199 protein-coding genes and 1 riboswitch (1 of these 200 cut by a window edge) are annotated in these 230,686 nt (G+C 62.3%); of the genes, 102 read left to right on the top strand and 97 right to left on the bottom strand.

All coding sequences use genetic code 11. The annotated features are described in order from the left end of the window. Window positions 1-501, bottom strand: the 5' portion of a protein-coding gene (locus R3F00_RS06655; protein ID WP_371280968.1) for an MFS transporter. It extends 1,383 nt beyond the left edge of the window; 501 of the gene's 1,884 nt are visible here — the first part of the coding sequence; the start codon lies at window positions 499-501; the stop codon falls past the left edge of the window. Between the two features lie 319 nt (window positions 502-820). On the opposite strand from R3F00_RS06655, the gene R3F00_RS06650 reads away from it, so the two are divergent. Next, window positions 821-1,276, top strand: a complete 456-nt coding sequence (locus R3F00_RS06650) for an ATP-binding protein (RefSeq protein WP_371280967.1) — start codon at window positions 821-823, stop codon at window positions 1,274-1,276. A 72-nt stretch (window positions 1,277-1,348) separates the two neighbouring features. On the opposite strand, the gene purD is transcribed toward R3F00_RS06650, so the two are convergent. From purD to R3F00_RS06580, 14 genes are all read right to left on the bottom strand, one after another. Then, on the bottom strand, window positions 1,349-2,626 hold the full coding sequence (gene purD / locus R3F00_RS06645) for a phosphoribosylamine--glycine ligase (protein WP_371280966.1): 1,278 nt from the start codon (window positions 2,624-2,626) through the stop codon (window positions 1,349-1,351). Between the two features lie 181 nt (window positions 2,627-2,807). Next, window positions 2,808-4,385, bottom strand: coding sequence for a bifunctional phosphoribosylaminoimidazolecarboxamide formyltransferase/IMP cyclohydrolase (purH, locus tag R3F00_RS06640; RefSeq protein ID WP_371280965.1), 1,578 nt, complete (start codon window positions 4,383-4,385; stop codon window positions 2,808-2,810). A 43-nt stretch (window positions 4,386-4,428) separates the two neighbouring features. Further along, a complete protein-coding gene (locus tag R3F00_RS06635) occupies window positions 4,429-4,707 on the bottom strand; it encodes a helix-turn-helix domain-containing protein (RefSeq protein ID WP_371280964.1) in 279 nt (92 codons plus the stop codon). A 154-nt stretch (window positions 4,708-4,861) separates the two neighbouring features. After that, window positions 4,862-5,656: a zinc-ribbon and DUF3426 domain-containing protein gene (locus tag R3F00_RS06630; RefSeq protein WP_371280963.1), complete on the bottom strand. Its 795-nt coding sequence runs from the start codon at window positions 5,654-5,656 to the stop codon at window positions 4,862-4,864. Window positions 5,657-5,761: 105 nt separating this feature from the next. Beyond that, window positions 5,762-6,673: a 50S ribosomal protein L11 methyltransferase gene (prmA, locus tag R3F00_RS06625; protein WP_371280962.1), complete on the bottom strand. Its 912-nt coding sequence runs from the start codon at window positions 6,671-6,673 to the stop codon at window positions 5,762-5,764. A gap of 223 nt (window positions 6,674-6,896) precedes the next feature. Beyond that, complete coding sequence (gene accC / locus R3F00_RS06620) at window positions 6,897-8,264, bottom strand: acetyl-CoA carboxylase biotin carboxylase subunit (protein WP_371280961.1); 1,368 nt, start codon at window positions 8,262-8,264, stop codon at window positions 6,897-6,899. Between the two features lie 43 nt (window positions 8,265-8,307). Then, a complete protein-coding gene (locus R3F00_RS06615; protein WP_371280960.1) occupies window positions 8,308-8,688 on the bottom strand; it encodes a four helix bundle protein in 381 nt (126 codons plus the stop codon). Between the two features lie 17 nt (window positions 8,689-8,705). Beyond that, window positions 8,706-9,191, bottom strand: a complete 486-nt coding sequence (gene accB, locus R3F00_RS06610; protein WP_371280959.1) for an acetyl-CoA carboxylase biotin carboxyl carrier protein — start codon at window positions 9,189-9,191, stop codon at window positions 8,706-8,708. A 61-nt stretch (window positions 9,192-9,252) separates the two neighbouring features. After that, window positions 9,253-9,696: a type II 3-dehydroquinate dehydratase gene (gene aroQ / locus R3F00_RS06605; RefSeq protein ID WP_371280958.1), complete on the bottom strand. Its 444-nt coding sequence runs from the start codon at window positions 9,694-9,696 to the stop codon at window positions 9,253-9,255. 336 nt (window positions 9,697-10,032) lie between these two features. Then, complete coding sequence (locus R3F00_RS06600) at window positions 10,033-11,073, bottom strand: NAD(P)-dependent alcohol dehydrogenase (protein WP_371280957.1); 1,041 nt, start codon at window positions 11,071-11,073, stop codon at window positions 10,033-10,035. Between the two features lie 91 nt (window positions 11,074-11,164). Beyond that, entirely contained in the window at window positions 11,165-11,722 is a 558-nt protein-coding gene (locus tag R3F00_RS06595; RefSeq protein ID WP_371280956.1) for a TlpA family protein disulfide reductase, read from the bottom strand. Between the two features lie 94 nt (window positions 11,723-11,816). Further along, complete coding sequence (locus R3F00_RS06590) at window positions 11,817-14,033, bottom strand: protein-disulfide reductase DsbD family protein (protein ID WP_371280955.1); 2,217 nt, start codon at window positions 14,031-14,033, stop codon at window positions 11,817-11,819. Between the two features lie 58 nt (window positions 14,034-14,091). Continuing rightward, the gene (gene cutA, locus R3F00_RS06585; protein WP_371280954.1) at window positions 14,092-14,412 is read right to left on the bottom strand and encodes a divalent-cation tolerance protein CutA; all 321 of its coding nucleotides are present in this window, start codon (window positions 14,410-14,412) and stop codon (window positions 14,092-14,094) included. Window positions 14,413-14,528: 116 nt separating this feature from the next. Next, window positions 14,529-16,763 (bottom strand): endonuclease, encoded by a 2,235-nt coding sequence (locus tag R3F00_RS06580; RefSeq protein ID WP_371280953.1) that lies wholly within the window; start codon window positions 16,761-16,763, stop codon window positions 14,529-14,531. Between the two features lie 479 nt (window positions 16,764-17,242). Here R3F00_RS06580 and groES point away from each other — a divergent pair, with 479 nt between their 5' ends. Both groES and groL read left to right on the top strand, forming a co-directional pair. Beyond that, the gene (gene groES / locus R3F00_RS06575; protein ID WP_371280952.1) at window positions 17,243-17,530 is read left to right on the top strand and encodes a co-chaperone GroES; all 288 of its coding nucleotides are present in this window, start codon (window positions 17,243-17,245) and stop codon (window positions 17,528-17,530) included. Between the two features lie 138 nt (window positions 17,531-17,668). Further along, the gene (gene groL, locus R3F00_RS06570) at window positions 17,669-19,321 is read left to right on the top strand and encodes a chaperonin GroEL (RefSeq protein ID WP_371280951.1); all 1,653 of its coding nucleotides are present in this window, start codon (window positions 17,669-17,671) and stop codon (window positions 19,319-19,321) included. Between the two features lie 136 nt (window positions 19,322-19,457). Here the strand turns inward: groL and R3F00_RS06565 are convergent, their stop codons facing one another. Beyond that, window positions 19,458-19,970, bottom strand: a complete 513-nt coding sequence (locus R3F00_RS06565; protein WP_371280950.1) for a flavodoxin family protein — start codon at window positions 19,968-19,970, stop codon at window positions 19,458-19,460. Between the two features lie 118 nt (window positions 19,971-20,088). Here R3F00_RS06565 and R3F00_RS06560 point away from each other — a divergent pair, with 118 nt between their 5' ends. After that, the gene (locus R3F00_RS06560; protein ID WP_371280949.1) at window positions 20,089-20,652 is read left to right on the top strand and encodes a type 1 glutamine amidotransferase domain-containing protein; all 564 of its coding nucleotides are present in this window, start codon (window positions 20,089-20,091) and stop codon (window positions 20,650-20,652) included. Window positions 20,653-20,712: 60 nt separating this feature from the next. Here the strand turns inward: R3F00_RS06560 and R3F00_RS06555 are convergent, their stop codons facing one another. Then, window positions 20,713-22,422: a VWA domain-containing protein gene (locus tag R3F00_RS06555; protein ID WP_371280948.1), complete on the bottom strand. Its 1,710-nt coding sequence runs from the start codon at window positions 22,420-22,422 to the stop codon at window positions 20,713-20,715. Window positions 22,423-22,634: 212 nt separating this feature from the next. Here R3F00_RS06555 and R3F00_RS06550 point away from each other — a divergent pair, with 212 nt between their 5' ends. Both R3F00_RS06550 and R3F00_RS06545 read left to right on the top strand, forming a co-directional pair. Then, window positions 22,635-23,186, top strand: a complete 552-nt coding sequence (locus R3F00_RS06550) for an ECF-type sigma factor (RefSeq protein ID WP_371280947.1) — start codon at window positions 22,635-22,637, stop codon at window positions 23,184-23,186. Between the two features lie 4 nt (window positions 23,187-23,190). Then, window positions 23,191-26,112 (top strand): tetratricopeptide repeat protein, encoded by a 2,922-nt coding sequence (locus R3F00_RS06545; RefSeq protein WP_371280946.1) that lies wholly within the window; start codon window positions 23,191-23,193, stop codon window positions 26,110-26,112. Between the two features lie 37 nt (window positions 26,113-26,149). Here R3F00_RS06545 and R3F00_RS06540 read toward each other — a convergent pair whose 3' ends face one another. Further along, window positions 26,150-26,656: a hypothetical protein gene (locus R3F00_RS06540; RefSeq protein ID WP_371280945.1), complete on the bottom strand. Its 507-nt coding sequence runs from the start codon at window positions 26,654-26,656 to the stop codon at window positions 26,150-26,152. Window positions 26,657-26,833: 177 nt separating this feature from the next. Here R3F00_RS06540 and R3F00_RS06535 point away from each other — a divergent pair, with 177 nt between their 5' ends. Both R3F00_RS06535 and R3F00_RS06530 read left to right on the top strand, forming a co-directional pair. Continuing rightward, window positions 26,834-28,420: a flavin monoamine oxidase family protein gene (locus tag R3F00_RS06535; protein ID WP_371280944.1), complete on the top strand. Its 1,587-nt coding sequence runs from the start codon at window positions 26,834-26,836 to the stop codon at window positions 28,418-28,420. A gap of 89 nt (window positions 28,421-28,509) precedes the next feature. After that, the gene (locus R3F00_RS06530; RefSeq protein WP_371280943.1) at window positions 28,510-30,696 is read left to right on the top strand and encodes a hypothetical protein; all 2,187 of its coding nucleotides are present in this window, start codon (window positions 28,510-28,512) and stop codon (window positions 30,694-30,696) included. A 365-nt stretch (window positions 30,697-31,061) separates the two neighbouring features. Here the strand turns inward: R3F00_RS06530 and R3F00_RS06525 are convergent, their stop codons facing one another. After that, on the bottom strand, window positions 31,062-32,933 hold the full coding sequence (locus R3F00_RS06525) for an LTA synthase family protein (protein ID WP_371280942.1): 1,872 nt from the start codon (window positions 32,931-32,933) through the stop codon (window positions 31,062-31,064). A gap of 125 nt (window positions 32,934-33,058) precedes the next feature. Between R3F00_RS06525 and glnE the strand changes: the two genes are divergently transcribed. After that, on the top strand, window positions 33,059-35,920 hold the full coding sequence (gene glnE / locus R3F00_RS06520) for a bifunctional [glutamate--ammonia ligase]-adenylyl-L-tyrosine phosphorylase/[glutamate--ammonia-ligase] adenylyltransferase (protein ID WP_371280941.1): 2,862 nt from the start codon (window positions 33,059-33,061) through the stop codon (window positions 35,918-35,920). Between the two features lie 21 nt (window positions 35,921-35,941). On the opposite strand, the gene R3F00_RS06515 is transcribed toward glnE, so the two are convergent. Beyond that, complete coding sequence (locus R3F00_RS06515) at window positions 35,942-36,910, bottom strand: mitochondrial fission ELM1 family protein (protein WP_371280940.1); 969 nt, start codon at window positions 36,908-36,910, stop codon at window positions 35,942-35,944. 178 nt (window positions 36,911-37,088) lie between these two features. On the opposite strand from R3F00_RS06515, the gene R3F00_RS06510 reads away from it, so the two are divergent. Together R3F00_RS06510 and R3F00_RS06505 are read left to right on the top strand one after the other, a co-directional pair. Continuing rightward, window positions 37,089-37,691 carry a malonic semialdehyde reductase gene (locus R3F00_RS06510; protein WP_371280939.1) on the top strand — a complete coding sequence of 201 codons (603 nt, stop codon included), beginning with the start codon at window positions 37,089-37,091 and terminating at the stop codon, window positions 37,689-37,691. 22 nt (window positions 37,692-37,713) lie between these two features. Beyond that, entirely contained in the window at window positions 37,714-38,304 is a 591-nt protein-coding gene (locus R3F00_RS06505; protein ID WP_371280938.1) for a YceI family protein, read from the top strand. Window positions 38,305-38,597: 293 nt separating this feature from the next. Here R3F00_RS06505 and R3F00_RS06500 read toward each other — a convergent pair whose 3' ends face one another. After that, on the bottom strand, window positions 38,598-39,860 hold the full coding sequence (locus R3F00_RS06500) for a Yip1 family protein (protein WP_371280937.1): 1,263 nt from the start codon (window positions 39,858-39,860) through the stop codon (window positions 38,598-38,600). Window positions 39,861-40,057: 197 nt separating this feature from the next. Here R3F00_RS06500 and R3F00_RS06495 point away from each other — a divergent pair, with 197 nt between their 5' ends. The 3 genes from R3F00_RS06495 (at window position 40,058) to R3F00_RS06485 (ending at window position 42,760) form a co-directional block, all read left to right on the top strand. Beyond that, window positions 40,058-40,267 carry a zinc-finger domain-containing protein gene (locus R3F00_RS06495; protein ID WP_371280936.1) on the top strand — a complete coding sequence of 70 codons (210 nt, stop codon included), beginning with the start codon at window positions 40,058-40,060 and terminating at the stop codon, window positions 40,265-40,267. A gap of 64 nt (window positions 40,268-40,331) precedes the next feature. After that, window positions 40,332-41,471 (top strand): glycosyltransferase, encoded by a 1,140-nt coding sequence (locus tag R3F00_RS06490; RefSeq protein ID WP_371280935.1) that lies wholly within the window; start codon window positions 40,332-40,334, stop codon window positions 41,469-41,471. Further along, window positions 41,468-42,760: an O-antigen ligase family protein gene (locus R3F00_RS06485; RefSeq protein ID WP_371280934.1), complete on the top strand. Its 1,293-nt coding sequence runs from the start codon at window positions 41,468-41,470 to the stop codon at window positions 42,758-42,760. The genes R3F00_RS06490 and R3F00_RS06485 overlap by 4 nt, the downstream gene beginning before the upstream one ends. On the opposite strand, the gene R3F00_RS06480 is transcribed toward R3F00_RS06485, so the two are convergent. From R3F00_RS06480 to lpxL, 3 genes are read right to left on the bottom strand one after another with little or no spacing between them, the layout of a single operon-like run. Then, on the bottom strand, window positions 42,647-44,062 hold the full coding sequence (locus tag R3F00_RS06480) for a DUF3999 family protein (RefSeq protein ID WP_371280933.1): 1,416 nt from the start codon (window positions 44,060-44,062) through the stop codon (window positions 42,647-42,649). The two genes, R3F00_RS06485 and R3F00_RS06480, sit on opposite strands and share 114 nt — an antisense overlap. After that, window positions 44,059-46,800, bottom strand: a complete 2,742-nt coding sequence (locus R3F00_RS06475; RefSeq protein ID WP_371280932.1) for a DUF2339 domain-containing protein — start codon at window positions 46,798-46,800, stop codon at window positions 44,059-44,061. The genes R3F00_RS06480 and R3F00_RS06475 overlap by 4 nt, the downstream gene beginning before the upstream one ends. Window positions 46,801-46,835: 35 nt before the next feature. After that, window positions 46,836-47,765, bottom strand: a complete 930-nt coding sequence (gene lpxL, locus R3F00_RS06470) for an LpxL/LpxP family Kdo(2)-lipid IV(A) lauroyl/palmitoleoyl acyltransferase (RefSeq protein WP_371280931.1) — start codon at window positions 47,763-47,765, stop codon at window positions 46,836-46,838. A 191-nt stretch (window positions 47,766-47,956) separates the two neighbouring features. Here lpxL and waaA point away from each other — a divergent pair, with 191 nt between their 5' ends. After that, on the top strand, window positions 47,957-49,228 hold the full coding sequence (gene waaA, locus R3F00_RS06465; RefSeq protein WP_371280972.1) for a lipid IV(A) 3-deoxy-D-manno-octulosonic acid transferase: 1,272 nt from the start codon (window positions 47,957-47,959) through the stop codon (window positions 49,226-49,228). A gap of 83 nt (window positions 49,229-49,311) precedes the next feature. Here waaA and R3F00_RS06460 read toward each other — a convergent pair whose 3' ends face one another. The 5 genes from R3F00_RS06460 to R3F00_RS06440 form a co-directional block, all read right to left on the bottom strand. Next, window positions 49,312-50,697, bottom strand: coding sequence for a TolC family outer membrane protein (locus tag R3F00_RS06460; protein WP_371280930.1), 1,386 nt, complete (start codon window positions 50,695-50,697; stop codon window positions 49,312-49,314). A 41-nt stretch (window positions 50,698-50,738) separates the two neighbouring features. Beyond that, window positions 50,739-51,398: a protein-L-isoaspartate O-methyltransferase gene (locus R3F00_RS06455; RefSeq protein WP_371280929.1), complete on the bottom strand. Its 660-nt coding sequence runs from the start codon at window positions 51,396-51,398 to the stop codon at window positions 50,739-50,741. A gap of 91 nt (window positions 51,399-51,489) precedes the next feature. Continuing rightward, window positions 51,490-51,873, bottom strand: coding sequence for a hypothetical protein (locus tag R3F00_RS06450; RefSeq protein ID WP_371280928.1), 384 nt, complete (start codon window positions 51,871-51,873; stop codon window positions 51,490-51,492). Window positions 51,874-51,944: 71 nt separating this feature from the next. Further along, entirely contained in the window at window positions 51,945-55,133 is a 3,189-nt protein-coding gene (locus R3F00_RS06445) for an efflux RND transporter permease subunit (RefSeq protein ID WP_371280927.1), read from the bottom strand. A gap of 179 nt (window positions 55,134-55,312) precedes the next feature. Continuing rightward, window positions 55,313-56,413: an efflux RND transporter periplasmic adaptor subunit gene (locus R3F00_RS06440; protein WP_371280926.1), complete on the bottom strand. Its 1,101-nt coding sequence runs from the start codon at window positions 56,411-56,413 to the stop codon at window positions 55,313-55,315. 64 nt (window positions 56,414-56,477) lie between these two features. On the opposite strand from R3F00_RS06440, the gene R3F00_RS06435 reads away from it, so the two are divergent. After that, window positions 56,478-57,152: a TetR/AcrR family transcriptional regulator gene (locus R3F00_RS06435; RefSeq protein ID WP_371280925.1), complete on the top strand. Its 675-nt coding sequence runs from the start codon at window positions 56,478-56,480 to the stop codon at window positions 57,150-57,152. 72 nt (window positions 57,153-57,224) lie between these two features. On the opposite strand, the gene R3F00_RS06430 is transcribed toward R3F00_RS06435, so the two are convergent. The 7 genes from R3F00_RS06430 to hemW all read right to left on the bottom strand — a co-directional run bounded on the left by R3F00_RS06430 (window position 57,225) and on the right by hemW (window position 65,960). Then, window positions 57,225-57,563 carry a PilZ domain-containing protein gene (locus R3F00_RS06430; RefSeq protein WP_371280924.1) on the bottom strand — a complete coding sequence of 113 codons (339 nt, stop codon included), beginning with the start codon at window positions 57,561-57,563 and terminating at the stop codon, window positions 57,225-57,227. An 11-nt stretch (window positions 57,564-57,574) separates the two neighbouring features. Beyond that, window positions 57,575-59,986 carry a DUF1631 domain-containing protein gene (locus R3F00_RS06425; RefSeq protein ID WP_371280923.1) on the bottom strand — a complete coding sequence of 804 codons (2,412 nt, stop codon included), beginning with the start codon at window positions 59,984-59,986 and terminating at the stop codon, window positions 57,575-57,577. Between the two features lie 90 nt (window positions 59,987-60,076). Continuing rightward, window positions 60,077-61,879, bottom strand: a complete 1,803-nt coding sequence (locus R3F00_RS06420) for a TonB-dependent receptor domain-containing protein (protein WP_371280922.1) — start codon at window positions 61,877-61,879, stop codon at window positions 60,077-60,079. Between the two features lie 121 nt (window positions 61,880-62,000). Continuing rightward, window positions 62,001-62,210: riboswitch (cobalamin riboswitch) on the bottom strand. Between the two features lie 258 nt (window positions 62,211-62,468). Next, window positions 62,469-63,644, bottom strand: coding sequence for a VWA domain-containing protein (locus R3F00_RS06415; protein WP_371280921.1), 1,176 nt, complete (start codon window positions 63,642-63,644; stop codon window positions 62,469-62,471). A gap of 12 nt (window positions 63,645-63,656) precedes the next feature. Next, window positions 63,657-64,505 (bottom strand): AAA family ATPase, encoded by an 849-nt coding sequence (locus R3F00_RS06410; protein ID WP_371280920.1) that lies wholly within the window; start codon window positions 64,503-64,505, stop codon window positions 63,657-63,659. A 77-nt stretch (window positions 64,506-64,582) separates the two neighbouring features. Continuing rightward, entirely contained in the window at window positions 64,583-64,771 is a 189-nt protein-coding gene (locus R3F00_RS06405; protein ID WP_371280919.1) for a CPXCG motif-containing cysteine-rich protein, read from the bottom strand. Next, on the bottom strand, window positions 64,764-65,960 hold the full coding sequence (gene hemW / locus R3F00_RS06400) for a radical SAM family heme chaperone HemW (protein WP_371280918.1): 1,197 nt from the start codon (window positions 65,958-65,960) through the stop codon (window positions 64,764-64,766). The genes R3F00_RS06405 and hemW overlap by 8 nt, the downstream gene beginning before the upstream one ends. A gap of 125 nt (window positions 65,961-66,085) precedes the next feature. Here hemW and R3F00_RS06395 point away from each other — a divergent pair, with 125 nt between their 5' ends. Continuing rightward, window positions 66,086-66,931, top strand: a complete 846-nt coding sequence (locus tag R3F00_RS06395; protein ID WP_371280916.1) for a hypothetical protein — start codon at window positions 66,086-66,088, stop codon at window positions 66,929-66,931. A gap of 11 nt (window positions 66,932-66,942) precedes the next feature. Here the strand turns inward: R3F00_RS06395 and rdgB are convergent, their stop codons facing one another. Next, the gene (gene rdgB / locus R3F00_RS06390) at window positions 66,943-67,536 is read right to left on the bottom strand and encodes an RdgB/HAM1 family non-canonical purine NTP pyrophosphatase (RefSeq protein ID WP_371280915.1); all 594 of its coding nucleotides are present in this window, start codon (window positions 67,534-67,536) and stop codon (window positions 66,943-66,945) included. After that, entirely contained in the window at window positions 67,533-68,258 is a 726-nt protein-coding gene (rph, locus tag R3F00_RS06385; RefSeq protein WP_371280914.1) for a ribonuclease PH, read from the bottom strand. Before rph ends, rdgB begins: the two co-directional genes overlap by 4 nt. Window positions 68,259-68,330: 72 nt before the next feature. Here rph and R3F00_RS06380 point away from each other — a divergent pair, with 72 nt between their 5' ends. The 7 genes from R3F00_RS06380 (at window position 68,331) to R3F00_RS06350 (ending at window position 73,059) form a co-directional block, all read left to right on the top strand. Beyond that, window positions 68,331-69,194 (top strand): YicC/YloC family endoribonuclease, encoded by an 864-nt coding sequence (locus R3F00_RS06380; protein WP_371280913.1) that lies wholly within the window; start codon window positions 68,331-68,333, stop codon window positions 69,192-69,194. Window positions 69,195-69,196: 2 nt separating this feature from the next. Beyond that, window positions 69,197-69,814: a guanylate kinase gene (gene gmk, locus R3F00_RS06375; RefSeq protein WP_371280912.1), complete on the top strand. Its 618-nt coding sequence runs from the start codon at window positions 69,197-69,199 to the stop codon at window positions 69,812-69,814. Window positions 69,815-69,954: 140 nt separating this feature from the next. Then, window positions 69,955-70,785 (top strand): ABC transporter ATP-binding protein, encoded by an 831-nt coding sequence (locus tag R3F00_RS06370; RefSeq protein ID WP_371280911.1) that lies wholly within the window; start codon window positions 69,955-69,957, stop codon window positions 70,783-70,785. Beyond that, complete coding sequence (gene mlaE / locus R3F00_RS06365) at window positions 70,782-71,549, top strand: lipid asymmetry maintenance ABC transporter permease subunit MlaE (RefSeq protein WP_371280910.1); 768 nt, start codon at window positions 70,782-70,784, stop codon at window positions 71,547-71,549. The genes R3F00_RS06370 and mlaE overlap by 4 nt, the downstream gene beginning before the upstream one ends. A 12-nt stretch (window positions 71,550-71,561) precedes the next feature. After that, on the top strand, window positions 71,562-72,089 hold the full coding sequence (gene mlaD, locus R3F00_RS06360; protein WP_371280909.1) for an outer membrane lipid asymmetry maintenance protein MlaD: 528 nt from the start codon (window positions 71,562-71,564) through the stop codon (window positions 72,087-72,089). A gap of 11 nt (window positions 72,090-72,100) precedes the next feature. Then, window positions 72,101-72,745, top strand: a complete 645-nt coding sequence (locus R3F00_RS06355; protein ID WP_371280908.1) for a phospholipid-binding protein MlaC — start codon at window positions 72,101-72,103, stop codon at window positions 72,743-72,745. Beyond that, complete coding sequence (locus R3F00_RS06350) at window positions 72,742-73,059, top strand: lipid asymmetry maintenance protein MlaB (RefSeq protein ID WP_371280907.1); 318 nt, start codon at window positions 72,742-72,744, stop codon at window positions 73,057-73,059. The genes R3F00_RS06355 and R3F00_RS06350 overlap by 4 nt, the downstream gene beginning before the upstream one ends. Window positions 73,060-73,086: 27 nt before the next feature. Here R3F00_RS06350 and R3F00_RS06345 read toward each other — a convergent pair whose 3' ends face one another. Next, a complete protein-coding gene (locus tag R3F00_RS06345) occupies window positions 73,087-73,911 on the bottom strand; it encodes a VacJ family lipoprotein (protein WP_371280906.1) in 825 nt (274 codons plus the stop codon). 182 nt (window positions 73,912-74,093) lie between these two features. Between R3F00_RS06345 and rpoZ the strand changes: the two genes are divergently transcribed. The 8 genes from rpoZ to R3F00_RS06305 all read left to right on the top strand — a co-directional run bounded on the left by rpoZ (window position 74,094) and on the right by R3F00_RS06305 (window position 83,325). Then, the gene (rpoZ, locus tag R3F00_RS06340) at window positions 74,094-74,387 is read left to right on the top strand and encodes a DNA-directed RNA polymerase subunit omega (RefSeq protein WP_371280905.1); all 294 of its coding nucleotides are present in this window, start codon (window positions 74,094-74,096) and stop codon (window positions 74,385-74,387) included. Between the two features lie 69 nt (window positions 74,388-74,456). Continuing rightward, window positions 74,457-76,619 carry a bifunctional (p)ppGpp synthetase/guanosine-3',5'-bis(diphosphate) 3'-pyrophosphohydrolase gene (locus R3F00_RS06335; protein ID WP_371280904.1) on the top strand — a complete coding sequence of 721 codons (2,163 nt, stop codon included), beginning with the start codon at window positions 74,457-74,459 and terminating at the stop codon, window positions 76,617-76,619. Between the two features lie 15 nt (window positions 76,620-76,634). Continuing rightward, window positions 76,635-77,021 (top strand): RidA family protein, encoded by a 387-nt coding sequence (locus R3F00_RS06330; RefSeq protein ID WP_371280903.1) that lies wholly within the window; start codon window positions 76,635-76,637, stop codon window positions 77,019-77,021. A gap of 62 nt (window positions 77,022-77,083) precedes the next feature. Continuing rightward, window positions 77,084-79,195: an ATP-dependent DNA helicase RecG gene (recG, locus tag R3F00_RS06325; protein WP_371280902.1), complete on the top strand. Its 2,112-nt coding sequence runs from the start codon at window positions 77,084-77,086 to the stop codon at window positions 79,193-79,195. A gap of 3 nt (window positions 79,196-79,198) precedes the next feature. Next, a complete protein-coding gene (locus R3F00_RS06320; RefSeq protein ID WP_371280901.1) occupies window positions 79,199-80,293 on the top strand; it encodes an acyltransferase family protein in 1,095 nt (364 codons plus the stop codon). 2 nt (window positions 80,294-80,295) lie between these two features. Continuing rightward, window positions 80,296-81,216 (top strand): nucleoside hydrolase, encoded by a 921-nt coding sequence (locus R3F00_RS06315; RefSeq protein ID WP_371280900.1) that lies wholly within the window; start codon window positions 80,296-80,298, stop codon window positions 81,214-81,216. A gap of 189 nt (window positions 81,217-81,405) precedes the next feature. Continuing rightward, window positions 81,406-81,648: a type B 50S ribosomal protein L31 gene (locus R3F00_RS06310; RefSeq protein WP_371280899.1), complete on the top strand. Its 243-nt coding sequence runs from the start codon at window positions 81,406-81,408 to the stop codon at window positions 81,646-81,648. Window positions 81,649-82,032: 384 nt separating this feature from the next. After that, window positions 82,033-83,325, top strand: coding sequence for a citrate synthase (locus R3F00_RS06305; protein WP_371280898.1), 1,293 nt, complete (start codon window positions 82,033-82,035; stop codon window positions 83,323-83,325). A gap of 50 nt (window positions 83,326-83,375) precedes the next feature. Here the strand turns inward: R3F00_RS06305 and R3F00_RS06300 are convergent, their stop codons facing one another. After that, a complete protein-coding gene (locus tag R3F00_RS06300) occupies window positions 83,376-83,987 on the bottom strand; it encodes a hypothetical protein (protein WP_371280971.1) in 612 nt (203 codons plus the stop codon). Next, window positions 83,984-86,455, bottom strand: a complete 2,472-nt coding sequence (locus tag R3F00_RS06295; protein ID WP_371280897.1) for a penicillin-binding protein 1A — start codon at window positions 86,453-86,455, stop codon at window positions 83,984-83,986. The genes R3F00_RS06300 and R3F00_RS06295 overlap by 4 nt, the downstream gene beginning before the upstream one ends. A 243-nt stretch (window positions 86,456-86,698) precedes the next feature. Between R3F00_RS06295 and R3F00_RS06290 the strand changes: the two genes are divergently transcribed. The 15 genes from R3F00_RS06290 to R3F00_RS06220 all read left to right on the top strand — a co-directional run bounded on the left by R3F00_RS06290 (window position 86,699) and on the right by R3F00_RS06220 (window position 107,977). After that, on the top strand, window positions 86,699-87,757 hold the full coding sequence (locus R3F00_RS06290) for a pilus assembly protein PilM (RefSeq protein WP_371280896.1): 1,059 nt from the start codon (window positions 86,699-86,701) through the stop codon (window positions 87,755-87,757). Window positions 87,758-87,882: 125 nt separating this feature from the next. Beyond that, a complete protein-coding gene (locus R3F00_RS06285; RefSeq protein WP_371280895.1) occupies window positions 87,883-88,524 on the top strand; it encodes a PilN domain-containing protein in 642 nt (213 codons plus the stop codon). Continuing rightward, on the top strand, window positions 88,521-89,198 hold the full coding sequence (locus R3F00_RS06280; protein WP_371280894.1) for a type 4a pilus biogenesis protein PilO: 678 nt from the start codon (window positions 88,521-88,523) through the stop codon (window positions 89,196-89,198). The genes R3F00_RS06285 and R3F00_RS06280 overlap by 4 nt, the downstream gene beginning before the upstream one ends. 1 nt (window position 89,199) lies before the next feature. After that, entirely contained in the window at window positions 89,200-89,745 is a 546-nt protein-coding gene (locus R3F00_RS06275; RefSeq protein WP_371280893.1) for a pilus assembly protein PilP, read from the top strand. Window positions 89,746-89,771: 26 nt separating this feature from the next. Further along, the gene (gene pilQ / locus R3F00_RS06270; protein WP_371280892.1) at window positions 89,772-92,042 is read left to right on the top strand and encodes a type IV pilus secretin PilQ; all 2,271 of its coding nucleotides are present in this window, start codon (window positions 89,772-89,774) and stop codon (window positions 92,040-92,042) included. An 80-nt stretch (window positions 92,043-92,122) separates the two neighbouring features. Further along, entirely contained in the window at window positions 92,123-94,357 is a 2,235-nt protein-coding gene (locus tag R3F00_RS06265; protein ID WP_371280891.1) for a hypothetical protein, read from the top strand. Between the two features lie 171 nt (window positions 94,358-94,528). Further along, window positions 94,529-95,689, top strand: coding sequence for an EAL domain-containing protein (locus R3F00_RS06260; protein ID WP_371280890.1), 1,161 nt, complete (start codon window positions 94,529-94,531; stop codon window positions 95,687-95,689). 116 nt (window positions 95,690-95,805) lie between these two features. Continuing rightward, window positions 95,806-96,792 carry an AAA family ATPase gene (locus R3F00_RS06255; protein ID WP_371280889.1) on the top strand — a complete coding sequence of 329 codons (987 nt, stop codon included), beginning with the start codon at window positions 95,806-95,808 and terminating at the stop codon, window positions 96,790-96,792. A gap of 52 nt (window positions 96,793-96,844) precedes the next feature. Beyond that, window positions 96,845-97,837 (top strand): DUF58 domain-containing protein, encoded by a 993-nt coding sequence (locus R3F00_RS06250; RefSeq protein ID WP_371280888.1) that lies wholly within the window; start codon window positions 96,845-96,847, stop codon window positions 97,835-97,837. Next, complete coding sequence (locus R3F00_RS06245) at window positions 97,834-98,316, top strand: DUF4381 domain-containing protein (RefSeq protein ID WP_371280887.1); 483 nt, start codon at window positions 97,834-97,836, stop codon at window positions 98,314-98,316. The genes R3F00_RS06250 and R3F00_RS06245 overlap by 4 nt, the downstream gene beginning before the upstream one ends. Then, window positions 98,309-99,313, top strand: coding sequence for a VWA domain-containing protein (locus R3F00_RS06240; protein WP_371280886.1), 1,005 nt, complete (start codon window positions 98,309-98,311; stop codon window positions 99,311-99,313). Before R3F00_RS06245 ends, R3F00_RS06240 begins: the two co-directional genes overlap by 8 nt. After that, entirely contained in the window at window positions 99,310-101,253 is a 1,944-nt protein-coding gene (locus tag R3F00_RS06235) for a VWA domain-containing protein (RefSeq protein ID WP_371280885.1), read from the top strand. Before R3F00_RS06240 ends, R3F00_RS06235 begins: the two co-directional genes overlap by 4 nt. Beyond that, on the top strand, window positions 101,253-102,950 hold the full coding sequence (locus R3F00_RS06230) for a BatD family protein (RefSeq protein WP_371280884.1): 1,698 nt from the start codon (window positions 101,253-101,255) through the stop codon (window positions 102,948-102,950). Before R3F00_RS06235 ends, R3F00_RS06230 begins: the two co-directional genes overlap by 1 nt. 55 nt (window positions 102,951-103,005) lie before the next feature. Then, window positions 103,006-105,081 carry a DUF2961 domain-containing protein gene (locus tag R3F00_RS06225; RefSeq protein ID WP_371280883.1) on the top strand — a complete coding sequence of 692 codons (2,076 nt, stop codon included), beginning with the start codon at window positions 103,006-103,008 and terminating at the stop codon, window positions 105,079-105,081. A 103-nt stretch (window positions 105,082-105,184) separates the two neighbouring features. Continuing rightward, entirely contained in the window at window positions 105,185-107,977 is a 2,793-nt protein-coding gene (locus R3F00_RS06220; RefSeq protein WP_371280882.1) for a tetratricopeptide repeat protein, read from the top strand. A 219-nt stretch (window positions 107,978-108,196) separates the two neighbouring features. Here R3F00_RS06220 and R3F00_RS06215 read toward each other — a convergent pair whose 3' ends face one another. After that, the gene (locus R3F00_RS06215; protein WP_371280881.1) at window positions 108,197-108,793 is read right to left on the bottom strand and encodes a porin family protein; all 597 of its coding nucleotides are present in this window, start codon (window positions 108,791-108,793) and stop codon (window positions 108,197-108,199) included. Window positions 108,794-109,192: 399 nt separating this feature from the next. Between R3F00_RS06215 and tkt the strand changes: the two genes are divergently transcribed. Both tkt and R3F00_RS06205 read left to right on the top strand, forming a co-directional pair. Further along, the gene (tkt, locus tag R3F00_RS06210; protein ID WP_371280880.1) at window positions 109,193-111,190 is read left to right on the top strand and encodes a transketolase; all 1,998 of its coding nucleotides are present in this window, start codon (window positions 109,193-109,195) and stop codon (window positions 111,188-111,190) included. Between the two features lie 204 nt (window positions 111,191-111,394). Further along, a complete protein-coding gene (locus tag R3F00_RS06205; protein ID WP_371280879.1) occupies window positions 111,395-112,171 on the top strand; it encodes a ferredoxin--NADP reductase in 777 nt (258 codons plus the stop codon). Window positions 112,172-112,196: 25 nt separating this feature from the next. On the opposite strand, the gene R3F00_RS06200 is transcribed toward R3F00_RS06205, so the two are convergent. Both R3F00_RS06200 and R3F00_RS06195 read right to left on the bottom strand, forming a co-directional pair. Beyond that, the gene (locus tag R3F00_RS06200; protein ID WP_371280878.1) at window positions 112,197-113,036 is read right to left on the bottom strand and encodes a S1/P1 nuclease; all 840 of its coding nucleotides are present in this window, start codon (window positions 113,034-113,036) and stop codon (window positions 112,197-112,199) included. Then, the gene (locus tag R3F00_RS06195) at window positions 113,033-113,920 is read right to left on the bottom strand and encodes an MBL fold metallo-hydrolase (protein WP_371280877.1); all 888 of its coding nucleotides are present in this window, start codon (window positions 113,918-113,920) and stop codon (window positions 113,033-113,035) included. The genes R3F00_RS06200 and R3F00_RS06195 overlap by 4 nt, the downstream gene beginning before the upstream one ends. 340 nt (window positions 113,921-114,260) lie before the next feature. Between R3F00_RS06195 and gap the strand changes: the two genes are divergently transcribed. Further along, window positions 114,261-115,274: a type I glyceraldehyde-3-phosphate dehydrogenase gene (gene gap, locus R3F00_RS06190; protein ID WP_371280876.1), complete on the top strand. Its 1,014-nt coding sequence runs from the start codon at window positions 114,261-114,263 to the stop codon at window positions 115,272-115,274. A gap of 164 nt (window positions 115,275-115,438) precedes the next feature. Here gap and R3F00_RS06185 read toward each other — a convergent pair whose 3' ends face one another. Further along, window positions 115,439-116,263 (bottom strand): universal stress protein, encoded by an 825-nt coding sequence (locus R3F00_RS06185; protein WP_371280875.1) that lies wholly within the window; start codon window positions 116,261-116,263, stop codon window positions 115,439-115,441. 157 nt (window positions 116,264-116,420) lie between these two features. Between R3F00_RS06185 and R3F00_RS06180 the strand changes: the two genes are divergently transcribed. Then, window positions 116,421-116,864, top strand: a complete 444-nt coding sequence (locus R3F00_RS06180; RefSeq protein WP_371280874.1) for a hypothetical protein — start codon at window positions 116,421-116,423, stop codon at window positions 116,862-116,864. A 38-nt stretch (window positions 116,865-116,902) separates the two neighbouring features. After that, complete coding sequence (locus R3F00_RS06175) at window positions 116,903-117,556, top strand: hemolysin III family protein (protein WP_371280873.1); 654 nt, start codon at window positions 116,903-116,905, stop codon at window positions 117,554-117,556. Window positions 117,557-117,637: 81 nt separating this feature from the next. Here the strand turns inward: R3F00_RS06175 and R3F00_RS06170 are convergent, their stop codons facing one another. Further along, complete coding sequence (locus R3F00_RS06170) at window positions 117,638-118,123, bottom strand: DUF456 domain-containing protein (RefSeq protein WP_371280872.1); 486 nt, start codon at window positions 118,121-118,123, stop codon at window positions 117,638-117,640. A gap of 385 nt (window positions 118,124-118,508) precedes the next feature. Here R3F00_RS06170 and R3F00_RS06165 point away from each other — a divergent pair, with 385 nt between their 5' ends. The 4 genes from R3F00_RS06165 to R3F00_RS06150 all read left to right on the top strand — a co-directional run bounded on the left by R3F00_RS06165 (window position 118,509) and on the right by R3F00_RS06150 (window position 124,001). Next, on the top strand, window positions 118,509-118,823 hold the full coding sequence (locus R3F00_RS06165) for a hypothetical protein (RefSeq protein WP_371280871.1): 315 nt from the start codon (window positions 118,509-118,511) through the stop codon (window positions 118,821-118,823). Further along, the gene (locus R3F00_RS06160) at window positions 118,820-120,511 is read left to right on the top strand and encodes a hypothetical protein (protein WP_371280870.1); all 1,692 of its coding nucleotides are present in this window, start codon (window positions 118,820-118,822) and stop codon (window positions 120,509-120,511) included. Before R3F00_RS06165 ends, R3F00_RS06160 begins: the two co-directional genes overlap by 4 nt. Before the next feature lie 169 nt (window positions 120,512-120,680). Continuing rightward, window positions 120,681-121,325, top strand: coding sequence for a serine/threonine protein kinase (locus tag R3F00_RS06155; protein ID WP_371280869.1), 645 nt, complete (start codon window positions 120,681-120,683; stop codon window positions 121,323-121,325). Between the two features lie 228 nt (window positions 121,326-121,553). Then, window positions 121,554-124,001, top strand: coding sequence for a putative bifunctional diguanylate cyclase/phosphodiesterase (locus tag R3F00_RS06150; RefSeq protein ID WP_371280868.1), 2,448 nt, complete (start codon window positions 121,554-121,556; stop codon window positions 123,999-124,001). A gap of 118 nt (window positions 124,002-124,119) precedes the next feature. Here the strand turns inward: R3F00_RS06150 and R3F00_RS06145 are convergent, their stop codons facing one another. The 7 genes from R3F00_RS06145 to R3F00_RS06115 form a co-directional block, all read right to left on the bottom strand. Further along, a complete protein-coding gene (locus tag R3F00_RS06145; protein WP_371280867.1) occupies window positions 124,120-124,776 on the bottom strand; it encodes an energy transducer TonB in 657 nt (218 codons plus the stop codon). Between the two features lie 57 nt (window positions 124,777-124,833). Next, a complete protein-coding gene (locus R3F00_RS06140; RefSeq protein WP_371280866.1) occupies window positions 124,834-125,142 on the bottom strand; it encodes a GIY-YIG nuclease family protein in 309 nt (102 codons plus the stop codon). After that, entirely contained in the window at window positions 125,142-126,239 is a 1,098-nt protein-coding gene (locus R3F00_RS06135; RefSeq protein ID WP_371280865.1) for an ABC transporter permease, read from the bottom strand. The genes R3F00_RS06140 and R3F00_RS06135 overlap by 1 nt, the downstream gene beginning before the upstream one ends. After that, entirely contained in the window at window positions 126,236-127,153 is a 918-nt protein-coding gene (locus R3F00_RS06130; RefSeq protein ID WP_371280970.1) for an ATP-binding cassette domain-containing protein, read from the bottom strand. The genes R3F00_RS06135 and R3F00_RS06130 overlap by 4 nt, the downstream gene beginning before the upstream one ends. Window positions 127,154-127,222: 69 nt before the next feature. Continuing rightward, a complete protein-coding gene (locus R3F00_RS06125; protein WP_371280864.1) occupies window positions 127,223-128,191 on the bottom strand; it encodes an HlyD family secretion protein in 969 nt (322 codons plus the stop codon). After that, window positions 128,188-128,832, bottom strand: coding sequence for a TetR/AcrR family transcriptional regulator (locus R3F00_RS06120; RefSeq protein WP_371280863.1), 645 nt, complete (start codon window positions 128,830-128,832; stop codon window positions 128,188-128,190). Before R3F00_RS06120 ends, R3F00_RS06125 begins: the two co-directional genes overlap by 4 nt. 99 nt (window positions 128,833-128,931) lie before the next feature. Next, window positions 128,932-130,698, bottom strand: coding sequence for a M14 family metallopeptidase (locus tag R3F00_RS06115; RefSeq protein WP_371280862.1), 1,767 nt, complete (start codon window positions 130,696-130,698; stop codon window positions 128,932-128,934). Between R3F00_RS06115 and R3F00_RS06110 the strand changes: the two genes are divergently transcribed. Next, the gene (locus R3F00_RS06110; RefSeq protein WP_371280861.1) at window positions 130,697-131,935 is read left to right on the top strand and encodes a glycerophosphodiester phosphodiesterase family protein; all 1,239 of its coding nucleotides are present in this window, start codon (window positions 130,697-130,699) and stop codon (window positions 131,933-131,935) included. The genes R3F00_RS06115 and R3F00_RS06110 overlap by 2 nt on opposite strands. A 116-nt stretch (window positions 131,936-132,051) precedes the next feature. Here the strand turns inward: R3F00_RS06110 and arsH are convergent, their stop codons facing one another. From arsH to R3F00_RS06085, 5 genes are all read right to left on the bottom strand, one after another. Beyond that, entirely contained in the window at window positions 132,052-132,786 is a 735-nt protein-coding gene (arsH, locus tag R3F00_RS06105; protein ID WP_371280860.1) for an arsenical resistance protein ArsH, read from the bottom strand. Continuing rightward, a complete protein-coding gene (arsN2, locus tag R3F00_RS06100) occupies window positions 132,783-133,157 on the bottom strand; it encodes an arsenic resistance N-acetyltransferase ArsN2 (RefSeq protein WP_371280969.1) in 375 nt (124 codons plus the stop codon). The genes arsH and arsN2 overlap by 4 nt, the downstream gene beginning before the upstream one ends. A gap of 74 nt (window positions 133,158-133,231) precedes the next feature. Further along, window positions 133,232-134,308: an ACR3 family arsenite efflux transporter gene (gene arsB, locus R3F00_RS06095; RefSeq protein ID WP_371280859.1), complete on the bottom strand. Its 1,077-nt coding sequence runs from the start codon at window positions 134,306-134,308 to the stop codon at window positions 133,232-133,234. Beyond that, window positions 134,305-134,832, bottom strand: a complete 528-nt coding sequence (locus tag R3F00_RS06090) for an arsenate reductase ArsC (protein ID WP_371280858.1) — start codon at window positions 134,830-134,832, stop codon at window positions 134,305-134,307. Before R3F00_RS06090 ends, arsB begins: the two co-directional genes overlap by 4 nt. A gap of 37 nt (window positions 134,833-134,869) precedes the next feature. Continuing rightward, complete coding sequence (locus R3F00_RS06085) at window positions 134,870-135,226, bottom strand: ArsR/SmtB family transcription factor (RefSeq protein ID WP_371280857.1); 357 nt, start codon at window positions 135,224-135,226, stop codon at window positions 134,870-134,872. 114 nt (window positions 135,227-135,340) lie between these two features. Here R3F00_RS06085 and R3F00_RS06080 point away from each other — a divergent pair, with 114 nt between their 5' ends. The 9 genes from R3F00_RS06080 (at window position 135,341) to R3F00_RS06040 (ending at window position 144,023) form a co-directional block, all read left to right on the top strand. Continuing rightward, window positions 135,341-136,300, top strand: a complete 960-nt coding sequence (locus tag R3F00_RS06080; RefSeq protein WP_371280856.1) for a carbon-nitrogen hydrolase family protein — start codon at window positions 135,341-135,343, stop codon at window positions 136,298-136,300. 312 nt (window positions 136,301-136,612) lie between these two features. Next, window positions 136,613-138,247, top strand: a complete 1,635-nt coding sequence (locus R3F00_RS06075; RefSeq protein WP_371280855.1) for a DUF1254 domain-containing protein — start codon at window positions 136,613-136,615, stop codon at window positions 138,245-138,247. A 197-nt stretch (window positions 138,248-138,444) separates the two neighbouring features. Continuing rightward, window positions 138,445-139,050, top strand: a complete 606-nt coding sequence (locus R3F00_RS06070; RefSeq protein WP_371280854.1) for a MarC family protein — start codon at window positions 138,445-138,447, stop codon at window positions 139,048-139,050. Between the two features lie 301 nt (window positions 139,051-139,351). Further along, window positions 139,352-139,840, top strand: coding sequence for a hypothetical protein (locus R3F00_RS06065; protein WP_371280853.1), 489 nt, complete (start codon window positions 139,352-139,354; stop codon window positions 139,838-139,840). A 675-nt stretch (window positions 139,841-140,515) separates the two neighbouring features. Continuing rightward, the gene (locus R3F00_RS06060) at window positions 140,516-141,004 is read left to right on the top strand and encodes a hypothetical protein (protein WP_371280852.1); all 489 of its coding nucleotides are present in this window, start codon (window positions 140,516-140,518) and stop codon (window positions 141,002-141,004) included. 103 nt (window positions 141,005-141,107) lie between these two features. After that, a complete protein-coding gene (locus R3F00_RS06055; protein ID WP_371280851.1) occupies window positions 141,108-141,587 on the top strand; it encodes a hypothetical protein in 480 nt (159 codons plus the stop codon). Window positions 141,588-141,769: 182 nt separating this feature from the next. Next, the gene (locus tag R3F00_RS06050) at window positions 141,770-142,261 is read left to right on the top strand and encodes a hypothetical protein (RefSeq protein WP_371280849.1); all 492 of its coding nucleotides are present in this window, start codon (window positions 141,770-141,772) and stop codon (window positions 142,259-142,261) included. A 430-nt stretch (window positions 142,262-142,691) separates the two neighbouring features. Further along, window positions 142,692-143,210, top strand: a complete 519-nt coding sequence (locus R3F00_RS06045; protein WP_371280848.1) for a hypothetical protein — start codon at window positions 142,692-142,694, stop codon at window positions 143,208-143,210. Window positions 143,211-143,444: 234 nt separating this feature from the next. Further along, window positions 143,445-144,023 carry an NnrU family protein gene (locus R3F00_RS06040; protein ID WP_371280847.1) on the top strand — a complete coding sequence of 193 codons (579 nt, stop codon included), beginning with the start codon at window positions 143,445-143,447 and terminating at the stop codon, window positions 144,021-144,023. A gap of 90 nt (window positions 144,024-144,113) precedes the next feature. Here R3F00_RS06040 and R3F00_RS06035 read toward each other — a convergent pair whose 3' ends face one another. Beyond that, window positions 144,114-144,716, bottom strand: a complete 603-nt coding sequence (locus tag R3F00_RS06035) for a hypothetical protein (protein WP_371280846.1) — start codon at window positions 144,714-144,716, stop codon at window positions 144,114-144,116. A gap of 235 nt (window positions 144,717-144,951) precedes the next feature. Between R3F00_RS06035 and R3F00_RS06030 the strand changes: the two genes are divergently transcribed. Further along, window positions 144,952-146,628: a sialidase family protein gene (locus tag R3F00_RS06030; protein ID WP_371280845.1), complete on the top strand. Its 1,677-nt coding sequence runs from the start codon at window positions 144,952-144,954 to the stop codon at window positions 146,626-146,628. A gap of 14 nt (window positions 146,629-146,642) precedes the next feature. Here R3F00_RS06030 and R3F00_RS06025 read toward each other — a convergent pair whose 3' ends face one another. The 7 genes from R3F00_RS06025 to R3F00_RS05995 all read right to left on the bottom strand — a co-directional run bounded on the left by R3F00_RS06025 (window position 146,643) and on the right by R3F00_RS05995 (window position 154,126). Further along, the gene (locus tag R3F00_RS06025; protein ID WP_371280844.1) at window positions 146,643-148,025 is read right to left on the bottom strand and encodes a S8 family serine peptidase; all 1,383 of its coding nucleotides are present in this window, start codon (window positions 148,023-148,025) and stop codon (window positions 146,643-146,645) included. 83 nt (window positions 148,026-148,108) lie between these two features. Beyond that, on the bottom strand, window positions 148,109-149,155 hold the full coding sequence (locus tag R3F00_RS06020) for a HupE/UreJ family protein (RefSeq protein ID WP_371280843.1): 1,047 nt from the start codon (window positions 149,153-149,155) through the stop codon (window positions 148,109-148,111). Beyond that, window positions 149,152-149,997, bottom strand: coding sequence for a peptidyl-prolyl cis-trans isomerase (locus tag R3F00_RS06015; RefSeq protein WP_371280842.1), 846 nt, complete (start codon window positions 149,995-149,997; stop codon window positions 149,152-149,154). The genes R3F00_RS06020 and R3F00_RS06015 overlap by 4 nt, the downstream gene beginning before the upstream one ends. A gap of 125 nt (window positions 149,998-150,122) precedes the next feature. Next, window positions 150,123-152,057, bottom strand: coding sequence for a DUF3604 domain-containing protein (locus R3F00_RS06010; RefSeq protein ID WP_371280841.1), 1,935 nt, complete (start codon window positions 152,055-152,057; stop codon window positions 150,123-150,125). A gap of 247 nt (window positions 152,058-152,304) precedes the next feature. Further along, on the bottom strand, window positions 152,305-152,775 hold the full coding sequence (locus R3F00_RS06005) for a hypothetical protein (RefSeq protein ID WP_371280840.1): 471 nt from the start codon (window positions 152,773-152,775) through the stop codon (window positions 152,305-152,307). Continuing rightward, entirely contained in the window at window positions 152,772-153,500 is a 729-nt protein-coding gene (locus R3F00_RS06000) for a hypothetical protein (protein ID WP_371280839.1), read from the bottom strand. The genes R3F00_RS06005 and R3F00_RS06000 overlap by 4 nt, the downstream gene beginning before the upstream one ends. Continuing rightward, on the bottom strand, window positions 153,497-154,126 hold the full coding sequence (locus tag R3F00_RS05995; protein ID WP_371280838.1) for an RNA polymerase sigma factor: 630 nt from the start codon (window positions 154,124-154,126) through the stop codon (window positions 153,497-153,499). Before R3F00_RS05995 ends, R3F00_RS06000 begins: the two co-directional genes overlap by 4 nt. Before the next feature lie 159 nt (window positions 154,127-154,285). On the opposite strand from R3F00_RS05995, the gene R3F00_RS05990 reads away from it, so the two are divergent. From R3F00_RS05990 to R3F00_RS05970, 5 genes are all read left to right on the top strand, one after another. Beyond that, a complete protein-coding gene (locus tag R3F00_RS05990) occupies window positions 154,286-155,053 on the top strand; it encodes a hypothetical protein (protein WP_371280837.1) in 768 nt (255 codons plus the stop codon). Between the two features lie 135 nt (window positions 155,054-155,188). Beyond that, a complete protein-coding gene (locus R3F00_RS05985; RefSeq protein WP_371280836.1) occupies window positions 155,189-156,181 on the top strand; it encodes a hypothetical protein in 993 nt (330 codons plus the stop codon). 105 nt (window positions 156,182-156,286) lie between these two features. Next, window positions 156,287-157,810, top strand: coding sequence for a phospholipase D family protein (locus R3F00_RS05980; RefSeq protein WP_371280834.1), 1,524 nt, complete (start codon window positions 156,287-156,289; stop codon window positions 157,808-157,810). A 254-nt stretch (window positions 157,811-158,064) separates the two neighbouring features. Continuing rightward, window positions 158,065-159,069 carry a tRNA dihydrouridine(20/20a) synthase DusA gene (gene dusA, locus R3F00_RS05975; RefSeq protein WP_371280833.1) on the top strand — a complete coding sequence of 335 codons (1,005 nt, stop codon included), beginning with the start codon at window positions 158,065-158,067 and terminating at the stop codon, window positions 159,067-159,069. Between the two features lie 301 nt (window positions 159,070-159,370). Further along, window positions 159,371-160,666, top strand: coding sequence for an OmpP1/FadL family transporter (locus tag R3F00_RS05970; protein ID WP_371280832.1), 1,296 nt, complete (start codon window positions 159,371-159,373; stop codon window positions 160,664-160,666). Between the two features lie 103 nt (window positions 160,667-160,769). On the opposite strand, the gene R3F00_RS05965 is transcribed toward R3F00_RS05970, so the two are convergent. From R3F00_RS05965 to R3F00_RS05945, 5 genes are all read right to left on the bottom strand, one after another. Further along, complete coding sequence (locus R3F00_RS05965) at window positions 160,770-161,633, bottom strand: hypothetical protein (protein WP_371280831.1); 864 nt, start codon at window positions 161,631-161,633, stop codon at window positions 160,770-160,772. After that, the gene (locus tag R3F00_RS05960; protein ID WP_371280830.1) at window positions 161,620-164,586 is read right to left on the bottom strand and encodes a protein kinase; all 2,967 of its coding nucleotides are present in this window, start codon (window positions 164,584-164,586) and stop codon (window positions 161,620-161,622) included. The genes R3F00_RS05965 and R3F00_RS05960 overlap by 14 nt, the downstream gene beginning before the upstream one ends. A gap of 278 nt (window positions 164,587-164,864) precedes the next feature. Next, on the bottom strand, window positions 164,865-166,091 hold the full coding sequence (locus R3F00_RS05955) for a PDZ domain-containing protein (protein WP_371280829.1): 1,227 nt from the start codon (window positions 166,089-166,091) through the stop codon (window positions 164,865-164,867). Between the two features lie 21 nt (window positions 166,092-166,112). Beyond that, window positions 166,113-166,676, bottom strand: a complete 564-nt coding sequence (locus R3F00_RS05950) for a hypothetical protein (RefSeq protein WP_371280827.1) — start codon at window positions 166,674-166,676, stop codon at window positions 166,113-166,115. Continuing rightward, the gene (locus R3F00_RS05945; protein WP_371280826.1) at window positions 166,646-167,230 is read right to left on the bottom strand and encodes an RNA polymerase sigma factor; all 585 of its coding nucleotides are present in this window, start codon (window positions 167,228-167,230) and stop codon (window positions 166,646-166,648) included. The genes R3F00_RS05950 and R3F00_RS05945 overlap by 31 nt, the downstream gene beginning before the upstream one ends. A 240-nt stretch (window positions 167,231-167,470) precedes the next feature. Between R3F00_RS05945 and R3F00_RS05940 the strand changes: the two genes are divergently transcribed. The 11 genes from R3F00_RS05940 to metJ all read left to right on the top strand — a co-directional run bounded on the left by R3F00_RS05940 (window position 167,471) and on the right by metJ (window position 180,393). Further along, window positions 167,471-168,742, top strand: a complete 1,272-nt coding sequence (locus R3F00_RS05940; RefSeq protein ID WP_371280825.1) for an efflux RND transporter periplasmic adaptor subunit — start codon at window positions 167,471-167,473, stop codon at window positions 168,740-168,742. A 172-nt stretch (window positions 168,743-168,914) separates the two neighbouring features. Further along, complete coding sequence (locus tag R3F00_RS05935) at window positions 168,915-169,667, top strand: ABC transporter ATP-binding protein (protein ID WP_371280824.1); 753 nt, start codon at window positions 168,915-168,917, stop codon at window positions 169,665-169,667. Between the two features lie 63 nt (window positions 169,668-169,730). Then, window positions 169,731-171,035 carry an ABC transporter permease gene (locus tag R3F00_RS05930; protein WP_371280823.1) on the top strand — a complete coding sequence of 435 codons (1,305 nt, stop codon included), beginning with the start codon at window positions 169,731-169,733 and terminating at the stop codon, window positions 171,033-171,035. Window positions 171,036-171,136: 101 nt separating this feature from the next. Then, window positions 171,137-172,348, top strand: coding sequence for an ABC transporter permease (locus R3F00_RS05925; RefSeq protein ID WP_371280822.1), 1,212 nt, complete (start codon window positions 171,137-171,139; stop codon window positions 172,346-172,348). Window positions 172,349-172,531: 183 nt separating this feature from the next. Next, the gene (locus R3F00_RS05920; RefSeq protein WP_371280820.1) at window positions 172,532-173,875 is read left to right on the top strand and encodes a sigma-54-dependent transcriptional regulator; all 1,344 of its coding nucleotides are present in this window, start codon (window positions 172,532-172,534) and stop codon (window positions 173,873-173,875) included. Between the two features lie 332 nt (window positions 173,876-174,207). Beyond that, window positions 174,208-175,536, top strand: coding sequence for a PAS domain-containing sensor histidine kinase (locus tag R3F00_RS05915; RefSeq protein ID WP_371280819.1), 1,329 nt, complete (start codon window positions 174,208-174,210; stop codon window positions 175,534-175,536). 60 nt (window positions 175,537-175,596) lie between these two features. Beyond that, window positions 175,597-176,559 (top strand): SPFH domain-containing protein, encoded by a 963-nt coding sequence (locus tag R3F00_RS05910; RefSeq protein WP_371280818.1) that lies wholly within the window; start codon window positions 175,597-175,599, stop codon window positions 176,557-176,559. A gap of 12 nt (window positions 176,560-176,571) precedes the next feature. Then, window positions 176,572-177,018, top strand: a complete 447-nt coding sequence (locus tag R3F00_RS05905) for an NfeD family protein (protein ID WP_371280817.1) — start codon at window positions 176,572-176,574, stop codon at window positions 177,016-177,018. Between the two features lie 75 nt (window positions 177,019-177,093). Beyond that, on the top strand, window positions 177,094-178,179 hold the full coding sequence (gene gcvT, locus R3F00_RS05900; protein ID WP_371280816.1) for a glycine cleavage system aminomethyltransferase GcvT: 1,086 nt from the start codon (window positions 177,094-177,096) through the stop codon (window positions 178,177-178,179). A 96-nt stretch (window positions 178,180-178,275) separates the two neighbouring features. Next, window positions 178,276-178,671, top strand: coding sequence for a glycine cleavage system protein GcvH (gcvH, locus tag R3F00_RS05895; RefSeq protein WP_371280815.1), 396 nt, complete (start codon window positions 178,276-178,278; stop codon window positions 178,669-178,671). 1,113 nt (window positions 178,672-179,784) lie between these two features. Further along, a complete protein-coding gene (gene metJ / locus R3F00_RS05890; RefSeq protein WP_371280814.1) occupies window positions 179,785-180,393 on the top strand; it encodes a met regulon transcriptional regulator MetJ in 609 nt (202 codons plus the stop codon). 1,083 nt (window positions 180,394-181,476) lie between these two features. Here metJ and R3F00_RS05885 read toward each other — a convergent pair. From R3F00_RS05885 to R3F00_RS05875, 3 genes are read right to left on the bottom strand one after another with little or no spacing between them, the layout of a single operon-like run. Further along, window positions 181,477-181,809 (bottom strand): hypothetical protein, encoded by a 333-nt coding sequence (locus tag R3F00_RS05885; protein WP_371280813.1) that lies wholly within the window; start codon window positions 181,807-181,809, stop codon window positions 181,477-181,479. After that, a complete protein-coding gene (locus R3F00_RS05880; protein ID WP_371280812.1) occupies window positions 181,806-182,258 on the bottom strand; it encodes a hypothetical protein in 453 nt (150 codons plus the stop codon). The genes R3F00_RS05885 and R3F00_RS05880 overlap by 4 nt, the downstream gene beginning before the upstream one ends. Before the next feature lie 10 nt (window positions 182,259-182,268). Further along, window positions 182,269-182,589 (bottom strand): hypothetical protein, encoded by a 321-nt coding sequence (locus R3F00_RS05875; protein ID WP_371280811.1) that lies wholly within the window; start codon window positions 182,587-182,589, stop codon window positions 182,269-182,271. Between the two features lie 454 nt (window positions 182,590-183,043). Here R3F00_RS05875 and R3F00_RS05870 point away from each other — a divergent pair, with 454 nt between their 5' ends. Next, window positions 183,044-184,045, top strand: coding sequence for an energy transducer TonB (locus R3F00_RS05870; protein WP_371280809.1), 1,002 nt, complete (start codon window positions 183,044-183,046; stop codon window positions 184,043-184,045). A 20-nt stretch (window positions 184,046-184,065) separates the two neighbouring features. Here R3F00_RS05870 and R3F00_RS05865 read toward each other — a convergent pair whose 3' ends face one another. Both R3F00_RS05865 and R3F00_RS05860 read right to left on the bottom strand, forming a co-directional pair. Beyond that, window positions 184,066-184,692: a GPP34 family phosphoprotein gene (locus R3F00_RS05865; RefSeq protein WP_371280807.1), complete on the bottom strand. Its 627-nt coding sequence runs from the start codon at window positions 184,690-184,692 to the stop codon at window positions 184,066-184,068. A 139-nt stretch (window positions 184,693-184,831) separates the two neighbouring features. Further along, on the bottom strand, window positions 184,832-186,094 hold the full coding sequence (locus R3F00_RS05860; RefSeq protein WP_371280806.1) for a serine hydrolase domain-containing protein: 1,263 nt from the start codon (window positions 186,092-186,094) through the stop codon (window positions 184,832-184,834). A gap of 81 nt (window positions 186,095-186,175) precedes the next feature. Between R3F00_RS05860 and R3F00_RS05855 the strand changes: the two genes are divergently transcribed. From R3F00_RS05855 to R3F00_RS05840, 4 genes are all read left to right on the top strand, one after another. After that, on the top strand, window positions 186,176-186,763 hold the full coding sequence (locus R3F00_RS05855) for a LemA family protein (protein ID WP_371280805.1): 588 nt from the start codon (window positions 186,176-186,178) through the stop codon (window positions 186,761-186,763). Between the two features lie 67 nt (window positions 186,764-186,830). Next, complete coding sequence (locus tag R3F00_RS05850) at window positions 186,831-188,786, top strand: M48 family metallopeptidase (RefSeq protein ID WP_371280804.1); 1,956 nt, start codon at window positions 186,831-186,833, stop codon at window positions 188,784-188,786. Between the two features lie 205 nt (window positions 188,787-188,991). Next, a complete protein-coding gene (locus tag R3F00_RS05845; RefSeq protein ID WP_371280803.1) occupies window positions 188,992-189,543 on the top strand; it encodes an RNA polymerase sigma factor in 552 nt (183 codons plus the stop codon). Beyond that, window positions 189,536-190,063 (top strand): hypothetical protein, encoded by a 528-nt coding sequence (locus tag R3F00_RS05840; RefSeq protein WP_371280802.1) that lies wholly within the window; start codon window positions 189,536-189,538, stop codon window positions 190,061-190,063. Before R3F00_RS05845 ends, R3F00_RS05840 begins: the two co-directional genes overlap by 8 nt. Before the next feature lie 60 nt (window positions 190,064-190,123). On the opposite strand, the gene R3F00_RS05835 is transcribed toward R3F00_RS05840, so the two are convergent. The 7 genes from R3F00_RS05835 to R3F00_RS05805 form a co-directional block, all read right to left on the bottom strand. Further along, complete coding sequence (locus R3F00_RS05835; protein WP_371280801.1) at window positions 190,124-191,725, bottom strand: peptide chain release factor 3; 1,602 nt, start codon at window positions 191,723-191,725, stop codon at window positions 190,124-190,126. 77 nt (window positions 191,726-191,802) lie between these two features. Beyond that, window positions 191,803-192,342: a hypothetical protein gene (locus R3F00_RS05830; RefSeq protein WP_371280800.1), complete on the bottom strand. Its 540-nt coding sequence runs from the start codon at window positions 192,340-192,342 to the stop codon at window positions 191,803-191,805. A 66-nt stretch (window positions 192,343-192,408) separates the two neighbouring features. Further along, a complete protein-coding gene (locus tag R3F00_RS05825; protein WP_371280799.1) occupies window positions 192,409-193,311 on the bottom strand; it encodes a DUF4097 domain-containing protein in 903 nt (300 codons plus the stop codon). A 10-nt stretch (window positions 193,312-193,321) separates the two neighbouring features. After that, window positions 193,322-193,798 carry a hypothetical protein gene (locus tag R3F00_RS05820; protein ID WP_371280798.1) on the bottom strand — a complete coding sequence of 159 codons (477 nt, stop codon included), beginning with the start codon at window positions 193,796-193,798 and terminating at the stop codon, window positions 193,322-193,324. Further along, on the bottom strand, window positions 193,791-194,354 hold the full coding sequence (locus R3F00_RS05815) for an RNA polymerase sigma factor (RefSeq protein WP_371280797.1): 564 nt from the start codon (window positions 194,352-194,354) through the stop codon (window positions 193,791-193,793). The genes R3F00_RS05820 and R3F00_RS05815 overlap by 8 nt, the downstream gene beginning before the upstream one ends. Before the next feature lie 169 nt (window positions 194,355-194,523). Beyond that, window positions 194,524-196,308, bottom strand: a complete 1,785-nt coding sequence (locus R3F00_RS05810) for a phosphoenolpyruvate carboxykinase (GTP) (protein ID WP_371280795.1) — start codon at window positions 196,306-196,308, stop codon at window positions 194,524-194,526. Window positions 196,309-196,419: 111 nt separating this feature from the next. Further along, window positions 196,420-197,004, bottom strand: coding sequence for a TetR/AcrR family transcriptional regulator (locus tag R3F00_RS05805; protein WP_371280794.1), 585 nt, complete (start codon window positions 197,002-197,004; stop codon window positions 196,420-196,422). A gap of 104 nt (window positions 197,005-197,108) precedes the next feature. Between R3F00_RS05805 and R3F00_RS05800 the strand changes: the two genes are divergently transcribed. From R3F00_RS05800 to R3F00_RS05790, 3 genes are all read left to right on the top strand, one after another. Further along, the gene (locus R3F00_RS05800; RefSeq protein WP_371280792.1) at window positions 197,109-197,978 is read left to right on the top strand and encodes an alpha/beta fold hydrolase; all 870 of its coding nucleotides are present in this window, start codon (window positions 197,109-197,111) and stop codon (window positions 197,976-197,978) included. A gap of 192 nt (window positions 197,979-198,170) precedes the next feature. Continuing rightward, on the top strand, window positions 198,171-200,642 hold the full coding sequence (locus R3F00_RS05795) for an acyl-CoA dehydrogenase (RefSeq protein WP_371280791.1): 2,472 nt from the start codon (window positions 198,171-198,173) through the stop codon (window positions 200,640-200,642). A gap of 4 nt (window positions 200,643-200,646) precedes the next feature. After that, the gene (locus tag R3F00_RS05790) at window positions 200,647-201,108 is read left to right on the top strand and encodes a hotdog fold domain-containing protein (RefSeq protein WP_371280790.1); all 462 of its coding nucleotides are present in this window, start codon (window positions 200,647-200,649) and stop codon (window positions 201,106-201,108) included. Window positions 201,109-201,344: 236 nt separating this feature from the next. On the opposite strand, the gene fghA is transcribed toward R3F00_RS05790, so the two are convergent. Together fghA and R3F00_RS05780 are read right to left on the bottom strand one after the other, a co-directional pair. After that, a complete protein-coding gene (gene fghA / locus R3F00_RS05785; RefSeq protein WP_371280789.1) occupies window positions 201,345-202,190 on the bottom strand; it encodes an S-formylglutathione hydrolase in 846 nt (281 codons plus the stop codon). A 52-nt stretch (window positions 202,191-202,242) separates the two neighbouring features. Beyond that, window positions 202,243-203,526 carry an NTP/NDP exchange transporter gene (locus R3F00_RS05780; protein WP_371280788.1) on the bottom strand — a complete coding sequence of 428 codons (1,284 nt, stop codon included), beginning with the start codon at window positions 203,524-203,526 and terminating at the stop codon, window positions 202,243-202,245. 74 nt (window positions 203,527-203,600) lie between these two features. On the opposite strand from R3F00_RS05780, the gene R3F00_RS05775 reads away from it, so the two are divergent. The 4 genes from R3F00_RS05775 to R3F00_RS05760 all read left to right on the top strand — a co-directional run bounded on the left by R3F00_RS05775 (window position 203,601) and on the right by R3F00_RS05760 (window position 208,706). Next, window positions 203,601-204,401, top strand: coding sequence for an MOSC domain-containing protein (locus tag R3F00_RS05775; RefSeq protein WP_371280787.1), 801 nt, complete (start codon window positions 203,601-203,603; stop codon window positions 204,399-204,401). Between the two features lie 82 nt (window positions 204,402-204,483). Next, window positions 204,484-206,067, top strand: a complete 1,584-nt coding sequence (locus R3F00_RS05770; RefSeq protein ID WP_371280786.1) for a GMC family oxidoreductase — start codon at window positions 204,484-204,486, stop codon at window positions 206,065-206,067. A gap of 312 nt (window positions 206,068-206,379) precedes the next feature. After that, on the top strand, window positions 206,380-207,501 hold the full coding sequence (locus R3F00_RS05765; protein WP_371280785.1) for a YjgN family protein: 1,122 nt from the start codon (window positions 206,380-206,382) through the stop codon (window positions 207,499-207,501). Further along, window positions 207,498-208,706, top strand: a complete 1,209-nt coding sequence (locus R3F00_RS05760; protein WP_371280784.1) for a M48 family metallopeptidase — start codon at window positions 207,498-207,500, stop codon at window positions 208,704-208,706. Before R3F00_RS05765 ends, R3F00_RS05760 begins: the two co-directional genes overlap by 4 nt. Before the next feature lie 149 nt (window positions 208,707-208,855). On the opposite strand, the gene R3F00_RS05755 is transcribed toward R3F00_RS05760, so the two are convergent. The 4 genes from R3F00_RS05755 to R3F00_RS05740 form a co-directional block, all read right to left on the bottom strand. Next, entirely contained in the window at window positions 208,856-209,800 is a 945-nt protein-coding gene (locus tag R3F00_RS05755; protein ID WP_371280783.1) for an electron transfer flavoprotein subunit alpha/FixB family protein, read from the bottom strand. A 21-nt stretch (window positions 209,801-209,821) separates the two neighbouring features. Beyond that, complete coding sequence (locus R3F00_RS05750; RefSeq protein ID WP_371280782.1) at window positions 209,822-210,136, bottom strand: hypothetical protein; 315 nt, start codon at window positions 210,134-210,136, stop codon at window positions 209,822-209,824. Then, window positions 210,133-210,879, bottom strand: coding sequence for an EtfB protein (locus R3F00_RS05745; RefSeq protein ID WP_371280781.1), 747 nt, complete (start codon window positions 210,877-210,879; stop codon window positions 210,133-210,135). Before R3F00_RS05745 ends, R3F00_RS05750 begins: the two co-directional genes overlap by 4 nt. A 284-nt stretch (window positions 210,880-211,163) precedes the next feature. Further along, window positions 211,164-212,069: a RimK family alpha-L-glutamate ligase gene (locus R3F00_RS05740; protein WP_371280780.1), complete on the bottom strand. Its 906-nt coding sequence runs from the start codon at window positions 212,067-212,069 to the stop codon at window positions 211,164-211,166. 187 nt (window positions 212,070-212,256) lie between these two features. On the opposite strand from R3F00_RS05740, the gene R3F00_RS05735 reads away from it, so the two are divergent. The 3 genes from R3F00_RS05735 (at window position 212,257) to R3F00_RS05725 (ending at window position 215,359) form a co-directional block, all read left to right on the top strand. Then, window positions 212,257-213,195: an aminotransferase class IV gene (locus R3F00_RS05735; protein WP_371280778.1), complete on the top strand. Its 939-nt coding sequence runs from the start codon at window positions 212,257-212,259 to the stop codon at window positions 213,193-213,195. Next, a complete protein-coding gene (locus tag R3F00_RS05730; protein ID WP_371280777.1) occupies window positions 213,192-213,944 on the top strand; it encodes a hypothetical protein in 753 nt (250 codons plus the stop codon). The genes R3F00_RS05735 and R3F00_RS05730 overlap by 4 nt, the downstream gene beginning before the upstream one ends. Window positions 213,945-214,093: 149 nt before the next feature. Next, the gene (locus R3F00_RS05725) at window positions 214,094-215,359 is read left to right on the top strand and encodes an FG-GAP repeat protein (protein WP_371280776.1); all 1,266 of its coding nucleotides are present in this window, start codon (window positions 214,094-214,096) and stop codon (window positions 215,357-215,359) included. A 37-nt stretch (window positions 215,360-215,396) separates the two neighbouring features. Here R3F00_RS05725 and R3F00_RS05720 read toward each other — a convergent pair whose 3' ends face one another. Genes R3F00_RS05720 through R3F00_RS05700 form a run of 5 tightly spaced genes read right to left on the bottom strand, consistent with a single transcriptional unit; the run spans window position 215,397 to window position 222,019 of the window. Beyond that, window positions 215,397-216,041, bottom strand: coding sequence for a response regulator (locus tag R3F00_RS05720; protein WP_371280775.1), 645 nt, complete (start codon window positions 216,039-216,041; stop codon window positions 215,397-215,399). Then, on the bottom strand, window positions 216,038-216,829 hold the full coding sequence (locus tag R3F00_RS05715; RefSeq protein ID WP_371280774.1) for a sensor histidine kinase: 792 nt from the start codon (window positions 216,827-216,829) through the stop codon (window positions 216,038-216,040). Before R3F00_RS05715 ends, R3F00_RS05720 begins: the two co-directional genes overlap by 4 nt. Further along, window positions 216,826-220,173, bottom strand: coding sequence for a protein kinase (locus tag R3F00_RS05710; protein ID WP_371280773.1), 3,348 nt, complete (start codon window positions 220,171-220,173; stop codon window positions 216,826-216,828). Before R3F00_RS05710 ends, R3F00_RS05715 begins: the two co-directional genes overlap by 4 nt. Continuing rightward, a complete protein-coding gene (locus R3F00_RS05705) occupies window positions 220,170-221,111 on the bottom strand; it encodes an FHA domain-containing protein (protein WP_371280772.1) in 942 nt (313 codons plus the stop codon). The genes R3F00_RS05710 and R3F00_RS05705 overlap by 4 nt, the downstream gene beginning before the upstream one ends. An 11-nt stretch (window positions 221,112-221,122) precedes the next feature. Further along, window positions 221,123-222,019, bottom strand: coding sequence for a DUF6689 family protein (locus R3F00_RS05700; protein ID WP_371280771.1), 897 nt, complete (start codon window positions 222,017-222,019; stop codon window positions 221,123-221,125). Between the two features lie 324 nt (window positions 222,020-222,343). Here R3F00_RS05700 and R3F00_RS05695 point away from each other — a divergent pair, with 324 nt between their 5' ends. Together R3F00_RS05695 and R3F00_RS05690 are read left to right on the top strand one after the other, a co-directional pair. Further along, entirely contained in the window at window positions 222,344-223,564 is a 1,221-nt protein-coding gene (locus R3F00_RS05695; RefSeq protein WP_371280770.1) for a hypothetical protein, read from the top strand. 204 nt (window positions 223,565-223,768) lie between these two features. Next, window positions 223,769-225,235, top strand: coding sequence for a DUF5666 domain-containing protein (locus R3F00_RS05690; protein WP_371280769.1), 1,467 nt, complete (start codon window positions 223,769-223,771; stop codon window positions 225,233-225,235). 145 nt (window positions 225,236-225,380) lie between these two features. Here the strand turns inward: R3F00_RS05690 and R3F00_RS05685 are convergent, their stop codons facing one another. The 3 genes from R3F00_RS05685 to R3F00_RS05675 form a co-directional block, all read right to left on the bottom strand. Further along, a complete protein-coding gene (locus tag R3F00_RS05685; RefSeq protein WP_371280768.1) occupies window positions 225,381-226,622 on the bottom strand; it encodes a GGDEF domain-containing protein in 1,242 nt (413 codons plus the stop codon). Window positions 226,623-226,914: 292 nt separating this feature from the next. After that, window positions 226,915-227,868 (bottom strand): MBL fold metallo-hydrolase, encoded by a 954-nt coding sequence (locus tag R3F00_RS05680; RefSeq protein ID WP_371280766.1) that lies wholly within the window; start codon window positions 227,866-227,868, stop codon window positions 226,915-226,917. 148 nt (window positions 227,869-228,016) lie between these two features. Next, window positions 228,017-229,054, bottom strand: coding sequence for a diguanylate cyclase (locus R3F00_RS05675; RefSeq protein ID WP_371280765.1), 1,038 nt, complete (start codon window positions 229,052-229,054; stop codon window positions 228,017-228,019). Between the two features lie 284 nt (window positions 229,055-229,338). Between R3F00_RS05675 and R3F00_RS05670 the strand changes: the two genes are divergently transcribed. Together R3F00_RS05670 and R3F00_RS05665 are read left to right on the top strand one after the other, a co-directional pair. Further along, complete coding sequence (locus tag R3F00_RS05670; RefSeq protein WP_371280764.1) at window positions 229,339-230,124, top strand: DUF2092 domain-containing protein; 786 nt, start codon at window positions 229,339-229,341, stop codon at window positions 230,122-230,124. Next, window positions 230,121-230,552, top strand: coding sequence for a hypothetical protein (locus R3F00_RS05665; RefSeq protein ID WP_371280763.1), 432 nt, complete (start codon window positions 230,121-230,123; stop codon window positions 230,550-230,552). Before R3F00_RS05670 ends, R3F00_RS05665 begins: the two co-directional genes overlap by 4 nt. Window positions 230,553-230,686 lie beyond the last annotated feature (134 nt).

The following is a 230,686-nucleotide window of genomic DNA, read 5'->3' as shown; positions in this document are numbered from 1 at the left end:
GGTGCCGCCGGCCATCATGCCGATGAGTACCGCCATCGACGTGCCCATCTCGACCAGGCCATTGCCGCCGACGAGCTCGTCAACCCTGAGCGCCTGCGGCAGGATTGCGTACTTGATCGGACCGAACACGGTCGATTGCAGACCCATCAGGAACAACACGACGAACAGCAGCCAGATCTGGGCAGCATGGAACGCATACACCGCGACCAGCATGGCCGCGATCTCGAACAGTTTCACGTAGCGGATCAGGCGCGTCTTCTCGAATTTTTCGGCGATCTGGCCTGCCGTGGCCGAGAACAGGAAGAACGGCAGGATGAAAACGGCAGGCGCGATCATCGCGTAGAAGCTGACAGCATCGATGGCCAGGCCAAGATGAAAGCCGATCAGCACGATCATGCCCTGGCGGAACGCATTGTCGTTGAATGCGCCGAGCGCCTGGGCCAGGAAGAACGGGCCGAAGCGGCGCTTGCCGAGCAGGGTGAACTGACTGTGTTCGGACATGGAGGGGCCTGAATCCTGATGGGCGACCCGGGCAATCTAGCAGAGCTGTCGCATTCCGTGATGCGAACGCCGTGCCCGGCAGCAGGTTCGTGCCTCGAGTCTCGAGGGTTTGCCTCGATGGCCGGCTTCGTCCACGATGTACAAGCCCGGACTATTCATGAAGAACGCACGCCCTCGCTTGCCCCTTGGATCCACACGGCACTTCACTCATTCGGCAATAGTGCCCGCTATATTCTCAATCGAGAAAAGCCGTGTGAATCCAGAGTCCTGCGCGATCATCGTGCGTTCTTCATGAATAGTCCGGGCCAGGGGAGGGTGAATGACGATGCAGCGGAATGCGCGGCAACTTCGTCCATTGGCTGCGGCGACGCGCTGGCGCTATCGCGTTGCGCGCGAACGGGCTGCGATCGGGCAGTTTGCCGATGCCCTCGAAGTCGATCTCGCTGCGGCCGACATCGCCGAATCGGTGCGTCAATCGCTGGCCACGGTGCTGGACGAGTTGCTCGCCAACGTCGTGATGCATGCGCAAGCCGCTCGCGGGCCCGTGCATGTGCACGTGCGTCGCCGCAATGACGAGTTGATCGTGCGTCTGCGCTACTGCGCCTCCGCATTCGATCCGACAGCGATCGCCGCCGCCCAGCTGCCGGCGAGTATCGCCGCAGCCACGCCCGGCGGCGTCGGCATCGCCATGGTCCGTGCAATGACGCGGGAATTCGCCTACCGCTACCGGCGCGGCGAAAACCACCTGCGCGTGCGCGTGGCGCTGGCCACGTAAGGCACGAATCCGGGCAGGCCCGGGTGGTTCACGAATGGATCCCGGCGGTTTCGCTGCAGGGGGATGGAAGACTTAGCGCCTGAGTGCGCGATGGCCGATATCGCGGCGATGGAAGGCGCCCGGAAAATCCAGGGTGGCCACGGCCGCATAGGCCGCCTCGCGCGCTGCGGCGAAATCGGCGCCGAGTGCACAGACGGTAAGCACGCGTCCGCCTGCTGTCACCACCTTGCCGTCCACCATTCGTGTGCCGGCGTGGAATACCTTGATGTCCTTGCCTTGCGCAGTATCCAGACCGCTGATCGGATCACCCGTACGCACCTTGCCCGGATAACCCTGTGCGGCCATGACTACGCCAATCGACGGACGCGGATCCCAGCTCACGTGAGTGCCGTTCAGACGGCCAGCCAGTGCCGCTTCGATCAGCTCGAGCAGGTCCGACTGCAGGCGCATCATGATCGGTTGTGTTTCGGGGTCGCCGAAACGGACATTGAACTCGATGACCTTCGGCGCACCGCTGCTGTCGATCATCAGGCCGGCGTAAAGAAAGCCGATGAACGGCGCGCCTTCGGCTGCCATGCCGGCCAGGGTCGGGCGAATCACTTCGTCCATGATGCGCTTGTCGACCTCGGGGCTGACCACCGGTGCCGGGGAATAGGCGCCCATGCCGCCGGTGTTCGGCCCGGTATCGGCCTCGCCGACACGCTTGTGATCCTGGCTGGTCGCCATCGGCAAGGCGTGATCGCCATCCGATATGACGATGTAACTGGCTTCCTCACCTTCGAGGAATTCCTCGATGACGACGCTGGCCGATGCGTCGCCGAGCGAATGTGCGCCAAGCATGTCGTGCAGGGCCTGCTCGGCATCACCCAGTGTCAGGGCCACGACGACACCCTTGCCAGCGGCAAGTCCGTCCGCCTTGATCACGATCGGCGCACCATGCTTGCGCACGTAGGCGAGGGCGGCATTGAGATCATCGAACGCGGCGTGGCGTGCCGTTGGAATGTTGTGGCGGACCAGGAACTCCTTGGCGTAGGACTTCGAGCCTTCCAGCTGCGCGGCAATCCTGCGCGGACCGAAGCAGGCCAGGCCCGCGGCGCGGAATCGATCGACCACGCCGAGCACCAGCGGTATTTCAGGACCCACCACGGTCAGGTCGATGGCCTCGTCGCGGGCAAGCTTGAGCAGCCCATCGATGTCGTTGGCGGCAACCTCTGCATTGCGCATGCGCGGTTCGCGCGCAGTACCCGCATTGCCGGGAGCCACGATGACTTCGGTAACCCGTCTGGACTGAGCCAGCTTCCAGGCCAGTGCATGTTCGCGGCCACCGCCGCCGATCACGAGGATTTTCATATGTTCGGGATTCGGGATTCGGGATTTGGGATTCGATAGGGTGAGCCACCTGCCGAGGTCCGACCGGGACGGATTGGCACGCGCGAGTTGTCAGCGGGGATTCGATACTGGCTCATGGCTGCGCAGGGTTCCACGTCCTCAGCTCTTGCGAATCCCGAATCTCCAATCTCGAATTCCGGCACTAGTGCCTGAAATGCCTCACGCCGGTAAATACCATCGTCATGTCGTGTTCGTCGGCGGCGAGGATCACTTCCTCGTCGCGCATCGAACCGCCGGGCTGGATGACGGCGCGGATGCCGGCCGCGGCTGCGGTGTCGATGCCATCGCGGAACGGGAAGAAGGCATCCGAGGCCATGACGCTGCCGGGAACGCTGAGGCCGGCTTCCTCGGCCTTGATGGCCGCGATGCGGGCGCTGATCACGCGGCTCATCTGGCCGGCGCCGATGCCGATCGTGCGGCTTTCGCGGGCGTACACGATTGCATTCGACTTCACGTACATGGCGACGTGCCAGGCAAACAGCAGGTCGCGCAGTTCTTCTGCATCCGGCACGCGTTTTGAAACGACCTTGAGATCGGACAACATCAGCGTGTCGCGGTCTGCATCCTGGGCGAGCATGCCACCGGCGATGCGCTTGTAGTCGATCGACTGGCCGGCCTGTTCGGGCCATTCGCCGGTCGCGATCACGCGTACATTCGGCTTCTTCCTGAAAGCCGAGAGCGCAGCCTCCTCGACGGTGGGTGCAATGACCACTTCGACGAACTGACGCTCGAGGATCAGCGAAGCGGTTTCCAGATCAAGCGGGTGATTGAAGGCGATGATGCCGCCGAACGCGGAAACCGGGTCGCAGGCATAGGCATGTTCGTAGGCTTCGCGCACGCTGGCGGCCAGCGCGACACCACAGGGATTGGCATGCTTGACGATGACGCAGGCCGGAGTGCGCTGGAACGCCTTGACGCATTCCAGTGCAGCGTCGGCGTCAGCCAGGTTGTTGTAGGAGAGTTCCTTGCCGGCAAGCACCCTGGACGTGGCGATCGTACCCGGCGCGGCGTTGCGTTCGACATACAGCGCTGCGGCCTGGTGCGGGTTTTCTCCGTAGCGCAATACCTGCTTGCGTTCGTAGGCCAGGTGCAGGCTGGGCGCAAACGGTTCGCTCGATTCGCCCTGGGAACGCGCACCGAGCCAGGCAGCAACGCGACCGTCGTAGGTGGCCGTGTGCGCATAGGCCTTGGCTGCCAGCCTGCGTCGCATTTCGATCGTGGTGCCGCCCTGGGCGAGAGCCTCGAGGACCTCGGCATAATCGGCCGGATCGCACAGGACAATGACGCTTTCATGGTTCTTGGCGGCGGCGCGCAACATGGCCGGGCCGCCGATATCGATATTCTCGATGCCTTCGAAGAGACTGCAATCAGGGCGGGCCGTAACCGATTCGAACGGATACAGATTGACCACGAGAAGATCGATCGCAGCAATGCCGTGTTCGGACATGACTTCATCGTCAATGCCGCGACGTCCGAGCAGGCCGCCGTGGACCAGCGGATGCAGGGTCTTGACCCGACCGTCCATGATTTCCGGGAAGCCGGTGACCGCGCTGACCTCGGTGACCGGGAGATGCGCATCGCGCAATGCCTGCGCGGTGCCCCCGGTGGAAATCAGGCTGATATCCAGGGCGTCGAGCCCTCTGGCCAGATCGGCAAGGCCGGACTTGTCCGACACACTCAACAGCGCCCGGTGGACGGGAGGAGGGGGAATCTCGAACATCAGGTCAGCCGGAAGCGGTTTGGCGGGCCGGCATTATAGCGGTTCAACTGAGCTCGTACTGGTGCAGCTTCTTGCGCAGCGTGGCCCGGTTGATGCCCAGGGCCGCAGCGGCGCGGCTCTGGTTGCCGCCATACCAGGACATCACCTCGCGCAGCAACGGCAATTCGACCTCGGCAACGACCAGCGCGTGCAATCCCTCGGAGGGCTGCGAATCCACATCGCTGAGGTATCGACGTACGGCCCTCGCGACGCACTCGCGCAGGGCGGGTTGCAGGGCGGAATCGTGCGCGACATCAACGCGCAACGGGGTAGCGGCATTCACTGCGATCAATCCCTCGGGGCTTTGTTCTAGTTATGAGTTCTGCCGTGCATCCTTCCCTCAGGAGCGCGGCGGGTCGATGATCATAACGCCGTCGGGCCCCATTGATAAGTGCCAGTGGTCGATTCGATTGCAAACTTTTCGAACCAGAGCCCGCCTAGTGGAAGCGAAACTCGAATGCCACGGCATTCTTGCCCGGATCGGCCACTTCGAAGACCAGGGCCGCCTTCGCGGCGGGAGCCAGGCCACTGGCCAGGGTCTTGGCGTCGCTGACGTATTCCGACGGCCGGAATCGACGCATGGCAATGCGTTGTTCATCAAGGTCCGACAGGGTGATCTCCACGACTGGAAACGGTTGTGGGAAATCGGCGGAGTTCTGCAGGGTCGCGGAGATGATCAATGCGCCCGGTACCGAGGGATGCGGGCGGATATCCCGTGATGCGAGCTGCAGGAGTTCTTCATCACGGCGCAAGGGGATTTCGCAGCCGACTTTGGCGCAGATGTCGGCGATGACCGGCCTGAGACCGGAGTCGTTCAGCCAGAGCTGCCGCTCGGCCCAGGCGATTTCAGCCGCCAGCAGCATCAACAGGATCAGGCTGCCTGCAATCCAGGGGCCGTTGCCACGGGTTGGCGCCCTGCCTCTTCTGCGTGTGAATTGAGGCGGGCCGGAAGAGCGATCATGCGCACGCGGACGCTCGTCCGGGTCGAGGAACAGAGCGCCTTGTTCGCCGCGATGGGGCCGGAACACCGGCAAGCCCAACTGCGGCGGGCTGGCCAGCTCGGCATGGCGGCCGAGTTTGCCGATCGGCTCGGACGGGAGTTGTTCACTCAGCGTCGGCAAGGCATCGAATATGGCGTTGCAATGCGAGCAACGCACGTTGCCATGCGCGCCTGCAAGCTCGGCGCTGCCGACTTTGAATACGGTCAGGCATTCGGGGCATTGGGTGTACATGGGTCCATTCTAACCGGGCTTGCCAGAGCGACAGGGAATTTGCCTGGGCGAATGTCGCGGTTTGCGGCTGACCTTCGACGGAGACAGCACCGAACGGCTTGCCGACTAGTGGATGTCGGTGCGGCGCTTTCCGTCGATGCGAACCCAGTCTTCGCGCTTGCTGACCTGCAGATCCTCGAACCACTCCGAGTAACGCTCGAGCAAATCGCTTTCCTGCCCGCCGAGGATCCCGGACAGGGCGAGCAAGCCGCCGGGGCGGACATGCCTGGCAAACAGCGGAGCGAGTTCGTACAGCGGGCCGGCAAGGATATTGGCCACGAGCAAATCGGCGGGCGTGCGCTCATCGACGTTCGGCAGGCGCAGCTGGATCCTGTCGGCCACGCCATTGCGCGTGGCATTGTCACGACTCGCTTCGATGGCCTGCGGATCGTTGTCGATGCCGATCACGTCGGCGGCGCCCAGCAGCGCAGCGGCGATCGCCAGCACTCCCGATCCGCAGCCGTAGTCGATCACCGTCTTGCCGCCGAGATCGGCTTGATCGAGCCACTCCAGGCACAGGGCCGTGGTCGGGTGGGTGCCCGTGCCGAAGGCCAGGCCCGGATCGAGTCGCACGATGACGGTGTTGCCGGAATTGGCGGGCGGTTCAATGTTCCACGGATAGATCCAAAGGCGTTCGCCGAACTGCATCGGCTTGAACTGATCCATCCAGACGCGGGTCCAGTCCTGGTCGGCGACTTCGCGAAACGCAATCTGTCCGGGTTCCAGCTCGGGAATCAACTCGCCGAGAACGTGAATCAGTCCGCTGCGATCGGTTTCCGCTTCGAACAGGGCCGAGAGGACGATCAGCGACCATAGCGGGGTCTCGCCGACCGCCGGCTCGAGGATGGCCTGTTCGTTGCTGGTATCGGCATCGGCATCGAGCAGGGTGACCGCGAGCGCGCCAACGTCTTCCAGCGCCGCTTCGACGGCTTCCTGCTGATCGGAGCGCAGGGTCAGGGAAAGCTCGAGCCAACTCATGGCGGGATAGGTTTTCGGTCAGACAAGTTTGGAACGCGAAGGACAACACACCGGCTTTGTTTGCATTTGGATCAAGCACGATGGGAAAGGTTCTCGGTCGAACAGGTTCGGAGCGCGGCAACCTGCATACCGGCTCTGCAAAGATTCCTGACCATTGTCGCAGGCGACAATCCGCATCTTCGAGTTCAGGCCCATGAGCGCGTGACTATCGAGTGTTCACCCATCAACTCAATCCCAGCGCCTTTTCCTTGGCCTCGGCCATGCGCTTTTCCAGATAGTGGATGTTCATGCCGCCCGCCTGGAAACCGGCGTCGGCCATGATCCGCATCTGCAGTGGCAAATTGGTCTTGACCCCCTCGATCACGACTTCGGCAAGCGCATTGCGCATGCGTGCGACGGCCGTTGCGCGATCACTGCCGTGCACGATCAACTTGCCGATCATCGAATCGTAGTTGGGCGGAATGCGATAGCCGTCATAGATGTGCGTATCCGTGCGCACGCCCGGGCCACCTGCGGCGAGGAAGCGCTTGACCGTGCCGGGACTCGGCATGAAGGTATCCGGGTCCTCGGCGTTGATGCGGCATTCGATGGAATGACCGGTGATGCGGACATCGTGCTGGCGGATCGAGAGTTTCTCGCCGGCGGCAATCATCAGTTGCTCGCGGACCAGGTCGATGCCCGTGATCATTTCGGTGACCGGATGCTCGACCTGGATGCGCGTGTTCATTTCGATGAAGTAGAAGCGTCCGTCTTCATAAAGGAATTCGAAGGTGCCTGCACCGCGATAGTTGATGCGCAGGCAGGCTTCGACACAGACCTTGCCGATCGCCTGGCGCTGCTCTTCATCGATGCCGGGGGCGGGGGCCTCCTCGACCACCTTCTGGTGGCGACGCTGCATCGAGCAGTCGCGTTCGCCGAGGTGGATGGCGCCGCCCTGGCCATCGGCCAGCACCTGGATCTCGATATGGCGCGGGTTCTCCAGGTACTTCTCCATGTAGACCTGGTCGTTGCCGAATGCGGCCCTGGCTTCGGTCTTCGTCATCGAGATCGCGTTGCCGAGATGCGCTTCGGTGTGGACCACACGCATGCCACGACCACCACCGCCGCCCGATGCCTTGATGATCACCGGATAGCCGATATCGCGTGCGATACGCACGTTCTCGGCGTTGTCGTCGCCCAGCGGGCCACCCGATCCGGGAACGCAGGGCACGCCGGCATCCTTCATCGCGCGGATCGCCTCGACCTTGTCGCCCATCATGCGGATCGTCTCGGCGCGCGGGCCTATGAAAATGAATCCCGATTGCTCGACACGCTCGGCGAAGTCGGCGTTCTCGGAAAGAAACCCGTAGCCCGGATGAATCGCCTGGGCGTCGGTCACCTCGGCGGCGGCGATGATGGCCGGCACGTTGAGGTAACTCTCGGCAGCCGGGCTAGGTCCGATACACACCGATTCATCCGCCATGCCGACGTGCTTGAGATTGCGGTCGACGGTGGAATGCACGGCCACGGTCTTGATGCCAAGCACATGGCAGGCGCGAAGGATGCGCAATGCGATTTCGCCGCGATTGGCGATGACGACTTTGTCTAGCATGGGAATGGGGAATAGGGAGTGGGGAATGGGTTTGAAGCTCGCATCATGATTCTCCACGCCTCTTGAGGGCGTTCATCAGCGCAGTGAGTCGAGCAAAGACGAGATCAAGCAGATCATTGAGTACGGGCGTCGAATTCATGTAAGTCAGGCGTTCGGCGATCTGCAGTTGTGTGGACATTTCCGATAACGAACCGCGTGCAATGGAAAGAAAGCGCTGGTATTCGGCGCTGGAGCGTCTGGCTGCACCTTCGGCAATGTTGGATGGAATGCTCACGGCCGCTCGACGGATTTGGGCGGTCAGGCCGAATCGTTCGTCAGAAGGAAAACTGGCGGTGGCTGCGTAAACCATCTCTACCAATTGCATGGCGTCCTGCCAGACATCCAATTGCTCGTGAGCCCGCTTGAACGATTCCCCATTCCCCACTCCCGATTCCCGGCCCTTCACCCGATCACAAACAACGGCTCGTCGAATTCGACTGGATGTCCGCTTTCGACGAGTACTGCGAGGACCGTGCCGGAAACTTCGGAGTCGATCTGATTGAACATCTTCATTGCTTCGATGATGCCGAGTGTGTCGCCGGCCTTGATCTTTTGGCCGACCGTCACGAAGGGCGGAGAATCCGGGTTGGCCGAGGCATAGAACGTGCCGACCATCGGCGACCGCACCGTGGTTCCGGGCGGCAAATCCTTGATGTCCGCGGCTGGCGGGGCCGATGACGATTCGCTGGCCTGGGCAGGCTCGGCCTGCGGGGCAATCGTGTGCGTGACCGGCGCCGGGTTCGCGGCCGGTGCGGCGGCATAGGCCGGCGCCATGTTCTTCGGGTAGCGCGAGAGGCGGACGATTTCCTCGCCTTCCTTGATCTCGAGCTCGGCCAGATTTGATTCTTCGAGAAGATCGATCAGTTTCTTGATCTTGCGCAGATCCATGGGTGGTGCCCTTGACTTGGCGCGTTCCGCGGGGCGGAGCGCTGCGGGTTGATGAATGGGTTCAGGGTTTGGCGAGCCGGCGCAGGACGACTTCGACCGCCATGCGATAGCTGTCGGCGCCGAATCCCGAAATCACGCCTTGCGCGATCTCGGAAAAATACGAGTGCCGGCGGAATGCCTCTCGGGCATGCACGTTGGACAGATGCACCTCGATGAACGGAATCGCCACTGCGGACAGCGCATCGCGCAGGGCGATGCTGGTGTGGGTGAAAGCGCCGGGATTGATCACGATCCAGGCGACTCCGTCGCTGCGCGCGGCATGCACCCGGTCGATCAGCGCATGCTCGGCATTCGACTGGAATGTGCCCAGTTCATGGCCCGCGGAGCGCGCATACGACTCGATGGCGGCATCGATGTCGGCCAGGGTGGCATACCCGTAAACCTCCGGCTCGCGTGCTCCGAGCAGGTTCAGGTTGGGCCCATGCAGGACGAGGATCTTGGCCAAGCGTGCTCTCGATGCGGTCGCCGATCGACCGGTTCAAACAGCGCTGTAGTGTCATCTAACGGCGTCGAAGTGTCCAGTTCGGCGGAGATCGACGAAATTTTGGCTCAGAATTCGCAGCGGCGGGTCGTAGGGGCGGGTCTCAGACCCGCCCGCTTCTTGCTGTTTGCGGGATTCCAGGCCAGAGCGGGTGGGTCTGAGACCCACCCCTACGACCCATCTCCACGACCCACGACAATGACTCATCCTTGCGAGCCGCCTCTACGGCCCGCTCCTGCGGGGGTCGCCCGGCCCGCGAGTATGTGCGGGCGCGGCGGGTCTCGCCAGAACCGCGTCTCGTCAGAAGGTCGCGCAATCAATGACGAAGCGGTAGCGCACATCGCCCTTGATCATGCGCTCGTAGGCGTCGTTGATCTTTTCGACGGGAATCAGCTCGATGTCCGAGGCGACCTCATGTTCGGCGCAGAAGTCGAGCATTTCCTGGGTTTCGCGAATGCCGCCGATCAGCGAACCGACCAGCCGCTTGCGCCCCATGATCAGCGCGCCGGCGCCGAGTGGCACCGGCTGGTCCGGCATGCCGACCAGGATCATGGTGCCGTCCCGGTGCAGCAGACCGAGGTAGGCGTTGTAGTCGTGGGGCGCGGAAACCGTGTCGAGGATGAAGTCGAACTGGCCGGCCAGCTTGCGGAAGGTCGACTTGTCGGCGGTCGCTTCGAACGCATGTGCACCCAGTGCCAGCGCGTCCTCGCGCTTGGCCGGGGAGGTGCTCAGCACGGTCACCTCGGCGCCCATCGCGCGCGCGATCTTGACGGCCATGTGGCCGAGTCCACCCAGCCCGACCACGGCGATGCGATCGCCGGCCTTGAGGCCGTAGTGGCGCAATGGCGAATACACGGTGATGCCGGCGCAGAGCAGCGGCGCAGCGCGATCCAGGGGAATCGAAGCAGGAATGCGAAGGACATAATTTTCATCGGCGACGATGCGCGTCGAGTAGCCGCCGTAGGTCGGTGTCCGCGTGCCGCGCTCGACGCTGTTGTAGGTGGCGGTCATGCCGCCGGTGCAGTATTGCTCCTCGCCTTCCTTGCACGAGCCGCACTCCCGACAGGAGTCGACGAAGCAGCCGACACCCACGGTGTCACCAACCTTGAACCTTGTCACCGCACTGCCGACGGCACCTACTTCGCCGACGATTTCATGGCCCGGCACCATCGGGAAAATCCCGCGACCCCATTCGTCGCGCGCCTGGTGAATATCCGAATGGCAGACTCCGCAGTAGCGGATCTCGATCTGCACTTCGTGCGGACCGGGCGCGCGGCGTTCAATCGTCCATGGCGCGAGCGGTGCCTTCGGGGTTGCAGCAGCGTAGGCGGGTGTGGACATGTGCAGGTTTCCTTGATCGGGGCGGGAAGGGCGATGCGGATTCGCGGACTGATCGGTCGGCTGATTCGTCTCGGCGCGTTGCGTGGCTGGTTCAGAGATGGGGTGCGATCCATTTCTCCAGAGCAGTCTGGCTGAAATTGCCGATGCGTGTGGCGAGGATGTTGCCGTCGCGGTCGATCAATGCGGTGTACGGAAGCACGTTTTGCGTATTGCCCAGCCGAAGCGAAAGATCCGTCATGTCGGCGGGGGAATTGATCAGGATCGGATAACTGACCGGATTGCGTTCCAGAAAGGCCAATGCAGCGGGCGCCTCTTCGGCGGCAATGCCGATGACCTCGACATCACGATCGGCGTATTGCGCTCGCATCGCATCCAGCATCGGCATTTCCTCTCTGCACGGCCCGCACCAGCTCGCCCAGAAATTCAGGATCACCAGTTTGCCGCGCCACTCCGAGAGCCGGCGCATGCCGCCCTCACGGTCGGGCAGCGCCATGTCATCGACCCGATCACCGACAGCCAGAACGCCTGCAGGTGCCGACGTCGCCGCCCTTTGTACCGGTGCGGGGCGCAGCATCTGGCTCAGCGCAAGGCCAAGGCCGGCACTGCCGATGGCGAGCAGAATGATCAGCAGGTTGGTGCGGTTGAACATGGGATCAGGATAGCGGCAATGGAAACGGAGAGGGACGGCTCAGGCAACGGCCCGCGCTTTGCAGGGCCACTCGGCCATGGGGAGCTCCCGGCAATCAGGGCTGGCCAGGGGCAAGAGCTGCCTCGACGATGCCATCCGTGAGCAGGGTCGGCAACACCGAGCCCGGTTCATCGGTGCCATGGAAGACGACGTAGAGTGGCACGCCGACCGCGCCATGCGCCTGCAGAAAGGCGGTGATTTCAGGATCGACGTTGGTCCAGTCGCCCTTCATGTAGACCGCATTCGATGTGGCAAGAAGTTCCTTGAACCGATCACCGGCCAGCACGTTCTTTTCGTTGGCCTTGCAGGTCACGCACCAGTCGGCCGTCATGTTGACGAAGACGGTGCGACCCTCGGCGCGCAAGTCAGCCAGCTTGTCGCGCGAGTAGGCCAGTGCCGACTCCGACGTCTCCAGATGCCTTGTCGGCGGATCGAGATGTCCGATCATCCAGATGGGTGCCAGCGCTGCCAGCAGGACAAGGCCGGCCAGGACGCGCCCGGAGGTGCTGTCGCGCCAACGTGCCCGCTCCAGCCACCACAGGCCGAGGGCGAGCACGACCGCGCCGATCAGCACCAGCCCGATCGCATCGACCCCGCGCTGCTTGCCGAGCACCCAGACCAGCCAGACCGCAGTCAGGTACATCGGGAAGGCGAGTACCTGCTTGAAGATTTCCATCCAGGCGCCGGGCTTCGGCAGGCGGCTCGCCAGCGCGGGTACAAGACCGACCAGCAGGAACGGCAGGGCCAGGCCGAAGCCAAGGGCAAGGAAGATCAACAGCGCGACTACCGAGGACGACGCGAACGCGAACGCCAGGGCCGGGCCCATGAAGGGAGCCGTGCACGGGCTGGCCACGACGCAGGCCAGCACGCCGGTGAAGAAATCCCCGGCCGGTCCGGAACGCGAGGCCAGTCCCTGGCCCGTACCTGCAAGGCTGGCGCCAATGGTGAACACGCCCGAGAGACTCAAGCCGACCGCGAGCAATACATAGACGAGAATGGCGACGAAGCCCGGCTGCTGCAGCTGGAAGCCCCAGCCGAGGGCCTGGCCTGCTGCACGCAAGGCAATCACGAGCAGGCCCAGCGCGGCGAACGATGTCAGTACGCCCAAGGTGTACCAGAGCGCATGGCTGCGCGCCTTGGACTGGCTTTCGCCACTCTGCGCGAGCCCGATCACTTTCAGCGAGAGCACAGGCAACACGCAGGGCATCAGGTTGAGCACGATGCCGCCGAGCACGGCAAACAGCAGCGCGGCAAGGATGCCGATCGCGCTGGTCGCGGGCGGTGTTGAACGCAGGTCGTTGTCCGCAAGGCCGGCTTTCTCCGAAGACGTGGCGGCGGGAACAAAGCTGCTTGCGGCGGCAGCCAGCTGTTCGGGTGTGGCCGGATCCAGATCGATGGCCAGCGTGCGCTGCAGCACCGGATAGCAGATGCCGTTTTCCTTGCAGCCCTGGAATTCGCCCGTCAGCTGGATCGTCTGCGCATCGCCGTTCGGGCGCTTCAGCGCAACCGGCAGTTCAACCTGATCGTAGTAGACGACGACACTGCCGAAGTGCTCATCGACATGGTCGACGCCGGCAGGCCATTGCGCAGCGCCGACTTCGACACCGCTGCCGTCGTTGACCATGACCTTGCTTTTGTCGCGATACAGGTAATAGCCCTTGGGCATGGTCCAGCGCGCAAGCAGCTCCGTCGGGCTCATCGCGATCGCCTCGAACACGAAGGCCTGCTCGGGCGGCAATGCTTCGTCCGGCTCAAGCGGATTGATGGCGCTGCCGAGCGCGCTGCCGGCAGCCAGTTTCTGCGCCAATGCGGTCGGCGCGGCGGCTGGGGAAACCGGCGGCGTCAGAACCAGTCGGGTCGGATGCGGGGGATAGCAGATCTTCGGATCGACCTCATGGCAGCCCTGCACCGTGATCGTGACCTCGACGCTGTCGGCTTCGGCATTCGCCAGCGTGTACGGCAGGCTGGCCTCGACGCCATCGTGGTAGATCTCGACGTCGCCGAAGAATTCATCGTGCTTCTCGATGCCCTTGGGCAGCGCCAGATCACCCAGGATCAGGTCCGCCTGTTTCGTCTTCGCGCTGATCCGGCCCTTGTACAGGTAGTAGTCGGGGGCGATCTGCCAGTGCAGGTCGATCCGGCCGGGCTCGGTGATCTCTGCTTGCAGGGCAAAAGCCTGCTCGACCGGCAGCAGCTCTTCCTGGCCCTGCGCGTAAGCGGCCGGGGCGAGCGGAATCAGGGCCAGCAGGCCGATCAGGAAATGGCGTGGCAAGTCAAAACTCCAGGGCGTGGCGAGGGCGAAAGGGGACCGGACGGGTCGCGGAAAACTGTCAGGGTACCCCGACCCGGGATTCGACCCAATCCGCATAATCGTCATGGGCAACGCTGACATCGACCGCAATTATCTCGGGCAGTTCATATGGATGCAGTTCGAGCAGGCGCGCCTTGAGGGCATCGAATCCGGGGACCGTGGTCTTTATCAGCAACAGCACTTCGTTGTCGACGCAGATTTGATCTTCCCAGCTGTAGATTGAGGTGACGCCGGGCAAGGCGCTGACGCAGGCGGCCAGGCGCTCACTCACGAGCGCGCGCGCGATGTCGGTGGCTACTGTTGCGTCGGGGCAGGTGCAGTGAACGATCAGGACGGTCATGCCCCATTATCCGCCATCGTGCCGAATTCCTCATGCCCGCGCGCCGTGGTGTGCAGGAATGGCCCGGGTCTGGCGCGAAACACCTGGGCCCGCGCCTGGCCTGCAGGCATTCCTGCCTAGCGCGCGGCGTTGTCGAAACCGTTGGCGAAGATCACATCGTTGCCGAGTTCGCAGATCGTCGGGCTGACCGAGACGAACAAGGCCTGGGTGCCCCATTCCGGGTGATCGATAAACGGATTGCGGTTGCCCTGGAAAATCTGGATCACGTCGTTGCGCTGGATTTCCGCAGCGTCGGGCGGGTCGCTCGCGTGCCAGGCGAGCAAGTCGGTGAGCAGGCCCATGTAGGCGGGCACGTTGTAGTTCGAGGAGCCGACGATGAGGTTGCGGTTGTCGGTCAATTCGAGGTTGGGTTCGGTCTGGCCGCTGGCTGGATCGGTGCCGCCCTCGTAGCGGATCGCCATGTACATCACGGCACGCGCGACATCGCCCTTGCGCGCAGCCCAGGTCTGGAACGTATTGTTGTTGAACCAGTTCGAGTTGCCCGGAAAGACGCCGCTGCCGCCGCCGACACCGAAGTTGAATTCGGTCGCGCGTTCGGCGCAACTGGCCATCGAGGCGCAATTTCCGTAGGGGCTGTTGCTGCGATCCGAGTTGTAGCCGGTGTCGGACAGATACAGCATGTGGGTGTCGGTGTAGGGCGCGTTCGGCAGGCCCAGATTGCCGGTCTGGCTTGGAAAACCCAGCGAATTCGGCCAGGTGTGCTCGCGGTTGTAGGTGATGCCGCCGCCGCTGCCGGCGCGATCGCTGATCGCCGTGTAGAGGCGATTGCGATAGACGTCGAGGATCTGGTTCGGGTTGTTCGGACTGGCCTGCGCCGTTTCGAGAATCGTCCAGGCGTTCGTGCCGGAGCCGCTGTAGGGATAGGCCGTATGGCCGCGGATGAGGTGATGCAGGCTGCAGCGCAATTGTTCCGCGCTGCTCGTGTTGACCTGGTCGTAGTAGCCGTCGTCGTTGCCACTGCCGACAGAGAAATGCACTTCCACCGAAGCCGCCATCGTGACGGCGCTCGCGTTCTGCACGTCATCGGCGTTGATCGTGAACAGGCAGTTGCCATTGGCGGGTAGCAGGGTGTCCGGCGTCAGCGTTCGTGATGAGCCACTACCGCTTTCGCTCAGGGCGATCGGAGTGCTGTCGCAAGCCAGTTCGAAGGCGCCCGGCGACGTGGTCACCGCCTCGCTGAAGTTGACCCGCACATCGCTGGCCAGCGGAACATTGCTGGCGTTGTCCACGGGCTGGGTCGAGATGACGGTTGGCGGCGGAATGTTGCCGGGATCGAGCGTGGTGAACTGGATCACGCTGTCGGCGAGCATCGCATCGGCGCTGCCGTCCTGGTCGGCTACCCCACTCGCGAGAATTGTCCAGACGCAGGATTCATTCGCCGCAAATACCGGTGACGGTGTCAGCGTGAACGCCGTCGGGCCGCCGCTCTGAGTCGCGGTATGCGAACCGGAAATCGAACAGTTGATCGAATACCACGGCGCAGTCACCGTCACCGCTTCACTGAAGCTGACAGACAGGGTCGCGGCCAGCGGCACGTCGATCGTGTTGTCGGCCGGTGTCGTCGAGACCACGGTGGGCGGTACATCGACCGGCGGATCGCCGGCAACGGCAAAGCTGATGTCATCGATGGCCAGACCGTCGTCGGCACCGCTGGCATTGATGTCGATCCAGCGCACCCAGACCACGCCGTTGGTAGCGAGATTGAGGCCGCTGATCGAAGCGCTGATCGCAACCCGGTTCGCGGCGGCGTTGCCGTCCAGCGGCCCGATGCTGCCCGCCGAAACGGGGGCGGAAAAATCAAGCGTGCCGAGGCCGACCCAGCTTGCAGCATTGTCATTCAGCGCGCTGGCATTGAGGCTGTACTGGAATTGCAGTGCGTCATTGCGACCGATCGCTCCGAGTCGCCACTGTTCACCGGTATAGGCCACGGCGATCTCGCTGATGGCCTGGCCGCTGTCGTTGCGCAGCTGCGCCCCAATCAGGGAGGTCAGGGATCCGGATTGCAACGTTCCCAGCGCGCGCTCGCTGCTCGCATTGGCGCCGAAGCTGAAGGTGTCGCCAGAATTCGCCGAACCATTGCTGGCGCTGTAACCGCTATTCGCATTCGAGCCGGACTCGACGAAATACCAGCCGCCTGGAAGCGCCGTGCCGGTCCCGCTCGCTGCCAGCGAATCAAAGTTCTGTACGGCTGGCGGGCCGCCGACCAGCGGGATGACCTGGGCCAGCGCCGATCCGCAAATGGCGGCGCAAAGAATAACCATGGCGCGACCGGCACCAACATGGAGTTTCATTAACGAGTCCCCGGCACTGGCGAGCCCGGGTCAGGGTGGGCGCGCGACGCGGGAGTATAGACAAACAGGAATTCAAACAGGTTGCCAGACCTGTGAAAGTCAGGGGCGGTTGGCATTGATTTGGGGTTCGTCATCCCGGCGAAACGTCGGGACAAGTGCTAAGGCCGCTGAACAAGTCTCTGCCCGTCATCCCAGCGCAGGCTGGGATCCAGCTCTGCCCTTGATCTGCAAAAGACAACAACAAGAACTTGATCCCAGCCTGCGCTGGGATGACGGCCTATTCAGCGTTCCCCCAAGTCATTGCCGTTCGAGTCAGGGGCCATTGAAAGCCCCTATCCCAGCCCCATGTTCCGGTCACAGCAATGCCTGAGGACTTCCACAGGCTTTTTTACGCGAGTAGAATTGGCACTCGTTTGGGCAGAGTGCTAACAGCCCAGCAACAATTTCAATTTAATCAACCAGTTAAAGGATCAATCAACATGGCACTTCGTCCACTACACGATCGCGTCATCCTCAAGCGTCTGGAAGAAGAGAAGATTTCGGCCGGCGGCATCGTCATTCCCGACTCTGCTGCCGAGAAGCCGATCCGCGGCGAAGTGATCGCTGCCGGCACCGGCAAGATCCTCGAAGACGGCAAAGTCCGTCCGATCGCCATCAAGGTTGGCGACAAGGTCCTGTTCGGCAAGTACTCGGGTACCGAAGTCAAGGTCGACGGCGAGGAACTGCTGGTCATGCGCGAAGAAGACATCATCGCGGTGATTGAGTAACGAAGCGGGAATCGGGAATGGGGAATAGGGAATCGTAGAAGCGCCTGCGCGCACCGATTGCCACCCCAGCACCCGAATTCACCGCTACTGCTCTGACCATTCTCCATTCCCCATTCCCTATTCCCGGAGTTTCACGAAATGGCTGCCAAAGAAATCCGCTTCTCTGAAGATGCACGCGCCCGCATGCTGCGCGGCGTCAACACCCTGGCCAATGCGGTCAAGGCCACCCTCGGTCCGAAGGGCCGCAATGTCGTGCTCGAAAAGAGCTTCGGCGCCCCGACCATCACCAAGGACGGCGTCTCCGTCGCCAAGGAAATCGAACTGGCTGACAAGTTCGAGAACATGGGCGCGCAGATGGTCAAGGAAGTCGCTTCCAAGACCTCCGACGTCGCCGGTGACGGCACCACCACCGCGACCGTTCTCGCCCAGGCGCTGATCCGCGACGGCATGAAGGCCGTTGCAGCCGGCATGAACCCGATGGATCTGAAGCGCGGCATCGACAAGGCCGTCATCGCCGCCGTCGAAGAGCTGAAGAAGCTCAGCAAGCCGTCCGCCGATTCGAAGTCGATCGCCCAGGTCGGCACGATCTCGGCCAATGGCGACGAGCCGATCGGCAAGCTGATCGCCGAAGCGATGGACAAGGTCGGCAAGGAAGGCGTGATCACGGTTGAAGAAGGTTCCGGCCTCGACAATGAACTCGACATCGTCGAGGGCATGCAGTTCGACCGCGGCTATCTCTCCCCGTACTTCATCAACAACCAGGCTTCGCAGCAGGTCGAGCTGGAAGACCCCTACATTCTTCTTTACGACAAGAAGATCTCGAACGTGCGCGAGTTGCTGCCGATCCTCGAAGGCGTAGCCAAGGCCGGCAAGCCGCTCTTGATCGTCGCCGAGGAAGTCGAAGGCGAAGCGCTGGCGACCCTGGTCGTCAACACGATCCGCGGCATCGTCAAGGTGGCAGCCGTCAAGGCACCGGGCTTCGGCGATCGTCGCAAGGCGATGCTCGAAGACATGGCCATCCTGACCGGCGGCCAGGTGATTTCCGAGGAAGTCGGCCTGCAGCTCGAGAAGGCTACCCTGAAGGATCTCGGCCGCGCCAAGAAGGTCGTCATCACCAAGGAAAACACCACCCTGATCGACGGCGCCGGTGAAGCCGCCACGATCCAGTCGCGCATCAAGCAGATCAAGGCGCAGATCGAAGAGACCTCTTCGGACTACGACCGCGAGAAGCTGCAGGAGCGCGTGGCCAAGCTGGCCGGCGGCGTTGCCGTCATCAAGGTCGGCGCTGCGACCGAAGTCGAGATGAAGGAAAAGAAGGCCCGCGTCGAAGACGCCCTGCACGCCACGCGCGCAGCCGTCGAAGAAGGCGTGGTCCCGGGCGGCGGTGTTGCCCTGATCCGTGCCCTCGCTGGCCTCGGCAAGCTCAAGGGTGACAACGAAGAGCAGAACCACGGCATCCAGATCGCACGTCGTGCGATGGAAGCGCCGCTGCGCGAGATCGTCACCAACGCCGGCGAAGAGCCGAGCGTGATCCTGAACAAGGTTGCCGATGGCAAGGGCAACTATGGCTACAACGCCGCGACCGGTGAATACGGCGACATGGTCGAGATGGGTATTCTCGATCCGACCAAGGTCACGCGTACTGCACTGCAGAACGCCGCCTCGATCGCCGGCCTCATGATCACGACCGAAGCCATGGTCGCCGAAGCGCCGAAGAAGGAAGAGCCGCACAACCACGGCGGTGGCGGCGGCATGGGCGGCATGGGTGGCATGGGCGGTATGGATTTCTAAGAGGTCTATTCCTGCGATCACCCCTGATCGCGAGAATCAAGAAGCGGCCATCCGAGGCTGCACTTCTTGGAAAACGCTCCACCCTGATGCAGTTCCACAAGAAACCCCGCAGCGATGCGGGGTTTTTTCTGAGTGACTAGAAGATTCCCATCGCAAGCCCGGCACTCAGCAAGGCGCCAAGTTCGCGGGCACGGTCGAGGTCTTCAGTTCCCAGCTTTTTTGGTGCAAGTATTGCCTCCCGCGTCTGAGCGGACGTATTCACGATCAGCGGCGGGGCTACGCGGCGCAGACGCAATCCTTTGGCAATGCGGTCGAGCTGCCGTTGCGCGCCTTCGCCATCGGAGCCTGCACAGATGATCGAGGCGTAGACCTTGCCATTGCAGCGATCGAGAAGGTCGTAGTAGCTGCGGTCGAGAAACTCCTTCATCGCGCCTGATAGTGAAGCGAGATTTTCCGGTGCGACGAACAGCACGGCATCGGCGGCCATCACCTCCGCACTGGTCGCGGATTCGGCGGGGCGCATGACGACGCGAATACCCACTTGCGCAGAAGCGGCATCGCATGCCGCCTGGGCCATCTGCAAGCTCGCCCCGGTTCGACTGTGCCAGACGATGAGCAAAGTCTTCGGGTCTTGCAGACTCTCGATCACGGCTTTCTGAACCTCATGTTATCCACGGCACCTTGTGTTGGCGGGCATTAAAGCTCACCCCGCTAGTCTGATGGCAAGGCGGTGCGATTTGCACTGCGAACAGCAAAGGAGACCTCTCATGAGCATGAATATCCAGGGCAAGAAGATCGCAATCCTCGCCACGCACGGTTTCGAAGAGAGCGAGTTGACCAGCCCGCGCGACGCGCTCAAGGCCGCCGGTGCGACGGTACAGGTCGTTTCACCCGAATCCGGCGAGCTGCAGGCCTTCAGGCACCTTGAGAAAGGGGTGAAGGTTGCAGTCGACAAGGGACTCGGCGAAGCGCGAGCGGAAGACTACGATGCGGTGGTTCTCCCGGGCGGCCTGTTCAATCCGGATCAATTGCGCGTCAACGAAGATGCATTGAAATTCGTCAAGGCCTTTGTCAAGGCGGGCAAGCCGGTGGCAGCGATCTGTCACGGCCCGTGGATTCTGGCCGATGCCGGCGTTCTGAAGGGGCGCAAGGTGACTTCGGTGCCGACCATTCGCAAGGATATCGAGAATGCAGGGGCGACCTGGGTCGACGAGGAAGTCGTGGTCGACAACGGCATCGTCAGCAGCCGCACGCCGAAGGATCTGGAGGCGTTCAACGCCAAGCTGATCGAGGAAATCGGTGAGGGCAAGCACGAACGCCGTGCTGCCTGATCGCTGGACTCCTCTTTGCACGGCAAACGTCCGGAGCATTGCTCCGGCCGTTTTCAGTCTTCAGCGCACGGAGACCGGATTGCGGGCGATGGCGGTCTTGTCGATGACGAAGACGATATCGTAGTCGCCGGCTTCTTCGGGGGTGCGAAGCGTGACTGAATCGCCTTCCAGCGGGACGTCGGCATAGCGGAGATACTCGAGCGTGTCGCGGCGAACGAATCCGATCCAGTGGCTGGCGTGCCGCGGGCCCTGGAAGCGCACGGTGATGTCTTCGTTCGCTGTCACGCTGCCGGGAGCATCGAGCTTGGCGACTGCCGGCGTCACCTTGACCGGCTGCGAAGCGATCACCTTCTCGCGCTCGTTGAGTACATAGCGCAGTTCGTAGTCGCCTGCTTCGGTCGGCGCCATCAGGGTGCCTTCGGTTTGGGCGCCTTGCGGGCGCATGTAGTCGCGATAGCTGCCGGCCTCGCTGCCAGCCGGTGCGAATCCGATCCAGTGCATGGATCCCTCGGGGCCGCTCGCCGTGACCGCGACCGTGTCGCCGGCCATGGCGGTTGACGGCCCACTGACGCTCGCGGTACTTGCGACCACCGTGATCGGGCGCGTGGCGATGATGCGTTCACGTTCATTGAGCACGTAACGCAGTTCGTACTCGCCCGGCTCGGACGGGGGCATCAGTTCGATCTCGCTGACCGGCCCGGTCGGACGGCCGTACTGCAGGTACGCGGTAATCGGGCTGCCTTTCGGCGCAAATCCGATCCAGTGGTTCTTCCCGACCGGACCGCGCGCGGTGATGGTGACCTTCGCGCCGGCGGGGACGCTGTCGGGCGCTTCGATGCTCGCCTCGGCGTCACCGACTTCGAGCACGACGCGGGCGAGCACGCTGTCCTTGCGGATCGGACTGACGTAGCGCAATTCGATCGGACCGGACTCTGCCGGCGCGCGCAGGGAAACGATGCCTGCCTTGTCGGTTGCTTCCTTCCGGCCGACCACTTCGTAGTCCAGATAGGCATTGTCCTTCGAGCCCACTGGCGCAAAGGTCACGTAGTCGCCGCGATCGGCGGGACCGGTCCACGAGATTTCGATCTCGCCGGTTATCGTCAACGGCCCCTTCGTGGCTACGGTCGCCTTTGCGGGCGGTGGTGGCGGTTCGGTGCTTGCATTGACCGCGCCCGCAATCGCGGCGCCAAGTTCCTCGGCATCACGCGCATTGAAGTAGCGCCCACCCGTGTTCTCGGCGAGACAACGCAGCTGGGCCTGATGAATTGGATCACTGACATCGAAACCGATCACATGGGCGGTGAACGCGACGCCACTCGTTTCCAGTTCATCGCCCACGGCGCAGGGATCGAGGTTGCAGGTTTCCTCGCCATCGGAAACCAGGATCACGGTGGCCTTCTGCTCGCTCGACTTGAGTACGCCGGCGGCATGCCTGACCGCGGCCGACAGTGGCGTCATGCCCTTGGCATTGAGTCCGTTGACCGTTGCAAGGTAGGACGCCTGATCGAGTGGACCGGGCTCGATCAGCGTCTCGATGTCGCTGCAGTCGCCCTTGCGACGGTGGCCATAGGCGACCAGACCGATCGCGTTGTCGGCCTTCCAGGTGCCGAGCATGTCGGCGACCGTTTCGCGCGCGATCTCGACCTTGGTCTTGCCGGCGATCTGGCCCCACATCGAGCCCGAGGCATCCAGCACAAGCATGATGTTTTCGCCGGCCAGGGCCGAAGTAGCCGCAAACGCACCAAGCAGCAACGGTAGGACAAATCGCATGGGCAATCCTCTGACTGAGTGAGCGCGCATGATACGGTCAAGCAGGATCGTCGTGGCCGGGTCGCAGGTCGCAGGCCACTTGTGCGCCAGTTCACAATCAGCCCTCTGGAGGGCCGCAGCATTTGCCGGGAGCCCGGGGATTCGAGAGGGACTCGGGACGATTGCTACAACGGGCCACGCATGGCAACGTAGTGGCGAAACCGGAGTGACACGTGGCCGAGATCACCGAACTGATTGGCAAGGCGCGTGGCGGCGATCCAATGGCGTCCGAGCGCCTGTTTGCGACGCTTTACGATGAACTGCGTCGAATGGCTGCCGGCCAGCTGCGCGGTGATCCCGGCATGCGCGCCACTTCTCTGGTGCACGAGGCCTACCTCAAGCTCGCTCATCACGGCGCCGTCGAAGTCAATGATCGCAGCCACTATTTCGCTGTCGCCGCACGCGTCATGCGTCAGATCGTCATTGACCATGTGCGTTCGCGGGCGGCCGTTCGACGGGGCGGCGATCTTCGTTTCGTGCCGCTCGACACTACGGCATTCCAGGCCGTTGCATCCGAGCGCGACGAGGAGGTCCTCGCGCTGGATGCTGCCCTCGTCAGCCTGGCAGCGGTTGACGAGAAGCTGGCCGCTCTGGTCGAGATGCGCTTTTATGCGGGTCTCGAGCTCAGCGAAATTGCCGATGTGCAACAGCGTTCCGAACGCTCGCTCAAGCGCGACTGGCGTCGGGCACGTGCGTATCTCCAACGAGAACTGACCGCGGAGTAGGCCGATGAGCACGGCAACCGAACGCTGGGCCGAAGTGGCCGCCCTGTTCGATGAACTGGCCGACCTCGAGCATGCCGTTCGTGCCCGGCGGCTGGCTGACCTGGAGCAGAGCGATCCCGTGCTGGCTTCCGAGGTACGGGCGCTGCTGCGGGCCGACGACGCACCCAATCCGCTGCTCGACGGCGAGCTGGCATGTGAGGTTGCGGGCATCCGGGTCGCGGACGCCGCCGACCCGGCCTCGACCGGAACGACCGGCCCCTGGCGACTGCTGCGCCCGCTCGGCGAGGGCGGCATGGGCGTGGTCTGGCTGGCCGAACGCACCGACGGCGCCTACGAGCAGCAGGTTGCGGTCAAGCTGCTCAAGCGCGGCATGGACACCGAGGCGATCCTGCGTCGGTTCCTGCAGGAACGGCGCATCCTTGCGCGCCTGAACCATCCGAACATCGTGCGCCTGGTCGACGGTGGCATGAGTGGCGACGAGCGCCCGTATTACGTCATGGACCATGTCGACGGACAGCCGATCACCCGCTATGCGGCCGAGCATCACCTCGATGTCCGCTCGCGCATGCGCCTGCTGGCCAAGGTCGCCGATGCGGTCGCTTATGCGCACGCGCAACTCGTCGTGCACCGCGACCTCAAGCCTTCGAACGTGCTGGTCGACCGCCAGGGCGAGCCGCGCGTGCTCGATTTCGGCATCGCCAAGCTGATCGAGGAGAGTGGCGAGCAGACCCAGACCGGAACCGGTCTGCGGGTGATGTCGCCAGCCTATGCTGCGCCCGAACAGATCCTCGGCGAACCGATCGGCACGGCCACCGATGTCTACGCGCTGGGCCTGATGTTGTGCGAGCTGCTGATCGGGCAACTGCCGCGCCAGCGGCGCGGCGCAACCCCGGCGCAGCTGGCCCTCGAAGCGAGCCAGGAAGTCACCGATCGAGCCAGTACGCTTGCCGCCCGCATGACCCCGACGCAGCTGCAGGACCTGTATGGCGACGCGGTCGAGGCTCGGCAGCTGGCGCGAACGCTGTCCGGCGATCTCGACCTGATCGTCACGACCGCACTGCAGCGCGAGCCGTCGCGACGCTATGCGACGGCCGCCGCCTTTGCCGATGACCTGCGCCGCTGGCTCGAGGGCCGTCCGATTTCGGCGCGTGCCGACTCGGCGGGATACCGGCTGAAAACGTTCATCCGCAGGCATCGGGTCGGGGTCGCGGCGTCGGTGCTTGTCGCCGTCTCGTTGCTCGGCGGACTGGGCGCGGCACTCTGGCAGGCACAGCTCGCGCATGCCGAGGCGCAGCGTGCGGATCTCGAACGCAGCAAGGCCGAACGCGAGCTCGCCCGAAGCGAGCGGGTCAAGGATTTCATCCTCACCCTGTTTCGCGAGCAGGACCCGATCAGCCGCGCCAGTGCGGTTGCGCGAACGCCGGTTGCACTGATCCGCGACGGTATCGCCCAGATCGACAGCAGCCTTGCCGGCGAGCCGGAACTCCAGGCACAACTGCTCAAGGACCTCGGCGAGATCCAGATCAGCCTGGATGATCGCGAAGCGGCAATGGCAACCCTCAAGCGTGCCTGGGAGCTGCAATCGAATCTGAGCGGACCCGACAGCATCCCCGCTGCCGAGGTTCTTGCCGCCTATGGCGAGGCCGTCTATGCGGTGGGAGACGTACCGGCCTCGGCAACGCTGCTGCGCGACGCACTGGACAAGTTGCGTCGGGCCGGTGCCGGAAACCTGCCGCGCGCAGCACTCGCGGAGTCATCGCTGGCCAACATCGAACTGGTCCAGGGCAGCAACGAAGCGGCGGAAAAGCTCGCCCGCCACGGCGTCGAGGTCTTTCGCGAAACCTATGGCGTGGACGACGTTCGCGTTGCCAGCCGACTCGGCGTACTCGGCAAGGTGCAGCAGGAGGCGGGGAAGTATCCCGACGCGCTAGCCAGCTATCGCGAAGCACTCGCTATCGTCGCGAAAAACAACGGTGAAGAGCATGTGCGAACAGCCATGCTGCGGACCAACGTCGGCGACGTCCTGCGCGTCCAGCACAAGTACGACGAGGCGCTGGTCCAGTATCAGACGGCGCTCGACATCGAGCGTGCCAAGCTGCCGGCCGATCATCTCTACGTGGGCGGTACGCTGTTGCGGCTCGGCGACCTGCAGCGTCGCACGGGAAATCTCGAGGCGGCGGAACGTTCCTTCACGGAATCGCTTGCGATCCTCGGCAAGACGCCATCCGGGCAGTATGCGCAGGCTTTGCAGACCTTCGGCGGCCTGGCCCGGGCCCAGGGCCAGTTCGAGCTTGCCGCTCAGCGATACAACAAGTCGTTCGAGGCATTCAAGGCCGCGACCGGCGACAGTGTCTACACGTGGATGACCGCATTCCTGGAGGTCGGCGCGCTGACCGATGCCGGGAAACTGGCCGAAGCCGACAGGCTGGGGACGGAGGCGATCGCCGCGCTCGCTCGCGTCTCGCCCGACGACCACTACAACAACACGTTCGCAGCTTCGGTCATCGGCGCGCTGCGTCTCGCGCAGAGTCGATACGACGAGGCCATCCCGCTGCTTCGCCGGGCCCTTGACGGCATGCAGGCGATCTACGACAAGGACCACGCCGAAATTGCCCAGGCCCGCGTCGCCCTGGCGGCGGGTCTGCTCGGCAAGCAGGAGTCCAGCCTGCGGGAGGAGGCCGCCGTACTGATCGGGACGGCCATCGAGACATTGACCCGCGCCGGCGATGCCGGCAGCGAACCGATGCTCGGCGCGGCCTATCTCGAACGCAGCCGCTTGCACCAGCAGGAAGGCGACCTCGATGCGGCACGCGCCGATATCGAGGCGGCCATGGCCCGGCTGCGCACCCCCGAATACGCACCGAAGCTGCGCCAGGCCGAGGCGCTGGCGCGCAAGCTCGGTGCACGCATCGGCGGCAGGGCCTGAGTCGGGCGCTGCAGCCTCGGCGCAACCGGCGCCGGCATCATTCCGTCTTCGAGAAATCCCTGATCAGCGAGGCGTCGAATTCGACTGCGGCGGTCGCGCCGGAACCGCCCAGCTTGAAGCTGCCGGCGACCCGTCCGGCGCTGTCGACGCTGAGCTTGAGGGCATCGCCGCTGGCCGTGCTGCTGTACTGGATCGGCGCAACATGTGCCCACCAGTTGACCGCACCGTCGTCGCCGATTTCGATCTGCAGTCCGTCGCTCGACGACAGCATCGCGCAACGCATGTCCGGGCAGGCGTTGATCGCGGCTCGCTGGTCGTCCGCAGTGAAAACGATGCTGCGCACCGTTTTCGTCTCGTCGAAGCGATTGGGGCCGCTGACGTAATAGGCATGGTTGAGGCTGATCACCAGCGTGGCGTCGGGCCCCTCGACGCTGAGCTTGCCCGTGGCCATGCTCGATTCGCTCGCCATCACGACCGGAGCGGTAACGGCCATGACAAGTGCAGGAACCAGCGCGAAAGGAAGGTTTCGTGGTCTTCTACGCATGTTGAACTCCAGTTGGAAAGGCATGGTCATTCGGCGGTTTTCCCATTGCACTTTCATCAACGCTGAAAGGCTGCCATCGGGGCCACGTTGGAACACTGACAAAGCCGGTGCCTCGCCGACAGATTCGCGCTAGGCTCATCCTCTGCCGCAATCGGCGGCTCGATCCGGGGAGGGGTCATGGCTCGCACCGCATGGGTGGACCTGTTGCGACGCGCTGCAGCGATTTCGGCCGTGGCCAGGCAGTCCGGCGAACCGCTCGATGAACTCGTTGCGCGCGATCTGGAAATGCGTCGCGCGTCTTCGCGACGACGATTCCTGCGTCAGGCAGCAACCGCCACCTCCGCGCTGGCGCTGGCCGCCTGCACTCCTGCTCCGCTGTTGCGTGGCGATGCTGCCGATGAGGTCGTCATCGTTGGCGCCGGAGTGGCTGGGCTGACCTGCGCCTGGCGTCTGCGCCAGGCAGGCATCGGTGCGCGCGTCTACGAAGCCCAGGACCGCATTGGCGGGCGCATGTTCAGCCTGCGCAACCACTTTGCCGATGGCCAGGTCTGCGAGCTCGGTGGCGAACTGATCGACACCGGCCACGTACGAATCCGCGCGCTCGCTGCGGAGTTCAACCTGCCGCTGGACGATCTCAGCGAGGATCCGACCCATGCATTCGGGGATGTCTGGTATTGCGAGGGGCGCCGTTACTCCGAGGAGGAAATCCTGCTCGCCTTCGCGCCACTGGCAGAAGCGATCAGGCGAGAAACGGATGCCTTGCCGGAAGACGAGATTACCTACGCATCGCCCGGTGGCTGCGAGGCTCTGGACAAGGAAACGATAAGCGCGTGGCTGGACCGGAACGGTGCGAGTGGCTGGCTGCGCCGCCTCATCGAAGTGGCTTACACGACCGAGATGGGACTCGACTGCGACGAGCAGTCCGCACTGAACCTGCTGACCTTCATCGATCCGGGTACCGAGGCCTTTCACATCTTTGGTGAAAGTGACGAACGATTCCATGTGCGCGGTGGCAACGATCTGATCACCAGCAATCTCGGCAGTCGCCTGGGTTCCGCCATCGAAACCGGTAGTGTGCTCGAAGCGGTCCGGCAGTCCGCAGACGGTCGCTACTCGCTCCAGTTCAAACGTGGCGCGGCTGCGTTCGAAGTGCGCGCACGGCGCGTCGTGCTGGCCATGCCGTTCACCACACTGAGACGCGTACAGCTTGACCTGGAACTGCCAGCCATCAAGCGGCGCGCGATCAACGAACTCGGCTACGGCACCAATGCAAAACTCATGATCGGCTTCAATGAGCGAGTCTGGCGCACGCGCGATGCCAGCTCGGGCAGCAGCTTCAGTGATCTTCCGGTGCAGTCGACCTGGGAAACCAGCCGCATGCAACCTGGCGCTGCCGGTATCCTGACCAATTTTGTGGGCGGCAAGCACGGGCTGGAAATTGCTGAAGGCTCCGCACGTCAACAGGCCGATCTGGCTGCGCAACAGCTCGATGCCATTTATCCCGGGCTTTCCTCGGCACGGGCCGGTGCCAGAGAAGCGCGCATGAACTGGCCGAGCCAGCCCTGGGTGCTCGGCAGCTATGCCTGCTATCGTCCCGGTCAGTGGACGGGCATCCGCGGCGCGGCAGGGCAGTCGGTCGGCAATCTGCACTTCATCGGGGAACACTGCGCGTTCGACAACCAGGGCTTCATGGAGGGGGGCGTCGAGACGGGTGAATGGGCGGCCCGGGCACTGGCCGCCGAGTCGCTGGCCCGGTCGGCATGATGCTGCGTGGAGCCGGCATCGAGCGTCGACCGGTCGAATCCATCCGACATCGGCAATAGCCTGTATGGGTCCAACAAACTGGAGTTTGCATGCGTAGCGTTCTGCGTCGGATTGCCTGGTTCTTTCTGGGATTGATTGCGGTTTACCTGATCGCCGGCAACATCTTCCTCAACAGTTCGATCGGCGAATGGGCGATCAATCGCAAGCCCGAGAAATTCCAGTTGCACTGGTCACATGGCGTGACCTGGTGGCCGGGCTACGTCACGCTCTGGAACGTCAAGGTCAATGGCCATGTGCGCCATGTGCTGTGGAACGCCGAGACGCCGCGAGGACGCACGCGCATTGCGATCCTTCCGCTGTTCTCGAAGGAGTTGAACCTGCCATGGATTGCGGCCGATGCAGTCCGCGGCGAAGTCGAGCGCACCGATGTCGACATGCCGCCGCCGCCTTACCGGCCCGGCGGCTGGATCATCCGCCTCGAGCACATAAAGACCGATCAGATCGAGCATGCACGCGTTGTCGGACTCGATGTCGCGCTCAAGGGCAGTGCCGACTTCGGTTTTTCCAAGCAATTGCGCGATGGACCCTGGGAAATCCTGCCTTCCCGTTTCGACCTGCGCGAACTGCGCGTGCGATACGGAGAGGAGGAACTCCTGCACGACGGACACGTGTCGGGTGAATTCTCGATCGCTTCGCATACGCGCCGGGAAGTCTCCGGACTGGCGACACTGAAGCTGACCGACGCGCACGTGCGTGTCGAGGGCGAGGTGCCGGCCGTGGCGGTCGATCTCGATTCCGCGGGTCACTGGAGTGGCAGGGTCGCCACTGGCGGCAAGTCCGGGCGACTCGATGCGGATCTGGTCTGGCAACGGGGCCGATTTGCCAATGGCGGCCATGTCGATCTCGACGTGCCCCTGCAGGCCAGGTCGTCGGCCGTGCAATTCGATGCGTCCGCGCGCCTGCATGCCCGAGTCGAGGCTGACGGCTATTTCATCGAGGCCGACCTGCCGCCGCCGCCGAACGGGCTCGGTTCGGTCCACGCCCGACTGAATGTCGCTCATGCCGAAGGGGTCGGCCTGCCGACCGCGAGGGAAGCGCTGAGCCGGACTTCGGGAACCTTCGCACTCGACTGGAAATTCAAGTCGCTGGACTGGCTGGGACCGCTGCTGGTCAAGACACCCTGGCTCAGGCTGCAGGGCGCTGGCCGCATTGATGCCGATCTGAAGATTCGTTCCGGCAAGCTGGAGCCGGGCAGCCGGGTCGACGTTCCGGAAGTCGATCTCGTCGCCCTGGTCGCCGAGCATCGTTTCAACGGCACGGCCAGGGCTCACGGTCTGATCAGCGAGGGTGGCGCAGGACCAAGGGCGGCCGTCGATTTCACCGTCGAGCAATTCGACATCGTGGCCGAGAGCGAGCCTGACATTGCCCTGGCTTCGGGCAGCAACCTGCAGATCGGACTCGACTCCGAAGGCGATCTCGCCCATTTCCGCGACAGGCTGCTGGCCCGCTTGCGCTTCGGTGCGGCCGAAGTTCCCGATCTGCGCGTCCTCAACGTGTACCTGCCGGCAAAAGCCGTTCAATTTCTCGGCGGATCGACCGCCTTGAGCAGCGATCTGACCCTGAACGAATCAGGTCAGGTCACGCGGGGCCAGGTGGGTCTGGAAGCGACAGCGGTGCAGGCCGAATTCGGCGAGATCCGGCTGACCACCGACCTCAAGCTGGACGCCCAGCTGGCCGGCACCGACATCAAGCAGCGACTGTTCGATCTCAACAACAGCACGCTCAAGCTGAGTCGCGTCACGGTCGTCGACGCAGGACGCACGGCCGGTCAATCCTGGTGGGCCAATTTCGCCCTGGACGGCGGCCGAATCGTGGCCAAGCGACCCCTGGACATCGATGCGACCGTGCATACGCGCATGCAGAACGTGGGCTTGCTGCTGGCCCTGTTCACTCGCCACAAGGACTATCCCGGTTGGGTCCTGAAACTGATCGACAAGGGCGAATTCAAGGCCGATGCGCAGCTGCAGATGCGCGACAAGACGCTGACCATTGATCGACTTCAGGCCGAGAACGAGCGCTTTGAAGTGGAAGCCAGGATGCGTCTTGGCGCGGCTGGCACCGATGGCGATCTGCTCCTGCACTGGGGGCTGCTCAGCCTCGGCGTGGATCTCGAGAAGGGCAAGCACAAATTCCACCTGCTGCGCGCAAAGGAGTGGTATGCAAAGCAGCCGGCCCTGTTGCCGGCTGAAAACGGGGCGGGTACTCCGAAACCGTAGGAATCGCGTAGGTCTGCGCAGGCGCGTCGGGAAGCCCGGGGTAGGCTGGCTCCCCGCACGGGCCCTACCAGACGATCAGGCCCACGCATCCCGCCGACCGCCGGCCGATGCTGCGCTGCGGCGTGGCAAATGTCGAAAAATCATTAGTATTGCGTTATCAGGTGTTAAACCTCGTGGGGAGGGAGAGCCCGCCGCGGCAGCAATGTCCGGCGGGTTTTTTATTGCCATGGACGGCATGTATGCCAGCAATGCAGGAGCAATTGCTGGTTTATTGCCATGGACGGCATGTATGCCAGCAATGCAGGAGCACTGCTGGTTTATTGCCACGGACGTCCTGTTTGCCCGCAATGCGGGTGCACTGCCGGCTATGGCGCGATGGCCGTATCCCGGACCCCGGCCGCAGCATCCAGCGCATTGTCAATGACCGGCTCGAGTTCGCCGCGGAAGCGCAGTTGCCCCATTGCCCGCAATTCGCTCGGCAGGCTGGTGGGCGAATCCATGGCGTTGGCCGGCAGGCTATCGCGCAAGGCACTGAGCGTCGCGAAATAGCGGTCGCCGCTGATGCCCGCTGCCTCAAGCAGGATGCTTGGCAGCAACCACGAGGTCGTGTCGGGCTGCGTTGTCGACGAGGAAAGCCGGCGACCGTTATCCAGCAGCAGCCACGGTACCGGCTGGGTCTTCGGCCCCTTGCCATCGACAAAACCGATCTGGTGGTAGACCGGCGGCAAGGCAGGCAGGTGGTCGCCATAGAACAGCAACAGGGTACGGCGCTTGCGTTGCTGCAGCGCGTCGGCCAGCCGGCCGAGCTCATGGTCGGCATCTTCAAGCAGATAGAGATAATTGCGCAGCCAGTATTCGCCGCCTTCATCAAGGCCGGGCGGCAGCTTGAGATCGGACAGACGCTTGGCATCCAGCCCCGGTCGCCAGTCGAACGGCCCGTGGTTCTCCATGCTGATCGCGAAGATCATCTGCGGCGGACCGTCGTCATCGAGCTCGGACAGGATGCTGTCCGTCAGCGCCGCATCACCCGTGAACAGGCCGACGATGGTTTCCTTTGGAAACGCCTTGCCGTCAATGAACTTGTCGAAACCGATCTGCTTGAAGGCCTGGTTGCGGTTCCAGAACACGCCGCTGTTCGGATGAATCGCGGTGGTCTCGTAACCCTGGCGGGACAGCGTGCGCACGATCCCCGGAATCGGTTGCTCGGCGATCTCGAAATAGGGGTATTGCACGCCCGGGAAGAATTCCAGGGCAAGGCCCGTCAGCACCTCGAACTCGGTGCGGATGGTGCCACCGGCAAAGGTCGGGACCGTCATGTTCCCCGAAATGCCTTGGCGAGCCAGGCGATGGAAATTCGGAAGATAGGTGTCGGCCGGTGCCCCGCTCAGGCGCACCGGATCGAACAGCGATTCGCTCTGTACGATGACGATGTCGGGCTGGGTGCCTTCGGGCATGCCCAGGGCCGAGGAGTTCGGTGCCAGACGCAGGCGCAGGGACTCGGCGTGGGCACGCAGCAAGTTGCCCGCCGCACGACGGTCAGGGCGTAACTCCTGACGCTTGGCCAGTTCCCAGTTGTACAGCACGAGGTTGCTGACAACGCCGGCGCGCCCGGCGCTGTCGACAACGGACCAGGGTTCGAAATGCAGGCGGCTGGCGCTGTAGATCGAACGCCATGGCGCCCAGCCGCTGATCAGACCCACGCCAAGTGCAATCGTGGCCACGGCCACCGATACGCGGGTCCAGCCGCGCATCGCCGGCCATGCCTTCTCGCGAAACAGCGCGATGGTCAGGGCGAGGACACCGACAGAGATCAGGATGGGAGCAATGCCTGCACCCATGTAGTGGCTGAACAGCGGCAGGGCCGAGCCAAGATCGGAAAGAAAGTGAAAGTCTCCTGGCAACAGCGGCATTTCCAGCTGCTCCAGCTTGGCCGCATTCGCCGCATAGCTGCCGACGATCAGCAGCAGCCCCAGCCAACTCGAAAGAATGACACGGCGGGTCAGCGCACACAGCAAGAGCACGACAAGAACGAACGGCAGGATGTTGAGCGCGGCCAATTCCCACGAGGGCGCCTCTGCGCCGAACCACGGCCAGACCAGCGCCGGATCGAACCAGCTGGCCACGACCATAAACGCAAGAACGAGCACGCCCAACCAGACCAGCGAGAGCCGGTTCTGACGTGCCGAAGACGGGAGTGCGGATGCGGTCATGGATTCCATCGCAAGCAGCGTGGCCATCAGGGCCGCGTAATCTGGGCGAAACGTGCTGAGTATAGGGTGAACTGGGGCATTGCACGTTAACCGCAGCCAACCGCTAGAGCCGCCTCTGGCCGCCCGGCCCTGCCAGCTGCCAGAATCTGTACATGCCCCTGTCTGCACGCCCGCACGCCATCGAGATCCTGCTTGATTCCCGGCTCTCCCGTCTGGAAACACGATGTCGCGAAGCAGGCGTCCCGTTCTACGACGACGCCGGCGTCGACAGCCATCTTGAGCGCGTCCTGCTCGCCAGCGACTACGCCTTCGAGAGTTTCGTCCAGGATCCGCAGCTGCTGGGACCGGATCTGGTTCGTCTGATGAACGACCCGCGGCATGCCGATGCACGCACGGCGCCATTCTCGATGCCGATGTCGGACGCGGAGTTCAGCGCCGAGATCCGGCGCTTTCGCCGCCGCGAGTCGCTCCGTCTGATCTGGCGTGACGTGAACAACGTGGACAACGTCGAGACGACCCTGACCGGGTCCAGCGTGCTGGCCGAAACCTGCCTCGAAGTTGCCTTGCGTCATGCCGAGCGCCAGCTTGCCGAACGCCACGGCGTGGTGCGATCGCAGGCGGGCGATGTGCAGCGTCTTGTTGTGCTGGCGCTGGGCAAACTCGGTGGCGCCGAACTCAACTTTTCCTCGGACGTCGATCTGGTTCTTGCCTACGACGAAGGGGGCGGCAGCAGCGATGGCGAGCGGCCTCTGGATGCGGAGATCTGGTATTCGAGGGTCAGCCAGCACCTGATTTCCCTGCTCGCCGATCGCACGCCGGATGGATATGTCTATCGCGTCGACCTGCGCCTGCGCCCGTTCGGCAATGTCGGTCGGGTCGCGCTTTCGTTTGCCGCGATGGAGCAGTATTACCAGCGCGAAGGTCGCGACTGGGAACGCTACGCGTGGATCAAGGCGCGGCCGGTTGCCGGTGACAAGGCGGCCGGCGTGCGCCTGCTGGCCACCTTGCGCCCGTTCGTGTTCCGGCGCTACTTCGACTACACCGCTTTCGCCGGTTTGCGCGAGATGAAGGAACTCATCGATGCCGAGGTCGCGCGCAAGGATCTTGCCGATCACCTCAAGCTCGGACCGGGCGGTATCCGCGAGATCGAATTCACGGTGCAGCTCGTGCAGCTGATCCGTGGCGGTCGCGAACCCTCGCTGCGCGTGCGTGGGCTGCTGCCTGCGCTGTCGGCATGCGAGCAGCTGGGCCTGATCAATGCCAAGCGCAGCAAGCGCCTGCGCGAGGCCTATCGGTTCCTGCGTCGGGTGGAGAACCGGGTGCAGATGTTTTCCGATCAGCAGACCCACGAATTGCCCGCTGATGCCATGCAGCGCCAACGCGTGGCGCTTGCCCTCGATTACGCCGACTGGGCCGGATTGATCAGCGACCTGGATCGCCATCGCAGCGCGGTCAGCGAGGAGTTCGAAGCGGTCATGGCACCGGCCCGGCGCGCGCGAAGTTCGGTGAAAGCCGCCGAATGGAATGCCTTGTGGCAACGCTGTTCCAGCGACGGCGTCGACGCCGAGGCACTCGTCGAGGCCGGATTCGATCCGGTGCAGCCGGTTGTCAGCGCGCTTGAAGGGCTGCTTGGCAGTCCGATCCTGCGCGCGGCCTCGGCTCGCTCGCGCGAACGCATCGACCGGGTCATTCCGGCCCTGTTCGCAGCGGCCGCGGACAGTGCGGCGCCGAGTGCCTGCCTGGTTCGACTGATCGGGCTCGTCCATGCCGTGGCGCGACGTTCGGCCTATCTGGCCCTGCTTGACGAACAGCCGGTTGCCTTGAAGCGTCTGACCGCAGTGTTCGCAGCCAGCGCCTTGCTGGCCGAACGCGTTATCGCGCACCCGCTGTTGCTGGATGAATTGTTCGATGACCGCAGCGAAGGGCCACCGCCCGATCGCGATGAGGTCGAGGCCGAAATCCAGCGACGGCTCGGCGCCATGCACGACGGCGATCTCGAACGCGAAATCGAAATGATCCAGGAGCAGCGACTGGCTGTGCAGTTTCGCATCGGTCTTGCCTTTCTGGGCAGCCGGCTCGATGCCGAACAGACCGCACGCGCGCTGGCTGCGCTGGCCGAGGCGGTGCTTGCCAGCGTATTGCGCATCGCCGAACGCGACCTGATTGCCGCGCATGGCGTCATCGACGAGCGCCCCGGCGACGGTGCCGGCATGGTCGTCATCGGCTATGGCAGCCTCGGCGGCATCGAACTCGGTTTCGGCTCCGACCTCGACCTCGTCTTTGTCTACGACGGCAGCCATGCAGCGCTGGAATCGAGCGGGCCCAAGCCGCTCGATGGCGCGCGCTACTACGCGCGCCTGGCCCAGCGCTTCGTGCACTTGCTGACCATGCTGACGCGCTCGGGACGCCTTTACGAAATCGACATCCGGCTCAGGCCCGATGGCGGCACCGGACTTCTGGTCACGAGCCTGGATGCCTATGCCGCCTATCAGCAGGAGCGCGCCTGGACCTGGGAGCACCAGGCGCTGGTGCGGGCACGTGCCGTGGCCGGCGATGTCGGTCTCAGCCGTCGTTTTGCCGACGCGCGTGCCACCGCACTGGATGCCCGTGTCTATGGCGCTGAACTGCGCAAGAAGATCGTCGACATGCGATCGCGCTGGCGCAGGGAAAGTGATCGATCGAATGAGCAGGTTCTCGATCTGAAGCAGGGTCTTGGCGCCCTGGTCGACATCGAGTTCATCGTCCAGGCCCTGGTTCTCGAACATGCTTCGGCGCATCCACGTCTTCTCGGCGTGACCAACAGCGTCGACCTGATCGAGATGGCGGCCGGCGCCGACCTGCTCAGCCCGCTTCAGGCTGCGACCTTGCGCGATGCGCACATGCTGCTGCTTGCGCGCTCGCTGGCGAACAAGCTCGACGCGCGTCCGCGCATCGCCCGGCGCGACGAAGGTCTCGATGCAGCTACGCGCGCAGTCCTGCAGGTTGCGCGCGAGCTGGATCTCGCATTCGATTGAAACCCCGAGGCGGCGTCTTCTTCATGTCCTGGTGCGCATGCGCTTGCCCACTAGCGCCGCAACTTCCGGGGTTTCGCGCAGGGCCTGGACCGTATCGCCCGAAAGCGAACCGACAAGGAAACCGGCCGACCCGAGTTGCGACTGGAACATGCGGAGTTTCCCCGTGACCCGTTCACTGCCGAATGCGCAGACCGGCTTTCCGGTTGCGCAGGCCTCGGAAATCATGTTGACGGAGTCGGGGGTCACGACAATGCGATCGGACCAGGCGAGAATTCCCGCATAGGGATTTTCACCGTCCTGCGGCCCGCCCCAGAAAAGGCCGGGCCAGCGTGAGAACTCGGTTCGCAATCGCGAGGCCATGAGGGGCGGTGTGCGCCGTGACGTGCTGACCAGGAAGCTGCCGCCGTGGCGCGCATGCTGTTCACCGAGCATCGACACCAGGCTGCGGAAATAGTCGTCATCGAGCCTGACCGCCCCAGTCGATGCGCCAATCAGCACGCCGATTCGTGGTGACGGAAATGCTCCAAGGTGCCGAAAACTCTCTCGCCCCCGCGACAGCCATTCGTCGTCAACCGGGTTCAGGGCGCCCAGTGTTTCGATGACATTCTTGCCGACCAATCGATCATGCTTCGGCGTGACAACGAGGTCGAAGTGCCTGGGATCCGTGCGTGGGTCGAGGATTTGCACGGTGAAGCAACGGCCCGCGCTCCAGCGTCGCAGGCAGCGTGTCAGCAATGCAGCCTTGCGCCCGCAACCAATGGCGATATCGGGCCACGGGGCCTCGATGGGCGAGCCACCCTCGTCGCGCATCGCGGATTGCGCGCCCAGGGTCAGGTGCGGGGAGAGCCAGTTCCAGGGCTGACTCAGCCGCAGCTGCAGTACGCGCGGCTCAAGACCAAGCGCCCCGGCCAAAGCCCGCGCCTGGCGCTCGTTGCCCGCGGCACCATCGCTGATGACCCAGCAGGTCGATTTGCTCGCGTCAGGAGACAATCAGCTTCTCTTCGCTATCATGAGTGGCCCTCTAATGCCCCTGTACCCGTCAGGGGGCGATCCCATTGTCTACCAAGCGGCATCAATTCGTTGTCTTTCATCGTGTTGATTGCGCACAGCCCAACCCCAAGACTGTATTCCCTGTCGGAAGACAGGCAACGCCATGCAAGGAGTTTTGATGAATAGTCCGTTGAACGATCTCGCCCTCGACCAGATTTTTCGCACGGCTCGTACCTACCGGCGTTCTGCCGATGCCTGGCTCGACAAGCCTGTTTCCGACGAGCTACTTCGGCAGGCCTACAACCTGGCCAAGCTGGGCCCCACCAGTGCGAATTGCCAGCCCATGCGTGTCGTCTTCGTGCGCTCGGCCGAGGCCAAGGAAAAACTGAAGCCGGCATTGTCGGATACCAATTTAGCGCAGACCATGGCCGCACCGGCAACGGCCATCGTCGCCGCCGATCATGATTTCTACAAGCATCTGCCACGCTTGTACAAGGAAGAAAACGCCGTGCCGTGGTTTGAAGGCAAGGAGGAATCCATTGCCGAGACGGCATTCCGCAACTCAAGCCTGCAGGGCGCCTATCTGATCATTGCATTGCGCGCGCTGGGCCTGGATTGCGGTCCGATGTCGGGATTCCACAAACCCAGCGTCGACAAGGCATTCTTTGCCGGTACCGATGTGAAATCCAACTTCCTGATCAATATCGGCTACGGCAATCCGGAGGTTCTGCGCGCACGCGAAGAACGCTTTGATTTTGACGAAGCCTGCAGCATCGCCTGACAACCCCACGAGGAGATACCCCATGTTTGTACGCACCCTGCTCGCCACTGCCGTGGCACTTGCTTCCGCATCCGCATTCGCCGCGGCTGAGACCTATGTGATCGATCCAACGCACACACAGGCCGAATTCACCTGGAGCCATTTCGGATTCTCGAATCCCAGCGGCAATTTCGACAAGATCGAAGGATCCATCACCTATGACGCAGCGGATCCTGCACAGTCATCGGTCGATGTGACGATCGCCATCGACAGCATCAATACGCATGTGGAAAAACTCGACAATCACATGAAGAGCCCGGACATCTTCGACGCGGCGAAATACCCGACCGCCACCTTCAAGAGCACCAAGGTCGAGAAAGCCGCGGGCGAAGGCAAGTTCAAGGTGACCGGCGACCTGACCATCCATGGCGTGACCAGGTCGGTCGTGCTCGATACCACGTTGAACCGTGCCGAAGAGCATCCGATGAAAAAGGTGCCGGCCATCGGTTTCGACGCGAGCACGACGATCAAGCGCAGCGACTTCGGCATCGACTACCTGGTGCCCAAGGTCAGTGACGAGATCCGCATCAAGATCACGACCGAGGCGACGGTGCCGAAGAAAGACGCCGGTTGATCGTGGGCCGCTGCACCCGAGCCGGCCGCATCCGGCTTGCGCTGCAGCGGTGAGTCGTGGAGGCGGGTCCGTAGGGGCGGGTCTCGGACCCGCCTGCGCTTGCCTGCCGGATTCCGGTTCAAACCCGACTCCAAGCCATGCAGGTTCGTGCCCCGCCTCTGCGCGAACGCAGGTCAAGAATCCGGGTTCGACGCAGGCCTTTTTCAGAACGCTTCGTCTTGTTCCGATAGCATGGGTTCGCAGACCCTGCTCAATTCCCCATTGGGCTTCTGCCAGCGGACGACAAGCCAGACTCAGCCCTTTTTGACGCCCTGATTCTTCATCGCTTCGAGCCCGCCGAGGTTCAGCGATGAGAGCGCCGACTTGAGGATGTTCATGTCGAGGCCTTCACCATTGCCGCTCAGCTTCACCGTGAAGCGGTCGCCAAGGACGATGCTGAATTCACCGTCGTTGCCGTTGTTGTTCCAGCGCTCGTTGATCAGGCGGCCGTCCTTCTTGTAGGTCTTCTCGTAGCCATAGTCGGTCTGCTTGTCGCTCTCGACATTGGCAAATCCAGCCAGGGCCATGATGCCCTTGGCGCCACCCATGTCGGTGATTTCCAGCCGCAGGCGGTTGTCATTGGCATCGCGGTAGGTGGCCTTGCCGGTACTGACCTGCACGCCCATGGCGGCGTTGCGTTCCACTGAAATGGACTCGCGCTTGAAGCCGGCCAGCTTCTCCGGAAGAAACTGCTTGATGGCATCCGGCGGCAGTGCCTCGACCTGGTCACCGCCACCGAGCATGGCCCCGAGCATGGCACCGGCCGCCTCGGCCTGTGCGTCGGCATCGCCACTCCGCTGCGCGGCTTCCATCTTCTTGCCCTGGCGTTCGACCTGCTGGCCCAGTGCGGCCAGTTTGCCGAGCGCGCTGTCGGTGTCGATGGTGACGTCGCCGCTGCTGTTGTTGCCGCCCATGCTGATCGTTGCGGCGGTGGTGCCTGCGGCAGTGATGCCGCCGACGACCATGCCGACCACGAGGCTGAGGACGAATCCGATGATGATCGTCACGATCGTGTAGCCGACCGACTTCTCCTGCGGACAGCGCATCGTATGCGGCAGGCCAAGGTAGAGCAGGTAGATGCCATAGACGGCTCCAGCCAGAACGATCAGCCAGCCGAGCCACGGAACGATGGTGGCCACGCTGGCGACCCAGCTCGCCGTATAGGTATAGGCCGCAGCCTTGAGCGCCTGCACCTGATTCTTCTCGCCACCGAAGCTCGGTGCGAGAGCATTGATGATCAGCGCAACCAGATAGACAACGGCGAGAGTCAGCGCGTAGGCGATCAGCATGCCGATGATGCCGCTGACCATGGGCGTGCGCACGGTCACCCCGAACATGCTGTAGCCGATCAGGCTGCCCTTGATGAAGCCGAACACGGCCGGGATCGCGGCCAGGATCAGGATGTAGTTCTTGTACAGGCCGGCGACGGTGTCCGGCTCGGCGGCGATGACCGGCCACTCTGTCTTTGGCGTAATCAGTATTGCCTTGGCGCGAGCGATGAGCTTTGAAAAATCCATGGTGTCTCCCCCATTCAGGTGAAAGGTGATGATTGCCGGCTGCCGAAACACGTTCATTCTAGGCCGAACCGAAAATCAGGGTAGTCGCAGGTCCCGCCAGAAGCCTGTGAGCCGGTCGACGCGCCCATTGTGACGCGCTTGGCACATTCTGTGCTGCTAAACTTCCGGGCTGTCGCCATTTTCGGGAGTGTCAGCGCATGTCATCGAGTCAAACAGTAGCGGATTCGCGTGTTCAGGCCAATGCGCAGAACCGTTACACGGTCGGCCGCCGCGACCTGCCGCTGAGCTGTCCGATGCCGGAAATGACGCTGTGGAACTCGCATCCCAAGGTCTATTTGCCGATCGAAGAGCAGGGTGGAACGGCAAAATGCCCGTATTGCGGGGCCGAGTACTGCCTCGAGAATTGATCCTGCATGCTGCCGTAGATCCTTCGCACACGACGAGGCCGTATTGTCCGATCAAGGTTCCAATGTGACACAACGGCGGCTTTGCGTCGTTCAGCTGGTTCCTGCGCTGGAGTCTGGCGGCGCCGAGCGCTCGACCCTGGAAATCGGTCGCGCCCTGGTGCAGGCCGGGCATGGCTCGATTGTGGTTTCGGCTGGCGGTCGCATGGTCGAACAGCTGGTGCGCGAAGGCAGTCGGCATGTCGAGTTGCCGATCGGCAGGAAATCGCTGAAGACACTGACACTCGTGCCGCGGCTGCGTTCGATTCTTGCCGAGGCCGGTGCCGATATTGTGCACGCGCGGTCGCGGTTGCCGGCCTGGCTGGGCTGGCATGCGCTGCGCAAGCTCGATCCGCCGCGCCCGCATTTCGTCACCACCGTCCATGGCCTCAATTCGCCGGGCTGGTACAGCGGCATCATGGCGCGTAGCGACCGCATCATCTGCGTTTCTAACCTGGTCCGCGACCACGTGCTCAGGCACTACCGCGGCACCCATCCATCGCGCCTGGTGCTGATCCCGCGCGGCGTGGATTCGAATGAATTTCCATTCGGCCACCAGCCCGATGACGAGTGGCGGAAACGATTCCTTGACGAATATCCGCAACTCGATGGCGCTCCGTTGCTGACCCTGCCGGCGCGTGGAACGCGGCTGAAAGGGCACAGGGATGCCATTGAGCTGCTCGCCGACCTCAAGGTCCGCGGTGTCGATGCACGCCTGCTCCTGCTCGGCGCGCGCGAACCGGGGCGCGAAGCATATGTCGCCGAACTCGAATCGCTGGCTCGCAATTTCAACATCGATCAGCATGTCGTGATTTCTCCGCCACGTTCCGACGTGCGCGATGTCATGGCCGTGTCGACCCTGATCCTGCAATTGAGCACGCAGCGCGAATCATTCGGGCGTACGGTCATCGAGGCCCTGTCGTTGTGCCGGCCGGTGCTGGGCTATGCGCACGGAGGCGTCGGCGAACTGCTCACGGACCTGTATCCCGCCGGTCGCGTGCCGCCCGGTGACCGGGCACGACTGGCCGAGCGCGCAGCCGAGCTGATGCGTGCTGCACCGGCCATCCAGCCGTTGACCCGCTACCGACTGTCCGACATGCAGGAAGCCACCCTCCAGTTGTACAGCGAACTGGCCAGCGAGCCGCGGCGTCGGCGCACCGATCGATGATCTCCAGCAAGCGGATGGGGCGCAGCGAGACGGCCGCCCTGCTGGTCGTGCTCGGTGTCCTCGTGTTGCTGCCCATCGGGCGCACTTCCGAGCTCGGTATCGTGGCGGGTGCCGTGGTCGGAATCGTGCTGATGCTGCGGCACCGATTCGCACCGCTTGCGGATCGGGGCCTGCGCCTGATCCTGATCCTGTTCGCGTGCTACTGGCTACCGATCGTCTTCTCCGGCTTCAACTCGGTGGCGCCGCAAAAGACCTGGATGACGGCGCTGGAGGTAGTGCGCTTCTTTCCATTCGCATTGTTCGTTGCGTGGGCCTTGCGCAGGCCCTTGTCGTGGCCGCCGTTCCTGCTTGCTGTTGCCGCGATCACTGCGCTTTGGCTGATTGACGCCTGGGTGCAATTTCTCAGCGGCAGCAGTCTGGGCGGAGCGCCGGAGCTCGAGCGCCTGTCCGGCATCTTTGGCGCCGACAATCTGAAACTGGGCCCGGTGCTGGCCGTGCTCTCCCCGTTCCTGTTGCTGCTGGCCCGTGAACATGGCGGGCGACTCGGCCTGCTGCTGGCCTACCTGCTCATGCTGGTGCCCATCCTTCTGGCCGGATCGCGCGGTGCCTGGCTTTCCTATGCCCTGGTCAGTGTTGTCTTCGCCTGGCGGGAAGCCCGAAGCCTGCGCCGGTTCCTGCCACTACTGTTCGGGATCGTATTGGGCATCGCGCTCAGCATTGGCGGAGTCTGGCAGATATCGGACCGCTTCGATGCGCGCATGGAGCGCAGCCTGCTGGTTTTCGAAGGGACCGAACAGGCGCTCGATGAAGCATCGGCCGGACGCGTGCGCATCTGGAGTGCCGCGCTGGGCATGTTCGAAGCGAATCCGCTGGTCGGGGTGGGCGTGCGCGGCTTTCGCTACGCCTACGCCACTTACAGCGAACCGGGTGACGCCTTTGTCGACAAGACCACCGGTATTGGCGCGTCGCATGCACATCAGCTCGTACTCGAACTGCTGAGCGAAACAGGCTTGTTAGGACTCCTGCTGTGGCTGGCAGGAATGACGCTCGGCCTGCGTGCCTGGTGGCGAGCAGATTCAGTGCAACGTGCCCGCGGATTCGCGCCAGGACTTGCCCTGGTCGCAATGTGTTTTCCGCTGAATACCCATTTCGCCTTTTACTCGGCGTGGTGGGGACTATTCTTCTGGTGGCTGCTGGCGATCTTCTGTGCTGCGCTGGCCAGTCCCGCGGAGAAGGCTCAAGGCGATGCCTCCGACCACCAGGGCGGCGCCGATCAGCACGCTCCATAACAGCCAGTTCTTCCAGTCGGTCGGTCGTTCCGGAGGCTGCAAGGCCCTGGGTCCGGCACTCATACGCATGTCGCCCAGCGTGGCGATTGGGGGCTGCCAATCCTTGCCGTAGCGAGAGCGAAGCGAGGTCAGCGCGGCCTCGACCGGATAGTCGGGAAAATGTTCCGTGGCGCTGCCCACGGCGAGAAGGTAAGGTCCACGCCCCTCGGCCAGGAACAGCACGCGCGCCGCTCGAAAGCCGACGCTGACATGGGGCGGCGCTGCCAGCGGCGTTTCCGAATCGATGCGCAGCCAGGCGACGCGAGGATCTCCGCCCGAGAGCCAGACCCTGTCGACGCTGATTTCCTCGTTGCCTTCGCGCAGGCCGAATGCCACTGCACGTGCGCGCGGCGTCCAGCGGATGGAGTCCGGTTCGCCGGCTTTTGCGGTCAGTATGGCAATCCGTGCCAGCGCATTGTCGCTGGCCAGGCTGATCATTGCGGTGGAAACGGGCGCGGCGTAGAAAAACGAATACAGAAAGCGTGTACTGGTCGCATCCAGATCGCCTATGCGTTCAACTGTCTGCGCCTCGATCCATTGAAGCTTCGGTATGCCAGCAACCTTGCGGTACCTTGAGGCCGTCGCGCGCAGCCCGACAATCGGCGCGCCATCGTCGGTACGGCGTAGCCGAAGATAGCGTGATCGGGTCGAAGGAAGGTCGATACTGCTGCGTTCGATACGCTCGCCGCCGCTTTCCAGGGAGACCAGATTGGCTCCCGCATTCAACAGTTTCCAGCTTTGCAGATCGTTGCTGGCGGAAATTTCCAGACGCGCGATGAGGTTGTCGGCTGGCTCGTCCCAGTCGAGCTCGAGATCGTCGACTTCTTCCTCGAAGTTGCTGAGGTCGACCAGCCATTCGCGGGGGTTCTCGCCCACTTGTTGCTGTCCGCGGGTTTGCGTCTCGAGCCTGAGCAATCGTCCAGTGGCGTCGCGTTCGACGACAAGGCCGAGATCGCTGGCCTTGTCGTCATGCCGCTTGCCTGGCAGAGGCAGAACGGGGACTGGGGAACGTTCTTCGGACAGGGTGTCCGGGATCTCCAGCGGCCAGATCATCATCGGCACGCTGCGGCCATCGGCATTGAAAATGGCCATGTCGCGCAAGCCGGGATCGATCGAACCCTGATAGACCGACCTGTCCAGCTCGACCTGCATCGCAGCGCTTTCAGCAAGCGACTCGATCGGAATCACGATCGCATAGTCGTCCGGCGTGGACGCAGCTGCCGACTGGACAAGCAGTCCGGCGACCAGCATCCATTGCTTCATGCCGCACTCTCCACATCAGCCTTCCGTGGTGGTGCCGGCGCCAGGTAGCCGACCAGAGTACACAGCAAACCGTAAGCGATGAACGAGGCGATGCCAAAGAGGTTGCCAAGGTGCTGGCGATCGATCAGCAGCAGCTTCACCAGCACGATCGCCATCAGCACCGCTCCAGCCAGCCACAATGGGCGGTTCCCGCGGCGCGAACCAAGCACCCACCCGGCGACGCCGAGCACGCTCCAGACTACGGCGAGACTGGTCTGCGACAGACTGGACGTGATCACTCGCTCGCTCCAGGGGATGCCGCCCAGATGATGCACGGCACGCAGGGTGGCTGCCGTGATCAGGGCAAAGCCGGCAACGGACAGCCAGGCCGCGCGGTGCGAGCCAATGGCTTCGGGGACGTCGCGATCGCGCATCCAGAAAGCGAGGGCAGCAATGCTGGCCAATTGGAACAGCTCCAATGGATTGAGCAGTGGAATGAAGCCGATGGGCGAGCTGTCGCCGGGATGGAAAAGACTCATGACCAGCAACATGCTGAGGATGATCGCCTGCGAACCCAGAACAATGGGCCGATAGCGCGAAAAACCGGCTGACAGTGGCGGTGAGATCCACTGTGACTTGCGCAACACGAGGGTGTGCGCCAACAGCAGCGGCAATCCGAGCATGGCCGTCACCCAGCCACTTCCCAATCCGATTTCTGTAGCGACTTCGCGCAGACAGAGCGCAAGAACCAGAGTCCATGCCCAGAACCAGCCAAGATGGGTGGTTGTCTGTGCAGAAGAGCGAGCGTTCCTCAGGCAAACGAGACTGCGCCAGCCGAGAACCGCGAAGGCCATATGCGCAAACAGGCTCAAGGTCGAAAACAGCGCGTCGTCGACCGTGATCAAGAGACTGACCGGAAGCACGAGCCAAAAGAAAACGGCGGTCGTGAATGCCAACGCGCCGCGTTGCCAGATGCGCTGCGCCTCGGCGGCGAGCCAGGCGGTAGCCACCAGCAAGCCGAGGACAGCAGGAAGATAGTGATCGTACTGAGCGTAGCGCCCGATCTCTACCATCCACGCGCCCAGCCACCAGAACAGGCCCCACAGATACAGTGCAAGGCTGAGTCCGTACGAAGCGTGCGCGCGCTGATAGAGCCACGCGCAAACCAGGGCTGCCGCGCTGATCAGGATGGCGCCAAGGAAGGCGCCATTGGCAACCGGCAGTGCGTCTGCAGCGGACGGTGAGTAGGCGATCACGAAGGCAAACGCCGCGAGCAACTGCAGGAACAGTCCGATCCAGCGCGGCAGGCGTCTCTGCTGGCGCAGGCCGAGCCAGACCAGGGCGGCGCCTTCCAGGGCAAAGACGCATCCGGTCGTGCGCGCCGACAACGCCAGTGGCACGGCCAGGGTCGAGAAGCCCAGCGCAAGCACGGCGAACGATTCGCCGAGAATGCGCAAGCCGATGCGACGGATCATCCACGCGGCGAGCACGAGGTAAACAAGGCCGAGTGCGAGTGCCGAGATGGCCAGCGGCGTGCGCTCGCCATCGAGCAGGGCGGCCTGCAGGGCAAACGCGACCAGCGGGTTGCCGAATACCAGGGTGCCATCGACGACGTCGGGGCGCTCCTTGCGCAGGCGAATCGCATACAGGACAGGAATCGCCAGATAGATCGAGAAGAACAGGATCAGGAACGGTTCGGTGCTGTCGAACAACGTCGGGTTGTATTTGAGCACGCCCCAAAGTGTGCCAATCGCATAGGTGAAGAAGAAGCCGAGCAGGTTGAGCACGCGCCAGGCGCGCTGCCAGGCGATGGCAAAGATCGCGAGGTTGAGGACGGCGTAGTAGGAAAACAGCACGACGTGGTTGCCGCTGCCGGTGGAGATCAGGATCGGCGCAGCGAACCCGGCGAGGATGCCGAGCACGGCCAGGGCCAGCGCATCCTGCAGGACAGCCAGCACGCAGACGCCGGCGACGAGCACCAGCATCAGCGCGAACGCCGCTTCTGCAGGCAGCAATTGGTAGAGGCGGAACGCCGCAAAGACCGTCAACAAGAGGATGCCGATGGCGCCGCCCTGAAGGCTCAGCGAAAACGCGCGCCGTGTGTCGCGCTGGCGCCACGCAAACACCAGGGCGGCCAGCGCCGCGGCGGCGATGCCGGCCAGGCGCAGTTCGATGGGCAGGGTGAACCAGCCCTCGTCGGCTGCGTACTTGAGCAGGGCTGCGACACCGGCGAACAGCACCAGCATGCCGATCTTGACCGGCACATTGCCTTCGGTGAACCAGGACTTGATCCAGCCGATCGCGCGCTCGGCGATATCCGGCTCCGACTTCGCCGCTTGCGCCGGAAAGACAGGCGTTGAGCGATGGCCAGATGCTGATCCGGGACCTTCGAGATCGTGGACTACAGGCGAAACGTTCGCCGGGGGAACCGGTGGCGGTGCATCGACAGGGATCTGGAATCCGCCGGTGCTCGAGGCTGCCGGCTGGTTCGGCTCCTGCGCATCGCGCAAATCCAGAGCGTGCGTCGCAGAGCGGGTTGCCGGCGAAGGTTGCTCGAAAGCTGCGGCTCTCCTGGCCTGCAAGGCCGCCAACTGTCCCTCGATCTTGCGTGTGCGCAGGTCGAGCGCGAGCACGCGGGAAAGCAGAAGTCCGAACGCAGCACCGACAAACAGGCCGAGGATGGCGGTTGAATCGTCGGCGACAGTCGCTCCGAGCACGGCGCCGACAATCGCGCCCACGATGCACCAGATCAAACCCATTGCAGCCACTCCCCGAAGCCGAAACAAAGGTTGTCCTAACGATACAGCAGCGGCTGCCCCTCGGGTCGACTCTTGAAGCGCCGATGTATCCAGAGGTACTGGGTCGGCGCTTCGCGCGCCATGCGCTCGATCGCTGCATTGACCCTGGCCGTATCGACTTCCACATCCTCTCCGGGAAAGTCCGCCAGCGGAGCCTCCAGGCGCAGGGCGTATCCGCCTTCGGGCAGGCGACGATGAAAAAACGGAATCACTCGCGCGCCCGACAGCCTTGCGAGGTGGTGGGTGGCGGTCAGGGTCGATGCAGGTACGCCGAAGAACGGCACGAACACGGTGTCCTTGCCGCGCATGTCCTGGTCGGGTGCGTACCAGATGCGCCCTCCGCCGCGCATGTAGCGCACGCAGGCGCGAACCTCGTTCTTGTTGAACATGGTCGCCGCATAGTGCGAGCGTGCGCGCCGGATCGCCCATTCGAATGCGGCATCCCCGTGCTCGCGGTACATGCCGGCCAGCTCCACGCCGGCATGTTCGACAAGCAGGCGTCCGGCCAGCTCGAGGTGCGAAAAATGCGCGCCGGTCAGCAATACGCCGCGGCCTTCTTCCCCGGCGGTCTTGAGGTGCTGCAGACCTTCAATGCGCACGGGAACGCGCGCTATGGCCTTGTGCGATCCCATCCAGGCCAGCGCGAACTCGACCAGCATCAAGCCGACGTCGCGCAGACTCTGCTCGAGCATCCGTTCACGATCGGCAGGCAACAGCTCCGGGAAGCACAGTTCGATATTGCGCCGCGCAATGCGTCGGCGCGAGCCCGGGATCCGTGCGAACAACCAGCCCAGCCCGCGGCCCGTTCGCATCAGCTGCGAATACGGAAGCCGGGCCAGCAGCCAGAGCAGGCCAAGGCCGATCCAGGCTGGCCAGTGGGTCGGGCCGAGCAGGCTCAGGCGGAAGGGAGGAGTCGGAGAAGTCATTGCCCGATTATGGCGGCAGGGTCCGTTTCTGCCTATGCGCCCTATACTGCGAGGCTTTCCACATGTTGCTGCTGCCCTGGTCGCAGCGTCTGCATCGCGGTCGGACCGACCCTGACGGTCGCTGACCAGGCGGGATCGGGAGATCGGGAAATGCCGGTGTCGGCTTTCCGTCAACAGAGAGACCATTCGTGCTGCGCTTGATTTACACGCTGACCATGTACCTGCTGACGCCGGTGATCCTGTATCGCCTGGCCGCACGTGGTCTGCGATATCGGCGCTACCTGTCGCGCTGGAAGGAGCGTTTCGGATTCTTCCCGGCACCCGGTTTCAGCAACAGCAGCTGGGTGCACGCAGTCTCGGTGGGCGAGGTGAATGCCGCCGTGCCGTTGATCGAGTCGCTCATGCGGACTTATCCGGATGCGCAAATGGTGGTCACCACGGTGACCCCGACCGGATCCGAACGCGTGCAGAAACTGTTCGGTGACCGCGTATTCCATGTCTATCTGCCCTACGACCTGCCGGCATCGGTGAAACGCTTTCTCGATCGCATCAAACCCCGATTCGCGGTCATCATGGAAACCGAGATCTGGCCCAACCTGTTCATCACCTGTCGCGAACGATCGATTCCGGTTGTCGTCACCAATGCCCGCTTGTCCGAGCGCAGCCTGCGCGGATACGGGCCGGTCCGGCCTCTGGCCCGGCGGGCCATCCAGTGCGCCAGTTTCGTGGCCGCGCAATCGCCGATCGATGCCGAGAGGCTGCGCAAACTGGGCGCGGTCGAGAATCGACTCAGTGTCATCGGCAATCTAAAGTTCGACCTGTCGGTGCCGGCCAGCCTCGCCCGGACGGGCGCGCAGATGCGCGAATCCTGGGGCTCACGGCGCCCGGTCTGGATCGCTGCGAGTACGCACGAGGGCGAGGAATTGCCCGTACTCAAGGCGCACTCGGCCATCCTGCAACGGTTCCCGGATGCCCTGTTGCTGATTGCGCCACGTCATCCGGAGCGTTTCAGGCCGGTGGCCAGTTCCTGCCGATCACTCGGGTTCTCCACCCGTATCCGCAGTGAGGACGGAAGCGCCAATGATCTGTGCCAGTGTTTCGTGATCGACGCGATGGGTGAACTGATGCAGTTCTACGCCGCCTCGGATATTGCCTTTGTCGGCGGCAGCCTCGAGCCGATCGGTGGGCACAACCTGCTTGAGCCGGCCGCTCTTGGCAAGCCGGTAATCGTCGGGCCGCATACTTTCAACACCGAGGAAGTGGCGGCCAGCCTGATTGACGCGCATGCCGTGTTGCGCGTGGGCAATGCCGCTGAACTGGGTGCCGCGGTCGTGCGACTGCTGGCCAACCCGGATGAGCGCACGGCCATGGGCCACTCCGCCCAGGCCGTGCTGGAGCGCGAACGCGGCGCCGTCGAGCGCACTCTCAAGATTGTCGAGAAAGTGCTTGAGAGCGGGGAATAGGCAATAGGGAATCGCCGGAGCGCACGCTTCGAGCTTCCGCTTCGCTTTTAACCCATTCCCGATTTTCTGTTCTCGATTCCCGGTTACTCAAGCAATGCATTGACCGCTTCGAGATCGCTGACCTCGATAATGCCGGCTGCCGTCTTCAGGCGCAGGCCGTTGAGGACGAATGCGTGGCGCGCGCGTGAATAGCTACTTTGCGCCGAGAGCAACTGGCGCTGGCTGATCAGGACGTCGACGATGGTGCGCGTGCCCACTTCGTAGCCGGCCTGAGTCGCGTCGAGTGAACTCTGCGCCGACAGCACGGCCTGCTCGGTCGCCTCGACTTCGCTGGCGCCCGCAATGACTGCGCGGTAGCTGCTGCGCGTGTTGCGTTCAACCAGGCGCTTGCGCTGTTCGTACTGATCCTGCGCTGCATCACGGTTGTAGATGGACTGGCGTACCCGAGACTGGGTATAGCCGCCGCTGAAAATCGGCACGTTGAGGCTCAGGCCAACCGTTGTCGACCAACGGTCACTGTTGGTATGGAAAGCGTCGTTGAAGCTGGAAGCACTGTTGTCGCTCCAGGTGGGCGCCTTGGAGTAGAGGATTTGCCCATTCAAGGTCGGCAAATGGCCGGAGCGGGCCGAATTGATGTTGGCGTTGGCCGCATCGACCTGGTTGGAGAGCGAGTCCAGGTTCGGGTTCTGCTCGATCGCAACGGCTACCCAGTTTTCCGGATCTTCCGGATTCGGCCGGTCCAGAGGCAGCTTGTTGCGCAGTTTCTTGAGCTCGCCTGGCTGCTTGTTGGTCAACTGGCGCAGTGCTTCCTTGGTGTCTTCGACGGTATTCTGGGAAACGATCACGTTGGCCACGGCAGTATCGTGCTGTGCCTTGGCGTCATTGACGTCGGTAATGGCCGAAAGACCGACTTCGAATCGCTGCTGCGCCTGCTCGAGCTGCCTGGCCAGGGCCTGTTCGTTGGCCTGGTCGAAGATCAGCGCATCCTCGGCCGTGAGCACTTCGAAATAGGCGGTGGCCACGCGCAGCAACAAGTCCTGTTCGGCCGCGTGGTAGGTGGCATCGCCGGCCTTTGCCGTCGATTTCGCCGAGGACAAGTCTGCCCATCGACTCAGGTCCAGGATGCTCTGGTCCAGTCGGCCACTCAGCGTGCGCCCATAGGATGTGCTCGACGAGGTCACATTGATGAGGCTTTGCGTGCCATCTTCATTGGTCACGAACTGCGGGCCGGTGCTTGATCCGTGCGAGCGCTGGTAGTCGAGCGATGCGTTGATCTGCGGCAGCAAGGCCGATCGCGCCTGATCGACATTTTCGCTGGTGGCGTTGCGGGTCGCCTCGGCACCTGCGAGCTGCGGATCGGAATTGCGCGCTTCGCCGTAGATCTGGATCAGATCATCGGCATGGGCCAGCGAGGCTACCGAGCCAAGGCCAATGGCCAGTGCAAGCGACAGGGAACGGGTACGGATCATGGAATCATCCTCGGGGTTTGCAATGTCTGCCCCAGGCTTGCCTACAGCGTGAACCTGCGTGGAGGCGAAGCATGGGTCAGGTACGGAATATCGGTTTCGAACAGGCTCTCAGTGTGCCAGTGGCCCGCATCGACCCGCGTGTGCAATAAGGCCTGCATGGCCGGGGACTCGCCGCTGATCGCAAACAGCCGGCCCCCGGGCTTGACCCAGGCCCGCAGTCGATCAGGCAGTGCGAAAACCGCGCCAGTCAGTACGATGCAGTCAAAGGCCTCAATGGTTTCAAATTTTGTCAGGGCATCGCAGATTTCCACCTTGACCCCGGAAATTCCGGCGTTGGCGAGGTTGTTGATGGCGCGCTCGGCGAGATCAGCATGGATTTCCAGGCTGAGCACATCGCCGCCCAGCTCGGCAAGGCAGGCACTCAGGAAGCCCGATCCGGTGCCGATTTCGAGCACGCGCTGTCCGGATTCGATCGCCAGCGCCTGCAGGACACGGCCTTCGATGACCGGCTTCATCATGACTTCGCCATGTCCCAGGGGCAGCTCGACATCGACGAAGGCCATCTTGCGATAGCGCTCCGGCACAAAGTTCTCGCGCTGCACGCGGCCAAGGACTTCCAGCACGCGCGGGTCGAGTACTTCCCAGGTGCGAATCTGGTTTTCGACCATGTTGTCGCGGGCCTGCTCAAGATTCGGTGACATCATGACCATCCGGAATGATGAAAAAAGGGGCGAAAGCATAGAAGGTATGCCGTCGAGCGGCAAACTTCCGTGCGGCTGTCCACGCGGGCCGTCATGCGGAACGGGAGCATCCGAGCACGCGCTCCGGCTGCGAGGCCGCCTGGCCGAATCGGGCCAGGGCGAGTGATCGCTTTTCCCGCACCGCGATGGTCAGCGGTCCATCGATTCGGGTCAGGGAGGCAAGAACATGCGCCTGCTCACTGGCGGAGGCGTTGAGCAATTGCAGGCCCAGCCACGCCGCGATCAGTCCGCGGTCGTCCACGGACAGTGCGGACATCGCTGAAATGGCCGAGCTGCGCAGATCGGCGATCCGGATACTGGTCGGGCGTCGGCTGCCTTCAAGCAGCGCCGACAGCGCGCGTTGCGCCATGCGCAGCGACCAGTCTTCCGCGTCGCGCGGCTTTCTGTCCGGAAAAATTCGGGATGCGTGACCCATGGTGGCCTCTTGTGGAAGCCTGCTCTGAGCAGGCGTGCGTTGGGGAAGAACGGGATCAAGCCTTGCGCTCTTCAATCCCCACCATGCAATTGCGAAGCCAAGGCCGGATCAGGGCCGGCTGCGGGCTTGATTCGGAACCAGGCTGCGTACAGGGCGGGTAGAAAAAACAGGGTCAATGCCGTCGCCACGGTCAGGCCACCCATGATGGCAACCGCCATGGGCCCGAAGAACGCGCTGCGCGAAAGCGGGATCATGGCCAGGATGGCGGCCGCAGCGGTCAGGACGATCGGCCGGAAGCGGCGTACGGTTGCGCCAACCACGGCATCCCAGGCTTCGATGCCGTCGGCGATATCGTGTTCGATCTGGTCGACCAGGATGACCGAGTTGCGCATGATCATGCCGAACATCGCGATCGTGCCGAGCATGGCCACGAAGCCGAACGGCACCTGGAACACGAGCAGGAACAGGACCACGCCGATCAGTCCCAGCGGTGCCGTCAGGACGACCAGCAAGACCCGTTGAAAGCTGCGCAACTGCAGCATGAGGACGCTGAAGACAACGATCAGGAACAAGGGAATGCCTGCATTGACCGAACCCTGGCCCTTGGCCGATTCCTCGACAGCGCCCCCGGTCACCAGGCGGTAGCCCAGAGGCAGGTCGGCGCGTATCGAGGCCAGCTCCGGTTCGATCACGGCGTTCACGCTGGCCGGTTGTCTCGAACCTTCGATGTCGGCGCGCACGGTCACCGTGGGCAGCCGGTCACGCCGCCAGATGATGCCTTCCTCGAAGCCGTACTCGATGGTGGCGATGTGTCCGAGCGGCACGCTCTTTCCGGATGCAGTCGGCACCGCGAGGCTCTTCAGCAGGCTGAGCCTGGCTCGTTCTTCGGCCGTTCCGCGCAGGAGCACGCCAATCAGCTGGTCGCGTTCGCGATAGGTTGCGATCGGCACGCCATTGAGCGAACTCTGCATGAAGTTGGCGACGTCTTCGGAAGTGACCCCGAGCACGCGCGCCCGGTCCTGGTCGATCGACAGGCGAATCACCTTGCTCGGCTCCTCCCAGTCGAGATTCACATTGCGTACATCGGGATTCTTGCGCAGGACATCGGCAACCTTGCGTGCCAGCTCGCGGATCGTGCCGATCTCCTGGCCTGAAACGCGGTATTGCAGCGGATAGCCGACCGGCGGGCCGTTCTCGAGCCGGATCACGCGTGCGCGCAGGGTGGGGAAATCGCCCTCGAACAGGCGCAGCAGGTCATTGCGCAGGGCCTCCCGCTCTTCCTTGCCATGGGTCAGCAGGACGAACTGGGCAAAGCTCGCCTGAGGCAACTGCTGGTCGAGCGGCAGATAGAACCGCGGTGAACCCGAACCCACGTAGCTGACATAGTTTTCCAGTTCGGGGCGCTTGGCCAGCCAGGCTTCCAGCTTGATCACTTCCGCCTCGGTGGCGTTCAGGGACGAGCCTTCGCTGAGCTTGAGATCGACCAGCAGTTCTGGCCGCGTGGAGTTCGGGAAGAACTGCTGCTGCACGAAACGAAAACCGAAGATGGCCAGGCCGAAGATGACGACCGTGGTAGCGATGACCAGGAAGCGATGTCTGACGCAGCTGTCGACCAGACCGCGGAAGCGGCGATAGAACAGCGTCGCGTAGGGGTCGTTCGATGCCTGCGTCGGGTGCTTGCCGATGCCGCCCAGCCAGGCCGGCAGGCGGCTGCGCAAGGCGTGAATTCGTGCGGCGACCGGGCCGCGCGAGCCCGCATCGACCTCGGCATGCGGATCCGGCAGCAGCTTGAAGCCCAGATACGGAATGAAGACCACGGCGGCAATCCAGGACAGCAGCAGGGCGATGGTGACGACTTCGAAGATTGCTCTCGTATATTCGCCGGTGCCGGATTTTGCCGTTGCAATCGGCAGGAATCCCGCTGCGGTCACGAGGGTTCCGGTCAGCATCGGAAATGCGGTCGATGTATAGGCGAATGCCGCGGCGCTGGCCCGATCCATGCCTTGTTCCATCTTGATCGACATCATTTCGACGGCAATGATCGCGTCGTCGACAAGCAGGCCAAGTCCGAGCACGAGTGCTCCAAGGGAGATCTTGTGCAGGCCGATGTCGAAGTAGTTCATCGCTGCGAATGTCATCGCCAGCACGAGCGGAATCGACACCGCAACCACGAATCCGCTACGCAGGCCGAGCGAGAAGAAGCTGACCAGCAGGACGATGATCACGGCCTCGCTCAGGGTGCGCACGAACTCGCCTACCGAGTTGCGCACGGCCGCAGGCTGATCGGCGACCTTGTGCAGGTCCAGACCTACCGGAAGGGTTCGGGCAATCTGCGCCGTAGCGGCTTCGAGTTGATGCCCGAGTTCGATGATGTCGCCGCCCTTGCGCATCGAAACCGCAATGCCGATCGCCTCGGTGCCGAGGTAGCGCATGCGCGGCTGCGGCGGATCCACGAAGCCGCGCTTGACCTCGGCGATGTCGCCCAGCCGGAACAGACGTCCGTTGTTGCCGCGAATGCTCAGTTCGCGAATGGCCTCGATGGAATCCAGTGCGCCGGTCGTGCGCAGATAGATCCGGTCCGTCTCGGTTTCGAAGCTGCCGCCCGCGACTACGGCGTTCTGCGCCGCAAGCGTCTGCTGCAATTCGAGAAAGGTGACGCCAAGCGTGGCCAGTTTCGCATTCGACGCTTCGACATAGATCTTGGGATCCTGGCGACCAATGAGCTCGATCTTGGCCACGTTCGGAACGCGCAACAACTCCAGCTTGATGCGTTCGGCATAGTCGCGCAGGTCGGCGTCGTCGAATCCTTCGCCGGTCAGGGCGTAGATGTTGCCGAAGGTATCGCCGAACTCGTCGTTGAAGAACGGTCCGCGGATGTCGCTCGGCAACGAATAGCGGACGTCACTCACCTTCTTGCGCACCTGATACCAGACGTCAGGCACGCGATGCGGGTCGATGGAATCCTTGACCACGAAGAAGATCTGCGATTCGCCCGGGCGCGAATAGCTGCGCAGGAAATCCAGATCGGGGATCTCCTGCAGTTTTTTCTCCAGCGTTTCGGTGATCTTGTCCGAGACTTCCCTGGCCGTGGCGCCGGGCCATTGGGTTTGCACGACCATCACCTTGAAGGTGAAGGGTGGATCCTCGGCCTGACCGAGACTGCGATAGGACCAGATGCCGACAACCGCCAGCAGGATGATCGAATAGAGCACCAGTGCCTGGTTGCGCAGCGCCCACGAAGATAGATTGAATGAAGGCATCGTTGCGCTCTCGGGCTATTCCCCTGCAGGCCTCGAGCGAATACTCCCGGCGCATGCCGACTTCGCGGAGGCGTGAGTCCTCTTCACTGTGCTGCTGGCGGGGAGAGGGAGGATCTCCAGCAGCACAGGAAGAGGGGTTGAACCGGTTGATTCTCGAGCCGGCGCGGATGTCGTCCAGATCAGAAGGTGACGCGGCGGTTGAGATCGTCGATCGGATTGATGACCTCCCCCTCGCGCAGACGGTGTACGCCCGCGGTCACGATCCAGCTCTCCGATTCCAGGCCGTTGTTGATCAGGGCACCGCTCTCGCCATAGTTCTGCAACTCCACGGCGGTGAGGTGGACCTTGCTTGTGTTCGGGTCGACCAGCCAGATCGCCGGCTCGCCATCCTTTTCGTAGAGCGCGCTCAGGGGAACGCGCACCTGATGTTCGTTGCCGGCTGAAGTGAAGTAGACGCGTGCGGTCTGGCCGAGGCGGGCGCCGCTGGCGTCCTCTGCGAAGGCGACGCGGACGCGATAGGTGCGCGTCGTCGAATCGGCGTCCGGGGCAATCTCGCGCACGCGAGCCTGCTGCAGCGTGCCGGATTCGGTCCACAACTCGACGGCGGCTTCGGCACCCACCTCGAGCTGCGCGATGGCTTGCTCGGGTACGCTGATCTCGACTTCCTTGGGGCCATCATGGGCCAGGGTCATGACGACCTGGCCGGCACCGACGACCTGCCCGGCCTCAGCCGAAACTGCCGTGATCACACCATCGGCGTCGGCGCGCAGCTCGGCGTAGTTGGCCTGGTTGCGGGCCGTGTCGAGCGCGGCGCGCGCCTCGGTGACATGGGCTTTCGCCGCTGCCAGCGCGTTGGTCTTGGCTTCGAGGTCGAACTGGCTGACAAAACGCTTGTCGCTCAAGGTCTTGTAGCGATCATGTTCGGATCTTGCCAGCTGGTAGGCTGCCTCGGCCGAGGCCAGCGTCGCCTGGGCGCTGGCCTGGGCCAGCTCCAGGTCGCGCGGGTCGATGGTCGCCAGCACCTGGCCGTTCCTGACGTGGGCGCCGACGTCGACCTTGCGCGCATTGATCTTGCCACTCACGCGAAAGCCCAGCCCGCTTTCGTGGCGGGCATGCACATCACCCGGGTAGACCTCGACACCCTGAACGCTGTTGGCCTCGACCTGGGCCACGCGTGCGATACGGGGCGGGGCAGCGATTTCGGCCTGTGTGCTGCAGCCCGCCAGCAAGGCGGCCAGCAGTGCGGCACAGGCAGTTCGGGCGACAGCGGTGGAGTGCATGGTTACAATTCCCGCAGGCAGCGACAGTTCGTGTACTGCGTGGTATAGTAATCATGCAAAACTGATGAGTCCAGTAATTTCTTCGATGAATGCATCCACCGCCAAGTCCTGTGGTCCGGGGCGTCCCAAGGATCTCGAAAAGCGGGCTGCCATCCTGCAGGCTGCCAAGCAGCTGTTTCCCGTGCACGGATTCGACGGAACCAGCATGGATACGATCGCGGCTCTGGCCGGTGTCTCCAAGCTGACCGTCTACAGCCACTTCACGGACAAGGAAAGCCTGTTCGCCGAAGCAGTCAGGGCGAAATGTGCCGAGCAGATGCCTGGCGAGTTGTTCGACGTCGACGTGCGCGGACCGCTGCGCGAGCAGCTGCTGGCCATCGCGCGAGCGTTCTTCGCCCTGGTGACCAGTGAAGAGGCCATTGCCTTGCACCGCTTGCTGACCACGGGTGCTGGCGGATCCGAAAAGCTGGCACAAATGTTCTGGGAAGCAGGACCGCAGACCCTGCAAAGCGAATTCGCGAGTTTTCTTGAACGTGAAGTGGAGGCCGGCCAATTGGTCGTGCCCGATATTCCGCGCGCTTCCTCGCAGTTCTTTTGCCTGCTCAAGGGTGAGCTGCATGCGCGTCAGCTTTGCGGATGCACCGGCGCTCCGTTTGCCGAAGCGGAAATCGAAGCGCACGTTTCGGCTACCGTCGACTTGTTCCTGCGTGCCTATGCGCCGCGCAATCCGGTCACCTGACAGGTCGCCACCGTCCGCCCAGCCAGGCCCGCGCGGTGGCGACACGAACCTTGCCGAAATTTCTCCAGCCGGCTAGTCCTCGAGATCGCCGAGCCAGGATTCGATCGCTTCGAGATCGCGGTCGGAGATGTCGATGAAATGGAATCCGGCCCAGTACTGACCCGGAACATTGGCGGGTTCTTCCCACATTTCCTGCGCCCCCACTTCAATCGTCTGGGGTTGCCCGCGACCATTGGTCAGCTCGAAGCCGAATTGGAACAGGGCGCCATCGGCGACTTTCTGATCGCACACCATCAGCATGCCATCAGCGGACAGATTGCCGATCCGCCCCATCGTCTGGCCGGTCATCTTGTTCGTGACCGGAATGGTCACGAAAGCGGCCTTGCGTGGTGAGCGTCTATGCTCGTTCATTTTGGTAACCCTCACGCTGAAGCAGGTAGACCCGGCTGCCCGGTGAATTGCTGCAATTTGCCCATGATCGCTTTCCAGGCGCGGTCAATGAGGCTGCCTGATTCGTTCTTGTGTATGCGCACCTGACCCCGGACCAGATCCCTGGCCAGCTGCTCGATGGTCTTTTCCTCGGCACGTGCGCCACGCTGGTTGACGAATAGGCACCGGCCCGTGACGGTCGAAAACCAGGCCAGCTTGCGACGCACCACGCTGCCCTGCTGGTTGGTGACGAACTCGAACCAGGTGCCAAATGGCAATGTACGGATTCGCTGGACCATGTCCTTTTCTTCGGCAGTCAACGGCTTGGGCGGACCGTCACCCTCCGCTGCCTTTTCCCCGGCCTTGCCGGTCGCCACTTCTCCACCGAGGCGCGCCTTGTTCTTGAGCGCATGGGCCAGTTCGGTGTGGCTGGACTTCTTCTCGACCGAAGCCGGATCAAACAGCTTGGCTACAACACCTTCGACTTCGTCGCTATGCAGGCCGACCTGGAGCAGGCCACTGCGCACTTCCTCACGGACCTTGTCCTCGACCTTGGCGACATCGGAGCCGGAGCCGATCTGCATCAGCTGGTCGGCAACGGCAAGGCAACGGCGATAGGCCTGGCTGTCCTCGCCTTGCCGCAGCAGGGTCAGGGCCAGAACGTCGGTCCATGCCTGCTCGAGGACAGCGCGTACCATCGGTGCCGGCTTGCCGCGCTTGAGCAGGCGGGCGATCGCGGAATTTGCCTGTTCGCGTGAAAGGTCGAGTCGCTCGCGTCCTTTCGCGGCGTCGATGTGACGGCGTTCGGTGATTTCGGCGCGGCGGGTAATCTGGGACATGTAGCGGCCCAGGTCATCCAGCAGCGATTCCACCAGAGTCATGTCGCCGGTGAATTCCTTCGAGACCCGGTCGACCATCGAAGTCATTGTGTCGACAAGGCCGGTATCGGTCTCCTCGTCACCCATCCACATCACGCTGGCTTCAGCCACGTTGTTCAGCAGCTGTCGTGCCGGATGATCGCGCTGGGTGAAGAAGTTCTTGTCGCTGATCGCGCTGCGCAGCACCGGCACCTGCAGTTTGGAGATCAGCTCGCGGCTGCCGGAATGCGAAGCAAGGTTCTGGCCGATGTAGTCGAACAGCATGCCGACCAGATCGATCGTGTCGGAATCCTCTTCGGCCAGCACGGGCGTCTGGCCATCCGGACTCTTGGCGCGCAATTCATTGAGCAGATCCTGCTTGACGTGGCCGATGCTCCGCGGCACGGTCTTTCCGTTCTGCTGAATGGGTTCGGCGGAGATGGACTGCAGCGCCCCGAGTACACTTTGCAGATCTTCGCGCGTCGCCATGTATCCGGATGGCGATGCTGGTTGCTGGACATCCAGCGAACGCCTGCGTTCGGCCAGCAGTCCGCGCAGCGATGCGAACAGATTGGAGTCGGGTTGCTCCGAGAGTGAGGAGGACGGGTCGGCCGGGAAACTCTGCGCCGCTGCAGGTCTGCGCGGGCTCGGGCCGGGCTGACCGGGAGCGGGCCGGCCTTGAGCCGGCGGGCTGCTGGCGTAGCGTTGGCCGGGCTGGGGCTGGCCGCCGGAAGGCGACTCTGCCGCCGTACCTTCTTCGCCACCCGGTGCCTGCTCCGCATCCGCTGCCGGAGCCTTGCCGCCGCCCGTTTTCTGCGCGGGACCCTTGTGCCCCTGGAATTGCAGGTTCGGCAACACGCCCTGTTCTGCAAGATAGCGATTCAGGTTCTCGTAGAACTGTCCGATCGTGCCCATGACCACGCTGTCGAAATCATGGAACACGTTGATGCGGTCTTCCTGCTCGAGATCGAGTTCGCACAGCGCATATTCGAGGGCCCTGGCCAGGGCCATCGGGCCCAGCGGCATGTCGCTCGATTCGAAAGCCGCGCGACCGGCAATGACGCCGAGCCGGTGCCCGAGCAAGTGCAGGGCAGAGGTGTGCCGGATTTCGGTCTTGTTGCCGATATCCTGGATGGCCAGGGAAATCTCGAGGTCGCGAGAGTCGACCAGCTCAAGCTTGGTCTGGTTGCGGTTGGCCCGCCCGGGCGCCTGCTCGGTGTCGGAGGGCTCCTTGTCGATCGTCGCCAGGCTTGATTCGAGATGGACGAGGAATCTCGGCAGCATGTCCGATTTGCCGCGCTTGATCTCGCGGATCGCCTCGAAGAATCGCGCCTGTTGTTCGTTGCTGCGAGCACAGTCGGCCTGCTTGAACAGGCGTTGCTCGACTTCATCGAACAGCTGGCCCAGCGCACCCTCGAAGTACGCGGTGCGTTCCTGCAGTCCGTCCAGCAGGAAACGCACGCGTCTGGGAAACGCGCGCTCGGCAAGTCTCACCAGTTTGACCTTGTTCTCAGCTTTTCCGGCCGATCCACTTGCAGCGTTGCTCACAGCCTTTCCCCACGCGCTCCAGCCAGCATTCTGGCATGGAGCGGGGGCGTGTGACAGATGCGAGGCCGGATGCCTCGCTGTCGGCGCCGATCAGTCGCCTGACCAGACCACCTCGAGCAGGATCGATCTGCCTGGCGTGTTGTACCCGTAGGCCAGTTCGTAGTCGACGTTTCCGATGTTCTCGGCACGGGCGACCACGGACCATTGCGGCGAAAAATCCCAGCTTCCGCGCAGGTTGACGAGGGTATAGGGCTGCAACTTGATGCCGGCCACGTCCTGACGTTCGCCGGAATGAAACAGCTCGATGCCGAACCTCCCCGATTCGCCGAAAACGCGGTCCAGCGAACCTGCAAACTTTTGTTCCGGGCGCCGAAGCAGGGGTGTTCCGCTGTCCTCGTTGCGCGGATCCTGCCAGGTGTAGGCCAGATTCATCTGCCACGATCCAGCCTGCTTTTCGTAGGCCAGCTCGACGCCGTCGATGCGTGCCTTGGCGATGTTCTCGGCCTGAAAATCCACGCCGGTGAAGCTGATCAGGTTGGTGATCCGGGTCGAGTAGGCGTTGACCTTGATCTGTTGCCCGGTAGCGGGCGAAAACTCCAGGCCGATCTCCGCACTGCGCGACTCTTCCGGCTGCAGGTCCGGATTGCCCGCGTACAGACCCCCGAAGCCAGGCGAATACTGTTCGTTCAGGGTCGGGCCGCGAAAGCCTTCTCCGTAGCTCGCATAACCACGCGCATTGTCCCCGAAGCGCCAGCCTGCCGCGGCCGAACCTGTCCAGTGGGTACCGAACAGGCTGTTATCGTCGAAGCGGACGGCGACCTCGCTGTCCAGTCGCTCAGTCCCTGCATGCCACCCTGCATACAGACCGGTGTTGTTGCGGCTTTCGTCGTATACCGGCGAATTGCTGAAGGTATCGAGGTTCTCGCCCTGCTCGTTGACGTAGTCGATGCCGAGAATCAGGCGCTGGGACCTGGCCAGGGCAATCTCGTTCTGCCAGCCCAGGGAATCCCGCCGCGTTTCGAACTGCGAAAAATAGGCGGGCGTCTGATATTGCTCGAAGTCATAGCCCAGATTCAGCCGGTGTTGCCAGGCTGACGTGATGTGGCCGGAGACCGAGCCATTGAACACCTGCTCGGTGAAATTCGATTCGCCACCTGCGAATTCGGCCGAGCCCTGGCTGCGCACGAAAACACCGGCAAGCGTCTGCTCGCCCCAGGTGTAGTCGGCGCGTGCACCCAGATGCTGGTTGCTCAGGCCGTGGTCCTTGTCCTCGTACCCGAAGCCGTTTTCGTTCTGGCTCGGAAATCCTCCGACGCTCCGAGCGCCGATCTGGACACTGTATCCGCCCTGGTCAAAGCGCTGGCCGATGCCGACATCGGCCTTGGCATCTTCATAGCTGCCATAGCCCACGGCGATGCGCGGGCCATCGAGTTTTCGCGTGAAGATCTGTATGACACCACCAATCGCATCCGAGCCCCAGTAGCTTGCACGCGGACCGCGCACGATCTCGATGCGTTCGATCGAGGCCAGCGGCAGGGTCTCCCAGGTGAATGCGCCCGTACTCAGCGAAGCCGCACGAACGCCGTCGACCAGCACGAGCACATTGTTGTTGTTGGTGCCGCGCAGGAACACCGAAGTCTGGCCTCCGGCACCGCCGGTGCGGGCCACGTCGACACCGGCCTGCAAGCGCAGCAGGTCGCTGATGTCGCGCGTGCCGCTGATCTCGATGTCTTCACGCGTGATGACGCTGACATCGGCCAGGGTGTCGTCAATGGTTTGTGCGAAGCGCGTGGCCGTGACGATGACATCCGGCTGCAGGATGGGATCGTCTGCACGGGCGGTGCCGCCAAGCGCGGCAAGAAGGCTGATCGAAAACAGGAAATTACGGTACATGATGGATTCTCCGGACGCACACCCGCGAAAAACCAGGGGTTGCCACGGAGAAACAAGCGCGCGTGGACGGAGCCACTCATGCCCGTCCGTTGCCCGCCGCAACGCCTGGAACTGAAGACGTCATCAGACGTCTGCCTCAGGCCGGTCTCCGGGCTTGCAAGCGATGCGGATCGCATCGGCCTGATCACCTTCCCGTGCGTTGCACAGTGGTCAATCGATCAGGTTTGTCTTGCCTACCGTTGCGGGGGCAGCGCCGGAATTGCGACGAATCGCGGACCGGCTTCCCGTTTCACCCGATCAGAAATCGGGCACCTGTGGTGGCGCGCAGTGTACCTGATGGGAAGGCGGGAGTGGGGGATAGGGATTGGGGATTGGGGATTGGGCGGCGCAAGGCGCGCCGCTAGCCAGGGAAGACTGTTTCCCGGAGCAGTCGGGCGCCACCTCTTGTGGAGAATAATTCGCTGTACCGCCAGAAGCGATACAACCCAATCCCCAATCCCCAATCCCCAATCCCTATTCCCTATTCCCTATTCCCTATTCCCTATTCCCTATTCCCTATTCCCTATTCCCCGTTCCCCACTCCCGGCTCCTACCGCCCCAGATAGCGCATCGCGTCGGCTAGACCGTGTGGCGTCAGCGGATACATCCTGTCCTCGACCAGCTCGCGGACGAAGTCCGTCGAGGGGGTGTAGCGCCAACGCTCGATGGGCGTCGGGTTGATCCAGACGACCTTGCGGAAGCGTTCCTTGAGGCGATTGAACCAGACCGAACCCGGTTCCTCGTTCCAGTACTCGACGCTGCCGCCTTCATGGGTGATCTCGTACGGCCCCATCGCGGCATCGCCGACGAAGACGACCTTGTGGTCGGGGTTGTAGCGACGCAGTACCTCGGTGGTCGGCGTGGCTTCATTGCTGCGGCGCAGGTTGTCGCGCCAGACATGGTCGTACAGAAAGTTGTGGAAATAGAAATGTTCCAGCCGCTTGAATTCCGACTTGGCCGCGCCGAACAATGACTCGCAGGCGTAGACGTGTTCATCCATCGAACCGCCGACATCGAGGAACAGCAGGACCTTGACCGCGTTGTGTCGTTCCGGGCGCATGCGGATATCCAGCATGCCGCCTTCGCGTGCCGTTGCCGAGATCGTGCTGTCGAGATCGAGTTCCTCGGCCGCGCCCTCGCGTGCGAAGCGGCGCAAGCGGCGCAGCGCTATCTTCAGATTGCGCGGCCCCAGTTCGGCATCACTGTCGAGGTTCCTATAGACGCGCTGGTCCCAGACCTTGGCCGCCATGCGACCGCCGCCCTTGCTGCCGACACGGATCCCGCCCGGATGGAATCCACCCGCACCGAACGGGCTGGTGCCGCCCGTACCGATCCAGCGGTTGCCGCCGGAGTGACGCTCCTTCTGTTCTTCGAGGCGCTTGCGGAATTCTTCCATGAGCTTGTCCAGACCGCCGAGCGCTTCGATCTTCGCCTTTTCCTCGTCGCTGAGCAGGCGCTGCATGCTCTGGCGCAGCCATTCGTCCGGGATTGCCGCCAGTTGTTCCGGGCCAATCGATTCAATGCCGCCCAGGTACTGTCCGAATGCACGATCGAAACGATCGTAGTGGCGCTCGTCCTTGACCAGGATCGTGCGCGCCAGCGCGTGCAAGGCGTCATGGTCGGCAAAGGCGAAGTCGGCCTCGAGCGCGGCCATGAAGTCCAGCCACTCGCGCAGAGTGACCGGCACGCGGGCCGAACGCAGCGCTTCGAAGAATCCGATCAGCATGACTCGGGCCGATCAACCGCGATTCTGGCGTCGATGCATGAAGGCCAGCCGTTCCAGCAGCTGTACATCCTGCTCGTTCTTGATCAGGGCGCCGTACAACGGCGGGATGGCCTTGGCCACATCGCGTTCGCGCAGCGCGGACACCGGAATCTGGTCGGCCAGCAGCAGCCTGAGCCAGTCGATCAGTTCCGAAGTCGAGGGCTTCTTCTTGAGGCCCGGAATCTCGCGCAGCTCGAAGAACATCTCGAGCGCGCGCGAAACCAGATCCTGGGCAATATTCGGATAGTGAACGGCGACGATGTCTTCAAGCGTGGCCCGGTCCGGAAACGCGATGTAGTGGAAGAAGCAGCGACGCAGGAAAGCGTCGGGCAGTTCCTTCTCATTGTTCGAGGTGATGACAATGATCGGTCGCTGACGCGCGCGCACCGTTTCGCCGGTTTCGTAGACATGGAATTCCATGCGATCGAGTTCGAGCAGGAGATCGTTCGGGAACTCGATATCGGCCTTGTCGATTTCATCGATCAGCAATACGGCGCGCCGATCCGACTCGAAAGCCTCCCACATCTTGCCGCGCTTGATGTAGTTGCCCACGTCCTGCACACGCGGATCGCCGAGCTGGGAATCGCGCAGACGGCTGACCGCATCGTATTCGTAGAGCCCCTGCTGGGCCTTGGTCGTCGATTTCACATGCCAGGTGAACAGCGGCGCTTCGATGGCGCGGGCCACCTCTTCGGCCAGCAGGGTCTTGCCGGTGCCGGGTTCGCCCTTGATCAGCAACGGGCGCTCGAGCGTGATCGCCGCATTGACCGCGAGCTTGAGTTCATCGGTGGCGACGTAGCGATCAGTGCCGGCAAATTTCATGGAGTTGATTCCTGGGGATGAATGGGCAGTGTTGTGGCAGGACAGCGCCTCGACGCCAGCGCGAGTGCCACCGGTTGTCAGTCACGATCCGTGTTCGTGCGTACATCGGTCAAGTCGCCGGATTCGTCGACGCTGATCCGAACCTCGATCGGGCGGCAGCAGATCGCACAGTCCTCGACATAGGCCTGACTGCCCGCCGAGCTGTCGACCGAACTCTCGAAACTTTCGCCACAATACGGGCAATGCAGAGTCACGGCGTCAAGCATGCTGTTTCCTGGTCTTGTCGGTCGGCTCGGGCAGAAACAGTGCGATCACGTCGTTCAGGAGGCGTTGACCCTCGGTCGTGGTGCGCAGGAAATCCGCATCCGGAGTGATCCAGCCTCGGGTTCGTGCCTCCTCGATTATCGGGGCGATCACTTCGAATCCAAGCCCGGTGAATTTCTCGAAATCCGTTGATGGCACGCCGTCGACCAGGCGCAGCGCGTTCATCATGTATTCGAAGGGCAGGTCGACCGCGGCCAGCGCCACGTCGCTGGCGATGCCGCGTCTCGCGCCGGCATGTTCGAGATAGGCGCGTGGCGTACGCTGCTTGGCACGACGGTGGATCGTGCCAGTCGCCGCGTCGCTGAGCTTGCCGTGGGCGCCGGCGCCGATGCCGAGGTAGTCGCCAAACTGCCAGTAGTTGAGATTGTGCGCGGAGCGCTTTCCCGGTCGTGCATAGGCCGAAATCTCGTACTGCGCGTAACCCGCATCGGCCAGCCGTTGCTGGCAGCGCTCCTGCATGTCCCAGGCCGCGTCGCTGTCCGGCAGTACCGGCGGTCTTGAGGCAAAGACCGTATTCGGCTCAATGGTCAGCTGATAGTGCGAGACATGGGTCGGTGCCAGCGCGATCGCGCACTCGACATCGCGCACTGCGCCGGCCAGGTCCTGGCCGGGCAAGGCGTACATGAGATCGATATTGAAGTTGTCGAATCCGGCATCGCGCGCTTCGGCTACGACGCGCGACGCATCGCTGGCCGAATGGATGCGGCCCAGGCGGCGCAGCTTCTCGTCATCGAAACTCTGTACGCCCAAGCTGATCCGATTGATGCCGGCACGCAAATAGCCATCGAAACGTCCGTACTCGACCGTGCCCGGGTTGGTTTCGAGAGTGACCTCCATATTCGCGCCGCAGGCCAGCCGATGGCCAACGCCATCGAGGATCCTGACGATCGAATCCGGCGAAAACAGGCTGGGCGTGCCGCCGCCGAAAAACACGCTGCGCAGCGCACGACCGGCCAGGGCCCCGCCGAAGTCGGCGAGGTCACGGTCCAGATCCGCCAGCAGGGCGGACACGTAAGCCTGCTGCGGAATCCCGCCCACCTGCGCATGCGAGTTGAAATCGCAGTAGGGGCACTTCTTCACGCACCAGGGAATGTGGATGTAGAGCGACAAGGGTGGAACGTTCATGGCCATGTCGACCATTGTAGGCTCTTGCTCGCCGCCGGCCGGAACTTGTTCATGACCGATCTCAGGCAGTGCGAGCGCAGCGGAGCAGGATGCGCGGGAGAGCCATCCAGGGCGACAGGACCGGAACACCGATGAAAGTGATCTACTCCGAACGGATCGTTGCTGACGCACAGTCGTTCTCGCCGAGTGCGCGAAAGCCGCGCGAAGTATTGGCTTCCTGGCGGCGGCGGTTCCCGCCTCTGGACGTGCTCGAACCCGAACCGGTGACAATCGACGAGCTGAGCCTGGTGCACGATCCGGATTATGTGCGCGGCGTGCTCTCTCTGAAACGGGCCAACGGATTCGGCAATCATCTGCCCGAAGTGGCGGCCAGCTTGCCCTGGACCAGTGGCGCGATGCTCGGTGCGGCACGCGTGGCCATGGCCGAGGGCTGCGCTGTCGCCCCGGTCGCCGGCTTCCACCACGCCGGCTACGCCAGCGGTGGCGGGTTTTGCACGTTCAACGGGCTCATGGTCACAGCGGCCGTGCTGCGCAGCGAGCAGACATCACTGCGGGTCGGGATCCTGGATTTCGACCAGCACTACGGCAATGGCACGACGGGCATCATTCGCGAGCTGGGTCTGCACTGGGTCGAGCACTATTCGGCAGGCGCGTGGTGGGATCAGGTTGAACAGGCAGAACGATTTCTCGACGAGATTCCGGCAATCATGCAGAAGTTTTCGAGATGTGGCGTGTTGCTGTACCAGGCCGGGGCCGATCCGCATGTCGACGATCCGCTTGGCGGCTGGCTGAGTACGGCGCAGTTGCGCGAGCGTGATCGGCGCGTCTTCACGCTCTGCAGGCAAATGGCATTGCCTGTAGCGTGGAATCTGGCCGGTGGCTACCAGGCCAACCTGCGCAAGGTGCTCGATATCCACGACAACACGATGCTGGAATGTCTGGCGGCGTTTTCCGAAGACATTGACATGCCTGCCTGACCCGACCGGCGTCAGCTTGCCGATTGCAGCAATTCACGCAAGCGGGCCAGGGCCTGGCCACGGTGACTGATGCGATTTTTCTCGGCCGGATCCAGCTCTGCAGCGCTGGCATTGCGTTGCGGGTCAAGGAAGATCGGATCGTAGCCGAACCCGGCAGTGCCGCGGGCCGCGTTCAGGACTCGACCGTGCCAGCGCCCTTCGGCAATCAGTGGAGCCGGGTCGTCGGCATGGCGCAACAATACGATCACGCAAAAGAAGTGGGCGCCGCGGGATTCCTCAGGGACATTCCTCAGCGCGTCCAGCAGCTTGTCAATGTTGGCACCGCTGTTGCCATGCTCTCCGGCATAGCGGGCCGAAAGCAGGCCAGGCGCACCATCCAGCGCATCGACACAGATTCCCGAATCGTCGCCCAGTGCGGGCAGACCCGTGAGCCGGGCCGCGTGTCGTGCCTTGAGGATCGCGTTCTCGACGAAGGTCGCGCCGGTTTCCTCGACGTCGGAGACGCCGAGTTCACCCTGGGCCACCAATTCGATGGCCATGCCTTCGAGAATCCCGCGCATTTCGACGAGCTTGCCAGCGTTGCCGCTGGCCAGGACCAGTCTCATGATGCCAGCGCGTTGCGCTGGAAGTCGCAGAGTTCGGCAACACCCTTGCCGGCCAGGGCCAGCAGGGCATCCAGTTCCTCGCGGCGGAAGGCATGGCCTTCGGCCGTGCCCTGGATCTCGATGAAGCCGCCGCCGTCGTTCATGACCACGTTCATGTCGGTGTCGCAGGAGGAGTCTTCGGCATAGTCCAGATCGAGCACCGGTACGCCGTTCCAGACTCCGACGGAGATGGCTGCAACGGCACCCACCACCGGGTCGCGCTTGATCAGCCCGCGTCGTTTCAGATTGCTGATGGCGTCGACCAGGGCCACGTAAGCGCCGGTGATGGCGGCGGTACGGGTTCCGCCATCGGCCTGCAGTACATCGCAATCGAGCGTGATCGTGCGTTCGCCCAGGGCTGCGCGATCGACACAGGCGCGCAAGCTGCGACCGATCAGACGCTGGATTTCCATGGTCCGGCCGCCCTGTCCGCCGCGCGCGGCCTCGCGTTGCATGCGATCGTGGGTGGAGCGCGGCAGCATGCCGTATTCGGCGGTCAACCATCCTTCGCCCTTGCCGCGCAGGAAACCGGGGACTTTCTCCTCCACGCTGGCCGTGCACAGCACGCGCGTATCGCCAAACGAGATCAGGACGGACCCCTCGGCATGGCGGGTAAAGCTTCGTTCAATCGAGATCGGGCGCAGTTGATCGGGCGCGCGGCCGCTGGGGCGCTGCAATGACATGGGGGCTTCAGGCTTTGGCAATCCGGCCGCGCAGTTTACCATTGCCGGCCAAGTCACCGATGGATCGGCACCATGATTCGCAGCATGACGGCTTTCGCCGGCGCAGAAAGCGAGACAGAGTTTGGCAATCTCAGTATCGAGTTGCGCTCGGTCAACCACCGCTATCTGGAGTTGAGCCCGCGTTTGCCTGACGACTTGCGCAGTTTCGAGCCCCAGTTGAGGGAAACACTCACGGCGCGCCTTTCCCGCGGCAAGGTCGATGTCAACATTCGGCTGAAATCCGCTGCAACGCGGAGCGCATCGCTGGATCTCGACGAGGCCCTGCTTGATCGGCTCGCTGAGAAGGCCAGGGTACTCGGCAGCCGTTTCCCCGCCATGAACGTCGACTTCACCAGCCTGCTCAACTGGCCCGGTGTCCTGTGCGAGCCATCGGCCGACACCGAAGGTCTGCATGCCGCGGCCGCGAACCTGCTCGAGCAGGCGCTGGCAGCCTTCATCGCGGCCAGGGAAAGGGAGGGCGAGCGCCTGGCCGGATTCCTGAACGATCGCCTGAAGGGAATCGAGGAGATTGTCTCCTCCGTGCGCGAACACTTGCCGGAAGTGCGCAAGGCGGCGCGCGCCCGGCTCGATCAGCGCCTGGCCGAAATCAAGCAGCCCGTGGATCCCGGTCGAATCGAGCAGGAGATTGTCCTGCAGCTGCAGCGCATGGATGTCGATGAGGAACTGGACCGCCTGGCCTCGCATATTGCCGAGGCCCGGCAAAGCCTGGACACCAGCGAGGCGGTGGGTCGCCGGCTCGATTTTCTGATGCAGGAGTTCAATCGCGAGGCGAACACGCTGGGCTCGAAGGCGGCCGATCCGCGCACGACCAAGGCGGCGGTGGAGCTCAAGGTCCTGATCGAACAGATGCGCGAGCAAGTGCAGAATCTGGAGTAGTCGTGTCAGGCACCCTTTACATCATCGCGGCCCCGTCCGGCGCCGGCAAGACAAGCCTGGTCAAGGCGCTGCTTGAGCGCGAACCGGAAATTTCGCTTTCCGTCTCCTATACCTCGCGAATGCCGCGCGCCAACGAGGTCGATGGCCAGCACTATCATTTCGTCTCGCGAGAGATCTTCGAGCACATGGCCGCGGATGGCGCGTTCTTCGAGTACGCCAACGTGCACGGCGACTACAAGGGCACGGCGCGCACGGCAGTCGAGCCGCTGCTTGCGGCGAATCGTGATGTGCTCCTCGAGATCGACTGGCAGGGAGCCCGGCAGGTACGAGAGCAGTGGCCGGAGACGCTGAGCATTTTCATCCTGCCGCCCTCGCGCGTCGAACTGGAGCGCAGATTGCGTACCCGCGCCTCCGACAGTGCCGAACAGATCGCCCGGCGCATTGCCGACTCGCGCATCGAGATCGCGCGCGCGCCGGAATTCGACTACATCGTCGTCAACGATGATTTCGCCACTGCCATTGCCGACCTGCGCGCCATCTTCTGCGCGCGTCGCCTGCGCCGGGACGCCCAGCTCAAGCGCCAGGTCAGCCTGCTCGATGATCTGCTGAAGCCTGCCTGAGCAGAATTCAGCAGCGACAGTTGACGCGCCTCCGGGATCGGCTATGGTTCGGCGACAGACCGGAATCGATGCCATGTGATTCGACAGCCGGCTGTTCCGTTCCCGATTCAAGCCCACGGCACGCACTGTTTCGAGCACTCATGACCGAGTCTGAAGGCGCACAAGCCACCGCCCACGTGCAGATTCGCGGTCTGCGCACGGCGCTCAACGGCAAACGGATCTTCGACCGCATCGACCTTGATATCCCGCGCGGCAAGATCACCGCCATCATGGGTCCGAGCGGTACCGGCAAGACGACCCTGCTGCGCCATATCACCGGCCAGCTGGCTGCCGACGCGGGCGAGATTCGCGTGGACGGCAAGAATGTTCCGGACCTGTCGCGAAAGGCCCTGTTCAAGCTTCGCGAGAGGATCGGATACCTGTTCCAGAATTCGGCCCTGCTGACCGACTTCAATGTATTCGAGAACGTCGCGTTTCCGCTGCGTCAGCATTTGCGCTTGCCCGAAGCGCTGGTGCGCAATATCGTCCTGATGCGCTTGCAGGCGGTCGGCTTGCGCGGTGCGGCCGAGTTGATGCCGGCGGAGCTCTCCGGCGGCATGGCCAGACGGGTCGCGCTGGCCAGGGCGATGATTCGTGACCCTGACCTGATGATCTATGACGAGCCGTTTGTCGGCCTCGATCCGGTGGCGCTCAATCAGATACTCAAGCTCATCAGGGTCGTCAATGACACGTTGGGCATCACCAGCATTCTTGTCGCGCACGAGTTTGCCGCAGTGCGCCGCTCCGTCGATCACGTCTGTCTCATCGCCGATGGAAAGCTGATCGCCCACGGCAGTCCGCAGGAACTGGCCGAAGGCGACTCGCCCTGGACGCGACAATTCTTTGGCGGCGCGGCCGATGGCCCGGTGCCGTTCCAGTATCCGGCTGGCGATTACGCCGCCGATCTCGGCTTTCCGGAATCCCCGGCATGAACCCGAACCGCAAACCGGGCCCTGTCGCGAGCGCACTGGCCGAGGTCGGAGAGGCGGGACTGTTTCTGCTGGCCATTCTGGCGGCGATCCCTGGCAGCCTGCGTCATCTGCGCGAAACCTTGCGCCAGATCTGGTTCGTCGGCGCGATGAGCCTGATCATCATCATGACCTGCGGGCTGTTCGTCGGCATGGTGCTGGCTCTGCAGCTTTACTACACCCTGGCCAAGTTCGGCGGCACAGCCGCGCTGGGCACGGTCGTCGCGCTTTCGCTGTTTCGCGAGCTGGGTCCGGTGGTTACCGCCCTGCTGTTTGCCGGGCGGGCAGGTACCTCGATGACGGCCGAGATCGGATTGATGCGCGCTACCGACCAGCTCTCGGCGATGGAAATGATGGCGGTCGATCCGATGTCCTATGTCGTGGCGCCGCGGTTCATGGCCGGAATCGTCGCCATGCCGCTGCTTGCCTGCATCTTCAGCGCACTCGGCATTCTCGGTGCCCAACTGGTCGGGGTCAGTTGGCTGGGACTCGACAACGGCACGTTCTGGGGCAACATGACCGCCAATGTCGATGTCTGGAAGGATTTCGCCAACGGCCTGTGGAAAAGCACGGCGTTTGGCGCCGTGGTTGCACTGACGGCCACTTTCCAGGGCTATACGACTGCGCCGACCAGTGAAGGCGTGGCCTACGCCACCACCCGCACGGTGGTTTCCTCCTCGATCATCGTGCTAGCCCTCGATTTCGTGATGACCGCTTTCCTGATGTGACCGGACCCGACCATGAGCCAGCACAGACAATCCTTCCATATCGGCACCGGCCTGTTCATCGTTCTCGGCTTCGCCGCGCTCGCCTATCTGGCCATGCAGACAACATCGGTGGCCAACTACAGCCAGGGCGACAGCTACCTGTTGAAGGCACGCTTCGGCAATATCGGCCAGCTCAAGCTGCGCGCTCCGGTGAAACTGGCCGGAGTCCGCATTGGTTCTGTGCGATCGATCGAACTGGACCAGCAAACACTCGAAGCCGTGGTCCTGCTGGCCATCGACAGCCGTTACCGGGAGCTTCCTGACGATTCGGCGGCAGCGATATTCACCAGTGGTTTACTCGGAGACCAGTACGTTGGCATCCAGCCGGGAGGCTCGCCGATCATGTTCGCCGATGGGGATGAAGTCATCCTGACCCAGTCCTCGATGCAACTTGAGGACCTGATTGGCAAGTTTCTGGTCAGTGGCGACAAGCCCGAATCCGACGCCGAGTCTGTCGACGCCGAACCGGCTTCCGCCAAAGTACCCGCCGAAGACCCCTAGGAGGGCAGGACATGCAGCGATCCATGGTGTGGCTGTTCGCGCTGGTGGCAGCGCTGGCTGCGGCCACGACCCTTCGGGCCGAGGCGCTTTCGCCGGAGATGGTCGTGCAGCGGATCGCCGACGATCTCGCCAGCGCGATCGGATCGCGGCGCGAAGAACTGAAGAACGATCATGATCGCCTGGTCCGTGAAATCGATGCGATCCTGCTGCCGCATTTCGACATCGACTACGCCTCGCTGCTGGTGCTCGGCCGCCACGCGCGCGCGGCCTCGCCCGAGCAGCGATCCCGGTTCGCCAGGGCCTTTTACAGCTCCATCGCCAATCGCTATGCCGAAGGGCTGCTCAACTACACGCGTGGAAACGTCCGCGTGCAGCCGTTCAAGGGCGAGCTCAACGACAAGCGTTCAATCGTGCGAACCGAGGTGGTCCTGGCCGACGGCAAGACCGTTTCGGTGGACTACGCGTTCCGCAGGACCGCCGACGATCAATGGAAAGCCTATGACGTCATCATCGAGGGTATTTCCTACATCACGAACTATCGCAATCAGGTCGATGCCGAGATCCAGGGAAGCAGCCTTGATGCGCTGATAGCTCGGCTGGAAACCCAGGGTGCCAGTGCTCTGGAGAGCATGGAAAAACCGGCCAGCAGCCCGTGAGCGCGGGTTTTTCTCTTGAGTCTGCAGGGCCGGGTCGGGCGCGCATCAGCGGACGCATCGATGTCGAGAACGCCGCCGAAGTCTTCGAGCTGGGCTTGTTGTTGAGTGGTGATGGCCCCGGGATGGAAGTGGATGTGAGCGCGCTGACCACCGCGGACAGCGTGACCCTGGCCGTTCTGATCGCCTGGGCCGGGCGTGCGCGCAAGCAGGGCAAGGGCGTTCACTACAGCGGAATTTCCGATCAACTGCGGGCGCTTGCGCGACTCAGCGATGTCGAAAGCCTGCTGGATGCGGCGCCGACGCCATCGGGTTGAGCGGAGCTTCTCCCGCGCGACGGAGCTCTACGGTGAATTGTTGTTGTCGTTCTGCGATTTCTCGTATTCACGTTGCTGCTCGAGCAGGGATTCGAAATCCTCTTCCTCAATTCCCTGCATCTGCTGGATCGCATCGAGTGGCGGCTGGCCGTCGTAATTCAGATAGAGGCGTCGCTGGCGGTAGGCATCCCGGTAAAACACATAGGGGTCATAAATCCCGTCGGTCAGCGCCTCGGCATCCAGCGCTCTGGCCCTGAGCGTGATCAGGTAAAGGAGCTGCGGCCAGTGTTCCTGGCCGAGGGGCTGGTTCCTGTTTTGCACGTAGTTCGTCATGGGGTCGAAGAAATAGCCGTCGACAGGAAAGCGCCAGACATCACGCAAACTGGTCGAGCCCATCAGCGGCAGCACGATGTAAGGGCCCTCACCGACGCCCCATTGGGCCAGTGTCGCGGCAAAATCGGTCTCCTGGGCGGGGATCTTCATTCGGGTGGCCGGATCGAAAAAACCGAGCAGGCCAACGGTCGAATTGATGACCATTCGGCCGGTTCCGCGCAAGGCGTCCTTGATATCCCCTTGCAGCATGTCGTTGGCGATCGTGATCGGCATGCGCACATTGGCGAAAAAATTGCTCAGGGCGCGACGCAATCCCGGGGTTGTGACCGTACGATAGGCCTTCGCCGTGGGCCGGATGACGGCCCGATCGACCTTGTCATTGAATCGGTAGACCTTTCGATTGACCTTTTCCCACGGATCGTCCGTTCGCGGCGGGCTCATTGCGCAGCCAGCCACGGCCAGCAGGCTGGCCAGGACCAGACTGGTGCGACGAAGTGGCAAGCCGACACGCGACTGCATCTTGCAGGGATCCTGAATGGCTGGGGATGACACAAGATATGCCAGATGGGGTGAACCGCCAGCGACTCAAGTCTCTGCCAGAACGGGCCATGGGACGGGTCTTGTTTGCACTGCACAATTCCGGCCCGCTACAATAGCCGCCAAACCGATGCTGTATCGATTCCTCAAGAGGCTAGTCACTGATGGCGCGTATTACCGTAGAAGATTGTCTTTCGGTCGTGGACAACCGATTTGAACTCGTGTTGATGGCGACCAAGCGCGCGCGTCAGTTGGCCAAGGGAGCCGATCCCACGGTGGATGCACTGAATGACAAGCCGACCGTGGTGTCGCTTCGCGAAATCGCGGCACGCAAGGTTGACCAGGCCATGATCGACGAAATCGATCGCCAGACCCGTGAACGGGCCGAGCGCGAGGCGCTGGAATGGGCGGCGGCTGAAGTGGACGATGATCTGGGCAAAGCCGGCGACGATCTTTAATTTGATCCTGCCCGGCTGCCGTACCGGCCATCACGCGGCGGACTGAACCGACGCGACATTGAGGTGGCTATGAAGGCGACGGCAGATTCGCAAGCAGACAGGCGCGGTGGCTTGCCGCCATACCTGCTTGCTCTGGAAGACAAGCTCGCTGTCTATCTGCCCGAGGACCAGATCGCGCGAGTGCGCCGTGCCTACGAAGTGGGCGCACTGGCTCATGAGGGACAGACCCGCAAGAGCGGCGAGCCCTACATTACCCACCCTGTAGCCGTGGCCAGCATTCTGGCCGATCTCGGCATGGACGCAGAGACGATCATCGCTGCGATCCTGCACGACACGCTCGAAGACACCCACCTCAGCGCCGAAGAGCTGACCGGCGAGTTCGGCAGTACGGTCAGCGAACTGGTCGATGGCGTCACCAAGCTCGATCAGCTGCACTTCAAGAGCCGCCAGGAAGCCGCAGCGGAAAGTTTTCGCAAGATGCTGCTGGCCATGGCCCGCGATCTTCGCGTCATCCTGATCAAGCTGGCCGATCGCCTGCACAACATGCGCACGCTGGGCTCGATGGAGCCGGCTTCGCGTCGGCGCATTGCGCTCGAGACACTGGAGATCTACGCGCCGATTGCCCAGCGCCTCGGCATGAACCGGTTCAAGTCCGAGCTGCAGGATCTCGGCTTTCGCGCCATGCACCCGGATCGTCATCGCGTCATCGCCTCGCGGATTCGAACGGCGCTGGGCAACCGCCGCGAAGCCATGGCCAAGATCGAGGCCGCGCTTGATGCGCGCCTGGACGCCGAGAACATCGCGCATCGGACGATCAGCCGGATCAAGTCTCCGTACAGCATCTACCGCAAGATGCGGAACGAGCAGAAATCCTTCGCCCAGGTCATGGATGTCTTCGGGTTCCGAGTCGTCGTCGATTCGGTCACCCAGTGTTACGTGACGCTCGGTGCCGTACATTCGTTGTTCAAGCCGCTCGATGGCCGCTTCCGCGATTTCATCGCGATCCCCAAGGCGAATGGCTACCAGTCGCTGCACACCGTCCTGTTCGGGCCGTTCAGCGAACCCATCGAGATACAGATTCGCACCGAGGACATGGACGCAGTTGCCGACCGCGGCGTCGCTGCGCATTGGGCCTACAAGAACGACTCGGGCCCGGCCAACAGCGCGCAGAGCAGGGCGCGGGAATGGGTTTCCGGTCTCGTCGACGAACAGAATCGCACGCCTTCTTCGCTGGAATTCATCGAAAGCGTCAAGGTCGACCTTTTCCCCGACGAGGTCTACCTGTTCACTCCGCGCGGCCAGATCCTTGCCTTGCCGCGCAATGCCACAGCCCTCGATTTCGCCTACGCCGTGCATACTGACGTGGGCAGCCATGCCGTCGCCGCGCGCGTGGACAAGAAGCTGGCGCCGCTGCGCACGCGCTTGAGCAGCGGACAATCGGTCGAGATCATCACCGCGCCATCCGCCGTGCCGAGCACGCAATGGCTGGAGTGGGTCGTCAGTGCAAAGGCGCGCACAGCGATCCGGCACTTCCTCAAGCGCCTCCAGCACGAAGACGCCATCGAGCTCGGCCATCGCATGCTCGACCGGGCGATGGACGCGCTGGGTGCGTCGCTGGAGGTGTTGCCACCCGATCAGCTGGCCCGCTATCTCGAGGATCACAAGCTGCGCGCGCTGGAAGACCTGCTGGCCGATATTGCCCTGGGCAACCGCACCGCCGAGCAGGTAGCCCGGTCGCTGCTCCAGCTGCACGACGAGGTTTCGGGAGGGCAGGGTTCGCATCCGGCCGAGAAGATCCTGATCACCGGCGCCGAGCGCGGCGTGCTCAGCTTCGGCAACTGCTGTCATCCGGTGCCCGGCGACGAGATCATGGGTTACCTGTCGGCCGGCAAGGGCATCGTCGTGCACCGGCTGGAATGCCCGAATATGCCGGAATTCCGCAAGTCGCCGGAGCGCTGCGTGGAGATCGCCTGGGATACCAGCGTCAGCGGCGACTATCGCGTCGAACTCCGCATCATCGTGGCCAACAAGCCCGGTGTGCTGGCCCAGGTCGCCGCCGCCGTCGCGCAGGCCAATTCGAATATCGAAAACGTCGAGTACAAGGAGCGCGACCTGATGTCGGCCACCTTGCTGTTCACGATCGAAGTCGCCAATCGCAAGCATCTTGCCGACGTCATGCGCGGGGTGCGTCGCCTGGCCGTCGTCAATACCGTCTATCGCCATCCCGTCTGAATCGAGGAATCCAGCATGTCACAACGGCGCATCATCCATTCCGACCACGCTCCCAAGGCGATTGGCCCGTATTCCCAGGCGGTGCAGGTCGGCAACACCGTGTACCTGTCCGGTCAGACCCCGATCGATCCGAGCACCGGCGAGCTCGTGGAGGGCGACATCAGTCTTCAGGCCCACCAGGTCTTCAAGAATCTGAAGGCCGTGCTTGTCGCAGCAGGGCTTTCATTCGATCAGGTCGCCCGCGTCGGCATCTACATGACCGACCTCGGCAACTTCGCGGCGGTCAACGACGTGATGAAGCAATACTTCAGCGAGCCGTATCCGGCGCGCTCGACCATCGGCGTGGCCGCGCTGCCGAAGGCATCGCAGGTCGAGATCGATCTGGTCGCTGTTGTCGATTGAACGGTCGCGTAGATTCTGCCAGCTTGTGAAAAATGCAGGCCGAGCTTGGGTATGCTTGGCCGATGCCACGCGTCCGTCCAGCCATCGACATTGAAAATGCAAGCGACCCCGGCCTGGTTCCGGTCGGCGCGCTGGCCGGCGTGGGTCCGGTGCTGGAGGCATCGCTGCAGCGCATCGGACTGAAGAGAGTCCAGGACCTCTGGTTTCACCTTCCCCTGCGCTACGAAGACCGTACCCGGCTGACCCCGATTCGCGATCTTCGCATTGGCGAATCGGCGCAGATCGAAGGCGTGATCGAGGCCGTCGAACGCGGATTCCGTTTTCGTCCTCAGCTGCGAGTGGTCCTCAGTGACGATTCGCACGCGACGCTGTGCCTGCGCTTCTTCAGTTTTCGCCGTTCGCAGGTCGAGCAATTGACGCCGGGGACGCGACTGCGCTGTTTCGGCCAGATTCGCCACGGAGCCCACGGTCCCGAAATCGTGCACCCGCAGTACCAGCGTGTGCTCTCCGCAAATGCGGGTGTCGAGGAATCGCTGACACCGGTCTATCCGACCACGGAGGGCCTTGGCCAGAAGCGAATCGCCACGCTGATCTCGCAGGCGCTGGACCGGCTTCCGGCGGACGCGGATCTGGAACTGGTGCCCGACGCATTGCGCAGGCCCCTGGATCTGCTGTCCCTGCGCGAAGCCTTGCTGACCGTGCATCGACCACCGGCCGATGCGGACGTCTCCGCGCTGACACTCGGCACTCACCCGGCGCAACGACGCCTGGCATTCGAGGAGCTGTTGACCCATCACCTGAGTCTCAAGCGCCTGCGCGCCCAGGTCCGCGAGCATGGTGCGCCATCACTGCGCGGCGACGGCAAGCTGCGCAAAGCCCTGATCAAGGCCTTGCCATTTGCGCTGACCGGGGCACAGCAAAGGGTCAGCGCCGAGATCGCCGAGGATCTCGCCCGCGACGAACCCATGCTTCGCCTCGTGCAGGGCGATGTCGGCTCGGGCAAGACCATCGTAGCCGCCTGGGCCGCGTTGGCGGCGATCGAATCCGGCTATCAGGTGGCCCTGATGGCGCCGACCGAACTGCTTGCCGAGCAGCACCTGCGCAACCTGACCGCCTGGCTGCAGCCGCTTGGCATCACGCCGGTCTGGCTGGCTGGCAAGGTGCAGGGCAAGGCGCGTGCTTCGGCCATGGCGGCACTGGCAGCGGACGCGCAAATCGTCGTCGGTACGCATGCGCTCATGCAGCAGGCTGTCGGCTTTCGCAACCTCGGTCTGGTCATCATCGATGAACAGCACCGGTTCGGCGTGCACCAGCGCCTGGCCCTGCGCGACAAGGGTCGCGAGGGCGGCAACGTTCCGCATCAACTTGTGCTCACGGCCACGCCCATACCACGTACCCTGGCAATGACCGCCTATGCCGATCTCGATGTATCGGTGATTGACGAGTTGCCGCCGGGAAGGACGCCGGTGACGACCGTGGCCCTTTCTGTTTCGCGCCGTGACGAAGTGGTCGAGCGCATTCGGCTGGCCTGCGCGGAAGGGCGTCAGGTCTACTGGGTTTGCACCCTGATCGAGGAAACCGGACAACTCGAGGCGCAAGCGGCCGAAGTGGCCTACGCGGAGCTTGCCGAGCAGTTGCAGGGAATGCCGATCGGGCTGGTCCACGGACGTCTGAAGGCGAGCGAAAAGCAGTCCGTGATGGATGCATTTCGCAGTGGCAAGATCGCCCTGCTGGTCGCGACCACCGTCATCGAGGTGGGGGTCGACGTGCCCAACGCGAGCCTGATGGTCATAGAAAATGCCGAGCGGCTCGGCCTGGCCCAGTTGCACCAGCTGCGCGGCAGGGTCGGTCGCGGCAGCCAGGCGTCGACCTGCGTTCTTCTCTATCAGTCGCCACTGTCGCAGCTCGCTCGCGAGCGACTGACAGCCATGCGTGAGACCAATGACGGTTTCGTGATTGCGGAAAAGGATCTGGAACTGCGCGGTCCCGGAGAAATGCTGGGCACCCGGCAGACCGGTCGCCTCGAGTTTCGCGTTGCCGATCTGGCCAGAGACGCCGCCTTGCTGCCCAAGGTTCACCAGATTGGCGAGACCTTGCTGGCGCAACACCCGCAACGCTGCGAGCGCCTGATTGCACGCTGGATCGGCAGCGCCTCTGAATTCGCTGGCGCCTGAAGAATGCAACCCGCTGCAGTTCGCGACGCACTGCTGGCTCGCCCGCCGATGCTGGCAGACCGGCTCGGCAATGGCCCGGACAATTCGCTGCTGTTGAGACACCTTGCGGCCTTGCTGGTCATTTACGGTCATGCCTACGCACTGCTCGGTCCGACGGATTCCGGCGTGGATTTGCTGGCACGGGCAATCCCCCGGTTCTATGCCGGCAGCATTGGCGTCTGCCTTTTCTTTGCGCTGAGTGGTTGCCTGATAACGCATAGCTGGTTGCGAAATCCAGGAATTTTCCGGTTTCTTCGCGCCCGCATTCTGCGCATCTATCCTGCCTACCTGGTCTGTTTGCTCTGCACCGTGGGACTGATCGGTCCCTTCTTCAGCGAACTATCGCCGCACGCGTATTTCGAGCATGTGCAGACAGTGAAATATGTCCTGCGCAATATCGACCTGATCGGATTGACCTACGTATTGCCCGGGCTTTTTGCGGGCAATCCGGTGCCTTTTGTCGCCAATGGATCGATGTGGTCGCTCGCTCTTGAAGTGCGTATGTACGCCGTCATCGCCCTGTTCGGGGCAATCGGAATGCTGTCCTGGCCGCGGATTTTTACGATCGTCGTGCTGGCGTTTGTCCTTTACTGTCTGTTGGGCTGGGTCGCAATCGCGCCGTTGCATCAGGACAAGGCAGCCTTGGCAATGCTGTTCATGATGGCATCCCTCATCGCGATGTTTGCATCGCGAATACCGCTGTCGACGCGCTGTTTGTCGATTTTCGTCGTGCTGGTGGTGGCCACGGCCAAGTCGTTCCTGTTCGTAACTGTGACCATGCTGGCGCTGGGGTATTTCAGCCTGTGGTTCTGCTGGCGGCTTCCCGCAATGCGCCTGCCATGGCGGTCAGACTATTCATACGGATTGTTCCTGTACGGTTTTCCGGTGCAGCAGATGGTCGTGGCTGCGCATCCCGAAGTTTCTCCGCTCGAACTGTTCGGGCTTGCGGTTCCCCTCAGCCTGGTTCTCGCCATGGCATCGTGGCATTGGGTGGAACAACCCTGCCTGCGCCTGAAACAATGGGGTTCCCTTGATCCGGCGTCGATGCCCAGGTCGTGAACATGAAACTGCTGATAGACACCGACCCCGGCGTGGACGATGCGCTGGCGATCCTGATGGCTTGTCAGGGCGCCGAAGTCACGGGTCTGACGATCGCCGCCGGCAATGTCGGCCTGCGTCACACCGTTGCCAATGCGTTGCGGCTGATCGACCTGGTCGGAGTCGACACGCCGGTTTTTCCGGGCTGCGCCGGTCCCCTGGTCCTGCCCGAAGCGGACGCAGCCTTCGTGCACGGCGCAGACGGGTTTGGCGATACCGGCTACACGCGTTCAACGCGTCAGGCATCGAGCGAGCATGCGGCCCTGGCCATGATCCGTCTGAGCCGCGAGCATGCCGGACAACTGGTGCTGGTCGCCCTGGCGCCGCTGACCAACCTGGCCCTGGCCTTGCGCCTTGATCCCTCTCTGCCCAAGCGCGTCCAGCGCCTGGTGGTCATGGGCGGCGCGGCCACTGGTCGCGGCAACACGGCCCGCGTCCCTGCAGAGTTCAATATCGGCTTCGATCCCGAAGCGGCTCACATCGTCTTCTCGACCTGGCCCGAATTCGAACTGGTCGACTGGGAAGCCACCTTGCGCCATGGACTGGCCTACGAAGACGTCGAACGCTGGCTGGCAGCAGATTCGCCACGGGCGCGTTTCTATGCGGCGATTTCGCGGCGCACGCGAAGTTGGGCTCGTGCCCACGAGCGCGAGCGCATGCTGGCCGCCGATGCCCTGGCCATGGCCGTGGCGCTCGATCCGGACATCGTGGTGTCGGCGCAATCTTGTCATGTCGCTGTCGAACTGGATGGGGCCCTGACCCGCGGAGCGACCGTGGTGGACTGGGAAGGGCGGATGGGCAAGCCTGCCAATGCGCGCATCGTCCTCGGCGTTGACCAGGCACGCTTCGAGGCCTTGCTGGGGGCTGCCCTGGCCGCGATCTGAGGCCTGCAAGCGTATACGGGGCCTGGATTCCGGGGCACCATCGCTGCCGGTCGGTCCGCTCGGGCCGGAGGGGTCGCAAGATCCCGCCTGACTGAAGCATTGCGCCCGACGGCCGCTTGCGCCATGATTGCCGGCTCGCTACAATCGCGCTCTTTTCTCCGGGCCAAGCCCGGCAAACGGTACTGTCCAATGAAGCCTGATATCCATCCGAAGTACAAGCCGGTCGTCTTCCAGGACCTGTCCAGCGATTTCGCCTTCCTGACCCAGTCGACCATGTCGGCCAAGGAAACCGTGAAATGGACGGACGGCAACGAATATCCGCTCGTGAAGATCGATATCTCCAGCCATTCGCACCCGTTCTACACGGGCAAGCAGAAGGCCGTGGACGCCGGTGGCCGGGTCGACAAGTTCCGTCGCCGCTACGCCAAGTAGGCAAGACCCGATTTCAAGCGTGAGCAGAACGCCGGCCTAGAGCCGGCGTTTTCGTTTGCGGGATTGCCGGGCGGGGTCCCGCCAGCGGCCGGGCCAGTGCGCGACCCTGCAGGGCAGCCAGCCAGGCGAGACTTTCATCGAGAGGATTGTGCCTGCCGGCCGCATTTCCTGCCTGGCGGGATCGCCCGGGCAGGGGATCCTGGAACGCCAACGCCGGGTCGGGGCCGCCGGAGCCATTGTGCTATGCAATAATTGACGCTGGATTCGGGCGCGTATGTCTCCACTCAAGCGCGCCCGCGGCCTGCCAGCAAGCCACCCAATCCCAGACCAACTTGAGGTTCGGGCCAGCATCAACGGTCCGGATCCCGCCAGAAGGAGTCCGCCGTGTCCGACCATTCAGTCAAACTTTCCGATACCGCCAACGATCGCAGCACCTCATTGCCAGTAGTGACCGGCACGCTGGGCGACCCTGCACTCGATATCGGCAGGCTCAACAAGGACACCGGATACTTCACCTACGATCCAGGTTTCGTCTCCACGGCGAGTACACGCAGTGCGATCACCTATATCGATGGCGACAAGGGTGTGCTGCTCTATCGAGGCTACCCGATCGAGCAATTGGCCAAGCACTCCAGCTTTCTCGAAACCTCCTATCTGCTGATCAACGGCGAACTGCCGAACAAACAGGAATTCAGCAAGTTCGAGCACGAAGTCACGCATCACACGATGATGCACGAGTCGCAGAAGAACTTTCTCAACGGCTTCCGCTATGACGCGCATCCGATGGCCATGTTGTGCGCCTCGGTGGCTGGCATGTCCGCGTTCTATCACGACACGCTGGACATGGATGACCCCGAGCAGCGTCGACTGGCCGCGATCCGCCTGATCGCGAAGGTGCCGACGATCGCCGCAGCCGCCTACCGCTCGTCGGTTGGCTGGCCGGTGCGTTATCCGCGCAACAACCTCGAATACGTCACCCGCTTCCTGCACATGATGTTCGAGGTGCCCAGCGAGCCGCTGGAACTGAACCCGGTTGTGGCCAAGGCGCTCGACCTCCTGTTCATCCTGCATGCCGATCACGAACAGAATGCCTCGACTTCGACGGTGCGCCTGGTCGGATCGACCGGTGCCAATCCCTACGCCTGCGTGTCGGCTGGCATCGCGGCGCTGTGGGGGCCGGCACATGGCGGCGCCAATGAGGCGGTGCTGTCGATGCTGACCGACATCGGCGATGCGAAGAACGTGGCGTCGGCGGTGGCCAGGGCCAAGGACAAGGATTCGGGCTTCCGCCTGATGGGCTTCGGCCACCGTGTCTACAAGAATTTCGACCCGCGCGCGACGATCATCCGCGAGATGACGCACAAGGTGCTTGCCGACCTGAATATCGACGATCCGCTACTCGAAGTCGCCATGGCGCTCGAGGAGGTGGCCCTCAAGGATTCCTACTTCGTCGAGCGCAAGCTGTACCCGAATGTCGATTTCTACTCGGGCATCATCTACAAGGCCTTGAAGATTCCGACCGAGATGTTCACGGTGATGTTTGCGATCGCACGAACCGCCGGTTGGGTTGCCCACTGGCTTGAACAGCAGGTCACGCCCGACGCCAAGATAGGCCGTCCGCGTCAGGTCTATACCGGTTCCGTGGAACGCGACTACGTGGAGCTCGGCAAGCGCTGATCGCGACGTGTATCGAGCCAGGCGACTTTCTGCCAGGCAGCGACAGCCTGCTAGGAAGCAAGGATTTCGAGCAAGCGGATGAGACCTGCCCGCTGCATCGGGCGATCTGAAATCCGGTCCTGCGGTGCTTGCCGCAGGCCGTCCAGCGGAAACACGGTCAGATCGACGACCGTGTCGTCTGCCGAGAGCAGCAAGACGGGAAAACGCTGTTCAACGTTCGTGCCGTAGCGCAGGAGGCGATCCTGCAACTCGAACGGAATGCGGTGTTCGTCGAGGAAGCTCATGACCCGTTCGGGCTGCTCGCTGAACACGTGCAGGCAAACCGCCGAATGGGCGTCTGCCGTACCGTCCAGGACAGGGCCGACCAGTCGCGGCTGGAATGGTTGCAGAAAGCGCATGGCTTCGACGGCTGCTTCGCGAAGGCGCGCAAGTTGTGCGGGCTGGCTCGAGGCCTGGAACAGGCGCTGGTGCTCGCGCAATGCGGCTTCGATTTCGACATTGCGTGGAAGGGCTGCCTTCTCGCCGAGCCCCAACTGTTGAGCGGCCTTGAGCTTGGCGGCGTGATAATCCCGCAGGCCCTGCTCCGAAATCAGCCTTGCCGCTTCGACGGCGATGCGTCTGCGCAACTCGGCGCTGTTGGCGTGCCCCGAGGCTGCCATCAGAAAACGTCGTAGGCCTCGCGCTGTTCCTCTTCCTGGGTGTCAGGTCTGGCGGCTAGCTGCGCGACGTCCTCGGTCTTGAAATATTCGATGATCGAATCGGGATCGCCGGCAGGAGCCAGCAATCCGCTATCGCGGTCGACGCGTGCCGTGGTGATGCCCGGTGGCATGTCGAACGGCTGCTCTTCCATGTCGGCCAGCGCTGCCCGCATGAAGCCGATCCAGATGGGCAGGGCCGACTTGGAGCCGAATTCGCGACTGCCCAGCGAACTGAAGTCGTCGAATCCGACCCAGGCCGTAGCCACGATGCGGGCGTTGAAGCCGGAGAACCAGGCATCGCGATACTCGTTGGTCGTACCGGTCTTGCCGGCCAGGTCGCCGCGCTTGAGCACCATGGCGCCCGAACCGGTCCCGCGTCGCACGACATCGCGCATCAGCGAGGTGACCAGATAGGCATTGCGGGCGTCGATGACGCGCGGCGCCAGCCGGGGCTCACCGGGGGCGGGCGGAACAGTCGTCGAGGCATTCGCTGTCGCAATCGGCGTGAACGAGGAGGAACCGTCTGCGGCAAGATTGGCGCGTTCCTGCTCTTCGTCGAGCATGCGTTGCGGACAGTCGTGGCAGGCCCGAACCGGATTGGCGGTATAGATGACCTTGCCATCGCGGTCGGCTATTTCGGCGATCAGGTAGGGGTCGATCAGGAAGCCGCCGTTGGCCAGCACCGCATAGCCGCGGGCCATCGCCAGTGGCGAGACTGCAGCGGTTCCCAGCGCCATGGAAAGGTTTTCGGGAACCTGTTGCGCGGTGAATCCGAACCGGGTGACGTATTCGTGCGCATAGTGCACGCCGATTGCATCAAGCAGGCGTACCGAGACCAGGTTCTTCGAGCGTACCAGGGCTTCGCGCAGGCGGATCGGGCCGTCGAACTTGCCGTCGTCGTTGGAGGGCGTCCACAAGCCGTTTGGCCGCGATACATCGGGGAAAACAAGCGGCGCGTCATTGATCACTGATGCCGGTGTGAAGCCATGGTCCATCGCTGCCGAATAGATGAACGGCTTGAAACTGGATCCTGCCGAGCGACTGGACTGGGTGGCGCGATTGAACTTGCTGCGCGAGAAATTGAAACCGCCAATCAGCGCCCGGATGGCGCCGTCCTCGGGGGACAGTCCGACCATGGCGCCCTGCACCGCGGGAATCTGGGCCAGCCGCCAGTTGCCCTCCTCGTCGAGCGATACGCGCACGATGTCGCCGGCCTGGAGCACTTCGTCGACACGCTTTGGAGTGGCACCGCGGCGGCTGTCATCCACGTAGGGGCGCGCCCACTCGACCGCCTTCAGGTCGAGCAGGGCAACCTGTCCGTCACCAAGCTGGACCATGGCTTCGTCGGCCATGACCGTGGCGACGATACCGGGAATCAGGCCGTTGACCGTCCGGTAGCCGTCGATTTCCCCGACCAGGCTTTCCGGGCTGGTTCCGGCAGCTATATCCACATGCGCTTCTGCACCGCGATATCCGTGGCGACGGTCGTAGTCGACGAGGGAGTCACGCAGGGCCTGGTTGGCAGCTTCCTGGTCCGGAGAAACGATGGTTGTCCGAATGACGTAGCCGTTGTCGAGCGCATCGTTGCCAAGGCGCTCGATGGCCTCCTGGCGGACCAGCTCGGCCACGTAGGGGGCTTCGATCTCGATGGGTGGCTCGTGGGCGAAAGACTGGTCTTCCTCGGCCATGGCCTGATCGTAGGTGGCCTGGTCGATATGGCCGAGATCCAGCATGCGGCCAAGCACGTAGGCACGTCGCTGCAGGGCCCGCGGCAAGTTGTTGATCGGATTGCCGGTGGACGGGAATTTCGGCAGCGAGGCCAGCATCGCGCATTCGGCCTGGGTGAGCTGATCGAGCGTCTTCCCATAGTAGAACTCGGCTGCGGCAGCGATTCCGTAAGCTCGGTTGCCAAAGAAACTCTTGTTCAAGTACAGCGCAAGGATGTCGTCCTTGCTCAGTGCACCTTCGATGCGAAACGCCAGGAAGATTTCCGACAGCTTGCGCGTATAGGTCACTTCGGGACTCAGGAAGAATTGCCGCGCCACCTGCTGGGTGATGGTGCTGCCGCCCGCCACATGCTTGCTGCCGGTGGTCGTCACCAGCCAAACCGCACGCAGGATTCCGCCGATGTCGATGCCGGGATGGGTATAGAAATCGGCATCTTCGGCCGAGATCACGGCGTATTTCAGCCGATCCGGCACCTGACTCATGTCAATCGGAATGCGGCGGGTCTCGCCGAACGTCGCCATGAGCTTGCCATCAGCCGCAAGTACCTTGAGAGGGACCTGCAGCTGCACATCCTTGAGTGTCTCGACCGAAGGCAGACGCGGAGAAATCAGCCAATAGGCTACTCCGAGGGCCAGACAGCCAAGGATTACGCCACTCAAACCGAGGTAAATGGCGTAGCGGACAACGCGAAGAAAGATTTTCATGCAGCTGATGCGACTTGTGATGGCATTCAAGGAAGGATCTTGGAGCAAGCGACAGAGTATAGGTCCATTGGGGTTTCCGGGCAGCTTGGCCAGGGTCTCGGGGGGCGGAAACCGTCAATTTCTGTCAGTTTTCGCGACGGGATCGACTATTTGAGCGCTCCCTGTTGCCAATTGGTTAAGTTTTAGATTTAATGTGAAAACACATGTTTCGCTCGTAAGGGCGCGTGGCAAGGGGAAAAAGTAGTGGGACTCTTCACTCCTAAGGCACCGGTTCTGATCGGAGTCGACATCAGTTCAACAGCCGTTAAGCTGTTGCAGCTGGGTCAGGCTGGCGGTCGTTACCGCGTTGAGCACTACGCCGTCGAGCCATTGCCGCCGAACGCCGTGGTCGAGAAAAACATCGTTGAAGTCGAGGCTGTCGGTGACGCGATCCGCCGTGCGTTGAGCCGATCCGGGGCCAAGACCCGGTTCGCTTCCGCCGCAGTCGCCGGTTCGGCCGTGATCACCAAGATCGTTCCGATGCCCGCCGACCTGTCCGAAGAGGACATGGAGGCGCAAATCCAGATCGAGGCCAACCAGTACATCCCGTACCCGATCGAGGAAGTCAGTCTCGACTTCGAAGTGCTCGGGCCGGTCAAGGACAACCCGGACATGGTCAACGTCCTGTTGGCCGCTTCGCGAACCGAAAATGTCGATCTGCGCGTCGCCGCGCTTGACCTGGGCGGGCTGAACGCGAAGACGATGGACGTCGAAGCGTTCGCGATGGAAAACGCATTCCGTCTGATTGCCGACCAGTTGTCCGTTCCCAAGGAAGCGGTCGTTGCGGTCATCGATGTCGGCGCAACCATGACGACGCTGATCGTGCTGCGCAACCAGCGCACGATCTACTCGCGCGAGCAGGTCTTTGGCGGCAAGCAACTGACCGACGAAGTCATGCGCCGCTACGGACTGAGCTACGAGGAAGCCGGGCTGGCCAAACGTCAGGGCGGTCTGCCCGAGTCCTACGAAATCGAAGTACTGGAACCGTTCAAGGAGGCCATGGTCCAGCAGATCAGCCGTCTCCTGCAGTTCTTCTTTGCCGGCAGTGAATACAGCCGAGTTGACCAGATCGTGCTCGCGGGCGGTTGCGCCTCGATCACCGGGGTGGCCGACATGGTTGAAGAGCAGCTAGGGGTGCCCTGCGCTGTCGCCAATCCGCTCGCCAACATGTCGCTTTCATCGCGCGTGCAGGCACAGACCCTCGCTCAGGATGCTCCGGCATTGATGATCGCGTGCGGTCTGGCGATGAGGAGTTTCGACTGATGGCCAGAATCAACCTATTGCCATGGCGAGCCGAACGCCGCAAACAGCGCGAGCGCGAGTTCTACATGATGCTGTTGGCGACCGCTGTCGCCGCTGTCTTCCTGTTTCTCTGTGCGTCATGGTGGATGGGTCAGCGCATCGACAACCAGGGTGAGCGCAATACCTATCTCGAGAAGGAGATCAAGAAACTCGACGAACAGATCGAGACGATCAAGAACCTCGAGCGAGTCCGCTCGCAATTGCTGGCGCGCAAGGAAATCATCGAGGACCTGCAGTCGAATCGTTCACAGATGGTGCATCTGTTCGATCAGATGTCGAAGACCGTGCCGGAGGGTTTGCGTCTGACTTCGCTTACACAGGCCGGAGACAAGCTCACTTTCGAGGGCGTGGCAGAGTCGAGCACGCGGGTTGCAACCTATATGCGCTCTCTTGAGGCGTCTCCTCAACTTGGGCGAGCCGATTTGGCAAAAATTGAAAGTCGTGAAGGCCAGCTCGGGGTGGATCCAAAGATGCCCTACGTTTTTCAGCTTTCGGTGACGACCAAGAAGAACACCGAGACTGAGTTGGCTGACGCGACAACGGTGTCGGAAGGGGCGCAGTCCACGGAAGAGGTGCCGCCTGAGGGTAACGCAGCGAAACCGGCAGATCTCGGGGCGCAACTTGAAAGCGCGGCAGCTGAACTGAATGCCAAGTCTGCTTCTGGCAAGACATCGGCCGAGACCAAGCCTGTGCCCGAAGCGGCTCCGAACAAGGAGAAGAAGCCATGAGTTTCTTCGACGATCTGCGCAATCTGGATCGGAATAATGTTGGAAACTGGCCGAAATCGGTCAAGACATTTTTCGCTCTTCTCATTGTCGTTGTAATCTTGTTTCTTGGATGGTGGTTCAAGATCAGCGTGCAGCAGGAAGAGCTTGAGCGGGCAGAGAAAAAAGAAGTCTTGCTTCGTGCCGAGTTCGTCAAGAAGCAGGCCCAGGTGGTCAATCTCGCGGCCTACGAAGACCAGCTGAAGGACATGACGGACGAGCTGCAGCAGATGATCAATCAGCTTCCCGGGAAGACCGAGATGCCGAAGTTGATCCTGGAAATCTCGAATGCTGCATTGGGTGCTGGAATCAGCAATGAACTGTTCCAGCCCGGCGCCGAAGTCATGAAGGGCTTCTACGCGGAGAAACCGATCCAGCTTCGCATGGTTGGTACTTACCATGAGTTTGGTGCATTCATCAGCAAGGTCGCGTCTCTACCTCGAGTCGTCATTCTGACGATGCACGATGTGTCTCTGCGACCGACAAAGCAGCCAACAGGAAAGGGCAGCCAGACTCCCTCGGCCGGCGGAACTTTGACGCTCGAGGGAACGGTCAAGACCTACCGCTATATGGATAACGACGAAATCGCTGAATTTGAACAAGCAAATGCGCCGAGCGCCGGTAAGGGAGGGAAGTGACATGTCCAGCCTGAACGCATCTGCCAAACGAATCTTGTTGACCTCGCTGGCTCTTCTCGCCGTTTCCGGCTGCATGTCGGGCAAGGAGGAAGTCGAGAAGTGGGTTCAGCAGGAGAAAGCGAAAAAGGGTGCGCCGCTGGACCCCCCGCCGGCCATCAAGACATTTGAGACATTTGAATATACGCTGCATTCCCCCGATGATCGCGACCCATTCGATCTCCCGAGTAGCGAAGAAGAAGAGGCGGCTGCAGAAACCGGCCCAAGGCCCGACCAGAACCGCGCTCCGGAACCTTTGGAGGCCTTTCCGCTCGATGGCTTGAAAATGGTGGGCACCCTGGGCGCAGCCAACGCACCGGAAGGGCTGCTCAAGGACCCCGAAGGCGTGATACGCCGAGTTCGACCTGGCAATTACATCGGACAGAACTACGGGCGAATTACCGCTATCAGTGAAGGCCAGATTGACTTGGTCGAGCTCGTTCCGAACCAAACAGGCGGCTGGGTAGAGCGTCAACAATCGATTTCGTTGGCGGATGCCAACCAGAAATGACCGACCCGTTGGGGGTAAGCAAAATGATGACCAAAGCTACTGACTTCCAGGGGCGCAAGCCCGCCAAGAGTTCGAGACTTGCCCACTGCCTGGGTCGGCTTGCATTGCTGGGGATGCTCATCACGGGAGCGGCGCAGGCCGAGAACGTGCTGGAAGATCTCACCTACACCGCACAACCGGGTGGTCGCGTTGAAATCACGATGCGATTCGCCGATCCGGTCGAGGTTCCTCAGGCATTCACGACCGAATCCCCTCCGAGGATTGCCCTGGACCTTGCCGATACGCGCAGTGCCCTGAACCAGCGGCGCATCGAAATCGGCGCCGGGGCAACGTCGGGCGTGTCTACGGTCGAAGCCGCCGGTCGTACTCGAATCGTCGTGGACCTTTTCCGACCGGCTAGCTATGAAACGCGCATCAATGGCAACGAGTTGATCCTGACCGTCTCCTCCAGCACATCGGGAACGACTGCAGTAGCCGCCTCGGCAGCAACCCGAAATCCGACCAAGACCATCGCCGCCCAGGCAACCGAATTGACCGGTGTTGATTTCAGGCGCGGCAAGAATGGAGAAGGCCGCATAGTCCTGAGCTTCTCCGGTCCCGGCGCCTCTGCCGACCTCAGGACCGAGGGCGACAAGGTCGTGCTCGATATCGCAAACGTTAAGTTGCCGCCGAACCTGGCTCAGCGTCTTGATGTGCTTGATTTCGCAACCCCGGTCCAGTTCATCGAATCGCGCTCGCGAGGAAGCGGCGTACGCCTGGATATCAGCGCGCAGGGACCGTTCGAGCAACTGGCCTACCAGACGGGTACCGAATATGTGGTCGAGATCTCGCCCAAGCGCGAGGACGAGAAGCTCAAGAAAAATGCCGAGCCCGTCTTCAACGGCAGCCGCGTGACCTTCAATTTCCAGGATATTCCAACCCGCTCGGTTTTGCAGCTGATCGCCGATGTGTCGGATCTGAACATCGTTGTTGCCGACAGCGTGCAGGGCAACGTCACTTTGCGCCTGATCAACGTACCCTGGGACCAGGCCTTGCATATCGTGCTGCAGGCCAAGGGCCTGGACCAGCGCAAGCAGGGCAATGTGATCTGGGTTGCGCCCCAAAAGGAAATTTCGGATCGCGAGCAAGCCTTGGCAGATGCCCGTCTGCAGATGGAAGACAAGGTTGAGCTGGTTTCCGATTTCATACCCATCAGCTACGGAAATGCCAAGGATATTGCCGACCTGCTTACGAAGGACGTGACTGCTACCCAGGCGGGTGGTGGGCAGCAGGCCAGCCAGCAACAACAACGTGGCTTCCTGTCGCAACGCGGAACGGTCAGCTATGACGACAGGACCAACACGCTTCTGGTCAGCGATACTCCACAGAAGGTTCAGGAGATTCGCGAGTTGATTGCCGTACTGGATCGGCCTGTACAGCAAGTGTTGATCGAATCACGAATCGTCATCGCCACGGATACCTTCGCTCGCGAACTAGGCGTCAAGTTCGGTATCAGCGGCGGCTACGAAGACAACAATGGCAATATCGTATCGACCGCTGGCTCGGCCCAGGGCACGGATCGCATGAGCAATGTGGCCCTGAATAATCGCTACAACGGTGGTCGCGGACTGCCCGTATTCAGCCCGGGCTCGATTCCGACATCGTCTGGCATCGGAACCGGCGGCGGCATCGCCGTGCCTAGCCTGAACGACCGGCTCAATGTGAACCTGCCCGTTGTTTCACCGGCCGGCAGTTTTGGTCTTGCCATCCTCGGCGCTGACTACCTGCTCGATCTCGAGCTCTCCGCGGCGCAGACCGAGGGACGTGGCGAAGTAGTTTCCAGCCCACGTGTGGTAACTGCGAACCAGAAGGAAGCAGTGATCAAGCAGGGTCAGGAGATTGCCTATGTCACCTACCAGAACTCCGGTGGCGGTGGCCTTGGTACGGCAACGGTCAACTTCAAGGAAGTCGTTCTCGAGCTGAAGGTAACGCCGACGATTACCGCCGATGATCGTGTCGTCCTCAATCTGGGCGTCAAGAAGGACAACGTTGCGCGCTATGTCGCCAATCCGGGTGGCGGTGAGGTTCCGGTTATCGACAAGCGCGAAATCAATACGTCCGTGCTCGTAGACAACGGCCAGACGGTCGTGCTTGGCGGCGTCTACGAAGTTGAAAAGCGCGATGACGTCAACAAGGTTCCGTTCCTTGGTGATGTACCCTTCCTTGGCAATCTGTTCAAGAAGACCGGCCGCTCCGACATCAAGGCGGAGCTGCTCATCTTCGTGACACCAAGAATTCTCAGTGACAGTCTGAAATAAACGTCCAGGGGCAGGCTGCGCTCACTGGTGCAGCCGAAGTGACGTACGACGAGAACCCAATGCGATCCTGGAGAAACTACATGAAATTCCCGCTCAATTCGTTCGGACTGCTGCTGGCCAGCCTTGTGCTGGCAAGTTGTGGAGGTGGTGGAGGCAATGGTGGCGCGGCATCGGCACCGCAGTCAGGAACCATTACTCTGACGACCTCGCGGCCAACATTGCCACTCAACCCAGGCAATGTGTTGCCGTATCCGGGTTCGCCCTATATGGCAGAAGTCCAGTTCACCTATAGGAACAACGCCGGCGTCATTACTGCTCTGACCGCCGATGCAACCTTCACAACGAGCTCGCCGAGCACGGTAAGCCTGTCTCCGCCCGATGATCCGTCAACTGAGGATATCAATGAGCTGGCTACGCGCGTGGTTTCTTTCCCAGCCACCACGAACAACGGCTCGTATGTATTCTTCGCCACGTCCTACGATGTCGCTGGCACAGCCACGGTTACAGCGTCAGCCATTGATCCTGCCACGGGCAGGACGGTCAGCCAGACCTTGAATTTCACGGTTGCGGGTTCAACTCCCTTGCCTGCGGCTCTGGATGTCGTTCCATCGCCTGCTGGCGTTTATGTGCCCGGTTCTGGCGGTACGACCAACTCGGTCATCAACATCCAGGTGCGTGATGGCGCGAATCAACCGGTTCCTAATCCGGGTGCAGCAGACAATGTGCAGGTCGAGATCGTCGGAAGCCCCGGCGGATCGACACTCTCGGCAACATCGGTCAATGGGCCCGATTCCGGCCCCAGCGTCCAGACCAGCACCGTCAACGGTGTTGCAGCGGCCTCGTTCCAGGCAGGTACCGTGCAGGGACCCATCCAAGTTCGCGTAACCGTTGATCGCGCCGACAATAACGTTAGCAACGGCATCGCCGACCCGATTTCCGCAACGACCACGGTGGTCGTGTCGGATGGCAAGCTGTTCAGCCTGACTTTGAGCTCACCGAACGTCAACGCACTGCGCGTCAATCGCGTTTCCGATGGCGCAGTGCCGCCGGAAGATCTCGAGCCACCGGACGAGAATGGTGTGCCGCCTGATCCGGACGCAACCTACAGCCTGACCATCAGTGCACTGGCCAAGGATCGCCAGGGTAATCCGGTGGTCCCCGGTACCGTCATTCGCTTCGGTGTGGTCGACGAGCCCTTCAATGTGGCAACAGACACGTTCTCGATTTCCGGTAATGACGGCAATCCGCTCGAAGGTGGAAACCTGTTCACGGCGCCCACTGGCATGTTTGCCACGGCCGGCGGTGGTGCCGGGCCTGGCGACGTGCTTGTCGTCTTCGGCGACGAGGTGCAAGGCAATACGGATCTTGAGAGCGCCTTGACAGTCCAGGCAATCAACTCGCAGACCAACCTCAATACCGCCTCGAACTTCAACAGGAACAATACGACCGGCGTTACGGTCGACTACGGTTCCGTATTGCCATACGTGATCGCTCGTGCCCAGCACGGCAATATCACGGCAACCGGCGTAACCAACGACATTGGTCGTGCATCGGCCACGCTCAACTACACGGTCTCGACTCTTGGATTCCAGAACGTCATCTGGGCCCAGGGCGAGAGCGTCGATTCAGTGACGGGCGGAAACAAGCGTGTAACAGACGCGGCCATAGGTGCATACCCGGGTCTGGCGCCTGCGACCATTTCAGCTTCGCCATCGCCGATCCTTGGCAATCGTACTCAACAGGTTCAGGTTTGCCTCTACGATGCGACGCTTTCGCCATTGCAGCGGGTCCGCCTCGGCTTCTCGTTCGAGCTTGGCCAGGGCACCGGTTCGGTTGACGGAACGAGTGGTGCGGGCTTGCTTGGCTCGAGTACGGGTGCCAACGGCTGCGTGATTGCCAACGTCAGCACATCGGGCGTGGGTGCGAGCTCGGGCGATTCGGGTAGCGGTACCTTGACCTTCTTCATTGGCTCCTACAGCACAAGCGTGGACATTGTCGTCAATCTGGCTACATTGCAGGTGTCGCCAAGCACCGTCACTGTTCCGGCGGGCGGGCCTCGCATGGTCAATATCTCGATCGCAGCGCGCGATTCGGGTGGCGGTCTGGTGCCGGGCGTCAACATCACGGGTACCTGCACGGGTGGCGGCACATTCGACCCGGCAAGCTTCACCGGTACGACGGACGGCAACGGACTCACCAATCACTCACTGACAGCAGATGGCTTCATGTTGGGTGTGACGGGAATCTGTACCTATACGGCGGACCAGGGACTCAGTGCCAACGTTGATTTCATCGGCACGAATCCAACGCCCTGAAGCCGTCGGCACAACAGGCAGTCGTTCACAGCGCAGCCTGAATGCTCAACCGAAAGGGTCGCGAAAGCGGCCCTTTCCTTTTCTGTTGATCTGGTATGAGGATCTTCATTGCCGCACCGATGCCAAAGGTCTGCGACAATGCCGACAAGTGCGGCCAAGGGATTCCGGACCATGGAGAAATCTGCAACGCGCCAGAGCTTTTCGGCTGGCGAAATCATCTTCGCGGAAGACGACGCCCCCACGACTGCCTTCCTGATCGAGTCGGGCCGGGTTGCTGTAACCACCGTGCAGCATGGCGAAATTCGCGAACTGGGCGAACTTGGGCCTGGAGCGCTGCTCGGTGAAATGGCAGTTATCGATTCAGCCCCTCGATCAGCGACAGCACGGGCACTGAGTGATTGCGTATTGACACCGATCGACCGCAACCAGTTCGCCGAACGCCTGGCAATGGCCGATCCGGTCGTTCGTGCATTGCTGATGAGTCAGCTGACAAGGTTTCGCTCGGCCCTGGCCCGCCTGACCGGCGACGTTCGAGAGGTAGGGCACTCCCCCGCCCATGACGACTCCGGAGCCTTCGACAAGATTCGGCTTGAAAGCGAATTGCGCGCGGCCCTGGAGCGCGACGAGCTCGAAGTGCTGCTGCAGCCCATTCAGCACATTGCCACGGGAAAGACCGCCGGTTTCGAAGCATTGATCCGTTGGCAGCACCCCGAACGCGGCCAGGTTTCTCCGACCGAATTCATTCGCCTGGCAGAGGAAACGTCGCTGATTATTCCGATTGGCGACTACGTACTGGCTCGTGTCTGCGACATGCTTGTTGAGTTGCGCGGTCTGGGCCGCGAATCGCTTCCCTTCATTGCGCTCAACATTTCTGCGCGCCAGATTGACGACCCGTTGTTGATCGATCGCATGCTCGAGCATCTGAAAGTGCGTGGTCTGCCACCAGGCCGTCTCGAAGTGGAGATAACCGAAAGCCTGGTCTTCAATCAGTCGCAGATCTCGGCGCTGATTGATCGATGTCACGCCGCTGGCATGCAAGTGGCACTGGACGACTTTGGCACGGGTTACTCCAATCTTGGCCCTGTTCTCAGTCTGAAATTTGACCGCATCAAGCTCGATCAGAGCTTTACCCGGGCACTCGACGGACCTCGCGGGACGGGGCTGGTTCGCGCGATTGTCGCCATGACCAAGGCACTGAATTGCGAAATGATTGCCGAAGGCGTCGAGACTCGGGATCAGTTGGATGCCTTGCGCGAGATGGGTTGCGACTATGCCCAGGGCTGGCTGGTGGGCAAACCGATATCGCTGCACGAAGTCCTTGATCGCGGCTGAATCAAGGCATCCATCTATGCGGATCAGGCCCCCGAGGCAACTTTTTCGAATCGATGTGGTCACATGCATCGCGCTGGACCGACGCGCGACCCTATTTCCCACTCATCCCTGAACTCATGGATATGTCCGAATCACCCTCGGCCCGCACTGCGTTTGTCCAGCTTGGCGACGAACTCTCCAGGTGCATCATTGGCCAGAAATCCCTGGTTGACCGCTTGCTGATCGCCTTGCTGGCCGATGGCCATCTGCTGGTGGAAGGTGCGCCAGGACTGGCCAAGACCACGGCAATCAAGGAATTGGCCGCACGCATCGAAGCGAATTTCCATCGCGTCCAGTTCACGCCCGATCTGCTCCCGGCCGACCTCACCGGCACCGAAATCTATCGCCCTCAGACCGGGCAATTCGAGTTTCAGCGGGGCCCGTTGTTCCACAACGTGATCCTTGCCGACGAAGTCAACCGCGCACCGGCCAAGGTGCAGTCCGCATTGCTGGAGGCCATGGGCGAACGACAGATCACCGTTGGCAGCAACACGTTCGCATTGCCGCCCTTGTTTCTCGTGATGGCCACGCAGAATCCGATCGAGCAGGAAGGCACATATCCCCTACCCGAAGCGCAACTGGATCGCTTCCTGCTGCATGTTCGCATCGGCTACCCGGATGCCGCTGCCGAGGCGGAAATCCTCGATCTGGCGCGAGCACGCGCACGCGAAGGGCTCTCTACCAGCAAGACCCCGGCACGGTTGCTCAGCCAGGCGCAGGTTTTTGCCGCGCGTTCCGAGGTGCTGGACATGCACCTGGCGCCGGCGCTGCAGAACTACATTGTTCAACTGGTTCTGGCGACGCGAACACCGACGCCGTACGGTGACGAGCTTGGGCGCTGGATTGCGTTCGGTGCCAGCCCGCGCGGAACCATTGCGCTGGACCGCTGCGCCAGAGCGCACGCCTGGTTGGCAGGACGCGATTATGTGTCGCCCGAAGATGTTCATGCGATGGCAGCTGACGTACTGCGCCACCGCGTGCTGCTGACCTATGAGGCCGAGGCCGAAGGCATCAGCAGCGATCACGCAATCAACATGCTGCTGGAACGCGTGCCGTTGCCGTAGTCAAGGGTTCCAGCAGCGCGCGCGCGTGAAAGCGAGCTTCAAAAGAACCGCCATGCTCATGGCACGACGTGACGATTCCCGATCTTCGAACCCGCAGGCCGGAATGGATCAGACTTCCGACAAGATGAATACCGGCGTCAAGGTGGCGCTTGATGAGTTGCTTGCCCTGTCGGCACAGGCGCGCGGGAGCAGTCTCGCCGAAGTCAGGCGCAGCAGCGCCGCCAGAACCGGCTTGCACGCCTCTCGATGGCGCGGTCGCGGCGTCGATTTTCGTGAGTCGCGCATCTACCAGGCCGGCGACGATATCCGTCACATGGACTGGCGTGTCACCGCACGCAGTGGACGGCCGCACACCAAATTGTTCGAGGAGGAGCGTGAACACGGTCTGCTGTTGATGATGGATTTCAACCCGGGCATGCGCTTTGGCACACGTGTCCGCTTCAAGAGCGTACAAGCGGCACGCGTGGCCAGTCTGTTCGCGTGGATGGCGACGGCATCCGGTGACCGTGTGGGTGCAATCGGTTTCGGTGGTGGTATCCACAGCGAAGTGAAGCCTGCCAGCGGGCGTCGCGGCGTGCTGCAGGTGTTGCGCGCATTGCGCGACTGGGATCACGCCGCGACATCCGAACGGGAGTCGCTGGCAAGTGCGCTCGAGCGTGCACGCAGGCTATTGCGCCCAGGTACCCGTCTTGTCCTGATCACGGATGGATTCAGTGCGGATGCGGACGCCTGGCCGGTACTGGCCCGGTGTGCCGGCCGCCACGAACTGGGTTGCATCCTGGTGACCGATGCGCTCGAACAGGATCCGCCGCCACCGGGGCGCTATGCGCTGATCATGGCAGGAGAGAAGCGCACGCTCGATTTTGGAAATCGCACGCTCAGGTCGACCTGGAGCCGGCCTTTCGAAACGGTACACGAAACCGCTCGCAGGGAATTCATACGCCTCGGAGCGCGTGTCGTCGAGCTGACAACCGACGACGATGTGCGCCGGGCCATCGTTCCATTCACCGAGCGCGCGCTCGGGCCACGAGACTCGTCGGCATGAGCGAATCTGGCCCCGAACTGCGAGACATTCACCTGCCTGCGGATCCTTCCTGGTGGCCGCCGGCGCCCGGTTGGTGGTTGCTGGCCCTGCTTAGTCTTGGACTGCTTGTCATGGCGGTCGTCTGGATGCGGCGCCGGCTGGCTCGACGCCGATGGCGACAGCGCGTCACCTCCGAACTGGACCGGATTGCCGCCGAATATTCCGCAACAACTGACGCACTGCGCCTTTCCACCGAGGTATCGCAATTGCTGCGGCGTGCCAGCCGATTGCTTGATCCGGCCGCACCAGCCCTGCGTGGCGCAGCATGGCTGGATTTTCTCGATTCGATTCTGGGCGGTGACGATTTCACGAAGGGTGTCGGGCGGGTCTTGCTCGAAGGGCCTTACCAGCGTGCCGCAAACGTTGATGCCGATGCCCTGCTCGACTTGGCGCGTCGATGGTTGCAGCGGCTACTCGAAAACAGGAAGGTTCATGTTTGAGCTGGCCTGGCCATGGATGCTGATCGCTCTGCCATTGCCGTTGCTGGCGGCATGGTTGTTGCCGCGCGCCCGCAACGCGGGCAGCGCGGCCTTGCGATTGCCGCACATGGGCCTGACCCTGCCGCAGGCAGCCGAGTCTTCCCCGGTTTCCAACTGGCGCCGGATTCTTGCCTTGCTGGCCTGGGCCCTGCTGGTTCTCGCTGCGGCAAGGCCACAGTGGCTGGGTGAACCCGAAGAAGTGCCGCGCAGTGGACGCGACCTGCTGCTGGCCGTGGATACATCCGGAAGCATGAGTATCGAGGACATGCAGATCGGCAACTACGCGGCTGATCGTTTTTCGACGGTGCAGATGATCGCCTCGGATTTCGTCGAGCGCCGGGTCGGCGATCGCGTCGGTTTGATCCTGTTCGGCTCGCGCGCCTACCTGCTGACTCCGCTGACCTTCGACCTCAAGACCGTTGCCAGACAGCTGGATGATTCCACCATTGGCCTGGCCGGGCGCGAGACGGCCATCGGCGACGCCGTCGGCCTGTCCGTCAAGCGCCTGCTGGAGCGTCCGCAAGACCAGCGCGTGCTGATCCTGTTGACCGATGGCGTCAACAACGCCGGCGAGCTGGATCCGCAGAAAGCCATCGAACTCGCGGTCGCCAACAAGGTGCGCATCTACACGGTCGGTATCGGTGCCGAGTCGGTCAGCGTCAACAGCCTGTTTGGCAGCCGCACGGTGAATCCATCCGCGGATCTCGATGTCGCCATGCTCACGTCGATGGCGGAACAGACAGGCGGCAAGTTCTTTCGCGCCCGCGACACGGCCGAACTGGCTGGCATCTATCGCGAGATCGATGAACTCGAGCCGATTGCCGACAATGAAGAGACCCTGCGCCCGGTTGACGAAATCTATTTCCAGCCACTTTCGGCGGCCATGTTGCTTGCTGCGCTTGCCATGGCGCTGCCGTGGATGCGCTCGCGCGGCCTGAACCTGCGGGTGCGCCCATGAGTACGCTGGCCGACTTTCACTTCCTGCGTCCGTGGTGTCTGCTCGCACTCGCGTTGTTGCCAATGGCATGGCTTGCCTGGCGACATGTGCGAGGCGAGGCCGGAAACTGGCGCAACGTCGTTGATGCGCATCTTCTCCGACATCTGGTCGAAACCAGTCTCGAGCGCTCGCGCCATGGCGGTGTCTGGCTGGCAGCCGTCATCTGGACACTGGGCTGCGTGACGCTGGCCGGACCGGCCTGGGAGCGCGAGTCGATGCCCCTCTATCGCAACGAGGCGGCACGCATACTGGCTATCGAACTGGCCCCCACCATGCTGGCTGCCGACCTCAAGCCGACCCGCCTCGAGCGCGCCCGCTACAAACTCAACGACATCCTCAAACTCAGTCGAGACCAGCAGACCGCACTGATAGGGTATTCCGGCGATGCCTTTGTTGCCGCGCCGCTGACCGACGATGTGAATACCGTGCGCAACCTGATCGATGCGCTCGACCCCGGTGTCATGCCGGTCGTCGGCAACGCGACCGAGCGCGCCATTGAAGAGGCCCAGCGACTGGTCGAGCAGGCTGGCCTGGCGCAGGGTGAACTGATCCTGCTTGCAGACAGCAGCAGTGATCGTGCCCTCGCCGCGGCCAGGGCTGCAAACGCCAGGGGGCTGACCATTTCGGTACTGGGCATCGGCAGCGGCGTTGGTGCTCCAGTACCGTTGCCGCAGGGTGGATTCCTTCAGGATGCAGCCGGCAACATCGTCTTGCCCAGGCTGGATGAAGCCGGCTTGCGCGCACTTGCCGAGGCCGGAGGCGGTCGCTATGCCCGGATGAGTACGGACGGATCCGACCTCGAATATCTGCTTGACGTGCAGCGCGACAAGTCCGGGGCTAGAAAGGTGGACGATGATCATGCGCTCAGCGAGCACTTCCTCGACCGCGGCCCGTGGTTCGTTCTCGTGCTGGTGCCGCTGGCATTGCTGGCATTTCGCCGTGGCTGGATGATGGTGCTTGCCCTGGCCCTGAATGTCCCGGTACCGCAAGCACAGGCTTTTGAATGGGCTGACTTGTGGCAGCGACCCGACCAGCGTGCAGCTGAAGCGCTGGCGGAAGGGGACGCTGCCACCGCGCAGTCGTTGGCCGCAGATCCGGAGTGGCGCGGCAGTGCGGCCTACCGAGCCGAAGACTTTGAGGCCGCCAGTCAGGCGTTCGCCGAGGCGAAAGGTTCCGAAGCCAGTTACAACCGCGGCAATGCCCTGGCTCGTGAAGGCAAGTATGAAGAAGCCATCGCGGCCTATGAACAGGCCCTGCAGGCAGATCCCGCAAACGAAGACGCCGAGGCCAACAAGCAGGCCGTCGAAGAATGGCTCAAGCGCCAGCAGAAGGAGCAGCAAGACAACAAGCAGGATTCCTCAAGCCAGCAGGGGGAGCAGGACAAGCAGGACAAGCAGGACAGCAACGACAGCGGCGATCAGCAGGATTCGGAACAGCAGCAGGACGGTCAGCCGCAAGACGATCAGCAACAGGATAGCCAGGGCGACAAGCAGGATAAAGACGCAGACCAGGACGACGCGCAGTCAGACGATGCCCAGGGCAAGCAGAAGGATGGTCAGGAGGAGGGCAAGCCCGAACAATCCGGAGACAACAAGCCCGAGCCCGGCGACTCGTCGAACGAGTCGGAGCAGCAAAAATCCAGGGCCGAAGAGGCCGAGGAAAAGGCTCGCAAGGAGCAGCAGAAGCAGCAGCTGAGCGAAGCCATGGACCAGGCCATCGACGGGCAGCAGTCCGATCAGCAGCCGGTTCCGATGGCCAGCCCCGAGCAGGAAGCGGCGCGCGAACAGGAACAGGCCCTCAATCAGTGGCTGCAGCGTGTCCCCGACGACCCGGGCGGTCTGCTGCGGCGCAAGTTCCAACTCGAATACGAACGTCGCCAGCGCGACGGAGGTGGTGGGTGATGAAGATGTTCCTGGCAGCACTGCTGACCTTGCTGCCGCCACTCGCGTCAGCAGCGGGTGGCGCACGTGCGTGGCTGGATCGCGACAGCATGCATCTGGGTGAAACGGTGACCCTGAACGTCGAAGTCGAGGACAGCACCGCGGGTGAGCCCGATTTCAGCGTATTGCTCGACAAGTTCACGTCTCTGGGGACGCAGTCCAGCCGACAGATCAGCATGACCAACGGGTCGACCTCGGCAAAGACGCTCTGGGCGATCGGCCTGGAGCCCAGGCAGGCGGGTGTGCTGACGATTCCAGCGTTCAAGTTTGGCTCGGCCAGCACCGAGCCGCTGACCCTCACCGTGTTGCCCGCAGCCACGGCTGCCCAGGGAACGCCCGGTGACAATGTCTTTATCGAGGTGACGGCGGATCCCGTATCCCCTTACGTGCAGCAACAGGTGCGCTACACAGTAAAACTGTACTTCGCGGTCAACCTCAGCGAAGGATCGCTCGACGAGCCGGCCGCCAGCGGCGTCGTCGTGCAGAAACTCGGGCGCGACAAGCAGTACGTGGCAACGCTCGGCGAGCGCCGCTATCAGGTGCTTGAGCGCAACTACGCAGTGACCCCGGAACAGAGCGGTAGTCTGAGCCTCCCGGCGCTGCGCTTTCGCGGCAATGCCGTGGACAACTCCGATCCGACCGGTTTCTTCAGGCGTGGCCGATCCGTCAGCGCCAGTTCCGACGCGGTCGAACTCGAGGTTCGTTCCAAACCGGCCAGTTGGGGCAGTGCACCGTGGCTGCCTGCTGCTTCGCTGAGCATCAGTGACGAGACCGAATTGCCGACGGAAGTCAGTGTCGGTGATCCGGTGACGCGCACCATTAAATTGCGAGCGCAAGGCCTCGGATTCGAGCAGTTGCCCGAGCTTGAAATCAAGGCGCCGGCGGGCACGGAAGTCTATCCGGACAAGCCCGATACGCGCACGCGCGATGACGGCACCTGGCTGTACGGCGAACGCACGCGCAAGTTCGCCATTGTCCCAACCCGGCCGGGAAAGCTGGTCCTGCCGGAAGTGGAAGTGCAGTGGTGGAATACGGCTCTCGACAAGATCGAGAAATCCGTACTGCCCGCACGCGAAATCAACGTGCTGCCCGGAACTTCGTCGGCGAGCGGACAGCCGCCGGCCGCCGGTGCCGCGAATGCGCAGCCGGGTGGCTTGCGCGGCACTGACGCGCCGATCATCTACCCTTCGGCAAGCGATGGCCCGGATGCGCGCTTCTGGCGTTCGCTGGCGCTGGCGCTGGCTGCGCTGTGGCTGCTCACGCTCGCGCTGTGGTGGCGATCACGGCGCACCCGAGCCGTTGTCGTGGCCAGGTCTTCGGCCTCGGCGAGTGCCCCGGGGCGCAGTGCGTTCCTGCGCGCCACGGCAATGGGTGATCTGGTAGGTGCCGAGCGCGCACTTGTCGCCTGGGCACGCAGTGAGCGATCCGGCGTGCGCAATATCGGCGAGCTCAGAGACGCGCTGGGTGATGATCGTCAACGCAGTGCGCTGGATGATTTACAGCGGGTTCGATATGCAGGGGTCAACCTGGACGGATTGAGCACGCGGCTCGTTTCTGTTTTCCGCGGCGGTTTCGACTGGAAAGACGAGAAGCCAGCAAAGACTGACACGCCCGCACTGCCTCCCCTGTATCCGGATTCCCGCCAGAACAAGAGTTAAGCTTCGCGATTTGGTCAATTCTGGTCACGCGGCAGATTGAGGAAGTTGAAGCGCCATGGCTTTCCGGGTTTCAGTCGATCAGGATCGTGGGGCACGGCTGCTCCTGTACGCCAGCGCATTCGCATGCCTGATGGGAACGCCTGGCCCAGCGTTCGGCTTGCCTTGGGAAATCTGGCAGTCGCCGCAAAGACTGGCCAGCCTCGATGCCGCCGACCGTGTCGTGGAACACTCCAGCCACTGTCCACAAGGCTGTCGCTACGATCGCAGCAACGCGGGCCCCGAAAGTCCTGAGGCCAACCCGACACCGCTGCGCTGGCTGTATCGCGATGGCGCCGAAGTCGTGGTGCTCGACGAGCGCGGCCCCGGTGCCCTGACCCGATTCTGGATGACGACAGGCAATGGTGTTTCCACCTGCATCGATCCGGCAATCCGCATCCAGTTCCGTTTTGACGGTGCTGCAGAGCCTCAGCTCGACCTGCCACTGGCTTCCCTGTTCGATGGCAGCAAGATGCCCTTTACGCCCCCCCTGGTGGCCGATCGCTTCAGCTCGAGTGGCGGCTTCGTGAGTCGCGTGCCGATGGCTTATGCGCAGTCGCTGCGGATCAGTCTGAGCGGGGCCGAAAGCGGGGCGAATCCGTGCACGGGCGATGATTTCGGTTTGCTCTGGTATCAGTTCATCACCCATCGCCTGCCGTTCGGCAGCGAAATCGCCACGTTCAATCCGATGCAGGATTTTCCGGCCTGGCGAAATTTTCTTGATCAACGCGGCGGCGATCCATGGAACGCCATGCTTGCGCCGCAGGCGTTCCAGGACACGCTGCAACCCGGGGCTTCATTGCCCTTGGCCAGTCGCGCTGGCAGTGGCTGGTTGCGCGGCATTCGCATGCTGGTTCCTATCGACCGGCGCCCACACATTCACTTGCGTGTGGTGGTCGACGACGAGATCGCTGTGGACATGCCATTGGCCGATTTCTTTGCGACCCCGGAACAGGCCAGCGTGCAAACGCGCAGCGTCTTTTTTGGCGAGGATGCGGTGGGACGCCTCTACTCATGGTGGCCGATGCCCTACCGGCAAGGCGCAAGCCTCGAGCTGGTAGCAGGACCTGCGCTCGATTCGGCCGTAGCGGTCAGCGGCGATCTCAGCGTCGATACGGAGCCGGTGCCGCCGAGCGCCGGTCGGTTCATCGCCAGCTTGGCCGATCGTTGCACCGATGCGGGCGAGTTCGAATTGCTCGAAGAACGCGGTGCAGGAAAAATCGTCGGCGTGGCGGCGCGCTATCGGGCCGACGGGGTTGCAACGCGTGGCTATCTGGAAGGGGACGAGCGCGTCGTGCTGGATGACGCGATCACACCGGTCTGGTACGGGACCGGCGTCGAAGATTTCTTTGACGCCGGCTTCTATTTCGATGGCGGGGCGTTTTCCTCGGCATTGTCCGGGGCCAGTGAAGTCGATCCGGATGGCAATGGAACTACGTCGGCGTACCGCATTCTTGCCACCGATCCGATTGCCTACTCGCGCTCGATCCGCTGGACCCAGGAAGCCGGCTATTCGCCAGGGCTGCCCGTACCGACTTGTCTGCGCAGCGTCGTCTATCGCTATCAGGGCAGCCGGCCGCTGGCGGTCAGTCTCGGTCGATTCGAAGTAGGTGATGCAATACAGGCAGCCCGCTACCACTATCAGGCATCACCGTGGGCCAACTGCGCCACCCAGTCGGGTCAGTACTCCAATGAGCCCCCGCGCAATCGCACGGCACTCGATTGCCGCTACAGCGAAGGCCTCAGCCGCTTCGCCTTCACTCCGCCCCAGATAGCCGGGCCGCTGCGATTGCGTCGTACCTTCGATGCGGCCTACGGTATTCCCGGTACGCTTGCTTCCGCATCTGCGGCCGAAGTCCGCGTGAACGGTGTTCGCGCCGGGTGGTTTCCACCGGCAGCAGCCAATCGGGCGAGGCGATGGCAGGAGCAGGAAGTCCTGCTCGCCGACTTGCCCGGCGCCAGCCAGCTTGAATTTGAGATCGTTCCTGAATCTGGCAGCCATGCTGCAGGTTTCGGGGAGTCAGCCTGGGAACTGCTGGGCGGCTGGGTTGATCCGGTGTTCTCTGATACTTTCGATGGTTCTGGAGTCAGATAGGGGACTATCGACTCGGCCCCGGAAATGTATCAACTCAGTGCTTCTACCGCTGGCGGGAGAAGGAATAGCTTTGTCGACCTCCTACTGTTTACAGGCCCTATAGATGAACGACAGCGAGCACGGCGCCACGATTCGTCGCCTGTTCGACGCAGTCCGAGCGCTTCCCGAATCCGCGCGTCATGCGCGCATGCTCGAATTGGGCGCCGATCCGCTGCAGATCGCCGAAGTTGATTCGCTGTTGGTTGCCGATGCCGAGACTTCGGCCTGGGTCGACGGCCAGTCAGCGCGAGCGGATGGCGCGGCCCAGGGTGATGCCGAGCTGGGTGTCGGGGACATGCTTGGTTCCTGGCGCCTGCTCGAGGAAATCGGCACCGGTGGCATGGGCGCGGTCTATCTCGCCGAGCGCAGCGACGGCCACTTCGATCAGCGCGTTGCGATCAAGCTGATTCGCGGCATCCCCGATACGCAGACCTTCGTGCACTTTGCCCGCGAACGGCAGATCCTGGCCAAGCTGCAGCATCCGAATATCGCACGCCTGCTCGATGGCGGCGCAACGCCGGGCGGGCAACCCTACCTGGTCATGGAACACATCGAAGGTATCCGGATCGAACGCTATTGTGCCGATCATGCGCTTGACCTTCTTGACCGCATCAGGCTTTTCCAGAAGGTTTGCGAAGCCGTGCACTTCGCCCACCAGCGTCTGGTCGTGCATTGTGATCTGAAGCCGTCCAACGTGCTGGTGCGCAGCGATGGAACGCCGGTATTGCTGGACTTTGGCATCGCGCGCGCGCTCGACCAGCAACCCGGCGGTCGCGAGGAGCAGTCGGCCAGCGCCTGGGTCACTCCACTTTATGCGAGTCCCGAGCAATTGCGCGGCGAAGTCGTGACGACAGCAAGCGATGTGTTCTCGCTGGGTCTGATCCTGTTCGAATTGCTGGCAGGCCGACGTGCGCGCGTGGATGCGCAGGACCACACCATCACGCTGCTCGGGAAGGCCGCCGTACGCCCCAGCGATCTAGCCAACGCGATGCCCTGGAGCTCACGCCTGCGCGGCGATCTTGATGCGATCGTGCAGCGCGCAACCGCAAGCGATCCGGCCCAGCGTTACGATTCCGCAGAAGCGCTCGCGCTTGATCTTCAGCGCTACATCGAGTTGCGACCGGTTACCGCTCGCCGGTCCTCGGCCGCTTATCGCATCGGTCGACTGATGCGCAGGCGTTGGCCTGCGTTTGCAGCGATGGCCGCGGTCCTGGTCCTGGCCGCCGCATTCACCTGGCAACTCGCGATCGAGCGAGATCGCGCGCTCAATGCCGAACAGGAAGCGAAGACCCAGGCGAAGACAGCCGAGCAGGTCAGCGACTTTCTCGTCTCGGTATTCAATGTATCGAATCCAAAGTCCAAGCAGGATCGGACTATCAGTGCTCGCGAAGTTCTCGACCAGGGCGCGCAACGAATCGATGCCGAACTCGAGGATGCGCCGAGGGTCAAGGCGCGGTTGATGGAAGTGCTCGGCACGGCCTATCGCTATATCGGCGAATCGGCCCGTTCCGTCGAATTGCTCGAGCGCGCGGCGCAGCTCTATCAGGATCCCCGCGTGGCCCAGCCGTTGTCGGCTGCCAATGTCCTGAGTTCGCTGGCCGTCGTCTACAGCAATAACGAGTATCCGGCGAGCAAGGCGGAGAATGCGGCCCTGCAAGCCCTGGCTCTTCGCGAGCGGTTCGCCGAGGCGGATTCACTGCCAATTGCCGATGCGCTGAATACGCTGGCGATCGTGCGCCAGGGCCAGGATCAGCTGGATGAGGCAGAGGCCTTGTTGAAGCGCTCGCTGGCCATTCGCGAGCGCCGGGCGGGGGCCGAATCAGTGTCGGTTGCCAGCAGCCTGCACAATCTGGCGCGCACCGAGTACTTGCGCGGCGAGGATCTCGAAAAGGCGATCGCCTATTTCGAACGTGCGCTGGACCTCAAACGCCGACTCGGCGGCGAGCATGATCCGGATTTCGAGATCACCCAGGCCGAACTGGGCAAGGCTCTGCGTGATGCAAGACACCATGACCGCGCTCTGGAAGTTCTCGGTGACAATCTCGCGCTGGCCACGGATCTGTATGGCGAGGACAGCGAGCATGTAGCGGGAGCGCACAACGAGCTCGGCTATCTGCTGCACGACATGGGCCGGTTCGAGGCGGCGGCGCAGGAATACCGCGCGTCGATGGCGATCCGGACCCGGCTCGGCAATGCTGAAGTGGCCTCATTCGCCATTCCCCTGAACAACCTCGCCTCGGCGCTTGAAGATCGGGGCGACTACGCCGCGGCCGAGCCGTTGTTCAGGCGTTCACTGGAGTTGCGCAGGAGCGGTCAGGATGCCGACAGCACGATGATCGCGCACGCCGAATACAATCTTGCGCGTCTGCTGCTGAAGCTGGACAGGCCTGAACAAGCCGGTCCACTCGACGCATCGGCGCTGGCGATCTATCGCAAGCACTACGACGACGACAGTCGCAACGTGATCAAGGTCAAGCTGCAGGAAGTTCAGCGCCTTCTGGACCTGCAGGAAGTCGAGCAGGCGGATGCCTTGCTGAAACAGGTGAGTGCATCCAGGGCCACGTTCAATGATGCGTCTCTGGCAAAACGCCATGGGCTCGCCGCGCGCATCGCGGAACGGCGCGACGACATCAAGTCTGCGCTGGCAGAAAGCGAGCAGGCCCTGGCCGCGATTCGAAAGGCCTGGGGCGAACATCATCCGTTGGTGCTTGCGTATGCGCTCCAGTACGCGCGTCTGCTCAGTCGGGAGGGACAGGACGCCAAGGCACGCGCGCTGGTGGCGAGTGTTGCGGATCTCGCCGATTCCTTTGCCGAAACCTCGCTGGAGCGCAAGCAACTGGCTCGCTGGCAGCGTTGAGCGGGTGCGCCTGGCAGCAGCACCCAGTCACCGGGGATCAGCGGGTCAGAGAGTCATGCTGCATGGAAGGAGCCGACCCGTTTCCGGGTCGGTCCAGGTGGCATCCTTGCCCTGTGGTCCTTGTCGGCACATGTTGCCATCCAGGTGTGTCGTCCATGTTGCACGATCGAAACGATCGCCCTGCGACGTGGACGAGTCACGGCATGGCCGTCGTGTCGTTTAGAAACGCACCTCTCCGCTGACCGAAACGAGTCCGGTATCGAGGTTGAGGCCGTTCTTGCCAGCCTTGTAGTAGTCGTAGTTCAGGCCAAGGCTGAAGTTGTTGCTGAAGTCGTAGCCGAAGCCCGCGCCGGCGTACCAGTCATTGCTGCTGCCATCGACCTGAACCGGAATACCAAGCACCAGCGTGTCACCCTTGATGTCGGCACTGAACAGACCGGTACGACCGCTGAGGTACCAGGTATCGCTCAAATTCAGATGCGCATTGACGCCAACTGTCCAGCCGCTGAGATCCGCCTTGCCCACGGGCAGCGGGGCGGGCAGGACCTCGACGACATCAAACTTGGGCGAGAACTTGCCGAGATCCGTATAGCCGCCCTCGATGCCGAGGGCGAATGCCGGCGAAATGGCCCAGCGATAGCCGGCATTGACCTGGTAGCCGGTGTCGCTGTCGTCATAGACGCCCTTGTTGAGAGTGGCTTCGCCGACGCTTCCGTTGACGAAGAAGCCGCCTTTGTCCTCGGCGGCATGGCTCAGTGCAGGGAGGGCGAGCAATCCTGAGGTGGCCATCGCAACTACGAGCAAGGTGTTTTTCATGGGTTGTTTCCAGTGTTCTCAGAGTGGGGATGAGCCCGGAACCGCATTGCGGAATCGGGACCCGGAGTTGGATGCTGAAGCTCAAAAAGCGTTCGGCCCCAGCTCCGGACTCCTTATCTGGGGTTCAGCTGCAGGTTTACAATACCCGTCGGTTCAATAAACCAATCGCTCAAAAAAAAGACTATCCGTCAATGACTTGTGGCAAGCATCCTGCCTTGGAGTCGCCCCTGTCGCAGATTTTCCGATACCAGAAGAGTGGTCGAGAACGGGCAATGGCGGGAATCTCGCCTTGCCGGTGGGGCAACCGGGCGAAAAGACAAGCCGGCCCCGATCGGCGACAATGCGCACCCTTTGCGGTCACCTGTCGGTTCGGCCGCGTCATCCAGTCGAGTCCGAACAATGTCGAGCCGTAAAGAACTCGCCAACGCCATCCGCGCGCTGGCCATGGACGCAGTTGAAGCTGCGAAATCCGGACATCCGGGCATGCCGATGGGCATGGCCGATATTGCCGAAGTGCTGTGGAACGACTTCCTTCGGCACAATCCCGGCAATCCCAAATGGGCCAATCGCGACCGTTTCGTGTTGTCGAACGGCCATGGATCGATGCTGATCTATGCGCTGCTGCATCTGACCGGGTACGACCTTCCCCTGGCCGAGCTGAAGAATTTCCGTCAGCTGCATTCGAAAACCGCGGGTCATCCGGAATACAGCGAAACCCCGGGCGTGGAAACCACGACAGGTCCGCTGGGGCAGGGCCTGGCCAATGCCGTCGGCATGGCGCTGGCGGAAAAAGTGCTGGCTGCGCGATTCAATCGGGAAGGATTCGAGATCGTCGATCACAACACCTATGTCTTCCTCGGCGATGGTTGCCTGATGGAAGGCATATCCCATGAGGCCGCCTCGCTGGCCGGAACGCTGAAGCTGGGCAAGCTCGTTGCCGTATGGGACGACAATGGCATCTCGATAGATGGCGAAGTCGATGGCTGGTTCACCGATGACACGCCGGCACGATTTGAAGCCTATGGCTGGAACGTTGTCCGCGACATCGATGGGCACGATCCGGAAGCGGTCAGCCAGGCCATCCGTCTGGGCCTGGAAGAGTCGGACAAACCCACCCTGATCTGCGCGAAGACCGTGATCGGCTTTGGCGCACCGAACAAGCAGGGCAAGGAATCCTCGCATGGTGCTCCGCTCGGCAAGGACGAGGTAGCCGCAGCACGCGCGCGACTCGGCTGGGAGCACGCCGAGTTCGTGATACCCGACGCCGTCTACGAAGCGTGGGACGCGAAAGAGAAGGGTGGCGAGCGCGAATCCGCCTGGAACGCGTTGTTTGCTTCCTATGCGAAGGCGCATCCGGAGCTTGCGAAGGAATTCGAACGTCGCCAGCTGGGTGATCTGCCGTCCGGATTCGCGGCCGCTGCAGAGGCATGGATCGAGAAACTGCAAGTCGAAGGCCCGGCCGTGGCGTCGCGCAAGGCTTCGCAGATGGCGCTTGATGCGCTTGGACCGTTGTTGCCCGAGCTGATCGGCGGTTCGGCGGATCTGGCCGGCTCCAACCTGACCCTCTGGAAAGGATCGAAGAATGTCATCGGCAATGACGCCTCGGCCAACTATATTTATTACGGCGTGCGCGAATTCGGCATGAGTGCCATCGCCAACGGTCTCGCGCTGCATGGCGGTTTCATTCCCTACGATGCGACCTTTCTCGTGTTCTCGGACTACGCGCGCAATGCCGTGCGCATGAGCGCCCTGATCCCGACACGTGCAATCCATGTCTACACGCATGACTCGATTGGCCTCGGTGAAGACGGCCCGACCCATCAGCCGGTCGAGCATCTGGCCAGCTTGCGCTATATCCCGAACAACCATGTCTGGCGTCCCTGTGACGCAGTCGAGTCGGCGACTTCGTGGAAGCGCGCCATTGAGCGTGCGAACGGGCCTTCCTGCCTGATCTTCTCGCGCCAGACGCTGGTCCATCAGCCGCGCAACGCAGCGCAGCTGGCGGACATCGGGCGCGGAGGCTATGTGCTGTCCGATCCGCCCGGCGCAAGATTTGATGCGATCCTGATTGCGACCGGCTCCGAGGTCGAAATCGCCATGCAGGCGATGCGTATTCTTGCCGACCAGGGCGTTGCGGCACGCGTGGTCTCGATGCCTTGTACGAATGTCTTCGACACCCAGCCAGTCGAATACCGCGAAGGCGTGTTGCCGTCCTGGTGCCGTCGACGAGTTGCGGTCGAAGCGGGCGTCACCGATTTCTGGCGCAAATATGTCGGCCTCGATGGCGACGTCGTCGGGATCGACACGTTTGGCGCATCCGCGCCGGCGGATGCGCTTTACCAGCACTTCGGCATTACCGCCGAGGAAGTGGTGGAACGGGTAAAGGCACTGCCCTGATCGGAACCGCGCGACCAGGCTTGCGCTACCCCTTCGGCCGGCCTCGCTGGCGATTGCCGGGTGAGCCGGGTCCGCATCGATGGCCCGCTGTCCCGTCCTTCCTGATTGATCCCGGTCAAGTGCTGACGCGGGTGCCTGACGGATCATGGGCGACATTGATCGACGCGAATGTTTGCGCCGACGTTGAATTATCTGGGTGAATGCATGGCAGCTTTCAACACGGAGCGCGTGCTCAGCGTGCGCCACTGGAACGAATTCCTTTTCAGCTTTACGACAACGCGCGATGCCGGACTGCGCTTCGAGAATGGCCAGTTCATCATGATCGGCTTGCCGGTCGATGGTCGACCGCTGCTTCGGGCCTACAGCATTGCCAGTGCCAACTACGAGGAGCATCTCGAGTTCTTCAGCATCAAGGTGCCCGATGGTCCGCTGACTTCGCGGCTGCAGCACCTGCAAGTCGGTGACGATATCCTGATTGGAAGCAAGCCGACCGGAACCCTCCTGCTGAACGACCTCAAGGCCGGAAGCCATCTCTTTCTGCTCTCGACCGGTACCGGGCTTGCGCCCTTTCTCGCGATACTCGGCGATCCCGAAACCTGGGAGCGTTTCGACAAGGTTGTCCTTGCCCACGGTGTCCGTCACATCGATGATCTGGCCTATCGCGACTACTTCGAAAAAGTACTGCCGGCAAACGAGTATTTCGGCGAATCCGTTCGTCGCAAGTTCATCTATTATCCGACGGTGACGCGAGAGCCTTTCCGGAATCAGGGCCGCATCGACGAGTTGCTCGACAATGGCAAGCTGTGTGCCGATATCGGTTTGCCGCCACTCGACGCGACAACCGATCGGGCCATGATCTGTGGAAGCCCGGCCATGCTGAAGTCGATCAGCAACCTGCTCGATTCACGCGGGTTCGAGGTTTCCGCGCGCATTGGCTCGCCCGGCGACTACGTGATCGAGCGTGCCTTCGTGGATCGTTGAGGCCATCGCCCGGCGTTGCCTGAATCTATCGGAGCGACTGGTTCAACAACATCGCCAGTCGCGCGGATGCGCGCTGAATCTGCTGGTCGACCGTCTCGAGTTGATCCGCAAGGTAGGCCGGCGTGAGGTTCCTGCTGGCTGGATACACGCCGTCCCGGGTGATGCGGCACGACTGTTCCGCCCATGCCCGTGGATCGCCATCGGCGACTGCCGGCGATTCGAGCGCAAGCCGCTGTGCATAGGCTTGCCAGCTGACCTTGCGGCTGGCAATGATCCTCGAATCCCAGACCGAGTGCAGGTTGCCGCCCTTGCCGTCGAGCCGGATCTGAAACAGGTTGCCACCCTTGTCAGGCCGGTATCCCGCATGCAACGGCTGGTGCACGTCGGCGACGAAGTGCACGAGAAAGCGCAGGGATTCCGCGCGCTCCGCATCGGAGAGGCTTCGGTCGCCGAGAGCATCTGCGTACCGGTCGATTGCGGCAACGACGCATTGTCCGCGAGCGCAAATGGACTCGGCCTCGAACTGGCAGCGCGCATCGTTGAAATTCACGTAGTGCATGCGTGAGGTGCGGCGCGACAATTCCCGCTGCGCCGGATCTTCGCGCACGTCATCCGCCCAGTTCGAAACTTCGGCAAGGCTGCCTTCGCCGCTGATCGCGAGCAGGCGCAGCACTTCCGGGCGGACCGACTCGTCGAGTTGCGCTTCCGCCAATGTGGCCACGATGCGGTGCCCGTCCGGGCCCCAGGCCGAGGCTGGGGTCGCCGTGGTCAGCAAGGCGGTGAGGAGGATGGCCAGGATGGGGTGGAACTTGAAGTGTGGCAGGCGCCTGCAGCTCCGATTGCGTGCGACACGCGGTGACCTCATGTTGAAAAGCCTGCTGCATCGAGCGGCAGCTTGAAGAAGACTTGATCGCCCGTCTCCGGACTGGGCAGGCGGCCTCCGCGAATATTCATCTGCAGCGACGGCCAGAGCAGTTTCGGGACCGGCAGGGTGGCATCGCGTTTTTCCCGCAGGGCGACGAATTCCGCTTCGCGGGTGTCGGCCTGGACATGGATGTTGGAGGCCTTCTGTTCGGCGATGGTGACCTGCGAAACGGCTTCCTCGCCATCCGGCGGGTAGTCGTGCGCGAGGTAGAGCCGTGTCGTGTCGGGCAAGGAGTAGAGTCGCTGTATCGAACGAAACAGCGTGGCCGCATCGGCACCCGGAAAATCGCAGCGGGCGCTGCCTCCGCGCGGTGCAAACAGCGTGTCGCCGATGAAGGCTGCGTCGTCGAACAGGTAAGTCACGCTGTCCGCCGTGTGCCCTGGCGTGGCAATGACGTGTGCTTCGAGGTCGCCGATGCACAGCGTGTCGCCATCGCGGAACAACGTATCGAACTGGCGTCCGTCGGCGACGAACTGGTCATCCAGATTGAGCTTCTGCTTGAAAGTGGCCTGTACGGCAAGAATGCCCTGGCCGATGCCGATCGCTGGCGCCGCACCGGCGCTACCGAGTGCGTGCTTGAGCCAGGCGGCAGCCGTCAGGTGATCAGCGTGCGCGTGAGTTTCGAGGATCCAGTCGATCCCGAGTTGGGCAGTCGCGACATATTCGAGCAGACGCTGGGCGCTGCCTGTGCTGATCTGGCCCGAGTACAGGTCGAAATCGAGGACCGGATCGATGATCGCTGCACGCAGGGTCTCTGGATCGACCACGATATGCGTCCAGGTGCCCGTGGCGCGGTGGTGGAAGCTGCGGACCTGCGGTTTCATGATCCAGGCACCCAAAGCGAAAGACTGGAACGGGAATTTACCAGCTTCGCTGCCGAAGGCGGTTGCCCTCCACGCATTCCCAGCCTGAATCCCGGTTCCATTGGCCGCTTCCGCAGGGGCCTCGAGTCTTGCGGCAGCGGCTGGTCCGCGAGTATGCGCTGTGACGGGTCCGGCCTGGGCATTCAGGGCTGACAATGGCAGGCCTGGGCCGCAAACGGTGTGCTGATCGCGAGTCTGTCTTCTTCTCGATTGGTCCCACCCCAATGGCGCTGTGCGTGCGCTTGGCGGTACCGCTAGAATAGCGGCCCCTTTCGCTTTCCGTGTCCCAAGGAGTGTGTCCATGTCAGTCAAGGTCGCCATCAACGGCTATGGTCGTATCGGTCGCAATGTCCTGCGCGCGCTGTACGAAGCGAAGCGCAATGGCGAGATCCAGATTGTCGCCGTGAACGATCTTGGCGATGCCGCGACCAATGCGCACCTGACCCAGTACGACACTGCACACGGCAAGTTTCCGGGCGAGGTCGGTGTCGATGGCGGCGACCTGATCGTCAACGGAGATCGCATCAAGGTGCTGGCCGAACGCGATCCATCCAGGCTGCCCTGGGCAGATCTCGGCGTCGACGTCGTGCTCGAGTCGACCGGCTTTTTCACGACCAAGGAAAAAGCTGGTGCGCATATCGCCGGAGGCGCGAAGAAAGTGATCATCTCCGCGCCGGGTGGCAAGGACGTCGACGGCACCTTCGTCTATGGCGTCAACCACGACCAGCTCAAGGCCAGTCATCAGGTCATTTCCAACGCTTCCTGCACAACAAACTGCCTCGCTCCGCTGGCAAAGGTGCTCAATGAAAAGATGGGTCTCGTGCATGGTTTGATGACAACGATCCATGCTTACACCAACGATCAGGTGCTGACCGATGTCTACCACTCGGATCTGCGCCGAGCACGTTCGGCAACCCATTCGCAGATCCCGACCAAGACAGGAGCGGCGGCGGCTGTGGGCCTGGTACTGCCGGAACTCAATGGCAAGCTGGATGGCTTTGCCATGCGAGTGCCGACGATCAATGTGTCGGTGGTCGACCTCTGTTTTGTCGCTGGCCGCGATACCAGCGTCGAAGAAGTGAATGCAACCGTCCAGGCCGCGGCCGATGGTCCGATGAAGGGCGTGCTCGGCGTCAATACACAGCCTCTGGTTTCGGTCGACTTCAACCACAACCCGCTGTCGTCGATCTTCGATGCCACCCAGACCCGCGTCATGGGCGGCACCCTGGTCAAGGTGCTGTCGTGGTACGACAACGAATGGGGTTTCTCGAACCGCATGCTCGATATGACTTTGGCGTTGATGAAGGCCAAGTAAGCCGAGAATGGGAAATCGGGAGTGGGAAATGGGAAAATCAGGAGCAGCAGGTCAGTCCTGCTAAAAGTTTGAGTCATCGAATTGTGCGGGATTGCCGCAGCAAGGAATCTTGTCGGGAGTCTGCTTCAACCGACTCCCTATTGCCCACTCCCCACTCCCGCTCCTCAGTGCGCCACCAGCAAAGGCAGGTTGCTCTGCTGGAACAGGTAGCGGGTCACGCCGCCGAGAACGAGCTCGGTGATGCGTGACTGGCCCCAGGCACCGAGCACGATCATGCCGGCGTCCGCCTTGTTGGCTGCTTCGAGTACGGCCGGGCCGTGGTCCTTGTGGGGCTTGAAAGACTGGAACTCGGCATGGATTCCGCGGCGTTGCAGCCAGGCGCGCAGGTCCAGTTTCGGGAGGTTGTCCAGGCCGAGCGGGCTCGGTGTCGGCTCGCCCTCCAGTACGGTCACCTTGTCCGCCTGCCTGAGTAGCGGCATCGCGCCGTGAATTGCCAGCGCAGCTTCACGGCTTGCATTCCAGGCCACCAGAATGTGTTCGCCAACCTTGTCCACTTGCGCCATTTCGGGAACCACGACCACCGGCGTCGACGTTCCGAAAACGGTGCGAGAGGCGATTCCCCAGCCGGTAGGCGCATCCGGATTCGAGATCGGCCTTTCGGTCACGACCAGATCCGACCAGCGTGCGGCATGGCACAGCGCATCAACCGGATCGCCTTGCACAACCTCGAAATCGCCGCTCAGTCCAGCCTTGTCCAGCTGCTGCCGCCACCACGGTTCGCGTTGACGGGCCTCGTCGAGAAGGTGGCTGGTTTCGTTGACCTGCACGGCGACTGCTTCCGGCGAGACGAATGCTGCCGTCGACAAGGCCACGACATGTAAGCCCAGCACGTGTGCGCGCAAACGCCCGGCCAGGGCCAGCCCGGCCCGGGTTGCCGGCGAATCGCCTTCGCATCGGCGCAGGTGAATGACGACATCATGATCAGACATGACGAGTACCTCGCTCAATGATGAATGCCTTGAGTTTACGCCGGGATACCTCAACAAGTGCAGCCGGCAGGATGATCGCGCGTGTGCCGAATTGCCTCGCGTTGTGATTGACCACCACTCCAAGCAGAATGATCCTTTCCGGACGAGGACCAGACCCATGCCCAGGATCGCGAACATTCGCTGCATGAACCTGGTCATCCTGTTCGCCATTGCCTCAGCTCCTGCGCGCGCTGCCGGTCCGATCGATTGCGAATTGCGCTTCTCGATGTCGGGTTGGTCGATTTTCTATCAGCAGGCATCCGGCGTTGGCACGGTCACTTGCGACAATGGCCAGTCGATGGAGGTGCGGATTTCGGCCAAGGGTGGCGGCCTGACGGTGGGCAAATCCACGATCGATGACGGACTCGGAAAATTCACCGAGGTCTATGCGATCGAGGACATCATCGGCACCTACGCAGCCGCCGAGGCGCAGGCCGGGGCCGACAAGGCTGCCAGTGCCCGGGTCGTCACAAAGGGAGCCATTTCCCTCGCCCTTTCCGGTACCGGGCGGGGTTGGGGTGTTGGCGTGGCTTTCGGCAATTTCGTTATCACCCGGCGCTAGGTGGCACAATCCTTTCGTTTCGCCAGACGCCAGTGGCCATGTCCAATACCGCAGCACATCCACAATATTCGGCCACCGAGGAGCTGGCATCCAGCCTCAGTCATGCCCTCGGCATCGTGCTCAGCATCGCCGGGCTCGCGGTGTTGGCGGCATTTTCTGCGCTGCACGGTGGCGGCTGGCGAATTGCCAGCGTCTGCATCTATGGAACCACGCTGATCCTGCTGTACACCGCATCGACGCTCTATCACGCCGTTCCAAACCCGCGCGCCAAACCCATCCTGCGACTGCTGGATCATTCGGCAATCTACCTGCTGATCGCCGGAACCTACACGCCATTCGCCATGATCAGTCTGCGCGGCAGCTGGGGATGGACGCTGTTTGTGACGGTCTGGATCCTGGCCATACTCGGCATCGCCATGGAACTGCGTCATGTGCGAAACCGGATAATCGCCGCATTGCTCTACGTCGGCATGGGTTGGGTCGGAATTTTCGCAATCGGGCCGCTCATGCAGAACGTCGAGCCAGCCGGACTGTGGCTGCTGTTTGGCGGCGGACTCTGCTACACCCTCGGCGTCCCGTTCTACCTTTGGAGACGACTGCCCTACAACCACGCGCTCTGGCATCTGTTCGTGCTGGCCGGAAGCGTGCTGCAATTCTTTTCGGTCCTGCTTTACGTATTGCCGGAGCGTTGAGCTCTCGACGCAGTCCCTGTTCGCCCGCCGAGCGCCCCGATGCATGTCGGCAAATGCGCGAATCGGTTCGGCACGAACCGGCTAGATCAAATAGGCCAGCGCGAAGACGCCGAGCATGGTGAAGCACAGGGCAATCTTTGCCAGGGTGCCAAACACGAATCCCAGCCAGGCGCCAAACCCGACTGCCGCTGATCGGCGCAGATTGCTGCCTGCGATCAACTCGCCCAGCACAGCCCCCACAAACGGCCCGAGAATCAGGCCGATGATGCCGAAGAACAGGCCGACGATCGTGCCGAGGGCTGCGCCGAACAAGGCCCAGCCGCTGGCGCCGACACGCTTCGCGCCGAGCAGCCCCGCAAGCAGATCGACCAGCAGCGCCAGCGCGGTCAATAGGCCGAGAATGGTCAGCGTTGGCCAGCCGATATGGACGAAGTCACCTGCCCATGCAGCGATCAGCATGCCGGCAAATACGACAGGAACGCCTGGCAGCGCGGGCAGGATCGTTCCGGCGAGGCCAATCAGGATCAGCAAGGTAGCGAGCACATACAGCAGGATCTGGGTTGTCATCGCTGAGCCGGGTTTATGGGGCAGCGAATTCTAGCCGCCCGCTCGCTGTGGTGCCGAATCTGCTCGCATTGCCCCGCGGCCTCGATCCCGAATGAGACGGCTGTCACATTTCGACGCGGCCTGACGCATTTTTCTCCCTATCTGAAGAGCCGCCGAAATCACCTGAAAGTTCTTCTCTTTCAGATGATCCTGCCTGAAAAGACTTCCATATCAACGCCATACAACATGGTTTCAGGCATTGCGCGGATCGCCGAACTGCAAGCCAAAGGAAACTTGGCACAGCTCGTGCTGTGTCGGGCGCAAACGGGTTGGCAATTGCAGTTGCCAACTTCAGGCCAGCGGATCCGTTGCCGACGGATTCCATCACCTATCGGGAGTATTCCGAATGCGATCCAAGCAACCACGGCTACGCGTCTTGGCCGTCGCGTCCGGCGTCATTGCACTGGGCTCCGTCGGCCTCGCGTTCGCGGGGGGCGGATATGCCTTGCGCAACGGCACGGTCGCCAGCAGTGGTGACATCGTTTCCAACGACTGCTTCACGCTTTCCTCAACGATCGGCGAGCCAGCGGCAGGAACCTTATCCAATGGATCGGTAACCGTAACGGCTGGATTCCAGGCAACCACCGAGAACAGCGTGATTGTCCTCGACACGATCTTCAAGAACGGCTTCGACTCCCAACAGGGGAATTGCTCACTATGAAAACCAGAAATCTCGTCCTTGCCATTGCCCTTGTCCTCGGCGCCTGCTCCGCAACAACCGTATGGGCGGGCGGGCCCGCGCCGCAGATGCCCGACTTCGTCTACCAGGGCAAGATCGAGCAGAACGGTCTGCCGGTCGATGGCAATGTCAACCTGACTTTTTCGCTTTGGGACGCCCAGTCGGGCGGCACGCAGTACGGCTCGCTTATCAGTGAACCGAACTACCCGGTCGTCGACGGTGTATTCAGCATCAACCTGGCGTTCCCCGGCGGGTTCACCGGAACCCAGATGTACATAGAGGTCAGCGTCAATGGTTCGACCCTGCCCCGGCAACCCGTCGCGACGGCACCTGTCGCCCAGTTTGCATTGAATGGCGTTCCTGGCGAGCAGGGCCCGGTCGGGCCCGCAGGCCCGGTCGGTCCGCAGGGTGTTGCCGGTCCGGAAGGCCCGGTCGGTCCCGCAGGTCCGGCGGGTCCGCAGGGTGAAGCCGGCCCGCAGGGCGTGGCGGGTGCCGATGGTGCTCAGGGTCCGCAAGGTGATACGGGACCGGCCGGAGCGCAGGGACCCCAGGGAACTGCGGGTACCGATGGCGCGATGGGGCCCGCAGGCGCACAAGGTCCGCAGGGTGAGACGGGTCCGCAGGGCGCAGTGGGTCCACAAGGCGAGGCGGGACCGATCGGTCCTCAGGGAGCGCAGGGCGAAGCAGGTCCGACAGGCCCCCAGGGTCCGCAAGGTGACGCGGGTCCGATGGGTCCACAAGGCCCGACCGGTGCCGATGGTTCGCAGGGTCCTCAAGGTGATATCGGTCCGATAGGCCCGCAGGGGCCACAAGGTGACACCGGAGCGATCGGTCCGCAGGGTCCACAAGGCCCGACCGGTGCCGATGGTGCGCAAGGTCCGCAAGGTGACATCGGTCCGATGGGTCCGCAGGGCCCGCAAGGCGACGCGGGTCCGATGGGTCCCCAGGGCGTGGCCGGCGCCGATGGTCCGCAGGGTCCTCAAGGTGACATCGGTCCGATGGGTCCGCAGGGCCCGCAAGGCGACGCGGGTCCGATGGGTCCCCAGGGCGTGACCGGTGCCGATGGTCCGCAGGGTCCTCAAGGTGAAATCGGTCCGATAGGCCCCCAGGGGCCACAAGGTGACACCGGACCGATCGGTCCGCAGGGCCCGCAAGGCGCTGTGGGTCCGATGGGTCCGCAGGGTCCCCAAGGAATGGCTGGCAATGACGGCGCGCCGGGTGTCGATGGCGCAACGGGTCCGGCAGGTCCGGCAGGCCCCATGGGCGCAACGGGCGCACAAGGTCCAGCGGGTCCAGCGGGTACCCTGGTGCCGTTCTTCGGAAGCTCCTATTTCAACATGTCGACTAATTCCGCGACCTATGTGGGAATGGGCGAGTCGGCGACGACCGATTCCAAGGTCGCAATACCCTTGCCGGTATCGGGTGGGATCGGTGGACTTCGGGTGCGAACCAGTGCAACGCCGGGCAACGGCAACCAGTACACCTTTACCCTGTTCGTCAACGGATCCGCGACGGCAGCAACCTGCGTCGTCGCCAATACGGCACAGGCCTGCAGCTACACGGGGGCAAGTGTCGCCGTTGCAGCCGGAGATCGTGTTTCTCTCCAGGCGATTCCGGCCAGCAATCCAAGCCAGACATCGGTAACCTGGTCCTATTACATTGCACAATAGGCAATGAAGCCGACAAGGGATGCCGCATTGTCGTGATACGTGTCGGGCCCGATCTGGCAGAAGTGCCGGATCGGGCCACAATCCAGAAGCGAATCTCGCTGTCCCTTCCGCATTCGTTCGTCGCGCATCCCGCGCCGACGCCGGGCAGCGAACCGGCCATAATGCCGGCATGGAAACCAAACTTCTCAAGTCCGATGCGCTGGGTCGCATTGAAATTGTTTCGGATCGCGGTCAGCGCTGGATCCGACGTGATACCCGAGTGGCCAACTTTGGGATGCGCTGGTTCGCGCGAAATGCTGCAGCCAGGGAGGCGCGTGTGCTCGGGGCCCTGGCGGGCGTTGAAGGTGTCCCGCAGCTGATTGCCTGGAAGGATGGCGTGCTTGATCGCAGCTACATGGAAGGCGCGCCCATGCAGCAGGCGCAACCACGAGATCCGAGCTACTACCGCCAAGCCCATCGTCTGCTCAAGCGCATGCGCGCGCGCGGCGTCGCCCACAATGATCTCGCCAAGGAACCCAACTGGTTGCAACAGTCCAATGGCGAGCCTGCTGCTGTCGATTTCCAGATAGCATGGGTCAGCAAGCGTCGCGGTTCGCTGTTTCGACTCCTCGTGCGCGAAGACCTCCGGCATCTTCTCAAGCACAAGCGGACTTACTGTCCGGATGCGCTTACGCCAGTCGAACGACGCGTCCTCGCACGGCGCTCCTGGATTGCGGGAAGTTGGCGCGCGACCGGCAAGCGTGTATACAAGTTTATCGCGCGCAGGCTGTTCGGCTATTGGGACAACGAAGGAAAGGGTAGGGTAAGGCGCTGAAAGCGCCGCCGGCTCGAGCGTCTGTTGGATCTTGCCAGGGACGCATGGATTCGATGCCTTCGGGATTCCACCCGTGCTTACCTGCGGTCTGGTGCCATCCACCATCCAGCCGCGCTATTCTTCTTCGCCTTCACGCGGTCGTTGCTGGAAATTTTCGTCACAGGGGATTCAGTGAACAAGTTCGCCGCCAGCACGCTGCAATCGCGAGACTCGGAAGAGTAGCGATACATGACGACGCCGGTGAAAATCGCTTCGACGAATGCGCAGAGACAGCACGATTCAGCGCCGATTCCACGGCGGCATTCCCTGCGATCTCTTTCCTACGAGATTGGCTACGTAGTTGTTCTTGCGGCGATTGCAGTCATGCTGACTGCGGCCATGCTCGAAATCCAGACTACCGCGACCGCGTACGTCGTCGGTGAAGGACATTGGTCGAAGGCGCAGCAGGATGCGTCGCACACGCTCTATCGCTACGCGGCTGATGGAGATCCGGAACAACTTGCCCAGGTCAGGGAGAGTCTTCAGGTGCCTCTTGGCGATCGCCAGGCGAGATTGGCGATGGAGCAGGATCCGCCTGACAATGCCGCTGCACGCAAGGGTTTCCTTCAGGGGCGGATCGATCCCGAGGATGTGGATCGAATGATCCGCATGTACCGGTTCCTGCAAAACGCGCCCTACTTCCGCGACTCGGTGACGCAATGGCGACTGGGCGATGAAGGTGTCCTCGAATTGCAGCGGCTGGCAACGGAAATCGAGACCGCGCACGCGCAAGGCGCGCTCGATCCTGCGCAGATCACGGCCTTCCAGGACCGGGTTCTAGAGATCAATTCAAGCTTGCGCCCCATAGAGGCTGCTTTCTCCAAATCGATGGTGCAGGGATCGCGACTGCTCAGGAATATCCTGCTCGCCATCAGCGTTCTTATTTTTCTGATTGTCTCCTGGCTGGTCATTGTCGTGCTTCGCTCGACGCTGTATCGCATCAGGGACAGCGAAGGGACCTTTCGCGCGGCATTCCATCAGGCCGCGGTTGGCATGCTCAGGATGAAGGTCGACAGCCGTATTCTCGAAGCCAACGAAACCATGGGTCATATCCTCGGTGTTCCCGCCGCCAGCCTGACCGGGATACGCTTTCTTGACCTCGTGCACGACGAGGACCGGGCCTCGATTGCACCCGCCGAAGGCCATGCGATCGACTGGTCATTGCGCACCGAGCCCAGCGAACATCGCTTCCTGCGCGAGGATGGCAGTACACGCTGGCTGCGCTGGACCGTCTCCCGGATTGAAGGGCACGAGCGCGGCAAGGAGCGCGTTTTCGCCCTGGTAGAAGATGTTTCCGAGGCACGCCGGCTGTCCGATGAAATGAAATACCAGGCCAGTCACGACGCGCTGACCGGCTTGATCAACCGGCGCGAGATCGAGAAACGCCTGCAGCGGGGGATCGAATCCGCTCGCTCGCTGGGAGAGGAGCACGCCTTTCTGTTTCTTGATCTCGACCAGTTCAAGTTGATCAACGATACCTGTGGACATGTGGCCGGTGACCAGTTGCTGCGTCAGATAGCAGGCGTGCTGATGTTGCACATGCGCAGCAAGGACTGGATGGGGAGACTGGGTGGCGATGAATTTGCCGTCTTGCTCGAACAGACCGGAGAAGAGGAAGCCGTTCGCATCGGTCAGCGCCTGCGCAGGGCATTGGCCGCCTCGACCTTCCATTGGGAGGGCAGCAAGTTCAACGTCAGTTGCAGCATCGGCATCGTCTGTCTGAATGGCGTAAAACTCGATGTCGGTCATGTATTGCGCGCCGCCGACCGTGCCTGTTACCAGGCCAAGGAAGATGGGCGCAATTGCATCCGGGTCTATCACGAGTCCAATCAGGCCATGAGTCGGCGTCGCGACGAGATGGCGTGGGTGAACGACATTCGAGCGGCCATTGCGAACGACAGGATCGTGCTCCATGCACAGCGCATCGAGTCGCTGGACGGCGTTCGACGCCTGCACTACGAGGTGCTGGTGCGTCTGATCGATGCCCAGGGCACGCTGCATTCACCGGACAGTTTTCTGCCCGCCGCCGAGCGTTACGGAGAAGCGATGGCGATTGACCGCCTGGTCGTTTCGATGGCCCTGGACGAACTGGCGCGCCACCCCAGACATCTGATCCATCTCGAATTGTGTCATCTGAATATCTCCGCGCAGTCGATCGCCAATCCGGAATTTCGAAGTCACGTCGCCGAGCTGCTCGATGCCAGTGACGTGCCTGCGCGCAAGTTGTGCTTCGAGCTCACCGAGACAGCGGCTATCGCCAATATCGCGCAGGCGCAGGAATTCATAGCGGACATGCGTACACGCGGCTGCAAGATCGCGCTTGACGACTTTGGCAGCGGACTTTCCTCATTTGCCTATCTCAAGAACCTGGAGGTCGATATTCTCAAGATCGACGGCGTCTTCATTCGCGACATCGCCAACAACGAGGTAGATTCCGTACTGGTTCGCTCGATGTGCGAAGTGGCTCGCTCTCTCGGCAAGGTCACGGTAGCCGAGTGGGTTGAGGACCGGCGCATGCTGGATCAGCTCAAGGCCCTGGGCGTCGACCAGGCGCAGGGCTTTGGCATCCACGAACCGTGTGCCCTTGTCGATCTGATCAATCAGGGAATGCGGCCATTGCGTCGCCGACGTACCTGAGCCCATCGCGGCGCATTCGGCCTCATGATCGATGCGGCAGGCTTGGTGCGGCCCCTGGCCGGGCCGCGCTCATGCCAGCCTGCGACTGCGCGGTTGGAGCGATTCGAAACAGCGCCAGTCAAAGGCGACTCGGATCGAACTCGATCGGTACCAGTCCGGTGGCTTGTACGGCGATACCATCGACCCGAACGGGCCGAAACCGCCAGCGCAGCACGGCTTCCCGCGCTGCCTTGTCCAGCCGGTAGAAGCCGCTGCTGCGGGCGATTTCTGCTTCCCTGGGCAGCCCATCGCGACCGACTGTCACGCGTAGCAAGACGCTGCCGTGTTCGCCACGACGTATCGAGGCCAGGGGGTATTTCGGCCGCACGATGCTCTCATACGCCAGTCCAGTGTTCTCTGTCTGTGCCGGAACGGCGTTTTCCGGTTCGATCGCAGTCGCATCGGATGCAGTGGAAACCTGGACCACGGGTTCCGATGCCACGCTATCCACGCCCACCTCGGGTTCGGAAACCGGCGCGGCGACTTCCACCGGCTGGACTTGCGGGCGTTGCAGCGGAACCGGTTCGTCCGGTACCGGGAAGACTTCAGGTTCTGGCGGCGCCTCGATCCAGATGAGCGAAGGCGCCGCAAGGCTTGGCCCGTAGCTTGGCACGGCGACCGGAATCGCAAGCATGACGAGGGCCAGCACGTGCACGAACAGGGTTGCGCTGACGCCGCTGACGCGCAGCCAGTTGCAGCGGAATTGCGATATTGACTGCAGAGCCCGAATTGCCATGGTCTTCCCCTTCGGTTGGTCTTGGGGAAAGCAAACGCGGTCGAATGGCTGCCGGGGTTATTCGGTGGAGGTTTCGCCGTTTTCCCGCGTGTCCAGCAGGAAGGCGAGCTTGCGAGTGCGTGGCAACTGCTTGATCAGATACTCGGCACGCGATGCACTGGCGCGATCAGGAAAGTTGCGCGAGCCGACCAGGCGTATCGGTGGATTGGCCCGGGTGTAGCGCGCACCGCGACCTTCCAGATGAGCCCGGTAGCGCCCTGGCAAGTCATTGGTGATGCCGGCATAGAAATGGCCATTGCGGCATTCAATCAGGTACAGAAGCCAAGGGCTTGCGCTTTTCCCGCGCTTTGTCCGAGCGCCGGCCATCAATCCAGGGTCTTGCGGAAACGGAGCACGGCAACGCCGAGGATCAGGACGACAAATACGATCAGTGCCGCCAGCTCGGTCCACATTTCGCCAATACCGGTGCCGCGCAGCATCACGCCGCGGATGACACGCAGGAAGTGGGTCAATGGAAAGAGTTCGGCGATCCACTGGGCGGCTCGCGGCATCCCGTCATACGGAAACATGAAACCGGACAGCAGGATCTGCGGCAGGAACAGGAAGAAGGCCATCTGCATCGCCTGGAACTGCGTGTTGGCCAGGGTCGAGATGAGCACGCCCAGAGACAGCGTCGCGGCTATGTAGGTAAGCGAAACAAGGTATACATCAAGTAGCGATCCTCGCACCGGGACATCGAATACGAGCAACCCCAGGATCAGGATCAGGGTGACCTGAACCAGGCCGATGCCGACATAGGGCAGGATCTTGCCGATGGTCAGCTCGAAAGGTGACAACGGCGTCGCGATCAACATCTCCATGTTGCCGCGCTCGCGCTCGCGCACGATGGCCATGCCGGTGAAGATCGTCATGGTCATGGTCAGGATGACGCCAATCAACCCAGGTACGGTATTGATCTGCGCGCGCCGGTCAGGATTATAGAAGTTTACTATTTCGACAGGGCGCACGCTGGCGTTCCCAGGCACGTAGTCGAGGCTGGATAGCGGAAAGCTCGCCAGTTGCCTGGCCGCTGACTGCACGGATTGGTCGGATCCATCGACCATGACCTGCCAGGCAGGCCGATCATTGTTTTCGAGGCGCGCCTCGAAATCTTGCGGGATAACCACTGCGGCACCTATCTTGCCGCGTTGAAGCAGGTCATCGATCTGTTGCGGACTGTGCACGCGATAGCGGAAGTCCAGCACTTGTGAAGAGCCCAGTTCGGCGATCAGTTCGCGCGATCGCCAGGTGTTCGACTCGTCGAGCAGGGCGGCCGGCAACTGGCGGATGTCGAGATTGATGGCGAATCCGAACAACAGCAACTGCAGCGTCGGTATGCCAATGATCATGCCGAATGTCAGCCGGTCACGCGAAAGCTGCCATAGCTCCTTGCGTACGACGGCAAGCAGGCGCCCGAATTTCATGTCGCCTCCACCTGCTTGCGCGTAACGGCGACGAATACGTCTTCGAGATTCGGCTCGGTAGGCTCGACCCGGGCTTCGATACCTGCGTCCAGCAGCGTCGAAGTAAGCCAGCTGGCGGCGTCAGACTTGCGGTCGGTCAGGACGCGAAGGCTGGCTCCGATCTGGGCAACGCCAAGCACATGCGCCTGTTGCCGCAACGAGTGCATGAGTCGGGCCGGATGCTCGCTTTCGACACGCAGGGTCATGCCGGGCAGGGCCGCCATCAGCTCGGATGGCGTTCCGTCGGCGACGAGATGGCCGCGGTCGAGGATGGCCAGGCGGTGACAGCGCTCTGCCTCGTCCATGTAGTGGGTCGAGACCAGCAGGGTGGTGCCTTCGTCGGCCAGATGGAACAGGGACTCCCAGAAATCGCGTCGCGACTGCGGATCGACCGCGCTGGTCGGCTCATCCAGCAGCAGCAGTTCCGGCTTGTGCATTACGGCAGCGGCCAGGGCCAGGCGCTGGCGCTGGCCACCAGAAAGGGTGCCGGCCATCTGCCCGCGCAGTTCGCCGAGGCGATACTGCTCGTACAGCTCCTTGATCCGGCGCTGCGCGGGTTCGCGTTTGAAGCCATACACGGCGGCGAGAAATTCCAGATTTTCGGCGACGGAGAGATCGCCATACAGTGAAAACCTCTGAGTCATGTAACCGATCTGGCGCTTGACCGCCTCGGCTTCGCCCGGCAGCTCATGGCCCAACACGGTCGCGGTTCCCTCGCTGGCGCTGAGCAGGCCGCAGAGCATGCGGATCGTCGTCGACTTGCCGCAGCCGTTCGGGCCGAGAAAGCCATAGACCTCGGCACGACGTACGCGCAAATCAAGATGATCTACCGCGACCAGATCGCCGAAGCGCTTGGTCAGGTTGCGCGCAACAATGACCGCTTCCGCGGAAGCATCGGGGGCCGCTTGCGTTGCTGCGGTGGGATTGGCCGAAAACATGTCAGCTCAGGGACTTGAGGCTGCGTCGGACAGCATGCAGCTGACCTGCACGGGCTGGCCAACGGGCAGGTTCGTGCCGGCGCCATCCTCGAGCACCACTTCGGCGCGATAGGCAAGTCGGCTGGCATCGTCGCCTGTCAGGGCGAAGTACGGCGTGAAGGCCGGATCCGAGCGCATGTTGCGCACGACCGCCTTGATGCGATGCTCGCTGCCGGTGATCTGCACGCTGCAACGACTGCCGATCTTCAGGGCGCTGCGCTGGCTTGCGGGCACATAGACGCGCGCATATACGGGTCCGGTCAGGATGCTGGCGAGCACGGCGCCTGGGGCAGGCTGGTCACCCAGCTTGAAGGGGATGGAATCGATGCGCCCATCTTCCGCGGCCAGGACGGTGTAGCGTTCGCGAGTCAACTCAAGCTGGTCGAGCGCGGCCTTTCTGGCGGCAAGACTCGCTTCGGCCAGTTCGATGTTTTCAATGCGCGAGCCGTTCAGCAATTCGTCGAGACTTGCGCGTGCGGCGTCGCGATCGGCTTCGGCAGCACGAAGCGAAGTTTCGGCACGATCCAGATCGGCTTGGGAGTTGAGCTTCCTTTTGCGGATTTCGGCCACGCGATCGCGATCACGTCGTGCATTCTCAGCGACTGCCGTGGCGCCAGCGAGTCTTGCCCGCGCGGCGTCGATCAACTCCTTGCGTTGCCCACGCAGCACTTCATCGAGCGCGGCCTGGGCGCCGCGAACATCGGCACGGGCCTGATCGATGCTGGCGTCGATGCGTCGCGTGTCCAGTGCCAGAATCGATTGACCGGCTACAAGCGTGTCACCTTCGCGCACATCGATACGGACAATGTGCTCCGAGGCCTGGGCCAGGCTCGTGATTCGATCCCGTTCCAGTGTGCCGAGCAGGATCGGGTCGGACTGCTTGGTGCAGGAGGCCAACGCAAGCACAGCCATGGGCCAGGTTATCCATCGCTTCATTTCGGCATCTCCAGGCCCCTTTCGAGCAGGGCCAGCGCGTGGTCTGCGATCGTGTCCGCAGTCACCTCAGTCGCACCCAGCTGGCCGCGCCAGATCGATTGCGAGGCAAGCGGAAACATGGTTAGAGCAATCAGCGTGACGAACAGCAGGTTGGGGTCGAGGTCGGGATTCAATTCTCCGCGAGCCTGGGCATTTGCAAAGCGATCGCGCATTCGCTGCATGATCGGCGCACCCAGTTGCCCGACGACGCGCGCGCGCAGGAGTCCGCCTTCGCTGAGTACTTCGCGTACCCAAAGCGGTGGAAACCAGGGGCGGCTGGCTATGGCTTCGATCATGGAGCGTACAAAGCAGTGAATCTGGTCGCGCAGGTCATCCCCGGCACCTGCCATGGCCTGGGCCACACCGGCTACTGCAGGCTGCAGGCGTTCCGTCACGAGAGCTTCGATCAGGCTATCGCGATTGCCGAAGTAATAATGCATCAACGCCGGTGTGACCCGGGCCTCGCGCGCAATCGACGACATCGACGTGCCGGCAATGCCGTGGCGTCCGAACAGGTCGGTGGCGATGTCGAGGATGCGCGAGCGCCGATCCGGGTCGTCGCCGACCTTGCTCGGGCGACCGGGCTTCCGAGGTTGTGCCATGCCTTTCATGGCCGAAATATTAAATTAACGGTCAATTCAATTCAAGCGGTCGATTGGGCAGCGCCCGATACAACGGTCGCTGTCCGATCAGAACGCCTTTCAGAACGCCTTTGCGCTGCGCATGACCGGATAGAGATTGAAACGGTCGTCCCAGGATTCATGCCGTCTGGCGAAGAAGGCCAGGCGCGCAAAAGGATCCCTGGCAAACTCGGGATCGCTGTCGAGTTTCCTGTTGAATTCGGCGGCAACGGCCGGATCCTGTTCCAGCATGTCGCGCGCGACCTCTTCGGCGACATACATTTCCATGTACTCCTTCTGCTCGAATGCGGCGTTGAATTCGCCCCAGGCAGCCAGCGAGTCAGGCGCCTTTGGTTCAAGCAAGGCCACGACCAGGCGTGCGCGTGGCTGGCTGATCGGAACAAACAGCGCGCCTGCGGCGATATCCATGGGTTCATCCTTCCACTCGCCTTCGAAGCCGACGCGCTGGTGGTTCTCGAATGGATTCGCGTCAAATTTCGTCTTGCTGGCCCTGAAGGTTTGCACCGATGCCGAAGATTGCGCCGAAGCGATGGTGCGATAGGCGATGCCGTGCAGGGCCAGCTTCGCACCGACCCATTCGGCGTGTGCCGAGGGCACGATGTAGCCCCCCTTGGGTGCGTCGACCCTGATGTCCGGCTGGACGTCGTCGCGCAACGGGATCTTCCAGATCGCCGGCTTGCTTTCGTCATACCGGGTCATCAGCGTGCCCGAAATCTCGGAAGGCGTGCGCGTATAGGCGTAGCCGCGAAACTCGACGATGCGACTCTTGTCGGTGGCCTTGTAGCTCAAAGGCAGGCTGCTGCCGCCCAGTTGCGTCGCGCGCTGATCCGCGGCGTCTGCGAGGGTCAGCCACTGCTTGCCATGCGCGGCAACCAGTTCGAGCAAGTCGACGATAGTGTTGCGCGTACCCTGCACACGGGTCGGATAGTCCTTCCAGGAGTGTGTTTCCACGAGCACGCCGAAGCGATTGCGCAGCGGCATGTACCCGTGCGAGAAACGCGGCGCAGCGGAATTATCTTCGAATCCGGATGCCGGGTCGTCATAGACGACAAAGGAAGGATAAAACGGCAGCGGCAGTGATCCCTGCCTGGCTAGCATGCCGACCAGATCGGTGCGCAATGCGAGGCCGGCTTTGCGCAGTTCGCCATCGCCCGAATACAGGGGCTCGATGTTGATCGAGATGTCGTGCTCGAACTTGGCCCCGTCGGTGACGTGCAGGTCGGCCAGGACCAGTGGATCCCATTCGTTCATCAAGGCCAGCATGGCCTGCATTTCGGGTGCGTCGGCCTTCATGTAATCACGATTGAGGTTGAGATTCTGCGCCGTTGTCCGCCAGCCCATTTCCTCGGGGCCACGCTGGTTGGGCCGGTTCCAGGCTTTGAAGCGCTCGTGGCCATCCACATTGAACACAGGCACGAACACAATCACCTGCTTGTCCAGAGAACCCTTTGCAGCACGCCCATCAAGCGCTTCGCGCAAGGCCAGGAATCCGGCGTCCTTGCCGTCGATCTCGCCAGCGTGGATGCCGCCCTGAACGAGCATCACCGGCAGATCGCGCTCGTGCGCTGCCGTCGCCGACAGGGCGCCGCTGCGCGACACAGCAAGAGCCATCATCGGACGACCCTGCGGGGACTTTCCGAACTCGAAGCAGCGCACGGCATCGGGATACGCCTTGGCGAAATCGGCGCAGAGACGGATGACTTCGTTGTAGTGCCCTGTCCGCTTGAATCCCGACTTCTGCGCGGTGGTTTCCAGATCGGGTCCTGCCGCGAATGAAGTTGCGGAGACGCAAGTCAGCAGAACGGCGAACAGTCGAGCCTGGGTCATGGACAAAGCCTGGGAAGTGGGAGGCTGGATGGTAGCGCAGGGCGAGCGTGGCGACGGATGCGACGGTCGTGTGGCGCAAGATCCGGGTGGACAGGGCCGTTCCGCGAACCGGTCCAGCCTGTCACTATCCGTTGCGCCCAGCGACGGCGCATCGATTCGGGAGTCCGGTTCAGTGGAAGCGACCTGGTTGTTCAACGACAAGGTGCAAGTGATAGCCCATCGCGGCGCCAGCGCCTGGCATCCGGAGCACACCCTTGCGGCCTATGCCCGAGCCATTGAGGACGGCGCGGATTTCATCGAACCGGATCTTGTCCTGAGCCGCGACGGGGTCTTGATCGCTCGCCACGAGAACGAGATCGGCGCATCGACCGATGTAGCCGCGCACCCGCGATTCGCGGGCAGGCGCACCCGAAAGCTCGTCGATGGACAAATCCTTGAAGGCTGGTTCTGCGAGGACTTTTCTGTCGACGAATTAGGCAGCCTGAAGGCCAGGGAGCCCCTTTCCGCGCTGCGCAGTCGGGCTGAGGATCATTTACACGGCATCGCGACCTTAGACGACATCGTCGAGCTGGCCAGCCGGAAATCCGCGTCATCAGGTCGAAGAATTGGCCTGATCCCCGAGCTCAAGCATTCGAGCTACTTTCATTCGATTGGACTCGACCCGGAGCTTGCCTTGCTCTCGGCATGGGAGCGTCACGAGACCCTGCGCGCCGCACCCTTCGGAATTCAGTCATTCGAGATCGACAACCTCAGGCGGCTGCGTGCAGCGGTCGGCAAACGCAGCGGCAATGTGTTCCTTGTCCAGTTGATAGGCGATCCCGCAACGCGGCCATTCGATCGGAATGGCAGCGGCAAGGACGGGCCGACCTACGCCGACATGATTGGGCCGGAGGGATTGGCCAGCATCGCCGACTATGCCGATGTCGTCGCGGCGCACAAGCGGATGATCGTACCGGTCGACCTGGCAAGCGAAGCATTCACGGCGCCGACTTCGCTGGTTCGCGATGCGCACGCCGCCGGGCTGGCCGTGCACGCCTGGACGTTGCGGCCGGAAAACCACTTCCTGCCGCCGTTCCTGCGCGGCAGCGACAGGCTCGCGGAACGCTGCGAGTCGGGCGCCATCGAGGAAATGTCGAGCCTGATCGACGCAGGCGTTGACGGGCTGTTCACCGACGATCCCGCACTGGGTCGTCTCGCCGTCGATCGTCGCAGCGGGCTGCACGCAAGCGAGAAATAAAGGAACCGCCAGCGGCGGGGCTGGCGGTTCAATCGATAGCCGACGTTGGAGAGCGTGAGCCACACCAGTCTAGTGGCGGAATGTTGCAGTGATCTTTCACGGAAGCTGCCGGTGCCTCAGGAAACTGCCCTTGCCGGCAGGCCCGCGGCGGCGGGCATTGCTGCCGCGGAAATCCTCTCGGAATAGCGATCGGTCAGGCGTTCCGCATGCGGGCGCAGCAGAACGGTGAAACGCACCAGCTCTTCCATCACGTCGACGATGCGTTCGTAATAGCTTGAGGCGCGCATGCGTCCGTTCCCGTCGAATTCCTGCCAGGCCTTGGCTATGCTGGACTGGTTCGGAATAGTGACCATGCGCATCCAGCGTCCGAGCAGGCGCAGTGCATTGACCGCATTGAAGGATTGCGATCCGCCGGAAACCTGCATCACGGCCAGCGTGCGGCCCTGAGTCGGACGCACGCCGCCGCTGTTCAACGGCAGGTGATCGATCTGGGCCTTCATCAGGCCACTGATCGTGCCGTGACGTTCCGGGCTGCACCAGACCTGTCCCTCGGACCAGGAGGACAGCTCGCGCAACTCGCGAATGGCCGGGTGATCGTCGCCCTCGACCTGGTCAGGAAACGGAAGCTGCGAGGGATCGAAGATACGTGTTTCGGCGCCGAAAAAGCGCAGTAGACGCGCCGCCTCCTCTACTGCCAGACGCGAATACGAGCGGGTTCGCAGTGATCCGTACAGAAGCAGGATGCGCGGAGGCCGGGTGTCGTCAGGAAATCCAGCGGCCGGGCGCACGATTGCCAGGCGCCGATCGAGCGCCGGCAGCAGATCGGGATCCGGAAGCGGGCGCAAGCTCATGCGAGGTGCCGAAGCGTCTTGCTCATGTAGACTGCGCTGGCGGGGCAGAGGCTTTGGAACTCCCGGCTCTCTGCAATGCCGGCTGGAGCCTGCTCGCGTGCCAGAGGGACATAACCGTGGCGACGGAAAAATCGCTCGGCGGTGGTTGTCAGCAGATGCAGCCTGTCGCAACCGCGATCGTGTGCGAGGCGTTCGACCTGCCCAAGTACGCAGGCCCCCATACCGCGATTTCTTTCTGCAGGCGCAACCCACATCGAGCGCAGAAGCAGATCCCGGCCTTGTCCTTCGAGGCCGGCAAACCCCAGCGTCTCGCTTTCTGCGTGGAAACGGAAGAATATCGCTGGCGCATCGACAAGATCCTCCGCTGGCATGTTCTCGCTGTCGAGTACGGCACGCAGTGCGAACAAGTGCGCCGCATCCAGCGTTTCGCATGCCGGCATTGAAATCATGCGCCGGCACCTTCGTACCAGCCACGCGTGCGCTTGACCAGGGCGACAATCGACAGCATCACGGGCACTTCGACCAGTACGCCAACGACTGTAGCCAGCGCAGCGCCGGAGTTCAGGCCGAACAGGCTGATTGCTGCGGCGACAGCCAGTTCGAAGAAGTTCGAGGCGCCGATCAGTGCGGCGGGCGCCGCCACGCACCAGGCCACGCCGAAGTGCTTGCTCAGCCAGTAGGCCAGGCCGGCATTGAAATAGACCTGGAACAGGATCGGAATGGCGATCAGGGCGATGATGGCCGGTCGCGCAAGAATCGCCTCGCCCTGAAACCCGAACAGCAGGACCAGGGTCGTCAGCAAGGCCAGCAAGGACATTGGTTGCAGCACAGACAGGCCGCGACGCAAGCCTTTCTCGCCACCGCGCAGCAGCATGCGACGCAGGATCTGCGCAACGATAACCGGCAGCACGATGTAGAGCACCACCGACAGCAGCAAGGTATTCCACGGCAAGCTGATCGAAGCCACGCCGAGCAATAGCGCAACCAGTGGTGCGAATGCAAACACCATGATGACGTCGTTGAGTGCAACCTGGCTCAGGGTGAAATGCGGCTCGCCTTCGCAAAGATTCGACCAGACAAAGACCATGGCCGTGCAAGGTGCTGCAGCGAGCAAGATCAGGCCGGCGATGTACGAACCGATTTCTTCGGCTGGCAACCAGGGTGAAAAAATCCCGGCCAGGAACACACTGGCGAGCAGGGCCATCGAGAACGGTTTTACGGCCCAGTTGATGAAAAGAGTGATACCGATACCGCGCCAGTGCCGGCGCACCGTTCCTAGCGCCGAGAAGTCGATCTTGACCAGCATCGGCACGATCATGATCCAGACCAGCACGGCAACGACGAGGTTGACGTGGGCAAACTCGACGGCGGCGATGGCAACGAAAGCGCCGGGCACGCCATGGCCCAGGCTGATTCCGACGATGATGCAAAGGGCGACCCAGACGCTCAGGTAGCGTTCGAACGTGCCGAGCCCGGCACGCGCGGCGCTGTCTGCCGCTTCGCTTTCCACCGCGGTGGTCATGGTGTCTTCAGGCTGCCTGCAGACGCGCCGTCCTGACGACCGATTTCATGCAGCTGCGCACTAAGGGTGTTCTTGTCCAGACGCTCCATCGGAAGTGCCACAAACACCGAAATCCGGTTCTTCAGATGCCTGAAAGCGGCCGCGAACGCCTGCTTCTGTTCGATCAGGGTGCCCTGCACGGCTGCAGGATCCTCGATACCCCAATGCGCAGTCTGCGGATGCCCGGGCCAGATCGGACAGACTTCGCCAGCCGCGTTGTCGCAGACCGTGAAGACGAAATCCATGACCGGCGCGTCGGCCTTCTCGAATTCGTCCCAGCTCTTCGAATGCAACCCCTGGGTCGGATAACCGAGGCTGCGCAGGGTGTCGATGGCCAGCGGGTTTACTTCCGGCTTGGGCATGCTGCCGGCGGAAAAAGCGCGGAATCGACCATGACCTTCCTTGCTCAGAATGCTCTCGGCAAGGATGGAACGGGCAGAATTGCCGGTGCACAGGAACAGCACGTTGAAGACTTTGTTGGACATGGGGTATCCGGTCGGTCGGAAATCTATTCGAGGGAAGTCAATTGCAGCGCGCAGTCGCCGCATCACAGCAGGACGCAAGCTCGAGCATCAGCGGTTCGCACAGTTCACTTCGGCCGCTGCAGCAGTCCTTGAGCAGGAAGACAGTCAATTCACGGAATCGATCGAGATCTGCGCGATAGGTGATCGAGCGGCCGTTCCGCGCCGAACGCGCCAGGCCGGCATTGACCAGGATCGACAGATGGCTGGAAGACGTGTTCTGCGGAATATCCAGTGCACGCGCAATCTCACCGGCTGGCAGGCCCTCCGGTTCATGACTGACCAGGAGTCGGAACGCTTCGAGCCGAGACCCTTGGGCGAGGGCTGAGAGAATGCTTGTTGCTTCTTGTATATCCATGAATCCAGAATAATGGATATATTGGGATCAGGCAAGTGGCATTGTTAAGGGGCCGCTTCGAACAACCGGGGTCTCCCGGGCTAACATGCCAGCCTCGCATCGGAATCCGCGCATATGCCAGACACAGCCAACGGCCACTGCGTGGTCGCCATTGCCCAGATGGCACCGGTCTGGCTCGACCGCCGGGCCACACTGTCGAAAATGGCTGGCAGGATTCGCGAGGCGGGTGAATCGGGTGTACGCTTGCTGGCTTTCGGCGAGGGCGTATTGCCGGGTTATCCCTTCTGGCTCGAGCACACCGACGGTGCGCGTTTCGAATCGAGCCTGCAGAAGGGCCTGTTTTCGCACTACGTGGACCAGGCCGTGGATATCGCCGCGGGCGACCTCGGCGAGCTGCGTGCCGCGGCCCGCGAAGCAGGGGTCTGGGTCATGGCGGGCTGTATCGAACGCGATCGATCGCGCGGATACAGCGTATTCGCCTCTCTGGTCACGATTGATGACGACGGTGAAGTTCGCAACGTGCACCGCAAGCTGATGCCTACCCATGAAGAACGCCTGGTCTGGTCAGCCGGCGACGGCGCAGGACTGCGCACCCTCGACTTCGACGGATTCCGCCTCGGCGGGCTCAACTGCTGGGAAAACTGGATGCCTCTGGCGCGATCGGCCCTGTACTCGCAAGGCGAGGACCTGCATGTCGCAGTCTGGCCAGGCAATCTGCACAACACTGAAACGATCACGCCGTTCATTGCGCGAGAAGGACGCAGCTTCGCTTTGTCGGCGTGCAGTCTCCTGCGGCGCGAGGATATTCCCGGGAACGCCCCTCATGCCGACATGTTGCGCGACACGTTGCCGCCCGTCTGTGCGAACGGTGGATCCTGCATCGCCGGTCCGGATGGCGAATGGATCGTCCCGCCACGCGTCGACGACGAAGTTCTGCTGATTGCCGAGATCGATCGGGCGCGGGTGCGCGAAGAGCGTCAGAATTTTGATCCGTTCGGTCACTACTCACGCCCGGACGTGCTCGAGCTCCAGGTCGATCGCCGGCGTCGTAGCGGTGTCGTCATCAGTCGGTAGAAGGACAAGCGGCACTCACAACGGTCTGTTGCTCCCCGGCTGAGTGCGAAAGGGCAGCGGCCGATAGGCGTATTGAAGACTTGCAGGAGAGTGGCACCGCACCATGCGATCCGACAGCGTCGTGATGGTAGTATTTTGTTCTTGGCGTTCGCGTTCCTGATGACTCATGGCGAACCCGACGAATTCATGTGCGCTGCCAGCACGGTCCGTCGCGATGCGTCGTGCAGATTGACCGAAGATGCGGACGGGCAGATTGTCCGCCAGGGCCGGACTCGACAGTTTCTTGTGACCACTCAGGAGGAACAGAAAGACATGAATACGAACCAGCAGCGAAAGCTGATCGCCGGGTTGACGGCGACCGTCGCGGGTCTCGCCCTTGCAGCAACCGCTGGCGCGCAGGGGCCAGGCAACACGCCGCCATCGATCTATACGCCAGACAAGGTCGAAAGCAGCATTGGCACGCTCGAATACCGTGATGGTGCGCCCACCGCGGAAACCGCACGGAAGGTCTACGACACCCTGGCCTTCACGCGTGCGCTCAACGTCTACAACAACAGTTTTCGCGGGGCTTCGGCCTATGCGATCGCAAAGGGATTCCGGGATATTGGCGCCGACTACAACACGGTAGTCATTTTTTCAGAGCTGATGGATTCCAGCTCCCTGTTCCTGACGGCCAATGCGGACACGGTCTACTACCTGTCGGCGGTCGATCTGAGCAAGGGACCGATGGTGATCGAACAGCCGCCCAAGAGCGTCGGCACGATCAACGACATGTGGTTCTCCTGGATCATCGACATCGGCTTTCCGGGACCGGATCGCGGCGAAGGCGGCAAGTACCTGATCGTGCCGCCGGGCTATACCGGTGAGCTCCCGGATGGGGGTTTCAACGTCGCCCACTCGAAGACCAACCACATTCTCTACGCCGCACGTGCCTATCTCGAGAACAACAGCCCGAAAGCGCCCGTGGCATTGATCAAGAAGCACATGAAGATCTATCCCTACACGCCGGGAGGCTATGGTACCAGTATCGCTACCGCGCTGGAGGGCAAGGTCAGGCTCGAGCAGAATCCGCCCATTCCGGAGACAAAGTTCGTCGAAGCCAGCGGCAAGGTGATGAACACGATTCCGCCTTCTGATTTCGGCTTCTTCGAGATGATCAACGAGAATGTCCAGAACGAGCCGGCCACCAGCTACGACGTCGAGCTTGCTGGGCAGCTGGCCGCCATCGGCATCGTCCACGGCAAGCCGTTCGCACCGGACGAACGCATGAAGAAGATCCTCACCGACGCGGCCAAGGTCGGTAATGCGGCCGGTCGCACGCTCAACTGGCGCTCGAACATTGGCCATCCGGACTGGAACTACTACGACAATTCGAACTGGGCGAGCATGCTCTGGGAAGGCGGTGCCAACTTCGAGACACCGCCGCCCATGATCACGAAGGAGGGCATGTTCAAGGCCGATCCGCCGACCGGAGCGCGCACGCTCGATTCGCGGACCGCGTTCTACTTCGGCTATACGCTCGATTCGCCGGGCATGATCATGCGCCTTCCGCGCGTGGGCTCGCAGTACCTGATGGGCTTCCTTGATTCCGAAAACAATGCCTTTGACGGCTCCAGGACCTACAAGGTAACCCTGCCCAAGGATATTCCGGCCGCTGCATTCTGGTCGTTCACCGTGTACGACAACCAGACCCGCTCGATGTTGCAGACGCCGCAGCGCTACCCGCGAGCCGGAAGCCAGAGTTTTCCATCGCCTGCGGCGAAGGCCAGTGCCGATGGCTCGACCACGGTCTACTTCGGGCCGTCCAAGCCGGCCGGCGTCGATCGCGGCAACTGGATCCAGACCATGCCCGACAAGGGCTGGTTCACGATTCTTCGACTCTACAGCCCTCTTGAATCGTTCTTCACCAAGCAGTGGCAGCTGTCCGAGATCGAACCGGTCAAGTAACTTGAATCACGCTTGAACCGTGCGGGCTGCCGCATTCAAGGCGGCCCGCACACGTTTCACGAACAGTTGCGGCCGCAACACTGCAACGATCGCGCTGCCCCGGTTGCGGTTGCATGCGGCGAATCGTGTTATCCACCCGGTTGGTCGGAGGCGAGCGGGTAGATTGCAAGCAGGACAAGGACTTGAATGGTGACGGCATGAAGGAACATATCCAGGCAATCGTAACCCTCCTGTCCCTGATCAATCCCGGTGTCTGTGTGCTGCTGTTTGCGCGTGCGGAGAGTGACCGCCCGACCCACGCGCGCTATGCCGATGCAAGCAGGGCGGCAGTTGCCATCGGCATCATCCTGCTCGCTGCAGCGTTGCTCGGCACCCGCTTGCTGCATGTCTTTGGCATCTCGCTGGATGCCTTCATGGTCGCTGGCGGTGGCGTGCTGGCCTGGATGGGCTTCAACATGTTGAGCGGTCGGCCGATGGCTCCCGGCAACGCGGACTCCGGAGCATTGGCGCCGCTGATTCTGTTTGCCGCCAGTCCCGGTACCATCACGGGTGTCATCACGCTCTCGGCTGCCCAACCGCGCAACGATTTTCCGGCAAGCACCCTTGTCGCCGTCTCCGTAGCCGTCCTGGTCACCTGGATAGTTCTGATGCTTTCGGCCCGGTTTTCCGGCCAGCAAGGCGGGGACGGGCTGGCGCGCGACACGCTGACCCGGTTCATGGGGCTGATCGTGCTTGCCATGGGCGTTCAGTTTGCACTGACCGGGTTCCAGGCCTTTCCAGGGCCCGCCGGTACCGCTGGCTAGGTCGCCCATGACAGTGACGCCTGCGCAGCGGCTTCCGGCGAACTTCGCACATCAGTCATTGACCGGATTCGCCAACCCTTGTCCGGATGCACGCGTATCCAGACTGTCGTCGCCATGCACGACACGCCCGGTTGCCGCTCCTGGACTTCTGGCCCATAGACGAAGGGCCGATCACTAAAATACGATTTGTGTCGTACAGACGGGCAGGGAAATTTGGCCCGGATGTATCGCACCCTCGTCACGTTGTCTCTGCTGGTCCCATGTCGGGTTCGGCAGGGTGGTTTGATACCCGGAGATTGACATGTTCAAGATGCTGGTTCTGATGACTGCGGCAGCATTGCTGTTTGCATCCCCCCTCCATGCCAAGAAAAAGCCTGTCGAAGACGCTGTCGTATCGAGTACCTATGAGGCATTCGTGCCGCTGGTGGAAAAGATTCGCGGAGAAATGGCCACGGGAGAGCGCTACGAGTTCCTGTCGAACGCGGACCGCGACACGGTCAACGCGATCCTGGACGAAATGTCCGGCATGCTCGAGAAGTCCGGCTCAGTCGCCGCAATGCAACCGGAAGAGCGCGCCAGGATGATGACCGACCAGGAGAAGGTCAACGGCATCCTTGCCAGGAATGCCGATGATCGTCTGATCTGCACGCATGTGGCGCCAGTCGGCTCGCACATCCCGAAGACCAAGTGCCTGACTGCGCGCCAGGTGGCCGAGAACCGTGAACGGTATCGAAAGAATGCCATCGATCTTCAGAATGGCAGCCTGTCGGGCGGCGGTCCCGGAAGCTGAATCCAGCGTACAGCGATCACGGCGCCACCCAAGATCTGGTCCGGAGTGTGGCGCCGAGTTTCCGACGCGATCTTGCCGAAGGGGGCACGTGTCGGCGGGTGACTTTCACGGTTTGACCGGTTCCTCGGCGCGCGGATCCTGACTGGCAATTGTCGGAAATGTTCGTGTCACGCAGAGTCGATAGTGCAACGCGTGTCGGCGATCCTGCATCGTCCCAAGCCATCTGCCTGCCCCCGAATCTCCATCGGGGGCGGTTGCCTGGTGATCTTTCTGCACGAAGCAATCCGCGATTCTCTCGGAAAGAGTCCGGAGCTGTTCCCTTCGCTGCATGAAATGGCCTGAAGCCGAGCATCTGCGTTCCCGGACGCACTGATTTTCGAGATCCAGCGTACCTGGAGTTGCCGCGGGCATGGACGGGTCTGCCAGGGTGCGCTCACGGACTGCGGTGCAAGATTCGTACAGCTCTGGCGTTTTTAAGAATCCGTTTGACCGATGAGCCAGCGACTCTGGCTGCAATCCAGCGTGGCCTGCGACACGGCGTCGACCCAATTGACATGCTGAAATCCCAGAACTACGATACTATTCGTAGTACGTTCGCGATTGTGAAAGCGCATTCGATCCCGTTGACCTGAGGGTTGCGGGTCCTGCTTTCCACTTTACTGGAGCGCAAACCAGATGCATCGACCCCTCGCCCTCATGGCTCTTGCTCTCTTCCTTGCAGTCGGTAGTGCTCTTGTCTCGGCAAAGGAGCCTGTCGAGCAAGTCGTTGTCGCCGACACGCCGGAAAAATTCGAAGTACTGGTTGCTTCGGTACGAGCGGAAATGGCGCCGGGCGAACGCTACGAATTTCTGCGCGGCAAGGACCTGGAAACCGTCAACATGACGCTTGACCAGATGACCGCGTTGTTGACCAAACGCGGCTCGATCGCAGAAATGAGCAAGGAAGAACTCGCGCAAATGATGACCTACCAGGAAAAGGTCAATGGCCTGCTGGCAGGCCACGCGGACGACCGCCTGGTGTGCACGCACGAAAAACCGGTGGGTTCACACATCCCGCGTACCGAGTGCCACACAGTCAGGGAAATCGAAGCCAATCGAAAGGGAATTTGGCGTCAGAAGGAAGAACTCAACGACCTGGGCCGAAGAGCAGTGCCGACGAGCTGATTTCGCGAGTCAGAGTTCCCTCAGTGCGCCCGAACATGTTCTCAGGCGAATTGAAAGCGGCATCCTGTCATGCCAACATCCTGCGGACTTGCAGGGGATTCGAATGTTTCGCGTCAATGTTTTCTCACTGGTGTTCCTGTTTTTGCTCGCGCCGCATGTCCACGCCAAATCCGAGCCGGGCACGGACGCTGTCGAGGCCAATTCATACGAGAACTTCGTACCTCTCGTGGCCGCCATTCGGGGCGAGATGACGGTGGGTGGCCGTTACGAATTTCTCAGGGGCATGGATCGCGACTCGGTCAATGAAAAGCTGGATGCCATGGCGGTATTGCTGCAATCGAGCGGCACGGTCGCCGACATGTTGCCCGATGCGAGGATGACGCTGATGGCGGACCAGGACGCGGTCAATCAGCTGCTCGCGAAATTTGCGGATGACCGGCTCATTTGCACCTTTGAAGCGCCCATTGGATCGCTGATTCCGAAGAAGCGCTGCCGCACCCTGCGTCAGATCGAAAAGAGTCGATCAAGATCCAAGGGTCAGATCATGGATATCCAGAGGGACTCCAGTCTGGGTAACGAATAGGCGGAAGCAGGGGATCCCTGGCAGTCTGTCGTCGATGTTGACTTGTCCGACCGTCTTGACTACGATTTGTTTCGTAGAATGATGGAAGGCCGAGGCCAGAAGGGGCTGCGGCAATTCCGGCACATCGTACGTCGGCCCGTTTCATCGGTGCGACGAAGACCCGTACTCGACAGGAGCCTGACATGCGCAACGTATTCTTGTTTCTCACTCTGAGCCTGATGTTCGCCTCGCCACTCAGCGCCAAGAAGGCTGAAGAAAAAGCCGTTGTAGCCGATACGCCGGAAAAATTCGAAGTGCTTGTGCTGGCGGTTCGCGAGGAAATGGCGCCGGGAAAGCGTTATGAATTCCTCGACCGCAGGAACCGCGAAACGGTCAATCACCAGCTCGACCTGATGCAGCAGATGTTGATCGAGGCCGGATCGGTTTCGGCGATGGATCAGGAGACCAAGGTCAAGCTCTTCTCGATGCAGGAAGAGGTCAATGGCATCCTCGCGCGCAATGCCGATGATCGGCTGGTGTGCACGCATGTGGCTCCGGTGGGATCGCATATCCCGAAAACCACCTGTCACACCGTGCGCGAAATAGCCGCCAACAGGGCGGAGGGTCGCCGACAATCTCAGGAACTCGTCAATGAGGCGTTGGCCACGGAAGCGATCAGGAACAACGGCCTTTGAATCGGCGCGACAACCGGCTATTCAGGGTTCGGAGTGAGCCAGCGCAACGGAGACCGGGGCCCGGGAATGCGCAGGAAACCACGACCGCAAGTGCAGGCCGGGCGCACGCCTGATCCAGGCCTCCACCTGCATCGAGTGCCTGCCTCGAATCAATCGGCCGCACGGAATGGCCGTAATTGATCGTTGAACCCGGACCTGGGCGGCCGTACCCAGGCAAACGTCTGGAGCAAAAGAAGTGCGCAGGGCCAGCTGTGCTGAATCCAGGCCGCGTCAGCAAGCGTTTCTTGAACATGAACGAGCCTGCGGTTGACAGCGTGCGATCCGCAAAATACGATAGATATCGTATAAAGCCCGTGGTCACCGCGGTATACAGCGGCTATCGATCCACTATCGACTGTGGGTCTTCTCGCAAGAAAAATGGGAGCCCGTCATGCGCAATCTCGTCTCGCTGGTCATTCTGACCTTCATGTTCGCTTCACCATTGGGTGCGAAAGAGGCCGAAGAGAAGGCCGTGGTGGCCGACACGCCGGAAAAATTCGAAGTGCTGGTGAGTTCAATTCGCGAAGAAATGGCGCCGGGAAAACGCTATGAATTCCTGAGCACGCGCAACCAGGCGACAGTCAATCAGAATCTCGATCTGATGGGCAAGATGCTGGAGCGTGCCGGCTCGGTCGCCAACATGGATGACTCCACGCAAATGGAACTTCTCTCCATCCAGGAAGAAACCAACGGGATCCTCGCGCGCAATGCCGAGGATCGACTCGTCTGCACCTACGTGGCCCCGGTCGGAACGCATATACCGAAGAAGACTTGCCATACCGTGCGTCAGCTCGCCGAAAACCGGAGAAAATTCAGAAGTCAGCTGGGGGATTTGCAAAAAGAACAACTGAGTATCGACGGGGCCGCGACCAGCCGGTTCAACGGGAATGACGCTCCGGGCGGAAACTGAGCGATTCCCCTGAATCCACACTCGATCGGCCTGTCGCCGTCATGGAGGGGGTTCGGCCCATGCTGCCTCGGGAGCGTTGGCAGGGTGCGCAGAATCCTCAATTTCGACAGGTTGTCGGCGCCTTTGCCTGGTTCGGTGGCAGTTCAGTTTTCGGTGGATGAGTGCACTGGGCAAAGAGGTATCAAGTAGCGCAATGCGCGATACTGAGCCGTCCTTCCAACGCGGATGCTTGACATGGGGATCTTGATACTGGGCCTGGTGATCTTTCTCGGCGTGCATTCGGTACGCATGTTTGCCGACGGTTTTCGAGCGAAGACAATCGCGCGGCTCGGCGCAAATCCATGGCGCATCTTGTACAGCCTGGTTTCAATCGCCGGGTTCGTGCTTGTCGTCTGGGGCTTCGGCCTTGCGCGACAGCAGCCGGTACTGCTGTATGCGCCGCCACCGGCCCTGAAACACGTCAACATGCTGTTTACCCTGATTGCGTTTGTTCTGGTTGCGGCAGCCTACGTGCCGCGCAACCACATCAAGGCGAAACTGGGGCATCCGATGCTGGCAGGCATCAAGCTGTGGGCATTGGGCCATTTGCTGGCAACCGGCTTCCTGCATGACGTTGTTCTGTTTGGCGCATTCCTTGTGTGGGCGATCGCCGATTTCGCGGTGTCACGTCGACGTGACCGATTGAACGGAACGACACGACCGGCAGGCACACTGGCGGGTGATCTCGCCACCGTGCTGATCGGATTGGCAGCCTGGGCGGCATTCGCCTTCTGGTTGCACTTGCGCCTGATCGGAGTAAGCCCGATGGCCTGAAGCAGGCCGCCACGCCCCCGATGTGCTGAGCTCTGCAACCAGTTGCGCAGCCGGATTCGACAGCGAATCCGGCTGCGCCTCAGCTGCGCATTACCCGGGCACCGGCTCGGTCGCTGCCTCGGTCTCGTCTGCCGACGGATTGTCATCGACAACATCTCTGGCCTTTTCCATCGCCTTGTCCCTGGCCATGTCGGTGGCGGCATCGGTCATCGAACCGCTCTTGAGGGCAGCACCCGCAGCGCTGGTGCCGGCGGCACCACCGACCAGATCGCCGGCCTTGTCATTGACCGCATCCATGGCCTTGTCCCTGGCCATGTCGGTGGCGGCATCGGTCATCGAACCGCTCTTGAGGGCAGCGCCCGCAGCACCGGCTCCGGCGGCACCACCGACCAGATCGCCGGCCTTGTCATTGACCACATCCATGGCCTTGTCCCTGGCCATGTCGGTGGCGGCATCGGTCATCGAACCGCTCTTGAGGGCAGCGCCCGCAGCGCCAGCGCCGGCGGCACCACCGACCAGATCACCGGCCTTGTCGTTGACCGCATCCATGGCCTTGTCCTTGGCCATGTCGGTAGCGGCGTCGACGGCCTTGTCGGTGGCCTGGCCGGCAGCACCCTCGGCAGCGACCAGCGGTAGTGAATTGGCAAACATGAACATGATTGCGAGTGTCATTGTCGGGTAGATCAACTTCATGGCGACCTCCATCTTGCCTAGCGCCCCGATGTGGGGCGACGGAACCTTGGCCAAGATCGCGGCCAATGGGTCCCACAAAGATAGCACCGCGAAATCCAACCCATGGTTTTGTCACAGTATTTTTCGAATCAATCCACGGATCATGCTGCGCCGGAATCCCGGATAGCCAGGCGCGCAAGATGATCGAAGCGTCAAGTTACGATAGGCTTCGTTGAAAGAGATCGGAGGGCAGGTCATGGCGAGCAACGTTCGGTGGATTTCTACAGTATTCGTTCTGGGCGTAGTGATGGGCCTTGCATCCTGTGGGGGCGGCAGCTCGAATTCGACGGCGCCCGCACCGACTACGCCTCCTCCCCCGCCACCGCCTCCTCCCCCGCCACCGCCTCCGCCGACACTCGATCCGGAATACCAGGCTTCTGCAGCGACTCCATTCAGCGCGAACTGCGATGGCGTGGCGGTCGCCGGTACGGTCTATGCAAATGCCGAGGTGGAGCCGCATTTTGCCGTGGACCCCGGCAACCCGATGCGAGTCTATGGCGCCTGGCAGCAGGACCGCTGGTCCAGCGGTGGTGCGCGCGGCATTGTCGTCGCTGTATCGAATGACGGCGGCCAGAGCTGGTCACGCAGTACCCCGGCATTTTCGAGATGTGCGGGAGGCACGCCGGCGAATGGCGGCGATTATGAGCGCAGCAGTGATCCCTGGGTTGCCGTTTCGCCGGATGGTACCGCCTACACCATCGCCATCGCATTCAACGGGGCGTCGCTGGCGACCGGCTCGGTCACCTCGGTGCTGGTCAGTCGCTCCGTGGATTCCGGTGCAAGCTGGAGCGCACCAACAACGCTGGTGCGTGAATCGAACGATGTCTTCCACGACAAGGAAACGATTACCGCAGACCCGACCGATTCGCGCTTTGTCTATGCAATCTGGGATCGGATCTCCCTGGCCAATTTCGGGCCGACCTGGTTTGCACGAACCGTCGATGGAGGCCAGAGCTGGGAAGTGGCGCGTCCGATCTTCGATCCGGGGCAGAACAACCAGACCCTTGGCAATCTGATTGCCGTCCTGCCCAGCGGGACCCTGGTCAACATCTACACGCGAATCGACGCGGTAGCCAATGGCGGGACAGCCGCCTATCTTGATGTGATCCGCTCGACCGACAAGGGTGCGAGCTGGTCCACTTCCATCCGAATCGCCAACCAGTTGACCGTAGGCACCGTTGATCCGGAAACCGGAATGCGCGTTCGCGATGGCGGCCTCGTTCCTTCGGCCGCGGTCGCCCCAAACGGCGATCTGTACGTTGCCTGGCAGGACTCGCGATTCAGCGGCGGAGCGCGCGACGGCATCGCGCTTTCCCGATCCGTTGACGGCGGATTGACCTGGTCTGCGCCGGTCCGGATCAATAGCAATGCCGCGGTTGCGGCCTTTCTTCCAGCGGTCAGTGTTCGCGCGGACGGCAGGATCGGCGTCAGCTACTACGACTTCCGCAGCAATACGTCGGACAACAGTACCCTGTTGACCAGCATCTGGTTGAGCCAGTCAGACGATGCGCAGACCTGGAATGAAACGCAGGTCGCCGGCCCATTCGATCTCAGTCTTGCGCCGCTGGCAGCCTGGGGGCCCACGACCGGATATTTTCTCGGCGACTATCAGGGATTGGCCAGCAGCGGTTCCGTGTTCGTGCCGTTCTATTCGCGCTCGGGAACCGGAGGGAGTACCAATCGCACGGATGTCTTTGCAGCGCCCGCAGTATCCGCCTCAGCCAGCGCCTCCTTGCCGATCAAGCACGCTGCGGCAGAAGCGGCGCCCGTCGCGATGTCGACCGAGTACAGGCATCGCATTGCCGACAATATCGAGAAGATCATGAAGATCCGCGTGCCAGGAAAGGATCAGGGATCGGGCCGCGTCGACTGATTCGAATGCGAGGGTCAGTGCTTGTCGAATGAAGGCGCTGTCGTGGCGATGCCTGACGGTTGCTCGAAGCAGGAACCGCGCCCGCCATGGACCGAGTGGGCAGCGGCGCATGCGTCGATCTGATCAGGCTGCGCCTGCGAAGTGTGTTTCAGCAGCGTGGCCAGCGCAGTCGAATCGGTTGCGGGCGCGAGCTGCAGCAGCAGTGCCACTGTTCCGGTCACGTGGGCGGCTGCGAGCGAACTCCCCGAGGCATAGTCGTAGCTTCCGCCCGGTTCAAGGGTAAGGATCTGCTTGCCAGGCGCGCGAAGCGCAGCGTTGCCAGGCGCACTGGGGTCGGGTGTGCTTGCGCTGACTGCAATGACGCCAGCCACGCCTGACGGAAACCCGAACGGCCTTCCATCGGCAGGCGTAGCGGCGACCACGATCTTTCCGCGCCTCAATGCGACGTCCAGCAGCTGTTCAAGCAACGGGTCATGCGGCCCCCCGAGACTCAGATTGATGATCCTTGCATCCGAATCGATGGCTGCGCCCAGAGCCTGGGCGAGCGTGAAGCTGTTGCAGCGCGCTGCCGGTCTTCCCGCGACCAATGGCCAGCACGCGCGGAACGCGTGCAGACTGGCTGCAGGAGCCACCCCGACGATACCGACGCCATTGTTGGCCACAGCCGCGATGACGCCGGCGACCTCGGTGCCATGTCGATCCGAGCCCGGATCCAGGGCGGGCGTGTTGACGAAATCGCGCTGTCCACGGATCCGCCCTTTCAGATCAGGATGCGTGGAATCGACACCGGTATCGATCAACGCCACGCCAACACCCTCGCCATTGGCCAGTCGCTGTGCCTGCCCTGCGCCAATCGAGGCAAAGCCGGTCTGCAGTGCGACATACGGGTCATTGTACTGGTCGGTCGACGAAGCGCTGCTCGCTGCGGCCAGCGAGCCGGACGGAGTCGAGAGGGTGTCGAATTCTTGCAACTCCTGGGCGAGTGCTACCCGGCGATCCGAACGCAATCGAGACAGAACTTCGGCGCGATCACTGCTTGCCGCTATTGCGTACACCATGCAGCGCAGGTGCAGCGGATCGATCACCCAGGCGGACAATTCGACAAGGCCATGATCGCGGGCGAGCCCCGCCGCGATCGCCCGGGTTCTCGCACTGCCGGAATAGTCCGCCTGCCTGCCATAGCCGCGCTGCGTGGATCCGGCAGCAAGCGCCGGATCGGGTCTTTCTTCAACAGCGACAATGATTGCGCGCGTTGCCGGGATGGCGCTCGATTGCGCGCGAAGCTTGCCTGTGCCTGCAAGCATCAGGCATGTCAGCAGGACCACGGCGCCACAAAAGCCGCGCGGGAACAGGCGCTGGCCCGAAAGGGCGATCCGAAACCCGCATTCAACTCCCATCGCAACCTTTCTCCCCAATCGCCATCACGCAGGGATGATCTGCCTGCCGGATCGGCACGGACAGTTGTCTGACCCCTTTCGGCTCAGCCAGCCTGTTGCCAGAATGAGTCGACGCGCTCGATGACCCAGAACATGGCCAATACTCCGATCGAGTACGGACCCACATAGCTCGCCCATGCGGGCCAGCGCAGAGGCAGACGCACAAGTGCGAACTTCAACGATAGTGCGAACGCCACAAAGATCAACTGACCGACTTCGACGCCGACATTGAACATCAGCAGGGCGACAGGAATCGCCTTCTGTGGCAAGCCCACTTCGGCCAGTGCACCGGCGAAGCCGAAGCCGTGCAGCAGGCCGAAGGCGAAGGCGACGACCCAAGGTGCACGCGCTGTCAGGCCCGGTCTGCCTTGCAAGCCATGCACGACCTCGGCGGCGACAAAGACGATGCTCAGCGCGATGATGGCCTCGACCGGAGGACCGGGTACGCGCATCCAGCCCAGGGTCGCCGAGACCAGGGTGATGCTGTGTGCCAGGGTGAATGCGGTGATGGTCAGGAAGATGCGCTTGCCGCCCCTGACGATCAGCAGCAGGGCCAGCACAAACAGCAAATGATCGAAGCCGGCGAGGATATGTTCGACGCCCAGAACGAAATAGGACCAGGCCACTTCGCCGATACCGCTTGCCGCGATGATCGTGAATTGTGGATCGTCGGGCAGCATGCGTTCGACCTGGCTGGTGCCGTCTTCGCGCTCGACGCGCACGATCACGTCGGTTACACCAGCGGCTATGCCTTCGACGCGCAGCGTTTCGCCGACCAGTCCGCCTTCACGCCGGATCCTCCAGCGTTCGACATAGGCGCCGTCGTTGAACAGCGCTTGCGCATCGCCCAGCGTCTCGGTCCCTTCGGGAAACGCGATTTGTACGTCAAGCTTTCGATCACCCTGTGCGGGCACTTTCCAGAGCACTGAATAGCGGTCGGCGCCTTCTTCGCGGAGTTCCAGGTAGGCCGGACGAAACACATCGGCCTGTACGGCCGTGCCGAGGCACGCGAGCCAGGCCACGATCAACCAGCAGGCACAGGCGAACGGTTTCGGTCGGCACGAACCCGGAGTTGCAGAACTCGGCCTCATGGGCCGGCAGTTTCCGGATCGGCTTCCGGGGTCGCTGGCTCCATGCGCACCGTGTAATTACTCTTGCGCTCAAGATAGAACGCCTGCTTGCCTTGCATTGTTCGTTCGTACAGCAGGTCGCGTTCGACCGCCTTTTTCGCTTCAGCCAGTGTCGCCACCCGGCCTGGCTCTTTGAGGTCGATGCGAACCAGATGCACGCCGAAACCCGAAGCGAGCGGCTCACTCCACTGTCCGGTCTCCATCGACGCAATCGAATCGCCAAGGCGGCTGCCGAACACGCGCACGATCTCCGATAACGGTCGGTCTCTCAGCGTCGCGGGCAGCTGCGTGGTATCGCTCTCGACGGGCTTTCCCTCCAGAAGTGCCTTGCGGGCCGCGATCACATCGGCTTCGAGCGCATCGCCATGGCGAGACGGATCGAAGTAGATCTGGGTCAGCGAGTAGCGCGGTTCGATTTGATAGTCGTCCGGATGCGCGTCGAGCCAGGCTTGCAACTCTGCTGGCGTTGGAACCTGTGGCGTAGCGCCTTCGGCCAGGAACTCGATCTTCTGCATGACCCGTCGGCGGATGACCTGGTCGTTCACATCGAGTCCCAGCTTCCGGCCTTCGCGATACAGCACTTCCTCGCGAACCCAGTTTTCGACCAGACCATCGAGCTCCTGTCGGCTCGGCTCACGCTGCCAGACCTTGGAAAACTGGCTGCGCAGGTTGTCGACCTGGCCGCGTGTGACAAGGATTTCGTCAGGGGCACCCGATCCACCTTTCACACTTGCATAGAGCACGAACAGCAGGGTGCCGAGAATCAGGAAATGAACGAGTGGTTCGTGAAGGATTCGACTCATCTCGGATGGTCTGCTGGGGAGATATTCGAACAAGACCCGTTGCCGCACCAAGCGCAATCAATGCATGACAACCCGATCGGCCAACGTGCACGGAAATGCATTTCGCCCGCCCCGTGCAATGTGGATCAGGAGTCGGGCGTGTACCAGATGGGTGACGAGTAAGCGCGCTCCTGGGTCTGCATCGGTACTTCCCTGGGCAAGTCGAGGTTGTAGCGCACGGCATCATAGGCAGTCCAGCGCGGGGTCGGGATCTCGACGACACGCAGGTAATAAAAGGCACGCTGGGTCGGATCGAACTCGGGGTCCTGCCACAACTTGACGAATTCGGTGGAACCGATCGTGTTCGTGTAGGTCGCCTTGGCGACATCCACCGTGTTACCCAGGGGTGGCAGCTTGCCATCGGCACTCAACTGGCGATCGCCGGCCCAGACTGCTTCGTAGATCTTCTCCCGGGTCTCACCATTTGAGTCAACCCAACCCTTGACGATCTGCGCGCGATCGAGGTTGGCTCCGTCCGGATCCTTAGTCACCGCAATAAGAAACGTCGGTGATTTTCCGCTTTCGGCCGCGCTGAGGTCCCCGCCCATTGGCACGCCCTTGGAATAACCTGCTTCTGCAATGTCGCCCTTCGCGTCCTCGGTGGTGTAATCCCAGCCGCCAAAGAAGCGCACGGTCATGCGTGGCCCGGTGGTCGCATAGACTTCCTTCCTTTGCAGGGCGTCGAACAGTGCTTCGCGCGTGTTCTCGGTCGCCCAGACAGCGGCATAGCCCGATGCCACCTCTTCCCAGCTCATGATCGTGTCGATCGGCGTCTTCACGAATGCGTGGCGGGTGCGTTCGGGGGATGGTTCACTGGTTGCCAACTTGCCCCAGAAGTTGTTGTCGTCGGCGGTGGCCAGGCCGGTATGCGAATCGGTGCTGCCAATCAGGCCGAACTTGTACGGGTTGGTGCCGAGTCTGGCCTCCAGCATGAGTCCGTTCTTGAGCGCCGAGCGCACGTACTCGAACTCCAGCATGGAGGTCTTCTTGGCAGCAGTCAGGTCCAGGTTACCCTTGTCCCAGTTCTCGAAGTCGGCGAATTCGTCATTCGGCGACAGGAACGGATGCGTCTCGCTGTCACCCTTCATTTGCGTGGCTTCATAAACGCGCTCACGCCTTGCGCGCGTCTTCGCATATTCGCTGTCGACCGGCTGGCCATCATAGGTCTGGTCGACCGGAAACATGATGCCGTTGCTGAGGTTGCCGTTGTGCGCGATGGCCAGGACCTGGTCGCCGGTCCTGGCTTCGTAGGCGTCCATCCATTTCCACAGATCCCGCGGGTTGGAGCTTCCTGGCGGATAGTTGGTGAATGGCTGGGCTTGTCGCGCCGTGTCTCCATTGCCGCGGAAAATCACGTTGCGATGCATGTTCGAACCATTGACCAGCGAGGTCCATTCGTAGCCGATAAGCGCGGTGAACTTGCCAGGGTCATTGGCATCCTCGGCGGCCTGCACGATCGAGTGCCAGGTGGATTCGAACCCGGGCGACCCCGGGTTGTACATGATTTCCTTCGGAAACTTGCCCTGGGCGAACGTGGTGATGATTTCCAGTGCAGCCTCCTGTTGCTTGCCCTCCTGCATCAAGTCGTACCAACCCCTGGCGACAGGGTTGGCGAGCAGTTCAGGCTTGCCCGCCTTCAGATCGGTGATCAGTCCCATCTGATCGGAATGGTCGGAGACAACGAGGAAATCGAGTGGCCGGGAAAGTTGGGCTTTCTGCCCGGTGGCACTGGTAACAGCCTCGCCCCTGGCAAAACGATAGGCATCTGCCGGCATCAGTTGCGTGCCCGATGCTCCGGCATCCATCGACAAGGCCGTATGCAGATGCGTGTCGCCAAAATAGACATGTGTCGGATAGGCAGGTACCGAGCCAGTAGCCGGCCGTGCCTTGGGCGATACCTCGGCAGGTGCCGGGTTTGCGGCTTCGCTATTCGCCGGCGGTGATTCGGGCCTGGAGCAGGCTGCCAGCACCAGAGCCACCAGAGTGGTCGTGATCATCGCTGTGAGAATGGATCGCTTCATTGGAGTGCTCCAGGGGTTGGCATCTCTGGTCGTTGGTCGCGAGTCGCGGCAGGATATCAATCTGCCGCCTTACTCCCCAAGTCCGGACGCATCCATCCCGTGTCATGCCGGGTCAGGGCGGACCGCAAACGGGTAGTGCGACTGTCATACTAGCATTCTGGCGATCAGCCTTGACGCGCCGCCGGGGGTGGAAGCCTGTTGCGTGCGGTTTGTTCGCCGAGCTCGAACAATTCCTCGTGACGGCTGGTCAGGTTCCGGATGCAGCCGAATTCAGCGTGTAGAAGGCCTGCTGAGGTTGGGCCAGCCTGACCCGCCGATCATTGCGCAGCCGGACCAGCAGCGCATTGCGCTCAACACCGACCGGCATTTCGAACAGCGTGCAGTGCAAATGCAGCAGATCGATGTTCCAGTTGGCGATCTCTACCAGCTGATGATCACGCGCGATATCAGCGGACGTGAGTCTGTTGCGTGTACTGGCCGAGTAGCCGGACAGGCCGCCGTAGCCTCGCGAAGTGCCCGCAACCACGGGCGCAGGGTCGGGCCGCTCGGCTATGGCGACGATAATACGCCGCTCATGGTCGGACGTCGCAGCGCCGGCATGGGCCGGACCGACAATGCATGAGAACGTGCACATCAGCGACACCACGCAGCGCCTCGACAGGCTCGATTGCGTTCGAGGGCTCGAAGTGCGTGCGCTCGTGTCGATGGACTTGGTCATTGCGAATGAGCGGGCCCGAGAATGGGCTCGACAAGGAGAATGCCCGGCTTCTTGCGCAGCAGCTCGATTGACTCGAGATTTCGTCGACGGCGTTCCTGCTGACTCCGGGCGGCGTCGGCGTCCGTCGCACCCGAGACGGGGGCCAAAGCAAGGATGGTTGAACCGGGACTGCTGCCGACGATTTGCAAACCGGCCTCGTCGAGCAGGGATTGCAGGTCGCCCAGTCTCAGGGCCGGCGACGGCACGAGCCGTATGCTCGCTGCAGGAGCCGGCGAGGTGCTGCTGCTCAAAGTTACGTAGCGCGCGGCTGGATCCGCGGAATCACGTGAAGCCAGCAGCAATGTGCCGAGCGCAATCAGTCCACATGCCTGGAGGACCACGACCGCGGCCAGACCGGCCAGCCAGCGACGGCGGTGTGCCCACGCGAATGTGACATCCGTTGACGGCGATGGTGCAGACACATCGGCTGCACGCGCCTGCGCAACAGCTTCATCGATCCGCCTGTTCATGGCCTGCAGCGCATTTCTGGCGCGGGTGTCTTCCCGCGTGCCGGAGGCGTTCATGCCTGCATGGATTCTTTCCTGCAGGGCCAGCTCCTCCTGGCAATCCGAGCATGTCATCAGGTGACCACTGGCGCGCTCTCGCTGCTCCGCAGTGGCGCTGTGGTTGACGATCCACGGGATCAGGTCCCAGGTCTGGCGGTGAATGGAATCGGTGGGGTTCATGCCTGTTCTGCCTCCGTCTCGGGCCCGTTTTCGCCGGCGAGTCCGGGCAGGGTGTTGCGCAGACGAACTCGGGCACGAAACATGCGCGCCTTCACCGTACCGATCGCACAATCCATGATCTCTGCGATTTCCTCACAGGACTGTCCGAGCAGATAGGCAAGTTCAAGGGTCATGCGCTGTTCGTCGGGGAGCAATGAAAGGCCATGCGACAGCCATTCGCGTTGCTCGGCCATGTCAGGACCGGACTCGACATCGATCAGGTTCGCCGGATGCTCGGCCTCGGCCACATCGCGCGTGCCGAGCATGGATCCGCGTGATCGGTCCCGCAGATGTTTCATCAGGGTCCGGTAAGCTATCGAGACTATCCACGTGCGCGGTTTTGAGTCTCCGCGGAAGTGGACGGCACCGCGCCAAACCGCCCAGAGCGTTTCATTGATGACATCATCGACCAGATCAGGACGACCGGCGCTGTGAATGAGGAAGCGGGTCAGTGGTGGGTGGTAGCGCAGATAGAGTCTTTCGAACGCCGTACGATCGCCCAGGGCAATCGCATGCAGCCATTTCAGCTCACACTCGTCGTCCGACTCTGCGCGCGACGCCTCGCAACCCTGCGCGGCATTGTTCATGCAAACTCCAGTGACGGGATTCCGGTTCATCAAGCCTATGTACCGCAAACAGACTGAAAAGGTTGCATCCGCGTGCCGGGCCCCGACAACCCGCCCAGAATACGATACAGCCCGCTTGCCGCGTAAAGCTCGACATGCCCGCCGTGACGGCCACCCGCAATGGCTGGACTGTTGATGCCGGTCCGTATCGGGCCGTTCCGCTTCGGCCAGTTCACCATCGCCGTGTGCATGGGTTTCCTGACCACCTCGGACGCGGCTGCCGGGTCTTGTGGCGGTGCGATAGGTGCGTCTTCGGACAATATCTACCGGGGTTTTGACCTTGGTGATGGTCAGTGGGGCGGATTGGGCGATGTCCATTGCGCATTCGCGACGAACTGGATTGCCGGTCTGGGGGCGACCAGGGTTCATCTACCCGGCTTGCCCGAGGATGTCCAACTGGCGGTCTACCTGGATCGGCGCTGGCGACTCTCAGACGACTGGAATGCAAAGCTGGGTCTGATCCACTACGACACCCTGCGTGCGGTCAATCGCCCCGGCCTGCAATACGACGAAGTCAATGCCGCGATCAGCTTTCGCGGACGCTGGCAGGCTTCGCTGGCCTGGTCGCCCGCCGTAGGCAATGCCTATGCCCCCGGCTTCAGCGGCGACAACGCTTGGATGTGGCTGGAAACCGCCTGGCGCCAGCCGCTGGGCGATCGCTTCAGCATCGACATGGGGCTCGGATTCGCGCGTCCTTCGGGTCGAACGCCCGCTGACTACCGTTATGCCAGTGTCGGCATCAATTTCTACTGGAGCGGTGTCGTGTTCAATGCCAGCCACATCTGGACAGACCGACTGACCTATACCTACGACCGGCCCGGCCAATCGTTCGTTTTCGAGCTGCCAGCCCAGCATCGCTGGACCGGTTCGCTGGTCTGGATGTTCTGAGCGCACCGCACGAGATGGGAGAGCTGCGCTGCCTTGCTGGCGTTCACGCTAATATTGCGTTCATTCCTGCCAGATTGAATGGATGCTGCACGTGGGTTTCCGGTGGGAGACATGCATTCAACGAGAGCGAAACCAGTGATCAGGATAGTCGGCCAGACATTGCGAGCATTCGTCGGGATTCTTCTGCTGTCAGGACCAGCATCCGTCCTCGCCCAGGACAGCGCTCCGTTCTTCGAGTGCGCCGATTGCGACGAAGCACGGATGCGTCAGGCCGCTCTCGACGAACCAGGGCTGGGTGTACGCGTCGTCTACAATCTGGATGCGGGCATCATGCTCAAGTTTCGCGTATTCGAAGATCCGGATTGCGCGGTCGAGAGTGAGACCGATGCCGCCTCGATTCTGCAGGCAGGTTGCAGCGCGCCTGGCCTGCGACAAGTCGAGGTTCTGGCGCTCGATGCTTCACTTTCGCTGCCTTTCGCGGCAATGCTCGGCATGCACGTGAATGTCCCTCCGTTCGTGGAGGTCGGCAAGGTTTCGATGCCGATGAGCCTGGTCAATGAAAGACTCGAAGCGCCGCAGGCACCCTTCGACCCCTACCGGATCGCCTTTGACAGATACTCGGGCGACAGCTATCGGAAGTTCGAAGCCGCAGCGGCGGGTGTGATAAGCAACGAGAAGTTGATGCGCCAGGTCAATCCGCCGATCGCAAGCCTGATCTTCGATGTCTGGGCGCCGGTGCGGCTTGCAAGAATCACCGACGGGTCGACGACCGAAGCCATCCCACTGGCTCCGCGCTTCGCGATCAACGACTTCATTGTCGATTTCGTTTCGGAGGAGCAGCACGCTCTGGTCAGCATGCGCTTCACGTCCGCCGACATGGGTATCCTGCAGGCAAGAGATGAAACCGGTGTGCTGCTGCCGGCGCGCGAAGACGTGGAGGTCGATCGCTTCGAACGTCGATTCAGCGGCCCCGGCGCGCTCGACAGCGCCAACCGGCTCGGCAGCTTCCTGCAACGCAACGCCGCCATTCAATTTGTCGAGTTCGATGCCGAGTGCGAAACTGCCTATCTGTTTACCTGCACGAATGGGCAGGATGGGCGCGCGTGCCGGATCGACTGCTCGCCCTGATTTGCCGCGTTCCGGCCTGCGCGTCGATGCTGGAAACTGGCGGCTGCGATATTGTTCCGCTGTCTGACGAGCCTTTCGATGCTCTCGAACTCAGGGGTCCAGCCGATGCAGAGACCGATTGCCTTGCTGCTGGCCATGCTCGTGGCCTCCTGCGCCAGCCTGCCGCAACGGGCCGAGTTGCCGGAGGAATTTGCGTTGCCTCCGGCGGTGAAGGGTTCAATCGCCGAGCGTGTCGAGCCCGCCGAAGCCAGGCATGCGGGGCAGTCGGGCTTCAAGCTTGTCAGCACCGGTTCCGAGGCCTACGCATTGCGCGCGTTCAGTGCCGGAGCGGCGCAATACAGCCTCGATATCCAGACCTACATATGGCATGCCGACCTGACCGGAAAACTGCTTGCCCGGCACGCGCTGACGGCTGCCGATCGTGGCGTGCGCGTGCGCATTCTTGTCGATGATCTCGATGCACGCGCCAAGAGCAGCGGCTTTGCCGCACTCGATGCGCATCCGGATATCGAAGTGCGCCTCTACAATCCTTTCGCCAGCCGCAGCGGGGGCGTGCGCAAGGCTGGCGAGATGGGGTTCGGCTTCAAGCGCCTGAATCACCGCATGCACAACAAGAGCTGGATTGTCGACAACCGGATTGCGCTGGTCGGCGGGCGCAACCTCGGCGACGAATACTTCGGTGCCAGCGAGGCGACCAATTTTGTCGATCTCGATCTGCTCATGGCCGGACCGGTGGTTCCCCAGGTCAGTGCCAGTTTCGACCGCTTCTGGAATTCACCGTCGAACTATCCGATTGCGCAGCTTGATCCCTCCGGTACCGATGTTGCCGCCCTGAATCGATTGCGCACAGCGCTGGACCAGAGTGTCGAGGCACTCGAGACCAGCCCCTACAAGGAGGTACTCAGCGAAAACCCTGCAGTACAGGCCATCCTCGACGACGAGACCCGCCTGCAGTGGACGGCAAACTGGACATTCGTCAGCGACGACCCGCTCAAGGCCCGGCTGGAACCGGGCCAGCGCTCCGCCGTATTGGCCGTGCTGTTGCCGGTCGTGCAGACAGTGAGGAATGATCTGCGTCTGATCTCGCCGTATTTTGTTCCCGGCAAGCAAGGGACATCGACCCTGGTGGGTCTCGTCGATCGAGGCGCACAGGTGCAGATCCTGACCAACTCCCTGGCCGCCAACGATGTCGCCGCGGTGCATGCGGGCTACCGGAAATACAGACCGGCGCTGCTCGAGGGGGGTGTGCAGGTCTGGGAACTCAAGCCCGATGGCGAGCGACGCGGCGGCTATAGCATGGCCGGCTCGTCGGGATCGAGCCTGCATACCAAGGCGGCGATCTTTGACGACCGGCAAATTTTCGTCGGTTCCTACAACCTCGATCCGCGCTCGACTTCGCTCAATTGCGAACAGGGCGTGCTGGTCTCCGATTCGACCCTCGCCAGCGAGCTGACCCGGCTGTTCGTGGCCGAAACAGGAGGTGACGAGTCCTGGCGTGTCAGCGAGACACCCGCCGGTCTCGAATGGAGTGATGGAACCCGTACCTGGGATCGAGATCCCGAGGTGCCTGCCTCGAAGCGCTTCATGACCTGGCTGATCGGGCTGCTCCCGGTCGAAGCGCAACTCTAGGGCAACGCTGGACTATTCGTCTTCAAGCCGCTTCAAAACTGCGAAGCGGGTCAATCCGGTTCCTGTCTCCCTCTCTGAAAACAAAGGCCGGAACCGGATCCCGGCCTGCGCCGGGATGACGAGCAGAGACCTGATCGGTGTGGACTCAAGTCCATGCCGATCAAGTGGCGCAGCCGTCGTGGCCTTCGGAAGGTCCATCAGCGGCTTTCATGACGGTAGCCGAGCCAGGCGACCCGATCCGTTAGAATTGCGAGATGCCCCCCGAATCTCCAACCGACTCCAGCGCGTGGCGACTTTCCGTTGCGCCGATGATGGACTGGACCGATCGTCATTGCCGCTACTTTCATCGCTTGCTGTCTCCGCATGCACGTCTGTATACGGAAATGGTGACCTCGCCTGCACTGATCCACGGCGATCGTGATCGCTTGCTCGGTTTTGATGTCTCCGAGCATCCGGTTGCCTTGCAGCTCGGGGGATCCGATCCGCCCGAGCTCGCGCAAGCCGCCCGTATCGGTGAAGCGTTCGGTTACGACGAGATAAATCTCAATGTGGGATGTCCATCCGATCGCGTCCAGTCGGGTCGCTTTGGCGCCTGCCTGATGCGTGCGCCCGAACTCGTGGCCGATTGCTTTGCCGCGATGCGCGAGGCGGTTGCGATTCCGGTCACGATCAAGTGCCGGCTCGGCGTGGACGCGCAGGATGAATACACCGATTTGCAGCGCTTCATCGAGCGTGTGGCGTCTGCAGGCTGTGCGGTGTTCATCGTGCACGCGCGCAAGGCCTGGTTGAAGGGCTTGTCTCCGAAGGAGAATCGCGACGTTCCGCCACTGAACTACGAGCGGGTCTATCAGCTCAAGCGCGACTTTCCGCAGCTGACGATCATCATCAATGGCGGCATCGACAGCGTGGCGGCCGTGCAATCGCACTTGCAGCACACCGACGGGGCGATGCTCGGCAGAACGGCGTATCACGAACCCTACCGGCTCGCCGAACTGGAATGGGCCATGTACGCGACGCCGTTGCCGGAGCGGGAATCGCTGATCCTGAAAATGCGGCCCTATGTCGAGGCGCATCTGGATTCCGGTGGCAAGTTGCAGCACATCAGTCGGCACTTGCTCGGCCTGTTCCAGGGTTTGCCGGGTGCCCGTGCCTGGCGACGGTATCTGAGCGAGAACGCGCACAGGGCCGACGCGGATTTCAGCGTCATCGAGCACGCGCTTTACGCATGTCAGGCGCGTGGCAGCGCGCAGGCAGCCTGAGCTTTCCGGCTTCCGGCAGCGGAACGGGCCAGGCAGCGCCCCGTGATGCCCGACGCAGCGGGCGCCAGTGCGGCCGAAGCCCCTTCCCTGATCGGTCATTCGCCGCGCTGCAGAGGCTGTCTGCGGCACGCGATATCGGCACTTCAGCCACCCACGCCTGCTGGCAAGCGCCATGCTGCAGTGCATCAATCCTTCGTACTGCATACCGCACCGCCTACTGATACTTCCCCGTTAAGCTCGTGTTATCTTTGCCACCGCAGCTCTACCCGGTTCGCCATTCATTCACTTGGGGAGTCATCGAATGAAAAAGATGCTTGCAACTGCAGTTGCCATCGGATTGATCGGCATGACGGGCCAGGCCGTCGCCATCACCGACAACGAGGCCAATGCCAGCCTGCCTTTCAGTTTCACCAATCCCGGCGCACGCGCGATGGGCATGGGAGGCGCCTTCCTCGGGCTTTCCGACGACGCTTCGGCGGCCTATACGAACCCGGCCGGATTGACCCAACTGGTCAGTCCCGAGATTGCCCTGGAAATTCGTTCGGTAGACACGAACACGCGCTGGCTGGATGGCGGCAACGTTCAATACAACCCGTTCAATTCCTCCGGACTCAATTATTCCTCGCAGAACGACGACACCACATCCCTGCGATCTTTCTCCTTCGTGTACCCGGGCGAGCGCATGTCGTTTGCCGTGTATCGCTACGAAATCGTCAACTACGAAACCGATTTCCAGAGCGCGGGCGCGACCTGGACGACCGGCGACGACAGTGGTCAGTTCGGCGACATCTTTGCCTACGATGTGAACGGCAACCTCGAGATCGAAGTCTATGGCGCCGCCATGGGCTTCAAGGTCAACGATCAGTTCTCGCTGGGACTGGGCATCAACTACTACTACCTCGACATCAGCGCAACGACCGATCGATTCTTCCCGAACGGCGATCCGGGTGTTCGCGAGGCCAGCCTCAACGGTGATGGCGGCTGGGGTTTCAATCTGGGTGCTCGCTGGGCCGCAACGGACTGGATGAGTGTTGGCCTTTCCTGGCGCTATGCCCCCGATCTGAATTATGACTCCCTGCTGACAGCGCCCTACGCACCCGGCGAATCGTTCCTGACCGAAACAGACATGAACGTGCCCGACGTGTTCGGAATCGGATTCAGCTTCCGGCCCAGCGATGCCTGGATCATCAATTTCGACGTGAATCGCGTGTTCTATTCGCAGATTACCGATGACCTGAACTCGGCGTTCGAATCGGATCAGGTCACCGAACTGGATCCGCTCAAGCTGAAGGACGGCACGGAAATCCATCTTGGCACCGAGTACACGTTTGCCACGAAGTATCCGTTCAGCATTCGCGTCGGCGCCTGGCATGATCCTGCGCACGAGATGGTCTATCGCGGAACACCGGCGCCAACGGACTTCAACACGACCTTGCTGCCACCGGTCAATGCGGCGACATTCTCGGCCGGTCGTGGAAGCCAGACCCATTACACCTTTGGTGCCGGCATGGCGTTCAGCAATTTCCAGATCGATCTGGGCGCAGATTTCTCCGACACCAGCGACATGCTCTCGCTCTCGGGCGTCTACCGCTTCTAGCTCCTGCAGTCACCGGTAGAGTCGCCAGCAACCCGTCTTCCCGTCATTGTGGGAAGGCGGGTTTCTTTTTTGCCGTCCGGCAACCGCCGGGTTGGCGAGACGTCTAGCCTCCAGCGTAGAAATTCAGGAATCTCGGAGAGTAGAAGCGTGCATCCGGCTTGAGTCCGGGTTCGCCCTTGCGCGCTTCACTGGCGGCCTCCCTGGCGATACGGGTGGCACCTGAATCGCCATCGAGCTGGGACAGGTTGTAGGCGGCCGCCGCGCGCAAGGTCAGCATGTGCCAGCGCAGCTTCGGCGATGGCGGAACCTTCGTGCTGAGTTTGAGTACGTCGGCGTAGCGACCCGCCAGGTAGGCATCAACCAGTGGGCGCAGGATCTGCTCGGAAACACCCGATGAGCTTCCGCTCGAGCTGGGGGGTGACGGCTGGACCGGGACCTGCGCAACCGGGCGTGGCGGTGGCGTCGGCGGCGGCTTGGGTGGAGCTACTGGCGGCGGCTGCACGGGCGGAGTGGCGTCGACGACTGCCTTGGGCGGAGGCTTGGGCGCAGTCGTGGGCGTTGTCGCAGGCTTGTCCTGGCTGGCCAGCTGACTGCCGCACTTCAGGCGCGCCTCCCGCTCTTCCGCTGCCAATTCGGGAAAGCCCTGAATGAAGGATTCATTGCCGCCCTGTGACCAGAATCGCAACGCTGCCTTGCAATCCCCCTGGCGTTGCGCGGCGAGGCCGGCATAGTGTTGCGGTGCGTAGATTTCGTAGCGTTGGCCGTACACTCGCAGGCGCTTGGCGGGTGTGGCATTGCCGGCCAGGGCACTCTGCATGTAGCGCTCGACGTCAGCCCACTTGCCGTCCTGTGCGGCTTCCAGTCCGCGCGCATAGTCCTGTTTCCAATCGGCCAGAGCGGGTGCGCAGACGAGCATGCCCAGCGTGAGCAGGGCCGCTGCAACTTGCGTTGCCCTAGAGGCCGGCACGATTGATGTACTCCTCGGCGCTCAGGGTAGGGAAACTGCCGCTGGTCTGGCTGCGCTTGCCGGCGCTGACTCGCGCGAACGTCGAGACCGGCTTGCTCGATTGGGGGTGGCGCAAGGTGATGTAGTAGCTTCCCGCAGGAACATTCAGTATCAGCGGCGTACTGCGTTCGGCGGGCAGGGCGACCGGTTTGCGCGAGGCATCCAGGACCTGATCCACCAGACCCCAGGGCAAGGCGTTGATGACCAGCTCGCCATTCTGTGCGGCGGCTTCTTCGTCACGCTGTTTCTGCAAGGCCGCGACACTGGCGTTGGCGGTTGCCGTGATCGTGGCCAGGCGCTTGCTCCCGGTGAGCTTGCTGCTGGCGGCGTTGACGGCCTGGAGACTGGCCTTGCCGGCCTCCAGCGTGCGTGCATTCTGGACATCGTCGGCAAGAACCTTTTCCAGCTGCGCTTCGAAGCGCGCGCTGGCTGCACTGTCGACCTCACGCAGGGTCAGGATGGCCTGCGCGGCAGCGCCGGCGTCCTCGGCACTCATGGGGCGGTTTTGCAGTAGCGCGGCGAGCTGCTTTTCATTCGCTTGCCGCGCCTGTTCGACCTTCAGTTCCGCTTCACGCTTGCGTACCTCACCCGTCAAGCCTGCGATTCTCGAATCCGAGGGGTAGGCCTGTGCAGCCGCATCGGCAAGATCCGAGGCGTATTCAAGGTCGTTGCGTTCGATGGCGCCACGCAGCGCATCGGCCACGACACGCGGCAATGCTTCGCGCATCTTCAGCGCGTCGGCGTTTTGCGGATCCAGCAAGAGCAACTGATCGAGTACATCGCGTGCGTTGTCGGCCGCCGGGGGCAGCAGTTTTCCGGAAGCGATGGAGGAGCGGGCGAGATTCAGCTTCGATGCTATCGCAGCGCGCTGCGATCCCAGTGTCTTCTGTGCTTCATCACGAATGCCGATCGCGGCATTCAGATTGGGATCCACCCGAAGTGCCAATTCGGACCGGTCCAGCGCGACTTCGGCATCCGCGCGGGCCTGTGCGGCCTGGGCTTCGTCCAGGATTCGCGCTGCCAGAGTCTGCTTGAACTCGTTGACCTCGGCATTGTTGCTGTCGACCTGGCGGGCCTGTTCGAACCAGTCGAAGGCGTTGTCGCCGGCGGGATCGCTGACCTTGCCGGCGTTCAGTGCGGAGCGCGCCTTGTCGAGCAATTCCGCGATGCGGCGGGCGCTTTGCTGGCTTGATCGGGCCTGGCGGATTTCCTGATCGAGTGCGGCAAAGGCGGGGTCCGAACCGAACTCCGCTTGCAGCGCTGCCAGAGTTGCGCCGGCCTGCTCGGCATCGCCGGCGCGCAACTGTTCCCGCACGCGAGCAAATTCGGCATCGGTCACGGCTTTCAGGCGCGTCTGCACGTCGCGATTCAGGGGTGCCAGGCTCAATGCAGTGCGCAGCAAGGCATACGCCCCGTCGGGGCCGGTTCGTTGCTGGCGATCCTCCGCCTCTTTCGCCTTGCGCAGGAGTTCGTCGACGCGCGCGGCGACTTCACGCTGTTCCTGCTCTTCGGCAATGCGTTTGACCAGAGCTTGAACCTCGGCGTCATCGGGACTGACCAGGAGGGCCTGATTCGCCTTTTCCCCGGCGATTTCAAGATTGCCGTCACCCAGGGCCTTCTCTGCCTCGCCACGGAGTTGGGCGGCAATCTGTCCCAGCAGTTCCAGGCCGCGCTCGTTTTCGGGATCCTTCTGCAGGACTTTCTGAAGGTCTTCAAAGGCATTCTCGCCGGGCGGTGTCAGCAAGTCGCCGCTGGCGACGAGGCGATCCGCCTCGCGCAGCAGGGTGCGCACCAGGTACTGGTCGTCCTGGCTCAGGGTGCGTGGCTTGAATGCAGCCCAGAGTACGAGTCCGATGATGATGACGCCAAGAACTGCGGCCACGGTCGCGAGCATGCGCGGTCGCTCGCGCATGACCGCGATCATTCGCGAAGTCGTGTGTACGCCGATGGCCGGGTCGGTTTGCGGCATGCGAAGCAGATCGAGGGCAAAGCCGCTGTCGCCGTCGGTGTAGTCACCGGAGAAGCCGAGTGCGCGCAGTCGCTCCGAAGCTGTAGCCGCCGTGATGTCGCCGAGCTTCTTTCCGAGCGCGTCGTTGCCCACGACCAGACCGCGCAGCGCCTTGACGAAGTCCTGCAGGTTATCGAACCGGTCGTTGGGATCCTTGGCCAGCATGCGATCGAAGATCGGCTGCAGCGGTTGCAGGTCATCCGGCAGCGGCGGCGGTGGCTGCAGCGCATGCCCCATCAGTACGTTCATCGGGTTCTCACCGGTGAACGGCGGGCTTCCGGTCAGCATTTCGTAGAACAGGATGCCCAGGGCGTACTGGTCCGCGCGGCCGTCGATTTCGCGCCCGCTGGCCTGTTCCGGGCTCATGTAGGTCGGCGTACCGAGCACCATGCCGGTCTGGGTAATGCGCGATGCAAGGACATCGGATTGCTTGGCAATGCCGAAATCGGTCAACACCGGTGTACTCGAATCGCGGAACATCACGTTCGAGGGTTTCAGGTCGCGATGGATGACGCCATTGCGATGGGCATACTCGAGACCATTCGCGAGCTGGACGACAATGCCGATCGCCTCGCCGAGCGAGAGGCCAGTACGCATGCGTTCCGAGAGCGTCCCGCCCTCGAGCAACTCCATCGAGATATAGGCGATGTCGTCGCGTGTAACGATGTCGTAGACCGCAACGATATTGCGATGCGGCAGCTTCGCCATGGTGCGGCCTTCGAGCAGGAAGCGCCGCTCGAATTCGGGCATGGGCCCGCTGCTCACGCGCAGTTCCCGGCGCATGACCTTGATGGCAACCTTGCGATCCAGCGAATGCTGTATGGCGAGATAGACGGTTGCCATGCCGCCCTCACCCAACTCGCTGATCATCTCGTAGCCAGGAATGTCCTGGATGCCGTCGGTCATGTCCCCTGTCCTCGTGCCGACCGATCATAGCAAAGCGGCGTCGCCGGGCGGTTGCGGAGGCGCTGGAGGTCACGCCCGCCTGGTGCATGCAGGCATGCGCGGAAGCAGGCGGAGGCAGGTCGCGGGGGCTGTCCGCCGGATTGCCGATGCGCGCCATTCGCCGGAAGCCCGGGCACCTCGCTCAGCCAGCAGAGGCGTCTGCCATCGCGATCCTCGCAACCGCTTCGATGAACGACAGGTCGCGGGCAGACGTCACCCGCATTCATTCAGCCTGCGCGCTAGAAGATGGCGGCATCCTCAGGGCTTGTTGGCGGATCCGGTGGCGTCGGTGGCACAGGCGGGGCAGGCGGCGGCGACGGAGGCGGCGGGCTCACAGGCTTGACCGGAGCCGGTGCCTTTGGCGGTTTAGGCGGGGCCGGTGGTGCAGGCGGTGCACCCACGCTGAACAGGGCCTTGTACTTCGGTGCCCTGATCGTCAGCGTCATCGGCTTGCGATCGCGCAGTATGTCGAGCTTCACCAGCTGACCGGCGTCCTGGTCTCGCAAGGTACGCAAGGCCTGTTCGGGCCTTGCCACAGGGGTATCCGCAATCCGGCGTATGACATCACCGGCCTTGATGTCGGGCAGGGCTTCCTCGCTGGCCGAAAGGACGAGAACGCCGCTGTCGGTGCCGAAGTAGTGACCGAGATCCGCGTTCAACGAGGCAAGATTGATTCCCCACCATGGCATGGACTCATGCATCATTTCGAAATGCATGGGGACGGGGTCAGCGCCTTCACCCGCTCCATCATGGCTGCTGCGCCAGGCCAGGGAGCGTGACTGGAGCAAGCTCTTTCGTGCATCCACTGCAGCCTCACGCTCCGCTTCCGAGCCCTGCCGGCTCATGATCACTTCGATGCGGCGCTCGATGTCGCGCTGATGATCCTTGTCGATCGCAGCTTCCAGGTCGGCATCTGCGGCAAACAGGGTTTGCCAGTTCCAGGCCTCGCGACGCTCCGCCTTGACTTCGACCACGGTCGTATCACGGGCACCACGGCGATAACCCAGTCGGACGGCTTCTCCGGGTTTCAGTTTTCCGAGCATGTCGCCCGCCTTCTTGACCGGGTCGCCGCCCGTGCCCAACACCAGCGACTCCCCGTTGATGCTGACCAGCAGGTCACCGCTATGGATGCCAGCGCGCGCGGCCGGACCGTCCGGTGTGACCGCGTCGATGCGTGCTCCCTTGGGCTCGCTTGAAAGGACCACGCCCACCATGGCCCTATCCTGATCGTTCAGGTAGCGGAATGCATAACCCTGCGGACCGACGTCGCCCAGCTCAAGAGAGAGTTCGGCCATGCGTCGCGACAATTCGCCGATCTGCTTGCGCAATTCCGCCAATTCGGCGCGGGTCTGTGCAGCCGCTGCTGCCTTTTCATCGGTCTTGGCGGAGGGTGTCTCTGGCGCCGCAACGAGAGGGCTGGTCTGCAGGAGGACGCCGAGCAGAAGTATCAGGCGTGGTGAAATCATGATCGTTTCCTGGCTCGATTATCAGAATGTGTTGGGTGAGGATTCGGGAAGACCCGCAAAGGCCACGCTTGTCAGCGGTTCGCTGCGGATGCTCGCAAGTTCTTCAAGCAAAGCGACGCGCTGGCGCCATAGCGGCAGTGATTCGGCCTCGTTGCGCGTGGCGGAGAGCTGCACATCGATCAGACCGACGAGGTCCTCGATCTCGGCACTCGCCATCAGGCTGCGTCCATCGCGTGGGGCCTCTCCAGGCAGGCCGCCAAGCCAGGCTTCGAGAATCTTCGAATCTGCGCGCAGCCGTTCGATCTCGCTGATCGGCGACGCCGGCGAAGACACCGCTGGCGATGCGGACGGCACGACCGCAGGTGGCGTATGCGCCGTGTCTGGCCAGATCAACAGCACTCCGAGCAGCACGCTCGCGGCCAGCGCCGCGGGCACCATCCAGCGTCGACGCGAACGCCGCCGACGCAGGCTGTCGGACACCTGCGCGAACAGATCCGGTGGTGGCTCGGCTGTCGGCAGGCCACGCAGGGCCTCGGCGAGCGGATCGAGCGGCTTCATGCCGTCGCCCGGGATGATAAGGAACATGGTTCACCTGCTTCTGGGGTTGCCAGCAGTTGGCGCAAGCGTGCGGTGCCGCGTGCGAGTTGGGATTTGGAAAAACTGACCGAGTTGCCGGTCAACTCGGCGATCTCGGCATGCGTGTGTCCTTCCACGTGATAGAGCCAGATCACGCTGCGTGTCGTGTTGGGCAATTGCCTCAGCGCGGCTTCGAGCAATCCGGATTCGGCCGTAGCCCAGGGTGGCGCCGTTTCCGCAGGCAGCTCGTCGCCGTCATCCAGGGTCTGGTTGGGGCGACCGCGATCGCGGCGCAGGCGCATCAATGCCTCGTTCAGGACGATCTGTCGAACCCACCCCCAGAACGGCGAGCTGCCGCGATACTGGCCGCTGCGTTCAAAAACGCGCAGCAGCGCATCGTGCACGATCTCGCGCGCATCCTCGCTGTTGCCCAGCATGCGCAAGGCGAGATTCCAGGCCGGCCGCTCGAACATCCGGTAGATCTGCTCGAACGCGGCCACATCGCCGCGCTGGATGCGCGCGACGAGAAGGTCGGGGACGTCGATGCAGAAAGTGCTGTTCACGTTGGCTCAGGATGCTCCCGTGCAGGTGATGGTCGCAACGCATGTCCATCGAACCGGGCGGCAGGCCGCGGAGCCTGGCCGCCGGGGCGTCCGCCGTTGTCCGCGGGCTGTGTGCGGACACTGTCCGAACGGTCGGACTACTGCAATAAATGTCTGTTAATCAATCACTTGAGCTCTGGCATGGGTGTTGCTATCACCCAGTGCAAGGGCGGCAGCCGGGTTTCGCCCATGGAGACTTGAATGATTCGTGATACCTCAGCGCAGGACCGCCAGATCAAGCTTGAACCCGGGCGCGGTCGCCGCTGGATCAAGCCAGGCATCGCTGCGCTGGCCGTCATTGTGGTGCTTGCCCTGGTCATACCGACCGCTACGCGGCTGTTTTCCTCGGATATCTCGGCCAACTCGAGCCGACTGCGCGTCGCCGAAGTCAAGCGCGGAACCCTGACACGCGATGTGTCGGTGCAGGGCAGCGTCATTGCGGCCGTCAGCCCGACGCTCTACGCAGCCAACGCGGGCACGGTCACGCTCATGGTCAATGCCGGCGACAAGGTTTCCAGGGACCAGGTGCTGGCCGAAGTGGTGAGCCCGGAACTGAGCAATCGACTGCAGCAGGAGCAGGCGACGCGCGAAAGCCTCGAGATCGAAGTCGAGCGGGCCGGGCTCGACCATCGCAAGCAGCAACTCGCGGCGAAGAAGGTTCTCGATCAGGCCCGCATCGACCAGCAGACGGCGAAACGCGAAGTCGAGCGGACCAAGCGTGCATACGAAGCCGGCGCGATGTCCGAAATGGATTTGCTGCGTACCCAGGATTCACTGGCCAAGGCCGATATCACGGTCGCCAATGCCGAAGCCGACATGAAGCTCGACATTGAAAGCCTGGCCTTCGAGTTGAAGAGCAAGCGCCTGGCACTGGACCGCCAGCGTTTGCTGGCCGAAGACCTGCAGCGCCAGGTCGAAGAACTCAAGGTGCGATCGCCTGTGGATGGGCAGGTCGGCCAGTTGCTGGTTCAGCAGCGCGCCAATGTTGCGGCCAATGCGCCGATCCTGAGCGTCGTCGACCTCAGTGCGCTCGAGATCGAGGTCAAGGTCCCTGAAGTTTTCGCGCATGACCTGTCGATCGGCATGGGCGCCGAAATCCGCGACGGTTCCGGCAACTACGCCGGCGAAATCAGTTCGGTCTCGCCCGAGGTTGTCGATGGCCAGGTCAGCGGACGCATCCGCTTTGTCGACAAGAAGCCTGCGGGCCTGCGCCAGAACCAGCGTCTGACCACACGCATCCTGATGGACGAACATCCCGATGTGCTGATGGTCGAGCGTGGACCGTTTGTGGATACCGGCGCCGGGCGTGTTGCCTACGTTGTTCGCGACGGTGTCGCCGAGCGCACGCCGATCGTGGTGGGCGCAACCAGTCTCAATTCGGTCGAGATCGTTTCCGGTGTCAAGGAAGGTGACCGTATCGTGATTTCAGGCACCGACCAGTTCAATGGCGCACAACGAGTGGCTCTCAACTGATGGGAATGGGGAATCGAGAAACGAGAATGGGTTTGAAGCGGGCTTCATGTCGCGCCGCCTGTTCCGCACACACGAAGTCTTCATCCAGGAGCCACCATCGACACGCATAGAAGTTTTTCCAGATTCCAGATTCCAGATCCCGATTCCCCATTCCCAAGCAGAGGCAAAGCCGATGTTAAAGATGACCCACCTGCAAAAGGTCTACCAGACCCACCTCATCGAAACCCATGCGTTGCGGGATTTCTCGATCCATGTGCGCGAAGGCGAGTTTGTCGCGGTAACCGGTCCTTCGGGCTCGGGCAAGACCACCTTTCTCAATATCGCTGGCCTGCTCGAGGAATTCACGGGTGGCGAGTACCTGCTTGACGGCGTCGACGTGAGTGGCCTCAACGACAATGCCCGTTCAAAGCTGCGCAACGAGAAAATCGGTTTCATCTTCCAGAGCTTCAACCTGATTCCGGACCTCAACCTCTTCGACAACGTCGACGTGCCGCTCCGCTATCGCGGCTTTGCGGCGGCGGATCGCAAGAAGCGCATCGAGGAATCGCTGACCAGGGTGGGCCTGTCTTCGCGCATGAAGCACTACCCGTCCGAACTGTCGGGCGGACAGCAGCAGCGTGTCGCGATCGCGCGTGCGCTTGCCGGTTCGCCGCGACTGCTGCTGGCGGATGAGCCGACCGGAAACCTCGATTCCCTGATGGCGCGCGGTGTCCTCGAGCTGCTTGAGGAAATCAACCGCCAGGGTACGACCATCGTCATGGTCACTCATGACCCGGAGCTTGCCGCCCGTGCCCAGCGCAATGTGCACGTCATCGATGGCCAGGTCACCGATTTCGATGACGTCCCGCGATTGCGCGAGGCGCATTCAGGGGGTGGAAGTCACGCGTCCGAAGATCGTTTTGCGAGCGCCTCGAACAGCCAGTAAGAGTCGGTCCAGACGTCGCCATCGTGAGACGAATCCCGACTCCCCAATCCCGGACTCAAAGCCATGTTTACCTACTATCTACAACTCGGCATGCGCAGCCTGCGCCGCAACCCGATCCTGACCGCGCTGATGGTCGTCGGCATCGGTTTGGGCATTGCCGCCAGCATGACAACGCTGACCGTCATGCACCTGATGGGCAGCGATCCGATTCCCTGGAAGAGCGACAAGCTGCACTACGTGCAACTCGACAACTGGAGTGCGGACGAAGCCTATTACGACGATGGCCGGCCGCCGGACCAGGTCACCTACCGCGATGCGGTCGCCCTGATGGAGGCAGGCAAGGCGGACAAGCAGGCAGCCATGTTCAAGCTGGCCCTGCCGTTCCAGCCGGACAACAAGGATCTGAAGCCGTTTCGTGCGCTCGGCCGCGTCACCTACACGGATTTCTTCGGCATGTTCGAGCCGCCGTTCCGGTACGGGGCGCCGTGGAGCAAGGCCCAGGACGCCGCCCATGAGCGGGTCATCGTCCTTGGCAAGGATCTCAACGAAAAACTCTTCGGTGGCCAGGACAGCGTCGGCAAGAGCGTGCGCATGGACGACATCGACTACACCGTGGTCGGCGTGCTCGACGACTGGAATCTGCGTTCGCGCTACTACGATCTGACCAATGGACCCTTCGAGGATCCTGACGAGTTCTTCATGCCGTTTACGACCGCGATCGACCTGAAGCAGCGTTCGACCGGCAACAACAGCTGCTGGAAGTCGCCTGGCGACGGATGGGATTCCTACCTCGATTCGGATTGCGTCTGGATGCAGATGTGGGTTCAGCTCGATTCGCCGCAGCGACTGGCCGAATATGCGTCGTTCCTCGACAGCTATGTCGGCGAACAGAAGAAGCTCGGCCGCTTTCCGCGACCGCTCAACAATCGGCTGCTCGACGTCAATGAATGGATCGCCGACCAGGAAGTCGTCTCCAGCGATGTCCAGGTGCAGACGGGTCTGGCCTTCGCCTTCCTCATTGTCTGTCTGGTCAACACCGTTGGGCTCCTGCTGGCGAAATTCACGCGCAAGTCCGGAGAAATCGGCCTGCGTCGCGCACTTGGTGCGAGCCGGCGCGATGTTTTCAGCCAGTTCCTGATCGAGTCCGGCGTGGTCGGATTGAGCGGAGGCATTCTCGGACTGGCACTGACCGGACTTGGCTTGCTAGGCGTACGCAGCCTCTACTCGAGCCTCAAGACAGTCACCCAGCTCGACTGGACGATGATTGGCGTCACGATTGCACTGGCAGTCGTGTCTGCCATCCTCGCCGGTCTCTATCCAACCTGGCGCGCGTGCCGCGTCCAGCCCGCAGCGCAGTTGAAGATCTGATTGCCGGGAATCGGTAGCAGGAGGATGGCAAGAGCGTCCAGCTCGCGCCGACCCCTCATCCGATTCCCCATTCCCCATTCCCCATTTCCCGGAACAAAGCCATGGAAATCCGCCCGATACTCTCCGCCCTGATGCGCAGCAAGGTTTCGATGATCCTGATCGGCCTTCAGGTTGCACTGACTCTGGCCATTGTCTGCAATGCCTTGTTCATCATCGGGCAGCGCGTTGATCAGATGAATCGTCCCAGCGGCATGAACGAATCCGATACGTTCTATTTCAGCAGTTCCGGATTCGGCGAGGGATTCAACCCGGCGGCGACCATCGGCGAGGACCTCGCCGTGCTGCGTTCGATGCCTGGAGTCGCCGAAGCCACGAGTACCAATTCCGTGCCGATGAGCGGAGGCGGGTGGGGCACCGGCCTCAGCTTGCAGCCCAACCAGAAAACCTCCACGGCAGGTACGACGATCTACCTCGTCGACGACCGGGCACTCGATACCTTCGGCGTGAATCTCGTTGCCGGACGCAACTTCAAGCCAGAAGAAATGACGACCGTCAATTTCGGCGATGAGCTGAAGCCTTCGGTCATTATCGTGACCAAGGCCCTTGCCGAGAAGCTGTTCCCGGGCGAGAACGCCATCGGCAAGCAGGTCTACATGGGCGAGGAACCTCCGACCAGCACGATCGTCGGTATCGTCGAGAAAACCCAGCAACCCTGGATGGAAAGCGACGAAGTGGAAAATTCGACGTTTGTTCCGGTCTACATGCCTTTTGGCAATAGCACGCGCTACCTGGTTCGCGCCGAGCCGGGTCGACGTGATGAAGTTCTCAAGGCGGTCGAGCAGAAGATGGCCGAGACCAACACGAGCCGCATCATCGGCAAGATGCGCACCATGGAAGAAACCCGGCAGGAAGCCTATGCCGGCGATCGCGCCATGGCGATCATTCTCGGCGTGGTGATCGTGGCCCTGCTCGGCATCACCGCTCTGGGTATCGTTGGCATGGCCAGCTTCTGGGTCGCCCAGCGCACGCGCCAGATCGGAACGCGCCGTGCCCTCGGCGCGTCGCGCAAGAACATCCTGCGTTACTTCCAGACCGAGAACTTCATCATCACCACGCTTGGGCTGGTTGTCGGTGCGGTGCTCGCCTACGCCTTCAGTTTGTGGATGATGCAGACCTACCAGTCGCCGCGCCTGCCCTGGTACTACGTGCCGGTCGGTTTCATCTGCCTTTGGGCGCTGGGGCAGCTTGCGGTGCTGGGGCCGGCCATGCGCGCCTCCCGAGTGCCGCCGGCAGTGGCGACGAGAAGCGTCTGAAGGCAGGGAGTGGAGAAGAGGGAATAGGGAATTGGCAAACGCAAGAGCCGTGAGAGGGCTGCAGCTTTCGCCGCTTCAAACCCATTCCCCATTCTCCATTCCCAATTCCCGCTAAAATGTAACCCTTTCGCGCCTGGCTGCATCCAAGCAGCCATGCGTCGATGTCCTGAACGAACCCGAGCCATGCGCACCGTACTGGTGATCGACGACAATCCTGCCGTAGGCACGGCGCTAGACGTGCTGTTTGGCTTGCGCGACATCCGCACGCTCCTGGCGACGTCGCCAGCGGAAGGCCTTGCCGTGCTGGCTCGGGAGGAGGTTGACCTCGTTGTCCAGGACATGAACTTCAGCGCCGATACCACCTCGGGAGAGGAAGGCATCGAGCTGTATCGCTCGATCCGCCGCGACTATTCCGATTTGCCGATCATCCTGCTTACGGCATGGACGCGACTGGAGACCGCCGTCGAACTGGTCAAGGCCGGTGCGGGCGACTACATCGGCAAGCCCTGGGACGACAACAAGCTGCTGGCGACGGTCGAGAACCTGCTCGAACTCTCGGAGGCGACCCGCGAAGTGTCCCGTTTCCGCGATGAGCGCCGCCGTCGGCGCAAGCAGCTCGACGAAAAATACGATCTGCGCGGTATCGTGTTCTGCTCCAGCGCAATGGAGCGCGTGGTCGAACTGGCCTGCCAGGTTGCGCGCGCGGACGTGTCGGTACTGATCACCGGGCCGAATGGCGCCGGCAAGGAGCGCATTGCCGAGATCGTGCAAGCCAACTCGACGCGTGCAGAGGGACCTTTCCTGACCGTGAATTGTGGCGCGCTTCCCTCCGAATTGATCGAAGCCGAATTGTTTGGCGCCGAGCCCGGCGCCTATACCGGCGCACCCAATCGAGCCCGGGAGGGTCGCTTTGAGGCAGCCGATGGCGGCACGCTGTTTCTCGATGAGATTGGCAACCTTCCGCTGGCCGGGCAGATGAAGCTGCTGCGCGTGCTGGAGACCGGACAGTTCGAGCGCCTCGGATCCAGCAAGACCCGGCAGGTGGCCGTGCGCGTGATCAGTGCAACCAATGCGGATCTTGCCGCCAAGATCCAGGATCACAGTTTCCGCGAGGATCTGTTCTACCGCTTGAATGTCATCGAGCTTCGCCTGCCTGCATTGTCCGAGCGCAGCGACGACATCCTGCCGCTGGCCGAACATTTCCTGCAGGGCAGGGCGACCCTGGACAGCGGAGCGCGTTCGGCCTTGTCGGCGCACGCCTGGCCCGGCAATGTACGCGAGCTCAAGAATGCGATTGACCGGGCCAGTCTGCTGTGCAGCGACGGCGTCATCACCGCGCGTGACCTGGCCCTCGGTCCCGCGCGCATGCCGGGGGGTCGCATGGCGCCGGAATCCGAACCCGACAAGGGCATGATCGAGGCCGCCTTGCAACGTGCTCGCGGCGTGATCAGCCAGGCCGCGGCGGATCTGGGCCTGTCTCGTCAGGCGCTGTATCGGCGTATGGAAAAGATGGGCATCGAGACCTGACCGGCTGGTAGCGCCCGCATCCAGGCAGTGCAATGCCATGTCCCCGACCCTCGACGCCGTGACGGTCAGCATGAGGCCATCGAGCGCGTCGGCGCGTGCAAGGCCACGGGACGGCGCCCATCGCACCGTGTCGACGCGTGCGAGCCGCACCAGCCCGCAGTCGAATATCCGGATGCTGTATGCCGAGCCTTCGTTTCGCCTATCCTCGGCAAGGTAGGGAGGCGAGTCCCGAGAGTCGCTGCACGTCCGCGCCGAGGTCGGTTGGCAAGAGGTTCGGGCGGCTGCACGATCGGTTCGCCGATATTCCACAGGGCTCTGGATTCCGGATCATCATGCGCATCTTTTCACTGGAGGGAAAACTTGCGGCCGCCCTGTTCGGCTGGGTGCTGCTGACCGCGGCAGCGGTCGTCGCGGTTTCGCTTTGGCTGGATTCGGTGGCACTCGCGGCATTCGTCGCCGCACTAGCCCTGCTGGTGCCCTCGCTCGTTCTTGCGCGACGCCTGGCCAGTCCCGTGGCCGGACTGATACGCGCCTTGTCCGGAAGCGTTTCGGCCTTTGGCGATGGGGATTTCAGTTTCTCCATTCGCAACAGGCGGCGTGACGAGGTGGGCGACCTGGTCGAAGCGCACAACGAACTGGGCCGCGTCCTGCGCGACCAGCGCCAGAATCTCTTCCAGCGCGAACTGCTGCTCGACACGGTGGTACAGAACACGCCCAATGCGCTGGTCCTGGTCGAGCCGGGCGGACATGTCGTTCACGCGAATCTCGCCGCTCGCGCACTGCTCAATGACGGCCGTGCCATGAATGGCATCCGCTTCGACCAGATCGTCGCTGAAGCAGCCCCCGAACTAGCGCAGGCCCTGTCCGGCGAACAGGATGCCCTTTTCAGCGTGCAGCTTGGCGAGGAGGAAGAAACCTTTCATCTTTCCCAGCGCGAATTCAAGCTGCAGGGGCGCACCCATCGCATGGTCATGCTGCGACGGATGACGCGCGAGCTTTCGCGCCAGGAAGTCGCAACCTGGAAAAAGGTCATCCGCGTCGTCAGTCATGAACTCAACAATTCACTGGCACCGATCCGCTCACTCGCCCACTCGGGCCGCGAGCTGGCGAGGATCGGCGAACTGGCGAAATTGGGTCTGGTGTTTGACACGATAGAGGAGCGCGCGGCGCATCTGGGCAGCTTCGTGCAGGGTTATGCGCATTTCGCCAAGTTGCCGACTCCCCAGCTGGCGAGCGTGGAGTGGAGGCCGTTCCTGGAAACGCTGGGACAGCATTCCCGGTTCCGACTCCTCGAGCCTGCTCCGACGGGGTCCGCACGGTTTGACCGTGGCCAGATCGAGCAGTTGCTGATCAACCTGCTCAAGAATGCCGGTGAGTCGGGAAGCGATCCTGCCGAGGTGGAACTTGCCATCCGCACGCGAGAGGCCGAGGTGCGCATCGAGGTGCGCGACCGCGGGCCTGGCATGAGCGAGGCGGTGCTTGCCCATGCCCTGCTGCCCTTCTACTCGACCAAGCGCAGCGGAACCGGACTGGGGCTGGCACTGGCTCGCGAGATCGCCGAAGCGCACGGCGGGCGCCTGCAATTGGCGAACCGGCCCGAGGGAGGCCTCAGCGTCTGCCTGACCCTGCCGCAGCCCGCCAGCGCGTCGGCCGCCTCCTGACATACTCTTGTGCCCGAAGTCCTGCTAGATTGACGGCATCAATCGTGCCGGGAGAGCGCCGTGACTGGATTTTTTGGAATCATCGTTGTCGTTCTGGTCTTTATCGCTCTGGCCAAGCTGGTGCGCATCGTACCCCAGGGCTACGAATGGACCGTGCAGCGCTGGGGCAAGTACACGCACACCTTGACGCCCGGTTTCCATCTGCTTGTGCCGATCGTGCAAAGCGTGGGCCACAAGATCAACATGATGGAGCAGGTGCTCGACGTACCGTCGCAGGAAGTCATCACCAAGGACAACGCGGTGGTTCGCGTCGATGGCGTCGTGTTCTACCAGGTGCTCGATGCGGCCAAGGCAGCGTATGAGGTTTCCAATCTCGAGCAGGCATCGCTGGCCCTGGTCATGACCAACATCCGCACCGTGCTCGGCTCGATGGATCTCGACGAATCATTGAGCAAGCGCGACGAGATCAACGCCAAACTGCTGGCCGTTGTCGATGAAGCGACACATCCTTGGGGGGTCAAGGTGACCCGCATCGAGATCAAGGACATTTCGCCGCCGCGCGACCTGATCGAGTCGATGGCACGCCAGATGAAGGCCGAGCGCGAAAAGCGCGCCAACGTGCTCGAAGCCGAAGGCTTCCGTCAGGCGGCCATCCTCAAGGCCGACGGCGAGAAGCAGGCGGCGATTCTCGAAGCGGAAGGCGAAAAGGAAGCGGCGTTCCGCGAGGCCGAGGCGCGCGAGCGACTGGCAGAAGCCGAAGCCAAGGCGACGACGATGGTCTCTGATGCGATCGCCGGTGGCGACATCAACGCGATCAACTACTTTGTCGCCAACAAGTATGTCGAGGCACTCAAGGAAATGGCGCACTCGCCAAACCAGAAGATGTTGATCCTGCCGTTCGAGGCAACCGGAATTCTTGGCTCGCTGGCCGGAATCGCCGAGATTGCCAAGGGCGCGTTCGACAAGTCCGATGCGAAGGCGCCACCACCCCCGCCGCGCCCGACCGGCCCTGTCATCCGCTAGGTTGGAGTTGCAATGGACGATTTCATTTCCAAGCTGCTCGGAAGCTATGGCTGGTGGCTGCTGGCCCTGTTGCTGATTGCGGCAGAGCTGGTCGCCCCAGGTTACTTCCTGCTCTGGATCGGCCTGGCGGCCGCAGTCATGGGACTGCTCATGCTGTTGTTTCCCGACCTGGGCTTCATTGCCCAGGCCGTTGTCTTTGGCGTGCTCTCGGTCCTGATCTGCTTCGTCTACTGGAAATACATTCGACCGGCGACCGAGTTGCGCGACGACCAGCCGCTGCTCAACCGCAAGGGCGCGCGCATGATCGGACGCCACGTCACCGTGGTCGAGCCCATCGTCAACGGTCGAGGAAAGGTGAAGATCGGCGACTCGGTCTGGCTGGCCGAGGGTGATGACAGGGAAGCCGGTTCGGTTGTCGAGGTCCTCAGCGTCAATGGCACGACGCTGACAGTCAGGTAGTGCGGTGGTTGGGGAGGGTTCGGCAAGCCTGAGCCGCATTCCCTATAATCCGCGCCTCAGAAGAAGGCGCAGGACATGACACGGAAAACCATCCTCAACGATTCGCATCGCGCCCTGGGCGCAAAGATGGTCGACTTTGGCGGCTGGGACATGCCGCTGAATTATGGCTCCCAGATCGAGGAGCACCACGCCGTGCGCCGTGATGCCGGCATGTTCGACGTGTCGCACATGACCGTCGTGGACCTTGAAGGGCCGCGTACCCGCGAATTTCTTCGCAGCCTGTTTGCCAACAGCATCGACAAGCTGAAGAAGCCTGGCAAGGCACTGTATTCGTGCATGCTGAACGAAAACGGCGGAGTCATCGATGACCTCATCGTCTATTACGTCAGAGACGGATTCTTCCGTACCGTCGTGAATGCCTCGACGCGCGAGAAGGATCTCGCCTGGATCAACCTGCAGGCGAAGGCATTCGATGTGCGCGTCAGCGAACGCGCCGACCTTGCCATGATTGCCGTGCAGGGTCCGAATGCGCGCGCAAAAGCCGCTTCGCTGTTCAGCGCGGAAACGGCGCAGCACGCGCTGGCCATGGGCAAGTTCGTCGCCATCGAAGGCGACGACTTGTTCATCGCGCGGACCGGCTACACCGGCGAAGACGGCTTCGAGATCATCGTGCCCGAAACTGCGGCGGTAGACCTCTGGGATCGACTGCTTGCGGCGGGCGTGGTGCCGGCCGGCCTCGGAGCTCGTGACACGCTGCGCCTTGAGGCCGGCATGAACCTGTACGGGCAGGACATGGACGACACCGTATCGCCTCTGGAAGCCGGACTCGAATGGACCGTTTCCCTGGATGAAGGGCGCGATTTCATCGGTCGCGACGCCTTGCTTGCGCAGAAGGCAGCGGGTGTGGAGCGTTGCATGGTTGGCCTTGTCATGGACGAGAAGGGTGTCCTTCGCCACGGCCAGACCGTGCTCACGGCCTCGGGCCAGGGTGAAGTGCTCTCCGGAACCTTTTCGCCGACGCTCGGAAAGGCCATTGCCTTTGCCAGGATCCCGGCCGGCGTCAGCGAGGGCGTCCGCGTCGATATCCGTGGTCGAGAAGTGCCCGTCCGGGTGGTCCGGTATCCATTCGCGCGGGACGGAAGGTCAACCATCGGCGACTGAATCCGTTGTGCCTTGCGCGACCTCGCCAAAGTTTCGGGATAAACTCGAAGTTCGAGATCAATTCCAATCCACGAATTCCAATCCAGGCCTGCAGACATGAAAGAAATTCCCGGCGATCTGAGCTTCCTTAAGTCACACGAGTGGGTGCGCGTCGAGGATGACGGTACCGCCACGATCGGTATCTCTGATCATGCCCAGGGATTGCTGGGTGATCTCGTCTATGTCGAATTGCCGAACGTCGGCGACATGGCGAAGGTCGGCACCGCTGCTGCGGTCGTCGAATCCGTCAAGGCGGCATCGGACGTTTACGCTCCGGTCAGCGGAGAGATCGTGGCAGTCAACGAAGATCTTGCGGACAAGCCGGAGACGATCAATGAAGATCCCTACGGAGAAGGCTGGATGTTCGTGGTCAAGCTTTCCGATCGCGATGAGCTGAAGGACTTGCTCGATCCGGATGCTTACGCCGAGTTGATTGAAAGCGAAGAGGGCTAGGGCAACGCTGAACAAGTGGCACAATCGTCATGGCATTCAGAAGGTCTGCCAGTCGTGCTGCGAGGCGAAGTGAAGGCGGGTGGCCCCGGCAAGACTCGCGGTGCGGCTGGCGGGCCTTCTGAAAGCCACCTGTCTCAATAGAGAACCAATCGGTCAGGCGACGCCTGTCTGCGCGCAGCTCCTTGTTGCGCTGCCTTGAAGCGACTGCATGGATGCAGGAGGTAGAGCAACGCAGGAGCAGTTGCCGAGACGGCCGGTCCATTTGCGTCAGCGCGGCGCGATCTGCACGCAGACAGACGTCGTGACGATTGCGCCAGTTGTTCAGCGTTGACCCAGGCTCTGTTTGCCAAACGACGCGGCAGAAAAAGAGGACCGGGAGACCGGTCCTTTTTTGTGCGGCAAATAGCGAGCCGCCGAATTGCCGGAAAGCCGTCAGGGCGAGGGAGCCGAATGGCGGTTCGCCCGTAGCTGCGCCGCAAGGACCATGCAGCCGCGCGACGGGTTTGAACTCGCGGACCGGTCGCATGATCTGGATGGGTACGATCGTCGACAGCAGCGATGCGGATGCTTCGTTCCGAACATCGTTCGATCGCGAGACGCGCGCGTGATCTTCGCCAGAAAGTTTCCTGTTCGCGTCTTTCGATCGTGTTCCAGGCCCGAAGTGGATGCGCGATTCCGGGTCTGTCCGGGCAAGCACTGAAGGTGCGGTTTGCGCCGGATATGGCAAATTTCGGTCGAAAATGTCCGTGCGACGAAAATATTTTTCGACCCTGTTTTCGACGATTTTTGCGCGTGGCTTGCTGCTTGTTCGTCGATACCATTGATCGCTGCGCACACTCAATGACGTGGAATGCACGCAGTGCGTGTGCGAGCGAAAATCAGGCAAAACACGCTGTATCCCCCGCAAATGCTGGCTATTAGAGCATTGCGGGTTTTCCATGTATGGCAGTATAGCCGTATATACGTCTAAAACAGACTGCCGGGATAGTCCGCTGATCCATGCGGCGGGTCGGAAATTCAGCTGCGGAAACTGGTTTTCGAAGTTGACCGTGAGGGCAAGAAATCTGTTGACACGCGGGCTTGACAGGAATAATTTTCGCCGCAGTAACACAGATGACGCAAAAAGGAATCATGGCTGCAACCAGATTCGTCGATCCATACATCGAGCACGGCCTGAAATCATCGGCCGTAAGAAAGATCACGGTATCGATCCCGCTCCACATCCTTAGATTACTTTCCGATGAACGTACCCGGCGTCAGGTCGCCAACCTGCGCCACGCCACAAACAGCGATTTGCTGTGCGAGGCATTTCTTCATGCTTTTACTGGGCAACCACTGCCAACTGACGAGGAGTTAAGACGCGATATGGCTACCAAGAAAGCAACAGCGAAAAAGAAACCTGCGGCGAAGAAGAAACCCGCAGCCAAGAAAGCAGCCAAGAAGGCGACAAAGAAGGCAACAAAGAAAGCAGCAAAACGACCAGCAGCCAAGAAGGCTGCCAAGAAGGCCGTAGCCCGCAAGGCACCGGCTCGGAAAAAGGCTGCAAAGAAGAAAGTGGCCAAGACGGCCAAGAAGGCGCCAGCAAGGAAGAAGACAGCCAGGAAGAAGACGGCCAAGGCCAAGGCTGTCACGGCGGTGAAGAAGGCTCCGGCGAAGAAGGCCGCTGCCAAGAAAGCACCTGCCAAGAAGAAAGCTGCGAAGAAGGCAGCCAAGAAGAAATGATTTCTTCGGGCCGGCCGCCTCTGCGGCCGGCCATTGACTGGACGCCGCGCATCACCACTTTGATGCAAGGCAGTACAGAGTCACTGCACACCAAGTGCAGGTAAACAAGCTTCACGGATCTTGCAACCGGACTGCTCTCCCTGTGGAATGCCCAGCGCAGGGAGAGATTTCGGAAACAGGCTTCAGGGAACAAGACGCAGGTTTGGCAACCCGCATTGTTCGATCAAACGGTAGCTGGCGGATTCCGGTTCCGCCTGACGATGCCACGAAGACTCCGAAGATTTCCTGTGTCGGCAATACGCCGCATCGTCGGCGTGGCGTTGCAGGATTTCGTTCTGCCATGGTGGTTTTCGAATCCATTCACATTGATTTTCTGCGGCTCGAATGCCGAGCCCTGTCCGAGGCGGCGAACACCAGGATTCCAGTCTGCCCTGCCGAGGCATCGGCGAGTACACCCGCGAGGGTGTCTGCCGATGGCGCCAAGATGCGCATCTTGTCCCATCTCGCCTGGTCAGAGCCATCGTCCTGATTGCCCCGCTTCTGAAAACGTCCTGGTCGCGGAACAGCACGCGTCTGTCGGACGCGTCCGGATTTGTCGCGCACGGAAAGGCTACGGCTGCGCCGAAGTGCGGACACGTCTGCGAAATTGCCGACCCTGCAGGGCAGTTGCAGGCCTCGTTGGGGACCGTTCGCAGTCGGAAGCCTGGTGGCGGAGGTGTGCAGACACACACTGAGGGTTTGCCGAATGAATCCGGTCCGGTGAATCGACGAGCTCAAGATCCAGGACCGCGATGACGGGCGCTGGCCGCCGCAGCAGCATCGAGTCAGTCTGCGGGAAACGGGAAGCCACTCAGGTTGACGCAGAGTTGCCGGTGTGTGTGGTGGAGGAAACGGGCTCGGGCATTCGATGCCAACAACGACAGTGCGATCCCTTCCGTTCGACCCTGAATTGTCCGGGCACAGAGAATTTGTCTCGAAGTCACTCGACGTGCGCACCTCGCCATTCGAGCCTGGCGGCCTTTGCACGCAGAGTCCGGGATCGTTGGGGCAGGCAGCATGCTCTTGCGTGCGGCTGCAGCGACCTTAGCCGGCGTTGCTGGAATCCGCTGAATCGGGCTTCCGTTGAGCCGCTCTGATTCGGTTGCCGAGCAGGGCTGACATGGCCAGCGGTCCGAGAGGAGTGCGCATCACGCTCATGGCGAGACTGGCGAGCGAGACTGCAGCGGATGCAAGTCGGGCGGTCTGGCGCCTGCCAAGAAGGTAACCGCAAGTCAGACCGCTGCCAATCAGGAGGGTCGGGCGCCATCGATCGAGAGTGTCATGCAATCCGCTGTAGTGAACGGAGAGCCGTGTGCGCTGCGCCAGCAGCGCTGCGGCGGCGTTGTCGGCAATCTTTCGTCTTTGCGAGAGACTCATGTCGAAGCTCCCGACTCGTCGGAGTCGCGCACTGCAACGGCATTCCTCGACTCCGCCGAACGGGGTGACACCAGCAATGCGCGGGTGCGAGGCAGGCTCATGTCTCGCCAGCAGCGGCGCATCGAATGAAGTACCCACGCTGCACCGGCAAGATTGGCGGCAGCAACGGTGCCGACGCCGAGCAGAAGACTTCCGGACAGCGCGTGGATGGCCAGCGCGAGGCCGAAAGTCGTGGCGAGCCAGGCGCCCACGCCAAAGAAAACCAGGGCGAAGCCGAGCCAGACGATCGACAGCGCACTGCTGCGCGCAAGCCGGAGCTCGGCACGCAGCAGTGTCAGCGAAGCTTCCGCAACTTCAAGCGCTCCGCGCAGCGCCTGCATGGCGCTGTCCACCAGAGAATCAGGCGCGGATTCTGATTGAGCCTGATTCGCCGGCTCGGCAGGGTCCATGCGGCGGAACTCAGCGACGACGCAGCAGTCGAGCCGCTACGTATCCCACGGCGACAGCAATTCCGACAGCGGCCAGAGGGTGTGTTCGAATCTGATCCGAGGTCACCGCTCCGAGACGTTTTGCGCCGTCTCCGAAACGTTCGCCGGCGGCAGTCAGCTCTTCTTGCAGCGCAGCACCATTGCTGCGCAGCTTGTCGCTGAAGCGGCTCGCGCTGCTGGCGGCTTCGTTCAGCTTGCTGCTGATCTTTCCTGCCACCTTGCTTGCTGCGTGGTTGGCGGCCTCTGCGGCATCGTCAAGGGTCTTGCGTTCGGCGTTGGAAGGAGTACTCATGGCTGGATCCTCTTGGTGGAATGCCGGCCCTGAAAGCCAGGGTCGGCGGGTTTGATGTGTCACCATCCTTGCACGGGCCTCCTGAAGCCAGCATGGACGGGCGGCGCGGGTTACATGCGGGGGCCATTCGGGCCGCTATCTGTGAAGCCTGCACGAACGGGCTGCACCGGGTGTGACACCCCGCGCCGGAATGCGCTATCGTTCCTGAGTCCGCAAGGTGAGTGGCGATTGCAGCAGGGGGCACAATCCGGTTCGCAGCGGCTTTCGACCGGATTGAAGGGGAAAACAGTGACGGGTTTCGCAGGTCCGCGGCCAAATCTGGCTTGGGAATTGCATGCGTATTCGAGGTAGACGACGCGCCCGGGGCAGGTCCCAGTTTTCTTCGATACCGCTGCAGGCGCGTTACTCGCGAGAGCGAATGCACTGTCCTGCAATATTGGAGCGCCTGGCCATCATGAAATCAAATCCGTTCGACAAGCGATCCCAGCGTGGCTCTGCTGCGCCGATGATCATCATCATCGTCCTGGTCATTGCCGCTGCTGCGGGTGCTGCCTGGTGGTTTCTGGGTCGGCAGGAGGCAGCCGCTCCAGCGCCGGTTGCGACCACGCCAGGAGCCACAACGCCCGGTGCCGAGTCAGCTGCACCGACGGTCTCTCCGGCAGTCGAGGAGTTGTCAATCGATCAGCTCTATCGCGAGGCGCGCAAGGCAATGTCCGAGCAGCGCATGGTTGCCCCGGGAGGCAACAACGCACTGGAATACTATCTGGCGATCCTCGAGAAGGACCCGGAGAATTCGGGCGCGAGTGAGGCCTTGCGCGAACTGTTTCCGTTCGCCAGTGGTACTGCCGAGCAGGAAATCATTCAGGGCAACCTCGACGAAGCCAACAGGATTATCGAATCGCTGGCCAAGGCGGATCCAAGCAACTACACGCTGACCATTCTGCGCAGCAAGCTGGACTCGAGAAGAAGACAGATCGAACAGCAGGAAGCCCAGGCCGCCGCAGCCGCAGCCGCTCCGACTCCGCCGCCGACACCCGCCCCGCCGACGGAGGAAGAAGTCGCGGCAGCCGAAGCTGCTGCCGCCGCTGCCTCGGCCGCCGCCGCTCCACCGCCGCCACCGGTCGCTGCTCCGCCGCCCGCGCCCACCCCGGCTCCTGCGCCGCCGCCGCAGCCGCAAGGCGAGACGCGCGATGTCGAAGTGGTCACCCCGGTCGCACCGACTTATCCGACCCAGGCTGCAAGAAATCGTGAAGAGGGCTGGGTCGAAGTCGAGTTCACCGTGACTGCGGATGGCACAGTGGAAAACGCAAGAGTGACAGCCTCGGACCCGCAGCGCGTATTCGACCGCGAAGCCGTTCGTTCGATCGAGCGAACCAAGTTCACGCCACGCCTCGAGAACGGAGTCCCGGTCAGCTCGACCGTCCGCCGTCGAATCGAGTTCAAGCTGGGCGGCTGAATCCGGCTTGCGCAGCCTGCCTAGCCAAGCAGGCTGCGACGCAGGTGCACGAGCAAGTCGTGCACCGGTTCGTCACCGACCGGCTCCCTGGTCAGATGCAGAAGCTTCTGTGCGGCTGCTTCATGAGCGTCGCCCGCGAGGCTTGCCGCCAGCTGGCCGGCGAAGTCGGTCAGCACCAGCAATCCGAGTCCGCGCAGGGTGATCGAATCCTCCGTGGCTGCCTTGTGCAACTGGGCGATGGCTTCATTGCGCGCCTGCAGCGAGCGCAGTGGAAAATAGACCCGGCTCCACGGCCACCACGAAGCGCGTGCGCGATGCAGCACGTCGCGCCGGAAAAGACTTTCCAGCAAGTGTTTGCAGACCGGATTCAGGCGCGCAACAAGCAGCTCGATCGCGGCGCCCATGCGCAATCCATTGGTCGGCCCGGCGAGGACCTCGGCGGCATGCGCCAATTGCGGATGCGTGGTGGGAAGCAGGCCCTCAATGGCGACATGGCCGCTCTTGTAGCGCAACCTGCGCTGCTCAGCGAGATCCAGAATCAATGCGGCGGCAGCGAGGGCGTTCATGTCCACATGCGTCTGTGACGCATCGACTTCGCCTCGCTGCGGATCGATGCACAACAACATGAGTTGCTCGGCTATCAGCACGCAAGGCCTCCTGGCAGATCACGAATTCCGGCGGTGGCGGTCCAAAGCTCAGCGTCGAGCGGCCCACTATGCTACGGCAATCATGTCGACGGCGTGAATAGGTCATCAGTCGCATCCAGGCGACGCCGAACAAGCGCCCTCAGCCGCCGCCGTTGTTGCGCAGCTTCACGGCCTTCCCTACACCGGCCCAGTCCACGGCCGGCAGACCCAGATAACGATCGAGCAACATCGGCATCAGTCCGGCCGGTGCGGCGGATTCGCAGTTCCAGAGCATGACAACGCCAAATTTCTGCTTTGGCAGAAAGCCGATCATGGCACGATAGCCCTGCACGGCACCGGCATGGAAGATGAGTTCCTCACCCGCATAGTCATAGATGCGCCAACCCAGCGCGTACTGGGCATCTTCCAGTCGCCCTCGACGCCAGGGCGTCGAGCGGAGGTCGTGCGGCGTCTGCACCAGGGGCGTCTGCAGTTCGTTCAGCAGGGTCGGAGACAGTACGTCCGGACGTCCGCCCATCTGTGCAATCAACCATTGCTCCATGTCGCGCAGGCTGGCATTGACCCCGGCCGCTGGCGGCATCCGATAATAGACTTCGTTGGGCATGAAGGGCTTCCACTTGCTGCCTGCACGCCGATGCGGACGCGCCCAGTGGCGCGAGCTCTCCAGCGCATCACGCCCATAAGTCGCCGACTGCATGCCAAGCGGGTGAAAGATCCGCTTCTCCACTTCGTGATAGAAGAAATCGCCGGTTAGCGCGTAGGTGACGTCGCCAATCAGGCTGAAGGCCACGTTCTGGTAGGCATAGCAGTCACCGGCCGGACAGGAGAGCTTCACTTCGCTGAGTCGCTCGACCAGAAGCGGGTAGGGCTCGTCCTGCTCGAGCAGATTGTCGTAAGTGTTGTGCGGCAGACCCACGCGGTGGCTGAGGATGTCCTCGACGGTCAGTTTGGTACTGCTGTCGGCGTCGGCCAGGGCAAAGGTAGGCAGCACGCTGGAGATTCGCGTGTTCCAGCTCAACAATCCATCTTCGACAAGCAGGCCGGTCAGCGTGGTTGCAAAAGCCTTTGAAAGCGATGCCAGCCGAAAGACGGTGTCCGGCTCGACTTTTTCCCGGGTGGTCCAGTTCGCATAGCCCACGCCGCGCTCGAGCACGACCTGATCCTTGTTGACCACGGCCACGGCAAATCCGGATACCTTCCCGGATTGCTCGATCCGGTCGACCCAGCGATTGAAATCCTCGGCGATCGAGGCGGTCTCGGCGTCGGGCCTGGGCCTGCTCGTCACCGTGGAGGCGGGCGCCTGGGCCCCTGCAGAGCCGACCGGCGCTGCATGCACTTCCCGGGGCAGGCAGGCATGGCTCAGCAGGGTGACAATCAGGAGCGGAATAAGGGACAGTTTCAATGCGGGCGACCGTGAAGCATTGCTAGCACATGCTATGCTCGAAATCATACGTTGTATTGCGTAGTCGTGGAGAACAAAGCCATGAGTTTCCTGATACTTCTTGTCGTCATTGTGATTTTCGCTTTTTATGCGATCGGTATCTACAACGGACTGGTCACGTCCAGGAATGCCTACAAGAACGCTTTCGCCCAGATCGATGTTCAACTGACCCGGCGCTACGACCTGATTCCGAATCTCGTCGAGACCGCCAAGGGTTACATGAAACATGAGAAAGAGACTCTGGAAGCCGTCATTCTCGCAAGAAATTCGGCCGTTTCGGGGCTTTCTGCCGCAAAGGCCAACCCGGGCGATCCGCAGGCGATGCAGCAGTTGTCCGGGGCGGAAAACGTATTGAGCCAGACCCTGGGCAAGCTGTTTGCATTGTCCGAGGCCTATCCGGATCTGAAAGCCAACCAGAACATGATGCAGCTCAGCGAGGAACTGACCACCACCGAGAACAAGGTCGCCTTTGCGCGTCAGGCCTATAACGACTCGGTCATGAGCTACAACAATGCCCGCGAGGTGTTTCCCAGCTCGATCGTCGCCAACATGTTCAGCTTCCAGCCGGCCCAGTTGCTCGAGATTGATGCGCCGGAGAAGCGCGAAGCCGTGAAGGTCTCCTTTACTTGAAGGTGCCTGCGGGTCGCCTGCCAGCGCTGGCAGGCGAACGCGGATCGCCGGCATCGGGGTAACGGCGTTGAATTTCTTCGCCCACCAGGAATTGGCGCGCAAACAGACGCGACGCATGATCGTGCTGTTCACGTTGGCCGTCGTCTGCATCGTGGTCGCAATCGACGCCGTCATGATGGTTGCGCTTGGCCTCGTACGCGAAGCTCCGGCCGGAGAGCCCGGCCTCAACGTGGGCGCCTTGCTGGCCACCAGCGCGGGCGTGCTGCTCGTGATCGGACTGGCGACGCTCTATCGCATCTCGACGCTGAGCGGTGGCGGCAGCGCGGTCGCCATGCAACTCGGCGCCGTTGCGGTTCCCGAGGACACCACGAATTTCGCCTATCGCCGGTTGCGCAACGTGGTCGAGGAAATCGCCATCGCCTCCGGCGTACCGGTGCCGGAAGTATTCGTGCTGGAAGAAGAACAGGCGATCAATGCATTCGCTTCGGGGTACACGACAGCCGATGCCGCCATTACCGTCACCCAGGGCTGTCTCGACAAACTGACACGAGAAGAGTTGCAGGGTGTCATCGCGCATGAATTCAGCCATGTGCTGAACGGCGACATGCGTTTGAACATTCGCCTGATGGGCGTCGCCTTCGGAATCCTCGTCATCGCCATTGTCGGTCGCAAGATTGCGCAGGCGTCGGGACACTCGCGCAGTCGGGACAGCGGCGGCATTGTCATCCTCGGTGTCGCCATGGTCGTGATCGGATACATCGGCGTGTTTTTCGCGCGCATCATCAAGGCATCGGTATCGCGCCAGCGCGAATACCTGGCCGACGCATCGGCGGTCCAGTTCACCCGGCAGACCGAAGGCATTGCCGGTGCGCTCAAGAAGATTGGCGGACTCGGCGAAGGCTCGAAGCTGACCCATCAGAACGGCGAGGAAGTCGCCCACATGCTGTTCGGAGACGGCGTCGGCTATTCGGCAATGTTCGCCACGCATCCCAGGCTGACCGACCGCATCCGCCGCCTGCAACCGCAATTCGATCCGGCCGAATTCGCCGACATTGCAGCGGACTGGTCGCAACCTGTCAGGGTCGGAGAGCTCGACGCCAGCAACGTTTCGCTGTCCGGTTTTGCTCCCGCCCGATCAGCAGTCGTCGCACAGGCCCGTGGGCGCGGTGAAGGATTGCCCGCGCATGGCGCGCGACTGCATCTTTCGGCCAACCATGTATCGGAACAGGTGGGTCATCCGGATACCGGGGATTACCGGGCCGCAGCCGAACTGAGCATGTCGATCCCGCAAGCGCTGGCCGCTGCGGCGCATTCGCGTGACCAGGCCATGCAGGTCGTCTACGCGTTGTTGCTCAATGAGGAGCCCCAGGTTCGCGCGCAGCAGGTCGAGCTGGTCGAGCACTATCACGATTCCGGCACGGCCTCGAACGTGCTCGCTCTTGCCGAGCAGGTTGCCGGATTGCATCCGATGCAGCGATTGCCACTGGCGGCGCTGGCATTCCCCGCGCTGCGCCGACATCCTCGCCCGCAGCTGCAGGTCTTCGTGATCGTCCTGCGTCAGCTGATCAATGCCGATGGTCGCGTCAGCCTGCAGGAATACTGTCTGTCGCGGCTGGTCGGTACCCAGGTCATTGATGCATTGAATCCGTCCGCCACACGCGTCATGGGCCGGTTGAAACTTGGTCAGGCTGCCGCGGAAATCAGCGACCTGTTCGCGATTCTGGCTGAACACGGACATGAAGACCTTCAAGGCGCACGGCGCGCCTATGCGCTAGGCCTGCACGAGGTCCTGCCGGAAGCCAGGCCCGAGTTTTCGCCGCCGGCGGATTGGGCCCGCGCGCTCGACAGGGCGCTGCCGAAGCTGGACATGCTCATGCCCGCGGCCAAGGAGCTGGTCGTTCGCGGCCTGACCCAGGCCATCAGCGCCGACGGCATGGTCAGCGTCAGCGAAGCGGAATTGCTGCGCACGGTTTGCGCCGCCCTGCATTGTCCATTGCCGCCGGTGCTGCATGACTCGGCCTGAGCCTGCATTCTTGCCCGTTACCGCGAAGGTGCAGGGGCATAGAGGCGACAACAAGGCCTGAGGATTGCCATAATCCAGCAGCCCTTGTGTCTCGCCCTCGCTCGTTGCGGGCTCCGTGGGCGGTCCGGGCTGACTTCCTTCGAAGCGTGCCCCCTCGACCTCCCCATCCATTCCAGACCGGGTTCTCCGGAGCAATGCCGACCCCATGAGCCAGGATTCCGAATTCGTTGATGCCCGGCTCGAGCAGGTCCTCGCTGACTTCGGCTCGAGGCTGGGCGTGCTCATGCACGGTTATCGACTGGATCGGCACGGTATCGACCCGGCCGATATCGAGCAGGAAGTGCGCATCCGGCTGTGGAAAGCCATTTCGCGTGACCGGTCCGGGGCCTTTCATGCGTCTTATGTCCAGAGAGTGGTCGCCACGACCGTGATTGACGCCCTGAGAAGGGCGGAAGTCAGGGCTGCCGAACCGCTTCCGGATGACGAGGAAGGCGAAGATTCGTGGCAGGAAGGCGCTGCCGGACCTGAGCAATCGGCTGCCGATGGTGAACGCATGCTGGGTTTGCAGCGTTGCCTGGCCGAAATTCCGGAACGGAGGCGATTGCCGATCACGTTGCATTTGCAGGGCTATTCCCTGCAGGAAATAGCTGATGTGGCCGGAACTTCGGCCGAGGCAGCGAGAAAACTGGTAACCCGCGGGCTTGATGGACTGAAGTCGCGCCTGCGGGAAATGGGATACGGTGAATTCGATGACTAAGACCAGCTTGTCCAGCCTGTATCGCCAAATGAGCGCGCAGCAATGCTCGGCTGCTACGGACCTGCTTGATGCCGATACCCTGGTGGCGGCCTCGGCCGGTACCTTGCGCGGTGATCGACGTGACGAAGTCGCTTCGCGCCTGTCACGTTCGCCGCTGCAGACCGACCTTGTCCGCATGTTGGGCGACCTGGCACCGGCGTCGGCGGAACTCGCCAGCGCGGTTCGCAAGCACAAGAACTACAGTCATTCCCGCACGGGCCAACGTGTCCGCCACGCCAGCGGCACGCCCCGCCATGTGCGGCATCTGCGCTGGGTCGGCCTGGCCGCCTGCCTCATGCTGGTGTTTGGCGCCGTGTTCTGGCAGCCGCAAGGCCATGATCCGATGTCCGGAACCGCCCGGTCGGAATCCAGGCCGGATCGCATCTTCACCAGCAAGGACCGAATCTTCGCCATGAGCGAAACCGGGTCCTCTTCGTCCGTTGCCGACGACCTGTTCCGCTCGGACTTCAACGGCGGCTGAGCGCATCACTTCCGTTCGCGCAAACGTCCGCCATGTCCGGGCGTTACCGTTCTGGCCTGTTCAGCCAGCCACTGAACTGGCATGTTCCCGGGTTGCCGCAAAGCGCACTTCGGGCCAGCGTTCCTCGGTCAGTTGCAGGTTGACCCGAGTTGGCGCGATATAGACCAGCTCACCGGCCGCATCGACCGCCAGGTTCTGCGCGGCTTTCTCTTTGAACTCTTCGAGCTTGCGCGGGTTGTCGCAATGCACCCAGCGCGCCGTGACCACGCCAACGTTCTCGAACGCGCACTCGACGCCGTATTCGTCCTTGAGCCGGTAGGCGACCACGTCGAACTGGAGCACACCGACCGCACCGAGAATCAAGTCGTTCGACATCAACGGGCGGAAGAACTGGGTTGCGCCCTCCTCGGACAATTGGGCGAGGCCCTTCTGCAACTGCTTCATCTTGAGCGGATCCTTGAGCCGCGCACGGCGAAACAGTTCCGGTGCGAAGTTGGGGATGCCGGTGAATGCGAGCGCCTCACCCTCGGTAAAGGTGTCGCCAATCGATATGGTGCCGTGGTTGTGGATGCCGATCACGTCGCCGGCATAAGCCTTGTCGACGATCTCGCGATCCGAGGCCATGAAGCTCAGTGCATTGGCCAGGCGCAATTCCTTGCCAGTTCTCACGTGCTGGGCCTTCATGCCGCCGCTGAACGTTCCCGAGCAGATGCGCATGAAGGCAACCCGATCCCGATGCATGGGGTCCATGTTTGCCTGGATCTTGAAGACGAACCCGGTCATTGGCGCTTCATCGGCACTGACCGTGCGCGTGGTCGTCTCGTGCGACTGCGGTGGCGGCGCGTGCTCGACGAAGAAATCCAGCAGCAATTGCACGCCGAAATTGTTGACGGCCGAACCGAAAAACACCGGGGTCAGCTTGCCTGCCAGATAAGCTTCCTTGTCGAAGGGGTGCGAGGCCCCGCGAACCAGTTCCAGCTCGTCGTTCAACTCGCGCCAGGCTTCGTCGCCGATGCGGGCACGCAGGGCGGGGTCTTCGAGGCCCTTGAAGATCGTCGAATCCTGGCGGGTGAAGTTCTTGCCCGGCTCGAATACGTGCACTTCATCGAGCAGCAGGTGATAGACGCCCTTGAGTCGCGAACCCATGCCGATCGGCCAGGTGATTGGCGCACAGGCAATGCCGAGCACCGACTCGACTTCGTCGAGCAGCTCGATCGGCGCACGTCCCTCGCGATCGAGCTTGTTGATGAAGCTCATGATCGGTGTGTCGCGCAGGCGGCAAACCTCCATCAGCTTGATTGTGCGTTCCTCAACGCCCTTGGCGCAGTCGATCACCATCAGAGCCGAGTCGACCGCGGTCAGCACGCGGTAGGTGTCTTCGGAAAAGTCCGCATGGCCGGGCGTGTCGAGCAGGTTGACGATGCATTTCGAGTAGGGGAACTGCATGATCGAGCTGGTCACCGAAATGCCGCGCTCCTTTTCCAGCGCCATCCAGTCGGATGTCGCATGGCGCGCGGCCTTGCGTGACTTGACCGAGCCGGCCATCTGGATTGCGCCGCCGAAAAGCAGCAGCTTTTCGGTCAGCGTGGTCTTGCCCGCATCGGGATGGGAAATGATGGCGAAGGTGCGCCGTCGACGCATTTCGCTGACATGGTTGCTCATGATCTGACTCGAATATGCCGCGACCGGGATTTGGGTCGCCCAAGGGGCGCGCATTGTACGCGAGGGACCACCCGTAATCAGTCGATATCGAAAGATTGCAGTTCGACGGCAATGAAAACCCACGCCAGCAAGTCAAAATCCCCGGCATGCTGGGCACCTGCCGATGAATCGACATAAAGGTAGTAGCGATGGCCTGGAACGAGCAACTCTTCGAGGTGGATGTCTTCCGGCATGCCCGGGCCAGAATTGTCCGCCACGATGATGCAGGAAGCACCGTTGCCCAGTTCCTCCAGCACATAGATGGCTGCGTCAAAGCCGCTTTCCGGAGTCAGCGTGAAGTCGATGTGCGGACCGGTCGGGGGCATCGCAACCCAGGTATAGATGGATTCCGCAGCCGCCATGGGTGGCGCGCCCGCACAGGCTGCCGAGCTCAGCGTGGAAACTGCCGAAGATCCGCCTACGGTGGTCCCCGAGAAATCCTGCGGCAACATCGTGATCGGGACGGGGCTGGTGCCGTCGATTCCCGCGGTCCGAGCCACTGCAAGGCCCTGGGACGCGATGAAAATCAGCGAGCCTGAAAGGACGATCAGCGAATGGCGAAGTCGACTCGCAAGCATGGTGTGGAGTCTATTCCCGGGATCGCAGCCATGCTACCGGACTCCACCTCCTGCTTGTCCGCACGTCTATTCGCGACGGATCGTGATGTCGCCGCTGAATGTCTCGATGGTCATGCGTGCCTTGCCGTCGCCGATAGTGGCTTCCAGCGAGCGCCCCGGGCCGTGTTCAGGTTCCTTGACGGTGCCGAAATCGCTGCGAATGCGGCCACTGAATGTTTCGGCATCGATGCGCGCTGAAAGCTCGGCTGGCATGTCGAGGCGAACGTCACCGCTCATCGTGTCGGCATTGATGCGTGCGTCGCCCATCGGCTTGCCGCGTACGCTGATGTCGCCGGAAACCGAACTGCCGGTGAATTCGGTGTATTCACCCGTTGCGGCAGTGATATTGCCGGACACGGTCTCGAACTTGAGCCGATTGTGGTTTGCGCGCATCTCGATATCACCGGATACGGTCTCGACCTGAACGCGATCGCCGCGACCGCTCAAATCGACACTGCCACTGACCGTGCCGATTTCCAGTTCCCTGGCTGTACTGTCAACGCGGACCTTGCCGCTGACGCTGTCGGCTTCGAGCAGCTGGCCAGCCGTACCGGTCACGGTAATTTCCGCGCTGACGGTATCGATCCGCAATTCGGCATTGGTCGGGACGCGGATATTCAGGATCGTGTCCTGCATGCGCGAGCGCCCCCAGTTGAACCAGCTGTCGTCTTCGGGCCCCTTGACCTTGATCGAAAGGCGGGAACCACCGCCGGTGATTTCCAGGCCCTTGCTGCCTTCTCCCAGGGTTCCGGTGATCTCGACCCGGGACTGGTCCCATGCACTGACCGTGACAGCGCCGCGAACGTTGGAGATGTCCACGCGAGCGGTGGCATCGACATCGCGGCTCTCATTGATCGGAGTGTCGGCAAGCGCCGGGCCGCTGCAGGCGAAAAGGAACAGGACGAACAACGGCATGTGGGAAATTTTCATGGTGGATCCTCTAACCGGCATCAAGGCCGAGTCGTGCCAGCTTGCGACGTTGCGCATGCGTGCGATTGATCAGGCCGACCAGATAGACGGCATCGGGTTGTTGGCGCAGGGCATCTTCAAGCTCTGCGTTTGCCATGTCGACCACGACTTCCGCACCCGCCAGCCGCGGGTCGACGGTCATGGCAAGCTCGCGAGCGCGTTCGATCTGATTTTGCACCGAAACGTCTGCCGCGAAACCGCCGGAATCTGGCGAGGCATCGAAAGCGGATCCCTGCATGGCCAGGCCAAAGACGCCGGCGCTCAGAGATACGGCTATGGCCGCGGCGGCGCTCAGCGGCAACCAGCTTCGGCGATGCTTTCGAGTCGGGCCATCGACCGAGGCTTCCTCGTTCTGCAATCGACGCGCAATCTGCGGCCAGAGATCCCGGCCTGGTTCATGGTCTGCGCGCAATTCGCGCAACTCACGCCGAAGTTCAAATTCATTCATGGGTTTCTCCCAATGCGCGCTTGAGCAATCCGCGCGCACGATGCAATTGGGCTTTCGATGATCCTACCGCCATTCCGAGCTCGCGGCCGATTTCTTCATGCTTCCAGCCCTCGACGTCATGCAGAACGAGAACCGCACGCGCGCGTGGCGGCAGCCTGGCAACCGCTCTTTCCAGATCGGAGCGCTCGCCGGCGCAGAACGCATGGACTGGTTCACTGGCGGCCTCCAGTGCGGAATCATCGACCGGTTCTTCCGGATGACGCTTGCGCAGGTCCATCAGGGCGACGTTGACTGCAAGTCGATGCAGCCACGTGGAAAACGCGCTTTCAAAACGAAAGCTGCCGAGTTTCTGCCAGGCTCGGACAAAGGCCTCCTGGGTCAGGTCCTCGGCGCGCGCGGGATTCATGCCCGACAGGCGCCAGATCGCTCCGTGAACCTTGCCTGCATGCCGACGGTACAGCTGTTCGAAGGCGCCGACGTCTCCGGCACTGGCACGCCTGACCAGATCGCCATCCTCGGGTTCGTTCCGTGGCGCCTCAATCGTTGGCAAAGGCATGGCTAGGCAGGCTGTACTCATGGTGCCAGCTTGGATGCGCCATTGGCGCGCAGGGTTTAGATGCCGGTGCTTCCAATGACCGTGCTCCATGGCGGCAAAAGCCGGGACGGCGCTGGCAGGTTCGCGGAGCTGGCGGGTCGCTGGTCGCGACCGCGAGACCCCTGGAACCTCAGCCGCCCGCGGCCCTCACCTGGCTCGGGGTCGATTTCGACAGCGCCTCGGCCATGCGCTTCTGCTCAGCCTTGAGGGCCTGTGGCATGCGCGCGCCGAAGCTGTCGAGGTATTCGCCAGTCGCGGCCATCTCCCTGCCCCAGCCGTCGACGTCGATTTCGAGCAGGCTGTCGATTGCCGCTGCGGACAAGCCGAGGCCGTCCAGGTTGATGTCGGTTGCAGCAGGCACCCGGCCCACCGGTGTCTCCACTGCCGAACGACTGCCGTCGCAACGGCCAATGATCCATTCGAGCACGCGCAGGTTCTCTCCGAATCCGGGCCAGAGAAACTTGCCGTCGGCACCCTTGCGGAACCAGTTGACATGGAAGATCTTCGGCAGCTTCGCGCCGGGCTTGTCGAACGACAGCCAATGCGAAAAGTAGTCGGCGAAGTTGTAGCCGCAAAACGGTTTCATGGCCATCGAATCGCGGCGCAACACGCCGACCGCGCCGGTGGCGGCTGCGGTGGTTTCCGAACCCATCGCTGCACCGACGAGCACACCGTGCGTCCAGTCTCTCGCTTCGAAAACCAGTGGAATGAGTGAGGGCCGTCGGCCACCGAACACGATCGCGCTGATCGGCACGCCCTCGGCGGCCTCGGCCATCGGCGACCAGCTGGGGCATTGTTTCGCAGACACGGTGAAGCGTGCATTCGGATGCGCAGCGGGCCCCTGCCCGGGATCATGCGGACGCCCCTGCCAGTCCCTCGCGGGCACGCCTTCGCTTAATCCCTCCCACCATGGCTGGTTGTCGGCGGTGACGCCGACATTGGTGAAGATGGTGTCATGCTGGATCATGGTCAGGGCGTTCGGATTGGTAGTCCTGTCCGTGCCAGGCGCCACGCCGAAGTAGCCGGCCTCCGGATTGATCGCCCAGAGCTGGCCATCTTCACCAGGCTTCATCCAGCAGATGTCGTCTCCCACCGTCCACACCTTCCAGCCCGCTTCGCGATAGCTCTCCGGCGGAATCAGCATGGCCAGATTGGTCTTGCCGCAGGCAGACGGAAAGGCGGCCGCGATGTAGCGGGTTTCACCCCTGGGGTTTTCGATGCCGACAATAAGCATGTGCTCGGCCAGCCAGCCTTCGCTGCGCGCCTGCCAGGAACCGATGCGCAAGGCATGGCATTTCTTGCCCAGCAGCGCGTTGCCGCCGTAGCCCGAGCCGATCGACTTGATCGTCAGCTCTTCCGGGAAATGCATGATGAAGCGCTTTTCGGGATCGAGATCGCCGATTGAATGCAGGCCCTTGACGAAATGTCCGTCGCGTTCGATTCGGGCCAGGGCAGCGGACCCCATGCGCGTCATGATGCGCATGTTGGCAACCACGTAGGGCGAATCGGTGATCTCGACACCGCAACGCGAAATGGGAGAATCGATCGGGCCCATGCAATAGGGCACGACATACAGGGTGCGTCCGCGCATCGCTCCGGCAAACAGCGCGTCAACCTTGGCGTGGGCCTCGCTCGGAGCCATCCAGTGGTTGTTCGGGCCCGCATCGTCGCGATCCCGCGTGCAGATGAAGGTGAGGTGTTCGACACGGGCCACGTCGGTGGGGCTGGAGCGGTGCAGCGTGCAACCGGGATGGGTTTCGGGGTTCAGGCCGATCAGGTCGCCGCTGGCCAGCATCTGCTCCTTGAGCAGACGTTCCTCGGACTCCGAGCCATCGCACCAGTGGATCTTTTCGGCTTCGGTCAAACGGGCAACGTCCTCGACCCATCGGTTCAAGGATTCAAGCGAACTGGTCATGGTTTCCCTATTCGCGGGGCTCGGCCCGCGTTCATCTAAGCAAGGCTTGGGACGTTAGCGGCCACGGGCGGGCTTGGCAAGGTCAGCTGCGGCATCGGGCCCGGCGGGCATTCACGCCGGAACCAGGGTCGTGATCACGTGATCGACATAGGTCTCGTATTCCTCGTGGTCCATGCGCGGCATGCCATGGCTCTGGTTGAGCTGCAGGAATCCGCTATAGGCGGTGTAGGCGAGGCGGGCGCGATGGGCTGCTGAACGGGCGTCGAAGCCAGCCTCGTGATAGGCATGCGTCAGCAGGGCCAGGCGCCTGCGCGAAATGCGCTCGATGACCGGCTGCACGATAGGGTGATCGGACGCCTGCAACAGGGCCGCATAGACGAGGTGCGACTGCACTTCGCGACTGACCCGATGAAACAGCTCGCGCAGCCGCTCTCGTGGATCGGCGATACGCTCCACATGTGCGATGACCTGATCTTCATCGCGCTGTTCCCAGCGGTCAATGGCTGCCTTTAGCAAGGCCTCCCGGGTCGGGAAATGCCAGTAGAAGCTGCCTTTGGTGACCCCAAGGGTCCGCGCCAGAGACTCAACGGCGACCGCCAAAACTCCTGATTGGGCCAGTACGTCCAATGCGGCCTGTTCCCAGTCCCTGGCCGACAGCCGTCCACGTGGCTCCGCTTTCTGGTCAGATTCTGTCATCTCGGGAGTGTGCCGGAGCATTGCCGGGATTAGAAGCACTGCTCCGAATGGCGGGTCTCGGGGCGCCATTGACGGCAACCGGCGCTCGTTCCATACTTCCGCGTATGGTGAAGGTCGAAACCCCTGCCGCAATGTCGCGCGTATCGCGACTGACGACGCCTGATGGCATCAGCCTGGCGCTTGAGGACTTTGGCAATGCCCAGGGGCCCGCGGTGGTGTTCGCCCATGGGTTTGGGCAGACCCGCGATGCCTGGACCAGCTGCGCGGATGCGACCGCTCGGCAAGGCTGGCATGCCACTACCTACGATGCGCGTGGTCATGGCCACAGCAGCTGGCTGAGCACACATGAGTATTCGGTCGATCAGTTGACAGCGGATCTGGCCCTGGTCGCCGCGCGGGCGCCTGCCTTGCCGGTGATAGTCGGCGCATCCATGGGGGGGCTGGTAGGAATCGCTCTGGCGGGTGCCGATGCAGCCTCGTGCCGCGCTCTGGTCCTGGTCGACATCACGCCGCGCTGGGAGCCGGCCGGCGTCGAACGCATTCTCGACTTCATGCGCGCGCATCCCGACGGATTTGCGGACTACAGTGAGGCCGCGGACGCGATTTCGGCCTATCTGCCCCATCGAAAGTCCCGCAAGTCGCCCGAACGCCTGCGTCGATTGCTGGTCGAAGGTGAGAACGGCCGTCTGCACTGGCATTGGGATCCGAACATGCTGGAACCGATCGCAGCGGATGGCGGGCGTCACCAGCGCGATCTGCTCGAAGCCGCGACCCGGATCCGCGTTCCCACGCTGCTGATCAGCGGTTCTGCCAGTGACGTCGTGTCCGCGCCGACGATCAAAGAATTTTTAGAGCTTGTGCCCCACGCGCGTCATGTCATGGTTCCACATGCCACGCACATGGTGGCAGGTGACGAAAACAGCCAGTTCACGCGTCACGTTCTGGACTTCCTGTGTGCGTTGCCACCCGATTGACGAACCCGGAAAACCGGCAGATGTTGATTCCGTGCCGAATCCGGACAACCCCCAATCGAGCGGGGGACACAATGCATTGCACGGATCTGGCCGGAAGTCTGACGCCACCCGTGAGTTGTCCGCCGAGGCCAGTGCTTCGATTCCTTGCGTGGAATCGGTGACCAGGCGGAACCAAGTAGAGGAGTCACTGACATGTTGCAATTGATCCCGCTGATTACCGGCATCCTGGTATCGCTGACCGCCGCCTATCTGCGCATTGGCCTGCGTCTCTGGACCGCTGCCACCGCCGTGGCCATTCTTGGTGCCGGCCTGTTGGCCGGCTCGCACTGGCTGGCAATCCTGTTGCCATTGCTGGGTTTCGCCGCAATCACGGTGCCGCTCAACCTGCCGGGGTTCCGGCGCGCGCGCATCAGTGCGCCGCTGCTGAAGATCTATCGCAAGGTCACTCCGAACCTTTCCGAGACCGAGCAGACCGCACTGGAAGCCGGCACGGTCGGCTTCGAGGGGCAGCTGTTCAGCGGCAAGCCCGACTGGTCGGAATTGCTGGGGCAGGCACGCCCCGAACTCAGTGTCGACGAGAAGGCCTTTCTGGATGGCCCGGTCGAACAGTTGTGTTCGCAGATCAACGAGTGGCAGATCAGCCATGAACTGGCCGATCTTCCGGAAGACATGTGGGAGTACCTCAAGGTCAACAGGTTCTTCGGCATGATCATTCCCAAGCAGTATGGTGGCCTGCAGTTCTCCGCGCTGGCCCATTCGGCGGTGCTGCAGAAGATAGCCAGCATGTCGGCGACCGTGGCTTCGACGGTGGCCGTTCCAAACTCGCTGGGACCGGCCGAGTTGCTCCTGCACTACGGTACCGAAGAGCAAAAGAACTACTACCTGCCGCGCCTGGCCGATGGTCGCGAGGTGCCATGTTTTGCGCTGACCGGTCCCTATGCCGGTTCGGATGCGACATCGCTTCCCGATTACGGCATTGTCTGCAAGGGCGAATGGGAAGGCGGCAACGTGCTTGGCGTGCGCCTGACCTTCGACAAGCGCTACATCACCCTGGCGCCGGTGGCGACCATCGTGGGCCTGGCTTTCCGCATGCTCGATCCGGAAAACCTGCTCGGCGACGAAGAAGATCTCGGCATCACTCTGGCCCTGATTCCGCGTGATACCGATGGCCTCGAAATCGGCCGTCGCCACTTTCCGCTCAATGTGCCGTTCCAGAATGGACCGGTGCGCGGCAAGGACGTCTTCGTGCCGCTCTCGCAGCTGATTGGCGGTCCGGAAATGGCCGGACAGGGCTGGCGCATGCTGGTCGAGTGCCTATCGGTCGGACGCGCGATTTCGCTGCCCTCGAATGCAACCGGTGGTGCCTGCGCCGGGGTTGCAGCAACCGGCGCCTACGCGCGCATCCGCAAGCAGTTTGGTCTCGCCATCGGTCGCTTCGAAGGCGTCGAGGAGGCGCTGGCGCGCATCGGCGGACTGACCTATGCGACGACCGCATTGTCCCGCGCCACCGCTGCGGCGGTTGATCGCGGCGAGAAGCCGGCCGTGCCCTCGGCCATCGCCAAATACCATGCCACCGAATGGGGTCGGCAGATCTGCACCGATGCCATGGATGTGCATGGCGGCAAGGGCGTGATCCTCGGGCCGAGCAACTACCTCGGCCGCTCCTGGCAGGGCGTGCCGATCATGATCACGGTCGAAGGGGCCAACATCATGACGCGCAGCCTGATGATCTTCGGACAGGGCGCGATCCGCTGCCATCCCTACGTGCTGGAAGAAATGCAGGCAGCTGCCTTGCCGGACTATGGCGATCGCCTGCGCAAGTTCGATGACGTGCTGTTCAGGCACATCGGATTTGGCTTCTCCAACGCCGTGCGCAGTTTCGTTCTGGGGCTGACCCACTCGAAGATCGGCTCGGTACCGGGTGATGCGTATACCCGCCGCTACTATCGCAAGCTCAATCGCTATTCGGCGGCGCTGGCGCTGGTAGCCGATACCTCCATGCTGGTGCTCGGCGGCAAGCTCAAGTTCAAGGAAAAGATCTCGGCCCGGCTGGGCGATGTGCTGTCCTATTTGTACATCGCATCGAGCATGCTCAAGCGCTACGAGGATGAGGGTCGGCCGGTTTCCGACCAGCCGCTGCTGGCCTGGGCATTCCACGAGTGCACCTGGCGCATGCAGATGGCCCTGGATGGCGTTATCCGCAACTTCCCGAACCGCTTTGTCGCGTTCAAGCTACGCGCCCTGGTCTTTCCGCTCGGCCGTCGCGAAGTGCCGCCCTCGGATCGTCTCGGCCATCGCGTTGCCGCGATCATGATGGCGCCGAACGAGGCGCGTGCGCGACTCATCTCGGGCGCCTACATGACGCCGACGGAAAACAATCCGATCGGGCGCATGAATGCATTGTTGCCGGAAGTCATCGCGGCCGAACCGATCGAGCGCAAGTTTCTCAAGGCGGTCAAGACAGGCGAAGTTGGCGGGCTCGATTTCGAGGCACAGATCGCCGATGCGGAAGCCAAGGGCATTCTCAGCAGTGCCGAGCGCAAGCTGCTTGAGCATGTGCGCAGCGCCAGCTTCGAGTTCATCTCGGTGGATGATTTCGAGTCGGAGGAATTGCGTGCGGCGGTCAAGAAAAAGGAACCGAAATCACTGCGCAGCGTAGCCTGATCCGATGGCCGCGCAATCCCTGCGGATGTTTCGCAAGCTCGGCGGCTCGGCACCGGGCCGCTGGCTGTTCTCGCGCATCATCTGCTGGAAGGCGCCTTATTTCAGTTCGATCTCGCCGCATATCGAAGTGCTCGAGCCCGGCCGCTGTGTGGTGCGCTTGCGTCAACGCCGTTCGATTCAGAACCACATCGGCACGGTGCACGCGATCGCGATGTGCAATGCCGCCGAACTGGCCGGCGGAATGGCCACCGAAGTGACCATCCCGGGGTCGATGCGCTGGATCCCGAAAGGCATGAGCGTGCGCTATCTGAAGAAGGCTCTCGGCGAACTGCATGCGACCGCTCGCGTGCAGGCACCAGCGGATACGACGACGGCTCAGGACCTCCATGCCATTGTCGAAGTCCGCAACAGCGCGGACGAGATCGTCTTCGACGCCGACATCACGATGTGGGTGTCGCCACGCTGACAATTTCCCGGGCATTTTCCTTCTGCCTATGGGAAAGGATGCCCGACTGCGCCTGACGGGATCAGGCGCGAACGGCGAAGCCGGCCCGAAGGGAGAGCCCCATGGATGGGGCGAATCAAGGCGGATGAGGGTATACGGGCGGGTCTCAAAAATTCGCTTCGCTCGAACCCTCACCCCAACCCTCTCCCGAGGGGAGAGGGAGAACACCGCTCGGCGCCGGCCGGGATACCGTTCGATCAGGCTTTCATCGCCTGCGCGTGATGAATCAGGTGATCGGCGATGAAGGACTGGATGAACCAGTAGCTGTGGTCATAGCCGGCCTGCATGCGCAGGTTCAACGCCTGGCCCGACTGCTTGCAGGCCTGTTCCAGCAGCTGCGGTCTGAGCTGACTGTCGAGGAAGGCATCCGCATCACCCTGGTCGACCAGCAGCATGCCATTGAAACGCCTGCCCTCGCCGAGCAGCGCAACCGTATCCCACTGCTTCCAGGCGTTGCGATCGTCGCCGAGGTAGCGCGGCAGCGCCTTCTCGCCCCATGGGACCTGGCTCGGCGCCACGATCGGTGCGAAGGCCGAAACGGAACGATAGGCATCCGGATTGCGCAAGGCGATGGTCAGGGCACCGTGGCCACCCATCGAATGCCCGCAGATTCCGCTGCGGCTGATGTCGGCGGGAAAATGGGCGCCGATCAGCGCTGGCAGTTCCTTGCTCACGTAGGAGTACATGCGAAAGCGACTCGCGTACGGCGCATTGCTGGCATCGAGGTAGAAACCGGCGCCTTCGCCGAACTCCCAGTCGCCGCTGGCTCCGTCAATACCGGTATCGCGCGGGCTCGTATCCGGCGTGACCAGCATGAGACCGAGTTCGGCAGCCAGCCACTGGGCGCCGGCCTTGATCGCCGCAGTCTCCTCGGTGCAGGTCAGTCCGGCGAGAAAGTACAGCACAGGAACCTTGCCCTTCGCGGCCTGCGGCGGTCGGAACACGCCGAAGCGCATCACTCCTCCGGTCTCGTTCGAGCTGTGTCGATAGAAGCCCTGCACGCCGCCGTGGGCACGCTGTTCCGTGAGAGTTTCAAATGTCATGGATGGAAGGCTCCTGGGCGATTGTCATACGTTGGCTGTGCGGGCGCGGCTTTCAAGGCTTGGCTGGAGATTTCCCTGCGGAAGCGTCGGGCGCATCGCCCGGAAGCATGCGTGCGGCGCGCCAGCCGATCCAGGCAGAGCTGCCTGCCGCGACCGCTGCCATCAGGGCGAAGCCCGGCACCGTGGTGCCGATGCCGCGCAGCAGATTGAAGCTGCTGGTGACGACCAGATCGCCGAAGCGCCATACCGAGGTGTCAATGAAGTTCTTGGTCTTGTAGCGCGTTTCGGCATCGACGCGTGTGTACATGGAATCGGCAGCGGGCTTGAATACGCCATAGGCACTGCCTCGCGTGACCACCGCCACGACAGCAATCCAGGGGCCGGCAAACACCACCAGACCGGCCAGCATCACGGCCTTGATGATGCCGTCGAGCGCGAGCGCTGGCGCCGGACCGAAATGGATCAGCAGCAAGCGCGTGACGCCGAGCTGCAATATGACCTGCAGCACATTCGCGTAGAAATCGATATTCGCGGCGAAATTGATGCGTGCCTCGCGCGTGGCATAAGTCGCGCCGCTGTAGTCGGCGAGCAAGGCGTAGATCACGGTGCCAACCGCATCACCGAGCAACATCAGGATCGCCAGGCGCCGCATCAGCGGTGACCTGATCGTCTCGATCGCGCCGGCAATGAAGCTGCCGCCGATGACGCGGGTGTCGCGTTGCTCGTCACCCGCCACGGGATTGCCGCGCGACCAGCGCGACAGCGCAAGGATGCAGAGGATGGCCACGCCGAGCAGGGCGGACGACATCACCAGCAGGCCTGACACGCCGACAATTTCGTTCATGCTGCGGGTCAGGGCGGGCCCGGCAATCGCTCCGAGGGTACCGCCAAGTGCAATGATCGGAAACAGCCGGTGCGCCTGCTCGGCATCGAGCAGGTCGGCCATGAAGCTCCAGAACACGGCCACGACAAACAGGTTGAACACGCTGACCCAGACGAAGAATGCCGAGCCCAGCAGACGTGCGCCGATGGCATCCTGAATCTGGAACAGGGGAATGAAGGCGAGCATGCCGAGCAGGAAGAACAGATACACCATGGGCACGAACTTGCGCCGTGGATAGCGTGCCACCATCGCGCCGAACAGGGGCGCCAAGGCCAGCGTCACCACGAACGTGACCGCATAGAAGATCGGCAGCGCAGTGGATCCGACGGCAGCCGACAGCTGGTCGCGAACCGGTCGAATCACGTAGTAGGCCGCAAGCACGCTGAAGAAATACGCGAACGAAACGCAAACGGCGAACCACTCATGTGGCTGGATGGCTGGACGTTTTGGCACGTTCGGGATCCGGACCAGAAGCGGCAGAGACTAGCATGGGCGGTGAGGGTGCCCCCGGTGCCTATAATGGCCGCATGAACGCGACGCTCTCCGGCCTCCACATCTATCCGGTTAAGTCCTGTGCGGCACTGAGTCCCGACCAGGCGCAGGTCGAGCCCCGAGGTCTGGTGGGCGATCGACGCTGGATGATCGTCGATGCCGATGGCAGCTTCGTGACTGCCCGCAAGTATCCGCGAATGGTACTGATTCGTGTCGAGACTGCTTCGGACTCGCTGCAACTGACCGCACCCGGCATGTCCGATCTGCAGCTTCGGCCAGCACTGGAACGCACGCGGGTTGCCGCAAACGTCTGGGGCAGCAAGGTGTCGGCGTCGCCGGCTGGAGAAGTAGCCGATGCCTGGATCAGTCGCTACCTGGGTTTCGCGGCGCGCTTCGTGCACATGGATGCGGAATGCAAGCGAGCGATCGACACCCGCTATGCGCAGTCCGGCGAGGAAGTCAGTTTCGCTGACGGCTTCCCGCTGCTGTTGATCTCGCAGGGCGCTCTCGATGACCTCAACAAGCGACTGGCCGAGCCGGTGGAGATGCTGCGCTTCCGACCCAACCTGATCGTGGCCGGTGCGGCTGCGCATGCAGAAGATGGCTGGCGCAGCATCCGTATCGGCGCAGTACATTTCGACGTGGTCAAGGCTTGCGTGCGCTGTGTATTCACTACCGTTCAACCCGGACGAGGCGAGTTCGACCCATCGGGCGAGCCACTGCGCACGCTGCTCGGCTATCGACGAACCGAAAAGGGCGTGACGTTTGGCCAGAACCTGATCCCGCGCGACTCCGGCGTCATTCGCCGTGGCGACCGCGTTGAAGTCCTTGCCTGATGCGGGTCGATGCCCGTTGTGGAGCATGTGCTCTATTCGAGCCGTTTAGGGTCGGGAAATCCCTTGCAGAATCCAGCGTCTCATGACTTATGACTACGTGATTGTCGGTGCCGGCTCGGCCGGCTGCGTGCTGGCTGACCGCCTCAGCGCCGATGCCTCCAAGCGCGTACTCCTGCTCGAGGCCGGCGGTCGCGACTGGCATCCGTTCATTCACATGCCTGCCGGCATCGGCAAGCTGGCCGAAAATCCTCGCCACAACTGGAACTACAACACCGAGCCGGAAGCCAATCTTGACGGTCGCCGCTTGTGGTGGCCGCGCGGCAAGGTATTGGGCGGTTCCAGTTCGATCAATGCCATGTGCTACATCCGCGGCGTCGCCGGCGACTATGACGACTGGGCCGAGAAGTCCGCTGATCCGCGTTGGGCCTGGGACAACGTGCTTGGCTATTTCAAGCGCTCGGAAACCAATACGCGTGGCGCCGACGCGCTGCATGGATCCGATGGCCCGCTCAGTGTGGACGATCTGCGTCATCACAACCCGCTCTCCGACGTCTTCATCGAAGCGGCCGAGGCAGCGGGCTTCGAGCGCAACAATGATTTCAATGGCCAGCGCCAGGAAGGATTCGGCTTCTATCAGGTCACCCAGAAGAATGGCGCGCGCTGTTCGACCGCCGCATCCTTCCTGCGCGAAGCACGAGGGCGCTCCAACCTGACCATTCGCACGCATGCACAGGTCCAGCATGTATTGCTTGCCGGTGAGCGCGCCTATGGCGTCGACTATCGCCATCATGGTCGCCTCAAGCGTGCCGAGGCCGGGGAAGTCATCCTGGCCGGTGGAGCGCTCAACTCGCCGCAACTGCTGATGCTCTCGGGCGTCGGTCCGGCAGCGCATCTCGGCGAGCTGGGTATCGGTGTGCGCCACGACTTGAGCGGTGTTGGCGGCAACCTGCAGGATCACCTCGACATCTGCACGCTGGTTCGCTGCACCGAGGCGATCACGTACGACCAGGCCAGCGATCTGGCGGTGGGTCTCGAGTTCCTGTTCAAGCGCAGTGGCATCGGTACTTCGAACATCGCCGAATGCGGTGGCTTTCTGCGCTCGCGCCACGCAGAGGATGATCGCTGCGACATGCAATTCCACTTTGTGCCCGCGTTGCTGGACGATCATGGTCGCAACAGGCTCGATGGTTATGGCTATACCGTGCACGCCTGCTTGCTGCGACCCAGATCGCGTGGCCGCCTTCTGCTCAAGTCTGCAGATCCGCAGCAGCCGATCGCCATTCATGCCAACTACCTCAGCGATCCCGAGGGCTACGACATGAAGATGATGATCGAGGCAGCGCGACAGTCGCGCAGGATCCTTGCCCAGGTTCCCTTCGATCGCTATCGCGGCGCGGAGATCCATCCGGGCGCCGATATAGAAGACGATGCGGTGGCCGAGGCGTTCGTCCGGCGCAAGGCCGAAACGGTCTACCACCCGGTCGGCACCTGTCGCATGGGAACCGATGATGGAGCTGTCGTCGACAGCGAATTGCGTGTGCGTGGTGTCAGCGGGCTGCGTGTCGTCGATGCCTCGGTGATGCCCTCATTGCCGGGTGGAAATACCAACGCCCCCACGATCATGATCGCCGAGCGCGCTGCGGATCTGATCCTTGGAAAAGGCTAGTCTTTCTCCAAGGTATCGAGTGGCAATTGCCTGGCTTGCCTGTTGAGCCGGAGCGCCACGGAAATCATGAGTAGCCCGAACGGCGGCCACCCCGTCTATTGCCGTTATCCCGGCCTGCACCGGGATGACGAAGCGTTGTTGCTTCGGTCTCATGTTGATCAGCAGAGCCACGCACAATCACGACCGGCTCGAAGGACAGTGAATCCGCTGGCCGGGAAAACAATGCCCGACGCTGTGCCGCATGTCCGTTCAGGATCGCCTGAGTTCGCGTACACTTTCGCGCGGACAAGGGGAAACTGACAGGGAGTCTTCATGCACGAGGACATCATCGCGACGCTGCCGCCATTGCCGGAGCCGCCGGTTCCGTCCGCGCCGTCGTATTGGAGGTCGGCGCCGAATCCGGCGCCCGCGGAGTATGCGTTCCAGTTCGACGGCTCGGCGCGTGAGTACTTCCGCATCTGGATCGTCAATCTTGCTCTGTCGATCCTGAGCCTGGGAATTTTTTCTGCCTGGGCCAAGGTGCGGACCCAGCGCTACTTCTATGGTTGCACGCGGCTTGCTGGCGTTCCGTTCGAATATCTCGCGAAGCCGCTGCCGATCCTCAAGGGCCGCATCATTGCGGTTTTCCTTTTTTCCTCGTACGTGATCGCTGGTCAGTACAGCATTGGCATGCAGCTCGGCCTTGCCTTGCTGATCGCCGTGCTGGCTCCCTGGCTGATCGTCCGTGGCGCTGCATTCAAGGCTCGCTACTCGTCCTGGCGAGGCCTGAATTTCCGTTTCATCCCGGACTACGGAGAGGCCTACATCCGATTTCTCGTACTCGGCATTCCGCTGATCCTGACTCTGGGCATGCTCTATCCGTGGGTCAAGGGCAAGCAGAAGGAGTTTCTGGTCGAGAGTCATCGCTACGGCGGCAACTGGTTTCGATTCCTGCTCACTCCCGGAAAGTTCTATCCGCCGTACCTGATTGCCTGGGGGGCGATAACCGGCTGGATGATGCTCTCGAGTTTTCTGATGGTAGGGTTGATCATGCTCAGTTTTGCATCCGGTGGTGCGGATGAAGAGCCGCCGGCTGCGCTCATGATGAGTCTCATTGCAGTCATGTACTCCGGTTACTTTGTGGTCCTGGCATTCCTCGCAGCTGCGATCTCGAACCTGATCTACAACCATGTGGAAATCGATGGCCGACGCTTTCGTTCCACTCTCAAGGGACATCGCCTGCTGTGGATCTATGCCGGCAACACGGTTGCGATCCTGCTCAGCGCGGGTTTGCTGATCCCGTGGGCGAAGGTGCGGCTCGCGCGCTACCGCGCCGAATGTCTCAGCGTACTCAGTGCCGATGATTTCAATGGTATGCGCGCCGAGAGTTCATCCGGCATCGATGCCATAGCCGCGGAGGTGGATGGTCTGTTCGACATCGACATCGGCCTGTGAACGCATTCAGGGGACAGTTTTTCGACGGCAGGAGCAGCCGGATCCACGATGTGGAAGTCCGCCGTGTGGACGCTGGCAGCATTCGTGTGTTCGGAGCGGAGATTGAACGCACGGAATTGATCGCCAAACTGCGCCTGACGCCGCGACTGGGTCGGACCACGCGTACGCTGGAATTCCCTGATGGCGCACGCGTGCTGACGCAAGACCAGGAGGGCCTCGATGCCTGGTTCCCCAGCGAGGATCGCCTGCAGCGGCTGGTCGACCGGCTCGAACGCCATGCCCACGCGGTGGCGGCCTCGATCGTGATCTGTCTGGCCGCGGGCATCGCGACCTTTGTCTGGGGCGTGCCGTGGATGTCTGATCGCATCGCGGCAGAGTTGCCTGCGGACATCGAAGGCGCGCTGGGCAGGGAAGTGCTGGCCCAGCTTGACCAGTTCTTCGGATTCGCGGCCAGCAAGATCGATACGGCCCGTCAGCAGGAGTTGACCGAGCGCTTCGCTCGACTCACTCGGGACATGCCCGATGCCTCCGGCTATCGACTGCTCTTCCGCGATGCGCCCGCGATCGGCCCGAACGCGCTGGCCATTCCGGGGGGTGATGTCGTGATCACCGACCAGCTCGTGGAGCTGTTTTCGGACGATCGCGAATTCGATGCCGTCCTCGCGCACGAACTCGGCCATCAGCAGCATCGTCATGCCTTGCGTCAGACCCTGCGCAGTTCGTTTGTGCTGGTCATCGCTGCGCTGTTCGCCGGTGATGTCAGTTCGGCCAGCGCAATCGTGGTCGGCGTACCGACCTTCCTGCTGCAAAGCCACTACTCGCGAGGATTCGAGGAGGAGGCCGACGAGTATGCGTTCGATACGCTGGTTGCGCACAACGTTTCGCCATCATGGTTTGCGCAAGCCATGCGCGAGCTCGACGATTACTACGATGTCGAAACGGCCGAAGGCGCGGCATATCTGTCCAGTCACCCCAGTACCAGCGACCGCATCATTGCTGCGCAAGAGTCGGGCCTTGCGTTCGTTGCCAACCATCCTGAATTGGCCAGGGACGAACCCGGTTACGACGCCTGCGCGGAAGAAGGGATCTGCGAAGACGACTGGTATGACGAGGACTACTACGAAGAAGGGTGCGCTGACATCCAGTGCGTGATTGATCGCTCGGGTGTCGAATTCGAGTCGGATGAGGATGCTTCCGGGGATTGAGCAACATTCGATTTCGAGAAGAAGCTTCAGCCTCGACGCAGCGTTTCGAATCGTGACGAAAGGCATCGCGACTGAAGGCTGCTCCTGCCGATGATATGGATGTTGACGCGGGTTTCGATTGGATTCCCGCGTCGTTGCTTCGTTGTTCGTTACAGGGCAGCCTCAAGCTCCGGGACGATCTTGAACAGGTCGCCGACCAGTCCGAAATCGGCCACTTCGAAAATCGGAGCTTCGGCATCCTTGTTGATGGCGACAATCGTGCCGGCGTCCTTGATTCCGGTCAGATGCTGGATGGCACCGGAAATACCGATTGCAACATACAGCTCCGGAGCGATGATCTTGCCGGTCTGCCCGACCTGCAGGTCGCTCGGCACGTAGCCGGCATCGACTGCTGCCCGAGATGCGCCTACGGCTGCGCCGATCTTGTCGGCCAGCTTGTAGATGATCTCGAAATTTTCCGACGAACCGAGTGCGCGGCCGCCGGAGACGACCTTGCTCGCACCCTGCAGGTCCGGGCGGTCGCTCTTGCCCTGGGCCAGTTCAACGAAGCGCGTATGCGAAGGCAGGCTGACCTCGACCGTGGCCGCCTCGACCGCTGCGTTCGCCGAGCCCGCCGCCGCGGCCGGCCAGGACGCGGTGCGAATCGTCGCCACAACCACGCTCGATTCGGGTGCCTCCACCGTGATGATCGCGTTGCCGGCATAGATCGGGCGCTGGAAGCTGTGCGCGCCGGCCACGCTCATGACGTCGGACACCTGGGCCACGCCGAGCAGGGCGGCTACGCGCGGCATCAGGTCCTTGCCGAAGGTGGTCGAGGGTGCGAACACATGGCTGTAGCCATTGCCGGCAACCGCCGCAACCTGTGGTGCGAAGATGGCTGCGAGTGCGTGCGCATTCTCGGCGCGCGAAACAGTCAGAACCTTGTTCACGCCGTCGATTTTCGCTGCCTCGGCGGCGACCGATGCCGCATCGGCGGCGAGTACCAGCACATCGATGGATTCGGGCTTGATGGCAACGGCGGCGCTGACGCAGCGTGCGGTGCTGGAATTGAGCTTGCCGTCCAGGTGCTCGGCGATGATGAGAATCTTTGACATGGATGTTTCCTCGCTGAAACCTTATTGAGTCGTTTCGTCGACTGTCATGTAGATGATGACGCAGGCACTGCCAATCGCTTGCATGCCGTCACCGCCGTTGCAATCGGCGGCATTGATCGAGGGCAGGACGCAGCCCAGGCCGTCTTCCCACTCGCCCAGGCCTTCACAGGCGGCCTTGGTGACGGCGCAGGTGTCGTTGCTGGTATTCCAGATGCCCTTGCTGGATGCGCAGATCGATTCCGCGGAACGCGCGCTCGCCGGATCGGCGGCCTGGCTGCCCGCGGCCATGGCCGGCAGGCAGAAAAGCAGGGGCGCAAGCGTTGCCGCAAGCCTCATGCCAGACCCTTGGCCTTGAGCGCCGCCACCAGTTCGCCGACGTCCTTGACCATCACGCCCTTGCTGCGTTTTGCCGGCGGCTCGTGCCTGGTGGTCTTCAGGTGATCTCCCGACTCGACGCCCAGATCGGCGAAGGCCAGGGTTTCCAGAGGCTTGGACTTGGCCTTCATGATGTCGGGCAGCTTGATGAAGCGCGGCTCGTTCAGGCGCAGATCGGTGGTGATCACGGCCGGCAGGTCGACTTCGATGGTCTCGAGTCCCGCATCGACCTCGCGAGTGACTTTCGCGGCCTTGTCGCTGATCTCGATCTTCGATGCAAACGTGGCCTGCGGACGATCCCAGAGCGCGGCCAGCATCTGTCCGGTCTGGTTGCAGTCGTCGTCGATCGCCTGCTTGCCGAGAATGACGATTTCGGGCTGTTCCTTCTCGATCAGCTTGAGCATGGCGCGCGCCGCGGTCAGCGGCTGGATGGCCTCCTCGGTGACGACATGAATGGCGCGATTTGCACCCATGGCCAATCCGTTGCGGATATGTGCCTGGGCATTGGCCGGGCCGATCGTGACAACGACAACTTCGCTGGCGATGCCCTTCTCGCGCAGGCGCAGGGCTTCTTCCAGGGCAATGTCATCGAAAGGATTGGCAGACAGCTTGACGCCGTCGGTGACCACGCCGGAGCCATCAGGCTTGACCTGGATGCGCACGTTGTAGTCGACGACGCGCTTGTAACCGACCAGGATCTTCATCTCGCGAAATTCCTTTGCAGGGAAACAGGATGGGCCGATTGTAACGTAGGGCGCTGCGGCGGACCGAAACTGTGCGGCATCGCGTCACCCCGTGGCGAGTTGCAGCGGAAACCATCCGCGGGTTCCCGCCTCGCCATGGCAGAGTGGCGTAGCGACCCCGCGAACGCGGTTATCCACAGCAGGCGTGGACAGGCCTGTGGACAATTCCTGTATGAAGACGCGCCGGGCCGCATGCGTGTTGGCCGGGACTACAGAATGGTTACCCCTTGCCCAGCGAATCTGAATCAGCCCTGGCCCTCTGACCGGCAGTGCGCGAGCAGGCAGGTGGCAAACCGCTGCGCCGATCCGGCGGCGTGGTCGAAGAACAGCGAGGGTTCGGTCAATTCCAGTTCCAGCAGGACCGGGGTACCGTCGTCCGCACGGATGAGGTCGACGCGGGCGTAGGCGGGCAGGTTCGCGAACGGCAGGGCGGCCAGTACCCTGGCGGCCAGTTCCAGCTCGTCGGCGGAGGCCTCGCGTGGATCGATCTGTTCGGTCGCATACAGCTCGGTGGTCGGCCCTTCATCCGGACGCAACAAGGGTCCCTTGCGGATCGCATGGCTGAACTGGCCGTCGAAATGGATCAGAGCCGTTTCGCCGGCCTCGTCGACACGATCGAGATAGGGCTGCAGGAGCACGCTGCGCCCGGCATCAAGCAGCCGGGCGATATGCGCGGTCGCGGCATCCGTGCGACCCCGTCCGTGGCGCTGGGTGTCGCGTGAACCTGCGCCGATGGCCGGCTTGATTACGATTTCGGCGCAGTCGGGATGATCTTGCAAAAAGGCATGCAGGGCTGAAGCGGCGTCATCACCCGGCTCGACGAAGGCGCTCGGAACGATCGCGACATCCTTTTTCGCCAGTTCGGCCAGATAGTGCTTGTCGGTATTCCAGCGCACGACCTCGAATGGATTGAGCAGGCATGTCTGTCCGCTGATGCGCCCGGCCCAGGCCAGGAATTCGACAATGCGATCGGTGTAGTCCCAGCAGGAACGCAGCACGCTCAGGTCGAACCCTGACCAGTCGATCGCCGAGTCATCCCAGTCGACGATCGAAACCTGTGCGCCCTGTGCCGCGAGCGCCTGTTCCAGAGGCGCCAGATCCTCATCAGTGGGGCGTGCGACTCGCGTCGTCACCAGGGCGATCTTTGGCATGTGCGGAACTCCGGAAAAGTGCGCCATCCTGCCCGCTGCCTGTTGAATGCTCAAGGTGCGCGCCAGTGCGACCGAGAAGGCCGGGTCAGGTCTGCTTGGTGTATCGTCCTGTCGCGCCATTGCGAACCCGCCCCCGACTGAAGTCCGCGTCGCGAGGCATGACACATCATTCCGAGGACCCGCGCGCATGACCCATGGCAGCCATGACTATGTCGACGATCCACGCAATCGCACCATCCTGATCTACGTCAACGGCGAGATGAAGCGACGAGAAGAGGCGACCGTTTCGGTATTCGACTCGGGTTTCATTCTGGGCGACGGCGTCTGGGAGGGCTTGCGTGTCGTCGATGGCTATCCCGCCTTTCTGGACGCGCATCTTGATCGGCTCTACGAGGGTGCCAAGGCCATTGCCATGGACATCGGTCTGGATCGCGAGGCGCTGACCGCCGCCATCCAGTCCACCCTGCATGCCAACGACATGCATGATGGCGTGCATGTTCGTCTCATGGTCACGCGCGGCCTCAAGCGCACGCCGTACCAGGATCCGCGCGTGGTGATTGGCCCCGCCACCATCGTGATCATTCCCGAGTACAAGAATCCGCTACCCGAAACCGCCGAACGGGGCCTCAAGCTGTTTACCGTTCACGTACGCCGCGGCTACCCCGACGTGCAGGATCAGAAGCTCAACAGTCACAGCAAGCTCAACTGCAGTACCGCTTGCATCCAGGCTTACACGGCTGGCGCCGATGAAGGCTTGATGCTCGATCCCCACGGTTTTGTCGCAACCTGCAATTCGACCCACTTCTTTATTGCACGCAAGGGTGAAGTGTGGACCTCGACCGGACAGTATTGCCTTGGCGGCATCACGCGCTCGAATGTGCTGGCGGTTTGCCGTGAAGCCGGCATTCCGGCGCTCGAGAAACCCTTCAGCCTGACCGATGTCTATGCTGCGGAAGAGGCCTTTGTCACCGGCACGTTTGCCGGTGTCGTTCCGGTGCGCGAGATCGACGGACGCATCATCGGCACTGGAACACGCGGGCCGATCGTCGAGCGCATCCAGTCGCTGTACAGGGATCTGGTCCGGCGCGACATCGCTGCACGCAAGGCCAGGACGATATCGGCATGAGTGGCGAAGGCTACGGTCCGCTGCGCATCGCGATGTGGTCGGGGCCGCGCAATCTGTCCACGGCCATGATGCGGGCCTGGGAAAATCGCGGGGATTGTGCGGTCAGCGATGAGCCCTTCTATGCCTACTATCTTGCCGCAACCGGCTCCGACCACCCGATGGCTGAGCAGATCATTGCCGATGGCGAGACCGACTGGCGCAGCGTTGCCAGGACGATGACCGGTCCAATTCCCGGCGATCGACCGATCTGGTACCAGAAGCACATGTGTCATCACATGCTGGATTCGATCGATCACGACTGGATGAGCAGACTCGTGCATGCCTTCCTGATCCGCGATCCCGATGAAGTAGTTGCCTCGTATCTGCGCTCGCGCGATACCGTCAGTGCCGAAGAAATCGGCTTGCCGCAAGAGGCCCGACTATTCGACGAAGTCTGTGATCGGCTCGGTGAAGCGCCGCCCGTGATTGATGCCGACGAATTCCTGCACGCGCCCGAAGCGCAACTGCGCGCGCTATGCGAACGATTCGGCATTCCGTTCAAGCCAGGCATGCTGGAGTGGCCGGTCGGACCGCGCGACAGCGACGGCATCTGGGCGCCGCACTGGTACGAATCGGTGTGGAATTCGACCGGCTTCGAACCGCCGCAGCAGCGCGACATCCATCTCGAAGGCGAGGGTGCCCGTGTTGCCGAGGCCTGCCGGCCGCTGTACGAAAAACTCTACCAGCATCGACTGCGTGCCACAGCCTGAATGGTTCAGAGCAGACTGTCCTGAAACGGACAGAAAAGCAGCACGGTCCGAGTCCGTACTGCAGTGCCTGAGACAAATCACCCAGTGCCAGCTTGACCCGGTTCGGCACGGCGTGGCTAAGTGCAGGCATGATCGCGCGAATTCCCTCCATGGCTTCCCGAACACGGCAACGCAGCGTCGCTTCGAGGCGCCGGTCGCGCCCGTTCCGTGCCCCTGCGTTTCTTGCGCTGGCGCTGATCGCTTCCGCGGCGACGGCGCAGACGCAATTGCTGGCGCCAACCGACATCGCCGCAGAACTGGCCTATTCCGTGGCCCTGGATGGCTCCCTGCTGGCCGCCGGAGCGCCCGGGGCCGCGATGAGCAGTGGTCAGGTTTATACGTATGCCTGCAACGGCCAGAACTGCGCGCCCGCTGTCGCGCTGGTACCGATGGACCTGAATGCGGGCGACGTGTTCGGCGCTTCGGTCTCGCTATCCGGAACCACTCTTGCGGTCGGAGCACCTGGCCAGGCAGGAGGCAGCGTCTATGTCTTCGTGAACGATGGTCCGGGCTGGTCGCTGCAGCAGAAGATCGTCGCCATGCCGGCTCTGCCCGGCGAAGGTTTCGGCACCGCTCTGGCCGTCGAGGGGGATCGTCTGGCCGTGGGCGCACCCGGTGCCGACGGCAATGCCGGTGCGGTCTACGTATTCGAGCGCAACGGCCTGACCTGGTCGCAAGCGGATCGCCTGCAGGCGACCGACGCAAGCAGCGGTGATGCATTGGGCAGCAGCGTGGCCCTGAGTGCCGATACGATTGTGGCCGGCGCGCCCCAATGGGCATCCGCAGCGGCCGGTGCCTACAGCCAGGGCGCCGCCTACGTGTTCGAGTTTGTTTCGCCTGGCTGGATCCAGCAGGCCCGGTTGTTGCCGACCGTCTCGGGCAACGGCGATACCTTCGGCCATGCGGTCAGCCTGTCGGGCAATCGCGCGGCGATTGGCGCGCCACTGGCCGAGCTGCGCACGGGCAGTGTCTACCTGTTCGAACGTTCCGGCCCGATCTGGTCCCAGCAGACCCAGCTCGCGGCGCCGTTCGGACTCCCCGCTGACCGCTTCGGCTGGTCGGTTTCGCTGGATGGCGATCAGGTTCTCGCGGGTGCGCCGTTTGCGCTGGACGGATGCGGTGGCAGCACGCTTTTCGTACGCTCGGCGGGAATCTGGAACGCCAGTACCGATCCCGCCCTGTCACGGACCCTGCCCGGCGGTCTGGTCGGCTGGTCGGTCGCCACGAAGGGACAGTCCTGGATGGTCGGCGTGCCCGGCTACAGTGGCGCGCCCAGCCATGTCGGTGCGGCCTTCTGGCAGGACGGGTCCGATGGCTTGTTCAGTGGCGGATTCGATGATGCCGGGGCCGAGACCTGCCTGGCACTGGCCGATTAGCGGTTGAGCGACGTGTGCGGATTGCCGGCACGTTCCATCAGTCGAGCAAGCCGTGCTTCACGGCATAGCGGATCAGCTCGGCGGTATTGCGTGCTCCGAGCTTGTCCATGGCACGAAAGCGATGATTTTCCGCAGTTTTCGTACTGATATCGAGATGTTTGGCGATCTCCTTGGTGGTCATCCCTTCCACGATCAGATGAAAAACCTGACGCTCGCGATCGGTCAGGTCACGGTACGGATCCTCGATCCGGCTGTTGGGTTGCTGAACCTGCTGCGCGAGCACGCGCGAGGCGTGCGTGCCGAAATAGCCGCGACCATTGGCGAGTGAACGCACAGCACCCAGAAGCTCCTCGCTGGCGCTGTCCTTGAGCAGGAATCCGGCGGCGCCGGCACGCACTACGTGCAGCACGTACTCCTCTTCGGCGTGCATGGTCAGCACGAGGATACGGGTCTGTTCCAGTTCCCTGGTCAGGCGCCGGATGACTTCGATCCCGTTGAGTTTCGGCATCGAGATATCCAGCACGATGACATCCGGCTCGGTCTGCAGTGCGAGTTCGACGGCCGTCATGCCGTCCGCAGCCTGAGCGACGACACGGCAATCGTCGCTGCCGTTGAGCAAGGCGACCAGACCTTCGCGAAGAATCGTATGGTCATCGGCGACCAGCACCCGAATCGTTTTCATGGCTCGCCAGATCCGATGTCGAGCGGCAGGCGGGCGCGCATTTGCAGCCCTTCCCCTGGTTGCGAAGTCAGCTCAAGCTGGCCGCCAAACAGTTGCACGCGCTCGCGCATGCTGGCCAGGCCCGAGCTTTCGCTTTCGCTGGAGCGACGCAAGGCCTGTTCGACATCGCAGCCACATCCATCATCCACGACCAGCAGCAGCAGGCTGTTTCCGCGCCGGGTCAGGCGTACGACCACGTTTTTTGCCCTGGCGTGCTTGAGTGCGTTGGCCAGTGCCTCCTGGACAACACGAAAGATCAGGGTTGACAGGTCGCTATCCATCTTCGATGGGAGCTCGCCGACATCCACTTCGATCATGCATGCGCTGCCCTCTGAACTGTAGCGGGCCAGCCATTGCAGGGCGGCTTCGAGGCCGAGATCATCAAGGATCTGGGGGCGCAACAATCGCGACAAGGTGCGCACTTCGGAGATCGCGGTCTCGCACAGCGTGAACGCCTGTTGCAGTCGGTGATCTTCGCTGCATCCCGGGTTCTGGCTGAGCCCATGCAAGCGGTGCTGCAAGGCAGTCAGGTGCTGGCCGATACCGTCGTGCAAGTCGCGTGCGAGTCGCCGACGTTCGTTCTCCTGTACGCGCCAGACTGATCTTGCAAGTTGCTTGAAGTGATCCTCGCCGGCCTGCAGCTGCGCGAACAGTCGACTTTGCTGCTCGGCAAGGCGCTGAAGTTCACTGCGCATCTTCAGGTTTTCGTCCCCGGCAGCTTGCCGGGCACCGATTGGAGACGTCGTCATGGTGTCTGTTCCGGTTTCATTCCAATTGATTTTGCGTAGTCCGACAAGTCCTGTCGCTGGGCAGGCGGTGTCCTCTGCATCAGCTCGTCGAGATTCTTTTGCGCAAGCTTCCGAGCCTGCGATGCCGCGGCGCTGTCTTCGGCGAAGAGCCGCGATCCAAACTGGTGGATCGCAAACGCGCGCGCATAGGAAGGAAGGCGTGCGAGGAGGTTGCGCGCCTCCTGGTAGTCGGGTGCTGCTGTGGGTCCACCGAGCTGGATGGATGTTTCGGCAAGGGTGAGGCGCAAGGGCATGCTGGCATAGCGAACCAGCTCTTCCTTGACGATACGCAACTCCTTGCCGGCGGCGTCGGGTTTTCCGAGTGCGCCGAGTATGCGTACCTTGAGCAGTCGCGACAGCAGTTCCGCCCCGTAGCTGTGGACCTTTTCTGCGTCGGCGATGGCCGCCTCGGCCGCACTCAACGCTTCATCGGTGCGACCCTGGGCGAAGGTGATCTCGGCCTGGCGCCAACGCAAAGTGCTGGCCTGCTCCGCGACATCGTCCTGATCCAGTTCACTGATCGCCTGCTCGGCGCCACTCCAGTCGCCAAGATCCGCCGCAATGGCGCTGCGCAATAGCAACATCTCGGTGATGCCGCGCTGATCCTTGCGCTGCACGAAGTCGGCCAGGGCATCGTCGACCTCCTCGCTGGCCGATTGCATGCGGCCTTCGAGGCGATCGAGTTCGGCCAGGGTCGCCACGCTGATCGTGTTCTCCTCGGCCATCTGCATCGATTCTGCGGTGCTCAGGCTGTCTTCAAGCAGGCTGCGTGCGGTCTTCCAGTCGCCGCGCGCAATCTCTGCCAGCGCCTGGCTCTGGTGCGCATGGACCAGACCGTAGCGATCATCGATCTTCTCGTAGGTGGCCGCCGACTGTTGCCAGTAGGTCTGCGCATTGTCGAACTCGCCGAGCTGGTAGTAGGCATAGCCGACGTTGTTGAGGCTTTCACCAATCGAGCGTTCATCGCCCAGGCTCTGGCGCAGGCGCAGGCTGTCGCGATAGGCAGCGAGGGCGTCGCGATAATTGCCCTGCTCCTCGAAGAGGGCGCCCCTGGCGTTGGAGAGGTCGGCAAGTGCGCGGCTGTCACCCAGTTCTTCGGTAATGCTGCGGGCCTGGTCAAGCGCGTCCTCGGCCGGCTTGAACATGCCCTGCATCGACAGCACGGTCGACAGGTTGCGTAGGCTGGCGGCCTGGCCGCGACGATCGCCAATGGCCTCACGCTGGGCCACAGCCCGGCGCAGCTGTTCGGCGGCAGCCTCCATCTGTCCCAGTCTGCGATAGCCAATGCCATAGGCATGGCTGACATCGGCGCGCATGACCTTGTCGCCGAGGCGATTGGACAGCACATCGGCACGAACCAGGTAGTCGTCGACGGCCGGCTTGGCATCGCCCGCCTGGATCGAATACTTGCCCAGTGCATACCAGGCATCGATGTTGCGCGGGTCTTCGGCAACCACCGCTTGAAGTTGCTTGATGGCGACGTCGAAGTTGCCGAGCTCCGCTTCACTGCGTGCCTGCAGCAGGCGCGCCGGGTGATCGCCGGGTACCCGCGAAGCCGGATCCGCCAATGATGTCTGCGCCGCCTCCGGATCTCCGAGAAGAATCTGTGCGTAGGCCAGCGCGCGCCGTGCTGCATGGGTGTCGAGGCCGGCCAGGCTTTCGCTGGCGCTGGCAGCCAGATCGGCGGCATCGGCACCGCGCCCGTTGCGATCCAGCCGATACAGCAGTTGCCACCACAATTCCGGATTGTTGAACTGCCTCGCTGTGACACGCATCGTTTCGATGTCGCCAGCGATGGCGTCCGTGCCGCTTGCCTTGCCCAGTTCTCGCAATACCGCAGCGTCAGGCCAGGCAAGCGTGACCGCGGGCTTGCCCAGCTGTGGCCACAGGCCGGCGAACAGGGCATCCAGTGCCGCGGGCAATTCTTCTTCGCTGGCAGCGGTCTGCTCGGCGCTCCATCTGGGTTCTGCGGAAGTCGTATCGACCAGCCTCAGCTTGAGCGTCCAGCCCTTGTCGCCATGCTCGATTTCTCCTTCCAGAGCCTGCCTGGCGCCCACCACGTCCAGTACGCGCTGGTGCTGGCGGTCGGCAGCGGAGGCGTCGTAGCCGAGTTCGACCAGGGCGCGCTCGACCCGCAATGGATCGGCACTTCGCAACGAAGGGTTGTCACTGAGTTGCACGCCCAGCCACTGGCTGATGCCAGCGGCGAGGTCGCGATCTCCACTGTCCGCGTCGCTCGCCCAGGGCAGTGGCAACAGGTCGACTTGCGCAGTTTGTATTGCTGGCATATTGCCGGCCTGCGCTGGAACGTTTTGGTTGCGCCAGACCCAGCTGGCGCCGGCGAGCAGTACGAGGCCGAGCACCAGCGCGGCCCAGCCGAGCCCGCCCATGGGTGCGCGCGGGCGACCTTGAAGGCTTCCACTATCGATTGCCTTGACCACCGCTTCCGCCGAGGCGATACGTCGCGATACGCGAAGTTCGAGCAACCACGCGCACAGCTTCACCGCAAACGGCGGCAGTTCTGGCACGACCGAGTCGGCCGGTGGTGGATCGCGGACGATGCGCTGGACCAGCATTTCAGCCGGAGTGCCGCCTCGAAATGGCAGCGTGCCGGTCAGCATTTCGAACAGGATCAGGCCCAGCGCATACAGGTCGCTGCGTGCATCGAGGGGTTCGGCACGAGCCTGTTCGGGAGACAGATATTCCGGCGTGCCGATGACTACGCCGCTGCCGGTGATGCCGGTCTCGCCTGCCGTGCGTGCGACTCCGAAATCGGTGATGCGCACTTCGCCGGACGCATCGACCAGCACGTTGGCCGGCTTGAGATCGCGATGGATGACGTGCCGCGCGTGTGCAGCGGCCAGGCCGAGCGCGAGCTGGCGGGTGATCTCCAGCGCACGTTCCGGGCTGAACTTGTGCTCGTCGTTGAGCAGGCGTTCCAGCGACGGACCATCCACATAGTCCATGCTGATCAGCCAGGCCTGCTCGTGCCGGACCAGATCGTGGATGCGCACTACGTGGGGCGAGGACACCTGACGGGCGAGGAGCAGTTCCTTGCGGAAGCGCTCGAATGCATCGGGCCGGCTGGCCAGCTCCGGACGCAACAGTTTCAGTGCGACGTCGATGTCCAGCTCGATGTCATGGGCCTGGTAGACCAGCCCCATGCCGCCCATGCCGAGGATGCGAATGATGCGGAAGCGCCCGCCAACGATCTCGCCGACCGCAAGTTCCCGCTGCGCCATCATGCCGGTGACCGTCGCGGCGACTCCGGGATCCGGCTGGAAATCGCGGGTGCCGGCGGTCATGCAGAACTTTCCCGTTGCGTCAGTCGCATGCTGCCGGTCCATTGCGGTGCCGGGCCCAATTCGGCGCTGCGGCCATCCGCATCGACGTTGAGCAGTGCGGATACTTCGGCCAGGCTCGCCTCGAGTTCAAGCGCCGACATCACGTTACCTGCATGTCCGACCAGGGCATCGAGCAATTGTGCATCCAGATCACTGTAGACCCGTTCGGCCTCATCGGTGTCGGCATAGACCACGCCGACGACCTTGTCCTCATGCAGCAAGGGTATCGCCAGCAATGCGCGGATGCCCGCGTCGAGCACGCTGGCCTGCTGCATCAACCAGGCCTGATCGCGCTGGTCGCTCAGAAAGACCGGGCGCCGCGCACTGATCGCGCGATCAACCGCGCTGCGGCTGCCCAGGAAGGCGTGTCCTGAAAGTTCCTCGGGCCTGATCGCATAGCAGGCACGCACGCGCCATTCGCCACGATGGTCGGCACTGAGCAGGAAGCCACGTCGTGCTTCGGCGACATCGACGATTCCGCGCAGCAGATCGGCGATCAGACGCTGCGCCTGAGCGCCATGGCGCAGGCGCGAATTCCAGACCAGGGATGAGTGACGTCGGCGCTCCTGAACGGCGATGCGCGCCTGCTCGGCAGCCGGATCAACAATTTCGAAACGCACATAGACGTCACCAGTCGCAAACCACATGCCATCGAACAGGGGATTGTGCGCGGGCAGCGGCTGGCCGTCGATTCGCGTGCCGTTCTTTGAGCCGAGATCTTCGGCTGTCCAGTGATTCTCGTCGTAACGGCGCAGTTTGACGTGTCGCCTCGAAATCGATTCGTGCTGGATGACGACATCGCACTGGGGGTCGCGTCCGAGCACGATTTCGGACGCGCTTCCCAGATCGCAAACGTGAACTGCTTCGTCGGGAACATGGATGCTGAGTCGGGCCGTCACCGCTGCGGCACTCAGGGATCGCCGTTGAGGCGGCCCAGCAGGAATTTGAGGTGACCGGAGCGCGAGACGACTTCGCCTTCCAGGTTCTCGAGATCGCGCGCACTGCGCCAACGGTTCGGCAGTGCCGGACCACCCAGCGCACCGCAATGTGCGTCCATGTCATCCAGGCGTGCGATGGCTTCGGCATAGTTGCCGGCGGCAAAGGCAGACTGACTGACGCTGCGATCGTTGCCCAGGGTCGTGCTGGCGGTGGGGCCGATCGCCGCATTGCCGATCGTGATGCCGAGATCGGCAAACGCAGCCACGGTCTCGCTGGCGTAGTCCTGCAGCTGGTCGACGACCAGCACGAATTCCGAGAAGGTGCCGCCGCAGCCGCGCGCCCGCACGCTGCCCGCATCGACCTGTGCGGTGATGTTGCGGTAGCTGCCGCCGATCGGCGCCTTCATCAGTCGATAGGGCGATTGCGGGTTCCAGACCAGGTTGTCGGCATCGAACTCGGCATCGTAGTCGTCCTCGAATTCCAGGCCGCAGGCGACCGGGGGCTCGATGGTGACGCGTAGCGGCAGGGCAGGGTCGATGCTCTGATTGGCCGGGTCGGGCAAGCGGCTCTCGACATCGGCGATGGCCGCGGCATCCATGACTTCGACGCTGAATCCGACGCAAGGCACGGTGAGGTTCACGAGGCTGCCCGGATTTTCCGGGTCAAGATGGAATTCGAGGTCGAAGCCCATCTCGAAGTCCGGGCCATTCGGATTCGGCAGGCAAATGTCCGCCTTGAACTTGCGGTCGTCGACGATGCTGGTTTCGACAATGCAGGGGCCCCCGGCAAGGGCATGACCGAACGGCGCCATGGCCGAAAATGCGACCAGAGTCAGCAGGAGCAGGAGCGGGGTGCGATGTGTCAGCACGGAATCCTCGGGCCCGGTTGGGGCATCTTAGCGATGATGGCGATCCGGAGCGAGTCAGGCCGCGAACGCATCAGACATGTTCATATTGACTGAATCTGACCCGAGCCGCCGCGCAGGTCAATCCGGGGAAACACCCAGCGTACCGTTGAGGGGCTGATTCCATGACGGATGGCTGCCCTTCGCTACCCAGACTTGCATTCGAATGGCGCTGGGGCCTTGCGGTGGCCTGCACTGGGTGAAAGCCCTGATGTTCAGCGGACGGGATGCGTTCTATCGTGGTTTCGTCGCAATTGGCGATGATTTCCCCGCTTGCTGGAGTTCCCCATGATGACCTTCCCCCCACTGCGCCGCACGCTACCGATACTTGTCCTGCTGGGCACTTTGGCCGCCGATGCGGGCGCAATTACGATCACGCGCGAATTCGCGGGTACCTGGTACGACCCTGCCCACTCTGGCCATGGATTCAACTTCGAAGTGGTCGGATCCGGCGGCAACAAGAACGTACTGGGCTCCTGGTACACCTACGACAATGCCGGCAATCCCACCTGGATCTCGGCGATGGGTCCGGTCCAGGGCGACACGGCCGTCCTTGCGGCCTGGTCGACCCAGGGCGGTGCCTTCGGCAACAGTTTCGATCCGGCCAATGTGCAAGTGAACAACAACTGGGGCACCCTGACGGTCAGGTTCACCAGCTGTACCCAGGGCACCGTGCAGTTCAACCCGAACGATCCTGCGCTGGCGTCCGGCTCCATGCCGATCACGCGCCTGAGCATGCCCTACAACAGCACCTGCAGCGGCGGTGTCTCGGGCGACACCAATCCGAGCAGTGGCGGCACCGGCGAGATCGTCCAGTTCATGAGCAACACCGGCGTTGTCCCGGCGGCGCAAGGCAAGCTCAAGTTCGAGGAATCACCGAGTCGCACGGAATTCAGCGCCGAGGCCGAGGATCTGCCGATAGGGGCCTATTCCCTGCGCGTCGATGGTATCCAGCGCGGCACCATCAATGTCGTCTCGGTTGCCGGCGGCACTGAGGGCGAACTCGAATTCCGCAGTCCGGTTGAACCGGGCAAGGTGCTGCTCGATTTCGATCCGCGCAACAAGCTCGTCCAGATCGCTCAAGGCAACACGGTTTTCCTGACTGCGACGCTGGGCAGCGCCGGCGCACCGCCACCGCCGCCGCCTCCGGGTGGTGGATCCGGGGCTCCTCCGTTCGGCAATGCGGAATATGAAATGAGTGTCGAGCCCGCGGGCAACGATGGCCCCGAACTGAAGGCCAGGCTGCGCCAGCGCTCGGACCGTGTCGATTTCAATGTCGAGCTTGAAGACCTGCCGGCCGGCACCTACGGATTGCTTGTCGACAACGTCAACCAGGGCAGCATCAATGTTGTCGCTGTGGCGGGTGGTACCGAAGGCGAGATCGAGTTCCGCAATCCGGTCGAACCGGGCAAGGAACTGCTCGATTTCGATCCGCGCGGCAAGGCCATCGATATCACTTCGAACGGCAGCGTCGTGATTGGCGGGCTGTTCCCGAACACGCCGCAATAGCGCAACCCTTGAAAACCGCGCCCGTAGCGCTCATCTTGCTGACTGTCATCCCCCAGTCCGGATGAGCGCCTCGGCCCGCGGTGCAGCGCTGCTCGCAATCGGGCGCTGAGCACGATCGCCGGCTTTCATGCCGGTGCTGGCACAATTGATTGAAGTGCCGCAACGCGACACGCGCCATGCCTACACGATCCAGGAAATCCGCTCATGATCCGCTCCGCCGATTCACGAACGATAGCCATCATTGCTGTCCTTGCATTTCTTGCGCAGACAGCGGTGGCCGCCGAGACCATCGATATCCAGGGTCGCCCAGTGCTGGTGGATTCGAACACCGTCATTGTCGTTGACGATGAAATACTCCCACCCGGCAGTCCCGTGCCAAACAGGCCCGGTCTGCGCGCGGAGGCCCGATTTGACAGTACTGCCATGCACGCGCCGCAAGGCGCCGTTGCCGCGGCAACAGTGATCTTCTCTTATGCCGTGCGAGGCTCGGTGACATCGACGGATCCATTGCGCGTGCTCGGTCAGGAAGTAACCGTAACCGGCGATACCGGTGCGACCGGTCTTCCCGGCGGCAGTGTCGACAACATCGCTGTTGGCGATCATCTGGATGTCAGCGGCTACGTCGACACCAACTCGAGCCTGCAGGCATCCTTCATCGAGTATCTGCCTGCTCTGACGCCACGTTGGTTGCTGTCGGGCTACGTGACTGCGGCCGATGCCAACGAGATCGAACTCGGCCCGCAGCGTGTGAGTCTTGCCGGCGTTACGCCGATCGATTGCGGCGCCAGCGTCGACGTCGGCGCATTCGTGGAAATCCGAGCCGATGGCATCGCCGGCTTCACCGCCGGCAGCGTTCTCGACACGGTGACGCGTCTGACCTGTGTGGCTCCGATGCCGCTTGGAACACCAGGTGCTCTGGGCGCACTGAATGGTGTCGTGGGTACCATTCTTTCCGATACTGCATTCGAGTTCGGGCCTTATATCGTCACCCATGGTGTTGATACGGAGTTTGCTTTCGGCAGTGCTGACGATCTCGCACCGGGCGCAACCATCGAAGTCGATGGCACTTTCGGCGAAAACCTCGCCTTCACGGCCGATGGCATCCAGTTCGACGCGCCAACGATTCGTCTTGAGGGGCCGGTGCAACCTGCCGATGTCGTTGCCGGTGCCGAAGGGACAGTCCATGTACTGGCCAATACGATCCGTCGATCGGCACAGTTGCGTGATGAAGATCTGATCTACGCAAATGGCCTTGCCCAGTCGAGCCAGGTGGAGGTGCGTGGCTACATCGACAGCCAGGGCGTGCTCTGGGCCACACGGGCGCGCACGCGCGGCAATCCAGATCCCGGCGACTCGCGCGCAGCCGGTCCGGTCGACAGCGTCAACCGACCGCTGCTGTCGGTGCTTGGCCTCACGCTCGATACCACCGACGCCACCGACTTCGAGGATCCCGCCGAAAACCCGATCGATGCAGACACGTTCTTTCTCGGCGCGTTGCCTGGAGCCATTGTCGAACAGAGTGGCAGCTGGGACGGTGTCGATACGCTGACGGGAGGCGTCGTCGCACTGATTGCCGAAGCGGATCCCCCGCCCGCTCCAGACGCGCTTCGCTTGCTGATCCTCGGCACCTTCGGTGGAGGAGATGCCGTCTTTTCGAACGGATTCGACTGAGATCGGGACACAATTGAATTCCCGTGGCAACCGCAGGCTGGCCAGTCCGACTTTGGAATAATTCTTCGACGGGGCCTGCTGGGGCGTCCCGCCAATACCTGCACTTGTTCATCACTCTTGAATTCCCGCCGTGCAAGGCCTGCTCCTATCGACTCGCGTCGCCTCGCGGATGTGGCGAGTCAGCGCTAACCGAATCTGGCAGCGCCTCGTTCGTATTGATGCTCGCAACCCGATTGCGTCCGTCGCGTTTTGCGGCGTAGAGCGCCTGGTCTGCTCTTGCCAGCGTTTCATCGATCGTTTCCGCGGGTCGCGCTTCGCAGACCCCCGCACTGAGTGTGAAGCGAATCTCCTCGCCGTCGTCAGCACGTACGAGCATTTGCTCGCAGGCGGCGCGAACCGCCTCGGCGAGCTCGGTCGCTTCCTGCCGTGTATTCCCGGGCAGGACGATGCAAAACTCCTCTCCGCCCATGCGCGCGACGAAATGGGTGGGCCGGGTCAATGCGCGCAGACTCTCGCCCAATGCATGCAGGACGCGGTCACCGGCGGCATGGCCATGGCGGTCGTTGATCTGCTTGAAATGATCGATATCCAGGACCACGGCGCTGAAGGGGGCGTGCCGACCGTTGCGCAATTCCTCGGTGCGACCGAGCGCGAGAAAGAATCCTCGCCGATTGAGCAGACCGGTCTGCCAGTCGACCATGGCCAGCTGCGCGTTCCGAGCGGCCAGCAGGGCGAATTGCAGGGCAAGACAACCCACGGCCAATGACAGCATGAACAGCATTGAAGTAACGCTGAAGAAGGTGCGGTGATAGCCGGGACTGACGCGCGCCGAAGTTGGTAGCACGTCGGCGAGGCTGGCATAGGACCAGATCAGAATCAGCATGTAGACCACAACGATGATGCGCAAGCGTCGGTAGATGCGCGCGATATCCGGCGTGGGCGACTTGCCGAGGCTGAATTGCAGGGCAAGCAGATACAGGGCCTGTCCGCTGGCCGTAGTGAGTACACGCCAGCGGGCGTTGGGCCAGAGCCACTCCCAGGCGATCAGGCTGATGATCGGAATGGCCAGCATCAGGACGATCAGCCAGAGCTGACGCGGCTGCCTGCCGAATTTCCAGAACCCGAGCAAGAAGCAGGCGCTCGAAGCGCCGAACGCGAGGTGATTGAATGTGGTGGACACGCTGTACCAGGGTTCTGGCAACGCGGTGGCATGAATGAAAAGGGCAAGGCCGTTGAGCAGCAGGCCCGCGGCCCAGAATCGCGTGCCGTTGCGCTGCTCGAGCTGGCTGCCGACGTAAACAAGCAGTCCGGCCAGCATGACCTGCATCATGCTCCGGCTGAGTGCCAGGGTCGGGATATCGAGAGGCGCGATGTTGAGTTCGATCATCGTTGGCAGCTGCCTGTCACCTCGACGGAGAGCCGCTCACCGGCCTGCTTGCACTATGCCAGCTCATTCGGGGGCTGGCGACTGCGTCGCGCGATTCCCGAAGTCGGGCCCGGATCAGCCAGCCGACGAGGCATCGGACATGCCAGGCCGTCAGTCCGCGAAGTTTTCCGGCGTACTCGATTTGTCGACGTGCCGGCAGGCGCGATATGTCTCGCGATTCTGTCAACGAAGAATGCAGGCCCAGGACCGCATTCTTCTTTCGCTATATCTCCCTGTCCGGGATGGACTCCGGTCAATGTTCATGACCATGACCGGACGGGTCCGACGAGGTCGCCGATGCATTCGGACTCTTGAGTCCGGCATACAACTGTCGCGTCATCTTCTCGGTGGTAATGAAACCCCAGTTCCACTTGTCGTGGTACTTGGCCAACGGGTTCATCGCAACAACCTCGTCTTCGGACTTTCCGGCCTTGATCTGCGCTTTGATCAGGGCGATCGAATCTTCCAGCATGTCGACGGAAGCCTTCAGATCGGCCTTGCCGGCAAGCGGACCGTGGCCGGGAATGATCCGGGTCTTGTCATCGACAAGGGCGAGTATCTGCTTTTGTGCGGCCAGATAGCCCTCGACGCTGCCACCGCTATCCAGATCGATGAACGGGAACAGGCCGTTGAACAGGACATCGCCGGTGTGGATCACGTTGGCGCCGCGGAACTGGATCACGCTGTCGCCGTCGGTATGCGCATGCGCAACATGAAAGAGGTGCGCGTCCTGACCGTTGAGATAGAAGTCCATCTCACGCGAAAACGTGATGACGGGAAGGGCAGCCTTCGGTGCCGGCTTCATGCCATCGGCGGTCTGCACTCCATGCTGGACAAGATGGCGGCGCAGGTTTTCATGCGCAACGATGTGCGCGCCGTCGCTGGCCAGGGTGGCGTTATTGCCCGTGTGGTCACCATGCACGTGGGTGTTGATCAGAAAATCCACAGGCTTGTCGGTCACGCTGGCAATGGCGGTCTTCATGATGTCGAGCATGGGTGGCATCGAGTCATCGATCATGACGACGCCGTCGTCACCAATAGAGAGTCCTATGTTGCCCCCGGTGAATCCGCCCACTCCCATCAACATGTAGAGGCCGGGTGCGACTTCGGTCGAGGAAAAGCTCAGTTCGGCCTTTTCTTCAGCATTGCAGGTCGTTGAGATGGCCACTAGTGCGGCCAGTGTGGAGCGGATGGCAAGATTGTTCATGGGAATGGCCCTCGGCTGGTTCATCTGGATTTCGGCAAGCATAGCGGTTGTGCAAATCAGACGGGTAGATCAGGGCGTGCGCCTGCCATGCGGACCGATCCGGGCAAGTGGACTGCAAACGCCGGTGTGGCGCACTGGTCTGTTCTTGCTACACGGTCTGCCGGACTGCAGTGTCTGACGAGGACGCGTCGATCACGCGGTTGCGACCGGCTCGTTTTGCAGCGTAGAGGGCGTCGTCCGCCTCCTGCAAAACGGTTCGCACCCTGGAGGTGCCCGGGTTCCACTCGGCGACGCCGATGCTGATCGTGACACGTACGCCGTCAAGATCGGCCTGCTCGACCGCTCTTCGCAGCTGCTCTGCGAGCTTGATGCCGGCGCCCTTCTCACGGTCGACCAGCATCACCGAGAATTCTTCTCCGCCGTAACGGAACAACGCGGTATCTGCATCGAGCACCGACATCATGGTTGCAGCCACGCCGGCAATGACCTGGTCTCCGACCAGATGCCCGTGCTTGTCGTTGATCGACTTGAACTGGTCGATGTCCATCAACAGGAATTCGCAGCGCGCATGACGCCCCTTGCCATCCACGAGGCTGTCGACAGCCTGGTTGAATGTCCGGCGATTCAGGCAGCCGCTGAGGGCGTCGTGGCTTGAGTGATAGCGAAGAAGGGAGCCGGCTTGCTGCTGCAGCATGGCGTAGGCATACATGAAGCAGACGGTAAGCCCGTAGCCTGCCGAGAAGCGGACAACTTCAATCGGTGCCAGCAGCAGGGCCGTAATCCACGCAACATACACGCCGTATACGATCATTGCCGCAAGCGCCGGGCCGGGACGCAGGAGAAAGACCAGCAGCGGTGGCAGGATATAGGCCCAGTGCTGCATGTTGCGGCCATGCTGCAGGCCGTAGGCCGGTACGAAAACCAGGAGCGCGGCGATAGTGAAGAAGAATATCGTGCCGCCCAGCCGTCTAGGCAAGAGCAGCAGGCCGAGGACGCTGGCCGACGAAACCGCGAGCGAGCCCCATGCAAGGGTTGCCGTGTCATTCAGTCCCAGGTGCGTATTGAGCATTCCAAGGACGGGCAACATGACCGTGATCAGGGTGCCGAGCACCAATGCAACGCGCCAGCGGACCGTATCGCGCAGGAGAACGAACGAGTCTTCGCGCTGCAGATTTTTCAGTGGCATGGTCGAGGCAGCCTGTCGCCGTCCCGCATCGCGGCGGACTCGCGGAGTGTCACACAGAATGCCTCCCAGGTGAGGCCGGGCAGGAATTCGCTCCAGGCAACGTCACGACTTGGCGAGAGTTCCGCTGACGCTCGCCGCAAACCCGCGGAGTGCAGGCATTGCGACCGCATCTGGTCTAATATCACCTCCTTCTCATCGCTGCAGATCTTCCCGCTTGAAGCCCGGGCCGAGCCGGGCGATGAGGATTCCATCCACCGCAGATCATTCCCAGAACGGAGCAGATGATGAATAACCTGGAACGCAAGGCGCATCGAGGGCTCACGAGAACAGGCTCGGCGCTCGCTTCGCTACTCATGGTCGTACTGTCGATTTCCTCCAGTGTCGCTGCCGAACCTGCGCTGGATTCCGAGGCCGATGCCTTGCTAAAGAAGATGAGCAATTACATGGCCGGGCTGAAGGCGTTCACGGTCGACGTCCACAACACTTCGGAGATCGTCGACACCCAAGGCCAGAAGCTCAACTTCTCCGCAAACGGTGAAGTCAGCGTCATGCGACCGAACATGCTCAAGGCACATCGGACTGACTCCAACGGAGAAACGTTTGCCTACTACGATGGCAAGAACGTAACCGTCTATGCCAAGAGCGAGAATTTCTATGCCGTCGCTGCAGCGCCGGGAGATTTCGACCAGGCCTTGGATTTCCTGCGCGACGCCATCCAGATCGACCTCCCGGGTGCCGACCTCCTCTACAACGACATCTACGCGGGCATGACCTGGAATCTCACCAGCTCGAGCTATGTCGGACTCGAATCCATAGGCGGGAAGATGGCGCATCATCTGGCATTCCGCACGCCGGAAGTCGATTTCCAGATCTGGATTCAGGATGGCGATCAACCGTTGCCGCTGCGCTATCTGATCACCTCGAAATGGGTGACAGCCGCGCCGCAATTCGGCGTATCGATGAGCAACTGGAATCTGAAGCCCAAGCTCAACGCGAAGATGTTCGAGTTCAAGGCGCCAGCCGGTGCACAGAAAGTTGATTTCGTAACGAGCCTGGAGGTTCAGCCATGATCGGCACACGCAAGTTCAAGAAGATCCTGCTGGGTGGATTGGCTCTGTCCCTGACCCTGACAGGTGCAATGTTGGTCCAGGAAACCATGCCGGGCACGGGCTTCAGCGTTATTTCCAGTGCCGAGGCGCGGGTTGGTCGCCCGCTGACTCCGGTCAGCTATGCCGGTGTCGCGCGTCGTACGACCCGTCGGACGGTTGCCTATGCCGGCGCTGCTACTGCGGCCGCAGTGGGCACGGCGGCTGTGGTCGGAACGGCCGCCGCAGTCGGTACCGCCGCTGCGATGTCGCCCCCACCGCCCGGCCCCAGTCTGGTCGCCTCCCCGCCACCCAACTGCACGCCGGATGGTTCGGTCTTTGTCTGCGGCGGTTACTCGTATCATCCGATGATGCAGGGTTCGACCGTGGTCTACTCCGTCCAGCCCGAGTAGCGCAATCGAAAAACCTGGCGCGTGCAATTCATCGCTCCCGCGGTGAATTGCATGCTGTCATTGTGGAGTCGGCTCCAGGCGGCCGCCTGTTGTGGTGTCGCCGGATCCATCCAGACCCGCCATTGCGTTAGGCG

Origin of the sequence: Dokdonella sp. (genome assembly GCF_041395345.1) — a bacterium.
Classification (GTDB): domain Bacteria; phylum Pseudomonadota; class Gammaproteobacteria; order Xanthomonadales; family Rhodanobacteraceae; genus Dokdonella.
This window is presented reverse-complemented; position numbering and strand designations above follow the sequence as displayed.

Excerpts from the sequence above, each read along its gene's own strand:
- R3F00_RS05940 (WP_371280825.1), top strand. The coding sequence starts at position 167,471 with ATGATTCGTGATACCTCAGCGCAGGACCGCCAGATCAAGCTTGAACCC.
- purH (WP_371280965.1), bottom strand. The coding sequence starts at position 4,385 with ATGTTCGAGATTCCCCCTCCTCCCGTCCACCGGGCGCTGTTGAGTGTG.
- prmA (WP_371280962.1), bottom strand. The coding sequence starts at position 6,673 with ATGAGTTGGCTCGAGCTTTCCCTGACCCTGCGCTCCGATCAGCAGGAA.
- R3F00_RS05775 (WP_371280787.1), top strand. The coding sequence starts at position 203,601 with ATGAACGCGACGCTCTCCGGCCTCCACATCTATCCGGTTAAGTCCTGT.
- arsB (WP_371280859.1), bottom strand. The coding sequence starts at position 134,308 with ATGACCACCGCGGTGGAAAGCGAAGCGGCAGACAGCGCCGCGCGTGCC.
- R3F00_RS06215 (WP_371280881.1), bottom strand. The coding sequence starts at position 108,793 with ATGAAAAACACCTTGCTCGTAGTTGCGATGGCCACCTCAGGATTGCTC.
- R3F00_RS05825 (WP_371280799.1), bottom strand. The coding sequence starts at position 193,311 with ATGAAAATTTCCCACATGCCGTTGTTCGTCCTGTTCCTTTTCGCCTGC.
- R3F00_RS05800 (WP_371280792.1), top strand. The coding sequence starts at position 197,109 with ATGGTGAAGGTCGAAACCCCTGCCGCAATGTCGCGCGTATCGCGACTG.
- purD (WP_371280966.1), bottom strand. The coding sequence starts at position 2,626 with ATGAAAATCCTCGTGATCGGCGGCGGTGGCCGCGAACATGCACTGGCC.
- R3F00_RS06330 (WP_371280903.1), top strand. The coding sequence starts at position 76,635 with ATGTCACAACGGCGCATCATCCATTCCGACCACGCTCCCAAGGCGATT.
- R3F00_RS06115 (WP_371280862.1), bottom strand. The coding sequence starts at position 130,698 with ATGACCCAGGCTCGACTGTTCGCCGTTCTGCTGACTTGCGTCTCCGCA.
- R3F00_RS06560 (WP_371280949.1), top strand. The coding sequence starts at position 20,089 with ATGAGCATGAATATCCAGGGCAAGAAGATCGCAATCCTCGCCACGCAC.
- R3F00_RS06160 (WP_371280870.1), top strand. The coding sequence starts at position 118,820 with ATGAAAACCAGAAATCTCGTCCTTGCCATTGCCCTTGTCCTCGGCGCC.
- R3F00_RS06180 (WP_371280874.1), top strand. The coding sequence starts at position 116,421 with ATGCCCAGGATCGCGAACATTCGCTGCATGAACCTGGTCATCCTGTTC.
- R3F00_RS05675 (WP_371280765.1), bottom strand. The coding sequence starts at position 229,054 with ATGCCACTGAAAAATCTGCAGCGCGAAGACTCGTTCGTTCTCCTGCGC.
- R3F00_RS05885 (WP_371280813.1), bottom strand. The coding sequence starts at position 181,809 with ATGAGTCTCTCGCAAAGACGAAAGATTGCCGACAACGCCGCCGCAGCG.
- R3F00_RS06380 (WP_371280913.1), top strand. The coding sequence starts at position 68,331 with ATGATTCGCAGCATGACGGCTTTCGCCGGCGCAGAAAGCGAGACAGAG.
- R3F00_RS06175 (WP_371280873.1), top strand. The coding sequence starts at position 116,903 with ATGTCCAATACCGCAGCACATCCACAATATTCGGCCACCGAGGAGCTG.
- R3F00_RS06155 (WP_371280869.1), top strand. The coding sequence starts at position 120,681 with ATGGAAACCAAACTTCTCAAGTCCGATGCGCTGGGTCGCATTGAAATT.
- rph (WP_371280914.1), bottom strand. The coding sequence starts at position 68,258 with ATGTCATTGCAGCGCCCCAGCGGCCGCGCGCCCGATCAACTGCGCCCG.
- R3F00_RS06475 (WP_371280932.1), bottom strand. The coding sequence starts at position 46,800 with ATGGGTTTGATCTGGTGCATCGTGGGCGCGATTGTCGGCGCCGTGCTC.
- R3F00_RS05670 (WP_371280764.1), top strand. The coding sequence starts at position 229,339 with ATGAATAACCTGGAACGCAAGGCGCATCGAGGGCTCACGAGAACAGGC.
- metJ (WP_371280814.1), top strand. The coding sequence starts at position 179,785 with ATGACGCAAAAAGGAATCATGGCTGCAACCAGATTCGTCGATCCATAC.
- R3F00_RS06045 (WP_371280848.1), top strand. The coding sequence starts at position 142,692 with ATGCGCAATCTCGTCTCGCTGGTCATTCTGACCTTCATGTTCGCTTCA.
- R3F00_RS06035 (WP_371280846.1), bottom strand. The coding sequence starts at position 144,716 with ATGAAGTTGATCTACCCGACAATGACACTCGCAATCATGTTCATGTTT.
- groES (WP_371280952.1), top strand. The coding sequence starts at position 17,243 with ATGGCACTTCGTCCACTACACGATCGCGTCATCCTCAAGCGTCTGGAA.
- R3F00_RS06355 (WP_371280908.1), top strand. The coding sequence starts at position 72,101 with ATGCAGCGATCCATGGTGTGGCTGTTCGCGCTGGTGGCAGCGCTGGCT.
- R3F00_RS06055 (WP_371280851.1), top strand. The coding sequence starts at position 141,108 with ATGTTTCGCGTCAATGTTTTCTCACTGGTGTTCCTGTTTTTGCTCGCG.
- R3F00_RS06080 (WP_371280856.1), top strand. The coding sequence starts at position 135,341 with ATGCCAGACACAGCCAACGGCCACTGCGTGGTCGCCATTGCCCAGATG.
- R3F00_RS06235 (WP_371280885.1), top strand. The coding sequence starts at position 99,310 with ATGAGTACGCTGGCCGACTTTCACTTCCTGCGTCCGTGGTGTCTGCTC.
- R3F00_RS06090 (WP_371280858.1), bottom strand. The coding sequence starts at position 134,832 with ATGTCCAACAAAGTCTTCAACGTGCTGTTCCTGTGCACCGGCAATTCT.
- R3F00_RS05795 (WP_371280791.1), top strand. The coding sequence starts at position 198,171 with ATGTTGCAATTGATCCCGCTGATTACCGGCATCCTGGTATCGCTGACC.
- R3F00_RS06275 (WP_371280893.1), top strand. The coding sequence starts at position 89,200 with ATGTCCAGCCTGAACGCATCTGCCAAACGAATCTTGTTGACCTCGCTG.
- R3F00_RS06050 (WP_371280849.1), top strand. The coding sequence starts at position 141,770 with ATGCGCAACGTATTCTTGTTTCTCACTCTGAGCCTGATGTTCGCCTCG.
- R3F00_RS05790 (WP_371280790.1), top strand. The coding sequence starts at position 200,647 with ATGGCCGCGCAATCCCTGCGGATGTTTCGCAAGCTCGGCGGCTCGGCA.
- R3F00_RS06010 (WP_371280841.1), bottom strand. The coding sequence starts at position 152,057 with ATGAAGCGATCCATTCTCACAGCGATGATCACGACCACTCTGGTGGCT.
- R3F00_RS06255 (WP_371280889.1), top strand. The coding sequence starts at position 95,806 with ATGGATATGTCCGAATCACCCTCGGCCCGCACTGCGTTTGTCCAGCTT.
- R3F00_RS05710 (WP_371280773.1), bottom strand. The coding sequence starts at position 220,173 with ATGACCGCCGGCACCCGCGATTTCCAGCCGGATCCCGGAGTCGCCGCG.
- accB (WP_371280959.1), bottom strand. The coding sequence starts at position 9,191 with ATGGATCTGCGCAAGATCAAGAAACTGATCGATCTTCTCGAAGAATCA.
- R3F00_RS05875 (WP_371280811.1), bottom strand. The coding sequence starts at position 182,589 with ATGAGTACTCCTTCCAACGCCGAACGCAAGACCCTTGACGATGCCGCA.
- R3F00_RS06195 (WP_371280877.1), bottom strand. The coding sequence starts at position 113,920 with ATGAAACCGCAGGTCCGCAGCTTCCACCACCGCGCCACGGGCACCTGG.
- R3F00_RS05805 (WP_371280794.1), bottom strand. The coding sequence starts at position 197,004 with ATGACAGAATCTGACCAGAAAGCGGAGCCACGTGGACGGCTGTCGGCC.
- R3F00_RS06110 (WP_371280861.1), top strand. The coding sequence starts at position 130,697 with ATGGACAAAGCCTGGGAAGTGGGAGGCTGGATGGTAGCGCAGGGCGAG.
- R3F00_RS05815 (WP_371280797.1), bottom strand. The coding sequence starts at position 194,354 with ATGCCTTTGCCAACGATTGAGGCGCCACGGAACGAACCCGAGGATGGC.
- dusA (WP_371280833.1), top strand. The coding sequence starts at position 158,065 with ATGCCCCCCGAATCTCCAACCGACTCCAGCGCGTGGCGACTTTCCGTT.
- R3F00_RS06580 (WP_371280953.1), bottom strand. The coding sequence starts at position 16,763 with ATGAAACTCCATGTTGGTGCCGGTCGCGCCATGGTTATTCTTTGCGCC.
- R3F00_RS05840 (WP_371280802.1), top strand. The coding sequence starts at position 189,536 with ATGACTAAGACCAGCTTGTCCAGCCTGTATCGCCAAATGAGCGCGCAG.
- R3F00_RS06525 (WP_371280942.1), bottom strand. The coding sequence starts at position 32,933 with ATGGCCACGCTGCTTGCGATGGAATCCATGACCGCATCCGCACTCCCG.
- R3F00_RS05990 (WP_371280837.1), top strand. The coding sequence starts at position 154,286 with ATGGCTGGACTGTTGATGCCGGTCCGTATCGGGCCGTTCCGCTTCGGC.
- R3F00_RS05755 (WP_371280783.1), bottom strand. The coding sequence starts at position 209,800 with ATGTCAAAGATTCTCATCATCGCCGAGCACCTGGACGGCAAGCTCAAT.
- R3F00_RS06345 (WP_371280906.1), bottom strand. The coding sequence starts at position 73,911 with ATGCAGTCGCGTGTCGGCTTGCCACTTCGTCGCACCAGTCTGGTCCTG.
- R3F00_RS06165 (WP_371280871.1), top strand. The coding sequence starts at position 118,509 with ATGCGATCCAAGCAACCACGGCTACGCGTCTTGGCCGTCGCGTCCGGC.
- R3F00_RS06495 (WP_371280936.1), top strand. The coding sequence starts at position 40,058 with ATGTCATCGAGTCAAACAGTAGCGGATTCGCGTGTTCAGGCCAATGCG.
- R3F00_RS06320 (WP_371280901.1), top strand. The coding sequence starts at position 79,199 with ATGCAACCCGCTGCAGTTCGCGACGCACTGCTGGCTCGCCCGCCGATG.
- R3F00_RS06280 (WP_371280894.1), top strand. The coding sequence starts at position 88,521 with ATGAGTTTCTTCGACGATCTGCGCAATCTGGATCGGAATAATGTTGGA.
- R3F00_RS06220 (WP_371280882.1), top strand. The coding sequence starts at position 105,185 with ATGAACGACAGCGAGCACGGCGCCACGATTCGTCGCCTGTTCGACGCA.
- R3F00_RS06485 (WP_371280934.1), top strand. The coding sequence starts at position 41,468 with ATGATCTCCAGCAAGCGGATGGGGCGCAGCGAGACGGCCGCCCTGCTG.
- R3F00_RS06245 (WP_371280887.1), top strand. The coding sequence starts at position 97,834 with ATGAGCGAATCTGGCCCCGAACTGCGAGACATTCACCTGCCTGCGGAT.
- R3F00_RS06020 (WP_371280843.1), bottom strand. The coding sequence starts at position 149,155 with ATGAGGCCGAGTTCTGCAACTCCGGGTTCGTGCCGACCGAAACCGTTC.
- arsH (WP_371280860.1), bottom strand. The coding sequence starts at position 132,786 with ATGAGCTTGCGCCCGCTTCCGGATCCCGATCTGCTGCCGGCGCTCGAT.
- R3F00_RS06630 (WP_371280963.1), bottom strand. The coding sequence starts at position 5,656 with ATGTACACCCAATGCCCCGAATGCCTGACCGTATTCAAAGTCGGCAGC.
- R3F00_RS06420 (WP_371280922.1), bottom strand. The coding sequence starts at position 61,879 with ATGTACCGTAATTTCCTGTTTTCGATCAGCCTTCTTGCCGCGCTTGGC.
- R3F00_RS06285 (WP_371280895.1), top strand. The coding sequence starts at position 87,883 with ATGGGTCAGCGCATCGACAACCAGGGTGAGCGCAATACCTATCTCGAG.
- R3F00_RS06265 (WP_371280891.1), top strand. The coding sequence starts at position 92,123 with ATGAAATTCCCGCTCAATTCGTTCGGACTGCTGCTGGCCAGCCTTGTG.
- R3F00_RS05770 (WP_371280786.1), top strand. The coding sequence starts at position 204,484 with ATGACTTATGACTACGTGATTGTCGGTGCCGGCTCGGCCGGCTGCGTG.
- R3F00_RS06505 (WP_371280938.1), top strand. The coding sequence starts at position 37,714 with ATGTTTGTACGCACCCTGCTCGCCACTGCCGTGGCACTTGCTTCCGCA.
- R3F00_RS06460 (WP_371280930.1), bottom strand. The coding sequence starts at position 50,697 with ATGATCCGTACCCGTTCCCTGTCGCTTGCACTGGCCATTGGCCTTGGC.
- R3F00_RS06250 (WP_371280888.1), top strand. The coding sequence starts at position 96,845 with ATGCTCATGGCACGACGTGACGATTCCCGATCTTCGAACCCGCAGGCC.
- arsN2 (WP_371280969.1), bottom strand. The coding sequence starts at position 133,157 with ATGCCAGCGGAGGATCTTGTCGATGCGCCAGCGATATTCTTCCGTTTC.
- R3F00_RS06120 (WP_371280863.1), bottom strand. The coding sequence starts at position 128,832 with ATGGCACAACCTCGGAAGCCCGGTCGCCCGAGCAAGGTCGGCGACGAC.
- R3F00_RS06600 (WP_371280957.1), bottom strand. The coding sequence starts at position 11,073 with ATGTCCACACCCGCCTACGCTGCTGCAACCCCGAAGGCACCGCTCGCG.
- R3F00_RS06065 (WP_371280853.1), top strand. The coding sequence starts at position 139,352 with ATGTTCAAGATGCTGGTTCTGATGACTGCGGCAGCATTGCTGTTTGCA.
- rpoZ (WP_371280905.1), top strand. The coding sequence starts at position 74,094 with ATGGCGCGTATTACCGTAGAAGATTGTCTTTCGGTCGTGGACAACCGA.
- R3F00_RS05980 (WP_371280834.1), top strand. The coding sequence starts at position 156,287 with ATGCAGAGACCGATTGCCTTGCTGCTGGCCATGCTCGTGGCCTCCTGC.
- recG (WP_371280902.1), top strand. The coding sequence starts at position 77,084 with ATGCCACGCGTCCGTCCAGCCATCGACATTGAAAATGCAAGCGACCCC.
- R3F00_RS06205 (WP_371280879.1), top strand. The coding sequence starts at position 111,395 with ATGGCAGCTTTCAACACGGAGCGCGTGCTCAGCGTGCGCCACTGGAAC.
- gap (WP_371280876.1), top strand. The coding sequence starts at position 114,261 with ATGTCAGTCAAGGTCGCCATCAACGGCTATGGTCGTATCGGTCGCAAT.
- R3F00_RS06430 (WP_371280924.1), bottom strand. The coding sequence starts at position 57,563 with ATGAACGAGCATAGACGCTCACCACGCAAGGCCGCTTTCGTGACCATT.
- R3F00_RS05745 (WP_371280781.1), bottom strand. The coding sequence starts at position 210,879 with ATGAAGATCCTGGTCGGTTACAAGCGCGTCGTCGACTACAACGTGCGC.
- R3F00_RS06510 (WP_371280939.1), top strand. The coding sequence starts at position 37,089 with ATGAATAGTCCGTTGAACGATCTCGCCCTCGACCAGATTTTTCGCACG.
- R3F00_RS06370 (WP_371280911.1), top strand. The coding sequence starts at position 69,955 with ATGACCGAGTCTGAAGGCGCACAAGCCACCGCCCACGTGCAGATTCGC.
- R3F00_RS05845 (WP_371280803.1), top strand. The coding sequence starts at position 188,992 with ATGAGCCAGGATTCCGAATTCGTTGATGCCCGGCTCGAGCAGGTCCTC.
- rdgB (WP_371280915.1), bottom strand. The coding sequence starts at position 67,536 with ATGAGACTGGTCCTGGCCAGCGGCAACGCTGGCAAGCTCGTCGAAATG.
- R3F00_RS06170 (WP_371280872.1), bottom strand. The coding sequence starts at position 118,123 with ATGACAACCCAGATCCTGCTGTATGTGCTCGCTACCTTGCTGATCCTG.
- R3F00_RS06540 (WP_371280945.1), bottom strand. The coding sequence starts at position 26,656 with ATGCGTAGAAGACCACGAAACCTTCCTTTCGCGCTGGTTCCTGCACTT.
- R3F00_RS06410 (WP_371280920.1), bottom strand. The coding sequence starts at position 64,505 with ATGAAATTTGCCGGCACTGATCGCTACGTCGCCACCGATGAACTCAAG.
- R3F00_RS06310 (WP_371280899.1), top strand. The coding sequence starts at position 81,406 with ATGAAGCCTGATATCCATCCGAAGTACAAGCCGGTCGTCTTCCAGGAC.
- R3F00_RS06500 (WP_371280937.1), bottom strand. The coding sequence starts at position 39,860 with ATGGATTTTTCAAAGCTCATCGCTCGCGCCAAGGCAATACTGATTACG.
- R3F00_RS06075 (WP_371280855.1), top strand. The coding sequence starts at position 136,613 with ATGAATACGAACCAGCAGCGAAAGCTGATCGCCGGGTTGACGGCGACC.
- R3F00_RS06480 (WP_371280933.1), bottom strand. The coding sequence starts at position 44,062 with ATGAAGCAATGGATGCTGGTCGCCGGACTGCTTGTCCAGTCGGCAGCT.
- R3F00_RS06015 (WP_371280842.1), bottom strand. The coding sequence starts at position 149,997 with ATGAGTCGAATCCTTCACGAACCACTCGTTCATTTCCTGATTCTCGGC.
- R3F00_RS06150 (WP_371280868.1), top strand. The coding sequence starts at position 121,554 with ATGACGACGCCGGTGAAAATCGCTTCGACGAATGCGCAGAGACAGCAC.
- R3F00_RS05920 (WP_371280820.1), top strand. The coding sequence starts at position 172,532 with ATGCGCACCGTACTGGTGATCGACGACAATCCTGCCGTAGGCACGGCG.
- R3F00_RS05905 (WP_371280817.1), top strand. The coding sequence starts at position 176,572 with ATGGACGATTTCATTTCCAAGCTGCTCGGAAGCTATGGCTGGTGGCTG.
- accC (WP_371280961.1), bottom strand. The coding sequence starts at position 8,264 with ATGCTAGACAAAGTCGTCATCGCCAATCGCGGCGAAATCGCATTGCGC.
- R3F00_RS06025 (WP_371280844.1), bottom strand. The coding sequence starts at position 148,025 with ATGGGAGTTGAATGCGGGTTTCGGATCGCCCTTTCGGGCCAGCGCCTG.
- R3F00_RS06125 (WP_371280864.1), bottom strand. The coding sequence starts at position 128,191 with ATGAAGCGATGGATAACCTGGCCCATGGCTGTGCTTGCGTTGGCCTCC.
- R3F00_RS06005 (WP_371280840.1), bottom strand. The coding sequence starts at position 152,775 with ATGACCAAGTCCATCGACACGAGCGCACGCACTTCGAGCCCTCGAACG.
- R3F00_RS06415 (WP_371280921.1), bottom strand. The coding sequence starts at position 63,644 with ATGCTGATCGGATTCTTCGAAGCGCTGCGTTCGGCCCGCGTGCCGGTC.
- R3F00_RS06555 (WP_371280948.1), bottom strand. The coding sequence starts at position 22,422 with ATGCGATTTGTCCTACCGTTGCTGCTTGGTGCGTTTGCGGCTACTTCG.
- R3F00_RS05690 (WP_371280769.1), top strand. The coding sequence starts at position 223,769 with ATGATCCGCTCCGCCGATTCACGAACGATAGCCATCATTGCTGTCCTT.
- gcvT (WP_371280816.1), top strand. The coding sequence starts at position 177,094 with ATGACACGGAAAACCATCCTCAACGATTCGCATCGCGCCCTGGGCGCA.
- R3F00_RS06395 (WP_371280916.1), top strand. The coding sequence starts at position 66,086 with ATGAAAGTGATCTACTCCGAACGGATCGTTGCTGACGCACAGTCGTTC.
- R3F00_RS06295 (WP_371280897.1), bottom strand. The coding sequence starts at position 86,455 with ATGAAAATCTTTCTTCGCGTTGTCCGCTACGCCATTTACCTCGGTTTG.
- R3F00_RS06450 (WP_371280928.1), bottom strand. The coding sequence starts at position 51,873 with ATGGGTCACGCATCCCGAATTTTTCCGGACAGAAAGCCGCGCGACGCG.
- R3F00_RS06405 (WP_371280919.1), bottom strand. The coding sequence starts at position 64,771 with ATGCTTGACGCCGTGACTCTGCATTGCCCGTATTGTGGCGAAAGTTTC.
- R3F00_RS06455 (WP_371280929.1), bottom strand. The coding sequence starts at position 51,398 with ATGTCACCGAATCTTGAGCAGGCCCGCGACAACATGGTCGAAAACCAG.
- R3F00_RS06030 (WP_371280845.1), top strand. The coding sequence starts at position 144,952 with ATGGCGAGCAACGTTCGGTGGATTTCTACAGTATTCGTTCTGGGCGTA.
- mlaD (WP_371280909.1), top strand. The coding sequence starts at position 71,562 with ATGAGCCAGCACAGACAATCCTTCCATATCGGCACCGGCCTGTTCATC.
- R3F00_RS06650 (WP_371280967.1), top strand. The coding sequence starts at position 821 with ATGACGATGCAGCGGAATGCGCGGCAACTTCGTCCATTGGCTGCGGCG.
- R3F00_RS05685 (WP_371280768.1), bottom strand. The coding sequence starts at position 226,622 with ATGATCGAACTCAACATCGCGCCTCTCGATATCCCGACCCTGGCACTC.
- R3F00_RS06230 (WP_371280884.1), top strand. The coding sequence starts at position 101,253 with ATGAAGATGTTCCTGGCAGCACTGCTGACCTTGCTGCCGCCACTCGCG.
- glnE (WP_371280941.1), top strand. The coding sequence starts at position 33,059 with ATGCCCCTGTCTGCACGCCCGCACGCCATCGAGATCCTGCTTGATTCC.
- R3F00_RS06335 (WP_371280904.1), top strand. The coding sequence starts at position 74,457 with ATGAAGGCGACGGCAGATTCGCAAGCAGACAGGCGCGGTGGCTTGCCG.
- R3F00_RS06260 (WP_371280890.1), top strand. The coding sequence starts at position 94,529 with ATGGAGAAATCTGCAACGCGCCAGAGCTTTTCGGCTGGCGAAATCATC.
- R3F00_RS05935 (WP_371280824.1), top strand. The coding sequence starts at position 168,915 with ATGTTAAAGATGACCCACCTGCAAAAGGTCTACCAGACCCACCTCATC.
- R3F00_RS05720 (WP_371280775.1), bottom strand. The coding sequence starts at position 216,041 with ATGAAAACGATTCGGGTGCTGGTCGCCGATGACCATACGATTCTTCGC.
- R3F00_RS06595 (WP_371280956.1), bottom strand. The coding sequence starts at position 11,722 with ATGTTCAACCGCACCAACCTGCTGATCATTCTGCTCGCCATCGGCAGT.
- mlaE (WP_371280910.1), top strand. The coding sequence starts at position 70,782 with ATGAACCCGAACCGCAAACCGGGCCCTGTCGCGAGCGCACTGGCCGAG.
- R3F00_RS05880 (WP_371280812.1), bottom strand. The coding sequence starts at position 182,258 with ATGGACCCTGCCGAGCCGGCGAATCAGGCTCAATCAGAATCCGCGCCT.
- R3F00_RS06545 (WP_371280946.1), top strand. The coding sequence starts at position 23,191 with ATGAGCACGGCAACCGAACGCTGGGCCGAAGTGGCCGCCCTGTTCGAT.
- groL (WP_371280951.1), top strand. The coding sequence starts at position 17,669 with ATGGCTGCCAAAGAAATCCGCTTCTCTGAAGATGCACGCGCCCGCATG.
- R3F00_RS05835 (WP_371280801.1), bottom strand. The coding sequence starts at position 191,725 with ATGAGCAACCATGTCAGCGAAATGCGTCGACGGCGCACCTTCGCCATC.
- R3F00_RS05915 (WP_371280819.1), top strand. The coding sequence starts at position 174,208 with ATGCGCATCTTTTCACTGGAGGGAAAACTTGCGGCCGCCCTGTTCGGC.
- R3F00_RS06140 (WP_371280866.1), bottom strand. The coding sequence starts at position 125,142 with ATGGCCGGCGCTCGGACAAAGCGCGGGAAAAGCGCAAGCCCTTGGCTT.
- R3F00_RS06535 (WP_371280944.1), top strand. The coding sequence starts at position 26,834 with ATGGCTCGCACCGCATGGGTGGACCTGTTGCGACGCGCTGCAGCGATT.
- R3F00_RS05820 (WP_371280798.1), bottom strand. The coding sequence starts at position 193,798 with ATGAATGAATTTGAACTTCGGCGTGAGTTGCGCGAATTGCGCGCAGAC.
- R3F00_RS06085 (WP_371280857.1), bottom strand. The coding sequence starts at position 135,226 with ATGGATATACAAGAAGCAACAAGCATTCTCTCAGCCCTCGCCCAAGGG.
- R3F00_RS06200 (WP_371280878.1), bottom strand. The coding sequence starts at position 113,036 with ATGAGGTCACCGCGTGTCGCACGCAATCGGAGCTGCAGGCGCCTGCCA.
- hemW (WP_371280918.1), bottom strand. The coding sequence starts at position 65,960 with ATGGCCATGAACGTTCCACCCTTGTCGCTCTACATCCACATTCCCTGG.
- R3F00_RS06240 (WP_371280886.1), top strand. The coding sequence starts at position 98,309 with ATGTTTGAGCTGGCCTGGCCATGGATGCTGATCGCTCTGCCATTGCCG.
- R3F00_RS05995 (WP_371280838.1), bottom strand. The coding sequence starts at position 154,126 with ATGAACAATGCCGCGCAGGGTTGCGAGGCGTCGCGCGCAGAGTCGGAC.
- R3F00_RS05930 (WP_371280823.1), top strand. The coding sequence starts at position 169,731 with ATGTTTACCTACTATCTACAACTCGGCATGCGCAGCCTGCGCCGCAAC.
- lpxL (WP_371280931.1), bottom strand. The coding sequence starts at position 47,765 with ATGACTTCTCCGACTCCTCCCTTCCGCCTGAGCCTGCTCGGCCCGACC.
- R3F00_RS06135 (WP_371280865.1), bottom strand. The coding sequence starts at position 126,239 with ATGAAATTCGGGCGCCTGCTTGCCGTCGTACGCAAGGAGCTATGGCAG.
- R3F00_RS06440 (WP_371280926.1), bottom strand. The coding sequence starts at position 56,413 with ATGCACTCCACCGCTGTCGCCCGAACTGCCTGTGCCGCACTGCTGGCC.
- R3F00_RS05765 (WP_371280785.1), top strand. The coding sequence starts at position 206,380 with ATGCACGAGGACATCATCGCGACGCTGCCGCCATTGCCGGAGCCGCCG.
- R3F00_RS06185 (WP_371280875.1), bottom strand. The coding sequence starts at position 116,263 with ATGTCTGATCATGATGTCGTCATTCACCTGCGCCGATGCGAAGGCGAT.
- fghA (WP_371280789.1), bottom strand. The coding sequence starts at position 202,190 with ATGACATTTGAAACTCTCACGGAACAGCGTGCCCACGGCGGCGTGCAG.
- R3F00_RS05740 (WP_371280780.1), bottom strand. The coding sequence starts at position 212,069 with ATGCCAAAGATCGCCCTGGTGACGACGCGAGTCGCACGCCCCACTGAT.
- tkt (WP_371280880.1), top strand. The coding sequence starts at position 109,193 with ATGTCGAGCCGTAAAGAACTCGCCAACGCCATCCGCGCGCTGGCCATG.
- R3F00_RS05970 (WP_371280832.1), top strand. The coding sequence starts at position 159,371 with ATGAAAAAGATGCTTGCAACTGCAGTTGCCATCGGATTGATCGGCATG.
- R3F00_RS05955 (WP_371280829.1), bottom strand. The coding sequence starts at position 166,091 with ATGATTTCACCACGCCTGATACTTCTGCTCGGCGTCCTCCTGCAGACC.
- R3F00_RS06060 (WP_371280852.1), top strand. The coding sequence starts at position 140,516 with ATGCATCGACCCCTCGCCCTCATGGCTCTTGCTCTCTTCCTTGCAGTC.
- R3F00_RS05695 (WP_371280770.1), top strand. The coding sequence starts at position 222,344 with ATGATGACCTTCCCCCCACTGCGCCGCACGCTACCGATACTTGTCCTG.
- R3F00_RS05855 (WP_371280805.1), top strand. The coding sequence starts at position 186,176 with ATGAGTTTCCTGATACTTCTTGTCGTCATTGTGATTTTCGCTTTTTAT.
- R3F00_RS05830 (WP_371280800.1), bottom strand. The coding sequence starts at position 192,342 with ATGCTTGCGAGTCGACTTCGCCATTCGCTGATCGTCCTTTCAGGCTCG.
- R3F00_RS06070 (WP_371280854.1), top strand. The coding sequence starts at position 138,445 with ATGAAGGAACATATCCAGGCAATCGTAACCCTCCTGTCCCTGATCAAT.
- pilQ (WP_371280892.1), top strand. The coding sequence starts at position 89,772 with ATGACCAAAGCTACTGACTTCCAGGGGCGCAAGCCCGCCAAGAGTTCG.
- R3F00_RS05925 (WP_371280822.1), top strand. The coding sequence starts at position 171,137 with ATGGAAATCCGCCCGATACTCTCCGCCCTGATGCGCAGCAAGGTTTCG.
- R3F00_RS06315 (WP_371280900.1), top strand. The coding sequence starts at position 80,296 with ATGAAACTGCTGATAGACACCGACCCCGGCGTGGACGATGCGCTGGCG.
- cutA (WP_371280954.1), bottom strand. The coding sequence starts at position 14,412 with ATGACCGTCCTGATCGTTCACTGCACCTGCCCCGACGCAACAGTAGCC.
- R3F00_RS05715 (WP_371280774.1), bottom strand. The coding sequence starts at position 216,829 with ATGACGACGTCTCCAATCGGTGCCCGGCAAGCTGCCGGGGACGAAAAC.
- R3F00_RS05870 (WP_371280809.1), top strand. The coding sequence starts at position 183,044 with ATGAAATCAAATCCGTTCGACAAGCGATCCCAGCGTGGCTCTGCTGCG.
- R3F00_RS05960 (WP_371280830.1), bottom strand. The coding sequence starts at position 164,586 with ATGACCGACGGCATCCAGGACATTCCTGGCTACGAGATGATCAGCGAG.
- R3F00_RS05725 (WP_371280776.1), top strand. The coding sequence starts at position 214,094 with ATGGCTTCCCGAACACGGCAACGCAGCGTCGCTTCGAGGCGCCGGTCG.
- R3F00_RS06000 (WP_371280839.1), bottom strand. The coding sequence starts at position 153,500 with ATGAACCCCACCGATTCCATTCACCGCCAGACCTGGGACCTGATCCCG.
- R3F00_RS05735 (WP_371280778.1), top strand. The coding sequence starts at position 212,257 with ATGACCCATGGCAGCCATGACTATGTCGACGATCCACGCAATCGCACC.
- R3F00_RS05665 (WP_371280763.1), top strand. The coding sequence starts at position 230,121 with ATGATCGGCACACGCAAGTTCAAGAAGATCCTGCTGGGTGGATTGGCT.
- gcvH (WP_371280815.1), top strand. The coding sequence starts at position 178,276 with ATGAAAGAAATTCCCGGCGATCTGAGCTTCCTTAAGTCACACGAGTGG.
- R3F00_RS06435 (WP_371280925.1), top strand. The coding sequence starts at position 56,478 with ATGAGTCCAGTAATTTCTTCGATGAATGCATCCACCGCCAAGTCCTGT.
- R3F00_RS06040 (WP_371280847.1), top strand. The coding sequence starts at position 143,445 with ATGGGGATCTTGATACTGGGCCTGGTGATCTTTCTCGGCGTGCATTCG.
- R3F00_RS06225 (WP_371280883.1), top strand. The coding sequence starts at position 103,006 with ATGGCTTTCCGGGTTTCAGTCGATCAGGATCGTGGGGCACGGCTGCTC.
- R3F00_RS05810 (WP_371280795.1), bottom strand. The coding sequence starts at position 196,308 with ATGACCAGTTCGCTTGAATCCTTGAACCGATGGGTCGAGGACGTTGCC.
- R3F00_RS06145 (WP_371280867.1), bottom strand. The coding sequence starts at position 124,776 with ATGGCAATTCGGGCTCTGCAGTCAATATCGCAATTCCGCTGCAACTGG.
- R3F00_RS05680 (WP_371280766.1), bottom strand. The coding sequence starts at position 227,868 with ATGAACAATCTTGCCATCCGCTCCACACTGGCCGCACTAGTGGCCATC.
- R3F00_RS06530 (WP_371280943.1), top strand. The coding sequence starts at position 28,510 with ATGCGTAGCGTTCTGCGTCGGATTGCCTGGTTCTTTCTGGGATTGATT.
- R3F00_RS05730 (WP_371280777.1), top strand. The coding sequence starts at position 213,192 with ATGAGTGGCGAAGGCTACGGTCCGCTGCGCATCGCGATGTGGTCGGGG.
- R3F00_RS06445 (WP_371280927.1), bottom strand. The coding sequence starts at position 55,133 with ATGCCTTCATTCAATCTATCTTCGTGGGCGCTGCGCAACCAGGCACTG.
- R3F00_RS05750 (WP_371280782.1), bottom strand. The coding sequence starts at position 210,136 with ATGAGGCTTGCGGCAACGCTTGCGCCCCTGCTTTTCTGCCTGCCGGCC.
- R3F00_RS05950 (WP_371280827.1), bottom strand. The coding sequence starts at position 166,676 with ATGTTCCTTATCATCCCGGGCGACGGCATGAAGCCGCTCGATCCGCTC.